Source organism: Streptomyces sp. NPDC088147 (assembly GCF_044741565.1).
Taxonomy (GTDB): Bacteria; Actinomycetota; Actinomycetes; order Streptomycetales; family Streptomycetaceae; genus Streptomyces.
This window is the reverse complement of sequence record NZ_JBIUSY010000008.1, coordinates 168,475-396,547: the sequence shown is the minus strand read 5'-3', so window position 1 is coordinate 396,547 and position 228,073 is coordinate 168,475. Positions and strand designations below refer to the sequence as shown.

Here is a 228,073-nt window from a genome sequence, read left to right as displayed (position 1 = left end):
CCAGCGGGCGCACATCGGTGTTGAAGGCGTCCATCAGCGCCGCGTTCGCCGCCAGTACGTCGCCGGAGCGCTGCGCCGCGTCCAGCGCGTCCGCGTCCACCAGCAGCGCCTTGGCCGTGGCCTCCTGGACGTTCATCACCGACCGGATGATCGCGGGGATCTTCTCCTCGATGTTGTGGCACTGGTCGAGCATGAACGCGGTCCGCGCGGTGAACCCGCCGCCCTTGATCACCTCGTACATGATCCGGAACAGCTGGAACGGGTCCGCGGCCCCGGCCATCAGATCGTCGTCCGCGTAGAAGCGGGAGTTGAAGTCGAAGCCGCCGAGCTTTCCCTCGCGCAGCAGCAGCGCGACGATGAACTCGATGTTGGTGCCCGGCGCGTGGTGTCCGGTGTCGACCACGACCTGCGCCTTCTCGCCCAGCTTGAGGCAGTGCGCGTACGCCGTGCCCCAGTCCGGGACGTCCGTGGCGTAGAAGGCGGGCTCGAACAGCTTGTACTCCAGCAGCATCCGCTGCCCCTCGCCGAGCCGCTCGTACACCGCGGCGAGGGCTTCGGCCAGCCGGCCCTGGCGCGCGGAGATGTCGTCCTGGCCCGGGTAGTTGGTGCCGTCGGAGAACCACAGCTTCAGATCGCCGGAGCCGGTGGCGTCCATGACGTCCACGCACTCCAGCAGATGCCCCAGCGCCTTGCGCCGGACCGCGGCGTCCGGATGGGTCACGGACCCCAGCTTGTAGTCGTCGTCCTGGAACACATTGGAGTTGATCGCCCCGATGCGCAGGCCCAGTTCGCGCGCCTCGGCTGCGAGCGCGCCGTAGTCGTCCACGCGGTCCCAGGGGATGTGCAGGGCGACCGTGGGGGCCACGCCCGTGTGCGCGTGTACCCGGGCGGCGTCCGCCAGTTTCTCCTGTGGAGTCCGCGGCACTCCCGGCTGGGTGAACACCTTGAAACGGGTGCCCGAGTTCCCGAACGCCCACGACGGCGTCTCGACAGCCTGTGACTTCAGCGCGTTCTTCACAGCGGACACGGCGGATCGACCCGTCATCTCTCAGCGCTCCCGTGGTGCGGACTCGGCGGGCGAGTCGGTGCAGCGATTCCTTATGAATCGTTTCATCGCGGTGAAGCTATGGGAGTCCCTGGTGCGTGTCAACCCTTTCCGCGCGGCCTCGGCCGACGCGAGCGCGCCCCTCGGATTCAACGGAAAATGTCGCGCACAGCCCATTGACGCCGTCGGTAGTGGCCGTTTAGCTTCCGTGCAACCTCATTGAAACCTTTCACGGCGGGTCGTGCCCCGAGTGCCCACCGCTGAGGAGCCCTCATGAACCAGCCCGCCACGGGCCCCGCCCCGGTCCTGGCCCTCAAGGATGTGAGCAAGTCCTTCGGCGCCGTACGGGCCCTGCGGGACGTCTCCCTGCGACTGTTCCCCGGCGAGGCACACGCCCTCGCGGGGGAGAACGGCGCGGGCAAGTCGACCCTCATCAAGACCCTCGCCGGGGTGCACAGGCCCGACGCCGGCGAGGTGGTGCTCGACGGCGAGGCCGTCGTCTTCCACGGCCCGGCCGACGCCAGGGACGCCGGTATCGCCGTCATCTACCAGGAGCCGACACTCTTCCCCGATCTGTCGATCGCCGAGAACATCTTCATGGGCCGTCAGCCGCGGCGCGCGCTCGGCCGTATCGACCGCAGGGCCGTACGGGACACCACCGCGGCCCTGATGAAACGCCTCGGGGTCGAGCTCGACCCCGACCGGCCCGCCCGCGGACTCTCCATCGCCGACCAGCAGATCGTCGAGATCGCCAAGGCGCTCTCCTTCGACGCGCGCGTCCTCATCATGGACGAGCCCACCGCCGCCCTGACGGGCAGTGAGACCGCCCGGCTGTTCTCCGTCGTACGGACCCTGCGGGCCGAGGGCGCCGCGATCCTGTTCATCTCCCACCGGCTGGAGGAGATCTTCGCGCTCTGCCAGCGGGTCACGACCTTGCGCGACGGACGCCGGATCTCCTCCGAGCCGCTGGCCGGGCTGACCGAGGACGACCTCGTGCGCTCCATGGTCGGCAGGGATCTGGGCGAGCTGTACCCCAAACAGGCCGCGGACGTCGGGGAGATCGCCCTGTCGGTGCGCCGGCTGACCCGGGAGGGGGTGTTCCGCGACATCTCCTTCGAGGTGCGCAGGGGAGAGATCGTCGCCCTGGCCGGACTCGTCGGCGCGGGCCGCAGCGAGGTGGCCCAGGCCGTCTTCGGCGTCGACCGCGCGGACGCGGGCGAGGTGGTGGTCGACGGACGTACGCTTCCCGCCGGTTCGCCCACCGCCGCGATGGACGCCGGACTCGCGCTCGTCCCCGAGGACCGCAGACAGCGCGGACTGGTGATGGACATGTCCATCGAACGGAACATCGCCCTCACCGGACTCGGCCGGCTCGGCAGGGGCGGCATGGTGCGCCGGGTCCTGGAACGCGGCCGGGCCGCGGACTGGGCCGTACGTCTCCAGCTCAAGTACAACCGCCTGGCCGACCCCGTCGGCGTACTCTCCGGCGGCAATCAGCAGAAGGTCGTCCTCGCCAAATGGCTGGCGACGGAACCGGCCGTACTCATCGTCGACGAACCCACCCGCGGGATCGACGTCGGCACCAAGGCGGAGGTGCACCGGCTCCTCTCCTCCCTGGCCGCGGAAGGGCTCGCCGTCCTCATGATCTCCTCCGACCTGCCCGAGGTACTCGGCATGGCCGACCGGGTGCTGGTGATGCACGAGGGCCGGCTCACCGCCGAGATCCCGCGCGCCGAAGCCACCGAGGAAGCCGTGATGGCGGCGGCCACCGGCCGCAACGAGAGGGCGGCGGCATGACCACCCTGATGGACGAACCCACCACGAGCACCAAGGACGACGGCTCGGCGCGCTCGCTCGTCGACGCCGTGTTCCGGGCCCGCGAGATCAGCATCGCGGGAGCGCTGGCGCTGCTCGTCCTCGGCACCTGGATCGCCAACCCGCGCTTCCTCGACGACCAGGGCGTCAAGGACCTCCTCCTCAACGCCTCCATTCTGGTCCTGCTCACCGTCGGCCAGTCCGTGGTCGTCGTCACCCGCAATATCGACCTCTCGGTCGGCTCGGTCGTCGGGCTCTCCGCCTTCGCCTGCGGCACGTTCGTGGCCGGCACCGATCACGGCGTGCTCACCGTCATGCTGCTGGGCATCGCCCTCGGCGTGGCCTGCGGACTGGTCAGCGGCGCCCTGGTCAGCTTCGGCAGGGTACCGGCGCTCGTGGTCACCCTCGGCATGCTCTACATCATCCAGGGCCTCGACTACTGGTGGGCGCAGGGCGAGCAGATCAGCGCCAACGACGTCCCCGACCCGATACTCGGCCTGGGCAGCGGCAGCGTCCTCGGCATCCCCTATCTGCCGCTGATCGCCCTGGCCCTGCTCGCCGTCACCGCGTACTACCTGCGCGGCTACCGGTCGGGACGCGAGCTGTACGCGATCGGCTCCAACCCCGAGGCCGCCCGGCTGGCCGGCGTACCGATCCGCCGCCGGATCCTCGGCGCGTACGCCTTCTCCGGTGCCGTGGCCGGATTCGCCGGGGCCCTGTGGCTCGCGCGCTTCGGCACCGTCGTCGCCGACAACGCGCACGGCTGGGAACTGACCGTCGTCAGCGCGGTGGTCGTCGGCGGCGTCGCCATCACCGGCGGCACCGGCACGGTCTGGGGAGCCGCGCTCGGTGCGCTGCTGCTCACCACCATCGGCAGCGCGCTGGTCGTCCTGAAGGTCGACTCGTTCTGGCAGGGCGCCATCACCGGCGCACTGCTCCTCGCGGCCATCACCGTCGACCGGATCGTGTCCCTGCGCATGACCGCCGCACTGAGGAAGAGGAGCGCCCGACATGGGAATGGCGCCTGACACACGGACAGCGCCGCGGCCCCCGGCCAAGGCGTCCGCGCCCCGCACCACGACGGCGGGCGAGTTCGTCAAGTCCGTCGGACTGCGCTGGGACACGGCGGTCGGCGCCCTGCTGGTGGCGGTCTTCGTCGTCGGCCTCGGCACCACCGACGGCTTCGCGTCCGGCGAGAACCTCGCCTTCGCCTTCAACGACATCGCGGAAGTCGCCCTGATCGCACTGCCCATGACCCTGCTGGTGGTGGCGGGACAGGTCGATCTGTCCGTCGCCTCGATGCTGGGTCTCGGCAGTGCGCTGACCGGCGCCCTGTGGAACGCGGGCTGGGCGTTCGAGCTGATCGTGCCCGTCGTCCTGCTGGTCGGGGTCGCCGGCGGGCTCCTCAACGGCTGGCTGGTCACCCGCGTCGGCCTGCCCTCGCTCGCCGTCACCATCGGGACGCTCGCCCTCTACCGGGGTCTCGCCTCGGTCGCGCTGGGCAGCGACGCCGTGACCGACTTCCCCCAGGCATACGCCGATTGGGCCGTGGACACCACCACGATCCCCGGCACCTTCCTCACCTATCCCCTCGCCCTGTTCATCACGCTGGCCGTGGCCACCGCCGTACTGCTGCACTCCACCGCCTTCGGACGGTCGCTGTTCGCGATCGGCGCGCAGGAGGAGGCGGCCTACTTCGCCGGGATCAGGGTCAAGCGCTTCAAGCTGATCCTCTTCGTGGTCACCGGGGTGTTCTCGGCCTTCGCCGGGATCGTCTTCACCCTCCGCTACGGCAGCGCCCGCGCCGACAACGGTCTCGGTTTCGAGATGCTCGTCATCGCCTCCGTCCTGCTCGGCGGCGTCGACTTCGACGGCGGCAAGGGCACGCTCTTCGGCGCGGTCGCCGGGGTGCTGCTCATCGGAGTCCTCAAGAACCTGCTGACGCTGAACGATGTGCCGAACGAGGTCCAGGTGATCGTGACCGGACTGCTGCTCGTCGCCTCCGTCCTCACCCCGCGGGTCATCGCCACCGTGATCGAACGACGGCACCGGCGCGCGGCGGGCGCCGCCCCCGAGTCCTGAGCCGCCGCACCCCGCCACGTCCCGTATCCCTCGCCCCCCGCACCTCCCCGAGCCCGCCGTACTCCCGAAAGGCACGTGCCCGCCATGATCATCCGTACCGCCGTCCGACGTCGCGCGGCAGCCACCGCCGCCACCGCCTGCGCCCTCGCCGTCGCGCTGACCGCCTGCTCCGGCACCACCAAGAACAGCGCCGAGAAGAACACCACACAGACGGGCACCGCGGCGGAGGCCGACCCGAACGCGCCCCTGAAGAAGGGCCTCAAGCTCGCGTTCCTGCCCAAGCAGATCAACAACCCGTACGAGAAGATCGTCGACGAGGCGGGCATCGCCGCCGCGAAGGAATACGGCGCCACCGGCAAGGAGGTCGGCCCCTCCGACGCCAGTGCCTCCTCCCAGGTCTCGTACATCAACACCCTCATCCAGCAGCGCCAGGACGCCATCCTGATCGCGGCCAACGACCCCAACGCGGTGTGCGGCCCGCTCAAGCAGGCCATGAAGAAGAACATCAAGGTCGTCGCGTACGACTCGGACACCGCCAAGGACTGCCGCCAGCTCTTCATCAACCAGGCCAGCTCCGAGGAGATAGGCCGGAGCCTCGTCCAGCACCTGGGCGAACAGATCGGCTTCACGGGCAAGATCGCGATCCTCTCGGCCACCCAGAACGCCACGAACCAGAACACCTGGATCGAGTTCATGAAGGACGAGCTGAAGCTGCCCAAGTACAAGAACATGACGCTCGTGAAGGTCGCGTACGGCGACGACGCGGACCAGAAGTCCTTCCAGCAGACGCAGGGCCTGCTCCAGGCGTACCCCGACCTCAAGGGCATCATCTCGCCCACCACCGTCGGTATCGCCGCCGCGGCCCGCTACCTCGGCGACTCCTCGTACAAGGGCAAGGTCGTGCTCAACGGTCTGGGCACCCCGAACCAGATGCGCAAGTACGTCAAGGACGGCACCGTCGAGCAGTTCTCGCTCTGGAACCCCGAAGAGCTCGGCTATCTGGGCTCGTACGCCGCCGCGGCCCTGGCCTCCGGCCAGATCACCGGCGCCGAGGGCGAGAAGTTCAAGGCGGGCAAGCTCGGTGAGTACACCATCGGCAAGGACGGCGAGATCATCCTCGGCGAGCCGACCGTCTTCGACAAGCGGAACATCGACACGTTCGACTTCTGAGCGGGCGGCTTCCATGCGACGCGTCTGTTTTCTGCTGAAGGTCCGGCAGGACCGCACAGCCGAGTACCGCGAGCGGCACGCCGCCGTCTGGCCCGGCATGCTCCGGGCTCTGACCGAGTGCGGCTGGCGGAACTACTCGCTCTTCCTGCGTGACGACGGGCTGCTCGTCGGCTACTTGGAGACCGAGGACTTCGAGGCGGCCCAGGCCGCCATGGCCGCCACCGAGGTCAACGCCCGCTGGCAGCGCGACATGGCGCCCTTCTTCGAAGCCCTCGACGGGGCCGGGCCGGACGAGGCGATGCGCCCGCTGAGCGAAGTGTTCCATCTCGACTGAGCCGCCCGAACCGCCGGATCACGTGCACCGCCGGACCGCCGGAATCGCCGGAACCGCCCTCACGATCCAGAGATCTGGAGACCTGGAGATACGGACATGAGACGCCTCACCGCCGTGGTTCCGGCCATGGCACTGCTCACCACCGCACTCCTCGCCGTCACGCCCCCGTCCGGCGCGGCGGCCCAGCGGACCACGACGGGCACGGCTCGCGCGGACGCCCCCGGCCCCGCGCTCACGAGGCTCGCCGACACCCAACTCGACGGCCGGGCCCTCTACTTCGTCTCGTACGACGGCCTGGTCAACAACAACTCCTTCCAGAAGAACGGCCTGCTCACCTATCAGGGGCACCAGTACGCCGCCTGGTACACGGCCGACCGCACCGCCGTCGTCGCCCGCCGTGCCCTCGGCGCGTCCACCTGGCAGACCGCGCGGCTGCCGCATCAGCTCACCGTCGACGACTCCCACAACGTCATCTCCATGGGCCTCTCGCGGGCCGACGGTCGGCTGCACCTCACCATGGACTCGCACAGCAGCGGCTTCTTCTATGTGAAATCGGCCGCCGGACTGCTGGACGATCCCACCGGACGCGCCTGGAACAGCGGCCAGTTCGGCGCCGTACAGACCACGCTCGACGGTCTCGCCCTCACCCCGCGGTTCACCTATCCGCAGTTCGTCGCCACTCCCGGGGGACGGCTCCAGCTCAGCTACCGCGCCGGTGTCTCGGGCAACGGCCGCAACGCGCTGGCCGAGTACGACGGTTCCCGCTGGACCGCCCTCGGCGAATGGTCCGCCTCGACGGGTACGTACACCAGCGAGCACGGATCGAGCACCGCCCGCAACATGTATCTGCACGGCATCGACTACGGCGCCGACGGCCGGCTGCACGCCTTCTACACCTGGCGCGAACAGAACAGCGCCGTCATGTGCGCCGCCGGCGGGCTCACCAACCACGACACCGGCTATGTGTACAGCGCCGACCGCGGCCGGACCTGGCGCAACGCGGCGGGAACGCTGGTCGGCACCACCGGCGGCCCCGATCCCGTCGCGGTCGGAGACCCCGGTACGGTCGTCGACCCGCTCAACCCCGACCACTCCCTGATGAACCAGGAGAGCCAGGCCACGGACTCCGCCGGGCTGCCGCACGCGATCATCAGCTACGTCCCCGGCCGTTTCGGCCAGTGCACCACCGGCTACGTCGCCGACCGGACGGCCAACGGCCGCGCCTTCCACCTCCTCAAGGACTCCACGGGCGCCTGGAGGAAGACCGAGATACCGGTGCCGCTCAACTCCAGCCAGCGCACCAGGCTCGTCCTCGACCGCCATGACAACGCCTACGCCGTGATGCCGTACGGACGGGTCGTCGCCGCCTCCAGGTCCTCGGGGTACACCGACTGGAGGACCCTGTTCGACGGCGCGGGGCTGAACGCCTTCGGCGAGGTCGTCGTGGACGACACCCGTGTCGCCCAGGACGGCGTTCTCTCGTTCATGTATCAGCGGAAGTCGGCCGGCACCACGCCCTCGCCCCTCCGGGTCATCGACTTCCGGCTCCCGTCGTGAGGCACCACCCGTCCAGAGGCACGAAGGAATCGCCATGAACGCACGCACTCCCGCCGTCGCCCGCACACCCAGGATCGGCCTGGTCGCCGGGGGACTCGGCGCCTACTGGCCGCAGTTCCCCGATCTGCTCCCGCAACTCCAGCGCTCCGCGGACCGCGTCACCGTACGAATGCGGGAGTTCGACGCCGAGGTCATCGACGTCGGCTTCATCTCCGACGCCCAGGAGGGCGCCGAGGCCGCCGAGAAACTGCGCGCCGCCGACTGCGATCTGATCGTCGGCTTCCTCACCACCTATATGACGGCCACGATGCTCGTGCCCATCGCACAGCGCAGCGGCGCGCCCGTCCTGCTCATCAACCTTCAGCCCGGCCCCGCCATGGACCATGCCGCGTTCGACACCGGACAGTGGCTGGCGTACTGCGGTGCCTGCCCGCTGCCGGAGATGGCCAACGCCTTCGAACGCGTCGGCGTGCCGTTCCGCTCGGTCTCCGGCCATCTGGAGGACGAGCGCGCCTGGCAGCGCATCGGCCGCTGGATCCGCGCCGCCGGGGTCCGCTCGGTGCTGCGCAACGGCCGGCACGGTCTGATGGGCCATCTCTACCCCGGGATGTACGACGTCTCCACGGACCTCACCATGGTCCCGGGCCGGCTCGGCGGCCATGTGGAGGTCATCGAATTCGATGATCTGCGGGTACGGGTGGAGCAGGTCAAGGACGACGACCTCACCGCGAAACTGGCCGAGACCCGCGAGGTGTTCGCACTCGCCGACTCCGTGGTCGAGGAGGACCTCCGCTGGGCGGCCCGCGTCGCCGTCGGCCTCGACCGGCTGGTCGAGGACTTCGACCTGGACTCGCTCGCGTACTACCACCGCGGACTGGACGCCGAGGTCCATGAACGGCTCGGCGCGGGCATGATCCTCGGCTCCTCGCTGCTCACCGCACGCGGCATCCCGGCCTGTGGCGAGTACGAACTGCGCACCTCCCTGGCCATGCTGATCGCGGACCGGCTCGGCGCCGGCGGCTCGTTCACCGAACTCCAGGCGCTGGACTTCACGGCCGGAGTGGTCGAGATGGGCCACGACGGACCCGGGCATCTCGCCATCAGCGCCCGCAAGCCCCTGCTGCGCGGGCTCGGCGTCTACCACGGCAAGCGCGGCTGGGGGGTCTCCGTCGAGTTCGACGTACGGCACGGACCCGTCACGCTGGTCGGGCTCGGCCAGACCCGCGACGGCCGCTACCGGCTGGTCGCCGCCGAGGGCGAGGTCGTCCCCGGCCCGCATCTGGAGATCGGCAACACCACCTCGCGCGTCGACTTCGGCTGCGACCCGGGGGAGTGGACCGATGCCTGGAGCGCCAGCGGGGTCGGCCATCACTGGGCACTGGCCACCGGCGCACTGCTGCCGGAACTGCGCGCGCTGTCCGGGCTGACCGGCCTGGAGCTCGTGGAGGTCTCCGTCTGATGCGTCGTCCGGTGGGTATCAAGGACGTGGCCGGCGCGGCCGGTGTCTCGGTGGGCACCGTCTCGAATGTGATCAACCGCCCCGAGTCCGTGACCGAGGAGACCCGCCGGCGTGTCCTGTCCACCATCGAGCGGCTCGGCTACGTGCGCAGTGAGTCCGCGCGCCAGCTGCGCGCGGGCCGCAGCCGCATTCTGGCCATGCTCGTGCTCGACATGGCCAATCCTTTCTTCGTCGCGGTCGCCTCGGGCGCGGAGCGCTCCGCCCGTGCCGCCGGGCTCGGCGTGATGCTGTGCAACAGCGCGGAGAGCCCGGCGGAGGAGGCCACCTATCTCCATCTCTTCTCCGAGCAGCAGGTACGGGGCGTGCTGGTCACCCCGGCCGATATGAGCGGACGCACTCTCGACGCGTTCCGGCGTCACGGCATCCCGTTCGTCCTCGTCGACCGCATCGTGCCCAGCGCGGACGGCTGTTCGGTCTCCGTCGACGATGTGGCCGGCGGCGCCCTGGCCGTACGTCATCTGCTGCGGCGCGGCTGCCGGGAGATCGCGTACGTCAGCGGCCCGATGCATCTGGCGCAGTGCCGGAACCGCCGCGAGGGCGCGCTGCTGGCCCTCGCGGAGGCGGGGCTGCCGCCCGAGGCGCTCCGCCATGTCGAGGCCGCGCGGCTCGATGTCGCCGCGGGGCGGGACGCCGGGGCACGGCTGCTCGGTATGGAGTCCCGGCCGGGCGCGGTGTTCTGCGCCAACGACCTGCTCGCACTGGGTGTGCTACAGACGCTGTACCACGCCGGGATACGGGTGCCCGAGGACATCGCCCTCGTCGGCTACGACGACATAGAGTTCGCGTCGGCCGCGGCCGTGCCGCTGACGTCGGTACGCCAGCCGGCCTTCCGGCTGGGCGGGGCCGCGGCGGATCTGCTCATCGAGGAGACCGGCGACGATGCCGCACACCACGAGCACCGGCGCATCGTGCTCCAGCCCGAACTCGTGGTGCGGGCCTCCACGCTCGCCCGGCCGCACCCCTGAACGGCCGGAAACGGACGGTCCGTTGAACGGCCCCAATGGGAACGCCGGTTGAACGTCTGGGGACGAACCGCCGTGAACGAACGGGAACGGACGGCCCGTCGGCCACTGACTTGGTCTAGACCTTGACAGGGCCCGCACAATTCCGCTTTGGTTCCTTCACCCCCCATGGCGAGCGCCGGCAGCGGCCGCTCGCGCGAAGGAGTGAGTCGTTTGAGACAGCGAGTTCTTGCCCTGCTCACGGCGATGGTTTCGGCCCTCGCCCTCGCGGTGTTCCTGCCCGCGTCATCCGCCTCCGCCGCCGCGGCCTGCGGCCCCGGCTGGAGCGCCTCCGCCGTCTACACCGGCGGCGGCGTCGCCTCGTACAACGGTCACAACTGGTCGGCGAAGTGGTGGACCCAGGGGGAGGCCCCCGGTACCTCCGACGTCTGGGCCGACCAGGGCAGTTGTGAAGGCTCCAGCCCCGGTGGCGGTTCCGGTGGCAGCTGTGACCACCCGGCCTGGGTCGCGGGCCGCGCGTATGTCGCCGGCGACATCGTCAAGTACACCGACGGCAGGTTCTACCGGGCCGAGCACGACAACCCGGGCTACGACCCGGTCATCAGCACCTGGTACTGGGAGCCGTACACCTGCGACGGCACCACCCCGCCGCCCCAGGGCGGATTCGTGGTCAGCGAGAGCCAGTTCAACCAGATGTTCCCGAGCCGGAACTCGTTCTACTCCTACAGCGGTCTGACCGCCGCCCTCAGCGCCTACCCCGGTTTCGCGAACACCGGCAGTGACACGATCAAGCGCCAGGAGGCCGCCGCGTTCCTGGCCAATGTCAGCCACGAGACCGGTGGGCTCGTCCATATCGTCGAGCAGAACACCGCCAACTACCCGCACTACTGCGACACTTCGCAGTCCTACGGCTGCCCCGCGGGCCAGGCGGCGTACTACGGTCGCGGCCCGATCCAGCTGAGCTGGAACTTCAACTACAAGGCGGCCGGGGACGCGCTGGGCATCGATCTGCTCAACAACCCCTGGCTCGTGCAGAACGACGCGGCCGTGGCCTGGAAGACCGCTCTCTGGTACTGGAACACCCAGACCGGTCCCGGCACGATGACCCCGCACAACGCGATGGTCAACAGCCGCGGCTTCGGTGAGACCATCCGCAGCATCAACGGCAGCATCGAGTGCAACGGGGGCAACCCCGGACAGGTGCAGAGCCGTATCAACAACTACCAGCGCTTCGTGCAGATCCTCGGGACCACTCCCGGATCCAATCTGAGCTGCTGAGCGGCGTCCGGTCAGAGGCCGGTCCGACGGGTCCACTTCCGTCGGACCGGCTTTCGCGTGTGTGCGCGGCTCGCCCGGTCACGGCAAGGCCGGCCCGCCCGCCGGAGAACTGATCGGCCGCCGTGTCGTTGTGCCGGTCGGGGTCACGGCCCGTCTCCGCGCTCGCCGCGCGGCCGGGCCGCCGCCCCGACCGAGCAGTGCGCGACGAGCGGAGGCCTACATGCCGGCGGGAATCCACGCGGAGCCGGACCGTACGAGGACGCTTCCCGAGGCCGAGGACGCCACGCGGACCAACGGGACGGTGTCCGGCGGGAATACGGTGTCCGGCGGGAACGCCGTCGGCGTACCGGGCGCCGCCGCGACAGAGCCGTCCGGACGCGGCAGGCCGCGGCGCGAGCTGCTGCGCGCGGTCTTCACGCTGGGCGTGGTCGCGGGCACCGCGGCGGTACTGGCGCCCGTCCTCAGGGCGGGCCGCGGGGCCGTCGGCGCGGCGGCCGGAAGCCCGGCAGGGAGCACGGAGACCGAGGCCGGCGGGGTCCTCGACGAGATGTACCGCGGACGGCGTATCCAGATCGGCCGTTCCGGCACCGCGTATCCCGGCTCCCTGGCCGCGGTCCCGGCCGGCTCGGACGTCTCCGCGCTGTCTCCCCCCTCCCTGCCCGACATCCGGATCGACGGCCGGCCGCTCCGGCTGATGCGGCGGGCCGACGGCGGTTATCTGAGCATGGTCAACCACTACGAGTCGTTCCCGACGCCGCTCGCGGCGGCCCGTGCGGCGGTCAGGGATCTCAGGGGCGCGCAACTGGCCCTCGACGGGCCGGTCCACCACATCTGACCCGTCCGGACCACCGTCTCATCGCATCCGACGGCTGGAGGGCCTCACCGGTGTACATCAGAAGGAACCAGCGGAATCTCACCAGCGCCGAGAAGAAGAGCTTCGTCAGCGCCGTCCTGGAGCTCAAACGCCGTGGTGAGTACGACGAGTTCGTCCGGCTGCACGTCCAGTACTACGTCTCCGACGCGGAGGGCGGACTGCGCGCCGGGCACATGGCCCCGTCGTTCTTCCCCTGGCACCGGCGCTTCCTGCTGGAGTTCGAGCGCGCACTCCAGCGGGTGGACCCGAAGGTGACCGTTCCGTACTGGGACTGGACCACCGACAACTCACCCGCCGCCACGCTCTGGTCCGAGGACTTCCTCGGCGGGACCGGCCGGCCCCGCGACCAGCAGGTCGTCACCGGTCCGTTCGCCTACAAGGAGGGCAACTGGACGATCAGGGGCGGGGTGACGGAGGGGAAGTTCCTCACCCGCGATCTCGGCCGCCCCTCCGAGCCGGTCGCGCTGCCCACCAGGAGCGAACTGGACTGGGCGATGAACGAGAAGGTGTACGACGTGGCCCCGTGGGACTCGACATCGGCCGCCGGCTTCCGGAACCGACTGGAGGGCTGGATCTCAGGAGGCGACGCGCCCTGGTGCAACCACAACCGCGTCCACCGCTGGATCGGCGGCCATATGCTCGGCGGCTCCTCCCCCGACGACCCCGTCTTCTGGCTGCACCACGCCTTCGTCGATCTGCTCTGGGACCGCTGGCAGCGCAAACACCCGAAGGCGACCTATCTGCCGAAGACGAGGCTGGGCGCCGGAGACCCGCAGCGCGGCCGGGCGATCAGTCTGGTGGAACCGATGCCGCCCTGGAACGTGAGGCCGTCCCAACTCCTCGACCACCGGGACCTGTACCGCTACGAGGAGTGACTCCCCGGCGGACACGGACGGCCCCCCGCGTGGACCACGCGGGGGGCCGTCCTTCACCGGATGCGCGCGACCCCCGGGCCGCGCGTCCTCATCGGTGATCAGCCGCCGTAGCCGCCGTGCTTGTGGTGCTCGCCCGACAGGTTGGCGCACTGGTTGCCGAACGCCGGGTTGAGCACACCGATCACGTCGATGGTGTTGCCACAGAGGTTGATCGGGACGTGCAGGGGCACCTGGATGACATTGCCCGACACGACACCGGGCGAGCCGATGGCGGCGGCCCCGGCGTCGGCGTCGGCAGCGGCCATACCGGCGCCACCGGCCAGCACGGCGCCCGTGCCGACGAGAACAGCTGTTGCCTTCGCGATACGCGACATCAAGAATCTCCTTGAACCGTTTGGAGCACAGCCGCACGATGTGCGGCCTCACGCCCGTTCAACGCCCCGGCTCACACTCGGTAACGGATATCGGGCGATCCGATCGCGATCACCGTCATCATCACCTGGTCAGCGGAGCAGACTCAGCCCGCCGACGAGCCGGTCGATCCTGTTGCGCGGGCCCACCAGGCTGACGGCGCAGTACCCCAGATCGTCCTGGCCCGTCCCCGCGAGCACGCCGAGATACTCGTCGTACACCCGTGAGGTCTGGGCCGGTTCGGGCATGTCCACGATCAGCACCTCGTCCTTCGTGGCCGCCTTCGCGCGCAGCGCGCGCAGGGTCCCGCCGTCGGCGGCGAGGACCGTACAGCCGGCCCAGGGCAGCCCGGGATGGGTGACCCCGGAGGCGTCCGCGCCGTCGGGCCCGAGAAGACCGGGCAGCGCCTTTCCCACGGCGGCGGCCATACACGCGGCGGCGTTCGTGATCCGGCCCGCCGGGAGGCTCTCGTCCACGACGATCACCCACTTCAGCCTTGCCTGCCGGGTGGAGCGGTCGGTGGTGATGTCCTCGTCGGCCAGCCGGAGGACGGACGACTGCGGAAGAGACGGGCGGGGGAGGGACATGGAACTCCTTCATCTGCGGATACCCCGCTACGCTAGGCAGAAGTTCCCGCGCTGTCCCGAGCCGCCGCATGTCGTACGGCAACCGAGGTGTTCCATGAAATTTGATGCGATCGATCTAGCTCTGCTGCGGGAGCTGCAGAACGATGCACGGCAGACCAACCGGGAGCTGGCGGCCAAGACCGGGGTCTCACCCTCCACCTCGCTGGAGCGGGTGAGGCTGCTGCGCCGGAGCGGCGTCATCACCGGCTATCACGCGGCCGTCGATCTCGACGCGGTGGGCCGGCCCGTACAGGCCCTGATCTCGGTCCGTATCCGGCCGCCGGCCCGCCCGGTGATCGAGGGGTTCCGTGAATGGGCGGCACGGCTGCCGGAGGTGATCGGCCTGTTCGTCACCTCCGGCGCCCATGACTTCCTGCTGCATATCGCCGTTCCCGACGTCAACGGCGTCTACGCCTTCGTCATCGACCGTCTCACGGAACGCCGCGAAGTCGCCGATGTGCAGACGACGATGGCGTACGAACATGTCAGAGCGGACCGGATCGACCCCGTCGCCGACGAGCGGCCCGTACGGGCGCGCCACGAACGCTGAGCGGCGCCCTCAGCCCGAACGCCTCGGCTGGAGCGTGGTCGCGTACGCCCCGCCCCGTGCCAGCAGCTCGTGATGGCTGCCCGCCTCGACGATGCGGCCCCGCTCCATCACGATGATGCGGTCCGCGTTCCGGATGGTGGACAGCCGGTGCGCCACGACGAACACCGTCCTGCCCCGGACGAGATGGGACAGCGCGTCCTGGATCAGTCCCTCCGACGTGTTGTCGAGGGCGGAGGTCGCCTCGTCGAGCACCAGGATGCGGGGATCCCTGATCAGCGCCCTGGCGATCGCCAGCCGTTGCTTCTGCCCGCCCGACAGCCGGGCGCCGCGCTGCCCCACCACCGTGTCGAGGCCCTCCGGCAGCCGTTCGACGAACTCCATCGCGTTCGCGGCGAGCAGCGCCCGGCGCAGCGCGTCCTCGTCGGCGCCGCCCTCCAGCCCGTAGGTGACGTTCTCCCGGATGGTTCCCTCGAAGAGGATCGACTCCTGCGGCACGACGGACAGGAAACGGCGGTACGTGCGCAGATCCAGGGAGGCCATATCGGCGCCGTCGAGCAGTATCCGGCCCTCGGTGGGGCGGATGAAGCCGATCAGCAGGTTCAGGATCGTGGACTTGCCCGCCCCGGACGCCCCGACCAGGGCTATGGTCTCGCCGGGCCGCACGGACAGGTCGAACCCGCGCACCGAGTGCTCCGTCGCCTCCGGGTAGCGGAAACCCATCCCCTGGAAGTCGATACGTCCGCCGATGTGCTCGACGGACGCCTTGCCCTCGTTGCTCTCCAGATCGGGTGCCTGAAGGACCTCACCGATCGAACGCACCGACTCCAGACCCTTGGAGATGATCGGGGTCAGATTCATCAGCGTCGTCAGCGAGGCGGTCAGCGCCGTGAAGAAGGCGCTGATCATCACGACATCGCCGGCCGAGAGCCCCAGCCAGCCGTAGTACGCGACGATCGCCGAGCCCGAGAGACAGCCGACCGCCATCGTGTTGAGCAGGATCCAGGAGAGCGACCCGAAGCGGCCGTTGAGCAGATCGAGCCGGAACCCGGCGGAGAGCACCCGCTCCAGGGTGTGGTCGACGCGGTGCAGCGCGGTCCGCTCCAGACCGTGGGCACGGGTGATCGGGATCAGTGTGGTCATCTCGCCGACACGTGAGGAGAGCTGCTCGATCTCCAGCCGGAATTCCTCGTTGTTGCTGCGGATCCGGGAGCGCAGCCGGCGGACCAGCAGCGCCGCGAGCGGTACGACGACCAGGAACACCGGCAGCACGACGGGGGCGCGGTAGCCGATCACCGCCAGTCCGCCGGCCAGCGTCATGATGGCGCCGAGACCCATGTCGGCGCTCTGCTGGGTCATCTGCTCCACGCCCTCGACGTCCCGTACGACCTTGGTCTGGAGGACGCCCGCGCTGACCCGGGCGTGGTAGCCGATGGACAGGTACTGCATCCGGCGGCAGAGCGCCGAGCGCAGCTCGCGGCCCATCCGGCGGATGCTGGAACTCATCAGACGCGCGTACAGCAGCGCCAGCGGAAAATTCAGCACGAGGACGAACACCAGAACCCCGGTGTTGTACCAGAGTTCGGCGACCGGACCGTGATCGACCACCACGTCGATGATGTTGGCCGTGATCAGGGGGAGCAGCCAGACCGGAATGTGCTTGACGGCGAACACCACGACCGCGAGGGACAGCCGGTGGCGGTCGGGCCGGAAGAGATAGGCGAGGGTGCGGAGCGGATGCTCCCCGGAGTAGTGGTGGTCCAGTGGACTGGGACGCGGGGCGGAGTCGGGTTTCTGCATGGGGAGCGGAGTCCTCTTTCGGCAGTGGTGGCGCACGCTCGGTTGCAGGCAACCAGTTTCCTCCGGCACGTCTCCGTGGGGAAACGCTTTCCGGGCGCTCCACGGGCTCCCGCCGCACGGGGCGCGGACCGGCAGTGGCTCGGGGAGTGGGAAGGGCCGATCGGTGAGATGGTGGCTCCATGGCTGATCCGGGCGCCCCTCCGGCTGCCGTGTCGCTGCCGGACGACTGGCCAGCCCATCCGGACCTGAGCCTCGCGCTCAACCAGGTGGGAAGCTTCGACTGGGATCTCGCCGGCGGGCTGCTGCATCTGAACGCGCCCGCCCTCCAGGTCCTGGGCCTTCGCCCGGAGGAGTACGACGGCAGTCCGCGCAGCCTCGTCCGGCGGATGCCGCTGTTCGAGGCCGCGCGGCTGAAGAGCCTGCTGGCACGGGCACTCAAGGAGGGCACGGCGGAGGTGGCGGCGTACTTCCGGATCGTCCGCCGCGACGGATCACGGCAGTGGACCCGTGCCCAGGGGCATATCGCCTACGACGGTGCGGGACGGCCCCGGCGGATCATCGGCCTCGTACGGAGCGCGGAACACGAACTGGCCGAGGTGGCCGCCCGAAGCGATCTGGACGAGGCGCGGCGCAGACTGACCGGGGTGGTGGAGCGCACCACCGTCCTGCTGGCGCGCGCCGAGACCGTCGAGGACGTCCTCGACGTCCTGCGGGACGAGGAGGCGCTCGGCCATCTCAAGGCCGTGAGCGTCATGCTGGGCGTGGTGGAGGGCGGACGGATCCGGACGATCGCCGAGGGCCGGTCGGGGTCGTACGTACCGGAGCTCCAGTACACCCGGATCGACGCGCCGTTCCCGATGAGCGAGGTGGTACGCACCCAGCGGCCCCGCTTCATCACCTCGCGCGAGGACTTCCGGGCCTCCTATCCGCTTCTCTGGCCGCATGTCGAGCCGCTGTCGGTGGGCTCCGGCGCCTATCTGCCGCTGATCGCCCAGGGCCGGATGATCGGCGCCATGGGGCTGCTCTACCCCCGGCACGGCGGCTTCAGCGCCGAGGAGCGCAATCTGCTGGTCGCGCTCTCCAGCGGTATCGCGCAGAGTCTCCAGCGGGCCATCCTCTACGAGCAGGAGCACGACCTCTCCGAGGATCTCCAGCGCGCGATGCTGCCCCGGCACGTCCCCGGCGTCCCCGGCGCGCGGACCGCCTTCCGCTACCGCTCCGCGCGGATCGGCCGGAGCGTCGGCGGTGACTGGTACGACGTGCTTCCGCTGCCCGGCGACCGGGTGGGGCTGACGATCGGGGACGTCCAGGGCCATGACACGGACGCCGCCGTGGTCATGGGCCAGCTGCGCATGACGCTCTGGGCGTACGCGGCCGAGGGGCATCCGCCCGACACCGCGATGGCCCGCGCCTCCGCCCTGCTCCGCGAACTGGGCACCGAACGCTTCGCGACCTGCACCTACGCGGAGGTCAACCTGTCGACCGGAGGGCTGCGGATCGTACGGGCGGGCCATCTCAACCCGCTGGTCCGGCGCGCCGACGGCAGCTGTCACTGGATCGAGGCGTCCGGCGGACTCCCCCTCGGACTCTCCGCGGAGTTCGCGGAGCTCGGCGGGATCAGCTACCCGGTGACCACAGCGGTGCTCGGGCCCGGGGAGACGCTGCTGCTCTGCACCGACGGGCTGGTGGAGCAGCCGGGCATCGACCTCGGCGAGAGCCTGGAGGGGCTCAGGGAGACCGTACGGAACGGCCCGGCCGACCTGGAGGCGCTGGCGGACCTGCTGTTCGCGGCGGTGGGGGAGCGGAGCGGCGGGGACGACATGGCCCTGCTGCTCCTGCGGCGTGACGGCGGCTGACGCCGGGACGGCCGCGCGCGCCTCGGCCGGGCGGGCGGGTGAGACGGACCGAGCCGGGCATCCGGGCCCGGGGCGGCCGGTCCGTGAGCCGGGGCGGCTTCTGAGGCCACGAAAGTTCTGACGGCGGGACAGCTTCCCGCGCCATGGCGGCGTCTGGTCCCGGCCGGACGTACCGCTCCGTTCCCCCCTGTCACCGCGTGTTCTCCACGACGTCTCCGCGAACCCCTGGTTCATTGGTGTGTGCACGGCAATGCTGGCGGCCGACATCGCACAAGCCATGCGTATCCACCGTCTTCCAGGAGAAGTTGTGGGCCCAGGCATCGCCGGGCGGACCGCCGTGCTGTTCGCGGCCGTGACCGCTCTGACGGTGGGGGCGGTATCCCCGTCCTCCGCCGACTCCACCCCCGCCCCCCGACCCCGTACCGCCGCGGACGTGCTGCGGCCGGTCGCGCCACCGCCCGCGAGCGCGGCCACCGCGGACCCGAGAGCCACCGGAACCCCGAGATCCGTCGCGGACGCCGACGGCATCGAGACCGCGCGGGCCTCGCGCCCGATCGCCCCCGGCGTCCGGCTCACCTCGTACGACCGGCTCGCATCCGACAAGTGGCTGCGCGTGGACGCGCTCTCCGTCGACCTCGACGGCACCGGCGCCCGCGCCGACTACCTCTCCTCGGGCAAGGTCTCCGACCGCCGTACGGTCTCGGACCTGGCCGCCGGCCACGACGCGGGACCCGGCCGCCGTACCGTCGCCGCGATCAACGCGGACTTCTTCGACATCAACGAGACGGGCGCGCCCCAGGGCCCCGGGATCGCGGACGGCGAGGTCACGCACTCACCCGCGCCCGGAGCCAACCAGGCCATCGGTATCGGCCCCGGGAGCGCCGGGCGCCTCCTGAAGCTGTACTTCGACGGCACCGTGACACTTCCCTCGGGGTCGCGCGCGCTGGACGCCTACAACGCGGCCAATGTGCCGGCCGGCGGCATCGGCGCGTACACCCCGGGCTGGGGCGTGGCCGACCGCGCGCTCACCGTGGACCGGGCGACACCCGCGGCCGAGGCCGCCGTACGGGACGGCGAAGTCGTCTCCGTGACGGACCGTCCCGGCACCGGAGCGATCGCCGAGGGTACGACCGTCCTGGTCGGCCGGGAAGCGGGCGCCGAGGCGCTCCGCGCCCTGCGCCCCGGGGACCCGGTCAGCGTGGAATACCGGCCGCGCACCGACAGCGGATCCGTCCCGCGGACGGCTGTCGGCGGCCGTGAACTGCTCGTCGTGGACGGTGTGGCGCAGAACCACGACGGCGAGGGCAACAACACCGCCGCGCCACGCACCGCCGTCGGCTTCTCGCGGGACGGCGGCACCATGCAGGTGATCACCGTCGACGGCCGGCAGGCCGACAGCGGCGGTGTCACCCTCACCGAGCTGGGCGAGATGATGCGGCGCGCCGGCTCCCACAGCGCGCTCAACCTCGACGGCGGCGGCTCGTCCACGCTGGTCGCCCGCGCCCCGGGCAGCGACGCGCTGCGCGTGGAGAACAGCCCCTCCGACGGCAGCGAGCGCACCGTCCCCAACGGCCTCGCCCTCACCGCGCCGGACGGCAGCGGACGGCTCAAGGGCTTCTGGGTCGAGACCCGCACCCCCGCCGGCGGCGCCCCGGGCGTCGACCCCGTCAAGGGCGGCCACCCCGAGAGGGTCTTCCCCGGACTGACCCGCCCGCTCACCGCGGCCGGATACGACGAGACCTACGGGCCCGCGACGGGCGAGCCGCGCTGGCGGGCCGTACGGCCCTCGGTGGGCCGGGTCGACGCCGACGGGGTGTTCACCGCGCGCGCCGGCGGCACCACCGAGGTACGGGCCGAACGCGGCCGGGCCGGAGGCGGCACGGAGCTGACGGTGCTGGACAGCCTCGACCGGATCGAGCCGACCACCCGGCGCGTCGGACTCGCCGACGCCACGGCGACCGGCACCTTCGGCATCGTCGGCCTCGACGCCCACGGGACCAGCGCCCCCATCGAACCCCGCGACGTACGGCTCGACTACGACCACGCGCTCTTCTCCGTGACCGACGACGGCCGGGGCTCCTTCACCGTGACGTCCCTGAAGGGCAGCGGCGCCGGGCGCGTCACGGCCGAGGCGGGCGGCGTCACGACGGTCCTCGCCGTCAGCGTCGGACTCGCCGAACAGCCGGTCTCCGCCCTCGACGACGCCGCGTCCTGGACCTTCGGCCAGGCACGGGCCGACGGGTCGGTCTCGGCCACGCCGGACGGCCACACCGGCACCGGTCTCACCCTCACGTACGACTTCACCCTTTCCACCGCCACCCGCGCCGCGTACGCGAACCCGCCCCAGCGGATCCCGGTGCCCGGCCGGCCCCAGTCCTTCACACTCTGGATCAAGGGCGACGGCAAGGGTGCCTGGCCCACCCTCCACCTGAAGGACGCGGCGGGCTCCGACCAGTTGCTGCGCGGCCCGTACATCACCTGGACCGGCTGGCGGCAGGTGACCTTCGCCGTACCGGCCGGGGCCGCGACGCCGCTCGGTGTCCACCGCTTCTATCTCGCGGAGACCGCCGCCACCAAGCAGTACACCGGCGAGATCGTGATCGACGGACTGACGGCGCAGGTGCCGCCGGCGGTCGAGCTGCCCGCACAGCCACGCCCGGCCGATCCGCTGATCGACTCGGCGGCCGAAACCAGTGGCAGGGACTGGCGGTTCGCGGTGATGTCCGACGCCCAGTTCGTCGCCCGCGACCCCGACAGCGCGATCGTGGCGCAGGCACGCCGTACCCTGCGCGAGATCAAGGCGGCGAGGCCCGACTTCCTCGTCATCAACGGGGACCTGGTCGACGAGGGATCTCCGGCGGATCTCGACTTCGCCGGAGCGCTCCTGGCCGAGGAACTGGGCGACGCCCTGCCCTGGTACTACGTACCGGGCAACCACGAGGTCATGGGTGGCACGATCAACACCTTCGTGGACCGGTTCGGCCCCGCCCAGCGGATCTTCGACCACCGGGGGACGCGCTTCCTCACCCTCGACACATCGAGTCTGACGCTGCGCGGCGGAGGCTTGGCGCAGATCAAGGCGGTACGGGAGCAGCTGGACGCGGCGGCCGAGGACGACCGGGTCCGCTCGGTGATGGTGATCGAGCACGTACCGCCGCGCGATCCGACCGTCCAGAAGGCCAGCGAGCTGAGCGACCGCAAGGAGGCGGCGCTCCTCGAACAGTGGCTCGCGGACTTCCGCCGGACGACGGGCAAGGGCGCGGGATTCATCGGGAGCCACGTCGGTGTCTTCGACGCGTCACGGGTGAACGGAGTGCCGTATCTGATCAACGGGAACTCGGGCAAGGCACCCGCGGCCCCGGCGAACGAGGGCGGGTTCACCGGCTGGTCGCTCATCGGGGTCGACCAGGTCTCGCGGGGCGCGCAGTCGGCCGCGCGGCTGGCCCCGTGGAAGGGCGGCCCGGACTGGGTCTCCGTACAGACCCGCGCCCACACCGACGCGCTCACGCTGGACGCGCCGGCCGCGCTGGCCCCCGGGCACAGCGCCCGCGCCAGGGCGACCGTCACCCAGGGGGCCGGAGAAGTGCCCGTCGGCTTCCCGCTCAGCGCCGACTGGACGGGCTCCCCGAACCTCCTCATCGGCGACCGGAACGGTGCCCGCCCACGGCACGCGGCGGTGTTCGACCCGGCGACGGGCACCCTCACCGCGCTGCGGCCCGGCACGGTCGTCCTCGCCGTGACGGTCAACGGCGTCACACAGCGGGCGGAGATCAGGATCGCGGCGACGGCCCCCGGAACGTCCGCGGTGCCCGCGCCGGCGGCGTGACCGGGTGAGAACGGTGGCCCCGCGCCCGGCCGGGCGCGGGGCCACCGCACGTGACGACTTCGCGGAGCCACCGCACGCGACGACTTTGGGACACGCGAGCGGGGCCGCGCGCGACTTTGGTCACCGAGGCCGCTCCTGAAGGCCAATAGCCGTACGGGGCTCGCCCTTTCTAGCCTCGAAGGGTGAAGACGGTATGCGGAATCCTGTGTTTCCTCCTCTTGTCCCAGGGCGTGGGGGGACTGCTGCACGAATGGACGGACGGGTGGTTCGAACTCTGGTCCCTGGTCGCGCGGATGAGCTACTTCGACGGCTACGAGATCTATGTGTCCCTCGTGCTGATCGTGGCGGGCCTCGGCATGGGCGCGGCCGCGGAGAGCGCGAAGAAGCGCGGTCTCTGAGAGCACTCAGGCCGCGTCCTGGCGGCTCCGGATGGCGCGGAGGGTGCCGCGTACGGGACGTGACGGCTGGAGGGTGAGGCCCGTACGCGGCGGGATCTCGCCCCCCTCCACCTCGACATGGAAGCGCTGCGCGAGCGTGGCCAGTACGAGGACGGCCTCCACCATCGCGAATCTGGCCCCGAGACAGGCGCGCGACCCCCCGCCGAACGGGAACCACGCGTGGTCCGGTACGGAGGCGGCCGCGTCGGCGTCCCACCGCTCGGGACGGAACGCCTCCGGGTCGGGGAACCAGCGCGCGTCGCGGTGGGTGCTCCACTGGCTGGACCAGAGCACGGTGCCCTTCGCGACCGGACGGCCGTCCAGTGTCGAACGCTCCGTGGCGATCCCGGTCATCAGCCAGACCGGAGGATAGAGCCGCAGTGTCTCCTTGATGATCTGCTCGGTCCAGGGCAGCAGCCGGAGATCGTCATGGCCCGGCGCCCGGCCGCCGAGGGCGTCGGTGAGTTCCTGTGTGAGCCTGGCCCGCGCCTCCGGGTTCCGGGAGAGCAGATACCAGGCCCAGGTGAGCGTGGTGCCGGTGGTCTCGTGCCCGCCGATGTAGAGGGTGACCGCCTCGTCCCTGATCTCCTTGTCGGTGAGCGGACGGTCCTGTTCGTCCCTGGCCGCGAGCAGCCGGCTCAGCAGATCGTCGCGCTCCACGCCGCCGCGGCGGCGTAACCCGGTGACATGGGCCACCTCACGGTCGATGACGGCGACGGCCCTCTTCAGCTTCCGGCGGCCCGGGGTGGGCACCCAGGGCGGCAGAAACAGCGTGACGCCGCGGAACTCGTCGCCTATCGCCCGCTGCGCGATGTCCATCGCCGGTCCGATCGTGGCCTCGCGACCCACGGTGTCGGCGCCGAAGAGCGTCCGTACGGCGATCCGCTGGGTGAGCCCCAGCATCGCGTCACGCACATCGAGACGTTGACCGGGCCGCCAGGACTCCGCGAGCGTGGCCGCGCAGTCGGTCATCGTCTCCGCGTGGCCCCGCACCTGGCGGGGGCGTACGGCGGGCTGCACGAGGGCACGCTTGCGTCGCCAGGACGGTCCCTCCGAGGTGACGACGCCGTCGCCGAGAACGAGCTTGAACGCCCAGCCGAGCTGGGGGTGGCGGTACTCGCTCTCGATACCCGTGAGCAGCTCCCCGATGTGCTCGGGACGGGAGAGGAACAGGGCCCGCTGCGGCCCGAGCCGCCACTCGACGAGGTCACCATGGCCGCGCAGCCGGGTGAAGAAACCGAGCGGATCGCGCGCGAAGGCGGGCAGATTCCCGACGAACGGCAGTCGGCGCGGACCGGGTACGGGGACAGTCGGCATGGCGGGACTCCTCGGCGGTCGAAGGCAGCGGGAGGTGAGGCTCGGAGACGACGGGACCCGACAAGCAAAGCGTCGGGCCACGCCCCGCGCCAGAGGGCCCGCAGCCGCATCCGCGGTGGAACCGGGCCGCGCCACCGGCGGCCCGGCCGCTCCGCCCGCCCGCCGGATCAGGCCGTTTCGAGGCCCAGCGCCGTGAACCGCGTGGTGAAGCCCGTGCCGTCGGGTGACGCGCACATCGGTCCGGCCTGCGCCGCCGCCCCCGGCGGGAAGTAGGCGAGCCGCAGCATCGTCCCGGGCTCGCCGTCGAGACCGTAGAGGATCGTCACGGTGTCGCCCTCGCGCCGCAGTTCGACGGTCACCGGTGCCGGGGTGTCGGTGAGGTGGGCGAGCGGTACGACGTTCCAGTCCGACACCTCGCGCGTGACGACGGCGCTGAGCTGCTGCCGTCCGTCGACGTACTCGATGCCCGTCTTGATCCAGTTCTTCTCGTCGAGCCGCAGCAACAGCCCGGCCTGGTCGTACTGTTCGCGGTAGTCACCGGAGAACGTGACGCGCAGCCGGAAGGCCGCGGGCACCGGCCGCAGCAGGGCGTGGCCCGTGTCCCGTACGAAGCCGTAGTGCGTGGTCACCCAGAAATCCGTGTCCGGCTCCGTGGTGATGTCCAGGGCGTCGTCGTACGCGGCCCACTGGGCCGGCCGGTTCAGCCATGTCCAGTCGGTGAGCCCGAGACATGATTCCGTGCTCGTTCCCTCGGCGCTCTCGCCCATGGTGTCTCCTCGCGTCAGCGGTCGGGCGACCACACTGCCACGGCGGCGCGCGGATCCGGCGAGCGGGGGCCGGTCGCCGGCCCCGCCCCTCCCGGGTCCGCCGGTTCCGGTTGCCCTGGAGCGCGCTCCAGGGTGGACGCTTGAGGCATGAGTTCAGTGGTTCCCCGGCTGGAGCCGGAAGTGGAGATTCCGCACGGCGGACTGACGATCGGCGAAGCCGCGGCGGCCTGCGGCCTCAGCGTCGACACCCTCCGGTACTACGAACGCGAGGGGCTGACGGCGCTCCCCGCCGACCGCGCGCCCTCGGGCCAGCGGCGCTACTTCGCCCAGGATCTCCGCTGGCTCGCCGGGATCGTCATGCTGCGCGGCACCGGTATGCCGATCCGCGACATTCGCGCCTTCACCGAGATCTGCCGGTACGAGGGCAACGAGGCCGAGCGGCTGGCCGTGCTGGAGCAGCACCGTGAGCGCGTCCTCGAACAGCTCAAAGTGACCCAGAATCATCTGGCCGCCATTGAACGGAAGATCGACTTCTACCGAAAGGGCGTCTCGTCATCATGAAAACCGTGAAACTCGGTTCGCAGGGCCTCACCGTCTCCGCCGAGGGCCTGGGCGCGATGGGCATGAGCGTCTGGTATGGCCCCAGGGACGAGCGGGAGGCCATCGCCACACTCAACCGGGCCGTCGACATCGGGGTCACGCACATCGACACGGCCGAGGCGTACGGCCCGTTCGAGAACGAGAAGCTGATCGGACGCGCCCTGGGCGAGCGGCGCGACGAGATCACGATCGCGACCAAGTTCGCCACCGAGTTCGACGACGACGGCACCCCGCACGGTCACAACGGCAGCGCCGCGTACGCGCACCGGGCGGTGGACCGCTCCCTGCGGCATCTCGGCACGGACGTCATCGATCTGTACTACCTGCACCGCGTCGACCCGGACGTCCCCGTCGAGGAGAGCATCGGGGCGATGAGCGAGATGGTCCAGGCGGGCAAGGTCCGCTACATCGGTGTCTCGGAGGCGAGCCCCGATCTGATCCGCCGGGCCCACGCGGTGCATCCGCTGACCGCGCTCCAGTCGGAGTACTCCCTGTTCTCCCGGGATGTGGAGCACAACGGCGTGCTGGAGACCGTACGGGAGCTGGGTATCGGGTTCGTCGCGTTCTCGCCGCTGGGCCGCGGCTTCCTGTCCGGGAAGATCAGGCGCCGTGACGATCTCGCGCCCGACGACGCCCGCCGCGGTCTTCCCCGGTTCACCGAGGAGAACATCGCGGCGAACCTGGCGGTCGTCCACAAGGTCACCGAGCTGGCGGAGGCCAAGGGCATCACGCCGACGCAGCTGACACTGGCCTGGCTGCTGGCGCAGCGGGTCGTGCCGATCCCCGGCACCAAGCGGCGCGCCTATCTGGAGCACAACGCGGAGGCCGCCGACATCGCACTGACCGACGGCGATCTCGCGGCGATCGACGCGGCGGCGCCGCACGGCATCGCGGCGGGCGACCGGGACGCCGCTCCCCGCACCTGACCTGGCCTGACGTGACGTGACGCGTGATGTGGGGCGCGGCATCGCGTGAGGGGGCGAGGCGCCGTGTCGTGTACCTCCGCCCGGGTCACTCCGGGGGCAGACGCACCCGCCCGTGGTCGTCGCGTACGTCGCGGATCACCTGGAAGTCCCCGACCGGGTTGCCCTCCGGGTCCACCGTCAGGGCCACCGCGTGGTCACCCGCGCAGCGCGCGCCTTCCCCGGCCTCGTCGCAGAACAGGACGTACCCCTCGAGCCGGTCGACCGTGCCCGGTGCGAGCCACCAGAGCCCGGACACCATCGCGACTCCGGCCCGCGGTCGCGTCGTGCGCAGCCAGTCGCGTACGGCGTCCCCCACCGTCTTCTCGAACGCTCTCCGGTCCTCCCACGGAAAGGAGAGGTACGCCCTGCCGGACGCCGGATCGACCACACCGTCGCGCACGGTGTAGGAGACGGAGTAGTGCGGGCGCTTCGCCAGGGCTCCCAGCAGGCCGGGGTCGGTCATGCGGAGCACCGTGGGGCTCGTCGCCTTTCCGGCGGGACGTTCGCGCGCGAGACCGGGGGCGACGATGTTCACGGTCACCGAACGCCTCGGCGCGCCGTTCTCGTCGCGCGCCGGGGACCATGTCCGTACGCACGTGCCGATCTCGGCCAGTACGCGCGTGACGGTGGCGTTCGTCGGCGCGGCGGCGACCCAGGGGGCGGAGAGGGCCGGGGTCGCGCCCACCAGTTCGTATCCGCAGTCGGTGAACGCGGCTCTCATCCGGCGCAGTTCGCCGGCCCGGGACCTGCCACGCTCCACCGCCTCGTCGAGCGCGCGGTCGCACGGCCCGCGGTCGCAGGTGCCCGCCGCGGCGTCGATCCGCAGCAGGACCGCGGCGTCGGGGTCGTCGGCCACCGAGAAGGTCACCTCGGACCCGCTGGTCGCGGGGAACAGCGTGCGCGCGGACAGGACGTCGAGGATTCCGGGGTAGCGTGCCTCGGCCAGCTCCGCCGCGCGCTTCCGGTCACTCTTCGTCGTCACCACTCCGCAGCCGGCGACCAGCAGCGCGAGCGCGCACACCAGCACGCCCGTGAGGCCGCCCAGGACCCGTCCGCCCCACGTCTCCGCCATGATCCGTCTCCCCCCGGCCCGCGCCCGGCCCGCGCCGTCACGACCAGCCGTGGCGACCCGTGGCGACCTGCGGCGACGATAGGAGACGGCGGGGGAGCGGCGGATGAGTACGGCTACTCAACCGCCGGACGCTCAAGCCTCGTCGAGTGCGGTCGGGCGTCCGAGATAGGTGAGCGGACCCGGATCCGGCACCGCGATCTCGTGGAAGCCGAGCCGGTCGTAGAAGGCGCGGGCGGGGGTGTTGGCGGTGACCATCGAGAGATGGACCGCGTCGGCTCCCCGGTCGCGCAGGGCTCGCAGGAAGGTGTGCATCAGGGCCCGGCCATGCCCTTGGCGCTGCACGGCGGGCAGCAGATCGATGTGCAGATGCGCGGGATAGCCGGCCAGTTGGGGCACGATCATCCGCTCCGGCCGGTGCAGCAGGGCGATCATCTCCTCGCTCGGAGTACGAGCCGGGCCGGACGGTTCCGGATAGCGGTCGGCGAGCGGCGGCAGCCACACCTCGCGGAACGCCCTGACGAATCCGGCGGTGTCGGCGGTGCCGAGGACATAGCCGACGGCCCGGCCCCGGCCGTCGTCGAGGACGAAGGTCAGCTCGGGCTCCAGCGCCGCGTAGGGCGCGGCGAAGATGCTCGGCATCAGGTCCGGATCCGGATAGAGGTGCCGGGAGTCCCGGCCCTCGTGGGCGGTGCGTACGCAGATGTCGTGGAGGGCGGGAAGGTCCTCGGGGCGATAGGCGCGGACCGTGGCGAGTGGAGGCGGCACAGCACCGCATGCTGCCAGCGTCGGGAGCGCTCCCACAAGGTTTGTACGTCGTGCGCGATTGCGTACGGCGTGCGGTCTCCGTACAGTGTGCGAAGTGCCGTACGGCGTTCGCTCAACCTCGCCGACGCTCCTCAGCACGCGAAGCCGCCAGGAGAGATGACATGTCACAGAGCCCGCGCCCGAACCAGCACGCCGCCACCACGCCCCCGGTGTTCGACCCCGCTCGATGGCAGGCCCGGCTCGATGAGCTGCTCGCCGTCCACCACATCCCCGGCGCCGCCCTCGCGGTACTCGCCGGCGATGAGATCCATGAGCTGGCGGGCGGCATTCTGCACACCGGGACCGGTGTCCCGGCGACCACGGACTCGGTCTTCCAGATCGGCTCGATCAGCAAGGGCTACACCGCCGCCCTCGTGGTGCTCCTCGCCGACGCCGGGAAGCTGGACCTGGACGCGCCGGTGGTGGACGTACTGCCGGACTTCGCCGTCGCCGACCCGGCGGCCGGCGGAACGATCACGGTGCGGCAACTGCTCAACCACACCAGCGGTATCGAGGGCGACTTCGTGAGCGACACCGGCCGGGGCGACGACTGCCTCGCCCGCTATGTCGGCGGCGTCGGAAACGTGGGGCTCACCAACCCGCCCGGCGCCACCATGTCGTACTCCAGCACCGCGTACAACGTCCTCGGACGGATCGTCGAGGTCGTGACCGGCCTGACCTGGGACGAGGCCCTCAAGGAGATGCTCTGCGAGCCGCTCGGGCTGGCGCACACGATGACCCTGCCCGAGGAGGTGCTCCGATTCCGCGCCGCGATGGGACACATGGGCGAGCCCGGCGAGGACCCGGTCCCGACGCCGCTGTGGAACATGCTGCCGCGCTCGGCGGGCCCGTACGGCGGGATCTCCGCCACCGCCGCCGATGTGGTGCGGTTCGCCCGGCTCTTCATCGACGGCGGTACGGCGCGGGACGGCACCCGCGTGCTCTCCGCCGGGGCCGTGAAGGCGATGCTGGCGCGTGAGGCCGAGATGCCCGACCAGTGGTTCCTCGGCGCCCACTGGGGCCTGGGCTGGGGGCTGTTCGAGTGGGACGGTGCGCGCGGCTTCGGCCACGACGGCAGTACGTTCGGGCAGCTCGCCTACCTGCGGGCCATACCGGAGGCGGGATTCGCCGTCGCGCTGCTGACCAACGGCGGGGGCGCCGCTCCGAAGGTCTTCGAGACGCTCTGCCGCGAACTGACCGCCGAACTCGCCGGGGTGACGATGCCGGGGTTCGGTCCCCCGGCAGGGGCACCGGCCGTGGATGCCGCGCGACCGGCCGTGGATCCCGCGCCGTTCGTCGGTGGCTACCGGCGTGAGGGGTTCCTGATGACCGTCACCGACCGGCCCGCGGGCGAGGGCGTCCTCCGGGTGAAGTACGAGGGCGCCGACGGGCTGAAGGACTCGTTCGAACCGCTCTTCTGGGACCTGGTGCCGGTGTCGGACACGCCGTCGAAGACCGTGTTCGCCGGACGGCGCAACGAGAAGGACGCCTGGATACCGGTGGTCTTCTACGCGCTGGCGGACGGCTCCAGGTATGTGCACTTCGGCGCGCGGGCCACGGCGAAGTCCGCGTGAGAACCGGCGGGACGGGCCCGCGGGAGGCGAACCCTCCGTGCGGACCCGTCCGTTCGGTCAGGCCGAGGCGGGTATCCGGTCGAGGAAGCCCCGTACGCTGACGATCCGGCCGTCCTCGCCGAGCGTGAGGACATCGGAGCCCGCGACGGGCGCCGAACCGTCGGCGGCCGAGACCAGCTCCCAGCTGAACCGGGCGGTGTCATGATGCCCGTCGACCGGCCCGGCCGGGGTGAACACATGACCGGGAAACCGCGCACGGGCGCCGGCGATCACGGCCGCGAGTGCCTCATGCCCCGCCACGTCCGCCAGCGGGTCGGTGTAGCTGCCGTCCTCGGTCCAGGCGAGGGCCACCGCCTCGGCGCGCTCGTCGGCGGACGTCGCGTTCCAGGCGTCGAAGTAACGGGTGACGGCGGTCTCGTAGCGGTTCACGGACATGAGGATCGGCCTCCATCGGGGATCGGTTGCCACGGGGCGGGCCCGAACCTCGGCCGGAGTGCGCCGGCCGAGGCCCGGTAGCCGCAACGATGCCGCGAGGGGCGCCGATGGTCGATGACGTCCGGGGTAATGGCGGCCGGTGACGCGAGGCCGGTGACGCGGCTCATGAGTGTGGCTGATGAGTGTGGCTCGTGGGCGCTGCGATGCCCGTGAACTGGCCTCAGGACGCGGGCGCGGCGCCTTCGGTCCGGCGCGCGCGGTACGCCATCCAGGCCGCGACCAGCGCGCCCGACACGTTGTGCCACACCGAGAACACCGCGGCCGGCAGCGCCGCCAGCGGGCTGAAGTGGGCGGTGGCCAGGGAGGCGGCGAGGCCGGAGTTCTGCATGCCGACCTCGAAGGCCATCGCCCGGCTCGCGGGCGGCCCGAGCCGGGCCAGCTTTCCCGCGCCGTAACCGAGCGCCAGACCGAGGCCGTTGTGCAGGACCACCGCGACGAACACCAGCAGCGCCGCCGACTTGATCGCGTTCGCGCTGCCCGCCACCACCACCGCGACGATCACCGCGATCGTGAGGGCCGACAGCCAGGGCAGCGCACCCAGCACCCGGTCGGCATACCGCCCCGCGAGCAGCCGGACCGCGAGCCCCGCCACGACGGGCAGCAGCACGGTCTTGAGGATGTCGCCGACCATCGAGCCCGCGTCGACCGGCAGGAACTCGCCCGCGAGCAGCAGCGTCAGCGGCGGCGTCACCAGCGGTGCGAGGACGGTCGAGACGGTGGCGACCGAGACCGACAGGGCCACATCGCCGCGCGCCAGATACGTGACGACATTGGAGGCGGTGCCGCTCGGTGCGCAGCCGACCAGGATCACGCCCGCCGCCAGCTGCGGCGGCAGATCAAGGGCGTTGGCTATCAGCCAGCCGAGCCCCGGCATGATCACGTAGTGCGCGACCAGACCGAGCCCGACCGCCCACGGCCGTCGGGCGACCCCCTGGAAGTCGCTCGGCGTCATCGTCAGCCCCATACAGAACATGACGATGCCCAGCAGGTACGGCACCGAAGGACCCCAGCCCGCGAAGGTGCCCGGGGTCACCAGACCGAGGGCACCCGCGGCCAGAACGAGTACGGGGAAGACGGTGACGGCACGCCGGGCCGCGCGGTCGGTGGAGTCGGGCGCGGGGGACGCGGGGACGGCGGGGACGGTGGGCGGGCGCTGACCGGACTGCTCGGCCCGGGACCGCTCGGTGTCGGAGTTCTCGGTTTCGGATGGCACGGCGCGATGCAACGCCTCGTCGTCGCTCCGTGCAACACCGTCTCGTCATTCGGTCACTCACAGCCACAGCCACAGCCACAGCCATGATCCACGAATACCGCTACCGGCTACGGGCTACCGGCTGCCGATGACCGGAATCCGGGCCGCCGAGAACTCCACCGGAAGGGAGACCGGGATACGCGTCCAGGGCGAGGGGTGCCAGGCGACCGCCTCGGCGGGGATGGCGAGTCTCATGTCGGGCAGCAGATGCAGCACGGTGTTGACGGCGGTGCGGGTGATGAGACGTGCGGGTACCTGCGCGGGGCAGACGTGGGGGCCGGCGGAGAAGGCGAGGTGGGCGCGGTTGCCGGGTTCTCCGGCGGTGTCGTCGGGGCGGATGGCGGGGTCGTCGTTGGCGGCGGCGATGCCGAGGATGAGGACGTCGCCGCGGCGGATGTGCCGGCCGCCGAGTTCGGTGTCGCGCAGGGCGTAGCGGGCGGGCATGTTGTTCATGGGCGGGTCGCGCCAGAGGGCTTCGTCGAGGGCGTCGTCCACGCCGAGCCGGCCGCCGTGCATCCGGGCGGCGAACCGCGGATCGGTGAGCATCAGCCGCAGCGTCAGTGACGTCCAGGCGTTGACGCCCTCGGTGCCCGAGGAGATCATCACCGCCATCGACTGGATACGTTCCGACTCGGTGCGGAGATTCGGGTGGTTGATGAACGCCGTCGTCAGATCGTCCGTCGGGCTCTCCTGCCGCCGGCGCAGCGCGTCGACCAGGATCTCCTCGAAGTGGCGGTTGCCGTCCTGCGAGTCGTCCGCGCTGCCGAACAGCGCGATGAGCGCCCGCAGCAACTCCTGGCCCTCCGCGCTGTTCAGACCGAACAGGGACGCGATGGAGAGCAGCGGCACGATCGTGGCGTAGTCGTTCACCAGATCCGCCCGGCCCTGCTGGGAGAAGCGCGCGATCAACTCCGTACACACCGACTGGACCTGACGGCGTGCCTTGCGCTGGTCGATGCGCGCCACACCGTCGTCCAGCGGCTGACGCAGCCGGCGGTGCTCGGGACCGTCCGCGCCGATGACGTTGGCACGCCAGGCCATCATCGGCAGCAGCCCCGAATGCGGCGGGACCACGCCCTCGTTGAGATCGCGCCAGTTGCGGGCGTCGCGGGAGAAGACCTGCTCCTGCCGGGTGATCGTGAGCAACTCCCGGTAGCCCATGACGAGCCAGGCGGGTACACCCGGTTCCAGCTCGACGCGGGCGACATTGCCCCACTGCTCGCGCAGTCTTCGATAGACCTCGCGGGGTTCGGACGCGCCCGTCGCGGCGGACAGGGGGAGCAGCTCCGCACCGGGGGAGTGGGCAGGACACTCCGCCGGCGGGGAGAGCGGGGAGGGATGGTTCATGAGGCGGTCTCCTTGGCACGCACCGCGCCGACCTGCGGCGCGCATTCGACAAGGCTGATCAGGGCGTCCACCGACGGGGCACGTTCACGCAGACGGGGCACGTTCACGCATGTGAGGCATCACCAAAGTCGTTTCCTCCACCGGGCAAACGACCCACTCGCCACGGAGGACACGGGCAGCGGAACGCGGGTGGGTGCGCGCCCCGCTTCCGTGCCGCGAACGCCGTTCGCGGCACGCGTCAGCCGGATTCCCCGCCCCGCGAGGGAACTTGCGGATCCGTGCCGGACGAACGGCCGCGACGACGGCACGCGCCCCCGCGGCGGGTGATCGGGCGTGGCCGCCGCGGGGCGGGGGGTTCGGCTCACCGCACGACACGAACGGGCGTACGTTCCACGGCTTCCTGAACGGGCCCCGGCGGTGTACGAGGGCGCCGCCCGGCTTCTTCCGACAGCGGCCGGTGACTTCGACGTCAGGGCTGACAATCAGTAACTCCTCGCTCAGGTCGCGCCCGGCCGCGAAGACCTCGCGCGCGTCCGATCAGGCGGGGCGTCGGGACCTGCCCGGCACCTCGGGCGGGCGTCACCCGAACGGACGAGGCGGCCCGTCCCTAGTTCACGGTCCGTAGTCGCCGTGCGAGCCCTGGGGGGTCTTCGGATCCCGCGCCGGAACCCTTCGGGGCAGCCGTCGCGGCCTCCTTCGACCCCCCGCTCCCGGGTTGCGGGGCGGGTGCCCACCGGTGAGTGTGGGCCGCAGTTCACAGCGGACACGAACGAAGGAGAGAGCGCGTCGTGGCGACTCTGTGTAAACCCGCGGTCTCGGTTCCCCAGTATGTGATCACCATGGAGGACACACTCGCTCTCGCGCGCTCGCTGCACGCGGACCATCCTCAACTGCCGCTGGCCCTACGGCTGATCCAGAACACCGGGGTGGCCAAACGGCATATCGTCCAGCCGATCGAGGAGACCCTCCGGCATCCCGGCTTCGAGGACCGGAACATGCTGTACGAGGCCGAGGCCAAGGCACGCGTCCCCGAGGTGATCAGACGCGCCCTCGACCACGCCGAGCTGCGCCCCGCGGACATCGACATGATCGTCTATGTCTCCTGCACCGGCTTCATGATGCCGTCGCTGACCGCCTGGCTGATCAACACCATGGGCTTCCCCGGCGACACCCGCCAGCTCCCGATCGCCCAACTCGGCTGTGCCGCGGGCGGCGCGGCCATCAACAGGGCGCACGACTTCTGCCGCTCGTACCCCGGCGCCAACGTCCTCATCGTCGCCTGCGAGTTCTGCTCGCTCTGCTACCAGCCGACCGACCTCGGAGTCGGATCGCTGCTGTCCAACGGGCTGTTCGGGGACGCCGTCGCCGCCGCCGTCGTACGCGGCGAGGGCGGCACGGGGATCGCGCTGGAGCGCAACGGCTCCCACCTCGTACCGGACACCACCGACTGGATCGCCTACAGCGTCCGGGCCACCGGCTTCCACTTCCTGCTGGACAAGCGGGTACCCACCACCATGGAGCCGCTGGCACCCGCCCTGCGCACGATGGCCGACCAGCACGGCTGGGACGCCACCGGGCTCGACTTCTACATCATCCACGCCGGCGGACCGCGCATCCTGGACGACCTCAGCCACTTCCTCGAAGTGCCGCCGGAGGCGTTCCGGTTCAGCAGGGGCACGCTCACCGAGTACGGCAATATCGCCAGCGCCGTCGTCCTCGACGCGGTGCGCAGGCTCTTCGACGAGGGCGGGGTGGCCGACGGCGCGCGCGGCATCATCGCCGGCTTCGGACCCGGCATCACCGCCGAGATGGCGCTGGGGCGCTGGACGACCACCGGCGCCGCCGCCGGCACCATGATGACCGGGGACCAGGTCATGGAAAGCCTGGAACGCGACAGCGAGCCGTCGCCCGTGAGCCAGCCGGTGAGATGACCGAGGGCCCCGTCACCCGAACGGCCCCGCGCCACCGCACCGCCGTACCACCGTCATCCCCACCGTCATGGAGCACCGCATGACCCAGCTGACCCAGGCCGAGGGGCTCATCGTCCCTCCGGGCGGGGGCACCACCATCCTCACCGATGCCCAGCAGGTGACCTTCAAGGTCACCGGCGAGCACTCCCGGGTCTCCTCCAGCTTCGAGGTCGTCGTGCCACCCGGCTTCGACGTCGGGGCCCACCGGCACACGCACAGCGAGGAACTGTTCTACATCCTCGACGGTGAGCTGGACGTGATGGCGTTCGAACCCCGGGTGCTCGGCGAGGACTGGCGGCACTGGGAGTCCTCGTCGGGACTGAAGTCCGTACGGGCCACACCGGGCACGGTCATCGTCGTACCCCCCGGCTGTCCGCACGCGTTCGCCAACCGGGGCGACGTCCCGGCCAAGATGTTCTTCCAGTCGTCCCCGCCCTCCGACCACGAGCGGTACTTCGAGGAACTGCTCGACATCCTCAAGGACGGTGGAACGCCCGATCCGGCCGCCATCGCCGATCTCCGGCTGCGGTACGACATCGAGCAGCTCACCCCGCTGCGCCATGATGCCCGGGACCGTCCCGGCGACGACGTCGGCTCCGGTTCCACGGCCACTCGTATGAGTCACTGACGCTGCGTGAACCCGGTCCCTGACTGACCGTAGGGGGATGGACTCCGCATTGGACATCAGGCGCCCACCGCGGCGAACCTCCCGGCGGGCCCGGTCGTCGGTCATCGGCGTCCTGCTCGTCATGGCCGCTCTGACCGCGGGCTGGCCACTGATCGACCGGGCCCTGAACGATCACGAGCGGTTGCCGGACGGCACGCTGCTGGAGCTGGGGCCTGACGACAACATCGCGGTGCTGCGGGTGACCGGCACGGGCTGGGCCCTCAGCAAGTCGGAGAGCGATCCGGACTCGATGTACGTGCTGACCCGCGGCGGCGTCGACCTGGTCGCCGGCTATGTCGCCCTCGCGGCGCCCGGCCAGGCCGGAGAGCTGTGGGCGGGTCTGCGCAAGGTCCAGTCCGTCCCGGACGGGAACACCCGGCTCGGCGCTCCGCACCCCGTCACCAGCGCCGGGGGCGCCCGGGGCGAGACCGGCACACTGACCCGTGGCGGCCGTACGGGCACGGCCACGGTATGGCTGCCGCCCGACCTGAGCTACGCGGTCGAGATCACCGTACTGGCCGGGGCGGACGCGGATCCGCGTGCCTCGGCGGACGCCGCGGCCATGGTCCGTTCCGTCGCCTTCCCCCAGGAGGCGCCATGACGACAGCGGCCTCCACGTACACCGGACTGCGCGGCTCCGTCCGACGGCGGCCGGTGGGCTGGCTGTGCGGCGTCCTGTGCCTCCTCGGTCTCGCACTGCTCGCTGTCGAATACGGCCCGGCCATCCGGGTGTTCCCCGGCCCGGCGCTGCTGGCCTTCCTGCTGCTGCTGTTCACGCTGGGCATCGGGGTGGCCGTCCTGGGGCGGGTACGTCCGTTCCGGGCGCCGCCGCGCGGCTGGGCCTGGAGCGGGGTCGCCTGGGGGGCCACCGCGGCGACGGGCTGCGCGATCCTGGCCAACGGCGGGCTCCAGGGCATCTGGTCCAAGGCGGCCGGTATCGACTTCGGCTCGCAGTGGGGCGCCGCGCTCACCGCCCCGCTCAACGAGGAACTCCTCAAGGTGTCCGGTGTCGCGCTGATCGCCCTCGGCGCACGGCGGCTGGTGCGCGGGCCGCTCGACGGGTTCTTCCTCGGCGCCTTCACCGGACTCGGCTTCCAGGTCATGGAGAACTGGACCTACGCGATGAACTCCATCCTCAGCGGTGGCGGAGTGAACGCGGACAACGACGTCTTCCAGTCCTTCGTCACCCGGGTCGGGCTGACCGGTCTCGGCTCGCACTGGGCGATGACCGCCGTCTCGGGGACGGGCATCGGCATCCTGCTCGCCCACGGCGGGCGGCCGGTGCGCGGGCGGATCGTACCGGCGGCCCTCTGCCTGCTGACCGCCATGACCATGCACTGGCTCTTCGACTCACCCCTGCTCGGCTCCGCCCCGGGCCTCGCCGGGAAGGTGGCCATCAACTTCCTTGTCGCCGTGGGGTTCTATGTCGTCCTGCGGCGCCGCGCGCGGCGCCGGGCCCGCGCCTTCCTGCTCTCGCCCGGATCCCCGTACTCCATCGAACTGCTCACACGCCGCTCCCGCAGACGCGCCCTGCGCCGGGTGCCACCTGCGCGCCGCCCGGCCGCCGCCCGGCGGGCCGCGGACCATCTCTCGGTGGTCGAGGAGTACGCCGGAGCAGACCGACCGCCCGGTTCGGTGGACCTTCTCGATGGTGAACGACAAGTGAACGAGTGACATCTGTTCGGTGAATCCCTGAACCGCTCGACGGGAGCGTCCCGATGGCACAGCAGCGTGCGGTGGGCACACGCGCCGCGATCCTGGCGGCCGCGGCCTCCGTCTTCGACCGGTGCGGTTATGACGCCGCGACGATCGCGGAGATCACAGCGCGCTCCGGGACGACCAAGGGCGCCCTCTACTTCCACTTCTCGTCCAAGGAGGAGCTGGCGCGGGGCGTGCTGCGCGAACTGACGGGGGTTCTCGCCGTGGAACCGGCGGATTCGCATGTCCAGGAACTCATCGACATGACGATGGCCGTCGCCTACCGCTCCTTGCGCGACCCGATCGTCGGCGCGGGGCTCCGGCTGGCCGGAGAGCGGGGATCGGTCGACTTCTCCGAGGCCGGCCCCCTCCCGGCATGGGCGGGGCTGAGCGAGGACCTGCTGCTGCGGGCCGCGGAACGGGGCGAGTTGCTGCCGTACGCCGTGCCTCGGGAGACGGCCGAGCTGGTGATCAGTGCGTGGGCGGGGATCCAGGTCTACGCGCGCGTCGCGGCCGGCCGCCGGGACGTGGAGCGCCGGATGTCGGTGTTGTGGGCGCATCTGCTGCCCAGTGTGGTGATGCCGCGCCTGCTGCTCGAACTCGACGTGGCGCCCGATCGCGGCGCGCGCGTCGAAGCCGTCCGCGCTCTCCGGTCGGTCTCGAGCGGTTCTTGAGCCGGGAGGGAGCGCTGAGTGAGTCCGATCAGAGAGAATGGCGGCAATACAAACCGCGATGGCGGATTGTTTCTACTGGACCCACCGCACACCGCTTCCGGTCCCGCACACCAGGAGACGATGATGGTCACACAGGACCGCGCCGCGCGTACTCGGCGATCACTGATCCGGGCCGCCGCGGAGATCTTCGCGGTCGAGGGCTTCGTCCCGGCGTCGCTCACCATGATCAGCCGACGGGCCGGGGTGAGCAACGGGGCGCTCCACTTCCACTTCAAGAGCAAGGAAGCCCTGGCCGGCGCCGTCGAGGAGGAAGCCGCGCGGGAGTTACGGCTGATCACCGAGTGCCGCGACCACGGTGAGGCACCGGCCCTGCAACTCCTGATCGACGCCACCCACGCGCTGATGCTCCGCCTCGACGAAGACGTCGTCGTACAGGCCGGCTTCGAGCTGAGCGGCGAGCGCTCACGCCTCGGCGGCATCGAACTGCGGCGGCAGTGGCGGCGCTGGACCGAGGGCATACTCCAACGGGCTTCTTCGGGCGGCGAGTTGGCGCCCGGCGTGGCGCCGGACATTGCCGCCGCCACCCTGCTGGCGACGACCGTCGGGTTCGAGGTCCTCGGTGCCCGGGACGGCAAGGAGTGGATATCCGGTCCCACACTGGCCCGGTTCTGGGAGCTGATGCTGCCCGGACTGGCCGCGCGGCCGGACTCCCTGATCGCCGACGGTTCTCCGGGGGGTGTCCGTCCGCACGCGAGCGAATCCTGAAATCATCCCTCGGCCGGGGCTTCTCATGCGCGCGGACGTGGAATTTTCCGCATTGTTTACCCACGTTGCCCGTTGTGCTTTCCGGCTGTTGTCGCGTACCCCAATTCCACCGTCATACCCGGTGAATAAAGGCGTTGGGGATGTGCTCGACGGTTACTCAAGAATTCAAGAAACGAAGCCCGCGCGGGACTAGCATGCCTGGCGTCGAAGAGTCATTCGGCGGGGATTCGACGAGGTGCGGGAGGAAAACCGTGGAGATTCAGGTTCCGGGGCCGCTACGCCAGGAAAGACCGATGAGGGCTCCGGGAAATCCGGTGGCCCTGATCACGGGCGGGACGCGGGGGATCGGGCTCGGGGTGGCACGGGAGCTCGGTGGCCGGGGCCATCGCGTCTTCATCTGCGCCCGGACCGCGCAGGAGGTCAAGCTGACGGTCGAGGATCTGCGCGCGGCCGGGATGGAAGCCGAGGGCGCCGTCGCCGACGTCCGCGACCGCGCGTCGGTGTCCGCGCTGGTGGCCGCCGTCGTCGCGCAGTTCGGCCCGGTCAACATCCTGGTCAACAACGCGGGCCGGGGCGGTGGCGGACCCACCGCGGAGATATCCGACGAGCTCTGGTACGACGTGATGGACACCAACCTCAACGGAGTGTTCCTGCTGACCCGCGAAGTCCTGGTGAACGGCGGTCTGCTGGAGTCCGGTTACGGACGCATCATCAACATCGCCTCGACCGCCGGGAAGCAGGGGGTCCTGCTGGGCGCCCCCTACTCCGCCTCCAAGCACGGCGTCGTCGGCTTCACCAGGTCGCTCGGCAAGGAACTGGCGCCGCTCGGCGTCACCGTGAACGCGGTCTGCCCGGGATACGTGGAGACCCCGACCGCCGAGCGCGTACGCCAGGGGTACGCCGCGGCCTGGGACACCACCGAGGACTTCGTCCAGGCGCAGTTCGAGGCGAACATCCCGCTCGGCCGCTACTCCACCCCCGAGGAGGTAGCCGGCCTGGTCGGCTATCTCACCACGGAGAGCGCCGCCTCGATCACCGCGCAGGCGATCAACGTCTGCGGCGGCATGGGCTACTCCTGAGCCGCCTCCCCGCCAGGACCGTAGACGCATGCGTATGGAACTGAGCTTCGTAGCTATGTTCCGTCTCAACGGAGTGGACTTGACTGTACGCATGACACAGACCACGCAGAACGCCCAGGCAGAGACGAAGACGACGCTCGTCATCGGCGGCACCGGCAAGACCGGACGGAAGGTCGCGGAGCGGCTGGCCGGCAAGGGCCTGCCGGTACGCATCGGTTCGCGCAACGCCGACCGGCCCTTCGTATGGGAGGACCCGGCCACCTGGGCGGGCGCGCTGGAGGGCGTCGGAGCCGTGTACATCACCTACTACCCCGACCTCGGTTTCCCCGGGGGCGCCGAAGCCGTCGGCGAGTTCTCCGCGTTCGCCGTCGCCCACGGCGCCCGCCGTCTGGTGCTGCTCTCCGGCCGCGGCGAGGAGGGCGCGCAGGCCGGCGAGGAGAAGATGAAGGAGTCCGGCGCCGACTGGACCGTGGTCCGGGCCAGCTGGTTCAACCAGAACTTCAACGAGAGCTTCTTCCTGGAGCCCGTCCTCGCCGGGGAACTGGCGCTGCCGACCGGTGACGCCGTCGAACCCTTCGTGGACACCGACGACATCGCCGATGTGGCCGTGGCCGCGCTGACCGGGGACCAGCACATCGGCAAGACCTACGAGCTGTCCGGCCCCCGGCTGCTCAGTTTCCAGGACGTCGCCACCGAGCTGTCCAAGGCCACCGGCCGGGACATCAGCTACATCCCGGTCTCGATCGACGACTACCGCGCCGCACTGGCCGAGCACGGGCAGCCGGTCGAGTTCGCCGACCTGTTCGGCCTGATCCTCGACGGCCGCAACGCGTACCTGGTGCACGGAGTGGAGGAAGCCCTCGGCCGCAAGCCCCGTGACTTCTCCGACTTCGCCCGTGACGCCGCCGCCAGCGGCGTCTGGAACGTCTGATCCCGCACGGCGAACGGCCGGGCGGTACCGGTACGCGGACAAGCTCCGCGTACCGGTACCGCCCCGCGAACGACGCACCATCCGCGAGGAGGCGGCCATGAGTACCCCCATGTCCAGCGAGTACGGACTCGCGTCCCTGCCCGGTCACTTCCACGGGTTCGCGCTGATGCACATCGCGATGCGCCGGGACGCCCGCAGACTGCTCGCCGCCGCGCCCGCGCTGACCCCGGCCGGGCTCGGCGCCGCCGCCGCGTGGTGGCGGCAGCTGCGCGACATCATCGACTGGCACCACCACAGCGAGGACGAGGTGCTCTGGCCCGGACTGCTCAGCAGGGCACCGCGGTTCGCCGCCGAGGCACGGCGGCTCGCGGACGACCACGCGGTGCTCGACCGCGCCATGGAAGCGGTCACGACCGCACTGCGACCCGGCGGGAACCTCGCCGCCGTCGGCCCCGCGGCCACCCGCTTCGACTCCGTGCTCCGCGACCATCTGCGGGACGAGGAGACCGTCTCCTTCCCGGTCTTCGCCCAGCTCTCCCCGGGCGACTACCTCGCGGTCGAGCGGAAGGTGATCGCCAGCGCCCCGTTCACGGTCATGACGCGACTCCAGCCCTGGATGTTCGACGGCGCGGACAAACGGTCGGTGGCGCATGTCGCCGCCACCATCCCCCCGCCCGTACGGCTGATCGGCAACACGGTGCTGCGCCGACGGTACGAACGGACCCTCGCCGGAGTGACCCGCCCCCACTGACCCGCCCGACCGGATGAGGAAGTCCCGATGCAGACCGCTCCAGCAGTCGCCGGCCCCGTGCTCGCCGCCGCCACCATCGGCACCGGGCTGATGGCCGGCCTCTACTTCGCCTTCGACGTCTCGGTCATGCCGGGACTCGCCGGCGCCGACGACCGTACGTTCGTCACCGTGATGGAGAGCATCAACCAGGTCATCGACAACAGCGCCCTGTTCGGCCTGCTGTTCGTCGGGGTGTTCCTCGCCACGGGCGTCGCCGCCGTACTCCAACGACGCCTGGGCCGGCCGGAGGCCGCGCGCTGGACCAGGACCGCCTTCGGCCTCTACGCCCTCTCCGTCGCCATCACCCTGTGCGTCAACGTCCCGCTGAACAGAATGCTCGCCCGCGCCGTATCACTCGGCGGTACCCCCGACTTCGGCGTGGTACGCGGCAGATTCGAGCGGCCGTGGACCACTGCCAACGTCGTCAGGACCCTGGCCTGCACGGCGGCCCTCGGCGCGCTCGGCCGCGCCCTGGTCCTGCACCGCAGGGGAGCGGCCCAGCCGCTCTGACGGCCCCGGCCCGTCCGGGCCCACCCGAACCGCGCCCGTCCTCCTACTCGTTCCCCCGCGGGGAGGGCGGGCGCGTCCCATTCTGAGACGGATCCCAAAGAAACGGTGACCCTTCATACGCCGTCGTCTAAGGTGATGACATGGACACACTGACCGGTCTGCTCGAAGGCCCGAAGGCCCGCGGCGCGTTCCTGCTCAAGTCGGTCTTCAGCCCGCCGTGGTCCCTGCGCGTCGAGGACCGTGCACCCATATCCGTCGTCACGATGGTCCGCGGCGACGCCTGGGTGCTTCCCGACAACGGACATCCGGTCCGGCTCTGCCCCGGCGACGTCGCCGTGATGCGCGGGCCCGACGCGTACACCATCGCGGACCGGCCCGACACCCCCGTCCAGATCGTCGTCGGCCCCGAACAGCGCTGCAACACCACCGAGGGCGAGGACGTCACCGAGACGATGGCCCTGGGCGTACGCACCTGGGGCGACGACAGCCGGGCCGGCTCCTCGGTCATGCTCAGCGGTACGTACCAGGCACCCAGCGAGATCGGCCGACGGCTGCTGGCGGCGCTGCCCATACTGCTGGTCCGCCCCGCGGAAGCGGGTGACAACCCGCTGGTACGCATCCTCGCGGACGAGATCGGCAAGGACGAGATCGGCCAGGAGCTGGTCCTCGACCGGCTGCTCGACCTGCTCCTCGTCAGCGTGCTGCGCACCTGGCTCGCGGTCCCCGAGTCCGGCGCGCCCGCCTGGTACCGCGCCCAGAGCGACCCGGTGGTCGGCCCCGCGCTGCGGCTGCTGCACGAACAGCCGGGCAGGGCATGGACGGTGGCCTCGCTCGCGGACAACGTCGGCGTCTCCCGCGCGGGTCTGGCCCGGCACTTCACGACGCTCGTGGGCGAGCCGCCGATGGCGTACCTCACGGGATGGCGGCTGACCCTCGCGGCGGACCTGCTGCGCGAGCCGGACGCGACGGTGGCGACGGTGGCGCGACGGGTCGGATACAGCGGGGCGTTCGCGCTGAGTGCGGCGTTCAAGCGGGTGCGGGGGGTGAGTCCGGCGGAGTTCCGGCGGGGCGGAGGAGCGCCGGCGGAGCGGGTGGGGGCGCGGACGCGGACGGTGGTTCTGGATCGGTGAGGTGCGCCGGGGACGCGGTCGCCGGGCCGCGGTCTCGTACGGCTGGGCCGGGGCCCGGAGCGCCACCCGGCGACAACCCGCACACGGAATCCGACCCCGGCGAAGGACAACCGCACCCACGACGACCGTGGCGCACCACGCACCCGACCGCCGAGGTCACGACAAGATCCTCCCGCACCAGCCACCGCCCCGCGAACCGCAAGGTCGCCCCCCGCGGCGGGGGCGCCGACGGGTCGAGGGTCGCCGTGAACGTGCCCACCGGGGTCAGGCGGACCTCCGCCTCCGCGAAGCCCAGCCACCGCTCCGTGGCCGGGAACCACGCCTTGTAGACCGCCTCCTTCGCGGAGAACAGCAGCCGGTCCCAGCACACCTCCGGCCGCTCCGCGGCCAGCCGGTTGAGTGCCGCGCGTTCGGTGGTGGAGGCGATCAGGCCCAGTACGCCGCGCGGCAGCGGCCCCGCCGGCTCCGCGTCGATGCCCAGCGCGGCCACGTCCGCCGCTCGGGCCGCCACCGCCGCCCGGTAGCCGTCGCAGTGGGTGATGCTGCCGACCACCCCCTCCGGCCACTGGGGCGCGCCGCCCGTGCCCGGGAGCAAAGGCGCGGGTGCCAGGCCCAGTTCGGCCAGGGCGCGGCGCGCGCAGGCGCGGGCCGTGGCGAACTGTGCGCGCCTGCGCCGGCGTCGGCCCGCCATCAGCGCCGCCTCCTCGGGGAACAGCGGCGCGGGCGCCAGATCGTCGAAGGCTTCGGCCGATCTGACGCCCGGGGGGAGGATCTCCTCGATCACGGTCTCAGCGGGGACGGGCGATCAGGCCCGACACGGCGCGTACGATCTCCCCCGGCCGCTCGAGGGGGAGCGTATGACCGGCGCCCGGGAGGCGTTCGAACCGCGCGTCCGGCAGCGCCTTGGCCAGCGCTTCGCCCAGTTCCGGCTTGACGACCCGGTCCTGCTCGCCCGCGAGCACCACGGCGGGCACCTCGACGGTGGCCAGCTCCGCGCGCAGATCCATACCGCGTGACGAGGCGAAGCAGTCGGCGCGTACCCGCGGGGAAGCCGCCGCGAACATCTGCCGGTTGACTTCGAGGGCGTACGGGTCGACCCCCTTGCCCATCGTCTGGGCCAGCAGCCGCCGGCCGAGCGCCGGCCGCCGCAGGGCCCGGGAGAACAGCGCGCTGCCCATCATGCGCACCTCGCTGTCGGGGGTGTCCTGGTCGTGCGCGGCGGTGCCCAGCAGGACGAGCCCGCGCGGCCCGTGCGCGGCGTCCCTGTGGGCGGTGACGTACGAGAGGGCCGCGAAGCCGCCGCCGGAGTGCCCGACCAGGAGCGCGTCGCGGGAACCGGTCTCGCCCAGCACCGCCGCCAGGTCCGCGCCGAAGCGGCGGATGGTGATCGGCTCCTTGCCCAGGCCGGAGGCGCCGTGCCCGCGCTGGTCGTACAGCACCACTCGGTGGCCGGAGCGGATCAGCCGGTCGGCGACCGTACCCCAGACCCGGCGGCCGGCCGCCCAGCCGTGCGAGAGGACGACGGTCGTGCCGGTGGGGGCCCGCAGCGGGGCGAGGACGGTGACGGCGAGCGCGGCGCCGTCGTCCGTACGTACGGTGGTCTCCTCGGTGCGCGAGGCGGCCGTCGTGGTGCTCACCGGGTCCTCCCGGCCAGCGGCTCGGTCAGCAGCGTGTTGAGCGAGCCGAAGGCGGCCAGCGTCGCCTTCGAGTGCTCGGCGCCGATGTCGGCGACCTTGGCCAGAAGCTTCAGCCTGCCGTGCGGGCGCCCCCGGAAATGCATGCTGACGCGGGTGCGGTGGCCGTCGTCCAGTGGTTCCAGGATGAAGTCGCTCGGACCGCGGAAGGCTCCGTCGACGTACTCGACGGTCAGCCGGCGGCCCGGTACGACGGAGACCGTACGGGCGGTGAAGCGGAGCTTCAGGCCGCCCTTGTCGACGCCCTTGGTGTGGACCGTCACGCCGACCTCGCCGCCCACCACGTCGGGTGCGCCGGAGAGGGCCGCGAAGGTGTTGGCGGGCACCCACCAGCGGGCGGCACCGCGGAACTCGGCGACGAGCGCGTCCCAGACGACGTCCGCGGGGGCGTCGACCACCGCCTCGTCGATGATGTCGTAGCCGTTCATGCCAGTCTCCCTGGGTGGGGCGGCGGATGGGAAGGTCGGGAAGCGGGGCCCGGGGAAGGGCCCCGCTCCGGTGCGGCCGGGCCGGATCAGCCGAAGAAGCCCTGACCGGGCGTGAGGATGTCGGCCGGGTCGTAACGCCGCTTCGCGTTGCAGAGGTCGGAGTAGCGGTTGCCGAAGTGCCTCTTCCAGTCCGCGGGGGTCATCCGCGGGATGGCACCGACCAGATAGCGCTTGGCGCCCAGCGCCACGGCCTTGTCGTACAGCCGCCGGTTCTGCTCCAGCATGCCCGCGATGTCCGGCTCACCGGGGTGCGGGAAGCGCAGCAGGTCGAAGAGGTAGCCCACGGAGTCGTTCGGCTGCACCGCCATCGGACGCTTGAGCTTCGACGTACGGTACGGGTAGGTCAGCACGAAGCCGACGCCCAGGTCGTTCGCGGTGAGATCCGCCTCGGCGATCTGGAGGAACTGCTTCACCTTGGACGCCGGCAGGAACAGGCTCAGCCAGGGCTTGGGCTGGTCCCAGTAGTGCGCCTCCTTGTAGTACTCGACATACGCGTCGAACCGGTAGACGTAGTCGAGGAACGCCATGTCGTCGATGACGGCCTCGGAGCGGACGTGCCGCAGCCCCGCGATCAGCGGCTCCCTGGCGGGGGCGGTGCCGGTGTAGGTCGCGCCCAGCTCCATCTTGTAGCGCCAGCCCGAGTCGTCCGGCCTGCGCTGGAGTTCACCGGCCTGGACCTCGAACCGGCCCTCCGCCAGGACCTTCTCCGCGTCGGCGAGATAGGTCGCCACGTCGTTGTAGACGAGGTTGAAGACGACCACCCGCTCCTTGGGCGGGACGATCCTCACCGTGGCGCGGACGATGATCCCCACCTGGCCGCCGCCGGCCAGCGCGGCGTTGAACAGGTCGGGGCGGACGGAGGGGGACGCGGTGAGCAGCTGGCCGGCACCCGTGACGATGTCGATCGACTCGATGGTGTCGACCGCCAGGCCGTACTTGCCGACCGTGCCGCCGATGCCGCCGACGCTGATCGTGCCGCCGATCGAGAGATGCATGTAGTCGGGCATGGCCGGCGGCATCTTGCCCTTGGCCAGGGCCGCTTCGGTGAGCTGGTGCCAGGTGACACCCGCCTCGACGACGGCGGTGTTCGCACCGATGCCGACGATCTTCGACAGACCGCGCGAGTCGATCGAGATACCGCCCGGGACCGCCGCCTGGCCGTAGTTGGAGTGCGACTCGAGATCGTCACCGGTGCCGCTGCGCCCGTTCGCGGCGATCTTCAGCTTGTTGGACCGGGCGAAGTTGACCATCTTGACGATGTCGTTGATCGAGCCCGGCACCAGGACGGCCCACGGGGTGATGTCCGACACCAGGTTGCCGAAGTCCTTGCTGAACTGCACAAGGTCGGCCACCGAGGTCTTGAGTGTGCCGTCCAGCGCCGGTACGGGCGACACGGCGCCACCGCCGTGGCCGCGGCCCGCCTCGGCGGCGGTGGCCCAGGTCTGGGTGGCGACGTTCCAGCCCACGACGGTCGCCGCGGTGGCGGCCATTCCGCCCAGGACTCTTCGGCGGGACGGGGTATTCGTGCTCATCTGGTCCGTTCTCCCGTTCGTCATGCGTGATTGACGGCCGGTCGCCCGGCGCCCACGGTGGTGGCGAGCTGGTACTCGCCCAGGTCGAAGTGCTTGGTGCCGTTGCGGAACCGCCAGGTGTACGTGGGCCAGATCGAGGGGTTGCGCCCGGCGCTGTCCAGGTACCAGCTCTTGCAGCCGCCGGCGCTCCAGACCGCGCGCGCCTGGCGCTTGTCGAGCGTGGCGTTGTACGCCCGCTGTGCCTCCGGCCGTACCTCGACGCTGGACAGCCCGCGCTTGTCCATCTGCTTGAGCGCGTCCACGACATAGGCGATCTGCGACTCGATCATCACGGTCTGCGAGGAGTGGCCCAGCGTCGTGTTCGGGCCGAGCATCATGAACAGGTTGGGGAACCCGGCGATCGTGGTGCCGCGGTGCGCGGACATTCCCTCGCTCCACGCCTCCCGGAGCTGGACCCCGTCCCGGCCCCAGATGCGCCGCGCGATCGGACGGTCCGTGGCGAGGAAGCCGGTGCCCATGATGATGGTGTCCACCTCGCGCTCCCGGCCGTCCTTGGTGACGACGGACGTGGCGCGGACGTGGTCGATGGAGTCGCTGACGATGTCGACGTTGGGCTTCTGGATCGCGGGGTACCAGGTGTTCGAGAACAGCAGCCGCTTGCAGGCCACGACATAGTCGGGGGTGAGCCGCTCCCGCAGCGCCGGGTCCTCGACGCTCTTCTTGAGATGGTCCGAGGCCATCTTCTGGACCTTCTCGGCGACCTTGGGCCGGGCGAAGGCGAAGGCCAGGACTTCCCGGCCCCACATGTTGAAGTTGCGGCGGAAGCCCTGGTAGCCGGGGAAGCCGCGCAGCATCTTCGTGTGGAACGCGCTGTTGGCCTTGTCCTTCTTGGGGCCCACCCACGGAGGCGTGCGCTGGTACAGGTCGAGGTGCCCGACCTCGGGCTGGATCTTCGGCACGAACTGGATGGCCGAGGCTCCCGTACCGATCACGGCGACGCGCCTGCCGGTCAGATCGTGGTCGTGGTCCCAGCGGGCCGAGTGGAAGACCTTCCCCTCGAAGTCGGCGAGCCCCGGCAGATCGGGGACGGCCGGCTCACTGAGGTAGCCGGCGCCCGCGACCAGGACCTGGGCGGTGTACTCGCCGCCCGAGGTCTCGATGCGCCAGCACCGGGTGTGCTCGTCCCAGCGGGCCGCGATCAGCTCGTGGTTGAAGCGGATGTGCGGGCGCACCCCGAAGCGGTCGGCGCAGTCCCGCAGATACGCGTACACCTCGTCGCGCTTGGCGAACGTGCTCTTCCACTCCGGGTTGCGGGCGAAGGAGAAGGAGTAGAGATGGGCCTGGACGTCACAGGCGCACCCGGGGTAGTCGTTGTCGCGCCAGGTGCCGCCGACCTCGTCGGCCCGTTCGAAGACCAGGAAGTCGTCGATGCCCTGCTGGAGCAGCCTGATGGCCGTTCCCAGCCCGGAGAAACCGGTGCCGATGACCGCGACCCGCAGATGACGGGTGGGCCCCCGGCCGGCCGGGCGCTCCGGGTCCGTACCGCTGTTCACCCCGCCTCCGCGGGCGGGTTCGAGAATGCTCGTCACGGCGGCCTCCTCAGCCCCTGCGCGCGATGGTGACGCGGAAATTGTTGAAGAACTTGTCCTCGAGCGTGTACGCGAAGATGTCGAGGTAGCGCTCGAAGCGGGCCACGACCTCCTCGCCCTCCAGGGCGACGGCCGTCTCACGGTCCGCGGCCAGCCGCTTCAGCCAGGCGCGGCACGCCAGGGCGAAGGACTCCCGCTCGTTGACGATCTCCACGACCTCGAACTGGCCCTCGGCGGCGGCGGTCAGCTCGTGGAGATGCGGAATGTGCATCCCCTCGAACTCGGAGCGCTGGAGGAACTTCAGATCGGCGAGCAGCTCCCGGTTCATGGGCTGCGCCTCGGCCGTCATCGTGTGCAGGACGAACTTCGCGCCCGGGTTCAGCGCCTGGTACACCTGGCTGAAGAAGAAGCGGTAGCGCTTGGTGCGCTCACGCGGCGGCAGGTTGGACGAGACGAAGTGCTCCAGGGCGTTGATGCAGAACGCCGCGTCGTACTTCTCGTCCGTCGCGTGGTCCGCCCAGCTCTCCACCCGCGTGGTGATACGCGGGTTGTCCAGGCCGGCGATGAAGGCCTCCTGGGTGCGGCTCAGCGTGAGGCCGACCGCCTCCTCCACCCCGTGCACGGTGGTGAGCCGGTTGAGCATGGTGCCCCAGCCGCAGCCGATGTCCAGCACGCGGCGGGCGCCCTGGGCACCGGCCAGCGCGGCGAACGTGTCGAGCTTGCGCTCCTGGGCCTCGTCCAGTGTCGCGACGAGATCCTCGCCCTGCTCCCAGTAGCCGCCGGAGTACATCATGGTCGGGCCCAGCAGGAGCCGGTAGAAATCGTTGCTGACCTCGTAGTGGTGTCTGACCGCGTCGACCTCGGGGTCCACCGACCTGGGTGCGACCGTTGTCATCCTCGACCTCTTTCCTGATCCTGTCGCTGCGCCGCTCGTACCGACCGTGTGATGCGGTCACGAGATAACCGCGTGGCTCGCAACAGATGTGCAAGACGGCGGTGCGTCCACGGTGTTGCGTCCCGGTTGCGCGCGTCGCGCTTCCATGCCACTCGACACCGGTTGCACCGCGAGAGAGGACCGAAGCTCATGACGCTGCCCACCATCGAAGAACTGGCGAGCCAGCTGGAGGCCGTGTCGGGCGCCGAGGAGGTCGGCCCCGACGCACCGCTCCAGCACATCGCGGACGTCGACTCGCTGGACCTGATGGAGTGGCTGTACGGGTTCCAGAACCAGTACCCGCACATCCCCGCCGACGAGTCGCTGTTCGCGGACCTCGACGACACGACCACGCTGCGGCATGTGTACGAGCGGATCGTCGCGCTCGTCCCGCAGCCGGCGCAGGCGTAGCGAGAGCGCCCGTGAACGGCTTCGACATCACCGGGTGGGGCATGGCCGTACCCGAGCGCAAGGTCACCAGCGTGGAGCTCGCGGAGCGGTTCGGTGTCGACGAGAACTGGATCGTCAGCCGCTGCGGCATCCGGGAGCGCCGTGCCGTGGGGCCGGGACAGACGACCGCCTCGCTGGCTGTCGAGGCCGGCCGGCGTGCCCTGGAGAAGGCGGGCCTGACCGGTGGCGACATCGCCCATCTGATCGTCGCCACCGCCACGCCCGAGCAGCCTTCACCGGCCACGTCCGCGTTCGTCCACCACGATCTCGGCATCGCGGGCAGCGCGCACGACGTCAACTCGGAGTGCGCGGGCTTCGTCTACGGTCTGGTGTCGGCGATGGCGCTGATCGCCATCGATCCCCGGCCGATCCTGCTGATCGGCTCCGACACGCACACCCTGACGGCCAACCCCGCCGACCGCGATCTGTCGATCCTCGTCGGCGACGGGGCCGGCGCGGTCGTGCTCCAGCCGGGGCCCGAGAACCGGGTCAAGGCGTGGAACCTCGGCGCGGACGGCTCGTGCACCGGCAGTCTGAAGGTGCTGGCGGGCGGCAGCAGGATGCCGACCACCGAGGAGACGGTCCGCGAGGGGCTGCACTTCGCCAAGATCAACGGCAACGAGATCTATCTCAACGCCGTGCGCTACACGGTCCGTACGGTCCGGGAGACGCTGGAGAGCGCCAAGGTCGACGCGGCCGACATCGACCACGTCATTCCGCACCAGGCCAATATCCGCATCATCAACTCGATCCTCAGCCACACCGGTCTGCGGCCCGAGGCGCTGGTCACCAATCTGGAGCGGTACGGCAACACCGCGTCGGCGTCCATCCCGATCGCCCTCACGGAGGCGCTGGAGGACGGCCGGATCCAGCCCGGCGACCAGGTGCTGCTGGCCGGCTTCGGCGCGGGGATGACCTGGGGATCGATGCTCCTGGAGTGGGGCGGGGAGAGGAAATGAGCCGTAACAGCGAGCCGGGCACCCGTCCCGAGCGGCCGGTCGCCCTGGTCACGGGGGCGTCCGGCGGGCTCGGGCAGGCCCTGGCCCTCGAACTCGACGCGCTCGGCTGCCGGGTCGCCGTCCACTACAACAGCTCGGAGGCGCAGGCCCGCGCCGTCCGGGAGAAGCTGAGCAACGACTCGGTCGTCGTGACCGGCGACGTCGGCTCCTGGGACGCCGTCACCGCGATGTACGCCGAGATCGGTGAACGGCTCGGCCCGGTCGACGTACTCGTCAACAACGGTGCCATCCGCAAGGACGCGCTGATGGCGATGCAGTCGCCGGCGGACTGGCAGCAGGTCATCCAGACCAACCTGATCGGTTCGTTCCACACCGCGCGGGCGTCCGTCCCGTACATGCTCCGGCAGCGGTGGGGCCGGATCATCAATGTGGTGTCGCCCTCCGGACTGATCGCGACGGCGGGTCAGACGGCCTATTCCGCCTCCAAGGCGGGTCTCATCGGCTTCACCCGCACCCTGGCGGCCGAGTGCGGCAGACGCGGTGTGACCGTGAACGCGCTCTCCCCGGGGTTCATGATCACGGGTATGACCGAGAACCTGCCGGGACATGTCATCGAGGGGATGGAGGGCAAGGCCCCCATTCCGCGCTTCGTCACGGTCGAGGAAGTGGCCCGCAGCGCGGCCCTGTTCCTGGACCAGGACTGTATGACGGGGCAGGTCATCAGCATCGACAGCGGCGTCTCCATCACCTGAGACCCGCACGCGCGCACAGAGAGGCGGCCCGGCGTATTCGCGGGGCCGCCCGCGTATGTCCCCCCGCCAAGGCCCCTACGCCACACGCCACTCGGGCGCCGGGGGCGCGGGGTGGGTGAGGCAGCCGTCCGGAGTCAATAAGCAGGGCCGCGGCGGGGCGGGGCGCGGGTACGGGGCCTCGAACATGCCCATCAGCAGCGGGTCCAGCCGGGGCACGGCGCCGGTGCCCGGCTCCGGTCTTCGACGGGTGTCGGAGCCGCGCAGCAGTTCGAGATAGGCCGCCTGGCTCTCCGGGGCCGGATCGATCCCCAGCTCCTCGGCGAGCACCTCCCTGAGCTGCTGGTACGTGCGCAGCGCCTCGGCACGGTTGCCGGCCGTCCGGTGCGCCGCCATCCGGCACCGGTAGGCGCTCTCCCTGAACGGGGCGCGCCGTACCGCCTCCTCGGCGTACCGCAGCGCGTGATGCTCGTCGCCCAGCGCCGCCGAGGCCAGACTCGCCGTCTCCAGCGCGGACAGCCGCAGCTCATCGAGCCATTCCCGCACGCCGTTGACCCACTCGCCCTCGTGAGCGGGCAGGAATGACCCGCGTAGATTCGACACCGCGGCGGCGGCGAGCTGTTGCGCGACGGCGAACGAGCCGGTGGCGTACGCCTCGGCCGCCTCGGTCGCCGCCGCCTCCGCGCACTCCAGGTCGACGGCCGCGTCGTCCGGCAGCCGCAGCAGATAGCGGCCGCCCTGGGCGACCAGCGGGGTGACCCCGGGCCGCTGCTGGGGGAACGTGACGAACGTACGGACCCGGCTGACAACACTGCGCAGGGCCGAGGCCCAGGTGTCCGGCAGCCCGTCGGGCCAGACGGTGTCCGCCAGTTGATCCCGGCTGGTACCGGCGGACCGTTCGAGGATGAGCCTGGCGAACGCGACTTGAGCCTGAGCGCTGGACAGATGCTGTGGCGGAACCCCTTCGGGTTCGATCGTTACAAGGCCAGCGAGTCTGATGAGCAAGCTGTACTCCCCGGTGCGGTCGGCTCTGGGCCGGTTGCACCGACGGCGGCTGCCGCCGGCGAGGGTGTCGACATCACGCCAGGGGGCCCCGCCACAGTGGTCCTTGTGAAGGAGTTCGGGACACTCTGTGCATGCCCCCTGCACAGAAATTGGACGATATCAATCGGCCATCTCGGTGTGTCAATAGTGGCCGGGGAACATTCCCCTGGATTTCCCTGGAGACCTTCATTCCGCTTGCGGAAAGCTGTCGCTCTGTTCTTGCGTTCCCCTCTTTCCCCACTTCAGGGCCGTGTTGCGCGCGCCTTGCGCGCCTGTCGTTGAATTGCGTCGCAACTCTGAGTCCAGGTTGAGCGGACTCCGGTAATTGTCCGAAACGTGGTGAGGAGATGTACGTGAACACATCCGGGGGCTGGGAACGTCTCGCGCCGAAACTGGCCGCGACACACCGCCGCGTGCGCGCCCTGGAGTGGGAGCCCGCCCGCCGCAACAGCTTCGTGACGTACACGGTCGAGCGTGACTCCGCCTACGCCGACCTCGACGGTGAACGCCTCCTGATGATGTCGGGCTACAGCTATCTGGGCCTGGCGGGCGACGAGCGGGTGGTCGCCGCCGCCAAGGCCGCCGTCGATCTGTACGGCACCGGCAACCACGGAGTGCGGGCGCTGGCGGGTTCGATCCCGCTGCACGAGGAACTGGAGGCGGAGGTCGCCCGGTTCGCCGGCCGCCAGGAGGCGCTGGTGTTCGGCTCCGGGTACGCCGCCAACGTCGGCACGGTCGGCGCGCTGGTCGGCGCCGGGGACACCGTACTGATCGACAAGTACGACCACGCCAGCATCGTGGACGGCTGCCGGCTGAGCGGCGCCACCGTCACCCGCTTCCGGCACAACGACGTCGGCCACCTCGCCCGCAGGCTCGCCGCCGCGAGCCCGGACGGGATCCGGCTCGTCATCGTCGACAGCGTCTACTCCATGGACGGCGACATCGCGCCGCTGCCGGAGCTGCGCCGGGTGTGCGACGAACACAACGCCCTGCTGATGGTGGACGAGGCCCACGCGCTGGGTGTCATCGGCGCCACCGGCAAGGGCATCGAGGAACACTTCGAATACACCGCGAGAGTCGACGTCAAGCTGGGCACCCTCTCGAAGGCCATCCCCTCGATGGGCGGCTGGGTGGCGGGACCGAGCGAGCTGATCGGCCATCTCAAGTACGCGGCACGGCCGTTCCTCTTCTCCGCGGCCCTCGGCCCGGCCCAGTCGGGCGCGGCGCTCGAATCGCTGCGGATCCTGGACCGCGAGCCCGAGCGCGTCGGCCACATCCAGCGGGAGTCCGCGCGCTTCCGGCGGATGCTGAACGACGGCGGGATGCGCACCGGTGACAGCGAGACCGCCGTCGTCCCCGTCATCGCCGGCTCCGACGACGCCGCGTACGACTACGCCACCGCCTGCCGCGCGGCCGGCGTCATCGGACTGCCGGTGGTCACCCCGGCCGTCCCCAATGACCTGGCCCGGCTGCGGATCGCCATCACCGCGCGCCACACCAAGAGCGACATCGACTTCGCGGCGGAGGCGTTCCTCAAGGCCGCCCACGTGTGCGGGCTGATCAAGGACTGACGGGCCGACTGGCTGACGGTCAGTCAGCTCAGCTCGCGTCTTGCCCTCCGCCCTCCGCTCGCCGCTCTTCGCCTTTCGCCCTCCGCTCTTCGCCCTCCGACGTTCGTACGGGATACGGGATCCGAGATGCCAAACTCACCGAGGCACGCACCGTCACACGCGCCCGTCGCGATCACCGGCATGGGCGTCGTCACCCCGGCCGGCTGCACTCCGGACGACCTGTGGGCCGCGCTGCGCGCCGGGAAGTCCACCGCCGCCACGCTGACCCATCTCGACCTGGAACGCCACCGGGTGCGCATCGGCTGCCGGGTCCGCGGGCTCGACTCCCTCGGCCTCGTGCCCGCCAAGGACGCGCGCCGGATGGACCCGTTCGCGCTGTACGGGACGACCGCCGCCCTCGCGGCGCACCGGGACGCGGGAGCGCCCGCCGCGGACCCCAGCCGTACCGCGATCGTCGTCGGCAACGCCGTCGGCGGACGGGCGACGAGCGACCTGGAGTCCCGGCACTTCACCGAGTCGGGACCGCACCGGGTCAATCCGCTGATGCCGCTGATGACGATGCCCAACGCGGCGGCGGCCCAGATCTCGATGCGGCTCGGCTGGCAGGGCCCCGCCCTGACCATCGCCACCACCTGCGCCAGCGGAGCCGACGCCATCGGCCACGCGCTGACACTGCTCCAGACCCACCGGGCCGATGTCGTGCTGGCCGGTGGCTGCGAATCGACGCTCACCCCCGTCACCCTCGCGGGATTCGGCAACCTCAACGCCGTATCACTGCGCAACGACGACCCGGAGCACGCGTCCAGGCCGTTCGACGCCGACCGCGACGGTTTCGTGATGGGGGAGGGCGCCGGGTTCGTCGTCCTGGAACGCCTCGACGACGCGCGGGCGCGCGGCGCCCGTACGTACGCCACCGTCGCCGGTTACGCCGCCACCTCCGACGCGTACCACCTGGCCATGCCGCTGCCGGACGGCGGCGCGGCCGTCGGCGCGATGGCGGGAGCCCTCGCCGACGCGGGCCTGGGCCCCTCCGACATCGTCCATGTCAACGCGCACGGCACCTCGACCCCGCACAACGACCGAGCCGAAGCGATCGCACTGGCCAAGGTGTTCGGCACGGACGGGCCGCCGGTGACCGCGAACAAGAGCGTCATCGGCCATCTCATCGGGGCCGCGGGCGCCGTCGAACTGATCGCCACCGTGCAGGCGATGACCCGGTGCGAGGTCCCTCCCACCGCCAACCACGAACAGCTGGAGCCAGGTATGGAAATCGATGTGGTCCACGGCGCCCCGCGCGCCGTGGCGTCCGGACCTGCCCTCTCCAACTCCTTCGGTTTCGGCGGCCACAACTCCAGCCTGGTGGTGGCCCCGATATGACCACCGCCCCCGCCCCCGCGGTGACGCGCACCGTCACCGCCGAGGAGATCGCCGCCTACCGGGGCGCCGTCCGCGCCACGCTGCCCGCCGCGCGGGACCAACTCGCCTCGCCCGTGCACGCGTTCGTCCTCGCCCACACCGTCGCCGAGCACACGGTGGCGGCCCTGACCGCCGACGAACCCGGCCCCGTGTCCGTCGTCCACCTCGGCCAGGACATCCGCTGCCGGCGGCTCGTACGCCCCGGTGAACGGGTCACCGTACGGCTCGATGTGCTCGGCGCCCGCCGCGAACCGCGCGGGATCCGGGTCGCCCTGCGCTCCCGGCTGACCGGCGACGGCACGGACTCCACGGGATCCACGGGTCTCACGGACTCCACGGAAATGACGGACTCCGCGGACCCGGGTGGTACGGAGCCGTTCGCCGAACTGGTCACCAGCGCCCTGCTCGTGGGCGCGACCGCCCTCGAACCCTTCGGGGAGATCTCCGGCGGCGCCTCCGCCCCCGCGCCCGCCGGAGCCGCCGAACCCGCCACCGTCGTCCATGAACCGACGGTGGAGTGGATCCGCCGCTACGCCCGTGCTTCCGGCGACGAGAACCCGATCCATCTCGACGCCGACGCGGCCCGCGCCGCCGGCTTCGGCTCGGTCATCGCACACGGCATGAGCGTGGTGGCCCTCGCGGTCGAGGAGATCACCGACCGTTACGCGGACGGAGACGCCGGCCGGATACGAGGGATCGGCGGCCGCTTCTCGGCGCCCGTCGCGCCCGGCGAGCCGCTCCGCTTCGACCTCCAGCCGGACGCGGCCCGCCGGGTGGTGCGCTTCGGCTGCCGCACCCCCGCGGGACCCGCCGTCAAGAGCGGCTGGGTCGAACTGGCCGGGCACGCGGCAGGACCGGACGACGGGAGCCGGCCATGACGACGGACCGCCTCGGCACCGACGGCCTCGCCATGGACCGCCTCGGCACGGACGGCCTCGCCCCGGACCGCCTCGGCCTCGTGGGCGGCTTCCTCTCCCAGGTCCGCGAACGGCCCGACGCCACCGCCCTGGTGTGGAACGGCGAGGAGACCAGCTACCGCGAGCTGTACGAGCGGGCCGGACGCGAGCGCGACCGGCTGGCCCTGCTCGGGCTCACCCCCGGCGAGCCCGTCGGTATCCTGGCCACCAAATCGCCCGCGGCCATCGCGCTGGTGCTGGCCTGTCTGCTGGCGCGGCGCCCCTTCCTGCTGCCGTCGCCCGCGCTCGCCGACTCCCTGCTCGCGGATCTCTTCGCCCAGGCGGGCTGCCGACGGGTGATCACCGCCGACGGCGCGGACGCCACCGTGACACCGAACCCCGAGGTCACCGCGCAGCCGCTGGCACCCCGCGAGGCCGCCGAGGTGTCGTTCATGCTCACCACCTCCGGCTCCACCAGCCTGCCCAAGATCGTCCCCCTGGGCCGGGACGCGGTGAACCGGTTCGTCGCCTGGGCCGCCCCCGCCTTCTCGATCGGGCCCGGCGTCACCGTCCTCAACTACGCACCGCTCAACTTCGATCTCTGCCTGCTGGACATCTGGACGACCCTCGCCCACGGCGGCCGGGTGATCCTGATCGACCCGGCACTGGCCGCCCGGGGCGCGCATCTGCTCGACCTCCTCGTCCGCCATGACGTACGGGTGGTCCAGGCGGTGCCGATGTTCTACGGGCTGCTGCTCGACGCGGCCGAGCGGCGCGGAGCGACGCTCCCCGGGGTCGGGCACGTGATGTTCAGCGGCGATGTCATACCCGACCGCACCTTCGCCGCACTGCCCGGACTCTTTCCCGGGGCGCGTATCCACAACATCTACGGCTGCACCGAGACCAACGACAGCTTCGTCCATGAGGTCGACACCGGCGCCACCGAGTTCCCGCCGGTGCCGATCGGCCGCCCGCTGCCGGGAGTCGAGGCCCTGATCCTCACCCCGGAGGGCGCGGCCGTCGAGGGGCCGGGCTCCGGCGAACTGTATGTCTCCACGCCCTTCCAGGCGGCCGGCTATCTCGACCGGACCCGCCACGCGGACAAGTTCACCGGCCATCCGCTGGGACTCGACGACCGGCGCTGGTTCCGCACCGGCGATCTGGTGCGGCGCGACGCCGACGGCCGGCTCCATCTCACCGGACGCGCCGACCACCAGGTCAAGGTCCGCGGGGTCGCCGTGAACACCGCGGAGATCGAACGGGTGCTGCTCGACCACCCCGCCGTACGCGAAGCGGGAGTGGCCGCCGTACCCGACCCCATCGAAGGACGCCGGCTCGTCGCCGCCGTACAGGCCGAACCGGGCAGCGGACTCAGCTCCCTGACGTTGCGTCAGCACTGTGCGCGTCGTCTGCCGAGGGCGGCCGTACCCGCCAAGCTCCGGATCGTCGACGAGCCGCTGCCCAAGACCGCCACGGGAAAGGTCGACCGCAAGGCGCTCGACCGTCTCGACGAGCTGTCCACCGTCTCCACCGTCACGTCAGCCACAACCGTCCAGGGAAGGACGTCATGAGCCACGCCGGCACCATCAAGCAGTTCGTCATCGAGGAGTTCCTGCCGGACATCACCGCCCAGGAGCTGGCGGACGACCACGATCTGCTCTCGGACGGGGTCATCGACAGCCTCGGTGTGCTCAAGCTGATCGCCTGGGTCGAGGACCGCTTCGAGCTGCCGATCGGCGACACCGACCTGGACCCCGATAACTTCCGCAGTGTGGCGGCCATCGACGCGTTCATCGCCGGTGCGCGCCGTCCCGAGGTGGCGGGCGGCTAGCGGTGCATGACGCACTCACCGGCCTGCTGGAGCGGCGCGCGCCGGTCGGCCTCGAAACCTGGCGGTCGTTCTGGGACCAGCTCGGCGACGGCGGCCTGGACAGAGCGCAGTCCCTCGCCCTGCTGGCCTCCCTGGCCACCGCACTGCCCGGCCACGACACCCTGCGTCCGCTGCTCGACTCGCTCGCCGAACGGCGGCCCGCGCGGCCCGCGGGCCGGTGGCCCGGCACGGTCAATGTGGTGGGCACCGGAGGCGGACCGAAGACCTTCAACATCTCCACCGCGTCGGCGTTCGTCGCCGCCGCGACCGGGGTGCGGGTCGTCAAGACGGGCTCGCGCGCGTACACCAGCTCGCTCGGCTCCGTCGATCTGCTCGAACGGCTCGGCGTCCGGCTGACCTCCTCCTACGACCAGACCGCCGACACACTGGACCGGTACGGCATCGCCTTCGCCGGACCGTTCGTCTACCCGGCCCAGCTGACCCGGCTGGCCAGAACCATCGCGCCGACGAGCATGAAACCCTTCGGCCGCTTCCTCAACGCCCTCGGGCCGTTCCTCGCGGACCTGCCCGTCACGGCGCAGGTCACCGGGGTCTCGGCGAGCGCGCCCCTGGCCGAACTCCGCTCGCTCGCCGAGACCGGACCCCGGTCCGGCCGGACGCTGTGGCTGACCACCAACGACCGCGGCGCCGACGAACTGCTCGGTTTCGCCGACAACACCATCCACACCCACGACGGCCGCGAACTCCACATTTCCGCAGGGGAGTTGGTGCCAGCAGACGGAGGCTTCGACGATCTCGGGCCCGCCCGGGACCCCGCCTCTGCACCCGCCCACTTCCTGTCCGTCCTCGACGGCACCGAGGGGGAGGTGGCCACCCGCACGGTCTGCCTCAACGCGGCGGCGCTGGCCGTGGCGAGCGGTCACACCACCGACTGGACGCGAGCCGTCGCCGCCGCCCTGGAGGCGGTACGGAGCGGAGCCGCCCGCGCACTCGCCGAGCGCGTACGGGCCGGGACGCGGCCGTCGCCCGCCCGGACGAGAGAGGTGACCCATGGCTGACTTCTTCACCCGCACCGGTCCCGGCGAGGGACCGGGCCTGGCCCTCTTCCTCAACGCCGGGGACCCACCGCTCGATGTCCTCGCCGACCTCGTCCTCATGCTGGACGAGGAGGGTGTCGACTGCCTCGAACTCGCCGTGCCCTTCCCCGACTCGGTCACCGACGGGCCGGTGATCCGCCGCTCCGCCCGCCGCGCCCTCGACCGGGGTGTCGGGCTCGACGAGGTCCTCGCCTTCATCGCCTCCGTACGCCCGCGGCTGCGCCGGCTGCGGATCGCGCTGCTCGCCGACTGGAGCCACTCCCTCAAGCACCGGGACCGCGAGCACGGGGACCCGGCGCACACGCTCCGTACCATCGCCGGCTCGGGCGCGGACGGACTGCTCGTCCACGCGCTGCCGCCCCGGCTGCGCGCCGCACACTACGCGGCGGCCCGCGAGGCAGGGCTGCCCGTCGTCACCACCTGCTACCAGCAGAGCCCACCGCGGATCATGGCAGAGGCGGCGGCCGAGGCCACCGCCTACCTCTATCTCGTCGCCCACTACGGACGCAGCGGCACCGCCCCGGCCACCGGGCACGCCGCGCTGGCGACCACCGTCGCCGCGCTCCGGGCGCACACGGAATCCCCGATCGCCATCGGCTTCGGGGTCAGGACCAGACAGGACGTGGAGACCGTGGGCGGCTGCGGAGCCGATGCCGTCATCATCGGCTCCGCGGGTGTCGCCCGGATCGAGCGGTCGCTCGCTCAGGGGGACGACGTCGTCGACGGGTTCCGCGCCTTCGTCAGGTCCGTATCGCCCAACCGGTCCATCACACCTGAGACAACAGGGAGTTGAACATGTTCGTCCGTGACCTGGAGAGCGTCAAGACGGTCGAGTGGGGCAACGGCCTGAGCCGTCGCTTCATCGTGGCCGCCGACGGCCTCGACTACAGCATCACCGACACTACCGTGCGCGCGGGCACCAAGTCCCGTCTGGAGTACCGCAATCACATCGAATCCTGCTACTGCATCGAGGGTTCGGGCGAAGTGATCGAGCTGGACGGCACCTCGCACCCGATCGTGCCGGGCCGCCTCTACTCGCTCAACGAGCACGACGCCCACTACCTCGTCGCGAGCCCGCACGAGGACCTGCGTCTGGTGTGCGTCTTCTCCCCGGCGCTCCAGGGCGACGAGGTGCACCAGCTTGACGAGCAGGTCTCCTCGGCGTACTGATCCGCGCACCGCGCCAGTCACCGACCCGTCCGTCACCGCTCCGTCCGTCACCGAACCGTCATGGAAAGGCTCGCCGTGATCCGCTGGAACGCCGACCAGGCCGAACTGCGCGAAGGTCTGGCCCGGTGGGGTGAGGCGCTCAGCGCCGGCCACATAGAACAGGACGAACAGGCCGCGTTCTCCTGGGACAAGTGGAAACTGATCCGGGAGACCGGCATCCTCGGGCTGCCCTTCGAAGAGCGCTGGGGCGGCCTCGGCCAGTCCCTGCTCACCACCATGTATCTGCTCGAAGGGCTGGGCGAGCACTGCCGTGACTCCGGGCTGAGCTTCTCGGTCACCACCACCATGGCCAGTACCGGTGTGCCACTGGAGAGATTCGGCACGGACGCGCAGAAGGAGCGGTATCTGACCGGGATCTGCTCGGGGGAGGTGATCGGCGCCCATGCCATCACCGAGTCCGAGGGCGGCTCGGACGCCATGGCGATGACCACGCGAGCGGTACGGGACGGTGACCATTTCGTCCTGAACGGTTCGAAGATCTTCGTCAGCAACGGACCCGTCGCCGATGTGTTCGTCGTCTACGCGCGTACGCATCCGGACGGCGGCCCGCTCGGGGTCACCGCGTTCCTCGTGGACCGGAACACCCCGGGGCTCACGATCGGCCCACCGACCAAGAAGATGGGACTGCGGACCTCGCCGCTCAGCGAGTTGTTCTTCGACGAGTGCCGGGTCCCGAGGACCCAGGTCCTCGGCCGGGTCGGCGGCGGATTCATCGTGCTCGACCATGTCATGAAGCGGGAGATCCTCTTCTCCTTCATCGTGAACGTGGGGGAGATGCGGCACCGGCTCGACCGCTGCCTCGACTACGCGAAGACCCGCCGCTCGTTCGGCAGGCCGATCGGCTCGTACCAGTCCGTCGCCAACAAGATCGTCGACATGAGGATCCGGCTGGAGACGGCGGGCAAGTGGCTGTACGACACCGGTGAACGCCTCGCGGCCGGCGAGAACGTCACGGTGGATCTGGCCATCGCCAAACTGGTGACGAGCGAGAGCAATGTGGCGACCAGCCTGATGGCCGTGCAACTCTTCGGCGGGTACGGCTATATGACCGAGTACGGTCTGGAGAAGGACGTGCGCAACGCCGTGGCGGGCACGATCTACTCCGGCACCACGGAAATCCAGTACAACCGCATCGCCTCGATGCTGGGTCTGGGCACATGAGCCCGGAACCTGCCTCCAGGCTCCCGGCGGGACACTCGGCCGCACCCGAGACCCGCCGGGTTCTGAAAGTCTGCGGGGCCACCTCGCCCGGCGACATCACCGCGCTCGCTTCCGCCGGAGCGGACTGCGTCGGCCTGTGGCACGGCATACCCGGCGGTCACGCCGAGCTGTCCGAGCGGCACCTCACCGGACTCGCCGCGGCGGCCCGCGCCACCGGCCGGCTCGAACCGGTCCTCGTCACCTTCCTCGGCGACCCCGACGCCCTCACCGGCCTGGCCCGTCGCACCGGCCTGCGCTGGCTCCAACTGCACGCCTACCAGCCGCCCGCCGTGGTACGTGCGCTGCGCGCCGCCCTGCCCGGCGCGGTCCTCGTCAAGGTCCTCCATCTGCGCGGCGGCAGCTGTCTCGAACGCCCGCTGATCGGCGCGTACGAACGGGCCGGGACCGACCTGTTCCTGCTCGACACGGCGACCGAGGACGGCCGGATCGGCAGCACCGGACATCAGCTGTCCGAGCGGGATGTGCTCGGCCTGCTGCCCCGGCTCACCCGGCCGTTCCTGCTCGCCGGCGGCATCTCCCCGTACAACCGCCCCGACTACGGGTCTGTCGCCGCCCACCCCGGCTTCCGCGGTATCGATGTCGACACCGCCGCCCGCGATGCCCACGGACGTTTCGCGGCGCCCGCCGTCACCGCTCTGGCCCGCGCCTGGCGGACCGGCACGTCCCCTGAGGAGTCCCGATGACCGCCCGGTTCCTGGAAGCCCTGCTGACCGCCGACCGCCCGCTGGTCATGGAGGTCAAACGGCGCGACGCGCACGGCTATGATCTGCTCGGCGGCCGTACCCCGGCCGCGATCGTGGAGTCGTACGAGGGCGCGGGCGCGCCCTGCATCTCGGTGGTGACGGGACGCTGGTTCGGCGGCACCACCGATCTGCTGCGTGATGTCGCCGCGCTCACCGATCTGCCGCTGCTCCAGAAGGACTTCATCACCCGCAAGGACCAGCTGTCGGCCGCGAGAGAACTCGGCGCCTCCGCGGTGCTGCTCACCGCGGCGCTGCTGCCCCGGTCCAGTATGCGCACCCTGATCACCGCCTCTCTGGCCCTCGGCCTCACCCCGTTCGTGGAGGTGACGGAAGAGGCAGAACTCGACGGTCTGCCGCACGCCGACGAGTGCGTCGTCGCCGTCAACAACAAGGACATCAAGGCCAAGGAGCGCGACCGCGGCGACCTCGACCGCAGCCTCGCCCTGCTGCCGGCGGTCCGGGCCTCGGGTACCCGCTGCCCGGTCAGCGCCAGCGCCATCGACGGCCCGCTCGCCGCCGCGAAACTGCTCGACGCGGGATACGCCGGCCTGCTCGTCGGCACCTCGCTGCTGCGTACCGACAACGCGGCCGGCTGGGTCGACCGCCTGGACCGCGCCAGGACCCGCCCCGCGGGCCGGTCCCACTGAACGGCCCCGACCGGCCCGCCCCCGCCGCCCAGGAGAACCGCCTGCCATGACCGCTCCCGTATCCGCCCCCGTCCCCACGCCCGCCCCCGTCCCCGCTCCCACTCCCGCCCTCGTCCCCACTCCCGTCCCCGCCCCTCTTCCCGTCTCCCGTCCCGCCGTCGCGTCCTCTCCGGCACCCGCCGTCCGTGCCGTGACCCTCGACGCGGGCGGCATACCGCTGTCCGGCCTGATCGCCGAGCCGGACGGCGTCGCGGAGCCCCGCTCCGTGATCGTCGCCATCCACGGCCGTGGCATGTGCGCCGACTACTTCAACGGGCTGACCGACCCGGCCGACTCCCTGCTCCGCCTGGGCGCCCGGCTCGGTCATACGGTGCTCGCCCTGGACCGGCCGGGCTACGGCACCTCCGCCGGCCCGCTGCCGGACGGACAGCCCCTCGGCGAACAGGCGACCACCCTGAACCGGGCGCTGGCGGACTTCGCCCGGGACCGGCCGACCGGCTCCGGCTTCTTCGTCGTGGCCCACTCCGACGGCGGCAAGGTGGCGCTGCACATGGCCGCGCAGGACGCGGGCAGCGCACTCATCGGTCTCGACGTCAACGGATGCGGCTGGCGGTACGCGCCCGAAGCGCGGCACTTCCCCGATACCCTCGGCGGTGGCGCGTCCCGGCTCAACTGGGGTCCGCTGCACCTGTATTCACCCGGCACGTTCCGGGCGAGCCGCTCCCTGCTGAGGGCCGTACCGGCGCGCGAGGCGGCCCAGACGGCGACCTGGCCCGTCCAGTACCCGCGGCTGGCCGGCCATATCACCAGCCCGGTCAGACTGACCTTCGCGGAGCACGAACTCTGGTGGGAACTGCACGACGAGGCGCTGACGGCGATGACGGGACTGCTCACCGCCGCGCCGCTCGTCGCGGTGGAGCGGCTCTCCGGCGCCGGGCACAACATCAGCATCGGCCGCGCGGCCCGTACCTACCATCTGCGGGCGCTGGCCTTTCTGGAGGAGTGCCTGCGACGTGCCGGGGACGCCCTCGCCAGGCCCTGAACTCCGCACGGGAGCAGGGGCGTTGCGGCGGAAGCGTCCTCCCGGTGATCAGTGGGTGATCAATCCGTGGTCATGGCGGGGGAGCGGCGCGCATCGCGGCTACTGTGTGCGCACCGTATTCGTCCACGCACCGAGCGACTCCAGGAAGGACTCCTCCTTATGGCGGCAGAGACCGCGGACCTCCCACAGCACCCCAGGCCGGGGCCACGTGCCCTGATGGCCGACGGGCAGCGCTCGTACTCCTTCGAGTTCTTCCCGCCCAAGACGCCCGCCGGGGAGCGCACGCTGTGGAACGCGATCCGCCGGATCGAGGCGCTCGCGCCGTCCTTCGTCTCCGTGACCTACGGCGCCGGCGGCTCCTCGCGCGACCGGACGATCGAGGTCACCAAGCGCATCGCCGCCGAGACCACGCTGCGCCCGGTCGCCCATCTCACCGCGGTCGGCCACTCGGTCGCCGAACTGCGCCACATCATCGGCCAGTACGCGGACGCCGGTATCCGGGACGTGCTCGCGCTGCGCGGCGACCCGCCGGGCGACCCGCGCGGTGAATGGGTCCGTCACCCGGAGGGATTCGCCCAGGCCGGTGAACTCGTCGGCCTCATCAGGGAACTGGGCGACTTCACCGTCGGAGTGGCCGCCTTCCCCGAGCGCCATCCGCGTTCGCCCGACTGGGACAGCGACATCCGCCACTTCGTCGCCAAGTGCCGGGCGGGCGCCGACTACGCGATCACGCAGATGTTCTTCGACGTCGAGGACTATCTGCGGCTCCGCGACCGGATCGAGGCCGCGGGCTGTACGACCCCGATCGTCCCCGAGATCATGCCGGCCACCGACGCACGGCAGATCCGCCGCTTCGCCGAACTCAGCGACGCCCGCTTCCCCGACGCGCTGGCCCAGCGGCTCGAAGCGGCCCGCGACCGGCCGCAGGACGGGCATCGCATCGGTGTCGAGTACGCCACGGTCATGGCCGAACGGCTGCTGGCCGAAGGCGCCCCCGGACTGCACTACATCACCCTCAACCGCTCCACCGCCACGATGGAGATCCACCAGAACCTGGGCGTGGGCGTACGGCGCGACCGTCCGCTGGCCGCGTCCCGCCCCTGATCGGCCGGCCGGTGAGCTGTCCGCCCCCTTGGACGCTGGAACATGGACCTGAGCTTCGTGGCTATGTCCCGTCTCACCGCGCTGTACTTGACTGGTCCCCTGACGCAGTACGTGAGAAAGCCGTGTCACATGTCGGCGGCGGCGTTGGCGACGACACCGTGGCGGTTGCCGGATCACCTCGTATCGGACGGCTTCGACCACCAGACAAGGAAGTCCCATGAGCTTCAACCCGACCGGAACCCCGAACCCCTACGCCGCCTATCCGCCCGCCCCCGCGGCGGCGCCCGTGCGCCGGAGCAGGGCGGTGGGGCCGCTGCTGATGATCGCCACCATCACGATGGGGCTGATGGCGGGTCTGTTCTTCGCGTACGACATCTCGGTGATGCCGGGGCTGGCCAAGACCGACGACCGTACCTACGTCGACGCGATGCAGAACTTCAACGCCCTGATCGACGGCAACGGGCTCTTCGGCATGATCTTCGTCGGAGCGCTGCTGGCCGCGGCGGTCGCGGCGTTCCTGGAGCACCGCCAGGGCAGGCGGGGCGCCGCGCTCTGGATCGGCGCGGCGGCGGCGCTCTACCTGGTGGCCCTGATGATCACGTTCAGCGTGAACATCCCGCTCAACAACGAGCTTGCCGCCGCCGGTGACCCGGCCAAGATCACGGACTTCTCGATCGTCGAGAAGTTCAAGGGCACGTGGGAGACGAGCAACATCGTGCGGACCCTGGTCTGCACGGCCGCGCTCGGCTTCCTCGCCCGCGCCCTGGTGCTGCACGGCCGTGGCGCCGGCACCGCCGCCGGTGCGACGATGCGCCCGCACGGCGTCTGAACCCCCGGTGGCGGAGAGCGGGGCGGCGGGGCTCCCGGCCCCACCGCCCCGCTCCGTCATCGCCCGGCGGTCGCCCGCGGCTCGCTCAGCAGTCCCGGAACTCCGGCGACTGGTTGAGGATCTGCGAGCGCACCGAGGTGAACCGGGTGTGCGTCGCACCACCCTGGTCCTCCGGACGGAAGACCGCCACCCGGTGGCAGTTCATGAACGCCAGGGTGACGCCGAAGTGCCGCTCCAGGCTGGAGCGGATGGCGTCGCTGGCGAGAGCGCGCAGCAGCTGGCCGCGCTCGCGCTCGGAGGGCGGCGGTGTCTGGTTGTCGGCGAACACGGCGTCACCGGCGCGCAGTTCACCGACCAGACCGGCGATGAGGTGGTACGCGTACGGCAGGGAGGTCCGGACGGTGTCCACGAAGTCCTCTTCGCGGACCTGGCCGTTCTCGGCGTCGGCGAGCAGCGTGGGGGAGACATCGAGTGACATGAGTGTGTGTCCTGTCGCATGGGGGCACAGCGGCCCGGTGAGGGAGGGGACGGCGCGGCGGAAGCCGGGCGGGACGTGTCAGCCAAGGCCCGGGGCGTCCGGGCCGTGCCGGAAGTCCGGGTCGACCTGGAGCGCGAGTTCGCTCCCGGTGGCCCGGTCGGCCCACGCGCGCGCGTTGCGCAGATGGAACTCCACGGCGTGGCGCTGGAACGCCTCCCAGTCCTTGGGACGCGCGTCGACGGCGGCGCGCAGCTGGCGCAGGGTGTGCGCGTTGTGCGGTTCGAGCCCGCCTCCCGTACGGCCCTGTTCCTGTGCCCGTACCCAGGGGGACTGCTCGCAGTAGGCGATCAGGTCGTCCCCGACATGCTCCTTGAGGAAGAGGAGATCGTCCTCGCCCGTGACCTTGTTGCCGACCACGGCGAGTGCGATCCCGAACTCCCGTGCGTGATCGCGGTACTGGCGGTAGACGGAGACGCCCTTGCGCGTGGGCTCGGCGACCAGGAACGTCAGATCGAACCGGGTGAACAGACCGGAGGCGAACGCGTCCGCGCCGGCGGTCATATCCACGACGACATACTCGCCGGGCCCGTCGACCAGATGGTTCAGATACAGCTCGACGGCGCCGAGCTTGGAGTGGTAGCAGGCCACCCCGAGGTCACTGTCGTCGAACACCCCGGTCACCATCAGCGGCACCCCGCCCACCGGACGCGCGTGGTGGCCGTGCACCGGGTCCTCACCGAGCAGTCGCAGCAGCCGCGAACCGCGTCCCGGCGGAGTGGTCTTGATCATCTCTTCGCGTGAGGCGATCCGCGGATTGTCCCCGCGCAGCCAGTCCTTGATCTCGCCGGTGCGCGAGCTGAGGGGTGGCGCGGTGTGGCTCTCTCCCTCCCCGGGGGAGAGAGCCTCGGCCAGATGCTGGTTGATGTCCGCGTCGATGGCGACCACGGGCGCCCCCTCCGCGGCTAACTGCCGGGCGAACAGGGCCGACAGCGTGGTCTTGCCGCTGCCGCCCTTGCCGACGAACGCTACGCGCACGGCTCAGCCCTCCGGGGTCAGCAGGCCGCGCTCGTACGCCTTGACGAGTCGCTGGGGTACGAGATGGGACGTACCGTCGAGGGTGACAGGCACCAGGGGCGGCGTGACGCCTTTCCACTGGGCCCGGCGGTGACGGGTGTTGCTGCGGGACATCTTCCGTTTGGGTACGGCCATGGCGAACCTCCTGAGTGCGCGGAGCACGGACGTGACGCCGTCGAACGCTACATGCAAATGAACACCGTTACCAATACCGCCCCCGTCCGATGACCGCACGGACAGTGACGTGCCCGGCGTTCGGCTCGTTGGCGAGGCGGCATCGGGCCGGCGTCGCCGACGGGACCAGGGACGGCCGGCCTTCCGCGAACGAACTGGAGAGAGCCATGACCACTGCGCACGCCCCCCACTCGAACCACACGCACCGGCACGGCACGGGCTGCGGCCATGTGTCGTTCCCGCACGACGGGCATGTGGACTACGCACACGACGGCCATGTGCACGCGGTGCACGACGACCATGTGGACGAATGCGAGCCCGCGGCCCACGCCCCGCACAGTGGTCACGCACACCAGCACGGGGAAGGGTGCGGGCATGTGGCAGTGCCTCATGGCGACCATGTGGACTATGTGCACGACGGACACCGCCACGCCGAGCACGACGGTCACTGGGACGACCACTGACCACTCCGCGTACGGCCCGCCCGCCTACGCGTACGGCCCCGGTCGCACCCGAATGGGCGCGGCCGGGGCCGTGACGTCATGCCGTACGGCAGGACCCGGGGATCAGCCGACCGGGGAGGGCGGAGCCGACGTGGAACCCTCCGCCTGCTTGCTCTCCTCTGCGAGCCGCTCCATGCCGCTCGTGGTCTTGAGCGGCTTCTCCTTGATGAAGACCACCGCGACGAGCGCCAGCGCGGCGAACGGCGCCGCGACGAGGAAGAGTTCCGCCGTGGCCACACCGTAGGCGTGCTGCACGATCTCCCGCATGGCGTCGGGCAGCTTCGACACGTCGGGCACGGCGCCGTGGCCCGCGCCGCCGGACGCCCCCTGGCCGGACTCGCCCAGGCTCTTGGTCATCTCGGCCGCCACCCGGTTGGCGAGCACCGCGCCGAGGACGCTCGTACCGATCGTTCCGCCCATGCTGCGGAAGAACGACAGGACGGATGTGGCCGCGCCCAGTTCGGCCGCCGGTACGTCGTTCTGCGCCGCCAGCACCAGGTTCTGCATCAGCAGGCCGACGCCGATACCGAGTACCGCCATGTAGAGGCTGAGCAGCCCGAAGCCGGTGTCGGCGCTGATGGTGGCCAGCAGGCCCAGACCGGCCGTCATGATCACGCCGCCCGCGATCAGATAGACCTTCCACTTGCCGGTGGCGCTGATGATCTGGCCGGCGACGGTGGAGGAGACCAGCAGACCGAGGATCATCGGCAGGCCCATCAGACCGGCGACGGTCGGGGTCTTGCCGAGCGAGATCTGGAAGTACTGCGAGAGGAAGACGGTGCCGCCGAACATGGCCACACCGACCAGTAGGCTGGCGATCGTGGTCAGGGCGACCGTGCGGTTGCGGAAGATGTCCAGCGGAATGATCGGCTCGGGGACCCGGGCCTCCACGAAGACCGCGGCCACCAGCAGCACCACACCCGTGGCGGTCAGGGCGAAGGTCTGCCAGGACGCCCAGTCGAACTGGTTGCCCGCCAGGGAGGTCCAGATCAGCAGCGCGGAGACGCCCGCCACTATCAGGAACGCGCCCAGGTAGTCGATCTTCACCTCGCGCCGGATCGTGGGCAGCCGCAGCGTGCGCTGGAGCATCAGGATCGCGGCCAGCGCGAACGGCACGCCGATGAAGAAGCACCAGCGCCAGCCCAGCCACGAGGTGTCCACCAGCACGCCGCCGATCAGCGGCCCGGCGACCGTACCGACGGCGAAGACGGCGCCGAAGATGCCGGAGTACTTGCCCAGCCGCCGGGGCGGAATGACCGCGGCCATGACGATCTGCGCGAGCGCGGTCAGACCGCCGGCGCCGATGCCCTGGATGACGCGGCTGAAGATGAGCAGGCCGACGCCCTGGGAGAAGCCGGCCAGCAGCGACCCGATCACGAACATGGCGAGCGACAGCTGAAGCAGCAGCTTCTTGTTGTAGAGGTCCGACAGCTTGCCCCAGAGGGGCACGGTCGCCGTCATGGCGAGCAGTTCGGAGGTGACGACCCAGGTGTACGACGACTGACTGCCGTCGAGGTCGGCGATGATCCGGGGCAGGGCGTTGGCCACCACCGTGCTGGCGAGGATGGCGACGAACATGCCCGCCATCAGCCCCGACATGGCCTGGAGTATCTGCCGGTTGGTCATGGAGGTCGGCGCCTGTTCGGGCGCCTCTATTGCACTCAAGGTGTCCTTCTTCAAGTCCATGGTCGATGCGTGGGTGGAAGCGGTGGAGGAGCGGGCCGTCAGCCGTCGGCCGGGGGCTCCGGCAGGCCGGCGGCCAGCTGGGCGAAGACGAGCCGGAAGACGTCCGGGAAGGTGACCTCCGGGCCCTGCGCGCACCAGTGCTCGACAGAGACCCGTACGGCCGTCGTGGCGACGGCGGCGAGCAGCCGTGGGTAGAGCCCGAGCGCGGAGGTGTCCGGGACATGCGCGCAGGGCCCGGGTTCACCGGATTCCCGCGCGCCCTCGGCCGTACGGAACGCCGGCGCGCCGAGCCGTTCCGCGATGGCTTCGGCCAGTTCGAGCTCCTCGGCCATGTGCGCGCCCATACCGCGGACCAGCAGATGGGGGGATCGCTGCAACACCGTGGCCCGCAGCTCCCAGATCTCCTGCCGCTCCTCCACATCGGCCAGTTCGGTCGCGAGCGCCTCGCGGACCGCGTCGAGCGCGGGCACCGAGCGCGGTGTCTCGCGCAGCGCCTGCCGCACCCGCTCCCCGATGCCCCGGTCGATCATGACGAACGCGTCGTCGTGACTGTCGAAGTAGTTGAAGAACGTACGCGGCGAGACCCCCGCAGCCTCGCTGATCGCCTCGACGGTGACATTCTCCGCGCCGTGCTCGGCGGCCAGCCGCACCGCCGCCTCCGCCAGCGCCGCACGCGTGGCCCGCTTCTTCCGCTCGCGGAGCCCCAGCACCGCACCCTCACTTCTCACATATTGCAGCGTATGCAAAAGTGCACGATCCGCAAAATTAATCTCCCGCCGCCGACGCCGTAACATGATCCGTATGGAGCAGCGAGAACTGGGCAAAACGGGACGGAACGTATCCGTTGTGGGGCTGGGGACCTGGCAGTTGGGTGCCGACTGGGGTGAGGTGGCCGAATCGGACGCCTTCGCCGTCCTCGACGCGGCCGTGGAATCGGGCGTCACCTTCTTCGACACGGCGGATGTGTACGGCGACGGCCGCAGCGAGCAGCTCATCGGCCGCTATCTGAAGGGCCGCCCGGACGCCGGGGTGTTCGTCGCGACGAAGATGGGGCGACGGGCCGACCAGGTCCCGGAGAACTACGTTCTGGACAACTTCCGCGCCTGGAACGACCGCTCACGGGCCAATCTCGGCGTGGACACCCTCGATCTCGTACAGCTGCACTGCCCGCCCACGCCCGTCTACACGTCCGACGAGGTCTTCGACGCGCTCGACACCCTGGTGGCCGAGGAGCGGATCGCCGCCTACGCCGTGAGCGTCGAGACCTGCGCCGAGGCGCTCGCCGCCCTCGCCCGCCCGGGTGTGGCGAGCGTTCAGATCATCCTCAACCCCTTCCGGCTCAAGCCGCTGGAGGAGGTACTGCCCGCCGCCCTCGCGGCGGGGGTCGGCATCATCGCGCGCGTGCCCCTCGCCTCCGGCCTGCTGACCGGGAAGTACACCGCGGACACGGTCTTCGCCGCCAACGACCACCGCACGTACAACCGGCACGGCGAGGCCTTCGACCAGGGCGAGACCTTCTCCGGCATCGAGTACGGGACGGGGCTGGCCGCCGCGGCGGAGTTCGCCGGGCTGGCCCCCGAGGGCGCGACCCCCGCCGCGACCGCGCTGCGCTGGATCATTCAGCAGCCCGGCGTCAGCAGCGTCATCCCGGGTGCCCGCTCCGTCGAACAGGCACGCGCCAACAGCGCCGCGGCGGCCCTCCCGCCATTGTCACCGTCGACCCTGGAGGCGGTCCAGGAGTTGTACGACCGCCGGCTGCGCGCCTCGATCCACCCCCGCTGGTAGCGTCCGCGCTCCCCGCCCTGCTGGCGAACGGGTGATCGTGGGCCGTTCGCGCTCCGATTGCGCGGCACAGACGCAAGAGTTGGTCGTTTCTGTGGCTGTATCGCTTCGCGCCCTGTAGCGTCTTGATCAGCTGTCGTGGTTCCGAAGTACCGCTCGCCCGTGACGTGCCGTCACGGGCGTTTGTGCTGTTCAGCGTCTCTGCGGACCAAGGCGATCACCTCCGGTTCCCGTACGGTGCGGGAATCTTTGCGTCCCTTGAAACGGAGACTCATCATGGCCAGTGGCACAGTGAAGTGGTTCAACTCGGAAAAGGGCTTCGGCTTCATCGCTCAGGACGGTGGCGGTCCCGACGTGTTCGCGCACTACTCGAACATCGCCACCCAGGGCTTCCGTGAGCTCCAGGAGGGCCAGAAGGTCACCTTCGAGGTCACCCAGGGCCAGAAGGGCCCGCAGGCGGAGAACATCCTCCCCTCGTAACACAGAGCCGTCCCCAGGGGTCTGAGAAGGCCCCGGAGGTCGGTGCGGAGCAAGAGGGCGCCGGCCCGGTGGAGATTCTTTCCGCCGGACCGGCGCCCTTGCCGTTACCCCTCCGGCGAAACGGGGGAGGGCTTGACCGTGCCGGACGACCGCCGCGCGACGGAAGCGGTGGGGCCGGTCGGAGGGACGGAGAGGTTTCGGTGGCACTGACCCGAGAAGAGCGCGAACTGTTCCTGGCCGAGCCGCGTATCGCCGCGCTCGCCGTGGAGGCGGCGAAGGGGCGGGCTCCGCTCACGGTGCCGATCTGGTACCAGTACCGGCCGGGCGGAGACATCTGGATCATGACCGGACGGGACTCGCGCAAGGGCCGGCTCATCGCGGAGGCGGGCCGCTTCACCCTGATGGTCGAGCGCGTCGATCCCACGGTCCGATATGTCTCGGTCGAGGGTTCCGTGACCTCGACCGAGCCCGCCACCCGCGAGGCGCTCCATGAGATGGCGTCCCGTTATGTCGCCGCGGACAAGGTCACCGCGTATGTCGACTTCGCCTGGTCCGAGCACGGCGAACAGGTCATCATCCGGATGCGGCCCGAGCACTGGCTCTCCGCCGACCTCGGACAGATCTGAGGCCCGCGACCACCGGCGCGCCGGTCAGGCCGCGTTCTCCTTCTCCCGTGCGGCGCGCCGCACGCTCTCGGGGAGGGCGAGGTTCCACGCGGTGATCACCGGCCGGTCATGCTCCGTCCCGAGGCGGGAGACGGTCCCGGTGGCGAGCTGGAACAGCGCTCCCGCGGCCGGGGCCAGCCCGAGATAACGCGCGGTGAGCACCCGCAGGAAGTGGCCGTGCGAGACGAGCGCGACATCGTCGCCCGACCGCAGCCCCTCCAGCGCCTCGGTGAGCACCCGGTCGGCGCGGTGCCCGACGTCCGCGGGGCTCTCCCCGGGCCGGCCGTCGGAGCCGGGGACGGTGCCGTCGGTCCACAGGTCCCAGCCGGGGCGCGTGCGGCTGATCTCGGCCGTGGTGATGCCCTCGTAGCCGCCGTAGTCCCACTCGCGCAGATCCGGCGTGGCGCGCAGCCCGTCGAGACCGGCCAGTTCCGCGGTGCGCCGGGCGCGCGCCATCGGACTGACGAGGGTGAGGCCGATCCTGCGGTCGGCGAGAAGGGGCGCCAGGGAACGGGCCTCGCTCTCGCCGCGCTCGGTCATCGGCAGATCGGTGTGGCTGGTGTGCTGCCCGGACAGGGACCAGGCGGTCTCTCCGTGCCGTACCAGGATCAACTCACCCATGGGTGCCGCCCACTTCCTGTTCTCCGCACTCCGCCACCGGAGCCGTCCCCGGCGGTCGTCGGCCCGGACGCCCGCCCGTGCCGGACAGGGAACCCGGCGGGCCGCGAGCGCATTCCTCGGCGGGCCGCGGGAGGCCCGTCACGCCCAGTGTCCCCTGTTCCGGCGTCCGGGACATGGCGGGAATGCCGGAGGGAACCGTCGCGTTACCCCCATGTACCACCTGATGGAAACGATATCCATCATGAGGAGGGAGTTCCTATGAAGCCTCGTATCCACCCCGTCTCCCGTCCGGTCGTCTTCCGGGACCGCGCGGCGGGCACCGCGTTCCTGACGCGCTCGACCGCGGACTCGACGCAGCGTGTGGAGTGGGAGGACGGCAACACCTACCCCGTCATCGACGTGGAGGTCTCCTCCGCGAGCCACCCCTTCTACACCGGCACCGGGCGCGTGTTCGACACCACCGGCCGGGTGGAGCGGTTCGAGCGCCGCTACGGCGCCCGGCGTTCCGCGAAGAAGAGCTGACGCCGTACGGCTCACCCGTGATCCGCGCGCATGACGCGCGTGCGGGGGCTGTGCGGGATGTACGGACCTGTGTGAGAAGAGCGGACCCGTCTGAGAAGAGCCGGAGGGAAGCCCCGAACAGGGTTTCCGTCCGGCTCTTCCGTGTGGTGCGGGACGAGCCAGGAGCGACGGGCGGGTCAGGCGGCGGAGCCGGGTGACTCCACGGTCCTGACCAGGGCGGCCAGCTCGGGGACCTTCGCCGCCTCGTCGAGCGCCTCCCGCAGCGCCGTGTCGTTGGTGGGGCGCGCCTCGGCGAGCAGCCGCAGCCCCGCCTCGCTGACGTTGGTGTAGATCCCCCGACGGTCGGTCGGGCAGAGATAGCGGGTGAGCAGCCCGCGGTCCTCCAGCCGGCTGACCAGCCGGGTCGTGGCGCTCTGGCTGAGGACCACCGCGTCGGCCACCTGCTTCATCTGGAGATGGCCGCCCTCACCGTCGTGCTGACGGCTGAGGACATCGAGCAGGGAGTACTCACGGACGCTGAGGCCGTGCCCGGCCTGGAGCGCGCGCTCGATATGCCCCTCGATCCTGCCGTGCAGCAGCGAGAGGGCGCACCAGCCCTGGGCGAGCCCGGTGAGCGCGGTGTCCGTGGCGGTCATGGCTTCCTCCTGCGGGAGATGAGGGCGGGCGCGGCGGCGGGACGAGGTCCCGTACCCCAGGATAGGACACTTCTGCAATATAGCGCGCTTGCAAGTAATCGGCGTCTGCAAGTATTGTCTTCGCTTGTAAGGCGCTCGCGCAATCGTTCTGGAAGGTCATACCCATGCCACTCGCCCTCCTCGCCCTGGCCATCGGGGCATTCGGGATCGGCACCACCGAATTCGTGATCATGGGGCTGCTCCCCGAGGTGGCCGCCGACTACGGCGTCACCATCCCGACCGCCGGACTGCTGGTCACCGGCTATGCCCTGGGAGTCGTACTGGGCGCCCCGCTGATGACCGTCCTCGGCACCCGGATCCCCCGCAAGCGGATGCTGATGCTGCTGATGGGGCTGTTCGTGGTGGGCAATGTGCTCTCCGCGCTCGCCCCGAGCTTCGGACTCATGCTCACCGGGCGCGTCGTCGCCTCGCTCGCCCACGGCGCCTTCTTCGGGATCGGCTCCGTCGTCGCCGCCGGTCTGGTCGCCCCGGAGAAGAAGGCCGGCGCCATCGCCATGATGTTCACCGGGCTGACCGTCGCCAATGTCGTCGGCGTACCGTTCGGTACCTTCCTCGGCCAGAGCGCCGGCTGGCGGGCCACCTTCCTCGTGGTCGCCGGACTCGGAGTCCTGGGCCTCGCGGGCATCGCCAAGCTCGTACCGGAACAGCCGCGGCCCGAGGGCGTACGGATACGGCATGAGCTCGCCGCCTTCCGCAACGCGCAGGTGCTGCTCGCCATGGCGATGACCGTGCTCGGCTTCGGCGGTGTCTTCGCCGCGATCACCTACATCACGCCGATGATGACCGAGACCGCGGGCTTCGCCGACTCCTCGGTGACCTGGCTGCTGGTCCTCTTCGGCCTTGGTATGGTCGCCGGCAATCTGATCGGCGGCAGGTTCGCCGACCGCCGGCTGATGCCGCTGCTGTACGTCTCCCTGGGCTCGCTCGCCGTGGTGCTGGCGCTCTTCAGCTTCACCGCGCACAACAAGGTGGCGGCGGCCGTCACCCTCACCCTGATCGGTGCCCTGGGCTTCGCGACCGTACCGCCGCTCCAGAAGCGGGTCCTCGACCAGGCGTCCGCCGCGCCCACCCTGGCCTCCGCCGTCAATATCGGCGCCTTCAATCTCGGCAACGCGCTGGCCGCCTGGCTCGGCGGCATCGTCATCGCCGCCGGGCTCGGGTACACGGCGCCGAACTGGGTCGGTGCCGCGCTGGCCGGCTCCGCGCTCGTCCTCGCGGTCGTCTCCAGCGCCCTGGAGCGCCGTACGCCCGCCGACGGACAGGCGGTCGCCGAGACGGCGGCCACCCGGCGGCCCCAGCGGGCCACCGCGGCGCGCTGACCCGGCTCTTCCGTCCCGGGCGGCGGATCGCCGCAGCGCGCGGCGCCGGAGACGTCGTTACGTTGGAAGCCGGTGTGCCCCTGCTTCCCCCACCGCAGATCCGCGCCCATTCCCCCCACTGTGAAACCCGCGAAGAAAAGGACCACCATGAACTCCGTCCCCAACGTCGTACTCAACAACGGCGTCCGGATTCCGCAGCTCGGCTTCGGTGTCTTCCAGGTCGGCGACGAGGAGACCACCGGCGCGGTCCGCACCGCGCTGGAGGCGGGCTACCGCAGCATCGACACCGCCGCCGTGTACGGCAACGAGGACGGCGTCGGCCGCGCCATCGCCTCCTCGGGCCTGCCCCGCGAAGAGCTGTTCATCACCACCAAGCTCTGGAACGACGACCAGGGGTACGACACGACGCTCGCCGCGTTCGACGCGAGCCTCGCCAGGCTCGGCCTCGACCGGGTGGATCTGTATCTCATCCACTGGCCCACCCCGGCGCGCGACCGCTACCTCGACACCTGGCGAGCGCTGGAGAAGCTGCTCGCCGACGGCAGGACACGCTCCATCGGAGTGTCCAACTTCCAGCCCGCCCACCTCCAGCGCCTGCTGGACGAGACGGGAATCGTCCCGGCCGTCAACCAGATCGAGCTGCACCCCGGTCTCCAGCAGGAGGAACTGCGGGACTTCCATGCCCAGCACGGCATCGCGACCGAGGCATGGAGCCCGCTGGCGCAGGGCGCGCTGCTCCAGGAGCAGGCACTCACCGAGATCGCGGGACGGCATGAGAAGACGCCCGCCCAGGTGGTGCTGCGCTGGCACCTTCAGCTCGGGAACATCGTCATCCCCAAGTCCGTGACGCCCGCGCGGATCCGCGAGAACATCGACGTCTTCGACTTCGAGCTCTCGGCCGGTGACATGGCCGCGCTCGCCACGCTCGACCGTGGTCTGCGCATCGGCCCGGACCCCGACACCCTCAACTGACCGGGGTTCGCGCCGCACGGCCGTCCGGCGCCAACCCGCCGGACGGCCGTGCGGACCCGCGCCGGACAGGGACTACCGCGCGGCCGCCGCGCCCGTGGCGGCCGTGTCGGCCAAGCTCGTGGGAGCCGCGGCCGTCACACCGCCGAGCCACTTCAGTCCGTCGATGACGAACCGGTTCTGGACCTCGTTGCCGAACGTCCACGACAGTGTGGTGTTCGATCCGTAGTCCATGGCGTTGTGGCCGAAGTTGGCGTACAGCATCCGGTAGTTCTTGTTGGTCCACACGATCGGGTAATACCCGCTGTACCAGGACTGGTTGGGGTCCGTACCCAGCGGGAAGCTGACCGGATCGACCGAGGCCAGGATATTGATGGCGGGGTTCTTCCTGAGGTCGTTCGCCCAGCTGTACCACTCGCTCACGGCCGAGGTGAACGTCGCGGGGAGCCGGGTGGTCGAGGGATGGGTCCGGTTCTCGGTCCGCAGCACGGCGGTGGTCGGGCCCCAGGTGTTGGACTTGAACCCACCACTGCCCAGGAACTCGTTGTGGTACCAGGGCCACTTCTGTGCCTCGGTGGTGAACGCGGAGACATGGAAGCCCATCCAGGCTCCACCGGCCCGCATGTACTGCTCGAACCCGGAGCGTTGAGCCGCCGTCTGCGGCAAGTCGTCCAGGAACAGCACCACTTGGTAGTCCCGGAGGGTGGCGCTGGTCAGACGGTTCCAGTTGTTGGTCGACTCGTAGGAGAAGTTGTTGGCGGCGGCGGTCCTGGGGAACCACTCGTTCGCTTCATGGACGAAACTGATGTGGGCGGCGTCCCAGGTGCCGTTGTAGAAGGCGAGCACCTTGAACGCGGGGGCGGCAGGTGTCTGCGCGCGTCCGACGCCGGGCACCGCGGCCAGCCCCAGCATGAGGGCGAGCAGTACGAGCAGGCGGAACGGGCCGCGCGCCGTACGGGTCTTGAGCATGGTCATCGTGACGATCCTTCCTGCGCCCGTCCGGTGAACGGAGGCGCATGGAATGTGGGGGATGTCGCGCACATGACAGCAGGAAGCGCTTGCTGGACGATTTAAGAAGTGAACCAACGCCCTGTCAAGGCTTTGGTATGGACCAGTGGCCGACCGGACGTGGACGGTAGGGGGTGCGGGCGGTACAGGGAGTGCGGGGGCGTAGTGGTTCAGGAGAAGCGGGCGGCGAACCGGCGTTGCCAGGGGGTCTCGACGGCGCGCCGGGCGTAGTGCTCCCGGACGTAGGCGACCGCCTCGCCCCGGGGCACCCCGTCCAGTACGGCGAGGCAGGCCAGCGCCGTGCCGGTCCGGCCGATTCCGCCCCCGCAGGCCACTTCGACGCGCTCCGACTCGGCGCGCTCCCATGTCTCGCGCAGCGCGGTGGCGGCTGCCGCGCGGTCGGACGGCAGCCGGAAGTCGGGCCAGCGGAGCCAGCGGGATTCCCAGGCGACGGGCGGTGGTTCATGGCCCAGCAGATACAGCGCGAAGGCGGGCGCCGGACCTGCGGGGAGCGGGCGGCGCAGTCCCCGGCCCCGGACGAGCCGGCCCGAGGGCAGCCGTAGTACGCCCGTTGTCGCGGGATCCCAGGTGGCGGTCACGGTGTGAGCGTAGCCGGTTCCTCCCGGTCGGGCGGGAGGGCCGGTTTCGGTGCCTGTCCGGAGGCGTCAGGCGCTCTCGTCCGGATTCCACTCCAGCAGGCGCACCTTGGCCACGGTCCGCACATGCCGCCGCATCGCGGCCGCCGCCGCCTTGCCCCGGCCGCTCTCGATCGCTTCGAGAATGGCGCGATGCTGGGCCAACGACCGCTTGGGGCGGCCGGGCTGACGCAGGGACTCATTGCGGCTCTCGGCGATCTGCGCCGTGATGGAGTGCATGAACTCGGCGAGCAGACCGCTGTGCGCGGCGGCGGTCACCGCGGTGTGGAAGAGCCGGTCGCCCTCCACTCCGTAGCCGCCCGCCTCGATCTCGTCGGACATCTGGTGCAGCGCGTCGTGCAGCGCCGCCAGATCCAGTGCGGTGCGCCGCTCCGCTGCCAGCTCGGCGAGCTTGGTCTCCAGAGCCTCGCGCGCCTCCAGAACATCGGGCAGCCGACGCTTGCGCTCCACCAGTCGCTCGACGGGCTCGGGATCCAGGCCGGACCGGGTCAGATAGGTGCCGCCGCCGTGCCGCACCTCGACCAGACCCTGGACCTCCAGGACGACGATCGCCTGCTTGACGGAAGCGCGGCTCACCCCCAGGCGCTGGGCCAACTCCCGCTCGGGGGGCAGCCGGTCGCCCGCGCCGAGGTCGCCCTCGCTGACATAGCTGCGCAGCCGGTCGAGGACCTGCTCGTACAAACGTGGCCGGGCCATCGGCCGCAGTGCGTCGGACATCCGGACCCCCCATCCCTGCCCACTATCTCCCGATCCTGTGCGCGTCAGCCTAACACCGGGCGGCCAAGTGGCTGAGCCAATTCCTGCCAGATCCCTTGACGCTCGCCCCGGCCGGCCGTCAATGTGGTCCAGCCACTTGGCCAGTCGTCCAGTCAGCCAGTCGGCCAATTCCCCTCTGTCACAGGGACCCAGGGACGGGAGCCCGCGCCATGTCCGCCGAACTGATCTCCATCCTCGTACTCGCGGTGGTCTTCGTGATCGCCACCACCCGCTCGATCAATATGGGCGCCCTCGCCTTCGCCGCCGCGTTCGGCGTCGGGGGACTGGTCGCCGGTCTCGACGCCGACGGCGTCTTCGCGGGCTTCCCCGGCGATCTGTTCGTGGTGCTCGTCGGCGTCACGTATCTCTTCGCGATCGCCCGCGCCAACGGCACCACCGACTGGCTGGTCCATGCCGCGATACGGCTGGTCCGCGGCCGGATCGCGCTGATCCCCTGGGTGATGTTCGCGATCACCGGCGCGCTGACCGCCATCGGGGCGGTCTCCCCGGCGGCCGTCGCGATCGTCGCGCCGATCGCGCTCAGCTTCGCCGCGCGGTACGGGATCAGCCCCCTGCTGATGGGTGCCATGGTCGTGCACGGTGCCCAGGGCGGCGGCTTCTCGCCCATCAGCATCTACGGTTCGATCGTCAACGGCATCGTGGAGCGGGAGAACCTGCCGGGCAGCGAACTCACCCTGTTCCTCGGCTCGCTCGTCGCGAATCTCCTCATCGCGGGGATCGTCTTCGTTCTCTTCGGCGGACTCAAGCTCTCCGGCAGGCGCGGCGAGCCCAGCCCGGCGGAACAGGGCTCACAGCAGGACCAGAAGGACCAGAAGGGCCGGAAGGCCCGGAAGGACGAGCACGAGCCGAAGGAGGAGCCGAGCGGTTCCCGGCTCACCCCCGCCATCGGCGCCACCCTCGCCGCTCTGGTCGCGCTCGTCGTCGCCGTCCTCGGCTTCGACCTCGACGCCGGGCTCTCCGCGATCACCCTCGCCGTACTGCTCAGCGCCGTGTGGCCGGACACCAGCCGGAAGGCCGTCAGCGAGATCGCCTGGCCGACGGTACTGCTCATCTGCGGTGTCCTCACCTATGTCGGTGTCATGGAGGAGATGGGCACGATCGACTACGCCGGTCACGCCGTCGGGGACATCGGCATCCCGCTCCTCGCCGCCCTGCTGCTCTGCTACATCGGCGCGATCATCTCCGCCTTCGCCTCGTCCGTCGGCATCATGGGCGCGCTCATCCCGCTCGCCGTGCCGTTCCTCGCCCAGGGCGAGATCGGGGCGATCGGCATGATCACGGCGCTCGCGATCTCGGCGACGGTCGTCGACGTCAGCCCGTTCTCCACCAATGGCGCGCTGGTGCTGGCCGCCGCGCCCGATGTGGACCGAGAGCGTTTCTTCCGGCAGCTCATGGTGTACGGAGGGATCGTGGTGGCGGTGGTACCCGCCGCCGCCTGGCTGGTACTGGTGGTGCCAGGCTTCGGCTGACCGCTACCACCGCCTTGACCGGCCAGACCCGTCAACACCAAGGAGAACGACGCGTGTCCCCTCTCTTCCCGGCCCTCGCCGCGCGTTCGGAACGCCCCGCACTCCGGTTCGGTGACCGCGCCCTCACCCATGCCGAACTGGCGGACGCGGCCGGTTCCCTGGCCGCCCGTATCGCCGGTGAACGGCGGATCGCGGTCTGGGCCACCCCCACGCTCGGCACGGCCGTGGGGGTGGTGGCCGCGCTGCTGGCCGGGGTCCCCGCGGTCCCCGTCAACCCCAAGAGCGGTGAACGTGAACTGGCGCACATCGTGGCGGACAGCGCCCCGACCCTGGTCGTCGCGGAACCGGACGCGACCCTTCCGCCCGCGCTGGCCGGCCTGGCACGCGTGGACGCCGGAACCGCAGCCGCGGGCGCGGGCGATCCGGCCACGGAACACCCACGGGACGACGCCTTCCCCGAACTCTCCCCGGAAGCCCCCGCCCTGATCGTCTACACCTCCGGCACCACCGGGCCACCCAAAGGCGCCGTCGTACCGCGCCGTGCCATCGCCGCGACCCTGGACGCGCTGGAGGACGCCTGGCAGTGGACCGCCGACGACGTACTCGTCCACGCCCTGCCGCTCTTCCACGTCCATGGGCTGATCCTCGGCATCCTCGGCCCGCTTCGCCGCGGCGGATCCGTCCGCCATCTGGGCAGGTTCGACACCGAGGGCGTCACCCGCGAACTGTCGTCGGGCGCCACGATGCTCTTCGGCGTACCGACGATGTACCACCGCATCGCCGAGGCGCTCGCCGACGACGCGGCGCTCGCCAAGGCGCTGGCCGGGGCGCGGCTGCTGGTATCGGGATCCGCCGCGCTCCCCGTGCACGACCACGAGCGGATCGCGGCGGCGACCGGCCGCCGGGTCATCGAGCGGTACGGCATGACGGAGACCCTGATGAACACCAGCGTGCGGGCGGACGGCGAGCCGCGCGCCGGGACCGTCGGGGTACCGCTGGGCGGCGTCGAACTGCGCCTCGTGGACGAGTCGGGCGTCGCCTTCGAGGCGTACGACGGCGAGACGGTCGGCGAGATCCAGGTCCGTGGCCCGAACCTCTTCACGGAGTATCTGAACCGGCCCGACGCCACCGAAGCCGCCTTCACCGACGGCTGGTTCCGCACCGGCGACATGGCGATCCGTGACCCCGACGGCTATGTCCGTATCGTCGGCCGCAAGGCCACCGACCTGATCAAGAGCGGCGGGTACAAGATCGGCGCGGGGGAGATCGAGAACGTTCTGCTGGAGCATCCCGGAGTACGGGAGGCCGCGGTGACCGGCGAGCCCGACGCGGACCTCGGCGAGCGGATCGTCGCCTGGATCGTTCCCGCCCACGCCGAAGCGCCGCCGTCGGCCGAGGAGTTGGCGAACCACGTGGCGGCGCAGCTCGCCGCGCACAAGCGGCCGCGCACCGTGCGCTATCTGGACGCGCTGCCCCGCAACGACATGGGCAAGATCATGAAGCGCGCGCTCCATGGCTGAGCGGCCGAGCGCGCGCGAGGCCGTCGCCGCTGTCGTCGACGAGGGCGCCTTCACCGAACTGCCCGCGCCGGAGGGCGTGTCCGCGCCGGACGGGCCGCTGGGCTGGGAGGGGTACGACACCTCCCGTGCCCGCGCCGGGGAACGTACCGGGGAGTCGGAGTCGGTCGTCTGCGGCACGGCTCGGATCGGCTCGGTCGAAGTGGTGCTGATCTCCTTCGAGTTCGGCTTCCTCGGCGGCTCGCTGGGGGAGCGCACCGGCGACCTGCTCGAAGCCGCGTACACCCGTGCGCGCGAGCGGGAGCTGCCGGTGGTCTCGCTGATCGCGACCGGTGGCAGCCGGATGCAGGAAGGGATGCGCGCGCTGCTCCAACTCCAGCGGGTGGCAGGGCAGTCCGCTCTGAACCGGGCGGCGGGACTGCCGCAGCTTGCGGTGGTGCGCGACCCGACGACCGGCGGCGGCTGGGCCACGCTCGGGGCGGGCGCCGATGTCGTACTGGCGCTGCCGGGCGCCCAGATCGGGTTCGCGGGCTCGCGCGTGCGCCCGGCGGACGCCGATCCGTACGCCTACACGGCGGAGGCGCAGCTCGCCGCGGGCCATGTCGACGCGGTGGTGGGCCGTGACGAACTGCGCGCCACCGTCGGCCACTGGCTGACCCTGCTGACGGGAGGCGTACGGAATGCCGTGCCGTCCGCCGCCCGGCCTCCGGACGGGCTGGGCCTCGCCGGGCTGCCCGCCACCGGATGGGAGGCCGTTCTTCAGGCCCGAGTCCCCCAACGTCCCCGGGCCGAAGCGTACTTGGACGCGTACTTCACACACCGTGAGGCGATCGGCGGCGACCGCTGCGGTGGTACCGACCCCGGGATGCTGTGCGGTTTCGGCCGCCGGGAGGGCCGGACGATCGCGTACGCGGCGCAGCGCGGCACCGCCACCCGTCCGGCCGGGTATCGCACCGCCGCCCGGCTGGTCCGGCTCGCCGGCCGGCTGGGCATCCCCGTACTGACCCTGGTGGACACCCCCGGCGCCGCCAACGACGCGGAGGCGGAACGCGCGGGAGCGGGCGGCGCCATCGCGGACCTGTTCGCCGCCGTGGCCACCGCCGCTGTCCCCGTCACCACACTGCTGATCGGCGAGGGCGGCTCCGGCGGGGCGCTGGCCCTGTCGGCTCCGGACAACACCTGGGCCACGCCGGACAGTTACTTCTCCGTCATCGCGCCGGAACTGGCGGCGGCGATCCTCAAACGCGCCCCGGAAGAGGCCCGGGTGACGGCCGACCAGCTCCGGCTGCGCCCAAAGGACCTGGTGTCCCTGGGCGTGGTGCGCGGGATCGTGTCGGCCCCGGGGTCGGTGCCGGATCCCGGGCCGGGAGGGGGATGAGGCGGTACGGGACGGCCGTGTTCGGTCCGCGGCGGGGGATTCTCATGGCCCTCTCACAAGCTTTTCAGACAATGTGCTTAAGGTGAGAGCCGTGACGTACACAACTCCGCCCGGCTGGCATCCCGACCCGGGGCACACAGGTGAAGGACCGCGCCAGGAACGCTGGTGGGACGGTTCCGCGTGGACCGACGAAGTCCGCGCCGCCCCGCCCGCCGAGTGGGATCCGCCCGCCGAGACGCCCTCTCTCGCGACGCCTCCCTCCTCGACGCCCCCGGCCCCTCCGGCCTATGGCCCGTCGCCGTATCCGGTGCCGCCGTACCCCGCGGCACCGCCGCCCGGCACGCGGCGCGGCGGCCGGCGGATCGCGCTCGGTGCCATCGCCGTGGTCGTCGCGATGGCCATCGCGGGAGGCTTCTATCTGCTCGGGCGCGACAGTGGCGACAGCGAGGCCGGCCCCGTGGGCCCCGGCCCTTCCGCCGCCCCCTCGCGGCCCGGCCAGCAGAGCCCGGCGCCCGACGGACCGCGGGGTGGCCCCGGCGGCGGGGAGAACGGCGCGCCCCAGCAGCAGCCGCAGACCGAGGACGGCTACGCCACCGACGCGGCCAGCGGGATCAGCCTTCCGGTACCGGACGGCTGGACCGGCGAATCGGGGACCATCGGCGCCGGGGTGACGACCGGACAGTACGAGTGCCCGGGGGACACCTCGCAGAGCTGCGTACGGGGCGGGGTGTTCTCCGCTCCCGCCGCCGCGCTGAAGGTCGACGCCACGACCGCCAAGGCGGCGGCCGAGAAGGACATCCAGGCCAACGCGGAGGAATCCTACGGCGGCGCGACCTACGGGGACATCTCCTCGCACCAGCAGCTGAAGTCGGAAGCGGTCACCGTCGCCGGGCAGAAGGGCTATCTGGTGCGGTGGAAGGTCGTCACGAGCAAGGGGGACGACGGCTATGTGCAGTCGCTCGCGTTCCCCTCACCGACGTCCCCGGACCTGATGGTCCTCGTACGCTCCGGATTCGACGTCAATCTCAAGGCACCGAAGCTGGCCGTCATGGACGAGATCACCCAGGGGATCAAGGCGGCGGCGGGCGCCGGGTCCGGAGGCAGCGGCCAGGGCGTCTGAACACCGGTATCCACACGCGCAGGCGGGCCGCCCCGAGCGGCCCGCCTGCGTGCTGTCCGGCGGTACCGAGCGCCTCGTCCGCCGACAGGCGGAGCCCGCGAGTGGTCCTTCGGCCGTACACTCCACACATGGGTTGTACACGTGCCGTGAGGGAGTGCCTGCGACAGGCCCCCTGCGCGCTGTGCTCGGCCGCCGCCGCGATCGCCGGAGCGGGCCCTCTGCCGGCTCCGGAAGCCGGCTGCCGCGCCCTGCACGGCCACGGCTAGCAACCGATCCCCGGACCCTTCCGCCGGACCGTTCCTCCGGTCCCGCTCGTTCCGGTCTCTCCCGGTAGGGCCCTGCCGCCCGGCTCCTGCACGCAGCTCTCCCACTCGGCTCTGCCCGCTGCCCCGGGCTCGCTCTTCCGGCCTGTCCCCCCCCGCTCGCGAGAGCGCGCATCCCCGTACGCACCCCCTTCCGCGACGCCACGGCGTGCCGTCGGTGCCCACTCGGCGACCGCCGGAGACCCGTCACGTCGCATCTTCGAGAGGACCCCTGTGAAGTTGAGCGCACTGCTCGCCGGGCATGACCACGAGATTCTGCGGGGCGATCCGGAGACGGCGATCACCGCGGGCACGTGTTTCGACGCGCACCGGGTCTCGCCGGGTTCGCTGTTCATCGCGGTTCCGGGTCATCGTGAGGGCGGCCCGGAGTCCGTGGGCCCGGCCCTCGCGCGCGGGGCGGCGGCGGTCCTGCTCGACGCGGGGGCACCGGAGCCGCCGGCGTCGGTGTGGGCGGACACGGAGGTGTGTGTGGTGCGGGTGCGGGACACGCGGATCACCGCGTCCCTCGTCGCCTCCCGCTACTACGGGGAGCCCGGACGGGCCATGGACATGGTTGCCGTCACCGGTACCAACGGCAAGACCTCGGTGTCGTACATGGTCGAGTCCGTGTTGCGGCTCGCCGAGGGCGCGACGGTCGGGGTCATCGGGACGGCGGGCAGCCGGATCGGCGACGAACCGATCCCCATGCCGAGGTCGGTGCTCACCACCCCCGAGGCGCCGGACTTCCAGTATCTGCTGGGGCGCATGCGCGACCGCGGGGTCGGTACCGTGGTCCTGGAGGCCACTTCCATGGGCCTGTTGACCCACCGGGTGGACCACGCCCACACCGACATCGGGATCTTCACCAATCTGACGCAGGATCATCTGGACGACCACGGCACCATGGAGAACTACCGGGACGCCAAACTCCGGCTGTTCCAGGGGCTTTGCCGTCGCGCCGTGGTCAACGCGGACGATCCGGTGGGCGCCGCCATCGGCGCGCTGATGCCCGGGGCCGTGACGACCTACGCGATCGACTCCGAGGCGGACTTCCGGGCGACGGACCTCACCATGGACGCGTTCGGTACGCGATTCACACTGCACCACGAGGGGCGCAAGTACCCCGCGGCGATCCCCGTACCCGGCCGCTTCTCGGTGGCCAACGCCCTTGCCACCGTGGCCGCCTGCCATCTGCTGGGGCACGGTCTGGACGGTCTGGTCGGGGCGCTCGACCGGATGCCGCCGGTACCGGGACGGTTCGAGCGCTTCGAAACCCCGGCGGGCACCTCGGTCATCGTCGACTACGCGCACTCGCCCGACTCACTGGAGAAGGTGCTCACCACCATCCGCGACTTCGCCCGCGGCCGGATCGTCACCGTCTTCGGCTGCGGCGGCGACCGCGACATCACCAAGCGCGCGCGGATGGGGGAGATCGCCGGAACCCACTCCGATCTGTGCGTTCTCACCTCGGACAATCCGCGTGGCGAGGACCCCGGGGCGATCATGGACCAGATCGCCCCCGGACTCACGGCCACCGGTACCCCGTTCGAGCGGCTCGCCGACCGACGCCGCGCCATCGCCTTCGCCCTGGCGGACGCGGGCCCCGACGACATCGTCCTGATCGCGGGGAAGGGCAGCGAGCCGTACCAGATCGTCGGTGACCGGCTGCTGCCGTTCAGCGACATGGCGACCGTACGCGAACTCGCCCTGTAGGAGCGGCGCGAGGCCGGGACGCGAGGCCGGCCGCCTGCGGGGTGTACGTCGTGATCACCGCGTCGGGACCCGCACCGGGGACCCGACGCCGACCCGCCACCCGTCGCGATCGCCCCTTCCCGGGCGTTTCCTCGGGTGGCGGGTATCCCGGTCCGCACAGGCCTCCCGCTCGCGCCCACTCGTACCCGGATGGTCCGATCGATCCCGGTGATTCCGGTATGCCCCCGATACTCTCGGGCTGTCACCCTCTTGACGTTCACTGTTCAGTTCTCCGACATCCGGTCTGCGTGAGAACGACCGTATGTGCCTGTGGCGTGAGTCACGGCACTACAGGACCGACGTCGGACTGAGAGAGATGTGAACCCTTCGCCCCGCGCCCGCATCAGAGCCGGAGACACGGCTGCGTTCGGGCAGTTATTCGAAGACTATGCCGGAATCGTGTATCGCTATGCCGTACGCGTCACGGGCAACTGGGCCACCGCCGAGGACGTGGTGTCGCTGACCTTTCTGGAGGCGTGGCGGCTGCGCGAGAAGGTGCACGCGGAGGGGGAGAGCCTCCGTCCCTGGCTGCTCGGGATCGCCACGAACGTCATGCGCAATATCGTGCGCTCGGCCAGACGTCATGACCTCGCGCTCGCCCGGCTGCCGGAACCGGAAGCCGAACCGGACTTCGCGGACGGTGTGGCCGCCCGGCTGGCCGACACCGAGGAACTGGCCGCCGCGCGGGTGGCGCTGAGCGGACTGCGGCGTGCGGAACGGGAGGTCTTCACGCTCTGTGTCTGGGAAGGTCTCGACCACGCGGCCGCCGCCGAGGCCCTCGGTGTGGCAGTCGGCACCGTACGCTCCCGGCTGTCGCGGGCCCGCGCGCGGCTCCGTAAGCTCACCGAAGCGGAACTTCGCCGTGGCCGAGGTGAAAGCGGCGGGGAAGACACGCAACGCCCCTCTTCCCGCGGACAGTTCATAGGCAGTTGCACTTCGGCGGTCACGTCGGTACAGGATGGAAATCGATGAGCTTCTTCTCGCGACGGCAGTCCCGCGCCGGGCATGAGGAATCGGTTCCGGTTCCCCCGGCGCCGCGATACGAGGACCTGTCCGCCGACAGGCGGAGTTTCCTCAAAGAGCGCTTCATGCAGCAGATCACCCGGGAATCCGCGCTCGCGCCCGTGTCCACGCCCGTACGGCCGGGCCGTCCCGGCTGGAGACGGCGGACCGCACTCGTCGCGGTCCCGGCACTGCTCGTGGCCGCCGTGGCCACGGCGACGAGCCTCACGGGCGCGTTCGGCGACTCGGCGCCCTCCGAGGTGAGCGCGGCCGACCACCGCGAGGCGGTGCGGCTGCTGGACCGTATCGCCCTGGCAGCCGCCGGGCGCCCGGCCAGGACGGTACGCGACGATCAGTACGTCTACACCAAGATCAAAGGCTCGCGGCCGGTGTCGGACGAGGGGACGGACGTCTTCGTCCGGGAGGACTGGATCGCGGTGGACGGCGAACGGAACGGCCTCGCCCGGCAGGTGTTCGACAAGGGAAGCCCTTCGCTGGACCCCCGGAGGGCGGAGGGGAAGATGCTGCTCTACACGGACCCCAACATGACCACGTACCGTGAGATCGAGGCCCTTCCCACCGACCCCGACACCCTGCTGAAGACGATCGAGAAGGACACCGGGGGCCAGGGGCCGACCCACGGCGAGGCGGTCTTCGAGGCCATCGCCGAGATGCTCCCGCAGGCGACTCTCCGGCCCGAGCTGAACGCCGCGCTCTACCGGGCGACCGCCAAGATCCCCGGAGTCGTCGTCAGACAGGACGCCGTCGACGCCGCAGGACGGCGCGGCGTCGGCCTCACCTTCCACGCGGACAGGGACAACGCCGTCTGGGTCTTCGACAAGGACCGGCTGAGCTACCTCGGTACGAACGAGGTCGCGCTCCTCGACGTGGGCATCGCCGACGCGACGGACCAGCGGCCCCTCTCCCGCTGAGGGGCGGGTCCACGCCGCCGTCGGCCCCTCCGCGGGGCCGGTGGACCCGGCTCTCAGGACGCGGCGCCCGCACCGCTGCCGACCGCGCCGACAGCCGTGCCCAGTGTCTCCGGCCCGCTGGCGTACGGCAGTTCGTCCAGTGACCGGTCGGTGCAGAACCGGGCCACCAGATCCGCGAAGTCCGCGATGCGTTCCACCGGGGCCAGATGGTCGGTCTCGTCGATGGTCAGGAATCGCGCCTCGGGGAGCTGTGCGGCCACCTCACGTCCCATCGCGGGCGTGCACAGCGTGTCGTGCTCACCGGTCACCACCAGGCTCGGCACGGCGGGTACCGGTTCCGGCCGGTACCACTCGTGCCGCATCAGCCGGGTGTTGTGCTCGGCGGACTTCTTCAGCTGCTCGGGGTCCTGCCCGGCGATCTGCTGGTACACCAGCCGGGACACGGCGGCGTGCTTGCGCACCCGGCCCGTGCCGGGCGGCGACATGAAGCGGTCGGCCAGCTCGCGGGCGATGGTCTCCGTCTCACCGCGGTCGATCATGACGGACCAGCGCTCCATCGCCGCCGCGTAGTCCGCCGGGATCCGGGTGGTCATACCGACCAGCAGCAGCCGGGCGAGCATCCCCGGGTAGTGCTGGGCGAAGCGCAGGCCGACCGCGCCGCCATAGCAGGCGGCGACCAGATTCACGCGCGGTACGTCGAGTTCGGTGAGCAGATGCCGGACGGCCGCCGCGAGAAAGTCGACGCCGTAGTGCGCGGGCAGGAAGTCGGCCGTACCGTACCCCGGCAGATCCACGGTGATCACCCGCCCCAGCGGAGCCAGCCACTTCTCGTGCCGCACCCAGGAGTTGCGGTCCTGGGAGGAACCGCCCAGCACGAGAAGGGGCTCGGTCAGCGCGGTGCCGTGGTCGACGACGCGGCAGGTGTAGCGGAAGCCGTCGAATGTCAGGTCACGTTCCTCGACCGGGCCGTCCGGCCCGCCCTCCTCGGCAGGCTGCTCCGGGATCAGCGGAGCGACCATGGGCGAGTCATGCTCCTGGGCGAGAACGGCATCGATGGGCATGGGTGACTCCAGAGCTACGGAACGGACACGAACGTCCCTGCCTAGCAGCTGACCCGGCCCGACCGCGCATCGCTGACCCGATCGTGGGCGGTTCGCGCCCGACGACCCGCTGGTGGATTCGACTCTCGCTCAGCAGCACGACGGATCGGTGCCCCACGGCGTACATCCACGGCCCGTCGCGGTGTCCCGGTATCGCCGACTTCCCGGACAAACCCGTCACCGGGGTGAACCTTACGAGGCCCGGCTGCCGCACTTGACTTCGAGTGCGCTCCAATTCGTAGCCTTTCGGTCATGACAACCCCACAGCACAGGATCGGATCCGGTTTCGGAGCCCGCAGCACCACACAGGATGTGCTGCGCGGTATCGACCTCAGCGGCGCACTCGCCGTCGTCACCGGCGGATACTCGGGCCTCGGCCTGGAGACCACTCGCGCTCTCACCGGCGCCGGCGCACATGTCGTGGTGCCCGCCCGGCGCCGCGAGACCGCCGAGAAGGCGCTCGACGGCATCGACGGCGTCGAGGTCGACGAGCTCGACCTCGCCGATCTCGACAGCGTCCGCCGGTTCGCCGAGCGCTTCCTCGCCTCGGACCGCACCATCGACATCGTCATCAACAACGCGGCGGTCATGGCCTGTCCCGAGACCCGGGTCGGCCCCGGCTGGGAGGCACAGTTCGCGACCAACCACCTCGGCCACTTCGCGCTCGTGAACAGGCTCTGGCCGGCGATCGTGCCCGGCGGGGCCCGGGTCATCTCGCTCTCCTCGTCCGGCCACCGCAACTCGCCCATCCGCTGGGACGACATGTGGTTCGCGCACGACTACGACAAGTGGCAGGCCTACGGCCAGGCGAAGACGGCCAACGCGCTCTTCGCCGTGGAGCTCGACGCGCTCGGCCGCGACTCCGGAGTACGGGCCTTCTCGGTGCACCCCGGTGGCATCCTCACCCCGTTGCAGCGCCACCTCGCCAAGGAGGAGATGGTCGCCGCCGGCTGGATCGACGAGGAGGGCAACGGCCTGAACCCCGCGTTCAAGACGCTGGAGCAGGGCGCGGCCACCCAGGTGTGGGCGGCGACGTCGCCCCGGTTGGCGGGCGCCGGCGGGGTGTACTGCGAGGACTGCGACATCGCCGAGCCCGCCTCCCAGGACACTTCGGTGACCGGCGGCGTACGCGCCTACGCGACCGACCCCGAGCAGGCCGCGCGCCTGTGGCGGCTCTCGGCCGAGCTGACCGGAGTCAACGCGTTCGCGGCGACCGCGTGAGCGGACTCCTCCGCCGCAGGGACCCGCTCCGCCTCACCGGCCGGCCGCGCCGGCCGGTGCGCCCCGGCAGCCCGGCCGGACACGGGACGGGAACGCCGGACAGTATGAGGGTCATGAACTACACGGATCTGGTCCGGGGCGCGGCCCACGCGCCGTTCGAGGGCTGGGACCTCGGGGTGTTCGCCGGACGCTTCACAGAAGAGAACACCTCCTGGGACTTCGCGGAGCTGGTGCGGTCACGACTGACCGACGGGGACGCGCTGCTCGATCTGGGCACCGGCGGCGGCGAGTTCCTCTCCGGACTCGCCCCGCTCCCGCCGGGCACCACCGCGACGGAGTCCTACCCGCCCAATGTCCCCGTCGCGCGTCGCCGGCTCGCACCGCTCGGGGTACGGGTCATCGACACCAACGACGAGGACGACGATCTTCTCCCGCTGCCCGACGCGGCGTTCGGACTGGTCACCAGCCGGCACGAGAGTTACGCGCCGGCCGAGATCGCGCGGGTGCTGCGGGGCGGCGGGGTGTTCGTCACGCAACAGGTCGGCGGACGCGATCTGGCGGAGCTGAACGAGGCGCTCGGCGCGCCCGGACACGGCTACAGCCACTGGGATCTGGCCTCCGCGCGTGCCGGGCTCGCCGGCGCCGGCTTCGAGATCGTGGACGCGCGCGAGGAGTTGGTGCCCGCGGCCTTCCACGACATCGGAGCCGTACTGCTCTTCCTGCGCATCACGCCCTGGCAGATCCCCGGCTTCGACGCCGACCGCTATGACGCCCGGCTCCGCGCGCTGCACGCGCGGCTGAGCTCCGGCAGCCCGCTGACCGTACGCTGCCACCGCTTCGTGATCACGGCCCGTCGGCCGCTCACGCCGTGAGCCGGTGGACGAGGGTGGTCGGCAGCGTGAGCCGGCTCCGCGGCCGGGACGGGTCCTCGATCTCGTCGAGGAGCAGCCGGGTGATGGCCCGTCCGATGTCCTCGCTCGGCTGATTCACGCTGCTCAGGGGCGGGACGGTGTGCCGCGCGACGATCGAGTCGTCGAAGCCGATGACCGCGACGTCCGCCGGGACACGCCGTCCCCGCTCCCGCAGCTCCGTCAGCGCGCCCGCCGCCATGACGTCGGACGCGGCGAAGACGGCGTCCAGGTCCGGGCGCCGTTCGAGAAGTTCACGCATGGCGGCCCGGCCGCCCTCCTCGGTGAAGTCTCCCGACACGGCCAGTGCCTCGTCCGGCTGCCGCCCGCCCGCTTCGAGATGCGCGTCCCGCCACCCCTGAAGGCGGCTCTGGCCGACGTCCATGTCGAGCGGCCCGGTGATCGTGGCGACGGCGCGGCGTCCCTGGCCGAGCAGATGACGTACCGCCTGCGCCGCCCCGCCGGCGTTGTCGGCGCGGACATGGCTGAGCGGCTCCACGGGTGAGCGCCGGCCCGCGAGGACCGTCGGTATCTGCATCTTCTCCAGGAACGCGGGCAGCGGATCGTCCTGGTGCACCGAGACCAGCAGCACCCCGTCCACCCGCTGCGCCTCCACGAACCGGGTCAGCCGGTCGAGCTCGCGCTGATTCCGTACCAGGATCAGCAGCAACTGCATCTCGGTGTCGGCGAGTTCGGTACTCACTCCGCGGATGACCGCCGAGAAGTACGGCTCCGCCGCCAGCCGGCTCTCCGACTCGGGGATCACCAGCGCGATGCTGTCGGTGCGGCTGGTGACCAGGCTGCGGGCGGCGGGATTCGGTACGTAGTTCAGCTCCGCGATGGCCGCCTCGACGGCGGCGCGCGCCTTCGCGCTCACGCCCGGGGAGCCGTTGACCACACGCGAGACCGTCCCGCGGCCCACGCCCGCCAATTGGGCGACGGCTTCAAGAGTTGGCCTCTGGCCTGGCCGTTTACGGCTGCTCATCACGTCTCCTCGACTCTGCTCCCGGCGCGGCGCCACGGCGCTCACCAGGAGATTGTGCGGGGCCGCCGGTCCGCCCAGGGCCCTGGGCCCGGAACGGGACACATTCCGGCAACGGAACCGACTTCGACTCTTGACAGGGCCCGGTCTCTACGGAGAGTCTTCCACAACCCGTTGGGAGCGCTCCCAGTTTTCTCCCGGCACGGGTTTCCGATCCCACTCGACCGTGAGCCGCAGCAGGCGCGCGCCTGAGCGCCGCTGCTAGGAGGAAGCACATGGGCACTGCCCGTAAGCGCTTCGGTTCGACCCTCGCCACCGTTACGGCGACCGCTGTGTCCCTCGTTCTCGTCGCCGGCTGCGGAGGCGGCGGCGACTCGGGCGAGGCACGTACCAAGGACGGCAAGACCGTCATCAGCATGGGCCTGTTCGGGGTCATGGGGTTCAAGGAGACCGATCTCCTGGACCGCTATATGAAGGAGAACCCGGACATTCTCATCGAGGCCGATGTGGCCGGTGACGAGCAGACGTACTACACCGCCCTCCAGACGCACCTCGCCGCCGGCAGCGGGCTGAAGGACATCCAGGGCATAGAGATAGGCCGGGCCAAGGAACTGGTCGACACCCAGGCGGACAAGTTCGCGGATCTGTCCGGGACGGCCGGTCTCGATCACTTCCTGCCGTGGAAGTCCAGCCAGGTCACCACCGAGGACGGCAAGCTGCTCGGCCTGGGCACGGACATCGGCCCGATGGCGGTGTGCTACCGCAAGGACCTGTTCGCGCAGGCCGGGCTGCCCACGGACCGCGCGGAGGTGGCGAAGCTCTGGGAGGGGGACTGGTCCAAGTACGTCCAGACGGGCCGCGACTTCAAGCAGAACTCCAAGGACGACGGCGTGTCCTTCATGGACAGCTCCACCGGTCTGTTCAACGCGATGATCTACGGCGATGAGAAGCAGTTCTACGACAAGGACGGCACACTCATCTACCAGGACAACCCCGCCGTCAAGAACGCCTGGGCCCTCGCGTCGGACGCGGCGAAGTCCGGACTCACCGCCAAGCTGCGCCAGTTCCAGCCGGGCTGGGACCCTGGGCTGGCCAACAGCACCTTCGCCACCGCGGTCTGCCCCGCCTGGATGCTCGCCCACATCAGCGAGAAGGCCGGTCCCGCGAACAAGGGCAAGTGGGATGTCGCCAAGGCCCCCAAGGGCGCGAACTGGGGCGGCTCGTTCCTCGGCGTGATGGACAAGAGCCCGGTCAAGGAGGAGGCCAAGAAGCTGGTCGCCTGGCTGAGCGCGCCGGAGCAGCAGGCGTACATCTTCGAGAAGCTCGGCAACTTCCCGTCCTCCAAGACGGCGCTCGACCTGCCGGAGGTCGCGGGCGGCACGTCCGCCTACTTCAGCGACGCGCCGATCGGCCAGATCTTCGGCGCCGCGGCGAAGGAGATCCCCGACGAGCAGATCCTCGGACGCAAGGACGGCACGATCAAGGACACCTTCTCAGCGGGCCTCCAGCTGATCGAGTCGCAGGGCAAGAGCCCGGACGAGGCGTGGAAGACCACGGACGAACGCATCCAGAAACTGGCGCGCTGACCGTCGCGGCCCGACCGCGCGGCCGGTGGCCCGACGCCCCGGCCGCGCGCCCCGCCCGGCTCCGCCGTCCCCCTCCGGCCCCGCCGCCCTGCTGGTCCTGAGCCCTCGGTCCTGGGGCCTCTCCTCCCTGCGGCCCCTCCACCCTGTCTCCCCGCCTCGCCGTCCCACCGCATCACTCCACGGAAGGAAGCCCGCGTGGCCACCTCCACCCCGGCTGCCCCCACGGGCGGGCAGCCGCACCCCGCGCCGGCCCGGCCGCCCGGAAAGGGCGCCGGCTCGGAGCCGTCCCGTCAGGCGCGACGCACTCTCCTGCACCGCCTGGACCTCGGCACGGTGCCGTACGCCTTCATCGCCCCGTTCTTCCTGATCTTCGCCGCCTTCGGTCTCTATCCGCTCCTCTACACCTTCTGGATCTCGCTGCACCGGGTCGAGCTGTCCTCGATGGACACCCGGGAATGGCGGGGCCTCGCCAACTTCACGGAACTCTTCGAGGACGACCGGTTCTGGAACGCGCTGACGAACACCTTCACGCTCGGTGTCATCTCCACCGTCCCGCAGCTCCTGATGGCCCTCGGCCTGGCCCATCTGCTCAACTACCGGCTCCGTGGCTCGACGTTCTTCCGGGTCGCCGTCCTGACCCCGTACGCGACCTCCATCGGCGCCGCCGCCCTCGTCTTCACCATGCTGTTCGAGCGCGACTTCGGCATGATCAACTGGGGGCTCGGCCTCTTCGGTGTCGACAACGTCGACTGGGAGAGCCAGAAGTGGCCCGCCCAGCTCGCCATCTCCCTCATCGTGATCTGGCGCTGGACCGGCTACAACGCCCTGCTCTATCTGGCCGCCATGCAGGCGATACCCAGAGATCTCTACGAGGCCGCGGCCATCGACGGGGCCTCCCGCTGGCAGCAGTTCCGCACCGTGACCGTTCCGGGCATCAGCGCCACGATCATCTTCACGATCGTGCTCTCCACCATCGGCGCGACCCAGCTCTTCGGCGAACCGCTGATCTTCGGACAGGGCCCCAACGGCATCAGCGGCGGCGCCGACAACCAGTACCAGACGCTCGGTCTGCTGCTCTACGAAGAGGGCTGGAAGAACTACCAGATGGGGCGGGCCTCGGCGATCGCCTGGGCCATGTTCCTGATCCTCCTCCTCGTCTTCGTCCTCCAGCGCGTCCTCGCGCGCGTCACGTCCCGTACGTCCCGTACTCCTCGTACACCCCGTACGTCCTGACCAGGGAGCAGCAGGCCCCATGACCACCGATATCGCACAGGTACGGGCGGACGCCCGTGACCGGGCGCCCCATCCGCCGCCGCCCGTACAGCGCCGGTTCGGCCGCGTACTGCGTCCGGGCGCCGGCCGTCAGCACCACGCGGGACCCCTCGCGTATCTCCTGCTCGGCTTCGCCGCGCTGGTCTCCCTCTTCCCGCTCTACTGGACGATGGTGGCCGCCTCCACCGACAACACCCGTGTCTCCCAGACCCCGCCGCCGTTCCTGCCCGGCCCGAACCTGTTCACGAACCTCGGCACGGCGTGGCAGGACGCGGCGATGGGCCGGGCGATGGTCAACAGCCTGATCGTGGCCGGGGTGATCGCCCTCGCCACCGTCTTCTTCGCGACCCTCGCCGGCTTCGCCTTCGCCAAACTCCGCTTCAGGGGCCGCAACCTCCTGCTGATGCTGGTCATCGGCACGATGCTGGTGCCGCCGCAGCTCGGAGTCGTCCCGCTGTTCATGATGATGGCCGACCTCGGCTGGGGACAGTCACTGCCCTCCGTCATCTTCCCGACGCTGGTCAGCGCGGTCGGGGTGTTCTTCATGCGGCAGTATCTGAAGGAGGCCCTGCCGGACGAACTCATCGAGGCGGGACGGCTGGACGGGGCACACTCCCTGCGGATCTTCTGGAGCATCGTCCTGCCCATCGCCCGGCCCCCGATGGCCGTGCTGTTCATGATCACGTTCGTCCACGCCTGGAACGACTTCTTCTGGCCCTTCATCGCGCTGGACATGACGAACCCCACGGTCCCCGTGGCTCTCACCCAGCTCAGCGCCGGCTATGTCCGCGACCAGTCGGTGATCATGGCGGGCGCGCTGCTCGGCACGCTGCCGCTGCTGGCGATGTTCCTCGTCTTCGGCCGCCAGATCGTCGGCGGCATCATGCAGGGGGCCGTGAAGGGCTGACGGCCCGCCACCCCTCACCGCCGCACCCGCGCACACAACGAGCGCGCACACAACGCGCGCACATGCCGAGCGCACACGTTCCACGCGCACACCCTCCACACGCACACGCACCACGCACCACACCGTTCGATCTCTGCGGAAGGACCCTTCGTGGCCACCTCAGCACTTGACCCCGGGCGCGCCCTGGACCCCACGGCCCCCCTGGTCTTCCCGCCCGGCTTCCTCTGGGGCACCGCGACCGCCGCGTACCAGATCGAGGGCGCCGTCGCGGAGGACGGCCGTACGCCCTCCATCTGGGACGTGTACTCCCACACCCCGGGCAGGGTACGCAACGGCGACACCGGCGACATCGCCACCGACCACTACCACCGCTGGCGCGAGGACATCGAGATCATGTCCGGCCTGGGCGTCGGAGCGTACCGCTTCTCGGTGTCCTGGCCGCGGGTCCGGCCGACCGGCGCCGGGCCCGCGTCAGCGAAGGGGCTCGACTTCTACCGGCGGCTGGCCGACGGCCTGCTGGAGAAGGGGATCCAGCCCGTCGTCACGCTCTACCACTGGGATCTGCCGCAGGAGTTGGAGGACGCGGGCGGCTGGCCCGAGCGCGACACGGCCCACCGCTTCGCCGAGTACGCGGGGATCGTGGCCGACGCCCTGGGTGACCGGGTGACGACCTGGACCACCCTCAACGAGCCGTGGTGCAGCGCGTTCCTCGGCTACGGCTCGGGCGTCCACGCCCCCGGACGTACCGACCCGGCCGACTCCCTGCGGGCCGCGCACCATCTCAACCTCGGACACGGTCTCGCCGTCCAGGCGCTGCGCGCGCGGCTGCCCGCCACCGCGCAGGTGTCCGTCACGCTGAATCTGCACCATGTGAGGCCGTTGACGGAGAGCGCGGCCGACGCGGACGCCGTCCGCCGTATCGACGGCACCGCCAACCGGATCTTCACCGGCCCCATGCTGTCCGGGGCCTACCCGGCCGATGTCATGGAGGACACCGCGGGGATCACGGACTGGTCGTTCGTCCGGGACGGTGACACCGCGCTCATCCACCAGCCGCTCGACTTCCTCGGCGTCAACTACTACTCACCGACCCTGGTCTCCCACCACTCCGGCCCCGCCGTCCACGGCTCGGACGGACACGGCGCGAGCGACCACAGCCCCTGGCCCGGCGCGGACCACGTCGCCTTCCACCAGACACCGGGCGGCAGGACCGCCATGGGCTGGACGATCGACCCGGACGGCCTCTACGAACTGCTGATGCGGGTGCGCCGTGACCATCCGGACCTGCCGGTGATGATCACCGAGAACGGCGCGGCCTTCGACGACTACGCGCGCCCGGAGGGCGACGTACGCGACCCGGAACGCATCGCCTACCTGCGCGGACATCTCGCGGCCGTGCACCGCGCCATCGGATCGGGGGCGGACATCCGCGGCTACTTCCTCTGGTCGCTGCTCGACAACTTCGAGTGGGGGTACGGCTACAGCAGGCGCTTCGGCATGGTGTACGTGGACTACGCGACCCAGCGCCGCGTCCTCAAGTCCAGCGCGCGCTGGTACGCGGAGCTGACGCGCACCGGCACTCTCCCCGCGGGGGAGTAGCCCCACCGCACCCGGACGGGCCACGGTCGGCGCCGCGGTGACCGGCCGCGGCCCGCCGGGTCCGGCGGGCGGTCCCGTTCTACGCTGGACGGACCGGTACGCGCGAGGAAAGCGAGAGATCCGTGACCAGTACACCGGTCCACACGCTCAACGACGGAACCGCCCTGCCCGCCGTCGGTCTGGGCACCTATCCGCTCGACGACGACGCGTGCGAGAAGGCCGTCGCCGGCGCGCTGGCGCTCGGCTACCGGCTGATCGACACCGCGCTCAACTACCGCAACGAGACCGGCACCGGACGGGGTGTCGCGCGCGCCGGAGTGCCGCGCGAGGACATCGTCGTCACCACCAAGGTGCCGGGCCGGCACCACGGTTACGACGAGACCCTCGCCTCCTTCGAGGAGTCCCGCGCCAAGCTCGGCCTCGACTACGTGGATCTCTATCTCATCCACTGGCCGCTGCCGCGCGTGGACAAGTACGTCGATTCCTGGAAGGCCATGATCAAGCTCCGGGAGGACGGGCTCGTCCGGTCCATCGGAGTCTCCAACTTCACTCCGGCGCACATCGAGCGGCTGGAGGCGGAGACCGGTGTCCTGCCCTCGGTCAACCAGATCGAGATGCATCCGGACCTCCCCCAGGACGAACTGCGCGCCGTGCACGCGGCCAAGGGGATCCGTACCGAGAGCTGGAGTCCGCTCGGACGGGGCAGCCGGCTGCTGAAGGACCCCGAGACCGTGGCGATCGCCGAAGCGCACGGCGTCACCCCGGGGCAGGTGGTGCTCCGCTGGCACACCCAGCTCGGCGCCGTACCCATCCCGAAGTCGGCCGACCCCGGCCGTCAGCGGGAGAATCTGGACATCTTCGGGTTCGAGCTGACGGCCGGTGAACTGGACAGGATCTCGGCGGGTCCGCACCGCAGGCTCGGCGGCGACCCGGAGCACCACGAGGAGTTCTGACCGGCGGCGTGCGCGGCGGCCGGCCCCCGCCGTGTCCGGGCCGGCCGGTCCCGCCGTGTCCGGGCCGCGGCGCGCACCGGCGGATACGGGGCGCGTCAGCAGATACGGGGGAGCTGCTCACCCAGTGGCATGTCCACCACCCGGGTGCCGCCCAGACCGGTGTGCGCCACGACCATGCCGGGGTGGTCCGTCGTGCATGTGCCGATCACCACGGCCCCACGGCCCCGCGGATGCGCCCGCATGGCCGCCAGCACCTCGTCGGCGTGCTCCGGCGGTACGAACGCCACGAGCTTGCCCTCATTGGCGACATACAGCGGATCGAGGCCGAGGAAGGCACACGCGTTGGCGACGGAGCCGGGGACCGGAAGCGCCCGTTCCCGCAGGGTGATCCCCACCCCCGCCGCCGACGCGATCTCGTTGAGCGAGGTCGCGAGCCCGCCACGGGTCGGATCCCGCAGCACATGCAGATCGCGGCAGACGTTCAGCATGGCCTGGACGAGCGAGGCGAGCGGCGCCGTGTCGCTCACGATCTCCACCCCGAACTCCAGGCCCTCCCGGACGCTCATGATCGCCACGCCGTGCTCACCGATCGGACCGCTGACGATGACCACATCGCCGGGCGCGGCGCGGCGCGGGCGGATGTCGATCCCGTCCGGGATCAGCCCGATGCCCGCCGTGTTGATGAAGATCCCGTCGCCGTGCCCCGCGTCCACGACCTTGGTGTCACCCGTGGCGACGACCACGCCCGCGGCCCTGGCGGCCGCTCCGAGCGCCTCGGCCACCCGGCCGACCGTGGCGAGTTCGACGCCCTCCTCAAGGATGAACCCGCAGGACAGATAGGCGGGCGTGGCGCCCATCATGGCCAGGTCGTTGACCGTTCCGTTGACCGCGAGATCCCCGATACTGCCGCCCGGGAAGAACAGCGGGCGCACCACATACGAGTCGGTGGAGAACGCGAGCCGCACCCCGCCGAGGGTGACGGTCGCGGAATCGCCCAGCTCCGCGAGGACGTCGCCGCCGAACGCCGGTGCGAAGAGATGCTCGACCAGTTCGGCGGAGAGCTGTCCGCCGCCGCCGTGGCCCATCACGACCTTCGCGTGGTCACGGAGCGGGGCGGGACAGGTCCACCCGGAGAAGTCGGCGATGGCGGGCGGCGCTTCGGGCAGGACGGCGTCCGCCTCGGTCACCCGGACCCCGGTCGTCTCAGCCAAGGGAAGTCACCTCTTCGCGCGTACCGGCGGTGCCCGCCGCGTCCGGTGTCGCCAGCCTGCGGTACAGGTAGTACGCGGCGCAGGCGCCCTCGCTCGACACCATCGTGGCGCCGAGCGGATTGCGCGGGGTGCAGGTCGTACCGAACGCCTCGCACTGATGCGGTTTGATCAGCCCCTGGAGCACCTCACCACTGCGGCACTCCGTGGACTCCTCCGTATGCATCCCCGTCACCGAGAAGCGGTGCTCCGCGTCGTACTGCCGGTACGCGGGCGACAGCCGCCAGCCGCTGGCCGGGATCATGCCGATACCGCGCCAGGCCCGGTCGGTGACCTCGAAGACATCGGCCAGCATGGCCTGCGCGGCCGGGCTCCCCTCCGCCTGGACCGCGCGCGGATAGGCGTTCTCGACGGTGTGCTCGCCCGCCTCCAACTGCCGTACGGCACGCCGGATGCCCTCCAGGATGTCCAGCGGTTCGAAGCCCGTGACGACGATGGGGACGCGGTGCCGCTCGGCGAGTTCGGGATACTCACCGATCCCCATCACCGTGCAGACGTGCCCGGCGGCCAGGAACGCCTGCACGCGGCAGTCGGGCGAGTTCATGATCGCGTCGATCGCCGGGGGCACGCGTACGTGCGAGACCAGCAGGCTGAAGTTCTCGATGCCCAGCTTCCTGGCCTGGTAGACCGTCATGGCGTTGGGCGGCGCCGTCGTCTCGAACCCGATCCCGAAGAAGACCACCTGACGGTCCGGATTCCGCTGGGCGATCCTGAGCGCGTCGAGCGGGGAGTACACGACCCGTACGTCCCCGCCCTCGCTCTTGACCTTGAACAGATCACGGCCACTGCCGGGCACCCGCAGCATGTCGCCGAAGGAACAGAAGATCACATCGGGGCGGGAGGCGATCTCCAGCGCCTTGTCGATGGTGTCCAGCGGGGTCACACAGACCGGGCAGCCGGGGCCGTGGATGAGTTCGACGCCCTCGGGGAGCAGCTGGTCGATGCCATGGCGGATGATCGAATGGGTCTGGCCGCCGCAGACCTCCATCAGGGCCCAGGGCCGGGTGACGGTGGCGCGGATCTCGTCGAAGAGGCGCCGGGCCAGCTCGGGATCGCTGAACTCGTCGAGATACTTCATCGATTGGTCTCCTCCTTCAGGACGGGGGACTCAGGACGCGGGACGTGGGGCTCGGGGTACGGGACGCGGGGTACGGGCGCGCTCAGAGCCGGGGACTGAGGGGATCGGGGTCGGGGTCGGCGGGACCGGTCCGCGCCGGCCCCGGGGACGCCGGCGTGCCGGCCGGACGCTCGGCGCCCGCCTCCCGCGCGGCCCGCCCCCACGCGTCGCCGAACTCCTCCTCCAGAACGCCCAGACTCTCGAAGATCCGCAGTGTCTGCTTCGCGGACTCCTCGTCGAGCCGCTGGAGCGCGAAGCCGACATGGACGATCGCGTAGTCACCGATCTTCATCTCCGGCACGTACTCCAGGCAGACGTCCTTGATGACGCCGCCGAAGTCGACCTGGGCCATCCGGGTCCCGTCGCGCTCCTCGATCTCCAGCACTCTGCCGGGCACGGCAAGGCACATCGCTCCTCCTTCACGTCAAGCGGTGGTCAAGGGGTGGTCGGTCCGGCCGGAACCCGGCCGGTGGGTCAGTTCGGCCTCGTCCTGGCGGCGACCATCAACTGGCCGAGCGCCAGCCCGCCGTCGTTCGGCGGTACGGTGCGGTGCCGCAGCACGGTGAATCCGTCGCGCTCCAGCCGCTGCGCACAGCCGCTGGTCAGCAGGGCGTTGCAGAACACGCCGCCGGTCAGCGCGACGGTGGCCAGGCCGGTACGGTCACGGGCCGCCCGGCACACCTCGTGCACCAGCGAGACGACCGCGCCATGGAACCGGGCGGCCACCGTGCTCGCGTCCGCGCCCGCCCGCAGGTCCTCGACGGCGGCGGCCAGTACCGGCGCGGGGTCGGCCGGCAGTGGCGCCTCCCCCGGCCTCGGGGCGGCGGGCAGCCCGAACCGGTAGCCGGAGGACCGTATGTCCCCGGCCGCCGTCAGCGCCGCGTGCTCCAGCTCCATGGCCGCCTGGGCCTCGTACTCCACGCGATGGCACACCCCGGCGAGCGACGCGACGGCGTCGAACAGCCGTCCCATGCTGGAGGTGGGCACGCAGTTGATGCCCCGGTCGAGCTGACGCTCCAGCAGCCGCCGTTCGGCGGGCGGGCACGCGGTGACACACGGCAGCTCCTCGGACCAGGGCAGACCCGCCGCCCGCAGATGGGAGAGCGCCATCCGGTACGGGTTGCGCACGGCAGCGTCGCCGCCCGGCAACGGCACATACGCGAGATGGGCGAACCGCCGGAAGCCGTCGTAGTCCGCGAGCAGCACCTCACCGCCCCACACCGCGCCGTCGTCGCCGTAGCCGGTGCCGTCGAAGGCCACACCGATCACCGGCGCCGAGCCGTCCAGGCCGTGTTCGGCCATCGCGGACGCCACATGCGCGTGGTGGTGCTGGACGCGGCGCACCGGGCGGCCCTCCGCGTGGCGGTCCGCCCACTGGCCCGAGCGGTAGCCGGGATGGCGGTCCGCGACGAGCACCCGGGGGGTGACCGAGGCCAGCTCGGAGAGCTGGCCCACCGCGCTCTCGAAGGCGGTCAGCGTCGCCAGGTCGTCCATGTCGCCGACATGCGCGGACAGCCACGCGTACCGGCCCTCCGCGACACAGAAGGTGTTCTTCAGATCCCCGCCGACGGCGAGCGCGGGCTCCACCGCGACGGGCAGGACGACCGGCAGCGGCGCGTAGCCGCGGGAGCGCCGTACGGGCAACTCCTGCCGCGCGCACACCCGTACCACCGAGTCGTCGCACGGCACCCGCACCGGCCGGTCGTGCGTCAGCCAGGCGTCCGCGAGACCGTCCAGCCGGACCAGCGCCTCCTCGTCATCGGTGACGATGGGTTCGCCGGAACGGTTTCCGCTGGTCATCACGAGCACGGGCGGGCCGGCCGGATCACCGGGCAGGCCCAGCAGCAGATGATGTACGGGCGTGTACGGCATCAGCACCCCGAGATCGGGACTGCCGGGCGCGACACCGTCCGTGACGAGGGACCGCGACCCGTATCCGGCCCTGCCCCGGGACCCGGACCCGGCTCCCGACCCGGAACCGTCACGGCGCCGCAGCAGGACGACGGGCCTGCGCCGGCCGAGCAGCAGATCACGCTCCAGCGGGCTGGTGAAGACGAGGCGCTCCACCGTCTCCAGCGAACCGGCCATCACGGCGAACGGCTTCGCGCCACGGTTCTTGCGCGTACGCAGCGTCTGTACGGCGGCGGGGTCGGAGGCGTCGCAGGCGAGGTGATAGCCGCCGAGCCCCTTCACCGCGACGACCGCTCCCGCGGCCAGCAGCCGGCGCGCCCCGGCCAGGGCGTCCTCACCGGTCGGACGCGGGCCGGTGGACCCCCGGGTGACGAGCGTGAGCCGGGGACCGCAGGCGTGGCAGGCGACGGGCTGGGCATGGAAGCGCCGGTCGGCGGGGTCTGCGTACTCGCGCGCGCAGTCGGCGCAGAGCGGGAAGCCGGCCATGGTGGTCAACGCCCGGTCGTACGGCAGTCCGGTCACCACGGTGAACCGGGGGCCGCAGTGGGTGCAGCTGATGAACGGATGGCGGTAGCGGCGGTCGCCCGGGTCGGCCAGTTCCGACAGACAGTCGTCACAGGTCGCCATGTCGGGGGAGACGAGGGTGCGGCCACTGCCGCCCGCCGAGGGGCGGATGGTGAACCCGCTGCCGCCCGCGGTCGGTACGGTCCTGAGCTGGACGGATTCGACGACGGCCAGCGGGGGAGCGTCGGAGGTGAGCCGCCGGCAGAACGCCGCCACGTCGGGGAGCGCCCCCTCCACCTCCGTCTCGACACCGTCCGCGTTGTTCGTGACCCAGCCGGTCAGGCCCAGTTCGCCGGCGAGCGCGTACACGAACGGGCGGAAGCCGACGCCCTGGACGACCCCGCGTACGACGACACTCCGGCGTTCGAGGGAGGCGCGCCGCTCCCCCGGGGGAGCGGCGGCGCTGTCGGTGTCGGTGCCCGCGTCGGTGTCGGTGCCGGTGTCGGTCACGGGTCGGCTCATGGCGCGTCTGCCGCTCCGGGGACGGGGACGGGGGCCGCGGCCGGGTGTTCGTGGGGATGGCCGTCCTCGTGCCCCTCGTGCGTATGGCCGTCCTCGTGCTCCCCGTGGTCCGCGTGCTCCCCGTGGGAATGGCCGTCCTCGTCGCCGTGATGGTGGTGCAGATACCGCTCGTGCTGATGCGCGAGCACCGGCCGGTGGACGGGGGCCCCGTCGGCGACCCCGAGGATCAGGGCCAGCAGTTCGTCCACCCCCGCGCCGGTTCGCGCCGAGGTCTCCAGCACCGGCACCCCCGGATTCACCTGCCGCACATTGCGGTGGAACGCCGCCGCGTCGAACTCGACGGCCTCCGCGATGTCCGTCTTGGTGATGACCACGAGATGGGCGAGGCCGAACGCCGTCGGGTACTTGAGCGGTTTGTCCTCGCCCTCGGTCACCGAGCCCAGTACGATCCGCAGGCTCTCCCCGAGGTCGTAGGAGGCGGGGCAGACCAGGTTGCCGACGTTCTCCACGAAGAGCACCCGGGTGTCCCGCGGCAGCCAGCCGTCCAGACGCGCCCGGAGCATCCCGGCCTCCAGATGGCACAGCCCGTCCGTGAGCACCTGTTTGACCGGCGCACCGGCGCGGGCGAGCCGCCGCGCGTCGTTCTCGGTGGCCAGGTCGGCGGTCACCGCGGCGACGGCGGTGCCCCCGGCGACGGCCCGCGCGAGCAGCACCTCCAGCAGCGCCGTCTTGCCGCTGCCGGGACTGGACAGCAGATTCACCTCCGTCGTTCCACGGGCGGCGAGATGTTCGCGCAACTCCACGGCACTGGCGTCGTTCTTGGCCAGCACGGCTTGACGCAGATCAACCACTCGGCACATGGGTTGCCTCCTCGGGCGTATCCCGATCGTCACCGCTGACCGGGTCCGGCGCATCCGAGGGATCCGTGAGGACGACCTCGGCGATCTCCAGCTCCCGTCCCGACAGCAGTTCGCCGAGCGGGCGCGCGCAGTCGACGCACCACAGCATCGGCGGCACGCCGGTGTCACTCTCCCGGCCGCAGCCTTCGCAGCGGGCGCGGCCGGGGACGGTCTCCACCTCCAGCCGGGCCCCGGCGAGGACCGTTCCCTCGCTCGCCAGCCCGAAGGAGAACCGGAGCGCCTCCGGCACCACACCCGCCAGCTCGCCGATCCGCAGCCGCAGCGCGAGGACGCGATCGCCGCCGTTGGTACGGACGGCTTCCTCCACCTGGGCGACCACGGCGGTGGCGATGGACAGTTCATGCACGGCTCTCACCTCGTCGAGGAGTCCTGTCGGGTCCTGCGGTCCGCTGCCGCGCCGACGGATGACGGCTGGCCCGGCCGGTCCGGGCTGGTTAGCGTGGGAGAGGGCCACTGACCGCACCGTCGCCCGGCCACCCGCAGGAGATCGCCGCCATGACGACGCACGACACAGAACGCCGGGCGCTGATGACCCCCGTCATCCTGCTGCTGCTCTCCGAACGGCCAGGACACGGGTACGAACTGACGCAGCGGCTGGGCGCGTTCGGCTGGGCCGAGGCCGAGTCCGCGCATGTCTACCGGCTGCTGCGCGGCATGGAGAAGTGCGGCCAGATCTCGTCCCAGTGGCGGGCGTCCGCCTCCGGACCGGCCCGCCGGGAGTACGAGATCACCGCGGCCGGGGCGATGAGCCTGGCGCTGTGGTTCGTCCGGCTGGGGGAGCTGCACAGCACGCTGCACCTGTTCCTGGAGCGCTATGCGCAGCTGAACGGTCCGGATCTCGCGGGGAGCGACGCCGACGCACAGCCGCTGTCCGGGCACCGGCCCGCCACGTGATCCGGCCGGCACCCGACCCCGACCCGGCGGCTGATCCGAGCGCCGGCTGATCCGCCGGCACCGGCGACCTCCCACCCGCCCGTCACCGCTCACATGCGCCGCATGCGCAGATAGCGGCGCAGGTCGGGCACGGATTTCGCCGTCTCGTAGGCCACTCCGGCCATGACCACCCCGGCGCAGACCCACAACCAGGTCAGATCCGTGTCCCTGGCGTGGTCCATCCCCTTCATCGGACGTGTCGTGTGCATGAAACTCATCTCCTTCGGTGTGCCGTGCCGTCGACCGCGCCCGGCGGGCGCCGTACGAGGTCGAGTACGAGGTCCGCCGCCGGTCCGACGGCGGCGGCCACCGGCTCGCTCAGCCCGATGCCCTCCTCGGCGGAGAGCGGCTGGCAGCCGACCACCTGGACGTGTTCGGGGAGCGTGCCGCCCGCCCCGGCGTGCAGATCGCCGACCAGCCGGAGCACCGCCGCCGGGTCCATGCCGTGCCCGTCCAGCCGGGCGGGCGGCGCCCCTTCCGGCGAGGCGCCCGCCGGGTCCACCTCGATCACATAGACCGTGCCAGGGGGAGCGCCGCGGTCGACCGTGTCGACCAGGACGAGCCTGCGGTAGCCGTCCAGCAGCCGGTAGGCGAGATGGACACCCCGGATGCCCGCGTCCATCAGATCGACCCCGGGCGGCAGCGGCCGGCCGGACAGCCTGCGGACGGCCTCGACGCCGAAGCCGTCGTCGCCGAGGAAGATGTTGCCGATGCCCGCGATCAGGGTCCTGCCGTGCGAACTGTCCGGCAGTGGTACGGAGACGGAGTCCGTGGCGGCCATGTCACACCCCTCCTTCGCCGTCCCGGGCGGGGGCCCGCGCGGGCTCCGGCAGGGGATCCACCTCGTCGGGGCGGAAGTAGAGGAACCGGCCCTGCTCGCGCCGTACGTCGATGCCGGGATCCCCGTCCACGGTGACCGCGATATGGGTCTCGCCGTCGAAGTCCTCCAGCACCGCCTCGACCGTCGCCGCGCGGCCCGTGAGGAAGATGTCCTGGGCGTCGGACCTGCGCGGTCCCGGCTGGAGCAGCACTCTGCTTCCGGCGCCGAGCGCCTGCCCGTCGACGGTGACCGTGCCCCCGCCGGGCGCCGGTGCCGAGTCCCGGGCGGGGTCCCACCAGGGCAGTCCCGGGCCGGTGGGCAGCCGGAGCCCGGCCGGGAGGGGAGCGGCGGACGGCTCCACGACGGTCAGGTCGATCCCGCCGTCGTCGGACGACAGGTCGATCCCGCCGTCGTCGGACGAGGGCCGCGCACCGTCCGAGGACCGTGCCCCGCCCGGGGCGTCACCGGCCGTCGTACGGCGGCCTTCCCGCCCGCCCGTCGTCCCGCCCGTCGACTCGCCGGTCACCTCCCGCAGTCCGCGGATCGCGCCGTGCAGCCGCTCCATCACCTCGGCCGGCATGCCGTCCACCAGATCGATCACCTCGGCGGCACGGGCGTCCGTCCCGCGCGCCTCGCGCTTCTCCCGTTCGGTGAGCGCGGCCGTACGCAGCGAGAGGATCTCGTCGATCTCGGTGGCGTCGTACAGCGGTCCCGGGCTCTCCGCCGCGACCTCGGGGTGGTCGTCGAGGATGATCGGCGAGGACAGCATGACCTCGTCCCGGCCCTCCGCGCAGGCCAGCACCGGCCAGGTGTGTTCGTTGCGGCAGGTGCGTGCCGCGGGGGCGGCCCACTCCGGCGGGTCCGCCATCGACAGGAACCGCCCGCCGGGCAGCCCCAGCAGCAGATGCGCCCCGATCAGACTGTGCGGCAGCGCGCGTTCGCGGTCGCCGGTCTCCTGCGGACCGGGCGTCCAGGCCGACACATTGCGTACGGTCGCGGTCAGCCGCAGCGCCCCGTACGGACCGGGCAGCGGCTCGGTGGTGAGCCGGATCTCGCCCGCCAGCGGCCGGGTGTGGCGTACCAGACGTCCGACGAGCCCGGCCGCACCGTCGTACACCGGCTCGTGCTCCACCCCGCCGGGCAGTTCGAACCGCCGCGTGTGCCCCTCCCCGGTGAGCCGGTCGAGCGGCACGTCGAGTGCGACGCGCTCCTCCTCGCCCTCGTCCCAGGGCACCAGGACCCGGTCGGGCAGGTCGAGTTCGGCCACCTCGGTCCAGCTCTCGCCGTCCGGCGACAGCCGCTCGACCGAACGGCGGCGCACCTGGAGGAACCGCAGCTCCACCAGGAGCCGGTCGGCGCGGCGGGGCTCCAGGAGGCACTCCGTACGCTGCCAGGTGTGCTCGCCGCCCGCGTCCTGCCAGGCCGGCGGCACCAATACGCCGAACTGCCAGCGCAGTTGGTTCTTCCGCGCGGAGGCACGGTACGGATACAGCACATACCCCTCGAACAGCAGCGCGTCCGCGACCCGGCGGGCCTCGGTGAAGCCCGCCGTCACCCGTTCCACGGTGTCCCCGGTCATGGCTGCCCTCCTTCGGCGGTGCGCAGCAGCTCCTCGAAGACCCGCTCCCAGGAGGGCAGGGCCCGCTCCGAGCGGTAACGGCGCAGGGATTCCAGACAGTCGTCGCGTACCCGCAGCCAGCCGGAGCCGGGGAAGTACTGCTCGATCATGTTCTGCCAGACCTTGACCGGCATCCGGAAGCCGGTCTCCTTGTGCCAGGGGACCGGCTCCGCCGTGAAGCCGCGCTCACCGGTGAAGACCGTGCCGGAGAACAGCAGCAGGAGCGGGACCTCGCCGTCCGCGAGGGCGCGGAAGTACTTGGCGGACGCCACCTCCATGTCGTACGTACAGGGCACCGGCAGCTCGATCTCGGTGGCACCCGTGAAACCGGGCACGGTCACCGAGGCATGGGCGAACTGGAGCGGTTTGAGCGTGCTGCTCCACCGGTCGGGCTCCCCGAAGAGATCGCCGAGCATCTCCATCTCGACCGGGGTGTAACGACGTTGGACGGGTTCGATCCGGAGCTGGCAGCGCAGCGCCAGGGCGTGCACCCGCGCACCGCCGGCCGCCTCGATCCGCAGCCGGAACAGCAGGGTCGGGCCGGTGCCGTACGGCTCCGGCCGTACGTCGAGACAGGAGAACTCCAGCTCGGTCATGGGCCGTCCTCCTCCGCCGGGGGGCGTGCCGCGGCCCGGACCCGGGCGAAGAAGTCCGCCAGATCCGCGCGCGCCTCGGCGCCGCCGTCGAACCCCTGCCAGTGCAGCCGCATCCGGCCCACCAGCTCGTAACAGGCGTCGACCGGCACCAGATAGCACTCACCCGTGCCAAGTCCCTCCGCCTCGCGCTCGCGCCGGATCAGCAGCGCCTCGGTGTCGGGCCGCAGCAATGCCGCCAGCCGGCTGTGGCCGAGGACGTCGCGCCAGGTGTCCGGGTCCAGCTCGCTCTCCGTGGCGCCCGCCGGGCTGGGGTAGAACGCGGCCAGCCGGTCCAGCTCGGAGTTGCGGAAGAAGAAGGCGAGGCCGACCGGGATCTGGAGCCGGTTCCAGCTCTCCTCGTCCAGGGTGAAGTCCGGGTCCGCCAGATACCGGTCGGGCACCGCGCGGAAGTGGCCCGCGCCCGCGCCCGGCCGGGTGAACAGCAGATAGCAGCCGGTGCAGGCGCACATCAGCGACCGCTTACGGGTGTCGACCAGATGCCGGTGCTCACCGGACAGCGGCTCGGCGCACAGCTCGCACCGTTCCCGCGCGGGCGGCGGGCGGCGGGTGAAACCGCGCAGCCCGGACGGGCCCGACACGGCGGTCGGTCCGGTCGATCCGGTCTGTCTGGTTTGTTCGGTCGGTCCGCCCGAGGAGTGTTCCGCGGAGTGTTCCGACGTGACGGGGACGCCCCCCGCCGGGCCGGGCCGGGCCTTCATGGCCCCGTCCCCAGCAGGATGCCCGGCAGCGCCACCCGTACGGAGCCGTCCTCCTCCAGCAGCGGGACGGGCTCCAGATGGCCGCGCTCGCCCTGGCCGGCCCGGCGGATGTCGTACTCCGCCGCACAGGACGGACAGCGCAGCCGCTCGCCGTCGACCGCCGCCTCGCCCAGCCGGCCCGCACAGCCCGGACAGTGGTCGCGGTACGCGTACAGATTGCCGGGCAGCCGGACCAGCAGCAGCGGGGTGCCCGCGCTCCCGTACACGGCGGACTCGCCGTCGGCGAGCACCGGCAGCCCCGTCAGCGGCTGCCACTCGGCCGGAGCGCCCGCCGATCGGTCGGCGTGACCTGCGGCCATCTCACCGGCCGGCGTGTCCGGCGGGCCGTCCGGCGGGCGGGACATGATCTGGAGAAGCTCCGGTCCCGGCCGCTCCTCCGTCACACCCTCGACCTCCACCTTCGAGATCTCGGGCACGCGCCGGGCCACGGCCTCCTCGATCGTCCAGCGCACGGTCTGCGCGGAGGAAGGACAGCCGTCGCAGCTGCCCCGCAGCCGCAGCCGGAGGGTGAGTCCGTCCGCTCCCTCGTCGCCCTGCGGGTCGAGCCCGGCGATGTCCACATCGCCCGCGTGCGACCCCAGATACGGGCGGACCTCGTCCAGCGCCCGGCCCACCCGGGTCAGGGTGTCCTCGGGGTGGAGGTCGTGCAGCACCAGCAGTCCGCCGACGAGTTCGTCGCCGCCGAGCAGGGTCAGCGGGTCGGCGCCCTCCGGTGCGTCGCGCAGCAGCTCGACCACCCGGGCCAGACCGCTCCCGTAGAACTCGACGATGCTGTGCACGAGTTCGTCCGCGAGATCGCGCCCCGCGGGCCCCATCGATCTCCCGAGATCATCGAGCAGCGCGGCGATGTGCTCACCCGCCTGCTGCTCCTTGGCCGTTGCTGCCATGTCACGGTGCCTTTCCTCCGGTGGGGACGGCTCCGGGCGGGCCCGCGCCTGCGCGGATCAGCCGGCGAATCCGCTGAGCCCGGTGGGCATATGGGTCTCCTGGACGGTCCTGCCACCGCCGACGTACATATGGACGCCGCACGGCAGACACGGGTCGAAGCTGCGCACCGCCCGCATGATGTCGATGCCCTTGAACGACTCCGGGGGGTTCTCCTCGAAGATCGGTGTGTTCTGCACCGCGTCCTCGTACGGGCCCGGCGTGCCGTAGGAGTCACGCACACTGGCGTTCCACGGAGTGGGCGGGTACGGATGGTAGTTGGCGATCTTGCCGTCCCTGATCACCATGTGGTGGGAGAGCACACCGCGTACCGCCTCGGTGAAGCCGACGCCGATCGACTCGTCCGGCACCTCGAAGCTCTCCCAGGTCTGGGTGTGGCCCGTGCGGACCTCCTCCATCGCCCGCTCCGCGAAGTGCAGCGCGCAGGCGGCGGCGTACGCCTGGAAGTAGGTGCGCGCGCGGTTGCGCTCCAGGGCGTTGCTCCACTGGGGGATGCGCCACTCGAAGGTGGTCTCCGGTTTGGTCATGGTGCGCGGGAGGTTGATCTCGACGCTGTGCCCGGTCGAGCGCACATAGCCGAAGTCGACCAGCCCCGACAGCGCGGTGGACCAGAGCCGGGCGAGGGGTCCGCCGCCGGTGTCCAGCGCGAGATGGTCCGTACCGTCGAACCAGCGCGGGGACATCACCCAGCTGTACTTGTCCTCGAAGTTCCGCTTCTGCGGGGCCGGGATGGTGTGCTGGTTCCACGGATGACGCCCGTCCACCGGGTTGCCCAGCGGGTCGCGCTCGACGAACTTCTCCTGGCCCGCCCAGTCGTCGTAGTACGAGCTGCCGAGCAGGATCCGGATGCCGAGGTTGATGTCGACGAGGTCGTTGGTGATGAGCTTGCCGTCGACGATGATGCCCGGCGTGACGAACATGCGCCGTCCCCAGTCGGACATGTTCCGGTACGTGAAGTCGCAGTGCTCGGGGTCGTTGAAGGCGCCCCAGCAGCCCAGCAGTACCCGGCGCCGGCCGACCTCCTCGTACCCGGGCAGCGCCTCGTAGAAGAAGTCGAACAGATCGTCGTGGAGCGGGACGACGCGCTTCATGAACTCCACGTAGCGCGTCAGCCGGGTCAGGTAGTCCGTGAACAGCTGGATGGTGGCCACGGTTCCGACGCCGCCGGGGTAGAGCGTGGAGGGATGGACATGCCGCCCCTCCATCAGACAGAACATCTCCCGGGTCTCCCGGCTGACCTGGAGCGCCTCGCGGTAGAACTCGCCCTCCAGCGGGTTGAGCGAGCGCATGATGTCCGCGATGGTGCGGTAGCCGTGGTCGCCCGCGTGGGGGGCCTCGGTGCGCTCGGCCAGGTCCAGGACGCCGGGGTTGGTCTCGCGGACCATCTTCTCGCAGTAGTCCACGCCGACCAGGTTCTCCTGGAAGATGTTGTGGTCGAACATGTACTCCGCGGCCTCGCCGAGGTTGATGATCCACTCGCCGAGGTGCGGGGGCTTCACGCCGTACGCCATGTTCTGCGTGTACACCGAACAGGTCGCGTGGTTGTCACCGCAGATGCCGCAGATACGGCTGGTGATGAAGTGCGCGTCCCGGGGGTCCTTGCCCCGCATGAAGACGCTGTAGCCGCGGAAGACGGACGAGGTGCTGTAGCACTCCGCCACCCGCTTCTGCTTGAAGTCGATCTTCGTGTGGATCCCGAGGCTGCCCACAATCCGGGTGATCGGATCCCAGGACATCTCCATCAGGCCGTTGCTGTCCTCGGCTCGCTTCGTCGGCGCCATGGGGTGCGCACCTTTCCTCAACGGTGGGGGGACCGGATCACCAGGGGGAGGGGACCACGGGGTGGGACACGAGGCGGGGCGGTTCACCAGGGGCCGGTGCACCGCGGCCGGTTCACCGCACAGGGCGGTTCACCACGGGGGGGCGGTTCACCACGGGGGGTGGTAGCCGGTCAGGACCTTGTCGCCCTTGCGCCGCCACTTCGGTTCCTTGTCGACGGTCCTGGCCGTGACACCGCGCAGTTTGCGGATGACCTTGCCGTAGGCCCCGCTGGCCGCCGCCGACACATGACCGCCCGGTGGCTCGTCCATGAAGGGCATGAACTTGTCCGGGAAGCCGGGCATCGTGCAGGCGATACAGATGCCGCCGACGTTGGGGCAGCCGCCGACGCCGTTGATCCAGCCGCGCTTGGGGACGTTGCACTTGACGACCGGACCCCAGCAGCCCAGCTTCACCAGACACTGCGGTGAGCCGTACTCGGTCGCGAACTGGCCCTGCTCGTAGTAGCCGGCCCGGTCGCAGCCCTCGTGGACGGTCGCGCCGAACAGCCAGGTCGGGCGGAGCTGTTCGTCGAGCGGGATCATCGGCGCGGATCCGGCGGCCTGGTAGAGCAGGTACAGCAGCGTCTCCGACGCGTTGTCCGGGTGGACAGGACAGCCGGGGATGCAGACGATCGGGATGCCCGCCCCGGACTTCCAGTCCCAGCCCAGATAGTCGGGTACCCCCATCGCGCCGGTCGGGTTGCCCTCCATGGCGTGGATCCCGCCGTACGTCGCGCAGGTACCGATGGCCACGACGGCCAGCGCCTTGGGGGCGAGCCGGTCGATCCACTCGCTGGTGGTGATCGGCTGCCCGGTCTCGGGATCGTCGCCGAATCCGCACCAATAGCCTTCGCTCTTGATCGATTCGTTCGGAATGGATCCCTCGACGACCAGCACGAAGGGTTCGATCTCTCCGCGATCCGCCTTGAAGAACCATTCGATGAAATTGTCGGCGCCCTGTACCGGGCCGCATTCGAAATCGATCAGGGGCCAGTGCACGGCCACTTTGGGAAGTCCCGGGAGGGCTCCGAGGGCTATTTCCTCGATGCTCGGCTGGGTGGCCGCGGTGAGTGATACGGAGTCTCCGTCGCAGCTCAGACCCGCGTTGATCCAGAGGATATGGACCGTCGGGTCTTCTTTCTCGTTCTCTCCGCCGGGCGTCGCGCTGTCCTCGGAGACCGGTATGGCGGTATCCATCATCCCCTCCTCGCGGGAATCGGGGCGAGGCTTTCCGGGAGGGGTACGCACACGAGTGGCGAGCCTCTCCCACGAGCCTCCCTACCTGGATAGCGGAGGCGGGCCGCTTTCGGTAAGTGCGGGATGGTCCTATGAACCGGCCCACGGGCGGTGCCGCCCGGAGCCCGGGTCCCGCCCGAGCCCCGCTGAACCTTTGGCGAACAGCAGAGCACGGAGCGGCGAAGTCGGCGACCCGTCGCCCAAGGCGACCGTACGGTGACCGGACGATTTCGCTATCGGTCGCTTGTTCGAGTCCGTTTTCGAGGGGGGCGCACGGCCATGGAATGGCTCAGCGCGGAGAACATCATCGCCGTCGGTACCGCGGTCCTCGGTGTCGTCGCCTCACTGGGCGTGCTCTGGTACGAGCGGCGCGTACCGCGCCGCACCCGCATCGGCTACCGGGTCCAGCTGGACACCCCGGTGAGCAACGCGGAGCGCACCGGCCGCGCCGGGGTCAGGCTGGGTCTCTTCCAGGACAACCCGCATCTCTCCGATGCCACGCTCGTACTGCTGCGCATCGAGAACGACGGCTCCCAGAGCATCGCCGACGCCGACTACACCGGACGTGAACTCCACGGTCTGACGGTGGAGTTCAGCTCCCGCACCATCCGGGGCATCGCCGTCACCGCGCCGGGCGGCGCCGACCATCTGCTCGACCACTTCACCCCCTCCGCCGGGCTGCGCCACGCCGACGACAGCGTCTACCTGCCCCGGGTGCCGCTCAACCAGGGCCAGTACTTCAAACTGCTCGTCCTGCTCACCGGCGGGCGGGTCGGCGACGCGATACGCGTGACCGGTGGCATCAGGGACGGCGGGGTCTACCCGAACCGCGGTACGACCCCCGACGACACCCCGCCCCTGTTCAGCAGGGCGTCCCGGCTGATCATCGTCCTGCTGACCGTCTGTGTGGTCACACTCGCCTCGATCATCGTCGTACGCGACGACGTCCGGCCGCCGATGGGCTGCGCGAGGGGCGTGCTGACCATCACGGGCTCCACCGCCTTCAACCCGGTCGCCCGGGAACTCGCGGACAAGTACGAGAAGGACTGCGCCGGTTCCACCGTGCACGTCGACGCGCGCAGCAGCCGCGAGGGCATCCAGGAGCTGGACGAGCGCGGCGCCGCCGCGAAGGACGGCTCACCCGCGCTGATCGCGCTCTCCGACGGTCCCAAGACCGACGGCTTCCCCTGGCTGCGGGAGAATCCCGTCGCCGTCTCCGTCTACACCCTGGTCGTCAACGACTCCGTCGAGCTGCCCGGTCTGACGACCGATCAGGTCCGCCGGATCTACCGCGGTGACCTCACGCGATGGAACGCGCCCGGACTCGGCGGCCCCGATCTGCCCATCATTCTCGCCAGCCGGAAATCCGGCTCGGGGACCCGCGACATCTTCCAGCGCAGGGTCCTCGGCGGCGAGTTCGAGGAGGCCGACTCCTCGGCCGACTGCCGCGGCAAGGACGACCCGCGCGCCCGGGTCTTCCGCTGCGAACTCGACAGGACGGACCGGGTCCTGGCCACCGTCGCCGGCATCCCGGGGGCCATCGGATACACCGAGCTGCGCTCCGGCAGCATGCCGAAGGGGCTGCATCCGCTCAGTCTGGACGGACTGGCCGCCTCCGCCGACACCATCACCGAGAGCGCCTATCCGTTCCGGGAGGTCGAGTACGCGTACACCTACGGGAATCCGCCCGCCGACTCCCTCGTCTCCAGCTTCCTCAACTATCTGCTGCGCGGCAGCGGGCAGGACGTGGTCCGCACGCATGGCCATCTGCCGTGCTCCTCGCCGAAGGGGCGGAGCGTCTGCGCCGGAGGGGCCGCTGGAGAGAGCCCGGGTGCGCCCGCCGGCGCAGCCGCTCAGTGAAACTGCGGGACGATCAGATACAGGCCGTACGCGACCGCCGCCGCGCAGGCGAGGAAACAGACCGCCGCGACGGCCTTCGCCCCCGCGGTGGGCGGACGGACCCGGGCTCCGTCCCTGCGCCGGACGCCGTTCACGTCCCGCGGCGCCACGGCGCGTACGCCCAGCGAGAAGACGATCACGACCCCCACGGTGGCCCCGATGCTGACGAGGGCCACCTCCCCGAAGTCGTTCCAGTGCACAGCCATGCGGTCTGCCCCTTTCAGGCGTTCGCCTTGGCGCTTCCCGAGCGGACGGTGACGGTGCGTTCGTCGTTGACGTTGCCCCGTGTGACGGGATGGCGCCGGGAGACGATCACGATGAAGACGGCCACGGCCGCGGCGGCCAGGGCGATGACGACGGTGCCGATGGTCCCGCCGTAGACGACCATCACGGCGGCCAGCGCGCCGACGGCCGCCGCCGCGGGCAGGGTGACGCACCAGGCGATGAGCATGCGCCCCGCGATCCCCCAGCGCACCTCCGCCAGCTTCCGGCCCAGCCCCGCGCCGAGGATGGCGCCGGAGCAGACCTGGGTGGTGGAGAGGGCGAAGCCCAGATGGGCGGAGGTGAGGATCACGGTCGTGGCGGACGACTCGGCGGCGAACCCCTGGGGAGCGCGGATATCGGTGAGGCCCCGGCCCATCGTCCTGATGATCCGCCAGCCGCCGATATAGGTACCGAGGGCGATGGCCAGCCCGGCCGAGCCGATGACCCAGAGCGGCGGTCCCGAGTTCGGCGCCAGCGCGCCCACGGAGATCAGGGTGAGGGTGATGACGCCCATGGTCTTCTGGGCGTCGTTGGTGCCGTGCGCCAGGGAGACCAGCGAGGCGGAGACGACCTGCCCCAGCCGGAACCCCCGGTCGACCGAGGCGCCCCGGCCCCGGACGGTCAGCCGGTAGGCGAAGTAGGTGGCCGCCAGTGCGGCGAGCCCGGCCACCACCGGAGAGGCGATCGCCGGAAGGATGATCTTCTCGATCACCTGGTCGAAATGTACGCCGTGCCGCCCCGCGCCCACCCACACGGCGCCGATCAGGCCCCCGAACAGCGCGTGCGAGGAGCTGGAGGGCAGGCCGAGCAGCCAGGTCGTCAGATTCCACAGGATGGCACCGATCAGACCGGCGAAGACCATGCCCGGCGTGACCAGGGTGTCGTTCACGATGCCACCGGAGATCGTTCTGGCGACCTCGGTGGAGAGGAACGCGCCCGCGAGGTTCAGGACCCCGCTGATCAGCACGGCGACCCTGGGGCGTAGTGCTCCGGTGGCGATCGATGTCGCCATCGCGTTCGCGGTGTCATGGAATCCGTTGGTGAAGTCGAACGCCAGGGCGGTCAAGATCACCACTGTCACCAGAAACGTGATGTGGTCCATTCGCCTCATACAAGCGCAGGTACCGGTGTCCGGGCCCCGGGCGGAGCGGGGACACCAGGTGCTTCCTCCCAAAGGATGAGTGGATCAGCCACTTCGCGTCGTGCGATGGCGAGGGCCGCCACGGGGCGTGCCCGAACGGGCTCCAGGGGTGCGCATCGATGCCCGAACGGGCTCCGGAGGTGCGCACCGGAATTTTGACACGGCCTTGACAAATTAGGGTGGCCGTTGCCAGCATGCAAAACTCTCGCGAGTTTCCGCAATACGTTGATGCCGCATCGAAAGCCCTCCGCCAACACGGTTCCACTGCGCCGCAGGTGACGGGACATCACCCGTGGACGCAGGCTTCGCCCCTCAGTGAGACGGCAGCGCGGTTTCGCGTGCCCGCATGCCTCGCTCACGCCCCCCACCAGGTCAGGAAGGAAGCTCCATGTCTGGACCGTCAGGACTGTCAGGGCCGCCGAAACGGAAGCGGTCATGGTCGAGGTGGCTCACCGTTCTCGCGCTGGTCGTCGCGGGCGGTGTCGTCACCGGCCCGGCGACCGGCGCCCCCGCAGCCGGTTCCGTCGCCGCGGCGCCCGCCGCGCCCGCGGCCCCCGCGGCCATTCCGGCCGGCGACTACCAGCAGGTGCAACTTGCCCTCGGATCCGCCGAGTTGGGCGAGGCCATGTCGCTCGCGGTGCTGCCCGACCGTGCGGTCGTGCACACCGCCCGTGACGGCACGGTGCGTTTCACCGACGCCGCGGGCAACACCAAGACGGCGGGGAAGCTCGACGTCTACACCCATGACGAGGAAGGTCTGCAGGGCATAGCCGCCGACCCCGGCTTCGCCTCCAACCGGTATCTCTACCTGTACTACTCACCCAAGCTGAACACCCCGGGCGGTGACGCCCCGGTCACCGGTTCCGCCGCCTCCTTCGAACCGTGGAAGGGCCATCTCAACCTCTCCCGGTTCACCCTGAAGACCGACGGCACCCTCGACATGGCGAGCGAGAAGGTCGTCCTCGAAGTGCCCAACGACCGCGGCCAGTGCTGCCACGTCGGCGGGGACATCGACTTCGACGCCGCCGGGAACCTCTATCTGACCACCGGTGACGACACCAACCCGTTCGAGTCGAGCGGCTACTCGCCGATCGACGAACGGACCGACCGCAACCCGCAGTTCGACGCCCAGCGCTCCTCGGGCAACACCAACGACCTGCGCGGCAAGGTCCTCAGGATCAAGCCGACGGCCGCCGGTGGCTACACCGTCCCGGCGGGGAACCTCTTCGCCCCCGGTACGGCGCAGACCCGTCCCGAGATCTACGCGATGGGCTTCCGCAACCCCTTCCGGATGTCGGTCGACAAGGCCACCGGCATCGTCTACCTCGGTGACTACGGACCCGACGCCGGGGGCACCGACGGAGGCGGCCGCGGACCCAGCGGCCAGGTCGAGTTCAACCGCATCACCGGACCCGGCAACTACGGCTGGCCGTACTGCACCGGCACGAACACCGCCGCCGAGACCTACGGTGAGTACACCTTCCCGAGCGGTCCCACCGGAGCGAAGTACAACTGCGCCGGCGGCCCGGCCAACAACTCCTTCCGCAACACCGGCCAGGCCACGCTGCCCCCGGCCAAGGCGAGCTGGATCAGGTACGGCGGCGACGCGGGCTCCCCGCCCGAGTTCGGCGGCGGCTCCGAATCCCCCATGGGCGGACCGGTCTACCGCTATGACGCGAACCTGAACTCGAACGTGAAGTTCCCGGAGTCCCTCAACGGCCGCTTCTTCGCCGCCGAGTACGGCCGGAAGTGGATCAAGGCCATCGAGGTGAAGGCCGACGGCGCTCCCGGCGTCATCGAGGCGTTCCCCTGGACCGGCACCCAGGTCATGGACCAGGCGTTCGGCCCGGACGGCGCGCTGTACGTGCTCGACTACGGCACCGGCGCCAACAACCAGGCCCTCTACCGGGTCGAGTACGTCGGCGGCAGCAACCGCAACCCGGTCGCCGCCGCGGCGGCCGACAAGACCTCGGGACCGACCCCGCTCACCGTCGCGTTCTCCTCGGCGGGCAGCTCCGACCCCGAGGGCCAGGCCCTGACCTACTCCTGGAACTTCGGTGATGGTTCCACGTCCACCGCGGCCAACCCGTCGCACACCTACACCACCACGGGCACCTTCCGGCCGACCCTGACGGTCAGGGATCCGCAGGGCCTCACCGGCACGGCGAGCCTGGTGGTGACGGCGGGCAACACGGCGCCGACCGTCAATCTCACCGGCCCCAAGGACGGCGAGCTGTTCTCCTTCGGCGACACCGTGCCCTTCGCGGTCACCGTCACCGACCCCGAGGACGGGGCCATCGACTGTGCCAAGGTGAAGGTCACCTATCTCCTGGGCCACGACGAGCACCGTCACGCGATCACCTCGAAGAACGGCTGCACCGGAACCATCGCCGTGCCGACCGACGGTGAGCACGACAGCGCCGCCAATCTCTACGGTGTCTTCGACGCCGAGTACACCGACGGCGCCGGACTGACCTCGCACAGCATCCGTATCCTCCAGCCCCGCCACCGGCAGGCCGAGCACTTCTCGGCCCAGTCCGGCATAGAGGTGGCGGCACACGGCCCCGCCGAGGGAGGCAGCACGGTCGGCTTCACCGACAACGGTGACTGGATCTCCTTCAAGCCCTACGCGGTGGGGAACGCCAACAAGATCACGGCCCGGGTCTCCTCCGGCGGCCCCGGCGGCACGATCGAGGTGCGCACAGGATCGGCCACCGGCACCCTGCTCGGCACGCTGACCGTACCGACGACCGGCGGCTGGGAGACCTTCACCGACGTCTCCGCCAACCTCACCAACGCGCCCGCCGCCTCGACCGAGTTGTTCCTCGTCTTCAAGGGCGCCACGGGACAGGGCAACCTCTTCGACGTGGACGCCTTCACCTTCACCACCGGCAGCGGAGCCACCGGCCAGACGGTCGAGGGGGAGTCGTACTCCTCGTCCCAGGGCGTCCAGATCGCCGACCACGCCCCGGCCAGCGGCGGCAAGACCCTCGGCTACATCGAGAACGGTGACTGGGCGGGGTACGCGTCCGTGCCCACGGCCGGGACCAAGACCTTCAGCGCGAAGGTCTCCTCGGGCGGCGCCGGCGGCACCATCCAGGTCCGGTCCGGATCGGCGACCGGCGCCCTGCTCGGCTCCGTTGCCGTCCGGCCCACCGGCGGCTGGGAGACCTTCACCACCGTCTCCACCGCCCTGACCGGCACGGCCTCCTCCGGACCGCTGTTCCTCTCCTTCACCGGCGGCGCGGGCTCCCTGTTCGACATCGACACCCTCACCCTCACCAAGTGAAGCGCGGGAAAGGGACCATGATGACGCATCAGCCCCCGCACCGGCCCTCCGCACGCCGGCGCCGCATACCGTCGGCGCTGGCCGCGGCCCTCGTGACCGCCCTCGCCCTCATCGGGGCGTTCCTGACACCGGCCGTGACCGCGCAGGCCGCCGACCCCGCCTACAAGGTGCTCGTCTTCTCCAAGACGGCGGGCTTCCGTCACGACTCCATCCCGGCCGGTACCCAGGCCATCCGTGATCTCGGTGCGGCCAACAACTTCACCGTCACGGCCACCGAGGACAGCGCGGCCTTCACCACGGCCAACCTGGCCCAGTTCAAGACGGTGGTGTTCCTCAGCACCACCGGCGATGTGCTCAACGACTCCCAGCAGTCGGCCCTCCAGTCGTACCTCGACGGGGGCGGCGGCTATGTCGGCGTGCACGCGGCGGCCGACACCGAGTACGGCTGGCCGCAGTACGAGGGGATCGTCGGCGCCTGGTTCAAGAGCCACCCGGCGATCCAGCAGGCCACGCTGAAGACCGAGGACCGGTCCCACGCGGCCACCGCCCACCTCGGCCAGACCTGGTCCAGGACCGATGAGTGGTACAACTACCGGACCAATCCTCGCAACAACGTGCGCGTGCTGCAGAGTCTCGACGAAAGCAGCTACAGCGGCGGGGAGATGAGCGGCGACCACCCCATCACCTGGTGCCACGCCCAGGGCAGCGGCCGGTCGTTCTACACCGGCCTCGGCCACACCGCCGAGTCGTACACCGACCCGGCCTTCCGCTCCCTGCTCCTCGGCGGAATCCGGTACGCGGCGGGCTTCGCCAAGGCCGACTGCCGGCCGGAGAGCGGCTACACCGCGCTCTACAACGGCTCGACCACCGGCTGGTCGCAGGCCGGTCCCGGCAGCTTCACCAACACCGACGCCACCCTCTCCTCGCAGGGCGGCATGGGGCTGTTCTGGTACCGCGCGAAGGAGTACAAGGCGTACTCCCTCAAGCTCGACTGGAAGGCGCAGGGAGACGACAACTCCGGTGTCTTCGTGGGCTTCCCCGCCTCCGACGACCCCAACTCGGCGGTGAACCAGGGCTACGAGATCCAGATCGACGCCACCGATGCCGCGGACAGGACCACCGGCGCGGTCTACGGCTTCAAGTCGGCCGACATCGCCGCGCGGGACGGCGCCCTCAACCCGCCGGGGGAGTGGAACGGATACGAGATCCGGGTGGAGGGGGAGCGGCTCCAGGTCTTCCTCAACGGTGTGAAGATCAATGACTTCACCAACACCGACCCCGCCCGGTCCCTGGCGCAGGGCCATATCGGCATCCAGAACCACGGCACCGGCGACGACGTGTCGTTCCGCAACATCCGGATCAAGGAACTCGGCGGCACCGGCACACCGTCGTCGACCTTCGAGGGCGAGTCGTACACCTCGTCCTCCGGGGTGCAGCCCGCCGACCACGCCTCCGCCAGCGGTGGCAGGACCCTCGGCTACATCGAGAACGGCGACTGGGCCGGCTACTCCCAGACCTCGCTCGCCGGGACCAGGACCTTCACGGCCAAGGTCTCCTCGGGCGGTTCCGGCGGCACCATCCAGGTCCGCTCCGGATCAGCCACCGGACCAGTGCTCGGTTCACTGGCCGTACCGAACACCGGCGGCTGGGAGAACTTCCGTTCCGTCTCCACCGCGCTGACCGGCACGCCGACGGGACCGGTCTTCCTCACCTTCACCGGCGGGGCCGGCTCCCTCTTCGACATCGACACCTTCACCCTGGAGAAGCAGGCGGCGACCGCCGCCCTGTCGTCGAATGTGCATCTCTTCTACTACCCGTGGTACGGCAGCCCGGTGAAGAACGGCAGCTACCGTCACTGGCAGCAGGGCGGTCGCACCCCACCGCAGGACGTCGGCGCCGACCTGTACCCGAAGCTGGGGGCGTACGACTCCGGTGACTTCGCCGGAGCCGTCGCCCAGCACATGCAGTGGGTCAAGCAGTCGGGCGCCGGCGTCATCGTCTACAGCTGGTGGGGAAGGGGCGGTTACGAGGACACCCTGGCCAAGGGCGTGCTGGACGCGGCCCAGCAGCAGGGCGTCAAGGTGGCCTGGCACATCGAGCCGTACGCGGGGCGCACCGCGGCCTCCGTCGTCTCCGACATCCAGTACCTCAACTCCACCTACGGCAGCCACCCCGCGTACTACCGCGACGCCGAACACAACAACCGCCCGGCCTTCTACATCTTCGAGAGCCTGAAGATCACGGACTGGGCCGCCCTGGACCAGGTCACCCAGAACAACACGGTCCTGGCGCAGACCACCGACACCTCCAAGATCGCCCACTTCTCGGGTCTCTACACCTACGACGGCATCGCGGGCGCCACCGCCCCCGGCTGGAAGCAGGCCGGCGACTACGCCAAGGCCAACGGTCTGATCTGGGCGCCCTCGGTGGCACCCGGATACATCGACGACCGCGCGGTACCCGGCAACACCACCCCCACGCTCGGCCGCGACAACGGCGCCACCTATGACAAGGAGTGGAACAACGCGCTCGACCCGGCCATCGGCGGATCGCCCACCTGGGTCTCCGTCACCTCCTTCAACGAGTGGCACGAGGGCAGTTCGATCGAGCCCGCCGCCGCCAACCCGCCCGCCGGTTTCGGCTACCAGACCTTCTCCGGCGCGTACGGGAAGACCGGCGCCGAGGCGGAGACCGTCTATCTCGACCGCACGAAGTACTGGGTGGGCCGGTTCGACGCACAGCGCGTGCGCTGACCCCCTGATCAGCTGATCTGTCCCCAGGGGCCGCCGAGCGGCGGCCACCGGACGGGCCCCGGCTTCCCGCCGGGGCCCGTTCCGGTTTAAGACGGCGGCTATGCGCCTGCCACCCGGCCGTGGTGATCACGTCGTCTTCCGGCCACCCCCTCCTGCGAGCCTCCACGAATGCTCGCCCTGAACGCTGATGTGGACCCGAACCGATGCCGGACGCTGGGGCTCGCGGGATCCGTCGCGCTCACCGTCGGCGGGCTGACCGCGGGCGCGCTGCCGGTACGCGACACACTGCTGCCCTCCTCCGGCCGGGCCGCCCTGGGCGTGCTCTGCGCGTACTTCGGTCTCGTCCTGCTGATCGCCGCCTGGTGGTGGCTCGGCCGCGCGGTCCGCCGCCCCCGCCCGCCCGCGCCCCGCGAACTGCTGGTGACACTCGCCATCTGGGCGGCGCCCCTGCTGATCGGACCGCCCCTGTTCAGCCGGGACGTGTACAGCTATCTCGCGCAGGGGGCGATGGTCGACGCGGGGATCGACGTCTACAGCCACGGGCCCGCGCGGCTGGGCGGCCCCCTCGCCACCGAGGTCGCGCCCGTATGGCAGCACACACCCGCCCCGTACGGCCCGGTCTTCCTCGCCGTCGCCGCCAGAGCGTCCGGTCTCGCCCATACCGACCTGTCCGCCGGGGTGTTCGGCATGCGGCTGGTCGCGCTGCTCGGCGTCGCGCTGATGATCGTCTTCCTGCCGCTGCTCGCCGACCGCTGCGGCGTCGATCGTTCCGCCGCCCTCTGGCTCGGCGCGCTCAACCCCCTCGTACTGCTGCACCTCATCGCGGGAGCCCACAATGACGCCCTCATGCTGGGCCTGCTCGGCGCCGGACTCGTGGCGGCCCTCGCCGGCCGCCCCGCCGCGGCCACGGCCGTCGTCGCGCTGGCCGCGCTGGTGAAGGCACCCGCGGCGCTGGGGCTCCTCGCGGTGGCGGCGCTCTGGGCGGACCGGCTCACCGGCCGCGCGCGTACGGTCAGAGCCACCGCGCTGACCTGCGCCGTCGCCCTGGCCACCACCGCCCTCGTCACGGCCGCGACCGGCACCGGCTACGGCTGGCTCGGCACGCTCTCCACTCCCGTGTCGCCCGACAACTGGTCGCTGACCAGCACGCTCGGCCGGCTCACCGGCACCCTGCTGGACACCGTGGGCAGCGGACTCGCCGACCGGGCCATACCGGCGTGGCGGTGGTTCGGCCTCCTGGCCACAGCGGGTGCCGTCGTGGTGCTCTGGCTGCGCCGGGTGCCGTTGGGACCGGTCTACGCACTGGCGCTGAGTCTGCTCGCGGTCTTCGCGCTCGGTCCGGCCTTCCGGCCGTGGTACGCGCTGTGGGGGCTGTTCCTGATCGCCGCCGCCGCGCCCGACGGGCGGGTACGGCGCTGGGCCGCGGCCGGCAGCGGCGTACTCGCGCTGGCCCTGTTGCCCAGCGGATCCCCACCGGACGCCATGCAGCTGACCCTCGCCGTGGGCGGCACCGCGTTCGGCCTGATCGCGCTGTACTGGATGTTCGAGATGTCCGACCCCGGCACGGTCCACTCCCGGGCGCGGGTGGCGTCATGAGTCGAGTACGCGACGCGCTGACGACACGGGCGGCCACCGGACGACGGCCGGCCATCGCGGCGGCCCTCGTCGTGGCCACCGCGGTCTTCCTGGCGACCGTTCCCCTGCACCGGGGCTTCTTCGACGTCGGCGTCTACTACGGCACGGTCAACGACTGGATCCACCACGACGGCCGGATCTACGACTACCTCCGCCCCGGCACGCAGTACGGCTTCACGTACCCGCCCTTCGCCGCCGTGGTCATGCTGCCGATGGCGCTGGTCTCCTGGCACGTGGCCATCGGCATCAGCGCCGTGCTGAGCGCCGTGGCCTCGGCGCTGCTGCTGCGCTGGCTGGCCGGTCCGGCCGTGCGGCGGCTGGTCGCCCGGCGCGCGGACCCGGGCACCGGTACGGAGCGCGGCGGGGACCGGCGGCCCTGGTTCGTGTTCGTCGTGGCCGGGTGTCTGTTCGCCCTGTTCGAGCCGGTCCGCGACACCTTCAGCTTCGGCCAGGTCAATCTGCTGCTCGTCGCGCTCGTCTTCGCCGACGCCCGGCTGCTGGCCACCGGGCGCGGCCGGTACGCGGGCATCGGCATCGGGCTGGCCACCGCGATCAAGCTCACGCCCGCGCTGTTCATCGGCTATCTGCTGATCACCGGCCGCCGGCGGCAGGCCGGGGTGGCGACGGGTACGGCGGGCGCGGCCACCCTGCTCGCCGACCTGATCGATCCCGGTGCCTCCCGGACCTTCTGGACCGTCGCCCTGTGGGACACCGACCGGGTCGGCTCGCTCGGCTATGTCTCCAACCAGTCGCTGCAAGGCGTCCTGGCCCGGCTCCAGCCGGAGGACCATCCGAGCCGGCTGGTGTGGCTGGTGTGCGTCCTGGCCGTCCTCGCGGTCTGGGCGTACCGCGCCCGCGCCGCCGTCCGCGACGGCGACGACAGGACCGGATTCGCCCTCACCGGCCTCGCCGCCTGCCTGGTCAGCCCCGTCACCTGGGTGCATCACCTGGTCTGGCTGATCCCGGCCCTGCTCGTCCTGACGGACTCCGCGCTGAGCCGGGAGCCCGGCGCGCGCCGGCGGTCGCTGGTCGTGTGCGCCGCGCTGTACGTCGTCCTGTGCAGCAGTGTCGTCTGGCTCTGGCGCTGGGACTCGACCGGACCGGCCGCGTTCCTCGGCGCGAACGCCTACGTCTGGATCACCCTCGGTCTGCTGCTCGTACCCCCGGGTCCCGGGGAGAGGACGCGGCCCGTACCCGGACCGGGTGAGGGACTCCGCGCCCGGCGGCTGCCCGGGGCGGAGACCGCCGCCGTCACGGACGGGGTGGCCGCCACTCGGTCGGCGGGAACGTGGCGTCGTCGCGCGGTCGATTCCTCCGGTGGTCCGGAACCGAGCGGATGATCCCGCGCCGCGCCTCGGGGCCGGCTCAGCGGCCGCCGTGCCCCGGCTCCGCCGCGGGTCCGAGCGCTCCTCGCTTTTGCGGGTATACGTACGACGGGCATCCGTACGACGCGAGGGGCAGGTGGGCAGAGTGTCCGGTCACTTCCAGACCTTCAGGACGTCATCCCAGGAACAGGCCCAGGGCCCGGGGCAGCACCCGGGCCCGGCCGGGGACCAGGAAACGGGCAGGCCACGGCGGGCACGGGCCGGGCGGGTGTGGCGGAGGGGTGCCATGGCGGCGTCCGTGACGCTGCTGGCCGTCGCGACCGCGGCGTGCGGTGGCGGTGGCGGCTCGGGCGGCTCCGCGGCGTCCGCCCCCGACGGTTCCGGCGGATCCGCCTCCTCGCCTCCGTCCTCCTCCGCCACGGAGAGCGGCGACGGGGCCTCCGGCGCGTCCAGCGCCCCGCCCTCGGCGCGGCACAGCGGTACCGGGCAGGCGGCCGCCGCCTCACCGCGGTGCACGGCGGACCAGCTGGGGCTGAGCCTGAGCGCCCCGGACGCGGGCGCCGGCAATATCCGCTACGACCTGCGGCTCGTCAACAACGGAGCGGGCGCGTGCGTGCTGCGCGGCTTCCCCGGTGTCTCCCTGCTCGCGGGCGACGGCGCCACCATAGGCAGGCCGGCCACCCGCGAGGGCGGGCAGCTGCCCGCGGTGACCCTCGCTCGCGGCGGCACCGCGGACGTCACCCTGCACACCCTGAACAAGGGCATCAAGGGTTCCTCCTGCTGGGCCGCTCCCAGCCTCCTCAAGATCTATCCGCCCGGCTCCAAGGACGCCATGACGCTGCGTACCTCGACGCCGGTCGTCTGCGGTGACACCTTCACCGTGACCGCGGTGCGATCCGGCTGAGCGGCCCCGGGAACCGGCCGAGCGCCACGGCGGTCAGGTCCGGCCGAAGAGCTGCGTCCAGTACGTCCCGGCCGGTCCGCCGCCCGCGAAGCCGACTCCCAGGTGGGTGAAGCCGGGCTCGAGGATATTGGCCCGATGCCCGGGGCTGTCCATCCAGCCCCGGACCACCTCGCGCGGATCGCGCTGACCGCAGGCGATGTTCTCACCGATGCCGCGGTGCGCGGCCCCCGCGGCGGCGGCGCGGTCCCACGGCGCGAGCCCTTCGGGCGAGGTGTGTGAGTAGAAGGCGCGCGCGGCCATGTCGGCGCTGTACGCCTGCGCGGCCGTCGCCAGCCGGGTGTCACCGGCCAGCGGACGGAGTCCGGCCCGGGTGCGCTCGGTGTTGGTGAGGGAGAGGACCTCCGCCGCTGTCCGCAGCAGACCGTCCGCGGTGAACGGCGCCGCCCACAGCGCCGTCCAGTAGACGTCACCGGAGCGGGAGTCGTGGTGCCGGGCGATGCCCGCGTCCGTCAGGGCCGCGTCATGGAGCGGGCGCCGGGTCGCGCCGTCGGTGAGGCAGTAGTCGAGGAACTCGGCGGCGGTACGCGGCCCGGAGACGAGCTGCTGGTCGATACGGAGATAGCGGTAGCCGCCCGCGGTGATCCGCTGGAAGACCGAGAGACCGTCGGGGCCGTCCGCGCTCAGCCGCCGCTGTCCCGCCATCACCGCCGCGTGGGCCCGCGCGGCGGCCGAGAGCCGCCCGTCCAGGGTCACGGGCGTGGCCCCCGCCCCGATCCGGGCGGCCCGGACGAGCCCCACGAACTCCGCCTCCATACCGCTCGCCTGAGGCACCGCGACGGCCGGCACCGCGACGGGGGACGGCGCTACGGGACCGGGCACCTCCTGCGCGACCTCGACGCCGAAGTCACGGGCGATTCCGGCCAGCCCGTCCGCGTACCCCTGGCCGAGCGCGCGCAGCTTCCATGTGGCGCCGCGCCGGTAGATCTCCGCCAGCAGCAGCACCGTCTCATGCGCCGGGCGCGCGGGGGCGAACCGGGCCAGGACGCGTGCGCCGGCCCCGGTGACCGTCAGCGCCGGGGCGGGCAGCCGGCCGAGGGGAGTGCCGGGCTCGGCCGGGCTGACGACCACGGTGACCCGGCTCGCGCCGGGCCGCAGCCGCCGGGGATCCAGCCCGATGCCGTCGGCGCGCAGCCGGGCACCGGGGGCCGAGGGCTGGTTGTAGAACACGAAATCGCCGTCACCGGCGACCTTTCCGTTGTCGCCGGTGATCAGTACGGAGAGATCGAAGGGGCCGGTGACGCGGAACCACAGCTCCGTGTCCGGCAGCGGCATGTTACCGCCGGGAACCAACTCGCTCATCGGTACCGTCCGTCCGCCTCGGGGCAGTGTCACCCCGGTGCGGTGGTGACACTGCCCGGGAAACGTCGCGGGAGGGCGCGACGGTTCCGTGGGGGGCCACGGTTCGCACGGGCACGACAGTCGGGCACGGAGAAGGATGGAAGCGGGCGGGCCCGGAGCCGGGTACGGTGCCAACCCGCTCCGAGCCGCTCAGTCGTGGTTGTGGGTGGAGGACGTATCGGCGGGCGGGATGGTGCGACCGCCGTCCCTCCCACTGAGCACGACCGCCAGGATCGCGACGACGACACCGGCCACGGCGACGCGCCCGACGAGCCGCAGGGACCAGCCGGACCAGGTCCGCCAGCCCGCGCCCCCAGTGCCGGTTCCGCCGCCGGGGAGCGCCAACTGCTCGGAGCGGCGGGCCGGACGCAGCAGCCGTACGAGCAGCAGGGCCGCGATGGGCAGTTGCAGCAGCCAGACCGAGGTGCGGAACCACCCGTCGTACCAGACGTTCGTTCCGTACAGCAGGGTGTGCCAGACACTCAGGATGTAGACGACGATCACGAAGCGGTGCAGTACGCGCCAGGTCTTGGGGCCGATGCGGTGTCTGACGTAGAAGAGCAGCCCCAGCGGGACCGCCAGATAGAGCGCGGCCTGGCCGACCGGCATCGCGATCTGCCCCGTGCCCGAGTCGTAGCCGCCCGGCACGAATGCCTCGATGAAGGCCGTCCACAGCCGGGAGTTCCACCGCACGGTGTCGTGCCGTACCAACTCGGCGGCGAACAGCAGGGCGTGTGCGGCGATGAGCGCGATCGTGTTGAGGCTCGTCGTACGGTGCAGCCGTTCCAGCCGGGGGCCCGAGAGCGGCAGCCGCTTCGGGCGGGGCCCGGAGAGCAGCAGACCGAGAATCACGGTGCCCCACGCCCAGAGCAGTGCCGCCCAGCCGAACGCCTGGCTGAGGAAGTACATCCAGAAGCCGCCCGCGTCCGCCATGAAGGGCATGACGGTGACGGTCGACGACGTCTTGGCCCGGATCCGGGCGTAGAGCAGCGCGAAGACGGCGGCGGTCACCACCAGCGCGATCAGTCCGTCGGGGACCGACGCCCTGAGGTCGGACCGGAGTGTGGGCCGGGGAGGCCGTCGGCCCGGGGCGGCGACGGGCTCTTCGGCCGGTTCGGCCGGTTCGCTCGGCTCGGGGACGGCGGACGCGGGGGACGACTTCATACCGGAGCAGTCGGCCGCCGGGCCGGGAAAGTTCCCGGCGGCTTCCTGTGACATGGATCACATCTCTTGGTGTCGTTCTATAACGGGCGAACCATCGACGTATCCGTATCAGCCGCTCTGTTCCGAAGCCCGGCCCCGGGTGACACGATGTCAGCCATGGGAGCCGGGCCCGCATTCCGCCTCACACGTGCCGCGATCTTCGCGGTCGTGTGCGTAGCGGTGTCCGGTCTCGGACATGCCCTGAGTTCCGAAGTCCCGCTGCCCCGGACCGTGTTGGCCCTCGCCCTGCTCATGGCGGGCGGCGCCGGATGGTGGCTCGCCGGGCGGGAGCGCGGGGTTCTGGCCCTCGCCGGGGCGAGCGCCGTGGGGCAGCTGATCCTGCACGCGCTGTTCAGCTGGACCCATACGTTTCCGCCATCCGCCGGGACGGCGGCGCCCGCCACCGGGATGCCGGGGGAGGGCCGCTCCGCCACGGCGATGGCGCACGCCCACTCCGGGATGGGTGAGGCGCCGCAGGATGTCCTGGCGCTCGTCCTGGCCTACGACGGCCATTCCCTGACCTCGGGCATGGCGGCGGCCCACTTCGTCGCGGGACTGCTGTGCGGCTGGTGGCTGTGGCGCGGCGAGTCGGCGGTCCTCCAACTGGGCCGCACACTCACGCTGTTCGTGGCCGCACCGCTGCTGCTCGCCTGGCGGGTGCTGACCGGCGTGGGGTTCGCCGCGCCGCGTACGCCGGTCCGCACCCCGGGCAGGCCGCGGCGCGGGCCGCGCCCGCTCGTCCTTCTGCGGAGCATCACCCGCCGGGGTCCGCCGGTCCTTCCGTCCCTTCGCTGACCCTTCGTCCGTCCGCGCCGTGCCGCGCGCGCCGGCCGAGGGTCCTTCCAGGCGCGTACGCGTGCCTGTTCACAGGCATGCCGGTCGCCAGCGGCGCCACCGCGGGGGACCGGCCACCGATGGAGCCGCGCGGACCACCGCGTCCGGCGCGGCTCCGCGAGGACACGAAGGACCATCTGCGATGTGCCCTGCTCCGACGATGAATCCCCCTGCCCGCGGCGCGAGACGCGCCGCCCCCGCCGCCGCTCCCGCTCCCCGCACTCCCGCCGCCACGCCCCGCGCCCCGGAAGGCGGCTCACCGGGTGTCAGGTCCGCCCACCGTGATCGGCAGATCACCGCCTGGGCACTGGCGGCGGGCACGGGCGACCGCGAGGCCGCCGAGCGGTTCGTGCACGCGACGTACGACGACGTACGCCGGTTCGTCGCGCATCTCACCGCCGATGTGCCCGGGGCCGACGATCTGGCCCAGGAGACCTATCTGCGGGCCCTGACCAGCCTGGCGAAGTTCGCCGGCCGCTCCTGCGCGCGCACGTGGCTGCTGTCGATAGCGCGGTGCGTGGTCATCGACCGGTACCGGGGCGCCGCCGCCCGGCCCCGGCTCGCCGACACCACCGACTGGCAGAGCGCCGCCGAGCGAGCCCAGCCGCGCCAACTGCCGGGCTTCGACGAGGGCGTCGCGGTGTTCGACGCGCTGGGCGCGCTGGACCCGGCGCGGCGGCAGGCGTTCGTGCTGACGCAGGTGCTGGGGCTCTCGTACGCCGAGGCCGCCGACGCCGCGGGCTGCCCCGTCGGTACGGTGCGCTCACGGGTCGCACGGGCGCGGCGCGACCTCACCGCCGTATGGCTGGCGGACTGTGACCCCGGGCTGCTGCTCGTTCGCGCGGCGTCCCGGTAAGGCTCGGCCCGGTCCGCGCCGTCCTGGGGTTCAGGTACGGCGCGGACCGCTGTCGGCCGGTTCAGGTACGGCGCGGACCGCCATCGGCCGTCGTGCGCTTCTCCGGCCGGGAGCCGGCGTACCGGCGGCGCACCGCAGCGGCCAGCGGGACCAGCAGCACCGGCAGGACCAGAGCCTGGAGCGCGACCGCGAACCAGAAGCCGCGCGCCGTCCCCATGTCCTCGGCCGCGCCGTACAGCTGACCGCCCGCCACCCCACTGGCGAACGCGCCGATCCCCGCCGCCAGCCGCTGCCGGCCGAACACCACGGCGGGGACGGCGGACGAGCGGTCCAGTGCCTCCAGATCGTTCTTGAGGAAGAGCACGATCTCGCCCAGACAGATCAGCGCGGCCCCCACGCCGATCCCCGTCCGCCCGCCGGCACCGATCACCGCGGTCCCGGCGGCCATCGCGCCGAAGCCCACGCGCATCGCGCGCCGGTAGGAGAGCCCGGCGATCCACTCCGACAACAGGGGCTGCGCGACCACCAGCAGACACGCGTACCCCATCAGCACGGCGCCGTAGAACGACGCCGACGTACGGGGGACGGCGTAGAGCGCCAGATAGTGCTGGAAGAACATGAAGACGTACACGCTCAGTACGGTCACCACGAACGGCAGTCCGTCCCCGCCCGGACTCCCCGCCCGCACGGCGCGATCCTCGTCCGCCCGCGGATGGCTCGCGCCGGGCCCGGAGGACGCGGCCGGCAGCAGCGCGTGCCCGAGCCCGACCACCGCGAAGAGCGCGGTGACACCGGCGAACAGGGCGTCCGGCGAGGTCAGTACGAACGGCGCCGCGGCCGGCGGGCCCAGCGCGATGCCCGCGTTGAACGCCGAACCGCTCGCCGACAGCAGCCGGGGCCGCTCCGACTCGGCCGCCCCCTCCACCAGATACGCCTTGTTCGCGGGGAGATACAGCGCCGCCCCGCACGACACCAGGAACAGCGCGCCGATCGCGGCCGACGGACTGTTCAGTCCCGGCACGAACGCGGCGAAACCCGCCGTCCGCACGGCCAGCGCCACCAGCATCGTGGCGCGCAGCCCGATCCGCCGGGCCAGGGCGCCCCCGACCACCCCGCCGGAGAACTGCACCAGCGAGGCGACGGCGAGCACGAACCCGACCGTGCCCAGCCCGAGCCCCAGCCGCTGGTGCAGCAGCACCGACATGTACGGCAGTACGGCGAAGCTGCCCAGCGTGATCAGGAACGAGCAGACCAGCAGGAACGACCGCGGACCGCCCGGCCGCCACCTCCCGCCGGCCCGCTCGTGCCCGGCCTCGCCGCCGCTCCTCCGTCCGCCGGCCGCGTGTGTGGGCCCGCCCTCACGTCCCGCCATCGGCGACCCGGGCAGGAGCCAGGACGGGACGCACACGCGCCGCGGCGCTCGCCGCCCGGTGCAGCGCCAGCTCGGCGGTGGCCGCCTCGGCCAGCACCATGCCGGTGCAGCCGCGCTGGTCGGCCACGGTATGGATCTCGTCCCCCGGCGCCCTGACCGGGTACCAGCCCACGTCCCCCGGATAGGCACCCAGCTCATCGAGCCCCTGCCAGCCCACGAGGGTCCCCGGCCGGTCCGGATAGACGAGCACGAAACCGCACGCGGCGCCGGAGTGGCCGAGTGGCTCATCCATGAGCCGGGGCCGGTGCCCGAGCGCGGCCTCGATCATCGCCTCGTACACATTCGTCCCCAGGGACCGGCACAGCGCCTCCCCGACCAGGGCGCCGCCGATCCGCCGGTTGATCTCGACCAGCTCGGGCCCCTGGCCGGTGAGGATGAACTCCACATGGGCGAAGCCGCCGTCGTGCCCCGCCGTGCGCAGCACCCGGCCCACCCACGCCTCGATCTCGCCCCGCTCGGCCGACGGCAGCGCGACGGGAAAGGCGGCGGCCTCCTCCCGTACGGCGATGTCCCGCGAGGTCTGCCGGCTGAGCACCCCCAGCAGCCGGGTCTCCCCGGCCCAGCTGAGCGTCTCCGCGCTGTAGAGCGGCCCGGCGAGGAACGACTCCGCGAACAGCCTTCCCGTGAGGGCCTGTTGAGCCGAATCGCGAAGCGCGGAGCGCAGCTCCTCCTCGTCCCTGACCACCCAGACGTTACGGGACGACGTGCCCGCCGAGTCCTTGAGGACGAGTGGCGGCGCGAGCGTACGGAGCACCTCGCCCGCACTGTCCGGATCCGGCGCCACCGGCACGGCGGGGCTCTTGCTCAGTCCGTGGCGGTGCAGCAGTTCGCGGACCCGCGCCTTGTCACGGAGCAGCCGTACCGCCTCGGGATCGGGCCCCGGCAGGCCGAACTCGGCCGCGAGAGCGGCGGCCGGCACACTCCACGTGTCCGTGGTGTTGAGAAGACCGGCCAGTCCGGGCAGGGCGGCGAGCGCCCGCCGGGTCGCGGCCGGGTCGAAGGTGTCGACGTCGACGACGGACAGCGGCGCGTCGTCCGGCAGTGTGTCCAGCTCGTGCCGGTACACCGACCGGTCGCGGGTGAGCAGGGTCAGCCGGTGCCCCGCTCCGTCGGCCGCGGCGGCCATCCGGGCCAGTCCGAACGACAGTGACTCCAGCGCGGCGATGGTCACAACGCGTCCCCTTCCGAACCGACTTCCGCCACCACGGGCTCCTTGTGCGGGCGGCGCGCCCACTCCATCACCGACCACGGCGGACCGAGGTCGTCGAGGGCGTGGATCCTGCGCGGTCGCAGCGTGCGCGGCTCCAGGGCCTCGGCGTGCCGGGCGAACACCCGCTCCACGTACCGGTGTCCGGTGTCCGCGCCGATGACGAGATGCTGCCGTCCCGGGTCGCGCTCCGCCTCCCACGACGCGACCAGATGCGCGGCGCCCGTCGACAGCCCGGCGAAGACGGCGTGTTCGCGCAGCAGACCCACCGCGCCCGCCATGGCATGCCGGAAGTCCACCCAGTGCATCGTGTCGTACAGCTCGTGCCGGACGTTGCCGAACGGGATCGAGCTGCCGATCCCCGCGATGATCGCCTCCGGATCGCTGAAGCGCTCGCTGCCGAACGTCACACTGCCGAACGGCTGGATGCCCACCAGCCGCACCGCGCGCCCGGAGCCGTGCCCCGGCTCCCGCAGCGCCCGGACCAGACCGCCGGTGGAGGCGCCGGTGCCGACGGCGCCCACGACGGTCAGCGACCGGTCCGGCAGCGCCGTCGTGACCAGCTCGGCGAACTCCCGGTAGCCCGCGTAGTGCACCGCGTCGTGGTACTGCCGCATCCAGTGGAAGTCCGGCCTGCGGGCCAGCAGTTCGCGCACGTGCCGCACCCGCCGCTCCTGATCGAGCCGCAGACTCTCCGACGGGGGCATCTGGTCGACCGTCGCGCCCAGCACCTCCAACTGCGCCCGCATCACCGCGTCGACCGTGGTGGACGCCACGATGTGACACCGCAGTCCGTACCGGTGGCAGGCCATCGCCAGCGCCAGCGCGTAGATACCGCTCGAACTGTCGATGAGTGTCTGTCCGGGCACGATACGGCCGCGCCGCAGCAGCGTACGGACCGCGCCGAGCGCCGCGTAGACCTTCATCGTCTCGAAGCGCGCGAGCACCACATTGGGGCTCAGCCGGATCAGGTCCGGGGCCTTCATCGCGTCGGTGACATGCTCGTGTACGCGTACGCCCGTCACTTCCGTACCCCTCTGACGATCAGCCGGCGGGAGTTCTGGTCGTAGGCGCCGCCGTCGAAGCCCCCGAAGCACTCGACATCCGTGAACCCGGCCGCCACGAAGAGATCGTGCAGTTCCGCGGCGCTGTAGAGAAAGGAGGTGAGGGACGCCGTACGGGCCGAAGTACCGCGTACCAGCGTCCAGTCGGTGCGCAGCCGGCGCCAGCTGTCGAGCACCACATCGCGCTGCACCACATAGGAGCCGTCGGGCAGATCCACGGCCTGGGGCCGCCCGATCCAGCCGGCGAGCACCTCCTTGCCCATCACATCCACCACGAGCCGGCCGCCGGGGGCGAGGGACGCGTGGGCGTTGCGCAGGACTCGCAGATTGTCGTCGGGGTCGTCGAAGTAGCCGAAGGAGGTGAAGACGTTCAGCACGACATCGAAGGAGCCCGGTTCGGTGTAGTCGAGCATGTCGGCCCGCACCAGCCGGACGTCCGCGCCGGCCTCCGCGCAGGCGTCCCGCGCCCGGTCCAGCATGGACGGACTGAGATCGACACCGGTGACGGTGTAGCCGCGCCGCGCCAGCGGCACCAGGAACAGCCCGGGACCGCAGCACAGATCGAGCACCCGCGAGCCGGGCGGGAAATCGAGGAGCGGTGAACTCGCCACGATGCCGGCGGCCTGCTCGGCACGGCCGGGAGAGAACATCGTGGGCGCGAAGTCGGACCAGAGGGAGTCGTCCTCGTACCACTGCAAACCGGCTGTCCTCCTCCGGAGCTCAACGGCTCCTGACATGAGCGCTGGTACTCGCTTTCGTGTCAGTAGTCGGCCGTCGCGCCCGGCTGGTTCCCGGCGAGTTCGTGAACCCGCACACTGGAGCGATGGAGACAGTGGTGTTCATGACGCTTCCCGGCCTGGTCATCGTGCTGACCGCGGTGGCCTTCGCCGATCAGCTGCTGCTGCGCGCGGGGCGCGCGGGCATGCTGCCATGGCGCAACAGCGCGCGGCAGGGGCAGATCTCGGCCACCGGGTTCGAGCAGCTGCACGCGAGTTTCTCGCCGGGCAAGCAGAACGAACTGAAGGAGCGGCAGTCGGCGCTGCTGCTCAGGGACGACGAGGAGGACGGCGCCCCGCCGCACCGGACCACGGTGGATCTGGACGGCGGGACGGCGGTCATACGGATGCCGGACGCGCGGCCGTAGCGGACCCCGGCGGGTGACCCCGGCCGGGGTCACCCGCCAGGGGTTGCCGGGCTCAGCCGCGGGTCGCGGCGGCGAGCGCCGTGCGGACCGTCGCGGCGTCCGCGCTCCTGCCCGGGTCGTCGGTGAGGGCGAGCCCCTGCGGGTCCTGCGCGTACGGGATGCCATACGCCGGTGTGCCGGGCTGGAAGCGCCAGCTGTCGGCGAGGGTCCCCCCGTCGACGGTGTCGAAGCCGAGGACGTCGAGCAGCCGGGTCGCGGACGCCTTCGCCCCGGCGTCGTCACCGGCGATCGACAGGGCCGTGCGGTCGGCCGCGCCCGTGGGCCGGGCGAGTGTGGCCAGATGCTTGAAGAAGATGTTGTTGAACGCCTTTACCACCTTGGCGTCGGGCAGATGCCGCTGGAGGAGTTCGCTGCTGGTGGTCTGCTCCGTGTCCAGCTCGGCGATCTGTCCGTCGCGCTCGGGGTAGTAGTTGTTCGTGTCGAGAACGACCTTCCCCGCCAGCGGTGCCACCGGCACCTGGCGGTAGTTCTTCAGCGGGACGGTCACCACGACCCAGTCCCCGGCCGCCGCCGCCTCGGCGGGGGTCGCGGCCCGTGCCCGCGGTCCCAGCTCCGCCACCAGTTCGGCCAGGGTCTCCGGCCCGCGTGAATTGCTCAGGACCACATCCAGCCCGGCGGCGACGCCGAGCCGCGCGAGGGTGCTGCCGATGTGTCCACTGCCGATCAGTCCGAGAGTGCTCATACCGGTGCCAGCCGCATGCCCGGCCGCGGTATTCCCGCCCGCCCGCGACCGGTCACGACGGCCCACGAATGGCCCAGTCTCAGCCGCTCATGTCCTCCCCGGCCGTCCAGGCGGGACTCAGACGCAGATACCTGATGACGCGCCGGTGGTGGGTGAAGGCGACGTGCAGCGTCCCGTCGGGGGACCGGGCGATGGACGGGTAGGACAGTTCGCGGTTGAGGCCGTCCCGGGAGTTGTTGGTGAGGCAGTACCCGTCGCCCGTCTCCAGATCGTGGCGCACCGGCCAGGAACGGCCGCCGTCCGACGAGAAGGAGAGCGTGAGCGGGGCACGCGGAGCGCCCCAGAAGGCGGCGCTGTCCGGAGGCGGCGGCGCGGTGTCGGTTCTTCCCGCGTCCCCCGGGGGCGCGGCCCCGCTCACACCGTCGTCGTCGATCTCGTCGTACAGCGACACCCGTCGCTCGGTGGCGTCGGCGGCGCTGCTGTGGTTGTGCGCCAGGGCGAGCCGGCCGTCGTCCAGCGGGACGTACTGGAGCGAGGAGTTGTTGTTGGGGACGGGCAGCGGCTCCGGCGCCGTCCAGGACTCCCCGCCGTCCTCCGACCGGCAGCGGTACACATGGTCCGCCCGGCGGCTGCGGAACAGCGCGAGCGCCGAACCGTCCGCCAGGACATGGACGTTCATGTGCACCAGCCCGGTGGAGCCGGGCACCGGCCGCTCGTCCCAGGTCGCCCCCGCGTCGTCGCTGATCATGACCGAGCTGGTGTCCCGGCCGCCCGACCACGGCTCGCCCGGCGTGGTGACGCAGCGGAACACGGGCAGCAGCCAGCGCCCCGACGGCAGCACGGCGACCGGCTGGCGTACGAAGACCCCGCCCCCGGCCGTGGCCGGGAACAGGACGCGCGAGGGGCCCCAGGTCACGCCGTTGTCCCGGCTGATCCGTCGCCGCACCTCGGCCGTGTCCTGGTGGCCCGCGCGCTGCGCGGTGTGCAGCAGCCACAGCTCGCCGGAGGGCGCCGGGAACAGTACGGGGTTCTGCTCGGAACGGGTGGCGTCGTCGGAGAGCCGGACCGGCGGGGACCAGCCGGCGGCCTCCGGGGCGAGCCGGGAGAACCAGACGGAGATGTCCGCGACGCCCTCCTGCGTCCCGGCGAACCAGACGCAGCCCAGGTCCCCGCCGGGCAGCACGGTCAGGTTCGCGGCGTGGTTCTGCGCGGCGGGCGCGGCCAGCGAGGCCTCGGTACGGCCCGGTTCGCCGGGATGCGGGCGCAGGACACCGTCGGCGGCCTGGTTCGCCGGGGTCACCGGGCCTCTCCGGTGCCACGAGCGGCGGCGAGATGGCTGCCCGCGATCTGTGCCAGATGCGTCAGGTCACTGGAGACGGTGGCGAAGGTGTAGCCCTCCGCCAGCCGCCGGGCGGCACTGGCGCCGTCCGCGTTGTGGATCCCCGCGGCGATTCCGGCGGCGGCCGCCGTCTCGCGCACGGTGACGAGCGCGGCCTCGAACCGGTCGGCGACGGCGGGGTCGGTGGAGGTGGCGCCGCCGAGGGCGATCCGCAGATCGGACGGGCCGACATAGACGCCGTCGAGTCCCTCGGTCGCACAGATCTCCGCCACGTTGGCGAGGCCGTCCGCCGTCTCGATCATCGCGAGGACGACGGTCTGTTCGTGCGCCTCGGCCGGGTCGGGCCCGATCCGCAGCCCGGAGCGCATCGGGCCGTAGGAGCGGCGGCCGAGCGGCGGGTAGCGTACGGCGGCCACCGCGTCGGCGGCGTCCTGGGCGGTGTCGATGAGCGGCACGATGACCCCGGCCGCCCCCGCGTCCAGCGCGCGGCCGATGGGCGCCGGGTCATTGGCCTCGGTGCGCACCAGCCCGACGGCGGTGCTCCCCTTGGTGTCGATGGCGGTGAGGGAGGCGAGCAGCCCCGCGTACTCGATCAGGCCGTGCTGGGCGTCCAGTGCCACATAGTCGTAGCCGAGGCGCGCGATGCGCTCCGTGGAGACGGGGGAGTCGAGGACGGACCAGTAGCCGATGAGCTGTTCGCGGGCGCGCAGGGCGGTGGCGAAGGCGGCGGGCGTACCGGACGGGGGGCGGGTCATGGAAGTCCCTTCGAGTGGGGCGGGATGGGCCGGCCCGGCGACGGGCCGGGTGGTCCGAGGGCCGGGGCGCCGGGGTGCGGCTCCCCGGGTCAGCGGTTGTACGCGGGCATCGGGCCGCGCAGCCCGGCGCCGACCTCGTCACAGGCCGCGGTCACCCCGGCGGGCAGCGGACCGGCCTGCGCGGCGGCGATGTTGGCGCGCAGCTGCTCGGTGCGGGAGCCGCCGAGCAGCAGCGCGTCGGTGGAGGGCCGGTCGAGCAGCCAGCGCAGCGCCAGTTCGGTGAGCGGGATACCGGCCTCGTCCGCGATCCCGGTGAGGCGGCCGACCGCGGCGAACAGCCGCTCGTCCCAGTAGCGCTGCCGGTACATCGCGGCGAGCTTGGAGTCCCCGAACCGGCCCGAATCCGGGGTCTTCCCGAATGCGTGACGGCCCGTCAGGAGCCCGCCGCCGAGCGGGTTGTAGACCATGGTGCGCAGTCCCGTGACGGCCGCGTACTCGACGTACTCCTCCTCCAGGCGGCGCGCGAGCAGATTGTGCAGCTGCTGGGCGACCACGGGGCGCGGAGCCCCCGTCTCGCCCGCCGTACGGACGAGTTCGGCGATCTGCCAGGCCGCGTGGTTCGAGACCCCGTACGCGAGGATCTTCCCCTCGGCGACGAACTCGGCGACGGCCGCGAGGGTTTCCGCGAGCGGTGTGGCGCGGTCGGGCTGGTGCAGATAGAAGAGATCGACACGGTCGGTGCCCAGCCGTCCCAGGCTGCCCTCCAGCGCGGCACGCATTCCGGCGGCGGACAGCGGCGCGTGCTCGCCCTGGTCGGGGTGGGGGATACCGGCCTTGGTGGCCAGCACGATCCGGTCGCGACGGCCCGGCAGCAGCCCGGCGAGGATACGTTCGCTCTCGCCGCCCGCGTACCCGTTGGCGGTGTCGACACCGGTGATGCCCGCGTCGAGCGCGGTGTCGAGCATGGTGGCGGCGCCCGCGCGGTCGACGGTGTCGCCGAAGGTCATGGTGCCCAGGACGAGCCGGGACAGCGGGACGGGGAACTGCGGCAGGTGGATGCCGTTGGTCACGAGCGGGTGCCTTCCGATACGTGGGTGGCGATGCGCGTCTCAGCCGCGACGCCGAGCAGGTGGCGGGGCTTCACGCCCCGGATCGCCGTGGGGTCGAGGGCGGCGCGGCGCAGCGCCCGGGTGTAGGGCTCGGCCGGTGAGGCGAGCACGGCGCCGGTCGGGCCGCTCTCGACGATCCGGCCCGCGTTCATCACCAGCACATCGTTGCTGATCTCCCGGACCACCCCGAGGTTGTGCGCGATGAAGAGATAGGCGATACCGGTCTCGGCCTGGAGTTCGCGCAGCAGACCGAGCACCTGGGCCTGGACGGAGACGTCGAGCGCGGAGGTCGCCTCGTCGCACACCAGCAGTTCCGGCCGGGAGGCCAGCGCGCGGGCGATCCCGATGCGCTGGCGCTGGCCCCCGGAGAACTCGGACGGCCTGCGGTGCAGGGCGGTGGCGGGCAGCCCGACCCGGTCGATCAGCCCGGCCGCGCGCCGCGCGCGCTCCGCCCTGTCCCCGATGCCCGAGAGGCGCAGTGGCTCGGCCACGATCTGCTGGGCGGTCAGATGCGGGTCGAGTGAACCGTACGGATCCTGGAAGACCATCTGCACGCGCCGCCGCAGCGGGCGCAGCCGCCGCTCGGCCAGCCCGGCGATATCCGTACCGTCGAGCACGATCCGGCCCGAGGTGGGCCTCAGCAGCCGTACGAGGGCGCGGGCGAGGGTGGACTTGCCGCACCCCGACTCGCCGACGACCGCGAGCGAGCCGCCGCGCTCCAGCCGGAAGCTCACCCGGTCGACCGCGCGGAACGGGCCCCGCGCGGTGGGGTATTCGACGACGAGGTCCTCGACGCTCAGGAACGGACCGGCGCCGGTGGTGTGCGTACCGGTCATGGGCGTGCTTCTCCCGTCGTGGTCCGCGCGAGGGTGTCCTCGTCCCAGGCACCGAGCCGGGGTACGGCGGCGAGCAGGCCGCGGGTGTACGGCGCGGCCGGCCGGTCCACGATCCGCGCGGCGGATCCCGACTCCACGAACCTGCCCTCCCTCATGACATGGATACGGTCGGAGACGACCCGGGCGACCCCCAGATCGTGCGTGATCATCAGCATCCCGAGAGACTCCTGTTCCTGTAGTTCCATCAGCAGATCGAGCACGCTCGCCTGCACCGTGGCGTCCAGCGCCGAGGTGGGCTCGTCGGCGATCAGCAGCTCCGGTTCCCCGGCGAGCGCGACGGCGATCAGCATGCGTTGCAGCATGCCGCCGGAGAACTGGTGCGGATACGCCTTCCAGCGCGTCTCCGGCCTGGGGATACGGACCTGGGCCAGCAGGTCGGTCCCCCGTTCCCTGAGTGCGGCACGGGACAGTCCGGGGTGCCGCAGCCGCAGCGCGTCGCCGAGCTGACGGCCGATCGTATGGACCGGGCTGAGGGCCGTCATCGGGTCCTGCGGGATCAGCGACACGGTGCGTCCGCGTACCGCGCGGGCCGCGCCGGGGTCGGCGAGGACGTCCCGCCCGGCGATCCGTACGCTCCCCGACAGCACCGCGAGGCCCTCGGGCAGCAGCCGCAGCACGCCCATGGCGGTGGTGGACTTGCCGGATCCGGACTCGCCGATGAGTGTCACGGTCTCGCCCCTGCCGACGGTGAAACCCACTCCGTCCACGGCGCGGACCACCCCGTGCGCGGTGATGAGTTCGATCTGGAGATCCTCGACGTCCAGCAAGGGAACTTCCTTCGGTGGAGCGCCCTTCGGCCGGGCGTCCTGCGGCGGAACATCCGTCATGGCTCAGGCTCCCTTCCTGACGCGTGCGGCGCGCGTGCCACGCGGCACACGCGCCCCGCGCGGCGCCTTCGTCGTACCCGTACGGTCGCGCAGCCCGTCGCCGAGCAGGTTGACGCCGACCACCAGCAGGGCGATGACCAGACCCGGCAGGGTGACCAGCCACCAGGAGGTGGTGATGTAGTCCTGGCCGTCGGAGATGATCCGGCCCCAGGTCGCGAACGGCCGCTGCGGTCCCGCGCCGAGGAAGCTCAGCGCGCTCTCCAGCAGTACGGCCTGGGCGAGCAGCAGCAGGACCACCAGGCTCGCCGGGCGGATCACATTGGGGATGACATGCCGGCCGAGGACCGACCAGCCGCGCAGCCCCAGGACCCGGGCGGCGGCGACATACGGTTTCTCCCGTTCCACGAGCACGAGCGAGCGGGTGAGCCGCGCCACCTCGGGCCACTGCGCGACCGCGATCACGCAGGTGATGACGACGACCGAAGGACCGAACAGGGCGACCACGAGCAGCAGCATCATCAGCAGGGGCAGCGCGAGCTGGGCCTCCAGCAGCCGGGAGACGACCGCGTCGACCCAGCCGCCGAAGAATCCGGCCGCGGAGCCCGCCGCGACACCGATCAGTCCCGAGACGAGTACGGCGAGGATCCCGACCGTCAGCGAGACCTGGCCACCGTGCAGCACACGGGAGAGCAGATCGCGGCCGAGCTGGTCGGTGCCGAACAGATGCCCCTCACTGAGCGGGGGCAGCCGCCGCCGGGACAGATCCTGCGCGTCGGCTCCGGGGAGCGGCAGCAGACCCGCGAGGGCGACCGGCAGCACGACGAGCGCGGTGCAGACGGCTCCCGCCCACAGTTTGAACCGGGCGCCGCGCCGCTGCCGGGTGGCGGTGGCACGGGCGAGATCGCGGGCGGTGACGGCGCTCGGCCGGGCGCCGGAGGAGGCGGTCGCGCCGGCGGGCGGGATGCCCGGGGACGCGGCGGTACGCGGGGCGGTGGTCATGTCTCAGGCCGCCTTTCCGAGGCGCACCCGCGGATCGAGCAGCGGGTAGGCGAGGTCGACGAGGAGTTGGACGAGGATCGCGAGGGTCGCGGTGACCAGCACGGTGGCCTGGATCAGCGGGTAGTCCCGGGTCTCCAGCGCACGGACGACGAGCGAGCCGACGCCGGGCCAGCCGAAGACGACCTCGACCACGACCACGCCGTTGAGCAGGGCCGCGAACCGCGTACCGATGGCGGTGAGCAGCGGCACCCCCGAGTTGGCGAGGGCGTAGCGCCAGGTGAGGGTGCGTTCGGAGAAGCCGCGCGAGCGGGCGACGGTGAGGTACGGGGAGCCGAGCGCCGTGGTCATCTCGCGCCGTACCAGCCGTGAGATCAGGGCCAGTTGCAGGATGGCCACGGTGACCGTCGGCAGGACGAGACCGCTCCAGGAGGTGAATCCGGAGGCGGGCAGCACGGGAAGCAGCACGGCGAAGACGGTCAGCAGCATCACGCCGGTCCAGAAGTCCGGCATGGACTGCCCGGTGATGGTCAGCACATTCGCGCCCAGCTCGCGCTTCGAGTCGGCGCGGCGCGCCATCCACACACCGAGCGGTACGGCCACCACGGCGGTGACGGTGATCGCGGAGACGGCGAGCGTGATGGTGTACGGCATCCGGTCGAGCACCACGTCGAGGGCCGGGGCATGGAAGGAGTAGCTGGTGCCGAGGTCTCCGGTGAGCAGATCGCGCAGGAAGATGCCGTACTGCGTGAGCAGCGGCTGGTCCAGGCCGAACTGGGCGCGGATACGCGCGAGATCGGCGGTGGTCGCGGTGGGGCCCGCGTAGGCGGCGGCCGGATCGCCGGGGGCGAGACGTACCAGCAGGAAGACGGTGGTCAGGGTGAGGAAGACGGTGAGCAGGCTCTGGCCGAGCCGTTTGGCGAGATACGTCGGCACGGCTCAGCCCTCCAGCCGTACGGCGGACAGGTCATAGGAGTTGATCGGGAGCAGCGACAGGCCCCGCACGCGGGTTCTGCGGGCGAGCAGCGTCTTGGGCGCGAAGGCCCAGAGGCTGGGCCATGTCTCCCAGATGGCTTTCTGCACGGCGGCCAGCCGCTTGTTCCGCTCGGCGTCGTCCACCTCGGTGGAGGCGGCGGTGAGCTGCCGCTCCACACGCGGGATCACGTACCCCATGAAGGCGTCGCGCGTACGCTCCTTCGCCGCCGTGCCCCCGTACATGCCCTGGAGTGTGGTGAGCGCCTGGCCGGTGGGGCTGCCGTAGCCGTTGCCGATGACATCCCAGTCGCCCGCCCGGCCCTGACGCCAGGTGAGGATGTCGCCGCCCGGTTCGAACTGCTGGAGCGAGGCGCGTACGCCGACGGCCTTGAGCATGTCCAGGACGGCTTCCATGACGGAGGTGTCGGCGGCGAACTCCCCCGACTCCCAGATGATCCTGATCCGCAGATCCGTCGCGCCCAGCGACCTCAGCAGCGCGCGTGCCCTGCCGGGGTCGTAGGTGTACGAGCCGGTGCGCACCGCGCCTTCGAGCGCGAGCGGCACCACCCCGCCGGCCTCTTCCGCCGAGCCGTTGAGCACGTCGTCGACCAGGGCGTCGCCGTCGATGGCGTACGTCAGCGCGCGCCGCACCCGCGGGTCGGCGAGCGGTGTGCCCTCGGGCTTGCGGAAGTTGTAGAACAGCTGGCACATCCGGACGCCGGAGGTCTCCTCGACCTGGACGCCGGGCAGGCCGGTGAGCTGTTCGGCCGAGTCCGGGGTGAGGGTGTCGACGACGTCGAGTTCGCCACTGCGCAGCGCGACGACCCGGCTGGACTCCTCCGGTACGAACCGGACCCGTACGGTCTCGATCCGCGGCCTGGCGCCCCAGTACGCCGGATTGCGGCCGAGGGTGTACTCACCGGCGCCCGCGTTGGCCCTGAGGACACGGTACGGCCCGGAGCCGAGACCGGTCCGCAGCTCCTCGGGCCGGTTGGCGGCGGCGGGGGTGATGTGGATGTTGGCCATCAGCCGGTCCAGCACCGGCACGGGCTCGCGGGTGTGCAGCAGGAAGGTGCGGGGTCCGGTCTTCTCGACGGTGGGCAGCTCGGGGAAGAGACCGAGCAGGAAGGAACCGTTGACCTTCCCGTACATCCCGAGGGCCGTGGCGACGTCCTCGACGGTGACGGGGCTGCCGTCGGAGTAGCACACGCCGTCGCGCAGCCGCACGGTCCAGGCGGTGGGCCCGGCCATCTCGAACCGGTCGGCGAGGACCAGTCGCGGCTTCATCCCGGGACCGATACGGGTGAGCGCCTGCCGTACCGCGCGCTGCACGGTGACGGCGGCGTCGAACTGGTTGAGCTTGTTGTCCAGGCTCACCAGGGAACGGTTCAGACCGAGGGTGAGGGTGCCGGGGCCGGGGGCCCCGGTGGGGCCCGCGCAGGCGGCCAGCGGGCCGAGCGCCACGCCCGCGCCACCGGCGGCGCCCCAGCGCAGCAGGGTGCGGCGGCCGAAGCCCTCATGTGCGTGCTTCGGCGAGGGCTCACGCGAGGGAGCGTCGGGAGGAGCGCTCTGAGGAGTAGGGGTCATCGTCGACCTTCTCGGGTGCTGGGAAGCGACCGGCTCAAGCTGTCGCGCCGGGCCCGGCGGACGCCGGGGCGTGATTCCCGGGGTCCGGTCTGTCCGGCGGCAACAGGTGTCGCGCCGCAAAAGGTGGCACGATTGCGTGTTCCGCGCAAGAGGTCTCGCGCACTTCGCGCAGCATGTGTCATCATCAGGCACCGAGGTAGCCCGCCGGGGCCGCCCGGAGGAGGTATCCGTGGTCATCAAGCCCCGCGACGGGCGTGCACCGTGCCGCGTACTCGCGCTCGCGGACGATCTGTCCGGTGCGGCCGAGACGGCGGTGGCGCTGCGCCTCCCCGGCCGGATCGTGCTGGGCCCGGCGCCCGCGGCTCCCCCCGCCGAGGGGGAGGCGCTGGTCCTCGATCTCGACACCCGTCAGCTTCCCGCCGAGGAGGCCGCCCGTATCGTGCGCGAGGCCGTGCGCGGCGCCGCCGACGGCACCGTACTCATCAAGAAGACGGATTCGCTGCTGCGCGGCAACCTCGCCGCCGAGGCCGCCGCGTACGCGCGGGGAGCGGCCGGACTGGTGATCGCCCCCGCCCTGCCGGTGGCCGGGCGCACGGTCCGCGACGGCGTCGTCCATCTGCGCGGCACCCCGCTGCACGCCACCGACGCCTGGCGCGCCGAGTCGCTGCCCGTACCGCCCTCGGTGGCCGCCGCCCTCGGCGATCTGCGGACGGCCGTCGTACCGCTCGACGCCGTACGCTCCTCCCGGGCGGACCTCACGGGCCGGCTCGGCGACCTCATGGCGGCGGGACTGCGCCCCGTCTGCGACGCCGAGACGGACGCGGACCTGGACGCGGTGATCGCGGCCACGCTCCCGCTGGGACCCGGCGTACGGCTCATGGGCACCGGCGGACTCGCCGCCGCGCTCGGCCGGGTGCTCGGCCCGGCCGGCGCTGACGTACCGTCACCGCGCACGCCCCTTCCCCCGGGTCGGCCGTATCCCGCCGGCCGGCCGCTGCTCGTCGTGGTCGGCACCGCGGAACCCACCGCCGTTGCGCAGATCGCGCAACTCACCGGGGCCGGAGCCCGGCACACCGCCCTCCCGGCCGGTCTGCTCGCCGAGGCGGGCCCGCCGCTCTCCTTCCCCGTCGACCCGCACGGCATCACCGTCGTCAGTGTCGACAACTCCCGTGGCATCCTCACCGGTTCGGCCCGTCGTGTGGTGGCGGGCCTCGCCCGTGCCGTCGCCGCCGTGCCCCACCGCGCCGATCTCGTCCTCACCGGGGGCGAGACCGCGCGGCGCGTCCTGGACACGCTCGGTGTCACCCGGCTCCATCCGGCGGGAGAGATCCACCACGGAGCCGTGCACTGCCGCACCGACGACGGCCGCTCCGTCGTCACCCGCCCCGGAAGCTACGGCGACACCGGGTCCCTGCTGCGGATCGCCCGCGCCCTGCGGCCGGTTCGCCCCGCCGTACCGGGCGATCAGCACGCCGTACGGGGTGATCGGCCCGCCGTACCGGGCATGGGGTCCGCCGCGCCCGTCCCCCCACCGTCCGTGTCATCCGCACCGCAAGGAGAAGTCCTGTGAACGCAGCCCCGACGACCGCCCCCCTGGAGGCCCCCGTGCAGACAGAGACGGCCGCCGCGCCGCTCCCGATCATCGCGGTCACCATGGGCGACGGCGCAGGTATCGGCCCGGAGGTGATCGTCCCCGCGCTGCTCCACGCGGACACCGCGCGCCGTTGCCGCCCCGTCGTCATCGGGGACGCGGAACGCCTGCGCCAGGCGGCCCGGATCCTCGGCGTCTCCTGCGAGATCGTCTCCGTCGGGACCCCGGCCGACGCCGTGTTCCGCGCCGGCCGTATCAATGTCGTCGACCTCGGACTGCTCCCCGCCGACCTGCCGTGGGGACAGCTGTCCGCGGTCGCGGGCGACGCCGCGTACCAGTACGTACGGGTCGCCGCCGAACTCGCCGTGCGCGGCGACGTGCAGGGCATCTGCACCGCCCCGCTCAACAAGGAGGCCCTGCACGCGGGCGGCCATCTCTACCCCGGACACACCGAACTCCTCGCGCATCTCACCGGGGTCGAGGAGGTGTCGATGATGCTGTCCACCCCCAAGGTGAAGGTCATTCATGTCACCACCCACATCGGACTGATCGACGCCGTGCGCCGGATCGAACCCGGACTCGTCGAGCGGACCGTGCGCCGCGGCCACGAGGCGATGGTGCGGGCCGGGGTCGCGAAGCCCGTCATCGGGGTGTGCGGCATCAACCCGCACGCGGGCGAGAACGGCCTGTTCGGCTACGGCGAGGAGGAGGAGAAGATCGTCCCGGCCATCGAGGTGCTGCGCGCCGACGGCATCGACGCCGTCGGACCGCTCCCCGCCGACACCGCCTTCTTCCTCGCCGCGCGCGGCGACTACGACCTGATCGTCGCCATGTACCACGACCAGGGCCACGGCCCCGTCAAGGTCATGGGCATAGAAGCCGGCGTCAACCTCACCGTGGGACTGCCGGTGATCCGTACCTCCGTCGACCACGGCACCGCCTTCGACATCGCGGGTACGGGCCGTGCCGAGGCCGGTAGCATGGTCGAGGCCCTGCGCCAGGCCGCCGAGATGTCCACCGCTCCGGCCCGTTGACCACCCGATCGTCCGCACCGGAGGACAGAAGACTGATGTCTGCGATCGGATCGAAGGCCCGGCGCGATCGAATCGTCCATCTCGCCACGACCACCGGACTGGCCAGTGTGGAGGAGCTGTCCCAGCTGTTCGGGGTCACGGCCTCCACCATCCGGCGCGATCTCGCGAAGCTGACCTCGGACGGACAGCTCGCCCGTACCTACGGCGGTGCCATGGCGCTGGCCGCCCACCCCGAGGCGTCGCTGCGGCAGCGCACGGGCGAGGCGTTCGAGGCCAAGCAGGCGATCGCGCGCTGGGCGGCGGCGGAGGTACGGCCGGGGGAGTCGCTGCTGCTGGACGCGGGATCGACCGTGGGGGCGCTCGCCCACGAACTGCGCACGGCGAAGGATGTCACCGTCGCCACCACGGGCCTGACGGCCCTTCAGGAGCTGGCGGACGTCGAGTCCGTCCATGTCGAATGCCTCGGCGGGACGCTGCGCCCGCTCAGCCAGGGGTTCGTGGGACCGCTCACCGAAGCGGCCCTGGAGCGTCTCACGTTCGACCGGCTCTTCCTGGGTACGGACGGCGTCTCGGCGGAGTACGGCATCTGCGAGGCCGACCTCCGCCAGACGCGCCTCAAGGAACTGATGGCCCGGCGCGCCGAGCGCGTGTACGTCCTGGCCCACGCGGCGAAGCTGGGCCGCCGGCCGTTCCACACCTGGACCCCGCTCCGGCCCGACTGGACGCTGGTGACCGACGACGCGGCGGACCCCCGGGTCGTCGAGGGCCTCCGCGCGCGCGGAGTCACGGTCGTCCTGACGGAAGCGGAGCACACGGACACGGCGGGCTGACCCGCGCGGGCACGGTGCCGGGGAGGTCCCGCGGAGCGCGCTCCGCGGGACCTCCCCCTTTGTGTGTGCCCCTTTGCGCGTCCCCCTTTGTCTGTGTTCGCGACGGCGGGCCGTATTCACACTCAATAAGTGCTTCTTTCCGGTTGGTTCGCCGTCCGGGAATACCGGCGTGCCGGAGGGTCGACTTTCCATGGGGGACTTACTAGGATGCCCAACAAGTTCTGGGCGTCGGCATTGTTTTGGAAACCATCGCACGTGCACCGCCGAGCCTATTCATCTGTTGGTAAAGCAACGTTAATTTCCTTTGGAACGGCGGTACGTATCACTCCGCTGAGCTGGCCCTCGTCGATGGTGGCGGGGCAACTCAGCAGCGTGGCTACGGGGGAGTAGGGAATCAGTGGGGCCTGGCAGAGGTCTGTACCAACGAAAAACGCGCACCCTTTCCGTCCATGGATGCCCTGATGTCGTGCGGTGCCCGGGATTCGGCACTTTCATGCGTCACGGACGCTACTGATTCGGGGGGCAGAGGTCGCGTGCGTTTTCAGCTTTTGGGTCCTTTGAGTATTGCCGAGGGCCATGACGTTGTTGTTCTTAAACCGTCCAAACCGTCCAGCCTGCTGGCGGCTCTCCTCATTCACCCGGGATCCGTGGTGTCCACCGGCTATCTGCTGCGCGCCCTGTGGGACGAGGACCAGCCGGCCACGGCCAGGGCCGCGCTCCAGAGCTGTGTCCTCAGGCTGCGCCGGATCTTCGCCAAGTACGGAGTCACCCGCAATGTCATCGAGGCGGTGCCGGGCGGCTACCGGATGAACGCCGACGCCGACACACTCGACCTGGTGCGGTTCCGTGCGCTGGTACGGGCGGCGGACGCCGCGGACGACGCCGAGGGGGAGCTGTACCGGCTCAAGGAGGCGCTCACGCTCTGGCAGGGGCCCCTCCTGGCGAACGTGCCCTCCCCGATGCTGCACCGCGACGAGGTGCCGGGACTGACCGAGGAGCGGCTGCGCACGCTCGAACGGGCCTGCGACATCGAGCTCGCGCTGGGCCGATGTCGCCAGGTACTGGTCGACCTCTGGGAGGCCGCCCGCCGGCACCCCGGACGGGAACGGTTCTCCGAACAGCTCATCGAGGCCCTCTACCGCACCGGCCGGCAGTCGGAGGCGCTCTCCGAGTACCGCAGTGTGAAAGGCCGGCTGAAGGAAGAACTGGGCGTCGATCCCGGCCCGTCGCTCCAGCGGCTCGAACTGTCGATCCTCCGCGGAGACGACCTCGGTCCGCCCGCACTCGATCCGGCGCTCGACCGGACGCCGCTCCCCGGCGGCCGTACGGCGGTGGCTCTCGCCCCGCGCGCCGAGCCCCTGGCGATCGCCGCCCCCGCTCGGATCCCCGCTCCGGCTCCCGCTCCCGTACCGCCCGCGGCGCTCGCGCCCGCCGTACGGCCGGTGCCGCCGGTGCCGTCCTTCACCGGCCGTACCGCCGAGCGGGCGGCGATCACCGCCCGCCTCACCGCGGGATCCCCGGACACCACCGTCGTGGTCCTCTCCGGAGCCCCGGGCATCGGAAAGACGGCGCTGGCCCAGCAAGCCGCCCATGACTCCCAGCACAGCTTCCCCGGCGGCGTGTTCATCCTCGCCATGACGCGTGAGGACGGCTCCCCCGTCACCCCGGCCGAGGCCCTGGCACACCTGCCGCCGCCCGGAACCACCGACGGCGCGACGCTGCTCGTCCTCGACGACGTGACCAGTCCCGACCAGGTCCGCCCGCTGCTCCCGGCCGGGCCGGGCAGCGCCGCGCTCGTCACCAGCAGACGCGGCCTCGCCGGACTGATGGCCACGCACGGCGGCAGTGTGCACCGGCTGTCCACCCTCGACCCGGCGGAGTCCCGGCAACTGCTGGCCGCCGTTCTCGGCCCGGAACGCGTGGCGGCGGAACCGGCCGCCGCGGGCGAACTCGCCCATGTCTGCGGCCACTTCCCGCTCAGCCTGCGGATCGCCGCCGCCCGGCTGCTCACCCGCCCCGGGCTGCGCGTCGAGGACTGTGTGGCCTGGCTGGCGGAGGACCTGCCCGCCAGGCTCTCCCTCGCCGACGACCCGCGGCTGTCCGTACCGCAGGTGTTCGGCGGCGCGCTGCGCCGCCTGGAGCCGCGCTGGCGGGAAGCCTTCCACCGGCTCGGCGACCACGAGGGGCTGCTGCTCTCCTCCCACGCGCTCGGTGACTCGCCCGAGGCGGAAGAGGCGTTGGAGCGGCTCGCCGACGCGGGTCTGCTCGAAGAAGGGCCTCCCGGCCCGTACCGCATCCATCAACTGCTCAAAATCTACGCGCGTCGGCAGGCGCGCGAGAGGCACAACAGCCAGGCGGCGACAGCACGCCACTGACGGGCGACGCCCGAACTCCACCACGATCAGGCCACCTTGACCAAGCATCCAGGGGTGTCATTCTCATGGGCTCAGCGATCTACGCGACCGTTGCCTCGACCCGCCCGCGCATCCGCCGCGACGTGCTCTTCACCGAAACACCGGAGGGGGTGCTCTTCCACAACGCCGACGGCGGCTTCCAGCTGACGGCCAAGTCCGCCTACCGGTTCGCCACCCTGATCGTGCCGCATCTCACCGGCGAGCACTCCGTCTCCGAGATCTGCCAGGGCCTCGGCGACCAGCAGCGCTCCATGGTCGGCGAGCTGGTGAACAGCCTGTACGAACGGGACTTCGCCCGGCCGGTCCCGGCGACCGCGAACGAGCCGCACGGCACACCGCCCGACGTGGCCCGGCGCTTCGCCCCGCAGATCGCCTACGTCGACCACTACTCCGATGACGCGGAGCGCCGCTTCGACCGCTTCCGTACGGCACGGGTGGCCGTGCTCGGCGACGACCTCGTGGCCCGGTGGTGCGTCCTCAGCCTGGTGCGCAACGGCTGCGCGACCATCGGCGTGCAGGAGGGACTCGGAGCCGACAGCATCGCGGCCATCGAGTCCGAGGCGCGGGAGGCGGCGTCCGACGGCTGCCCCGTGGACCTGCGGCGGATCACGGCGGACGACCCCCGGCAGCCCCTGGGCTGGGCGGATCTCGCGTCGTACGACGTCGTGGTGGTCACCGGCGGCCCCGCGGCCCCGCGGCGGCTGTTCCCGCTGCTCCGGGCCGGCGTGCCCGAGGGCCGTACACTCCTGCCGGCCTGGTCCTACGGCCAGTTCGCCGTGGTGGGACCGCTGATGACGCCCGACACGGCCGGCTGCTGGTCCTGCGCGGTGCTGCGGATCGGTTCCCACGACGGGGCAGCGGCGGCGGCGGACATCTGGAGAGGTCTGGCGCTGCCCGGTTCCGTACCGTCCGGTGACCTCCCGAGCCGTCCCCTGGCGGCGATGATCGGCAATCTGCTCGGCTACGAGATCTTCCGTATCACCACCGGCGCACTGCCGGCCGAGACCGCGGGCCAGCTGGTCATCCAGGACATGAAGTCCCTCGATGTCACGGCCGAACCCCTGCTGCCGCACCCGCGCTGCCCGTTCTGCGCCGGGACGGCGGAGGGCGATGCCCCGGCAGGCTCCGTGGAGCTGCCCCTGAATGGTGAGCCGGATCTCCCGGTGGACCTCACGACGGCCGGGAGCGGCACTCCTCCGATGCCGACGGTCGACACGGCCCGCGAGGCCGACGCGCTGGTGGAGGAGCTGAACCGCCGCTCGGTGCTGGTCCGGCCGCGCGCCGGAGTCTTCGGCCGGTTCGCGGACGAGCCGCTCACGCAGATACCGCTCAAGGCGACCCTCGTCGAGTTCGGCACCGGCCACGGCTCCTCGCGCCGTATCGCCGCCTTCGACGTGCACCATGTCGCGGGGGCACGGCTGCGCGCGCTGAACGCGGCGGCCGGGGTGTACGCGGAGCATGTCGTGCCCACCGCAGGCATTCTGACGGACAGTCAGGCCGAGACGCTCGGCGCGAGCGTGCGCGCGCTGGAGCCCGCCGCGCTGACGCTCTCCGGCGGGGCGGGCACGGGCGCGGGTACGGGCGGGGCCGCCGGCGGTGAGCGGGTGACCGCCTGGACCCCGGCCGTCTCGCTGCTCACCAAGGAGCGGATACTCGTACCGGCCGCGGCCGTACGCACCTTCGGCCCCCACAACGCCGACCGGCTGTTCGAGCCGACGCGCGCCGGGACCGGAGCGGGCGCCACGGCGGCGGACGCCGCCGCCGACGGGCTGCTCTCCGCCCTCGCCCATGACGCGCTGTGCCGCACCCTGCGGGGCGGTACGGCCGGCAGGGTGCCGCTGAAGCCGCTCGCGGAAGGGGAGGGGGACGACGCCGAACTCACCTTCCTCATCCGCTCCGCGGCCGTCCTCGACATCGAGCTGGACCTGCTCGACCTGGGCGAGAGCGACCGCTCAGGGGCGCATGTGCTGCTCGCACGGGGAGCCGGACACTGGGCCGTCGGCAGCGACCTCCACGCGCGGCGCGCCGCGGTCGCCGCGCTGCGCGATCTGCTCGGACAGGTGCAGCTGGGCCGGGAGGAGACGGCCGCGCCGTTCGACCTCGGCGACCCGCTGCTCCGCGACCTCGACGCGACGACCCTCCACGCCACCGGCACCGAGGCGACCGGGGCCGTCGCGTCCCGGGCGGTGACCGACTGGTCCGAGGTGCTCGACCGGCTCCGGGCGGCGGGACGCGACGCCCTGATGGTGGACACCGGCTCCGCGGACCTGGCCGGCGCGGGCATCAGAACCGCCCGCGTGCTCCTCACCGCGGAGGCATCCCGTGGCGCCTAGCACACTCGATGTCCGCCCGGCGGAGGACCTGCTGCGTCAGGCCCTGGAGCGGCTCGGCGGGCCCGAGGTGAGCGTCGGCGCGCTCGGCACGCACGACGCGTTCGCCCCCGGACACACCACGGGCCGGGAGCCGGCCGGCCGGGGGACGACCGGGCGGGACGCCGCCGGACAGCACACCGACACGCCGGTGCCGGTCCGGCTGTACGGCGCGCACGCCGTCGTCGGGCCCGTGCCCGGTGCCGACGGCGCGCCGGCCCCGGCCTGCTCCCACTGCCTGGCCCGCCGCTGGCAGGCCGTACGGTCCGTGGCGCTGCGCGACGCCCTCGAACTGGGCGGGGAGACCCGGGCGGCGGGGGAGTGGCCCTACGCCACACCGTTCGCGACGGACGCCGTGGCCGCGCTCGTCACCGCACTGCGCGAACTGCCGCCCGCCCCCGGGGGCCCGTTCCCCGAGATCCGGCTGGTGGATCTGCGGACCCTGACCGTCCGGCACTACCCGCTCGTGCCCGACCCCGAATGCCCGCGCTGCGCCACGCCCCGTACCGATACCGCCGAGGACGCCCGGATCACGCTCCGTGCCGCCCCCAAACACCGTCCCGGCTCCTTCCGGCTGCGGCCCATCGAGGCGTACGACATCGACGTCGCCGCGTTCGCCAACCCGGTGTGCGGCGCGCTCGGGCCGTCCGTGGTCCATGACGTCTCCTCCACCTCCACCTCCGCGACCATCGGCTGCTTCTCGATGCGCTCCGGCGAGTATCTGCGCGAGACGTTCTGGGGCGGCCACGCCGACTCCTTCGGCCACAGCAACCGGATCGGTGTGCTCGAAGGCATGGAGCGCTACGCCGGGATGCGGGCGCGCTCGCGGATCACCAGTGTCACCGGAACGCTCGACCGGTTCGGCGCCGAGGCCGTCGACCCCCGTGACGTCGGCCTGTACGCACCGGACTTCTACCGGGCCAACCCGCGGGTACGCCCGTTCGCGCCCGACCGGGAGATCCCCTGGGTATGGGGCTACTCCCTGCGGGACGAGCAGCCGCGACTGGTCCCCGAGGTGCTGACGTACTATCACGCACCCGGCCTGGAGAACCGGTTCGTACAGGAGAGCTCCAACGGCTGTGCCTCCGGCGGCTGTCTGGAAGAGGCGATCTACTTCGGGCTGATGGAGGTCATCGAGCGCGACGCCTTCCTCCTCGCCTGGTACGGGCAGCAGCCGCTGCCCGAGATCGACCCGGCCACCAGCACCCGCGCCTCCACCCGGCACATGGTCGACCGGCTGGCCATGTACGGCTACCGGGCACGGTTCTTCGACACCCGGATCACCTTCCCGGTCCCGGTGGTCACCGCCGTGGCCGAGCGTTTCGACGGCGGACCCGGCCGGATGTGCTTCGGCGCGGGCGCCGGGCTCGACCCCGAGTCCGCGCTCGACTCGGCGCTCTGCGAGATCGCGACCGACGCCGTGAACCTGCGGGACCGCACCGAGCGCGACGGGCCCCGGCTGCGCGCCATGGCCGCGGACTTCGACCGGGTGACGGCGCTGCACGACCATCCCCTGGTGTACGGCGTGCCGGAGATGGGCGAGCACGCCGGCTTCCTGCTGGACCCGGACAGTCCGCACCGGCACGGCATCGCCCCCGAACCCCCGTGTGCCGTGAAGGAGTTGCGCTGGCCGGACCCCTCCGGTGCCATGGCCGCCGAGGATCTCCGCGAGGATCTGCGGCGCTGTGTCGACGCGGTGACCGGAGCCGGCTTCGACGTGGTGGTGGTCGACCAGACCATGCCCGAACAGCGCACGCTCGGGCTGCACACCGTCAGCGTGCTCGTTCCGGGGCTGCTGCCGATCGACTTCGGCTGGTCCCGGCAGCGCGCCCGCACCATGCCCCGGCTGCGCACCGCCCTGCGTACGGCGGGACTGCGCGACCACGATCTGGGACCGGACGACATCAACCCGGCCCCGCACCCCTTCCCGTGATCCGCCGTCCGGCGCCCGAGCCCGTCGGGCACCGAACCGTCGAGCACCGACCCGTTCAGCACAGCACTGTCCAGCACAGCACCGTTCAGCACAGCACCGTCCAGGACCGATCCGTTCAGTACAGCACCGTCCAGCAGAGAGGAGGGTCCCGTGGGCTACGCCCATGACTATGCGGCCGCGATCATGCAGCGCGGCCGGATCCCGATGGAGCCCGCCGATTTCGTCCCCGACTGGGCGGATCGGCCGAGGAAGGCGAAGTTCTACCCCGGCGTCGAGTCCTTCCCGCTGCCGGACACGGACTTTCCCGAGGGGGCGACCGTGGCGGCCGGCTGTCTGCCCGCCGGAGCGGGCGACGCCCAGCGTCCGTTCACCCTGGGCTCGCTCTCCGGGATGCTGCGCGACTCCTACGGTCTGACCGGACGCCGGCTCGGTGTCCAGACCAATACCGACCTCGCCGCGCTGCCGCACTACACCCAGGCCAACTGGTCCCGTGGCACGGCCTCCGGCGGCGGTCTCTACCCGGTCAGCGTCTACTGGGTCTCGGGCCCCAGCGGACCGCGGAACCCGGGCGTTCACTACTACTCGGCCCCGCACCACGCCATGCAGCGGCTGCTCGCGGGCGATGTGACCGGTGAGGTGCGGGCGGCGCTGGGCGAGGGGGCGCCGGGCGCGGACCACGACCAGTTCCTGGTCCTGGGCATCAAGTACTGGCAGAACGCGTTCAAGTACAACAGCTTCTCCTTCCACGCGGTGAGCATGGATCTCGGGGCGATCGTCGGGACCTGGCGCATCTGGGCCCGCGCGCAGGGGCTGAGTGTCGAACCCGCGCTGTGGTTCGACGAGGAGAGGCTGAGCCACGTGCTGGGTGTGCCCCATGAGGAAGAAGGCATCTTCGCCGTCGTCCCGCTGGCCTGGGAAGGCGCCGAGCCCACCGCCGGGCTCTCCGCCGCCGCTCTCCCCGACGTCCCCGCCGTCCGGCACACCGACGTCGAACGCTCCCGTACGGTCCTGCGCTTCGAGACCCTCCAGCGGATCCACGCGGCGACGGCGGAAGCCGCGACCGACCGCCCGGAGCCGGGCGCGCTCGGCCCGGCGGCCGCCGTCCCGCCCAGCGGAACGGGCACACCCGTCGTGCTGCCGGAGCCCGCGCTGCCGACGGTGAGTGTGCGCGACGCCCTGCGGGAGCGGCGCAGCAGCTTCGGGCGCTTCGACGCGTCGCGCCCGGTCACCGCCGCGCAGCTGGCGGCCACCCTCGACGCGTGCGTCACGGCTTCGCTCGGCGGCGACACCGCACAGCCCGGCGAGCCGGGCGCCGCCGCGCCGGGCCTGGTCACGCTGTACGCGTTCATCAACCACGTCGAGGGAGTGGCGCCCGGTGCGTACGCCTACGATCCCGTCGAACACGCCCTGCGCCCGGTGGTGGCGGGCCCGCCGGGACCGTTCCTCCAGCGCAACTACTTCCTCTCCAACTACAACCTGGAGCAGGCCGGTGTGGTGATCGTTCCCACCATCCGCACCGCCGCCGTCCTGGACGCGGTGGGGGACCGTGGCTACCGGCTGGTGAACGGCACGATCGGGGCCGTCGCGCAGACTTTCTACACCGTGGCCTCCGCCCTCGGGCTCGGTGCGGGCGTCGCCCTCGGCTTCGACAACATCTCGTACATCGAGGAGCTGGGTCTCGAACGCACCGGCGAGAAGCCCCTGTTGATCATGCTGCTCGGCAATGAGCGGCCACGGCCCGCCGACTTCCGCTACGAGATCGGCTGACCGGGATGGGGGAACGACCGATGACACCGGACACGCACACCGCACCCGGCACGCACACCACACCCGGCATGCACACCGCACCGGACAGGCACACCGCACCCGATCCGGACACGACGGACGGGGGCTGGGAACCGGGCCGCCGCTTCATGCTGCGCGTCGCGGGGCTGCCCGTCGAGTCCGTCCAGGCGCTGCGCTGCGACGACAGCCGCCGGTGGGCGGACGACGTCCTCGCGGCCGAGGACCGGCTCCGGGCCCATGCGGCCGGGCTGAGCGATCTGCTGCACGACGTGGTGAGCACCACCGATGTCGCGCCGGACGGGACCGGCGCGGCCCAGCGCCGTGAACTGCTGGGCCTGCGCCGCCAGATCTTCAACAACCGGCTGCCCGCGGATCCCGAAGCCGCCGTCCGGCTGGTCGCCGGACTCGCCCCCCGCGCGGCGGAGGCGACCGCCGAGTGGCTGCGGGACCGGCGGCATCTGGAGAAGCTGCTCGCCGAGGGCGCGCCGCTGCTCGCCGCCGACCTCGACAGGACCCGGGCCGCGCTGCGCGGGCTCCTCGCCGAGGACCGGCTGCGCTGCGGCCTCCTGCTGGCCTCCCCGACCCTGGAGGGGCAGCTCGACGCCTATATCGGCAAGGCCGAGGCGGGAGCCGCGGCGGGCGTGTCCCCCGACAAGCGGATGCGGAAGATCGAGCGGTCGGTGCTGTCGTATCTGTACCGGACCGCCTGCAAGACCAGCCCGTTCAGCACCTTCACCGGGGTCGCCACCGGCGTCTTCCACGACACCGCGGACGCCGCCATCCGGGTCGACGACGTGTGGTCGAGCCATGTGCGGCTCAATGTCGTCGTGCTGGGCCGGTTCGCCGAACTGATCCTCGCCGACCCCGCCCGGCGGGGCGATCTGCCCGTACGTCCGGCCTCCGGCTGGGAGCGGGACGACGACCGGATCCGGTACGTACGTCAGTGGATCAGCACCGGCGACGACTCGGCCGCGGTGACCTTCGACGCGGTGAAGGACCGGCTGTTCTACCTCCGCCGCAGTGGCACGCTGGACCGGCTGCTCGGTGTGTTCGAGGGGCGGGGCGAGCTGCGCTACGGCGAGCTGGTGGAGTGGCTCCGCACCGAGCACGACGCCGAGCCCGCGCAGTGCGAGACGTATGTGGCCGCGCTGCTCCAGCTCGGGCTGGTGCGGGTGCCGTGCCTGGACACCGACGTCCACAGCCCCGATCCGCTGCGCTCCTTCCAGAGCGCGCTGCGCACCCTCGGGCGCGCCTGGGCCGACCGGCTGGCCGACGCCTTCGACGGCCCCGTCCGCGCCATCGACCGTTTTCCCTCCGCCGGCCGAGCCGAGCGGGCGGAACTGCTGCGCGAGCTACGCGCCGGACTGCGTGCGGGCCAGGCCGAGTTGGGCGCGGCGGAGGCCACACTGCCGCAGACCCTCCTCTACGAGGACGTCAGCGCCGGCCGTGAGGTGACCTGCGGGCTCGGCGCCTGGACCGGGACGGCCGGCGGGGCGCTGCGCTCCGTCGAACGGATCCTCCCCGCCTTCGATCTGACGCTCCCTCAGCGAGTCACCTTCAAGGGGTTCTTCGTCGCGCGCTACGGCCGTGGCGGCCGGTGCGACGACCTCCTGGGCCTCGTCCATGACTTCCACGAGGACTTCTTCGACCAGTACCTGTCGTTCGCGGGCAAACGGCGGCCGTTCGACGACCGGGGTGCGTACGTACCGGAGGAGAACTGGCTCGGGCTTCCGGGCATCCGCGCGATCGACGCGGCGCGGCGCACGTTCATCGACCGGATGCGGCAGCTCTGGCGGGACCACGCGGACGCGGCCGAGATCCGCCTCGACGAACGGGACCTCGGGCTCGTCGCGGACGAACTCGCCCCGGTCGCGGCCGACTTCGCGCCGCAGTCCCACCATCTCCAGCTCACCGAGAGGGACGGCGCCCCGCTCGTCGTGCTCAACCGCTCCTATGGCGGACTCTCCTTCCCCTTCAGCCGTTTCACCCATGTCTACGACACGGACGGCACGGAGGACGCGGACGGCACCGATGTCATGGCCGGCGCGGAGGAGCGGCCGGAGGAGCGGTCCGGGGCCTTCTCGCGCGGGCTGCGCGACACCGCCGCCGCCGTCACCCCCGACGGAGCGGTGCTGGCCGAGATCACCGGCGGCGCGGTCACCAGCAATCTCAATCTGCACAGCCCGCTCACCGACTACGAGATCGTCTGCCCCGGAGAGTCCAGTACCGTCCCCGAGGACCGGCGCATCCACCTCGACGATCTCCATGTCGAGCACGACGCGGAGACGGACCGGCTGGTGCTGCGCTCCACCCGGCTCGGCCGCGAGGTCGTGCCCGTCTATCTCGGCTATCTGGTGCCGCTCGCGCTGCCCGAGATCCCCCGTACGCTCCTGCTGATGTCGCCGACCTCGATGGCGCCCCTGGACGTCTGGGGCGGCGTCCCGGCGGGTGAGGCGCGCGGCGGTGTGACCAGGCGCCCCCGGGTGCTGCACGGCGAGGTCGTCCTGAGCCGCCGCAGCTGGACCACGACGGCCGGCGCGCTGCCCGTCCGCCGGCCCGGCACGGGCGACGAGGAGTGGTTCCTCGGCTGGCAGCGCTGGCGGCGCGAACACGCCCTGCCCGACCAGGTGTTCGCCACCGTGTCCAGCGGTCCCCGAGGCGGTGCGGGGGCCAAGCCGCAGTACGTGGACTTCGACAGCGTCCTCTCCCTCACCGCCCTCGAAGCACTGCCGGCGCACCCGGACGACCGGGTCGTCCTGCGGGAGATGCTCCCCGGGCGCGACGGACTGCATGTCCGCTCCGCGCGCGGCAGCCATGTGGCCGAGCTGGCCGTGGAGACCTTCACCTCGACCCGACGCAGAGAGGGCGCACCGACATGCCAGAGCTGACCCCCGCGCCGAGCCCCATACCGGCCCCCACGCCCGCACCCGCCGGCGCCCTCGCCCCTGACCCCGCCCCCGGCGCGGCCGACTGGCAGGCCATCCACATCTTCTACGCGGCCAACCCGCAGCCCCTGCTGGTCAACTGTGTCCGTCCACTGGTGGCCGGCCTGACCGCCGACGGCCTGCTGGCCGGCCACTTCTTCATCAACTACTGGCTGGAGGGGCCGCACGTCCGCCTCCGGCTCAAGCCCGTCGACGCGACCGCCACCGCCGAGGTACGGCGCCGCGCCGAGGAGGCCATCAGCGGCTTCCTGCGCGCCCGCCCCGCCCTCTACGAAGTGGACTCCGGGTTCCTCAACGAGTTCTACAACACCCTCTTCGAGATCGAGTTCCCGGAGGGCGACCGCGGCGCGTTCATGAGCGAGGACGGCCGGATGAACCTGCGGCCCAACAACTCCTTCTCCTGTGAACCGTACGAGCCCGAGTACGGCAAGTACGGCGGCCCCGCCGGGATCGAGCTGGCCGAGTGGCACTTCGCGCACTCCAGCGATCTCGTCATGGACGCCTTCCGCACCATGAACCTGCATCTGCGCACCGTGCTCCTCGGCACGTCCGCCCAGCTGATGATGGTCATGGCCGGCTGCTTCCTGCCCGACCGGGAGGAGCTGGGGGCCTACCTGGACCGCTACTACGAGTTCTGGCACAACGCCTTCCCCGGCACCGGTTTCATCGGGTCGAAGGAGTACGACAAGAACTACGCCGCGATGGCTCCCGGCCTCGGCCGCCGCTTCGAGGGGATCCGGCGGGCCGTCCGCACCGGTGAACTCGGCACACTGCCCGCCTTCCTGCGCGGCTGGGCCGAGCACTGCCTCGAACTGCGCACCCGCGCCGAGGAATTGACCGTGGGCGGCGAACTGGTGTTCCGCTCCTGGGACGGTACGCGCGACGAGCGCGTCACCGATCCCGCCGTGGCGCTGCCGCTGCTGCTCTCCCCGTACATGCACATGACCAACAACCGGCTGCATGTGACGATCCGCGACGAGGCGTATCTCTCCCATGTACTCGGCCGGGTCCTGCGCGAGAACACCGTCGCCCCGTCCGCCCCGGCGGCGATCCCATGACCGCCACCCCGGGGGAACTCCTCTCGCACCGCCCGGCACTGCGCCCCGGCACCCTGCTGAGCCCCGCCCTGCTGCACGGACCCGCCACCGTGCATCTGATCAAGGAGCCGGAGGGCGGCGCGGCCTTCGAGGTCGGGGCGAAGGAGTACTTCCTGATCTCCCGGCTCGACGGCACCCGCAGCCTGGCGGAGATCGGCGAGGAATACGCCGACACCTTCGGCAGACGCCTCGCCGCCGCGCACTGGCAGCGACTGCTGCATCTGCTGGGCACCAGAAGCCTGCTGGCCGGCGCACCGCCCCGGCCGGCACCCGCCACCCCGCCCGGCGCCCCGTTCAGCGGCACCCCGCTGCGGGGCACCCTGCGGCTGGTCGCCGACGCCGACGCCACCACCGCGCGCCTGCACCGGCTGCTGCGCCCCGCCCTGCGGACCGCGGTCCTGCTGCCGCTGACCGGGATCCTGGTGGCGATGGAGGTCCTGCTCGCGACGCACCTGCCCGAACTGGCCCGTGACACCTGGTGGCTGTGCCACCAACCCGTCGCGCTGATCGCGGTCTTCACCCTGCTCTGGCTGAGCACGGCGCTGCACGAACTGGCCCATGGGGTGAGCGCCCGGCACTACGGGGGAACGGTCAGCGAGATCGGGTTGCGCTGGCGGCTGCCCATGGCCGTGATGTACTGCACCGTCGACAACTACCGCTATCTGCACACCCGTTGGCATCAGCTCGCGGTCGCGGGTGCGGGCGCCTACGTCAATCTGCTCTTCCTGCTGCCGTTCCTGGCCTGGTGGGCCGCGCTCCCCGAGGGGGACCCGACCCGCAGGGTGCTGTCCGGACTGCTGCTGCTCGGCAGTCTCCAGGCACTCGTCAACCTGCTTCCCCTGCCTCCGCTCGACGGCTACACGATGCTCAGCCACACGCTGCGCGTCTCCGGTCTCGCACCCGAGAGCGGGCGCTATCTGCGGCTGTGCCTCAGCGACCGGCCGGCCGCCGCCGCGTACCCGCGCCGGGCCCGCGTCGTCTACCTCTCCTACGGGGTGGGGTCGGCCCTGCTCGTCCTTTTCCTGGTGGCGGCTCTGGCAACAGGCCTCTACTTCCTACTAGTTCACTGACCCACAACCCCCGAGGGGCGCAGAAGCACATGAGCGAGGCCAGGACCAAGGAGTCCGTGCCGCACGAGACGGCCACCGGAGCGGCGATCGTCGTCGAGGAGGTACGCAAACGATACGGGGACCGGCAGGCCGTCGACGGGGTGTCGCTCCAGGTCGGCCGCGGGGAGTTCTTCGGACTCCTCGGCCCCAACGGCGCCGGGAAGACCACCCTCGTCGAGATCATGGAGGGCCTGCGGCAGGCGGATTCCGGGACCGTCTCGGTTCTCGGCCAGTCCCCCTGGCCGCGGAATGTGGCGCTGCTGCCACGGCTGGGCCTCCAGACCCAGTCCTCCGCCTTCTTCGTACGCCAGACCGCGCGCGAGCATCTGTGTACCGTCGCCGCCCTGTACGGGGCGAGCCGCGCCGACGCGGACAGCACGCTCGGCACCGTCGGGCTGTCGGATCAGCGCGATGTCATGGTCGAGAACCTCTCCGGCGGCCAGCGCCAGCGCCTGGCCATCGCCTCGGCCCTGGTCCACGGCCCCGAGCTGATCTTCCTGGACGAGCCGACCGCCGCCCTGGACCCGCAGGCCCGCCGCGACCTGTGGAAGGTGCTGCGCGCGCTGAAGAGCGAGGGCCGCACCATCGTCTACACCACCCACCATCTGGACGAGGCCGAGGCACTCTGCGACCGGGTCGCCATCCTCGTGGCCGGTTCGGTCGTGGCACTGGACTCCCCGCACCATCTGGTCACCGCCGCCGGCGCGCCGACCCGTCTGCTGATCCCGTCGGAGCGGATGAGCCAGGAGGACGCGGCGGCCATTCCGGGGGTCGACCGAGTCACCGAGCAGGGCGGCTCCCTCGTACTGGAGACGGCCGAGTCCGGGAAGGTCCTCCAGGCGGTCGACGCGCTCGGCGGACTGGACGGCGTCCAGACCCGCACCGCCACGCTCGAGGACGTCTACCTCGAACTCACCGGCACCCCCGACCCCACCGTCATCACGGGCACCACGGACACCAACGACACGGAGCAGCAGGGATGAGCGCGTACACAGCACTGACGGGGGCCGGCTACCGGGCGCAGGTCCGGGACAAGGCCACCCTCTTCTTCACCTTCGCCTTCCCGCTGCTCTTCCTGGTCGTCTTCGGACTGATCTTCCGTGGCCAGGAGGTGGAGGAGACGGGCCGTCCCTACATCTCCTACATCGCGCCGGGCGTCATGTCCTGGGGTGTCGCCAACGCCGCCGTCTTCGGCGTCGCCTTCACCCTGATGCAGTGGCGCCGCGACGATCTGCTGCGGCTGATCCGGATGACCCCCACCCGGCTGTCCTCGGTCCTCGGCTCCCGCTACGTGCTCGCTCTCGGCGTGGGGATCTTCCAGGCGGTGGTGTTCATCGCGGTGGCGATGCTGCCCCTGTTCGGACTGGAGCTGTACGGCCGGTGGCCGCTGGCGCTGCCCGTGCTGGTGCTCGGCATCACGGCGTTCCTGACCATCGGCGTGGTCATCGGCTCGTACGCCGACACGCCCGAGGCGGTCGCGGCCATCGCCAACTGCCTGATGGTGCCGATGGCCTTCCTCTCCGGCTCGTTCCTGCCGCTGGACATGATGCCGTCCTGGCTCCAGTCGGTCTCACGGGTGCTGCCGCTGCGCTATCTCAACGACGCGGTGTCCGCGTCCCTTTCGGGCCGGGGGGACCTCGGGGACATCGCCCTCGGATGCGGCGGCCTGGTCGTCTTCACCGTCATCTTCGGGGCGCTGGCCCTGAAGACGTTCCGCTGGAGCAACTCCACATGACCACGACGACGACCACGACGGACGCGCACGGCGGAACCGGCGCGGTGGCGGACGGCGCTCAGCCGGAGGGCGTGCCGCTGGAGGCCGCGCGCGAACTGCTGCGGCGGGAACTGGCCCTGCGGCTGGCCCCGGCCGCCGGGCCGGCCGTGGTCCCCCTCGGCGCCGGTGACGTACTCGGTCACCGGGGCCAGGACCCCCACGCCGCCCTGCGCCCCGGGGCCACCGTCCATCTCACCTCGGGGGCCGTGCTGGTGGGCCCCTGGGGCGGTGACGACGCGACCGCCGCCTGCGGCCAGTGTCTGGCGATGCGCTGGCAGCGGCTGCGCACCCGTACGGAGCGCGACGCCCTGGAGACCGGTTCGCGCACCCGTGCGGCCGGCCACTGGCCGCGGCTCACCCCGTACGCCCTGGACGCGGTGGAGGCGCTGCACCGCGCGGTGTTCCTCCCGGGCGCCGTGCTCCCGCCGGGTCCCGGCGCGGCCGACCGGTCGCTTCCGCAGGTCTCGCGCCTCGACCTCGCCACGCTCGGGGTGCGGACCTATCCGCTGCTCGCCGATCCGCTCTGCCCGCACTGCGGACCACGAGGCACGGATGGCCCGGCCGACGGGGGCCTCGGTCCGGTGAGCCGGCCCAAGCCCGCCCCGGACACCTACCGGCTGCGCCCGGCGTCCGCGTACCCGATGCCGGCCGCGGCGCTCGCCAACCCCGTCTCCGGAGTCCTCGGCGCGGGCACCTGGATCAATGTCACCTCACCCACCACCGCGCCGGTCGCGGGCAGCGTCTTCATGCGCGGGTACGCGGGGCTGACCGATGTCACCTGGAGCGGCCAGGCCAACGGCTTCGACGCCAGCCGCGATCTGGCCTTCCTGGAGGGCCTGGAGCGGTATGCCGGTACGCACCGGCGCACCGGCACCACCCTGCTCACGGCTGCCTACAGCGATCTCGGCGAGGACGCCCTCGACCCCGCCGCGTGCGGCTTCTACGCGCCCGAGACCTACCGTGACGACCCGATGGTCAGCCCCTTCGACCCCGGCCGGCCCATCCCCTGGGTCTGGGGCCACTCCCTGCGGGACGAGCGCCCGGTCCTGGTCCCGGCCCGGCTCGTCCACTACAGCGCGGGTCTCGCCTCCGACAACTTCGTCTTCGAGTGCTCCAACGGCTGTGCGATCGGCGGCTGTCTGGAGGAGGCGATCCTGGGCGGGCTCCTCGAACTCATCGAGCGGGACGCGTTCCTGGTCGCCTGGTACGGCGCCACCCCGCTCACCGAGATCGATCTCGGCTCGCTCGACGACCGTACCGTCCGCACCATGATCGACCGGGCCGCGCTCCAGGGCTATGACGTCCACGCCTTCGACAACCGGATCGACCTCGGCGTACCGGTCGTCACGGGCCTGGCGGTCCGGCGCGACGGCGGCCCCGGCACCTTCTCGTTCGGCGCCGGCGCGAGCCTGGACCCGGCGGCGGCCCTGGAAGGTGCACTCTCCGAGGTGCTCACGTACATCCCGCATCTGCCCCGGCAGGTGGCCGAGCGCCGGACCGAACTGGAGGCCATGGCCGAGGACTTCGGCAAGGTGCTGCATCTCAAGGACCACGCGCAGCTCTACGGTCTGCCGAGGATGGCGGAGCATGTCCGCACCTATCTGGAGCCCTCCGCCGTGCGGCCGATGGCGGACGTGTACCGCGACTGGGAGGAGCGGGAGCGGCCGCGCACGGGCGACCTGCGGGACGATGTGGCCTACTGCCGCGACGCGTTGGTACGGGCGGGACACGATGTCATCGTCGTCGACCAGACCACCCCGGAGCAGCGTCGCATCGGGCTGCGGACGGTGGCCACGATCGTCCCCGGCCTGCTGCCGATCGACTTCGGCTGGTCACGTCAGCGCGCGCCGCGTATGCCGCGACTGCGGAGCGCCGCGTTCCGGGCGGGGCTGCGCGACCGGGAGCTGACGGAAGCGGAGATCAGGCTCGTGCCGCATCCGTTCCCCTGACCACGGCCGTCGGGCCGGACACGACGGAGCGGGCGGTACCCGCGCGGAAGGTCGCGGGTACCGCCCGCCGTCGTGCGGCGCGCGGAGGATCAGGCGCTGCAGGAGGTGGTGCTGGTGGTCGAGGAGCAGGTCGACGTCGAGCTGCAGCTGGTGGAGCCCGCGAGCACGACCTCGCTGGCGTCCGAGTAGTCCGAGATCTCGAAGGTCTCCGACTCCAGCTCCATGATCTCGTCGGCGAGGGAGGCGAGGGGGCTCTTGTCAGCCATGGTGACTCCTAGGGGAGGCCGGGCCACCGGGCTTGCCCCGGCGGTCCCTTGTCGTGCCACGGGTATTCCAGCCCACCCCACTTCCACATCGGCGGGTCTTCCACTGACCGATCGTGTCAGCGGTCTGTAGGTCACCCGCCGTGCCGGTGCCGCACGATGGGCCGGGTGAACCACGTACCCGTCGCGTACCCCGGCGAGAAGACCCCCGTCCTGGACGGGGTGCGGGGGATTCTCCGTCCGGCGGTCGCCTTCTATCTGGACCTGCACCGCCATCCCGAACTCTCCGGCGAGGAACGGCGCACGGCCGCCCGGCTGGGGGAGTGGCTGACGGAAGCGGGCTACGAGGTGACGGGAGAGGTCGGCGGTCACGGCGTCGTCGGTGTCCTGCGCAACGGGGACGGACCGCGCGTGCTGATCCGCGCCGAACTGGACGCGCTGCCGGTCGCGGAGCGGACCGGGCTGCCGTACGCGAGCGAGGGCCCGGCCATGCACGCCTGCGGCCACGATCTGCATCTGGCCGCGGCGGCGGGCGCGGCGTCGCTGCTGGCCCGCGCCAGGGACCGGTGGCGCGGGACGGTGGTGATCGTCGGCCAGCCCGCGGAGGAGACCCTCGCGGGGGCGCGGGCCATGCTGGCGGACGGGCTGTACGAACGCTTCGGCCGGCCCGATGCGGTCCTCGCCCAGCACTCCGCCCCGCTGCCCGGCGGCATGGTCGCCCATGGGTACGGTCCGATGCTCGCCGGAAGCGTCGGCTTCGAGGCCGTCGTCCACGGCCGGGCCGGCCATGCGGGCACCCCGCAGCTGGCGGTGGATCCGGTGGTCACCGCGGCGGCGGCGGTCCTGCGGCTCCAGAGCGTGGTGTCGCGCGAGTGCGCCCCCACCGAACCCGCCGTGCTGAACGTCGGTTCCTTCCACTCCGGATCCGGCGGCAACCTCATCCCCGACCGGGCGACGCTCGGCATCACCGTCCGCGCCATGTCGGAGCACGCGCTCGACCGGATGGCGGCCTCGGTGGAACGGATCGTCCGGGCGGAGTGCGCCGCGTCCGGCTGCCCCCGCGACCCGGAGATCACGGTCGTCTCCCGCTCCCCGGTGACCCATCCCGATCCTGCGGCCACGGAGCTCGTACGCGATGCCCATCTGCGGCTCTACGGCCCCGAGCGGGTGGCCCTCTGGCCGCCGGCCATGGCGAGCGAGGACTTCCCGCTGTACGGGGACGCGGGGGTGTCCGTGCACGGAATGCCGGGCATCCCGCTCGCCTACTGGATGTTCGGCACGGTGGGCCCGCGGACCTGGGCGCGGACACCCGGTTCGGCCGAGGAGAAGCTCGCGGCCCTGCCGCCCAACCACTCACCGGAGTTCGCGCCGGACGTCCGTACCGCGCTGCCCGCCGGGATCACCGCGATGACATCGGCGGCGCTGTGCTGGCTGAAGGGCGGGGCCGGCCCCGGGGAGTGAGCCGCCGGGACGCTCCGGGAACGCGGCGGGACCGGGTAACCGGCTTTCAGCGAGGGCAGGTTGGCGGCGGTCAGCCGGCCGGCTGCTCGTCCGCGCCGATGGACTCCCTCAGGCGCGCGTTGGCCATGCGCATGTGCTCCGCCATCGCCTCGTTCGCCGCGTCCGGGTCATGGGCGCGGATCGCGTCCAGCACGGCGTCGTGCTCGCAGAGCGTGCCGCTGACGGTCCCCTCCAGATCGCTGACCCGCTCCATCCACACCTGGAGCAGCGCGCGGATGCTGTGCAGGATGTCGCTGAGCACCGAGTTGCGCGCGATGTTCGCCGTCTCCAGATGGAAGGCGATATCGGCGTCGATGAACGCCGGGCTGTCCGCTGGGCGAGGGACTGCTCGACTACGCCCATATGACCGCGACCGTGGGGCCAGGAGCTGATCCGCGGCCTCGGCCGCGAACTGACCGACTCCGCCGAGGCGGCGGCGCGGGCGGACGTGGTCATCCTGGCCGTGCCGGACGTCGTACTGGGCGTCGTCTCCGAGCAGCTGGTGCCGGAGATGAAGCCCGGCTCCGTGCTGCTCACGCTCGACCCGGCCGCGGCCTACGCGGGTCTCCTGACCCGCCGCGACGACGTGCACAACGCCGTCGCCCACCCCTGCCACCCCTCCGTCTTCCTGGAACGCACCACCAAGGAGGAGTACGCGGACACCTTCGGCGGCATCGCCGCGCCGCAGGAGGTCGTCGCTTCCTTCGAGGGCCCCGACCCGTCCGTCCAGGAGCTGGCCGAGTCCGTGATCCGCACCATGTACGCGCCGGTCGTGGACGTGCACTGGGTGACGGTCAAGCAGCTCGCCGTCCTGGAACCGACCCTGGTCGAGACCATCGCCTGCATGGTCGGCGCGCTGCTCACCGAGGCGCTGCACGAGACCGTCCACACCGTCGGTGTGCCCGAGAAGGCCGCCCGCGCGATGCTCCTCGGCCACACCCAGGTGGCGCTGGCCAACACCCTCAAGGGCGACAACCCGTTCTCCGACGCCTGTCTGATCGCCATGGACTACGGCCGTGAGTCGATCGTCAAGGACGACTGGAAGAAGGTCTTCGAGGACGACGAGCTGGACAAGGTCATCACGCGCATGCTGCGGATCAAGGAGATCAGGCGCTGACCGCGCCCGTCACCGGTCGCCCGGTCCCGCGGCCTCCCCGGTGCGCGCCGGGGAGGCCGTCGGTGCGTACCGTCCTCCGGGTTCAGCGCCCGGAGGACGAGGACGGACCGGGGAGTTCCACCGCCTCCCGCAGCAGCTGGACGGGGTGCCACGCGTCGCGGCGCGTGCCGTGGAAGATCTGCTGACGGCAGGAGACCCCGGTCGCCACCACCACGGTCTCCGGCGGCTCCGCCTCGACAGCGGGGAAGAGCCGGTCCTGACCGACGGTCATGGACACCTCGTAGTGCTCGGACTCGAAGCCGAAGGACCCGGCCATCCCGCAGCAGCCGGCGTCCAGTTCGGACACCTGTACCCCCGGGATACGGTTGAGCAGACTCATCGTCGCGGCGGTGCCGACCTCCGCCTTCTGGTGGCAGTGCCCGTGGTAGAGCAGTCGGCGTCCGGCGAGCCAGGAGTCCTCGCGCAGCCGGAGCCGGCCGTCGTCGACCGCCTCGACCAGCAGCTCCTCCACTTGGCGCACCCGCCCCGAGATGTCCTTGACGGCCGAGTCGTTCGGCAGCAGCGCCTTGTGCTCGTCGCGCAGCGTCATCAGACAGGACGGTTCGCAGCCCACGATCGGTGAGCCGGGCTCCGTCGTCTCGGTGAGCAGGTGGGCGAGTGCGAACGCCTTGTCCTTGGCGTCGTCGACCAGCCCCTTGGAGAGACTGGACCGGCCGCAGCAGCCCCGGCTCTCCAGCCGGACCTGCCAGCCCGCCAGCTCCAGCAGCTCGATCGCGGAGCGGCCGATGTCCGGCTCGGTGTAGGTGGTGAAGGAGTCGGCGAGGAACGTGAGTGTTCCCTGCGTGGCCGCCGGACGGGCCGACGCCCCGGCGCCGCGCGCGTGCTTACGGAACCAGCTCACCAGATTGCGCCGTACGAACACCGGCAACGGGCGCTCCGAGGCGATGCCCAGCCAGCGGTCGAGCAGCCGCCGCAGCGGACGCAGCCGTCCCGGCAGATTGGACAGCGGCGCCGCCACGGAACCGAGCCGGTTCAGCAGCCGGATCGAGCCGAAGATCCGCGACCGCAGCGGCACCCCGTGCAGATCGTGATGGTGCGACAGCGACTCGGCCTTGAGGGTGGCCATGTCGACACCGAGCGGGCACTCGCTCTTGCACGCCTTGCACATGAGGCACAGATCGAGGATCTCGTGCAGCCGCTCGTCCCCGAGCGCCGTGCGGGGATCGGGTTCGGAGAGCGCTTTGACGAGGGCGTTGGCCCGGCCGCGGGTGGAGTCCTCCTCGTTGCGGGTGGCCATGTACGAGGGGCACATGGCGCCGGAACCGCTCTTGCGGCACAGCCCGATGTTCATGCACCGGTCCGCGGCGCCGCGCATCCCGCCCACCACCTCGAAGGAGAGGCGGGTCCGCAGCGGCTCCGCGGGAGGCAGCGCCCGGTCACGGAGGTTGTCCGTCATCGAGGGCGCGTCCACGATCTTGCCCGGATTCATCCGGTTGTCCGGGTCGAAGACCTGCTTGACCTGGCGCATCGCCTCGTACAGCCGCTCGCCGAAGATCTCCCGGTTGAACTCGCTCCTGGCCAGACCGTCGCCGTGCTCACTGGAGTTGACGCCGCCGTACTCCGTGACCAGGTCCTTGATCTCCACCGCCACCGCGCGCATGGTGTCGACCTGTCCCGGATCGGTCAGGTCCACGAACGGCCGGATGTGCAGACAGCCGACCGAGCAGTGGCCGTAGAAGCCGGCCTCCAGCCCGTGCCGGTCCAGCACCTCCTTGAAACGCTTGGTGTACTGGGGGAGATGGACCGGATCGACGGCCGTGTCCTCCACGAAGGCCAGCGGCCGGCGAGTGCCCTCGCCCGCCGCCATCAGCAGACCGAGGCTGGATTTGCGGACCTTCAGCAGAGAGGTCTGCTGGTCCGGGGTGATGGCCTGGAGGGTGTGATAGCCGTGGCCGTGCCGGGCCCAGAGCGTGGTCAGCCGCTCCATGCCGGCGAGCAGTTCGCGCGTGTCGTCCCCGGTGAAGCTGACGAAGAGCAGCGCGTCGGGGTCACCTTCGAGGATGGTGCTCAACGAGGCGTACTCGATCTTCTGCCGGGACAGGTCCAGGATCGTACGGTCCATCAGCTCCACCGCGGCCGGGTCGCAGGCCAGGGCGTCCTCGGTGGCCTCGATGGCGGCGGCCGTGCTGGTGAAGTGGCCGACGGCGATCATGGTGTGGCGCGGTTTGGGCACGAGATCGACCAGCGCCTCCGTGGCGATGACGAGCGTGCCTTCCGAGCCGACGACGAACTTCGCCAGGTCGAACGGGGTGTCCGGGCGCGCCATCCGGTCCAGCCGGTACCCGCACGCCCGGCGCCAGAACTCCGGGAATCCCTCGGCGATGGCCTCGGAGTTGGCGCGGACGATCTGCGGCAGCCTCTTGTAGAGGCTGCCCTCCAGCGTCGGTTGCGCGGCCCGGCGCGCGCGCTCCACCTCGTCGACCGGCGCCAGCAGCGCCCGGCTCGCGTCGGAGAGGACGACGTCGAGCTCCCGGACATGATCGATGGTCATGCCGTAGCGCAGCGAGCCGCTGCCCGCCGAGTTATTGCCGATCATCCCCCCGACCGTGGCCCGGTTGCTGGTGGAGGTGTCGGGGCCGAACATCAGCCCCAGCGGCGCCGCCGCTCTGTTCAGCTGGTCCTGGACGACCCCGGTCTGGACGAGCGCCGTGCGGCGGCCGTCGTCGATCTCCAGGATGCGGTTCATGTACCGCGACAGGTCCAGGACGAGACCCGGGCCCACGGTCTGGCCGGCCAGACTGGTGCCGGCTCCGCGCGGCACCAGCGGGATGCCGTACTCCGCGGCCGCCGCCACCGCCGCCCGTACATCGTCGGCGTGGCGCGGGAAGACCACACCCACCGGGGTGATCGCGTACATGCTCGCGTCCCGCGAGAACAGATGCCGGGTGTAGTCGTCGAACCCCACATCACCGTCGAGCTCCCGCCGCAGACGGTGTGCCAGATCCTCTGCCGCCGCACCGCCGATCGCGGGGGCGTCCGAGCTGATCGTTGTCATGTTCACTCGCTCCATAGGGTTCGGACCGTCACCGGGAACGCAGCACGTCGAGGGCGTCCCCCAGCCCGCGCCGGTCGATGGGCACGCCGACGAGTTCGAGTCCCATCTGCACCCCGGCGAGCGTCCCGGCCAGGGTGAGGTCGTTGAAGTGACCCAGGTGCCCGATCCGGAAGACCCGGCCGCTGAGCTTGCCGAGACCCGCGCCGAGGGACATGTCGAACCGGTCGAGGATGACCTCGCGCACCGTGTCGGCGTCGTGGCCCGCGGGCATCAGCACCGCCGTCAGTGAACCCGAGTGCTCGCGTTCGTCGGCGCAGAGCACCTCGAGTCCCCAGCCCCGGACGGCGGCGCGGGTCGCCGCGGCGTGCCGGGCATGCCGGGCGTAGACCGCGTCCAGCCCCTCGTCGTCGAGCATGCGAAGGGCCTCCTCCAGGGCGTAGAGGAGGTTCGTCGCCGGGGTGTACGGGAAGAAGCCGCGCCGGTTGCCCTCGATGACGGGCTGCCAGTCCCAGAAGGACTTGGTCAGCCGCGCGGTGCGCGAGGCGGCGAGCGCCTTGGGGCTGACGGCGTTGAAGCTGAGGCCCGGGGGCAGCATGAGCCCCTTCTGCGATCCCGCCACGGTGACATCGACGCCCCATTCGTCGTGGCGGTAGTCGATCGAGCCGAGGGAGGAGATCGTGTCGACGAGCAGCAGCGCCGGATGCCCCGAGGCGTCGATCGCCCGCCGGATCTCGGCGATCCGGCTGGTCACGCCGGTCGAGGTCTCGTTGTGGACGACACAGACCGCCTTGATCCTGTGCGTGAGGTCGGCCGCCAGCCGCTGGGCCACGACCTCGGGGTCGGTGCCGTGGCGCCAGTCGCCGGGCACGAAATCCACCTCGAGGCCGAGGCTCAGGGCCATGTCCCGCCACAGCGTGGCGAAGTGGCCGGTCTCGAAACAGAGCACCCGGTCGCCCGGACTCAGGGTGTTGACCAGGGCGGCTTCCCAGGCGCCGGTTCCGGAGGCGGGATAGATCACCACCGGACCCGCGGTGCCGAACACCGGCTTGATCGCATCGAGCAGACGCAGGGTCAGGGCGGCGAACTCGGGGCCGCGGTGGTCGATCGTGGGCGCCGACATGGCGCGGAGCACCTGGTCGGGGACGTTCGTCGGGCCCGGGATCTGGAGGAAGTGGCGGCCGGTACGGGAGGTCATGCGAACGGCTCCCTTCAAGGGTTGTGCCGTATGGCGGCACGGCGTATCGTGTGATGGCACGGCGGAGCATAGGGTTCGGTTGTGGAGGGAGTCAATGGATGCAGAACGTCCTCAACGCGCTCAGGGCGCTGGAGGAGGTGGCCGCGCGTCAGCCGGTCGGGGTCGCGGACCTGGCGCGGGCCATGGAACTTCCGAAGAGTTCCGTCCAGCGCGCGCTGGTCACGCTGCACACCGCGGGGTGGATCCGCCCGGCGGGCGGCGCCCCCACCCGGTGGGTGGTCACCACCAAGGCGCTGCACGTCGGCCGGCATGCCACCGGCGAACTGGGGCTGCGTGATGTCGCCGTGCCGGTGATGGAGGACCTGCGCCGCCGTACCGACGAGACGGTCCATCTGGCGGTGCCCGAGGGCGGCAAGGTCGTGCTCATCGAGCGGCTGGAGACGGCCCAGCCGGTGCGCATCATCCTGCCGTTGGGCCAGAATCTGCCGCTGCACGCCTCGGCCAACGGCAAGGCCGTACTGGCGGCGAGCCCCGCCGAGATCATCGACCGGCAGCTCGCCGAAGGGCTGTCCGGCTTCACCGCCACCACGATCACCGATCCCGGGCGGCTGCTCGCCGAGCTGGCCGAGATCCGGGAGCGCGGATACGCGACGAACGGCGGCGAATGGCGCACGGATGTCTCGGCGGTCGCGGCGGCCGTCCTCGGCGGCTCGGGGCAGCCGGTCGCGAGCATCAGTGTCAATGTCCCGACCAGCCGTCTGACCAGCGAAGACCAGGCCGCCTACGGCCTCTTGGTGCGGGAGGCCGCGGCGGCGGTGGGTGCCGCTCTGGGGGGCGTGCGTACGCCGACGGGAGGTGACGGTGCGTCAGGACACAACTCTTGACGCCTTCTGACGCCACTCCCATACTTCCGACTGCGGAAATTAGATTCCGTATTGCGGAAATATTGGAGTCGGACTGAAGGCGAGGAAGCCTTGTGTCAGATCACGTCATCTCCATCATCGGTCTCGTACTGATATTCACGGTCGCCACCGTTTTCTCGGTGCACATGGGCGCACTGGCCATCGTGGTCGCGTTTGTGGTGGGAACGGTGTTCGTGCACGAATCCGCCGACGACATCTTCGCGGGATTCCCCGGGGATCTGTTCGTGGTGCTGGTCGGTGTGACCTTCCTCTTCGCGATCGCGAAGAACAACGGAACGGTGAGCTGGCTCGTCCACGGGTCCATGAGAGTGGTGCGTGGCCGGATCGCGCTCATCCCGTGGATCATGTTCCTGGTCACCGCCGTGCTGACGGCCGTCGGCGCGGTGGTCCCGGCGGCCGTCGCGCTCGTCGCTCCGATCGGCCTGGGATTCGCGAAGCGCTACCGGATCAATCCGCTGCTGATGGGCCTGCTCATCATCAACGGCGCCAGCGCCGGAGGCTTCTCACCCATCAGTGTGTTCGGCAGCATCACCAACGGAGTCATGTCACGGAACAACCTGCCAGGGAATCCGGCGCTGTTGTTCCTCTGCTCCTTCCTCTTCAACGTCGTCCTCAGCCTCTTCGTGTTCTTCCTGTTCGGCGGTCGCGCGCTGCTCGGGCGGCGGGAGGCGGCGGCGGGCCCGGGGGCTCCGGCCGGGGAGCCACGGGCCGGTGACAGCCCGGGTGGCGCGGCCGGCGAGGGCGGTGGTGGCCGGACGGTCACCGCGGCTCTGTCCTCCGCGTCCCCCGGGTCCTCCGCGCCCTCCGGGTCCTCTTCATCTCCCGGGTCCTCCGCGTCCTTCGCGTCGGCCACGGCCACGGTGACGGCCCCGGCGGGCGGTGGGACGGCCGTCGCGGTCGCCGGCGAACCCGTCGAGGAACCGCCGCTCACCCTCGACCGCGCCCGTGTGCTCACCCTCCTCGGTCTGCTCAGCCTGGTCGTCGGATCCCTCTTCTTCGACCTCAATGTCGGGCTGATGGCCCTCACCGTGACGGTCGTTCTCTCCCTCGTGTCACCGGAGTCGGCGAAGGGGGCGGTGGACAAGTGCGCGTGGTCGACGGTCCTGCTCGTCTGCGGCATCGTCACGTTCGTCGGGCTGATGGAGCGGATCGGCACCATCGACTATCTCGGCGAGGGCGTCGCCTCGGTCCGTACCCCGCTGCTGGGAGCCCTGCTCATCTGTCTCATCGGCGCCGTCGTTTCCGCCTTCGCCTCCACCACGGGCATCCTGGGCGCGCTGATCCCGCTGGCGGTCCCCTTCCTGCTGGGCGGTGAGGTCGGCGCGGTCGGGCTGATCGTCGCCCTGGCCATCTCGGCGTCGGTGGTGGACTCCTCGCCGTTCTCGACCAGTGGCGCCCTGGTGGTCGCCAACTCGCCCGAGGCGCGGCGGGACACGGTCTTCCGCGGTCTCATGGTGTGGGGCCTCGCGATGGCCGTGGCGGTGCCCGCCGTGACCTGGGGAGTGTTCGTCGTCCCCGGCTGGTTCTGAGCGCGGCGGGCGCCGACGGACACGGACGGCACCCCGCCTCGTCCGGCTCCGTCACGCGCCGGTGCCGGTCAGCCGCCTGACCCGCAGCAGGTTGTCGGTCACCGTGCCGGGCCGGCCGTCGGGGGCGGTCAGGAACCGTTCCAGCGTCTCCTGGCGTTCGACCCGCCACTGCCCGTCCGGGAGGGCGAGCGCGTCGAGGGCCTCCTCGTTCGTGGGGAAGCGGGCGTCGTGCGTGTCGTCGTCCGCCCAGGAGGGCCGCCCGGCGTGTCCGACCACGAGCAGGGTCCCGCCGGGAGCCACGGCGGAGGCGGCCGACCGCAGGATCCGGTCACGGGGGATCTCCAGCGGGGAGTGCAGGAACTGAGCCGAGACGAGGTCGAAGGTGCCGGTGGGGAGGGAGACCCCCAGATCGTGCCGCTGCCAGTCGACGCGGTCGGCGACCCCGGCCGCCGCCGCGTGGCCGGCCGCGCGGTCGAGGGCCGTCGAGGACACGTCGACCGCGGTGACCCGCCAGCCGCCCAGCGCGAGCCAGATCGCGTCGGCTCCTTCGCCGCAGCCGAGGTCCAGGGCCGTCCCGGGCGCGAGCCCGGTGATCTCACGGACCAGGACCGGGTTCGCGTTGCCGCTCCATACGGCGTCCTTGGCCCGGTAGAAGTCCTCCCAGAACTGGTCCGCCGGTACGTCCTGGAGCTGTTCGTCGGTCATGGAAGCGCCTTCCGCTCGGCCGTCCGGCCCGTGGCCGGTGGTCGCTGATCGTCGAGCGGTATGGTCCACCGGCGGCACGAGAGGAGCAAGTAACGTTGCCGATCCGGCAAAGCGTGCCGGGCGGGCCCGGCCGTCGCGCCGGAGCCCCGCGCATACGCCGCTTCCCTGTTCGGTACCAGTTAGGTACCGTACGGGTATGCCGTCACTCAACATCAGCTTCACCGACGACGAGCTGGAGGCGGTCCGCGCGGCGGCCGCCGCCGAGGGCAAGTCGCTCAAGCAGTACGTCCATGATCTGCCCCTCCGCGAGCAGCAGCGTCTCCAGTTCGTCCGCTACGCCGTGAGCTGGGGCGAACAGCACCGGGGCGAGTTCGACGAGGCCTTCGCCAACGAGGTCCCACCGGCGCGGCACGACAGGCGGGCGGAAGCCGCCTGATGCCGGTGCTGTACATCGACGTGGCCTGGCTCCTGGACGTACAGGAACAGGCCGTCCCGGAAGATGTCTCGGTGGCCGACTACTCGGCGCTGGTCGCCGCCGTCGCCCGCCACAAGACCCGCATCCCGCGCCCGGCGACCAGCGAACCCGATGTGGCCTGGCGCGCTGCGGCGCTCATGCACACCCTGGTGTGCCTGGAGCCACTGCCGTACCGGAACAGCCTGTACGCCTGCCAGGTCACCGCCGCGTACATGCACGCGTCCGGTGAGGGGATCGATCCGCCGTACGGCGCCCTCGTCGAACTCGTACGGGCCATACAGTCCGGCAAGGCCAGCGTCTACCAGGCGGCGGACCAGATCCGCGGCTGGCGCATCTGACGCACGCGACGCCGCGCACGGAGATCCCCGCTCAGGTTTCCTGCGGCAGCCGCCCGGACGCCGGAGCGGCGACCTGCGTGGGGATCGGAGGCGCTGCGGGCGCTGACCGGGATGATGCCGGGGCGCGGTCGACGCGTTCCAGCAGTGTGCTCACCGCGCCCAGCACCAGCGTGCTCACCTCCGTGGCGTCCGCCGTCGACAGTGGCTCCTTGGGCGCCACCACCCGCATCAGACCGATGCCCAGCAGCCAGGCCAGTACGAGATCCGCGCGCAGCGCCGCGTCCGGTCCGGAGGTCAGCGTGCGCAGCACCCGCGCGTACTCCTCGCCCAGCTGCTCGCGCACCGCGGAGACCGCCCCGCCGCTGCCCCCCGACCGCAGGAACGCCTCCAGAGACCGGTCCCGGTCGGCGGCGGGCGCCAGGAGATCGCGCAGCACCGCGGAGAGCAGGTGTTCCGCGGGCGTGGTGGCCAGGCGCTCCCGCCCCACCCCCGCCATGACCTCCTCGAAGAGCGCCTCCTTCGAGCCGAAGTAGCGGAAGACCAGCGCCTGGTTCGCCTCGGCCAGGCCGGCGATGTCCCGCACCGTGGTGCTGTCGAAACCACGTTCGGCGAAAAGCGTGGTGGCGGCGTCGAGCAGTGCCTGTCTCGTCTCCGCGGCGTTGCGCCGTCGCTCGGGCCCCTGGTGGGCCATGTCGCACCTCCCGTACTCCGTGCACCGGACACGGTAATGCCGTGACGGGCCGAATCCAGTGGCCGCGAGGCGCCGTTGACGGAACCGGACGACCCTCTTACCGTTTGTAATCGAGCGCTTACATCCTGCGGCTCGCGTACGCGCCGACCCGTGCGCGGAACGAGCCGCGTCACTGACTCGCGATCGGGGCACCTCGATGACCGACGTACAGAACGCACCGGCCGGACCCGTCAGCTACCCCTTCAACCGGACCGACGGCATCGGGCTGTCCGAGGCGTACGCACGCGCCCGTGACCTGCCCGGACTGCTGAAGGTCCAGCTGCCGTACGGGGAACCGGCCTGGCTGGCCACCCGCTACGCCGACGCCCGGCTCGTCCTGGGCGACCGCCGCTTCAGCCGCGCGGAGGAGGAGCGGCACGACGGTCCCCGCCAGTGGCCGGAGCAGCGCGCCGGCGGCATCCTCCGGATGGACCCGCCGGACCACACCCGGCTGCGCACCCTGGTGGCCAAGGCGTTCACCGTCCACCGTGTCGAGAAGATGCGGCCCGACATCAGCAGGCTCGCCGACGAACTCGTGGACGGTCTGATCGCCGTGGGCCCGCCCGTGGATCTCGTCGAGGACTTCGCGCTGCCGATCCCCGTCGCCGTGATCTGCCAGCTGCTCGGCGTACCGGTGGAGGACCGCCCGCGGTTCCGCGAGTGGAGCGACGCCGCGCTGTCCACCAGCGGACTGACCGCCGAGGAGTTCGCCACCAAGGACAAGGAGCTGCGCGCGTACATGGCCGGACTGATCGCCCGGCACCGGGAGGAACCCACCGACGATCTCATGTCCGCGCTGATCCAGGCGCGCGATGTCGACGACCGGCTCTCCGAGCCGGAGCTCGTCGACATGTGCGTCGGCATTCTGATCGCCGGACACGAGACGACGGCGACACAGATCCCGAACTTCGTCTACGCGCTCCTCGAACACCCGGAGCAGCTCAGGCGGTTGAGCGAGGAGCCCGCGCTGATCCCGGGCGCCGTCGAGGAGTTACTGCGCTTCGTACCACTCGGCGCGGGCGCCGCGTTCCCCCGCTACGCCACCGAGGACATCGAGGTCGGCGGCACGCTCGTACGCGCCGGGGAGCCGGTACTGGTCGCGGTGGGCGCGGCCAACCGGGACGCGCTCAGGTTCAGTTCACCGGGCGTACTGGACATCGAGCGGGAGGGCGTTCAGCACCTGGGCTTCGGCCACGGTGTCCACCACTGCCTCGGCGCGCCGCTGGCCAGGGTGGAGCTTCAGGAGGCGCTGCGCGCGCTGCTGACCCGGTTGCCCGGTCTGCGGCTGGCGGGCGACATCGTGTGGAAGCAGCAGATGATCGTCCGTGGCCCGCGCACCATGCCGGTCGGGTGGTGACCGATGGCCTGGCAGCTCCACGTCGACGGAGAACGCTGTATGGGATCGGGCATGTGCGCGGGGATGGCGCCCGACCATTTCACCCTGGACGGCGACCGGGCCCGGCCCCTCGCCGCCGGCGTCGAACCCCACGAGGCCGTGCTGGACGCGGCCGATTCGTGCCCGGCGATGGCGATCACCGTCGTGGACGGAGGACGCGAGATCGCCCCGCGCCCCTGACGTGGCCTCCCGGCTCCCCGCGCCCCGGCCGTCACCGCGTCCCGTGACTCCGCACCCGCCGCGTCGCGGCCGCCCTGTCCCCCGATGCGGGGCGGCCGCGAACTCGACACCCGAATTAGACCGCCTCACCCGGACGGATGACAGGCCCGGCCACTGGTCACGGCGCCCGAACTCCATGGTGGACATGTGCACGATGCACGGGTCGGCGCGCGAGTGGTGCGTCGTGTGGGGTCAGGAGGGCGCTGTGCTGTTCACGGTGCACGGTCGGGGGCGAGCGGGATCTCGCCCAGCAGACCGAGGGCGTACACGAGATCGTGGACGCCGGAGCCGGTCGTCAGCAGATCCCGGTTGAGCAGCCGCTCCGCGGTGCGCAGATGGGCCGCGACCGTGGTGCGGCTGTTGCCGAGGCGCCGCGCGGTTCGCTGCGCGTCGGTGTTCGTCTCGATCCAGGTGCGCAGCGTGGTCCGCACCCGGTGATGGGCGGTGTCGTCCAGGGGTTCGAGGAAGCCCTCGGCCCACGCGGCGACGGTCTGGGTGTGGAACAGCGACTCCACCTCGGGGACGGCCGGACCACCGGCGACGGGCTCGGCGTCCTGATGGAGGGTGGTGATGGCGAGGGCCAGCGCGACGGTGGCGCGGGAGCGAACCTCCCGGAGGTCGACACCGAGCGCGTCCTCGGCGCGCTTGAGATGGGCGGTGACGGTGTTGCGGCTGATGCCCAGAAGACCCGCCACACCGGATCGCGGGAAGTGCATCGCCAGCCGGGTCGTCTCAAGGGTGACGCCGGGCAGCGAGCGGAGCGGCCGGAGAAAGGAACGGGCCCAGCCGACGGCCGCGTCGCGCGGCAGCAGCCGCTCCAGCGGCTCCAGGCCCCGGTAACCGGCCACTCTGCCAGGGGCGTTGCCCGCCACGGCCAGGGCGTGCCTGGCCTGTTCGTACGCCTCGGCGGTCGCACGGAGCGGATGCGCGCCGCTGATGCCCAGCGCGTAACGCGGACTCTCCCCGACCAGCTCGCGCAGCGCGGCGCCCAGACCAACCGGCGCGCCGGGACCGTGTCCCTCGCCGTCCCGCACTCCGCCGTCATCGGCGATCAGACAGATCAGATGCTCGTCGTAGACCGGGCAGCGGACCATCAGTCCCCGGCCGTGGTAACCCGAGGCGTCCTGGTGGGCCCGCGCGAGCCGGTCCCGTTCCTCCGGCGGGCAGCGCAGCAGATGGACCCGGATACGGTCGCAGTCCAGCAGCGCGGGTACGGCCCCGGTCGTCATCCGGCGCGCCAGCACCGGATCCCCGGCCATGAGCGCCATGAAGAGGGCCACGCGCAGCTGGTGTGCCTTCTCCTGGTACCCGTGGAGCGCCGTGTCGGCGGCGCGGGCGCGGTGCAGGATGCCGATGACGCTTCCGGTGTGCGAGGCGAGGGCCGCCGCCCTGCGGCTCAGCCCGGTCGGCCCGGCGAGCACCAGCACCTGCCGGGGTGACTCGGTCCCGACCGCCTCCAGCCGCAGGTGTACGGCACCGATCTCCGTGACGGCCGAGGCCATCCGGCCGGTGGCCAGCCGGGTGAGCATCGGCCCCAGCGAGCCGAGGACCTCCTCGGGGAAGCGCGGGGTGGACAGCTCCACCGCGCCCGCGCTGTCGATGAGCGCGATTTCCGTGTCCAGCTGGCGGTGGAGCCAGTCGACCACGCCCCGCACGCCCGCGTCCGGCCGCCATGCCGACTGCCCGACCACATGAAGGAATTCATCGAGCCGGCCATCGGGTGCCCGTCTCTCCGAGTCCCTCTCCATCAGGTCCTTCCCTCCGAACCGCGTCGGAAGATGGTTCACGGCGCTACGCGGCACGGACACGGTTCCGCAGGTCGGTGCGCGCGCCGGCGAGGATCTCGTCGGCGAGGGCGGGGTCGGTATCGGCGACGGCGCGTGACAGAAGCAGGGCGCCGGCCATCTCGCTGAACAGCGCGATGGCGCGCGCTCGTCGCTCGCCTTCGTCGGGTCCGGGTGCCCGGACGATCTCCGTGAAGCGGTCGAGATTGGCCGCCAGGCCCTTCGCGTAGCGCGCGCGGGAGGCCGGATCCAGCCGGCGGGCGTCGCCGACGAACCCCGTGTCCGGGCAGCCGTGTTCGATGTCCGCGCGGTGTTCGGGCGAGAGATACCAGTCGATCCGTTCCATGAGCGGGTCGCTGCCGCGATCCTCGGAGGCCGTGATGGCTTCGTCGAGGTCGCTGAAACCGTCCGCCATGGCCTTGGCGACGACCGCGTCGACGAGCGCGTCCTTCGAGGCGAAGTGGTTGTAGAAGCCGCCGCGCGTCAACCCGGCCGCGCCCATCAGCTCGACGAGGCCGACGGCATCGACACCGCGCTCACGGAACAAGCCATCCGCCGCGGCGATGATCGCTTCCCGGTTCTCCGCCGCCTTCTGCTTCGAAACGCCCACTGTCTTCCCCCAAGCCCAGCTTTTGGGAAGGACTGTAGCGGGCTGGGTGGGAGATCTCAATGTCGATCGTCATTGAGATGGCCGGCCGGTATCTCTGTCGCCGGCACCACGGGAATCGAGCTGTTCGCCGACGGCGGCGGAGCGCAGATCCGACGGATCGGCCGCCCGGCTCGGAGAGCCCACGCCCGGAGGGACCGGCGCCGTCGGCCCCGTGCGCGGTCCCTCCTCGTGCGCGGGCGCGCACGGCGCCCTCCGCCGGCTCACTCAGCCGGTGAAGTGGTGCCTTCCCGAACCGGCGGCGAACACGGCGCAGCCGTCCTCCCGTCGCAGGAACGTGGCGGTGGGATGCCGTACGTCCCTCCGGCCCTCACCGCCCGCCGTGCCGCTCTCCGGGATCCACACCTCGGCGGTGGTGTTGGCCGGGAGCGAGACGGTGAGCCGGAAGCCGTCGGAGTCCGTCTTCCACTCCGTGGTGACCGGGCCGTAGAGCGAGTCGTAGCGCCCCTCGGCCTCCGTCACCCCGCCACCGGGCCGCGGCCGGACGACGATCTCCCGGAACCCCGGACCAGCGGGGGCGATGCCGATGATGTTCGCGTACATCCATTCGCCCACCGAGCCGTACGCGTAGTGGTTGAAGGAGTTCATCCCGGCGTCCTGGAAGCTGCCGTCCGGCCTGATCGAGTCCCATCGCTCCCACATCGTCGTGGCGCCCTGGTCGATCTGGTAGCCCCAACTGGGGAACGTCCGCCGCAGCAGCAACCGGTAGGCCACGTCGTTGTGACCGGTGGCGGTGAGGACCGGCAGCAGTCGCGGAGTGCCGAGGAAGCCCGTCGACAGATGCCAGTCCTTGGCCCTGATGAGGTCGACGAGCCGGTCGGCGGCGGGTGCGCGGTCGGCGTCGGCCAGCAGGTCCATGGACAGGGCCAGGACGTACGCGGTCTGCGTATCGCCCTTCACCCGTCCGCCCGCGGAGACATACGCCGCGCGGAAGGCGTCGCGTACGGCGCGGAACAGCGCGGCATACGGCGCCGGGTCCTTGCCCAGGACCTCGGCGATCCGGGCGACGAGATCGGCGCTGTGCGCGAAGTAGGCCGTGCCGATGACGTCCTTGGGCGTCTCGTCCTGGATATTGAGCCAGTCGCCGAACCCGTCGGCGGGACGCAGATAGCCGCTGCTGTGCGCCTCCAGATAGTCGAGCCACTTCAGCATGGAGGCCCACGACTGCTCCAGGACCCGGACATCCCCGTACGCCTGGTACAGCGCCCAGGGGACGGTGACCCCGGCGTCGCCCCAGCCGGCCGCGCCACTGCCCACCCCGGCGATATCCGGGGCGACATGCGTGAGCGCGCCGTCGTCCTCCTGCGCGTCACGCAGATCCCACAGCCACTTGGTCAGGAAGCGCGCCGATTCCATGGTGTACGTGGCGGTGGGCGCGAAGACATTGATGTCGCCCGTCCAGCCGAGCCGTTCGTCGCGGGCGGGCGTGTCGGTGGGTATGGAGAGGAAGTTGCCGCGCTGGCCCCAGGTGATGTTGCTGTGCAGCTGGTTGAGCATCGGGACATTCGTTTTGAAGTCCATCGTGAACGGCGCCGAGGTGTGGATGACCCGCCCCACGACCGCGCCGGGCGACGGCTTCCCCGGATAGCCCGTCACCTCGACATAACGGAAGCCGTGGAAGGTGAAGCGCGGCTCGTAGGTCTCCTGGCCGCCGCCCTTGAGGGTGTAGGTGTCGGTGGCGCGGGCGGTGCGCAGATTGTCGGTGTAGAGCGTGCCGTCGGGGTTGAGCACCTCGGCGTGGCGCAGCTGTACGGTGGTGCCGGCGGCGCCGGAGACGGTCAGCCGCACCGCGCCCACCATGTTCTGGCCGAGATCGAAGACGAAGACGCCGGGCCGGGGCTCCGTCACCTTCTTCGCGGGCAGCTCACCCGCCACCCGTGAGGGGCCGTCCAACTCCGCCACGAGCGCGGCGGTGACGGTGTCGACGGCTTCGACGGCCGCCCAGCCGGTCGCGTCGAATCCGGCGCGCGTCCAGCCGTCGGTCTCCAGCCGGGCGTCGTACTCCTCGCCCGCCATCAGATCGGCGCCGGTGACGGGGCCGGTCGCGGCGCGCCAGTCGGTGCCCGACAGCACTCTCTCGGTCGTTCCGTCGGTGTAGGTGACCTCCAACTGGGCCAGCAGGGCGGGGCGTTCGCCGTACTGGTGCGGACCGAACCAGGCGATGTTCCCCGCGTACCAGCCGGCCGCGACCGTCGCCCCGAGTGCGTTGACACCGGGTCCGAGCAGCCGGGTCACGTCGTACGTCTGGTACTGGACGCGCTGGTGGTAGTCGGTCCAGCCGGGCGCGAGCCGGTCCTCGCCGATCCGCTCGCCGTTGAGATACGCCTCGTACAGCCCGAGGGCCGTGGAGTAGAGCCGGGCGCGCACGATCTTCGCCCCGCGCCGCAGCCGGAATTCGTGGCGCAGCTGGGCGGCGGGGGAGTAGGAGACCCGCGCCGCGCCCCAGGGGCCCGCCCCCCAGGCGGCGAGTGTCCTGGCGGCGGGCCACGCGGCGTCGTCGTACGCGGCGGTGAGCCAGTCGCCGGTGGGCTCCCGGTCGGTGGTCCGCCAGCTGCCGTCGGTGGCGAAGGCGGTGGTGCCGTCGGCCGTGGTCAGCTCCAGCAGGCCGAGCAGACCCGCGGGACCGACGGTCGCGTTGGTGGCGGAGACGGCGATCACCTGGGCGCCGGGCAGCAGATGGGCGGTCACATCGACGACGACGGGGCGTTTCCAGTTCTCGGCGGGGCCGTGGGCCTCGGCGTGTGCGACCCGGACGCCGTTCACATAGGCGGTGTAGCCGTCGTCGGCGGTCACGACCAGCCGGGCGCGGGTGACACCGGCCGGGATGTCGGCCCGTCCCCGGAACCAGCGGGTCGCCGCCGGGGCGCTGCTCGCCGGATCCCCCTCGGGGAACCAGATCCAGGAGGCGCCGTCCATCGCGGGAGCGCCGACGAGCGCGGCGGGAGCGGCGATCCAGCGCGCCGACCAGTCCGAGGCGTCGGTGAGTCCGGTCTCCCACCAGGACGGCGCGCTCCACCCCGACGCGCTGCCGTCGGCGTTCCACACCCGTACCGACCAGTGGTAGCGGGTACGTGATGTCAGCGCCGGACCCGCGTACGGGACCAGGACCGATTGCGCCGAGGTGATCCGCCCGCTGTCCCAGACGTCGGGCCTGGCGAGGCGTTCCGGAGTGGTGGCGACCCGTATCCGATACGCGCTCTGCCGTTGTTCCGGCCGGTCGGACACGACGGGCCAACTCAGCCTGGGACGCGGCGTGTCGAGCCCGAGCGGATGGCGCACGTACTCGACCGTCGGTTCGGTGACGCGCGCGCCCGCACCGGCTCCCGGCCCGGCGGCCGGAGCCAGGGACGGATCCGCACCGGCGGCCGGAACGGTCCCGGCGACGAGGGCTGTTCCCAGGGCGGTGGCGGACGTGCCGAGCAGTCGTCTTCTGCTGATCACAATGCGGCTCCGTTACGACTCGACGATGAATCGTTTCACTTTTGTGAAAGTAGGGAGACGTGTGAGACCTGTCAAGGGCTGTGTGACGACCTGCCGGCGACCCGGAGAAGGGCGCGTTCCGCCTATTGACGCCGTGCTTGGCGTTGCTCTAGCTTCCCTGGAGGGCTGGTTGAAACCTTTCATGTGCGTCTGTCACGCGATCTTGTGATGTCTCATTGCCTAGACTCCTGGCCAAGGCTTCGATCGGGACCTGGAGTGAAGATGACGCAGCAGGAGAAACCGGTACGGCGGATCAACACGGGTGAGGCGCATTCTGCCCGCGTCTACGACTACATCCTGGGCGGAAAGGACAACTACCCGGTCGACAAGGAAGCCGGGGACGCGATGTGCCGCGAGTGGCGGGCGCTGCCGGTGCACATGCGCGCCAACCGGGAGTTCATGCACCGCGCGGCCCGGTACCTCGCGCGGGAGGAGGGCATCAGGCAGTTCCTCGACATCGGCACCGGCCTGCCCACCTCGCCCAATGTGCACGAGGTCGTCCAGGAGGTCCGCCCTGACGCCAGCATCGTCTACGTCGACAACGACCCGATCGTGCTCGCGCACGCGCGGGCGCTCCTGACCAGTTCCCCCGAGGGCCACACCGCCTATGTCGACGCCGATATGCGCGACCCCGAGGCGATCCTCGGCTCGCCCCAGTTCCAGGAACTCCTCGATCTGCGCGAACCGGTCGGGCTGCTGATCATCGGCATCCTGCACTTCATACTCGACACCGACGACGACCACGGCCTGGTCCAGCGCCTGCTGGATCCGCTGCCCGCGGGCAGCTTCCTGGCCATGACCATCGGCACCGCCGACTTCGCCCCGCAGGAGGTGGGCCGCGTCGCCGCCGAATACGCACGCCGCGGGATGCCCATGCAGCTGCGCACGCATGCCGAGGCGGAGGCGTTCTTCGACGGTCTGGAACTGGTCGGGCCGGGGGTCACCCAGGTCCACCACTGGCGGCCGGACGCCGGACAGGAAGACATCGACGACCGCGACATCGCCATGTACGGAGGCGTCGCCCGGAAGAACGCCTGAGCCGCGGACACCCGGGGACCGGCCGATGCCCGTGCGACAGCACTCGCTCGCACGGGCATCGGCGCGGCTATCCCTCGTTGTGCCAACGCACCGCTCTGGTGGGTCAGTTGACGAAGACGGACGGGCTGCCGGACTGGCTCGTGTCCTTGACCGGGCCGTACTTGGCGGAGAAGTAGCTGGATCCCGGGCAGGTGACCGGCCCGGACGACTTGCTGAACAACTGGTTGGTGAAGGTGATGGAGTTGTCGGTGTTGGACGTGGCGCCGCTCAGCCCCGTGGAGGTGTAGACGCAGGTCGTCAGGCCGAGCAGGGTGTTGAGCCTGACGGTCGTCTGGACCGCGCCGGCCGCCCCGGCGCCCACGGTGAGCGGCCCCCCGGACGTGACCGTTGTGCTGTAGGGCAGCCGGTCGACCGTGATGCTCTGTACCCCGGTGGTCCCCAGGATGTTCGAGGTGCAGCCGCCGAAGGTGTGTGCTGTCAGCGACTCCGTGGCGGTGCCCGGCGCGGCCGGATTGCCGGTGACGGTCGCGGTGAACTGCGAAGCCGTGCAGGTGATTCCGGTGGATCCGCCGGCGGTGGTGCGGATCGTGACGCTCGCGCCGCTGCTCAGCGACGAGGTGAAGACGTCCCCCACCGCGACGGCGGAGCCGCCCGCGCTGCCGTGGGTGAGGACATTGCCGGCGGCGGTCCCGGCAGCGGACGGCGAACCGGTGGCGGACGCCGTACCGGTGGTGAGGAGAGCGACGGCGGCGGTGACGCCGGCGGCGGCGAGAACAGTGCGTCGTGAGCCCGTGCGAGTACCCATGCGAAGTCCCTTTCGCGAATGCGGTGCGGGGTGAGGTGAGGTGGTACGTACGCGCTGTGGCGGCTCGGCCGAGCGCGTCGTCGCGGCCGGCGAGGGATGCGGCCGGCTGTGCGAGAGGGCGGTGCCCGTGGGGCAGCGCCAGGAGTGGGTGGGGGTGAACGGTTGCGGTGCGGGACCGGCGCCACGGACCCGCACCGCGCCGCGAACGAGCGCGGCACAGAAGGAAACCCAAGAGGGTTGTAAGCCTGTCCGATGCGCGGAGTCAAGGGTCCGCGAGGGAAGTCGCCGATGATTGTTACCCACGGTACGCAGACGTCAGCGGGGTGCCGGGGGTGCGCACGCGGCCGTGGGTCCGGGCGGTCGGTCCGGCGGATCGTCGCGGACCCGCGGCGCCCCGCACCGCTGGACCTGCCCGGGGCCCGAGGCGGCGGTGGATGACCCGCGCCGGACCGGGCTCAGACCTCACACGCGATCAACACCCAATTCCCACAAGGTGGTTGACCCCATGGATACCTGGGAGTAACTTTCCGGTCGACTCCCATGGCCGCGCCGTCGTCCTGTCCCGGGGAAACCCCGTCGGCGCCGGGAGCCGTCCGCGCCAGGACATCGCCGCGCAAGCTCGTTCCGGTCATCACACCTTCAGGAGCAGCTCATGGCCACGTCCGACATCACCGGCGGTGAAACGCCAGAGAGAGCCGAACGGCGGGGAAGAGTGCGGTTCCGCCGCGCCGCGCTCATGGGCGTACCGGCGGTCGCCGCGGCCGCCACCCTCGTGATCCTCACGGCGCAGGGCGCCATCGCCGCTCAGTTCGCCATCTCCGGGATGCCCTTCACGGTCACCGCCGACCGCCTGGAGGGCCAGGGCTTCGAGCAGTTCGGCGGCATGGACAACATGGCGGAGGGCAGTCCCAACGCCGGCGACACCGGCGGCCAGGTCCTGGTGGTGGTCTCGGCCATCAAGAGGGCCAAACTCACCAAGCTCTGCCAGAGCGTCGAGATCGGCGGCACGTATCTGCACATCACCGCGGGCGACAAGGGCACACCCGTGTCCGCGACCGATCTGACCACCGACTCCACGGTGCTGACGGGCAATCAGGCGGATTTCGAGAACATCGAGATCGGCGGTGACGCCAGCACCTTCACCAAGGCGGGCGTCAAGGGTCCCCTCGGCGTCTTCGGCCAGCAGGCCGACACCGTCACCATCACCAACCTGCGCCAGACCAACTGGGCGACCACCGCCGCCAAGTTCCGGCTGCCCAACCTCCATCTCAACTTCAGTTCGAAGGGCTGCTGAGCGTGGCTCCCCTCGAAACGAATCCCCCGGCCGGGACCGCCGTCCCGGCCGGGGGCCGCCATCCATTGCGCGCCTTCACCGCCTGGCGAAGACGCCGGCCCTTCTGGGGCGGAGCGCTCCTGCTGCTCGGCGGAGCGGAGATCCTGCTGACCGAGCAGGCCTCGGTCTCGGTCGTCCTGCAAGCGGGCGCGGGAGGCATCGCCGCCTATCTGCTTCCGCTGGTCATGGCCGTATGCGGACTGCTGGTGCTGCTGAACCCGGGGCAGCGGCTGTTCTATTCGGTCATCGGTGTGCTGGTCACCCTCGGCACCTGGGTCACGTCCAACCTGGGCGGGTTCTTCGTCGGCCTGCTGCTCGGCGTCGTCGGCAGCTCGCTGGCCTTCGGCTGGCTGCCCGACCAGGAGCCGCGCCGCTGGCGGCGGCGGGCCCCACGCGGGACGGCGTGACGATGTGGACCGAGAGACGTCGCGGGGTCAGCAGACCGGAACGCCCGGCAACTGCGCCGCGGGATGGTCGATATAGATGTTGGAGATGAAGCCGCCCTGGTCACGCAGCTTGCTCCACCAGCTGTTGGTGTGGCCATCGGCGGTCACGGTGCTGCCCTGCTTCTGGCACACCACCGTGACATCGGTCGGTCCGGCGAGGACGTTGACCACCGCCGAGTCCAGATAGGCGTCCGCGCGCACCCGGATGTCCGAACCCCACGTACGGAAGGCGCTTCCACCGCCACCGCAGCCGTTGTCACTGGTCAGATACGACTGGTTGTACTGCGAGGGGTAGGGCAGACCCGCGCCGTTGACGACGATGTTCTGCCCCACACCGTTGAGCAACTGCTCGTAGTGGATATGCGCGCCGGAGGAGTTGCCGGAGGACCCGGTCACCCCGATCTGCTGTCCCTGGCCGACCGAGGCGCCGCTGGGCACGGAGTACGAGGCCAGATGGAAGTAGTACGTCTTCCAGCCCGCTCCGTGGTCGATCACGATGTAGTTGCCCGCGCCGCTGGGCTGTGACATCCGGGTGGCCGTACCGGCGGCGGAGGCCAGGACCGGTGTGCCGGCCGTCGGACCGCCGTCGGCCCGTACGAAGTCCAGCGCCCGGCGCACCTCGGCGGAGTGGTGGCTGAGCGTCCACCGCTGACCGCACGGATAGGGGGCCTTGAAGTTCGGGGCGGCGAGCGGGGTGTCCTGGTGGGGACGCGCGGAACGGTCCGGCGCCCGCGCGGAGGCGGCGGCCGGACCGGTCGTCGCGAGGAGAGCGGCGACGAGAAGGGAAAGCCAGGACAGTGCGGACCGCGCGGACAACGGGTGTCTGCGACGCATAGGGGCTCCTCTGCCGAAGTGGGGCCGAAGTGGGGCCGATGGGGCTGAACGGGATTGCGCGGTAAGGCAGTTCAGCACGTGGGGACGCCGGGCAGCCATGCCTCGGCGACATCGATGAAGATGTTGGAGACATAGCCGCCGTAGTCCGGCAGATAGGACCATCCGTCGTTGGTGATGCCGTCCACGGTGATCCGCTGGCCGTGGACCTGGCACCTGACAGTGACTCGGGTGGGCCCGGCCAGCCGCGCCACCTCGACCGACGTCGTCGTCGCCTGCTGCCGGATCCGTACATCGGTGCCCCAGGTGGGGAACGACGTGCCCGACTGTCCGCCGGTCCAGAGATAGGTGACGGTCACCCAGCCGTTGTCCGTCAGTCCGATAGTGGCGAAGGTGCCGTCGGCCAGATCGATTCCCGCCGGGTTGAGGACCCGCCGGCCCGAGCCGTCGAGTCCGCCGTTGTAGCCGTTCTCGTACGCGGCCTGTGCTTCCGGCTTGCCCTGCGGCAGATCCTGGAAGCTCTCCCGTACCGAGGAGGGGTTCCAGTGGTCGTCGCGGGTGTTCCAGGGACCGACATCCCAGACCGGGGCGGTCTCACACCGGGCGGGGCCGCAGACCTGGACGGAGTACTGACCGCTGCCGTTCGGCGACAGACCCCGCCTGGAGGGCAGCGCGACGAAGTGGTCGTTCGGCTGGATGACATGGCCGTTGGCCGTCGTTCCGCCGACGAGCCCCTCGCGGGTCGCGAAGACGCGCGCGCTGAAGGCGGCGGCGCCGGCTCCGGTCCGCGGCTCGGGGCCCCGGTCGGCCGTCAGCCGCAGTCCCCGGACCCGCGCCCGGCCGTCCGTGTCGATGAGGGTGAGGCGCGCCTGTACGGTGCTGACGGTACGGGGCAGTGCCACCGCCGTCGCCGCCACCTCGCGCCACTCGGTCCAGGAGCCGTCGGCGGAGCGCCCCCTGACCTCGACGGTCACCCGCGCGCCGGCGGGCAGGCGGGCCGTGAGGCCGGCCCGTACGCGGTTGACGGGACGGTCGAGGGTCCGCGGCGCCAGCACCTGCGAGCCGTATCCCCGGCCGCTGTCCGCCGACGCGGTGCGGAAGTCCCGGTCCAGGACGCGCAGTCCACCGGGGGAGTGGCGCACGTTCACATCGTCGGAGCCGACCCGGGAGAGATCCTCCGTCCAGGAGATCCCGTCCGGAGCTACGCGCGTGGACACGCGCGCGTCGGCCGCCGTCGCGGGCGACGTGGCCACCGCGGGTCCCAGACACGCGAGTGCCGAGACGAGTCCGACCGGCCAGCGGTGCCGCTGCCACCTGTCACGCATCCTGAGTCGCCTTCGTTCCGGGCCGGATGACGCCCCGTCACCAGTGCGGGGGGACAGCCGACGCGTCGGGGTGTGCGGAGCGGATCGGGTCCGGGCGACGCGATCCGGGCCACCGTAGCGATCGCGCCATGTTCACGACAAGAGCCCGGGTTCTCTCCGGCATCCGCGGGACGGGGAGCGGATCAGCCGGGCTGCCGGACGCCGGACGGGCGCGGGCCGGGGACACCGCCGGGTGCGTCCTGGGCAGGGGCCTCGCGCTCCGGATGCGCTTGCGCCCGTACCCGGCGTACATAGCCGTCGACGAGCCGCTGGAGTACGTCGACGGTGGTGGCGATGTCGCGCTCCTCCACGTCGTGCAGGGCCTGTTGGAGGCTGGCGCGGTTGGCCTGGTGGAGGCGGGCCAGCAGAGCGGTGCCCTCCGCCGTGATCGCCACCCGGCGCGCACGGCCGTCGAGCGGATCGGGCGTGCGCTCGACGAGCCGCTGTGCCTGCAACCGGGCGATCTGGCGGGTGACATGGGAGGGCTCGACCATGAGCCGGGTGGCGAGATCACCGACCCGGCTGCCGTCGTTCTTGTCGAGGGCCAGCAGCAGATACACGTCCGAGCGGCGGGCGGTGACGCCTGCCTGCGAGATCTGCTGGTCGTGCGCCTGGGAGCGGGTGAGCAGATACGACAGCAGGGCCAGCATCTTCTCCAGGGCGGCTGTGGGTTCCGGGGCGGTGTCGGCGTCCGGCATGGAGGAACTGTAACGGCAACACCGCGCAAGAGGGCGCATCCGGTGGCGGTCGGCATTCGGCCAAAGTGGAACCGCGGTCTCGCTCCCCTTCCTTCCGCACGCGCAGGCGCGTTAGCGTGACCGAGAGTTAATTGCTTTTGTTAGGTAATTCGCTCGCCCGCTCGACCCTCTCCCGGAAGCTCACCCGCGTCCCGCGTGAAGGAGAACCCCCCCATGACCGTCACCGACCACACGCCGCTCCTCACCGCCCCAGCCGCCCGGGGCGGTTGCCCCTTCGCCCCGCCTCCCGAGTACGAACAGGCACGCGAGGAGGCCCCCGTGACCCGGGTGACGCTCTGGGACGGCTCCCAGTGCTGGCTGATCACCCGTTATGAAGACGTCCGCGCGGTCCTCGGCGACCCGAGGTTCAGCGCCGACGCCACCCGCCCCGGCTACCCCTTCCTCACCCTCGCGCGCAAGAAGGTGACCGCGGGCGAGTCGAGCTTCATCCGGATGGACGACCCGGACCACGCCCGGCTGCGCCGGATGCTCACCGCCGACTTCATGGTCAAGAAGATCGAGGCGATGCGCCCCGAGATCCAGCGCCTCACCGACGAGCTGCTGGACCGGATGACCGCCTCCCGGTCGTCGGCCGACCTGGTCACGGAGTTCGCGCTGCCGCTGCCGTCCCTGGTGATCTGCCGGCTGCTCGGGGTCCCCTACGAGGACCACGACTACTTCCAGGAACGCAGTCGCGTCCTGCTGCACAACGACTCGACGGAGTCCGAGGTCCTGACCGCCAGGGACGAACTGGTCGGCTATCTGACCACACTGGCGAAGACCAAGGAGCACGCACCGGACGACGGCATCATCAGCCGGCTGATGGCCAGGGGCGAACTCACCGTGCCCCAGACGGCGGCCATGGGGCTGCTGCTGCTGATCGCAGGCCACGAGACGACCGCGAACATGACCGCGCTGTCGGTGCTCGCCCTGCTGCGCGAACCGGACCAGTGGACCCGGCTCCAGCAGGACCCCTCCCTGGTGAAGGGGGCGGTCGAGGAACTGCTGCGGTATCTGACCATTGTGCACAACGGGGTCACCAGGGCGGCCACCGAGGACGTCACCGTCGGCGGCGTGACGATCCGCGCGGGCGAGGGCGTCATCTGCACGCTCAACACCGCGAACCGTGACGGGGATGTCTTCCCGTCCGGCGGGGACCTCGATGTGACCCGGGACGCCCGCCGCCATGTCGCCTTCGGCTTCGGCGTACATCAGTGCCTGGGCCAGCCGCTGGCCCGGGTGGAGCTCCAGATAGCGCTGGAGACCATCATCCGACGGCTGCCCGGACTGCGGCTCGACGTGCCGTTCGAGGACATCCGATTCCGTGCCGACATGGGCGTGTACGGCGTGTACGGGCTGCCGGTGGCCTGGTGAGCGCCGGAGTGGAGAGGGAGATCATGGAAGTTCGGCTCGATCAGGACAAGTGCTGCGGAGCGGGACAGTGCGTCGTCGCCGCCCCCGAGGTGTTCGACCAGCGTGACGAGGACGGCATAGCATTCGTACTCGACGCGCGGCCGCCGGCCGCGCTGCACGAGCAGGTACGCGAGGCCGCGCTCATCTGTCCGGCCGCCGCGATCCGACTGGAGCCATAGTGAGCGGAGCGGTAGTGGGCGAAGTCCGGCATGTGACCGTCGTCGGTGCCTCGGCGGCGGGCATGGCCACCGCCGAGGGGCTGCGCCGGGCCGGATTCGAGGGGCGGATCACCCTCATCGGTGAGGAGGTCCATCTCCCCTACGACAGGCCGCCGTTGTCGAAGCAGCTGCTGTCGGGCGCCTGGGAGCCGGAGCGGCTGCGGCTGCGCGACGAGGACGTGCTGACGGACCTGCGGCTCGATCTGCGGCTCGCTGTCCGGGCGGAGTCCCTGGACACGGCGGCACGCCAGGTCGTCCTGGCCGACGGTGAACGGATCGGCTACGACGCCCTGGTGGTGGCGACGGGCGCCGCCGCCCGTCGGCTCCCCGGTACGGAAGGCGTCGCCGGGGTGCATGTGCTGCGCACCCTGGAGGACGCCCTCGGCCTGCGGGACGCCCTGTCCGACCGGCCGAGGCTGGTCATCGTCGGCGCGGGCTTCGTCGGCTGCGAGGCCGCCGCGGTCGCCCGTGAACTGGGCGCCGAGGTCACCCTCGTCAGTGATGTCCCGATGCCGCTGTCCGACGTACTCGGTCCTGAACTGGGCACGCTGCTCGCCGAGGTGCACCGCGACCACGGAGTACGGCTGGAGACAGGCGTGCTCGTCGAGGGGGTCGACTCCGAGGACGGCCGTGTCACCGGGGTGCGGCTGGCCGACGGCCGTACGCTCCCCGCGGACGTGGTGCTGGTCGGTATCGGTGCCCGGCCGTGCACCGGCTGGCTGGAAGGGAGCGGTCTTCCGGTCGGCGACGGCGTGGAGTGCGACCCCACGCTGTACGCGGGTTCGGGGGTCTGGGCGGCCGGCGATGTCGCCTGCTGGCTGCACCCGCGCACCGGCGCCCCGACCAGGATCGAGCATCGCACGAACGCCGCCGAACAGGGACTGGCCGTCGCCAGGAACATCCTGGCCGGTCCCGGTGCCGCCGTTCCGTTCGCTCCCGTTCCGTTCGTCTGGTCCGACCAGTACGAGCTGAAGGTGCAGATCTTCGGCCGTACGCGGGATGCCGACCGTATCCATGTCGTCGAGGGCGCCGTCGCGGACCGCAAGCTCATCGCGCTCTACGGGCGGGACGGCCGGGTCTGCGGTGCGGTCTCCGTCAATATGGCGCGGGCGGCCCGTCCTTACCGCGCGCTGGTGGCCGAGGGCACCGACTGGGAGACCGCGGTCGGCGCCCGCACGGAGCTGGTGACCTAGCGGGAGCCGGGTGCTCTCCTGAGTGAGCGGGTCCGGCCAGGGCGGCCGGGCCCGCTCTTCGTCGTCCGGGTGTCGAAGCGCTTCGATCCGACTATGGACAGGTCATAGACATGCCATCTAGTCTCGAAGGCGCGTCCGTCGAAGCGCTTCACTCCTCAACCGGCCTGCCTGGAGAGCTGAATGGTCACCCTCGCCGATGTCGCTCAGCACGCCGGAGTGTCCGCCAGCACGGTGAGTTATGTCCTCAGCGGAAAGCGCTCCATCTCGGCCTCCACCCGGGAACGCGTCGAGCACAGCATCGAACAGCTCGGCTACCACCCCAACGCCGGTGCCCGCGCGCTGGCCAGCAGCCGGTCGAACATCATCGCGCTCATGGTGCCGCTGCGGACGGACATGTATGTGCCGGTGATGATGGAGATCGCCATCGCGGTCGCCACCACGGCCCGTACCTTCGGCTACGACGTACTGCTGCTGACCGGCGAGGAGGGGCCGGCGGGGGTGCGGCGGATCGAGGGCAGCGCCCTCGCCGACGCGATGATCCTGATGGATGTGGAGCTGCACGACGACCGGCTGCCGCTGCTGCGGGAGGCCCGGCGCCCCTCGGTGCTCATCGGGCTGCCCGCCGATACCACCGGACTCAGCTGTGTGGACCTCGACTTCGCCGCGGCCGGCGCCGTGTGCGCGGACCATCTGGCCGGTCTCGGCCACCGTGAGATCGCGGTCATCGGGGAGGCCCCCGGGGTGTACGAACGCCTCACCGGCTTCGCCGAACGTACCCTGAGCGGTCTGCGCGAGCGGAGCGCGGAGCTGGGGCTGCGGCTGCTGCACCGGCCCTGCGAGGGCAGTTACGCGGCCGTCTCCGCCACCGTCGGACGGATCTTCGACGAACGCCCCGGCACCACCGCGTTCATCGTCCAGAACGAGGCCGCCACCGATCCGCTGCTGGCCCTGCTCCGCCAGCAGCGGCGCGCTGTTCCGGAGGACATCTCGGTGGTCGCCATCTGCCCCGATCAGGTCGCCGTCCATGCCTCCGTACCCCTCACCTCGGTCGCCGTCCCGGCCGAGGAGATGGGACGGCACGCGGTCGAGCAGGTGGTCGCGAAGCTCTCGGGCCGGGGACCGGATGAAGTCGTGCTGCTGCGGCCCGAGTTGACCGTACGGGAGAGCACGGGTCCCCGGGCGGTGGCCGGATCCGGGGACCCGTCGCGATGAGCGGGCCGGCGTACCGTCAGCCGCCCGACACCGAGAAGCCGTTCGTGACGAAGTCGAGTCCGCCGGGCGACGAGGTGATCTCGTAGCCGAACTGGACGTCCCCGATGGTCTCGTTGCCCCACCAGCCCTTGGTGTTCTTGATCCACTTGAGGATGGGCAGGATGTCGACCGTGCCGGAGGCGGAGTCCGAGGTGCGCAGGAACGAGAAGACCTCGTTGCCGCCGTTGTTCCCCTTGTACACGTTCCAGGTGTGGCCGCCGAGTGTGGCGGAGCCCTGCGAGGTGCCGAGCGGGCCGACCGCGCCGTTGTGGTTCACCCAGAGCATGACCTCGTAGTCGTAGTCGGTGTCCCAGATGTCGTACGACGTGTTGTACGCGCCCGAGGACGGCACGGACACGTTGTAGCCGCTCCGGAGCGAGGACAGGGAGTCCAGGGGTTTGTTGATCACCTTCTTCGCGTTGGGGTACGACTTGATGCCGCCCGTGTTGGGATGAGAGGCCCAGACACCCCAGTTCGAGGAGGAGTTGGCCCAGACGGTCTGGGAGCCCGCGCCCGAACCCCAGATGTTGTTGTAGAGCGTGTAGCCGTCGGATGTGGTGTACGAGCCCCACTGGTCCGACGAGGACCAGATGGCCGCGTGGGCGGGTGCGGCGGCGAAACCGATGAGGGCGGCGAACGCGGCCGCCGGGGCGAGCAGCAGCCTGCCCGGTGTACGGAGGTTCATGGCGTTCCTTCCCTGAGGGGGCGATGGGTCAGTGGCTCAGTGGCTCAGCGGATCGGTGGGCCGGTGGTGCAGTGGATGAGTGGTTCACCGACCCGGTGGGTTCGCGGCGTCCGCGCGGAGGATCGCCACACCGTGACGGCCCAGCCCGACCGAGCCGTCCACCGCGCGACCGGTGAGCAGTTCCCGGTGCGGGCCGCCGACCGCGACGGTGACGTCCTTCGCGCCGTGGTTCAGCAGAAACAGCAGCGCGCCGCGGCGTACCGCCTCCACGCCGTCCGGCAGCCCCTCCAGCACGGGCCGGACACCCGCGCTCTCGGCCGCCCCGGCGAGGAGCGCGCGCAGCGCCTCCGGTTCGGGGAGTGTCGAGACGTACCAGGCACGGCCGTTGCGCAGGACGGCCGGAAGCCCGGCCAGTTCCCCGCTCGTGTACGAGGCGACGGTCTCGCCCGTCGACACCTCCAGCTCCTCGGACCACAGCGTGGCCCGGAAGCCGTCGCACTCCACGGTCTCGTCCGCGTCCAGCGGCCACCACTCGTGGACCGTGCCGATGCCGAACAGTTCCCGCAGCCGCGCGTCCATCCCGCCCGCCCGCACCCGGTCGTCCTCGTCGGCGACGCCCGTCAGGAAGCCGGACACGAGGGTGCCGCCGTCGCGTACGTACCGGACCAGGTTGTCGATCGCGGTGTCGGTCAGCAGATACAGGTGCGGTACGACCACGAGCCGGTACGCGCTCAGGTCATGGTCGGGACGGGCGAAGCCGGTGCGGAGGTTCGACTCCCACAGGGCGCGGTGCCAGGCGCGCAGCACCTCCGGGTAGTCGAGACGCGCCGAGAGCCGGCCGTCCTGCTGGTCCGCCCACCAGGAGTCCCAGTCGTGCAGCAGCGCGATCTCGTCGGCCGTATGCGTACCCGTCACCTCCGGTCCCAGCAGGTCCAGTTCCGCGCCGATCCGCTTGATCTCCTGGAACGTACGGCCCTGTTCGCCCGCGTGGCCGAGCATCCCGGAGTGGAACTTCTCCGCGCCCTGCCGTGACTGGCGCCACTGGAAGTAGCAGACGGCGTCGGCGCCGCGTGCCACGGACTGCCACGACAGCAGCCGGTTGAGACCGGCCGGCTTGGGATGATTGACGCCCTTCCAGTTGACCGCTCCCGCCGCCTGTTCCATCAGCACCCAGGGGCCTCGCGCCTGGGAGCGCGTCAGATCGCCGAGCATCGCGTTGTACTGACCGCCGTACGGATCCCTCGGGTCGGGGTAGATGTCGACGGACACCACATCCTCGCGCTCCGCCCATCCCCAGCCGTCCTGGCCGCTCCACAACGGCATGAAGTTGCTGGTCACCGGCGTGTCCGGGGTGTGCCGTACGACGATGTCGCGTTCCGCCGTGTAACACTCCAGCAGCGCGTCCGAGGTGAAGCGCCGGAAGTCGAGGGTATGCCCGGGGTTGCGCAGATACTGGGCGCGCCGGGGCGGGATGATCTCGTCCCAGCTGTCGTAGCGCTGGCTCCAGAAGGCCGTTCCCCAGGACTCGTTGAGCGCGTCGAGACCGCCGTGCCGGGCGCGCAGCCAGTCGCGGAAGTGGCGTGCCGTCTCGTCGCACCAGCAGTGGGTGCAGTACTCGTTGTTGATGTGCCACATGCGCAGCGCCGGATGGCCGCCGTACCGCGCCGCGAGATCCTCGGTGAGCGCGGCGGCGTACGCGCGGTAGACGGGCGAGCTGGGGCAGAACTGCTGCCGCGAGCCCCACCACACGGTCCGGCCGTCCTCGTCGCGCGGCAGGGTCTCCGGATGGCGCGACCCCATCCACGGCGGCGGAGAGGCGGTCGGAGTGGCCAGGACGACCCCGATGCCGTTCCCCGCCATGAGATCCATCAGCCGGTCGAGCCAGCCGAAGTCCCGTGCGCCCGGACGCGGTTCCAGCCGCGCCCAGGAGAAGACGCCCAGGGTGACGGAGTTGACCCGGGCCTCCTTCATCAGCCGTACGTCCCGCGGCCAGGTCTCCTCGGGCCACTGCTCGGGGTTGTAGTCGCCGCCGAAGAGCACACGGCCCCGTGTGGCGTCGTCCAGGGCGGGCATCAGACCGGGTCTCCGTACTGGACACCGCGGCCGTTGGTGCCCAGATAGACGCGGCCGTGGACGCGTGGATCACCGGTGATCACCTCACCGGTCCAGCCCCACTGGTGGGCGTCGTCGTTGATCCGTGTCCAGCCGGCCCCCGCGTCGTCGGAGCGGTACACCCCGACAAAGTCCTCCGTCGCGCCCGTCTGGAAGACGGCGGGATAGGCCGCGCCCGGGGCCGCCCTGCCGAAGCCGAGGGCGTACGAGGCCCAGCAGCTGGTGAGCCTGGTGAAGGAGCCACCGCCGTCCGTCGACCGGTACAGCCCGTTCCATTTGGCCGACAGCCAGAGATCACCGGTCCGCCCCGGCGCCGCCGCGATCCGGAACTGGACATCCCCGGACGGCAGTCCGCCCGCGCCGCGCACGAAGGTCGCGCCGCCGTCCGTGGAGCGGTACACGGCGCCGCCGTCCGTGTCGTACACGTAGAAGCGCCGCGGGTCGACCGGGTCGGCCACCGGTACCGCGCCCCTGGGGAAGGTGGCCACCTCGCTCCAGGTGGCGCCTCCGTCGGCGGAGCGGAAGCCGGGATGCCGCGTACCGTCCCAGTGGACGAACGACCACAGCAGCGTGGCGCCGTCGGCGCTCACCGCGATGGGCCCGGGAGCCGTCGACGCGATCGCGGGCTGTCCGGCGAAGGGACGCCAGCTCTGACCGCCGTCCGTCGAGTACGCGCCGTTACCGTGGTCCCCCCAGCCCGTGCGCACCACATACGAGGGCTTCAGCGCGGCCAGCGCCAGACCGGTCGCCGAGCCGAAGACCGGGTTCGTGGCCATGCCCCGGGACGGGGAGACGGTCAGCGACTCGTGGTACATCACCCCGATGTCGCCGAGACCGCTGAGCAGCGAGGCGGTCCCGGCGGCAGGTGAGAGCAACTGCCGTACCGCGGACTCCTCCAGACCCCGGACCCAGGGCGCCCAGCGCACCAGATCGCGGGTCGCGAACAGGGTGGCGCCCGTGCCGTACACCAGGTGCTTCGAGTCGTACGGATCGATCGCGACGGTCTGGATCCACCAGCCGAACTTGGGCGTGGCGCCCCAGGCGAGATACGGCGTCTCCCGGATGTCGAGCGTGGCGGTGTCCTTGAGCGAGACCCAGCTCCGGCCGCCGTCGGCGGACCGGTAGAGCGTGTCCACCGGGCCCCAGCGGTTGTTGGTGGAGACGACGACCGTACCGGCGACCCGCGCGTCGACGGCCACGCCCCCGTAGCCGAAGGCGTCACTCCCCGAGGGCTTGACGGGCGTCACGTCGCTCCAGACGCCGGTGGCGGTGTCGAGCCGGTGGACGGACCCGTCGGTCTGGTTGTTGGGGCCCGGCGTATTGGAGTAGGTGACATACAGGGAGCGGGTGTTCGCGTCGAAGGCGGCGCGGATCGGTACCGCCGCCGAGGCGCCCGCCGGCCGGCCCGGGACGGCCTCCCACGCCACGCCGTCGCTCGTACGGTAGAGCGCGCCGCCGCCGTCACCCCATCCCGCGTACACCACACGCCCGGCGGCCACCAGAAAGGTGATGCCCTGGCCGGAGGCGCTCGCCGTGGCGGGGAACGGTGCGGTGGCCCAGGTCGCGCCCCGGTCGGCCGAGGTGAGCAGCCCGTCGTGGCGGGTGCCGAGATAGAGGGTGTCGCCGTCGCGCGGGTCGACGAGCAGCCGCTCGCCCGCGCCCCGGCCGTCCTCGTTGCCGCCGAGCCTCACGGGCAGGGCGGCACGGCTCCAAGTGGCGCCCCGGTCGGTGGAGCGCAGCACGGCGCCGTTGCCGGCCCAGGACTGGGTATAGGCACCGAGAGCGAGATACAGCCGGTCGGGCTGGTTCGGATCGATCGCCATGGCCTCGACGCCGAGCAGATGGTAGTCGTCCCAGCCGAGATGATCGGTGAGCGGCGTCCAGCGCTGGGCCGCGTCGTCCCAGCGGTAGGCGCCGCCGATGTCGGTACGGGTGTAGGCGAGCCCCTTCACCGCGGGATGGAAGAGCACACCGGTGAGGAAACCGGTGCCACCGATGGCGACCGTACGCCAGCGGTACGGCTGCTCCGCCGCCGCCCGGCCGGTGGCGGCGACGGGGGAGTGCCGGGGCGCGGCCACCGCCGGGGCACCGGTCAGCGCGAGCGCCGCCGCGGTTCCCGAGGCCGTGGTGAGCACCGCGCGTCTGCGGGGTCCATGCGTCGGATCGGACATGACGTCACCTTCCGTCGTGGGGGAGTGCGCGCCGGGGCGGCACCCGGTGAGGTCGTGCGCGAGCAGGCCCGGGGCGCTTCAGCCCTTGACAGCGCCGGTGAGCATGCCCTTCCTGAAATGCTTCTGGACAAAGGGCGAGGCGACGGCGACGGGCAGCAGCGCCAGCACCATGACCGCCATCTGCACCGAGAGCGGGGAGAGCTGACCGGTCCTGATCAGCTGGCCGAGTCCCGTCGGCGGCTCCTGCTTCTGCACCAGCTGGATCATGACGTTCTGCAGCGGCATCATGTCCTGGTCCGTCAGATAGATCGACGCGTTGAACCAGGCGCTCCAGTAGCCGACCGCGTAGAAGAGCGCGATCACCGCGATCACGGCGCGGGACAGCGGTATGACGATCCGCCAGAGGATCCGGAGATCGCCCGCGCCGTCGATCCGCGCGCTGTCGAGCAGCTCCGGGGAGATGTTCATGAAGAACGAGCGCAGGACCAGGATGTTGAAGACGCTCACCGCGCCCGGCAGGATCAGCGCCAGATAGGTGTCGGTCAGCCCCAGCGCCTGGACCAGCAGATAGGTCGGGATCAGACCGGCCCCGAAGAACATGGTGGCCAGCAGCGTCATCAGGATCCAGCGGTGGCCGGGCGAGTTCGTCCGGGAGAGTCCATACGCGCACAGGACGGACACCACCATGCTGAACGTGGTGCCCACGACCGTCACCCCCAGGCTGACCAGGGCGGCGCGCTGCACCTGACCGCCGCTCAGCAGCTCCTCGTACGCGATGAGGGTGAGGTCGCCGGGGACGACGACCAGACCGCCGGCGGCGTCGATGGTGCTCCGCGACGACAGGCTGGTGACGATCACGATCCAGAGCGGGAAGAGGATCGCGAGACAGGCGGCCGAGAGCGCGATGCCCTTGCCCGCGAGGCCGGCCCTGGTGGGCTTCTCCTCCCAGACCGGACGTGACGGGGCGGAACGGCGGCCACGTCGGCGCCCACGCGCGGCGCCGGTGGCGGTGTCGGAGCCGGCGGGGGAGGCCGTGCCGGAGGCCCTCATCTCTTGTACACCCCCTGCTCGCCCATGAGATGGGCGACCTTGTTGGCCGTGAGGACCAGCCCCAGACCGATGACGCCCTTGACCAGACCGGCGGCGGCCGCGTAACCGAAGTCCTGGTTCCGGATGCCCGTCCACCACACGAACGTGTCCAGCACCTCCGCCGCGTCGCGTCCCACCGCGTCGCGCTGGAGCAGGATCTGCTCGAAGCCGACGGTCAGCGCGTCGCCCACGCGCAGCACCAGCAGCAGGGCGATCACCGGACGCAGCGCGGGCAGGGTGACATGCCACATCCGGCGCCACCGGTTCGCCCCGTCCATCGCGGCGGCCTCGTACAGCTCGTGGTTGACGGAGGCGAGCGCGGCGAGGAAGACGATGATGCCCCACCCGGCGTCCTTCCAGACGCCCTCGGCCGTCAGCAGGAACTTGAAGAGTCCGGGGTCGGTCATCAGGTCGAAACCCTCGACGCCGTGCCGCCGCAGCGTCTGGGCGATGATGCCCGCGCCGCCGAAGATCTGCTGGAAGACGGTGACGACCAGCACCCAGGAGAAGAAGTGCGGCAGATACATCACGGCCTGCGCGACCGCTCGCACCCTGGGCCGTACGACGCTGCTGATCAGCAGCGCGAACAGGATCGGGACGGGGAAGAAGAGCACCAGCTGGAGGAAGAACAGCACGAGGGTGTTCCGCACGGCGGCCCAGAACGCGGAGTCGCCGAAGATCCGCGCGAACTGTTCGAAGCCCACCCAGGGACTCTCCAGCATCGCGACGAAGCCGTTGTCGCTGAGATACGGGTCGTAGTCCTGGAAGGCCACCACATTGCCGAGGATCGGCAGATAGCTGAAGACCAGCACCAGCAGCACCGCGGGCAGCGTCATCAGGATCAGCGCCCGGTCCCGGCGCAGCCGCACCCGGAGAGACGGCCCGGGAGCACGCCCACGCGGCGGCGGCTTCCCGTCCTTCCCCGGCCGCGGGCGGGCCGCGCTCCGCGCCCGGCGGCGTACGTCCGCGTCCGGAACCGTGCTCTGCGACACCTGCACTCCCTGCCGTCGTGTGCCGTGGGTCAGTTCGCGGCCGGTCCGGACTCGTCGAGCAGCTTCCTGTACCAGTCACGCAGCTGGTCGCCGCCCCCGCTCCGCCAGTCGGAGACGGCCCGCTGCATGTCGCCGATCTTCTTCCGGCCGCGGACGATGTCGTCCTCCAGCTGCTCGAAGCCGTCGGCGAGATTGGTCCAGCGGGTCGGCTCGGTGATGGTCAGCCCGTAGAAGGAGGTCTTCTTGGTGAAGGCCCCCATCCGCTGCTGCCACTCCACCTGCGCCCTGGCGATATCGGGACGGTCGGGGTGGGCGACGTACGCGGCCGGGTCGCCGGTGTAGTCGAAGGTGCCCGCGACCTCGATCGTGCCCTTGTCGTTCTTGACGGGCAGCCCCTTCTCCACCGTGTAGTGCGTGCCCTCGACGCCGTAGTCGGTGAGCATGCGCTCCTTCGTGCCGTACGGCGCGGCGGTGAAGTTCGCCAGGGCCAGTACGTCCCTGACCAGCTTCTCGGCGGAGCCCTTCCTGACGAAGGCCCAGATGCCCGCGGGCTGTACGGCGTAGAGCGTCGGGTCGCCGCCCGCGTGGCCGAAGAGATCCAGGGCGCCCATCGCGAACCCGGGGGTGGCCGCCTGCTCGACGGTCTTCGCGTACCAGTGGGAGAGATCCTGGTTGTACATCAGGACCTGACCGGCCGTGAACCGGTTGCCGGCGTCGCCCTGCGCGGCCTTCGCGTCCGGGTGGACGACCCCGGCGGCATAGAGCGTGCGCGTCCACTCCAGGGCCTCCAGATACGCCGGGGTCTCGACACGGTGGACCAGCTTGCCGTCGACCAGGTCCCACCCCAGGGCCTTGTCGTTGCCGGAGAGCGCCCCGAACACATTGAAGGCGGTCCACTTCATGTCGTCACAGGCCCAGACCTTGGACCTGGCGCTGGTGATCTCCTTGGCGAGCGCCAGGAACTCATCGGCCGTACGGGGAAGTTCGTATCCCCGCCTCTCGAAGAGGTCCTTGCGGTAGAAGGGCGCGATGTTCACGACGTACGAGGCGGGCATCGGGATGCCGCGGAGCGCGCCGCCGAAGATCGAGCGCTGCCACGCGTCGGTCGGGACGGCCGCCAGGTTCGGGAAGTCCTTGACCTTGTCGCCGGAGAGATACGGTCCGAGATCCTCGAACTTGGCGTTGACCGCACCGGGGATCTTGCCGGTCAGATTCCAGCCGGGCACGACCACCACATCGGGGATCCCGCTGGAGGCGAGCACGGCGCCGAGCTTCTCGTCGTAGGTGTTGCCGTCCTGGTTCTGCCAGACGGTCCGCACCCCGATCGCATCGTTCATGGCCGCGTAGTACGGGTTGTCACCGGCGGGCGGGGTGCCCCAGTACGGCGCCATGATCGTGATGCGGCTGCCCGCGCCGAGCTTCTCCCGCACCGAGTCCTTGAGGTCCGCGGCGGCGATCGCCCGGGTGAATCCGGCGGAGGACCCGTTCTCGGGCGGGATGTCCGGCGCCACGACGCTCTGTGCCACGAAGGCCGGAAGGATCTTCCGCGCCTCCTTCCCGGAGGTGGTGCCCTCCTTCTTGGCGCTCCGCGTACCGCCACAGGCGGTGAGCAGCGGTGCGCCGCCGGCCACGGCGGTGGCGGCGACCGCGGTCGAGGCGAGGAAACGTCTCCTGCTCGGTGCGGAGGAGGACTTCGGCGTCATTGCGTCCAACCCTTCGTGGTGCGCAGGCACCTGCGGCGAAAGCCCGCGGGACAGCTGCGGAGTCGAAGATTTGTCGAAGCGCTTCGATGTTGCTGCGAGGTTAAATGAACCCTTCGGGAGGCACAAGAGCCACCTCCAAGATTCCTTGACACGTGGTAATTGCCGCCCAACATGCTTGTGTAGACGTGAAGTTGGCCGGATGCGTCATCGGGGTCCGGCGCATTGGGGTGTCTTGACAGTAGACCGGCGGACTCGGAGCATCGAAGCGCTTCGAAAGTCGATCGGCAGCCTCTCCGGCGCTTTCGGCCCCACTGACCTTCTCCAGGGAGAACCGCCCGTGACCGAGGAACAGCCGCCCTTCCGTGACCCCCGGGCGACCCGTGCCGCGCGCGTCGAGGATCTGCTCGCGCGGCTGACTCTCGACGAGAAGACCGCCCTGCTGCATCAGTTCGCCCCGGCCGTCGAACGCCTGGGTGTCGCCGCGTTCCGCACCGGACAGGAAGCGCTGCACGGCGTCGCCTGGATGGGGCCCGCGACCGTCTTCCCGCAGGCTGTCGGGCTCGGCGCGACCTGGAACGAGGAACTGGTGCGCCGGGTCGGCGAGGCCGTCTCCCGCGAGATACGGACCATGCGCGCGCGGGACGGCCGGGTCGGGCTCAACGTGTGGGCCCCGACGGTGAATCTGCTCCGCAACCCGCTCTGGGGACGCAACGAGGAGGGGTACGCGGAGGATCCCCGGCTGACCTCCGTCCTCGCCACCGCCTACACCCGGGGCCTGCGCGGCGACCACCCCGACTACTGGCGCACGGCGCCGGTGCTCAAGCACTGGCTCGCGCACAACAACGAGACGGACCGGGCCACCACGTCCTCCTCCATCCGCCCCCGCGTGCTGCACGAATACGATCTGCGCGCTTTCAAAGGGGCCGTCGAGGCGGGCGCGGTGGCCGGGGTGATGCCCGCGTACAACCTGGTCAACGGGCGTCCCAACCATCTCTCGCCCGCGCTGCGCGAGCATCTGCGCGGCTGGACCGGCCAGGAGCTGCTGGTCTGCTCCGACGCGGGCGCGCCCAGCAACCTGGTCGAGGCCGAGGCGTACTTCGACACCCACGAGGAGGCCACCGCCGCCGCGCTGCGCGCCGGCGTCGACAGCTTCACCGACCACGGCACCGACGCGTCCGTGATCACCGGCCGGATCCGCCGTGCGCTGGAGCGGGGCCTGATCGGTGAATCCGATGTCGACACGGCGGTACGACGGCAGCTGACGGTGCGGTTCGGGCTCGGGGAGTTCGATCCGGAACGCGATCCGTACCGGGAGACCTCGGCCTTCGACACCCCTGGCCACCGCGCGCTCGCCCAGGAGGCGGCCGAGCAGGCCGTCGTCCTGCTGAAGAACGACGGCCTGCTGCCGATCGCGCCCGGCCGCCGTATCGCGCTGGTCGGTCCGCTCGCCGACGAGTGCAAGCTCGACTGGTACAGCGGCACCCTGATCCGCCGGTCCACCCCGCTCGACGGGCTCGGTGAGCGCTTCGGTGCCGACCGCGTCACCTTCGCCGACGGCGCGGACCGGATCAGGCTCAGGGCCGTGACGGGCGGCTGGGTCCGGGTGCCCGGGGCCGGGACGGCGAAGGCGGCGGCGGGGCAGGCACGCGGCGCCGAGGGCGCGCTCGACCCGGCCCTGCTGGCGGGGCGCACCGACCTGCCGCCGCTGACCTGCGACGCCACCGGGCCCGGCGAGGCCACCGAACTGGCCCTGACCGACTGGGGGAACGGGCTGATCACCCTGCGCGCGCCCGGCGGACGCTATCTGTCCGTCGCCGAGGACGGGTATGTACGGGCCTCCGCCGATCAGCCCGGCGGCTGGGTGGTGCAGGAGACCTTCCGGCTCGAAGAACACGAGGGCGGGCACCTCCTTGTACACGCGGGGACCGGCGGGCACGTATCGGTCGCCACCGACGGCCTGAAGGTTGCCGCCCCCGGCACACTGTTCGAGATCGTCGTCATCGAGCGCGGCGAGGACACGGTGGCCCGCGCCGCGGCCGGCGCCGACGTGGTGGTCGTCGTGGCGGGCAACGACCCGCACATCAACGGCCGCGAGACCGAGGACCGCCGCACCCTCGCCCTGCCACCGCACCAGGACCGGCTGTGGCGGGCCGCCCACGCCGTCAATGCGCGCACCGCGCTCGTACTGACCTCGGGCTATCCGTACGCGGTGGCCGACGCGCGGGCCCGGCTGCCCGCGCTGCTGTGGACCGCCCACGGCGGCCAGGCGGCGGGCATCGCGCTCGCGCGGGTACTGGCCGGTGATGTCTCACCGGCGGGACGGCTGCCCCAGACCTGGTACGCGGACGACGCGGATCCGGGCGGACTGCTCGACTACGACATCATCGGCTCGCGCCAGACCTATCTCTACTTCGACGGCACCCCGCTCTACGCCTTCGGCCACGGGCTCTCGTACACCACCTTCCGCTACGACCGGCTGGAGGTCGGCCCGGACCTGCGGGCACGCGTCACGGTCACCAACACGGGCACCCGCGCCGCCGACGAGGTGGTGCAGCTGTACGTGAGGGAGGCCGCCCCGCGCGTCCCCCGTCCGCACCGTCAACTGGTCGCGCACGCCCGCGTATCGCTGGCGCCGGGCGGCACCCGCACCGTCGAACTGGCCGTGCGCAGGGACGAACTGGGCCACTACGACGTGGCGCGCGGCGCGTGGACCGTACCGGGCGGAACGTATGTCTTCGAAGCCGCCGCCTCCAGCGCGGACATCCGCCGCTCCGTCCGGCTCACCGTCCCGGGCGACGCCCCGCGCGCCAGGGACCTGCGGCGCGACGGACTGGCCGCGGCCGACTACGACGAGCAGACCGGCACCGAGATCGTCGACCGGACCAGGGTGTCGGGCGACGCGGTGACCCCGCTCGGCACGGACGGCGAGCGCAAGGCGGGCGAACTGCTCTTCCGGGACTGCGACTTCGGGGAGGGCGCGGGCGGCGTGACCCTCGACGCGGCGGGCGAGGGCGAGGTCACACTCACCACGGCCGACGGCGGGGCACTCGCGGTGATCGAGGTCAGGGCGGGCGGCGGCCCGTACGACTACCGCACCACCCCGCGCGCCGGACTCCCGCTCACGGGTGTGCACGACCTCAGGGTCACCCTGCGCGGCCCGCTGCGCCTCGCGCGGATCGATGTCACCGGATGAGCACGCGGACGGGGGTCCGGGCGGCACCGCCCGGACCCCCTGGGGCCTCTCGTCCGGATCACGCCGGGCTCGCGTGCCCTGGCAAACGAAGGACCCCGGCCGTCAAAGAGCCATGAATCAGGGAGCGTTGATCAGGTCATGCGCGGGCACGGACACCTTGCGGGCGCCGGTCGTGCCGCTCAGCACGACCTTGCGCAGCGCGGTGTTGTTGGTCAGGCTGGTCTCGTGGAGCCGGCGCTCGGGGTTGGCGAGCACCTCGATGTAGTACGTACCGTTCGGCAGGTCGGTGATGTCGAACGACTGGCCGGGGCGGTACTGCGTGTAGGTGTCGCCGGAGCCGACGTCCAGCACCTCACGCACGGAGACGGAGCTCTGCACACCGCAGGCGGTGGACAGATCGGTGTTGTTCGGGTGCCAGTTGGCGTTCTTCACCGTGTAGTCGATGGCGTCGGTGTTGGCCAGGCAGAAGGCCTCCTTGCCGCTGCGCACGGCCTCCTTCTTGTCGGCGCTCAGCAGGCGGTAGCTGGCGAAGTCGGTGAAGTGCCAGTGCTCGTGGCCCTGCCGCGCGTCCCACTCCATGGTGCCGGCGGGCTGGTAGCCGACCTGCTTGCCCTTGGCGTCGTAGAAGTACTGGTACGCGTCCATCAGGTCCTTGCCGGGACTGCGGAAGCCGTCCACGACCAGCGGCGCGGGACCGGCGTTCCACACGTTCGCGCTGAACGCCAGATAGTCCTTGCCGGGGATGTCCCCGTCCTCGCCGTCGGTGATGGAGATGTCCCACGCCGGCAGCGCGCGCAGATCGGGCTTGGGCACGTCGGGCACGCTCGCGCGGCCGGCCGGACGCTTCGCGTTGGGCTTGAGCGCGGGCGCGATCCGCGAACCGTCGGTGTGTCCGGGGCCGTCGCCCAGATGGCCCGTGCCCTTGCCGGACGTGAGAGCGTTCGGCAGCGCGGGCGGCGCCGGGGCGTCGGCCCCGCGGCCGTTGCTGCTCGTGTGCGCCGAGGCGCCGGGGTGCCCGGCCGGCGCGCCATGACCGCCGTGGCCACCGCCGTGACCGGCGGCCCTGGCTCCCGAGGGTGCCGCTCCGACCCCGCCCCCGTCCTCCCACTTGCGGTCGCGCACCGTCACCTTGACCGACTTCGACGTGTTGGGCATGCCGAACAGGTCGCGGTACTTCTTGGTGACGGAGACCTTGGCGGTGTACTCCCCGGCCGGCAGATCGACCGGCTCGGAGTAGTAGCCCAGGTTCGTGTTGGTCGCCCAGCCGTTCTCGACGCCCCACACCGAACCGAGCGTGAAGGGGTTCGTGGAGCAGCTCTCGGGATACTTCGAGGTGGACGGGGCGTCCGGACGGATCCGGCCCGAGGCGTTGTTCGGGCAGAACGTCTCGGTCGTCTTCACGACCGCCGCGCCCGCCGCGTCGCTGACGGTCACCTGGAGGAAGCCCGGCAGGCCGGAGAAGTCCTTCACGAGACCCTTCGGCAGGGTCTTGGACCGGGTCTTCTTGCCCTCGTGGATGATCTGCTTGGCGACCACGGGGTCCTTGTAGGACTTGCGTGTCACCTGGAACTCCAGGGGCCCGCCATCGGCGGTGACATACGTGCCGAGGTCCAGATAGACGCCCGGTTCGCCCTCGTAGCGGTCGATTATCACGGAGTCGGAGGCGGCGATCAGCGAGAGCTTGGGGCCCGCCGGGGCCGCCGCTCCGGCGAAGGGCGCGGCTCCTGCCACGCCCGCGATCACCGCGAGCGCCGCTCCGCCGGCGATCGCCGATCGCTTCGTACGGCTGTGGTGGTGAGGTCTGGTCATCGGTTCCTCGTCTGCGAGTGCCACAACAACAGTGGTACGCACGGATGGCGCGGGGGCCATCGACCGGGAATATCCCGATGTGTCGTGACGAGCCCTATGCGTCATCTATGTGTCACCTGTGAGATCAGGAGTGCGCCACTTCGGGTTGCCCGCGGACCCACAAGTCGCCGATGGTTGGCCGGAATTGTGCGACGAATCGCGGATCAGGCCATCAGGCGTGATTCCTTCCCCATGAACCCCTGGGTTGTGCTAAAGCGGTCACAGGGACAGCAGGGGGAGGAGTCACGCGAATGCTGGGCTCGCGCAGTCCCGCCGCGGCGGGAACGGCCGGTGCGGGAGCGGACAGCGGACAAGGAGCGGCTCCGTGGGCACAGTGGTCGATGACGCCACCGCTGCCGAGTTCCATGCGTTCTTCGAGCGGCACTACGCCGAACTGTCCCGGCTGGCCTATCTGCTGACGGGCGACGCGGACACGGCCGACGATCTGGCCTCGGACGCCCTGCTCGCGATGTGGCGCCGCTGGGACCGGGTACGGGCCGCCGATCACCCCGTCGCGTACGCTCGCGGGGTGGTCGCGAATCTGGCCCGCTCCCGGATCAGGAGCGCCGTACGGGAGCGTCGCCGCGTCTCGCTCTTCTGGTCGCAGCGGGGCGAGCGCTTCGACGATCCGGACGTACCCGCCGTGCTCGACGTCCAGGCGGCGTTACGGCGCCTGCCGTTCCGCAAACGTGCCTGTGTGGTGCTGCGGTACGCCCTGGACCTCTCCGAACGCGACACGGCGCTCGCCCTGGGCATCTCGGTGGGCACGGTCAAGAGCCAGTCGTCACGGGGGATGGCCGAGCTGGGGCGGCTGCTCGGGCCGGGCGCCACGGCGGAAGAGGTGCAGGCCACGGTGGCCTCGCAGCGAGCCGCGGCGCCCACCCCGGCCCGTCGCTCCGCGCGCGCCTCCACACGCGCTGAAGGCAGGGGCTGATGGACGAGCTGCACAGGCGGCTGAAGGAGGCGGCGCGGGCCCACCGCCCGGACCGTGAACGGATGCTCGCGCGCGTCGAGCGGGGCATGGCCGCACCGGAAACACGCCCCGCCGGGGCGCCGGCCCACCGCCCCGCGTCGTGGTTCCGGGTCGCCACGGCGGCGGCAGCGGCGGCCGGTGTCCTCGCCGCCGGCACGTTCGTCCTCGTCGCCATGGACGACGGCACCGATCCGGCGGGGACGGTGGCGACCACCCCCGGCCCGGCGAGCGGCGCCCCCGACAGCCCGCCCGCCGGCGCCCGGGACGGCTATCTCCGGTCGGACGGCGTCATCGACCCGAACAGCAACGCCTACTGGGCGCAGAGCAACATCACGCTCGGCACGGACCGGCCGCTGACCTCGCTCACCCTCGAACTGCGTGTCGCGCAGACCGGAGGGGTACGGGACACCGGCTCCTGGCGCTCGCTGCCCGAGGAGGACTTCACCGTGTCCGTACGCCCGGAGACCGGAGCGCTGGTCTACCGGTGGACGCTCAAGGACGGGGTGACGGTCCCGGCCGGCGAGCATGTCTTCGCCGCGCAGTACGACCATGCCGAGGGCGCGCGGGACGCCGGGGACGACCGGTACACGGCGGTCGCGACCGGCTCGGGCGGGACCGCCGAGGTCCGGGGGGACTTCACCGGGGCGCGGTAGCGGACCGCCCGCTCCCGCGACAGTGACAAGATTGGAGGGTACGGTCCGCGGCGTGCCGGCCGGGCGACGGCATCGGCCGATCCCGCCCGGACGCGCCCCGGTGACCCGCGCCGCGCCGGGGACGGCCGGTGTGAGGGTGGTTCGGATATGAAGTCGGTTCAGGCACCGGAGGCGGTTCAGGCGTGAGGCTCACCATTCTCGGCGGCGGCGGATTCCGGGTGCCGCTGGTGTACGGGGCACTGCTCGGCGACCACGCGGAGGGCCGCGTCACCGACGTCACCCTCCACGATCTGGACGCCGCGCGGCTCACGGCCGTCGCCCGCGTGCTGGCCGAGCAGGCCGCGGCCGTCCCCGACGCACCGGCCGTCACGGTCACCACCGACCTCGACGAGGCGCTGCGCGGCGCCGACTTCGTCTTCTCCGCCATCCGCGTCGGAGGACTCGAAGGCCGCGCGGCCGACGAGCGCATCGCCCTGGACCAGGGCGTGCTGGGCCAGGAGACGGTCGGCGCCGGCGGTATCGCGTACGGACTGCGCACCGTCCCCGTCGCCGTGGACATCGCACGACGCGTCGCCCGGCTCGCCCCCGACGCCTGGGTCATCAACTTCACCAACCCCGCGGGCCTGGTCACCGAAGCCATGTCACGGCATCTCGGCGACCGTGTGATCGGCATCTGCGACTCGCCCGTGGGCCTCGGCAGGCGCGTCGCGCGCGCCCTCGGCGCCGACCCGGACAAGGCGTCGATCGACTACGTGGGCCTCAACCACCTGGGCTGGCTGCGCGGATTGCGGGTCGCCGGACGCGACGAACTGCCGCGCCTGCTCGCCGACACCGAAGCCCTCGGCTCCTTCGAGGAGGGCAGGCTCTTCGGCACCGAATGGCTCCGGTCCCTCGGCGCGATCCCCAACGAATACCTCCACTACTACTACTTCAACCGGGAAGCGGTACGCGCCTACCAGGAGGCCGGGCAGACCCGCGGCGCCTTCCTCCGCGACCAGCAGGCGCGCTTCTACGACGAGATGGAGCGGCCCGGCGCCCCCGCGCTCGCGACCTGGGACCGTACCCGCGCCGAACGCGAGGCCACCTATATGGCGGCGAACCGTGAGGCGGCGGGCGTCGGTGAACGGGACGCCGACGACCTGGAGTCCGGCGGCTACGAGAAGGTCGCCCTGGCCCTGATGCGCGCCATCGCCCGCGACGAACGCACCACGCTCATCCTCAACGTCCGCAATCGCACCACCCTGCGCGTGCTGGACGAGGACGCCGTCATCGAAGTGCCCTGCCTCGTGGACGCCAACGGCGCCCATCCGCTGGCCGTCTCCCCCCTGCCGCACCACGCGACCGGCCTGGTGTGCGGGGTCAAGGCCGTCGAGCGCGAGGTCCTGGCCGCCGCCGAGAGCGGCTCGCGCGCCACCGCGGCCAAGGCCTTCGCCCTCCACCCGCTGGTGGACTCCGTCGGCGTCGCCCGTCGTCTCGTGGACGGCTACACGCGTGCGCACCCCGGCCTCGCCTATCTGAACCGGCGGTAGACCCCGGCGACCGGCGGGGCGACCGGGCCGGGGCAGAGCCCGCGTGGCCCGGCCGGGGCGACGCGGGCCCGTCACGCCCCGGCGGGCCCCGGCCGCGTACCCGCCCCCTGTCCGTGCCGGACCGTCAGCGGGCCGAAGGCGATCCGCGTCCATGACCCGTCATCCGCCCACCTCACCTCGGCCGTTCCCGCGTCGACGGCCACGGCCACCTCGCTCACCGCCTCGGACAACGGCGCCGCGCCGGGCTCGGCGGTGAGCGAGGCCAGGGCCACGAAGAGCGCCGTGCCCTCCGCTTCCCCGGTCAGCCGGGGGACGATCGCCCAGCGGGTGTACGCCGTGCCCTGCGGGGCGCGGACCTCGTCGCGCGTCTCCCAGCCGTGCAGACCGTGCAGGGCGGAGCGTACGGTCTCCTCGGGGCCGGTCGCCCAGCCCGTCTGCCGCACACGCGCCCCGGGCGGCGCGCCGAGCACACGGTGCGCGCGCAGTTCGTACCGGCCACGGACCACGGTCACGCTCTCCACCCGCAGTCCCGGCACCATGGGCGCGCCCGAGCCGAAGACGGGCAGATGGGCGGAGGCCGCCCAGCCCCAGCCGTCGCCGTCCCCCGCGCCGAGCGGCTGGATCCGGCGACGCCCGCTGACGGCCCCCGCGATCTCCACCGTCACCTGGTTGTCGGTGACATTCGCCGCCGCCGTCGGGCCGGTGCGGGTCGAGTAGGACTGCCGGCTGTAGAGCGGATCGTCCGCCACGCCCGACTCGCCCTCGTGCGGCCGGATGTGGTCGCTGCCGTGATTGTGCAGCCGTACGATCCCGTCCGCCCCGGTGGAGTGCACCAGCAGCCCCGGCGCGGGGAGGGCGAGCACCCGGTCGGGTCCCTCACTGGGCGCGGGTTCCTCCGTGGCTGTCCACAGCGGATGGTCCCGGGGGGCGAGCAGCGCGACGAACGCCTTGGACGCCCAGTACGGCGAGGCGGGACCCGAGTAGGACTGGAGCGTCGCGTCGTGCGGACCGTGCCAGCCGAGGCTGAGCAGACCGTCCGTACCGGTCGCGCCGCGGTCGAGGAAATAGCGCAGCGAACCGTTCACCAGCCGCCGCGACACGCCGGGCGCGAGCGGGGTGTGTCCGGTGACGGCGCCCAGGGCGACCGCCGCGCCCGCCGCGAACCGGTAGGTCAGCGAGCGGCCGAAGTGGATCGGCGCCCCGTCGGCGCCGAACAGCAGCGAGAAGCCCTCCAGATGCTCGCGCAGCCGGTCGCCGTAGGGCGGGGCCGAAGACGCCCGCACATCACCGGCCAGCAGCGCGTCCAGCACCGGATACAGGTGCAGGGCCCAGCCGTTGTAGTGGTCGAAGGCCCGGCCGTCCCCGTCCGCGTACCAGCCCTGCCCGCGATACCACCCCTCCATCAGGGCGCCCGCCCGCTCCCGCGCGCGTGCCGTCTCCGCGTCGCCGCGGCCCACCGACTCCAGGAACCCGGCGACCGTGTAGGGGAACAGATACCAGTTGTTGGGCGCCGGGGTGTGCCGGAGCGCGCCGCGCAGCCACTCCTCGGCACGGTCCCGCACCCCGGAGTCCAGCCGGTCCCAGAGCCAGGCCCTGGTCAGCCGGAGCCCGAGGGCCACGGACGCGGACTCGACCATGGGCTGGCCCTGGACATGGTGGTCGAGGATCAGCGGCCAGGACTCGGTGTCGTCCCGTCCCGGGGCACGGGTACCGGCCGCGAGCCCGTCCGCGTACCGGTCGAGCCAGCCGTGCGGATCCTCGCCCCGCGCGCCCGCCACCCGGAAGGCGGCGGCGAGGAACGTACGGGCGTAGCCCTCCAGCCCGTCCGAGCGCACGCCCGAACGGGAGGGCCTCCCCGGCAGATCGAGCAGTGCGCGGCCCGGGGTGGCCCACCGCCAGGCGGCCCGCAGCAGACCGTCCGCCGTGGCCTCCCAGTGCGCGCGGGTGTATCCGGTGTACGGGCTCAGCGTCCGGTCCTCGGCGGGGAGTTCGAACGCGGGGTCCGGGAACGCGGACGGTACGAGGGGTGAGGTCATGCGAGGAACGCCAGCCTTTCGCGTCGTACGGGATGGGCGAAACCGTCACCCGCGGCCCAGCGTTCGACCTCGCCGACCGCCAGATCGGCGAGACGCCGGGTCTCATTGCCCTGCGAACCCGCGAGATGCGGAGTGATCAGCGCGTTCTCGCAGGTCCACAGCGGATGGTCCGGCGGCAGTGTCTCCGGCTCCGTGACGTCGAGGACGGCCCGGATCCGCTTCTCCCCGAGGACATCGGTGAGGGCGTCCTGGTCGACGACGGCGCCGCGCGCGGTGTTGATGAGCACACCGTCCGGGCGCATGGAGGTGAGCAGTTCCCGGCTGACGAGCCCGCGCGTGGCGGGCAGCAGAGGGGTGTGGACGCTCACCGTGTCGCTGTGCGCGAACAGTTCGCCGAGTCCGACCGGCCGGACACCGAGCGCCGCCGCCTCCTCGTCGGAGACATAGGGATCGTGCAGCAGCACCCGGAAGTCGTACGGCCGCAGCAGCTCGATGACGCGCCGGCCGATCAGCGAGGCGGACAGGATGCCCACGGTACGGCCGTAGTTGCCCACGGCTCCGTCCATGCCCAGCCAGTCGTCGCGGTCGCGCGCGCCGCGGTAGTCACGGGCCCGTTCCAGCGCGCGCTTGCCGGAGAGCAGGATCATCGCGACGGTGTACTCCGCCACCGGCAGGGCGTTGGCGGCGGCGGCCGAGGACACCTCGATGCCGCGTTCCCAGCAGGCCTCGGTGATATGGCCGCGAATGGTGCCCGCCGTATGCGCGACGGCGCGCAGCCGGGGCGCCAGGTCCAGTACGGCCTGGTCGAGGGGCGGGCAGCCCCAGCCGGTGACGAGGATCTCCACGTCCGCGAGCGTGGCGCGGGCACGGTCGGTGGTGAAGTCGTCGAGCACGGGCGGTGGTGTCAGCTCGCAGACCGCGCCGAGTGCGGCCAGTGTCTCGGGTCCGAGGACCGCGGCGGCGGCATCCGGTTTCATGGCGAGGGCGGCGCGCGGACGGGCACGTTCGGTCGGTGCGGTGGACATCTCTCTCCTGGTACGGGGGGACGGCGGCCGGTGGGCCCGGCCGGCTACTTGACCGCTCCGGCGGTGAGTCCCGACCGCCAGAAGCGCTGGAGCAGGGCGAAGGCGAGGATCAGCGGCAGGACCGCGAGCAGCGATCCCATGATCACCACGGGGTAGTACTCCGGGGAGACGGAGGCGGAGCTGTTCCATGTGTAGAGACCGAGGCTGACCGGATAGAGGTCCTGGTCGGAGAGCATCACCATCGGCAGGAAGAAATTGTTCCAGATCGCGGTGAGCTGGAAGAGGAAGACCGTGACCAGGCCGGGGCCGAGCATCCGCAGGGCGACCCGTACATAGGTGGTCAGTTCACCGGCGCCGTCCACCCGTGCCGCTTCGAGGACCTCGTCGGGCACATATCCCTGACTGAAGATCCGGCCCAGATAGACGCCGAAGGGGTTGAAGAGCACCGGGATGAAGACCGACCAGAAGGTGTTCACCAGGCCCGTGCCCGACGCCATCAGATAGAGCGGCAGCGCGAGCACGGTCTGCGGCACCATCACGGCCGCGAGGACCAGACCGAACAGCTTCTCCTTGTGGCGGAACCGGTACTTGTCGAACGCGTAACCGCAGGCGATGGAGACCAGCGCACCGAGCGCGGCGCCGACGACCGCGTACAGCAGGCTGTTGCCGTACCACCGGCTGTAGAGCCCGCCGTCCATCGCGAACAGGTCCTTGAGATTGCGCAGGAAGGCGAAGTCGCTCAGCGACAGCAGATCGCTGCTGAACAGCGCGTCGCGGTTCTTGGAGGCGGCCAGCACCAGCCAGAGCACCGGCAGCAGTGTGTAGAGCACCGAGACGCCCACGACCAGGTTGACGACCGAGCGGCCGAGCAGCCGCGGGCGCGGAAAGGCGGCGGTGCGGGTGGTGCCGGTCGCGCTCATCGGGCGGCCTCCTCTTGGGCGTTGACACGGTTGGTCCAGCGGGTCACGCCGTAGGAGAGGGCGATCGTGCAGAGCAGCAGGACGACGGAGGCGGCGGCCGCCAGACCGTAGTTGTTGCGCGTGAACGCCGCGTCGTAGATGTACATGCTGGGCGAGAAGCGGGAGCTGATCATCGGGGTGGACTGGCTGAGCAGCATCGGCTCGGTGAAGAGCTGGAGAGCGAAGATCAGGGTGAACATCGCGACCATCACGATCGACGAACGCACCAGCGGCGTCTTGATCTGGAGGGCGGTACGCACCGGCCCCGCCCCGTCGACGACCGACGCCTCGATGACCTCGCGCGGTACGGCCTGGAGCGCGGCGTAGAAGACGACCATGTTGTAGCCGAGGTTGCTCCACAGGGCGATGTTCACGATGGACGGCAGCACGGTGTGCACACCGAGGAAGTCGACGGTGATATCGGCCCTGCCGAGCAGTTCGATCACCGGACTGATGCCGGGCGTGTACAGGTAGAGCCAGATGAGGGCGGCGATGATGCCGGGCACGGCGTGCGGCAGGAACAGTCCGAGCTGGGCCCAGGACCGCAGGCGCACCACCCCGGAGTCGAGCAGCAGCGCCAGCACCAGCGCGCCGATCACCAGCAGGGGGATGTAGACCACGCAGTACAGGACGACGGTGCCGAGTCCGCCGAGGAAGGTCGGATCGGTGAGGACCGCGGTGTAGCTGCGCAGTCCGGCGAAGACCGTGCGTTCGGGGCCGAATCCCAGTCCCGGCTGGTCGTCGCTGAAGAAGCTCAGCCAGACGGCCGTCGCGACGGGGATCAGGAAGACCGTCACCAGAAGGACGAAGAAGGGGGTCATCAGGACGCCGGCGGCGCCGAGTTCACGGCGCCGGGCGGATTTCCGGCCGCCGCGTGCGGGCGCCGCGGTGGTACGGCCCGGCCCGCCGGTCGCGGCGAGGGCCGGTGCTGTCACGGTGGCCGGTCCGCCGGCCGTCGCGGGGGTGGTGAGGGAGCCGGCCAGGGGCTTGCCGACGGGGTTGCTCATGGGGGTGTCACCTGCCTTTCTGCTGCTGGAACGGGGACGCGCGTCAGCTGCTGCGCTCGGTGGTGGCCAGACCCAGCGCCTTCAGATCCGGCATGGTGCCCTCCTGGGCCGCGCGCACCGCGTCGATCAGCGAGCCCTGGCCGCCGCTCGCCCGTGCGAAACCGTCCTGCATGACCTTCATGGTGGCCGTCATCCGCGGGCCCCAGATCCAGCCGTCGCGGATCTTGCGCGCCTCTTCCTCGAAGAGGCGGTAGATGTCCTGGCCGCTGTAGTAGGAGCGGTCGAACGCCTCGCGGCCGACGGCGACGAGGCCCGGTGCCGCCGGATACTGGCTGCTGGCGCCGCTGGCGAGCCGGGCGCGCAGCGCGTCGGGGTGCGAGATCTGCCACTCGATGAACTCCATGGCCGCCTCGGGGTGCCGGCTGTCCTTGGTGACCGCGAAGGTGGAGCCGCCGTGGGTGCCGACGCCGGGCCTGGCCGGGTCCCACTGGGGGAGCGGGGCGATGGCCCAGTCGCCCTTCTGGCCGGGCCGGGCCTTCATCTGCGCCCCGGCGTCCCAGGCGCCGCTGAGCCGGGCCAGGACCGTGCCGTTGCCGATCTGGGCGTCGCTCTGCCGGCTCTCCACCGGGTTCACGAAGACCAGGTCCTGGTCGATCAGCCGCTGCCAGTACGCCGCGACGCGGCGGGTCGGCGCGTCGGTGAGGGAGACGTTCCAGGCGCCGCCCGTGGTGGTGAACCACTGGGCGCCCGCCTGCCAGGCGAACGAGGCGAGCTGCGGGGCGCCGTCGGTGGCGAAGAGCGCGAGACGCCGGTCGCGCGCCCGGCTCCGTACCGTCCGTGCCACGTCCTCGAACTCGTCCCAGGTGCGGGGTACTTCGAGTCCGTACTCACGGAAGAGGTCGGTGCGGTAGTGCATCACCATCGGCTCGATGTCGAGCGGCAGACTGAAGACGCGCGTGTCGAAGGTCGTCAGAGCGAGCGCCTGCGGCAGCAACTTGGCGCGCAGGCCCGCACTGATCAGGTCGGTGACGTCACGGGCGACCCCGTCGATGGCGAAGCCGGGCACCTGGGGGTATTCGATGGTGGCGATGTCCGGCGCGTTGCCCGCGCGGGCGGCGTTGCTGAGCTTCGCGTAACCGCCCTGGCCCCCGGAGGGCACCTGCTGGAAGTCGACCTGGATCCGGTCCTGGCCGCGGTTGAACGCGTCCACCACTTCCTGGCTGCCGCGCAGGGCGGACCAGAAGGTGATGCGTGTGGCCCGCTTGCCGCTCGTGGAGATGGTGTTCGTACTGCTCGTGCTGCGCGATCCCGCGTCCGCGCCGCCCCCGGTGCAGGCGCTGAGCGCACCTGACAGGGGCAGCGCGGCGATCGTGGCAAGCACGGATCGACGGCTCTGTCGACCAGGCATGGGCGCCTCCCGCGGCTCCGGTATGAGACACGGGGAATCCTGATCGGCTGATCGGAAAGGGTCAATAGATCGCTCAGAAGAAAATGAAAGCGGTCAAACGCTCAGTTTTCTGCGGGGACTGGCCCGGAGGCCGGAAGGGACACCGCCGGCTGTGTCGATCCGCGCACCTTCAGCGTGGGCAACAGCTCGATCCTGCGCACCGGCCCGGCGGCGCCGAGCGGCTGGGCCAGCCGGTACAGCAGCAGTTCGGCGGCGGCCCGCCCGACCTCCGCCTTGGGCGGGGACACCGCCGTCAGGGGGGTGCTGCCCAGCGCGGCCACCACATCGTCGTACGCCACGACCGAGCAGTCGCGCGGCACCTGGATCCCCTGGTCCGCGAGCCGCTGCACCAGCATCAGCGCGTCCACGTCGCCGTGCAGCACGGCGGCCGTGGCCCGGCGCCCGGCCAGCAGCGCCGCGAGGTCCAGGGGGGTGCGGTCGCGCGGAGCGTCGCCGAGCCGGGTTCCGTCGTCATCCTCAGGACCGGGCACCGCGTCCGGCGAGCTGAGGACCACCGACCAGTCCTCCACCTCGGGCCGGGCGGCGGCGATCTCGGCGAAGGCGCGGCGTACGCTGCGCGCCGTGGGACTGTCGTCGCGGGCGGCCAGCACGATCCGGCGGTGGCCCAGCGCGACCAGATGATCGACCGCGAGATATGTCCCGTACCAGTGATCGGAACACACCGAGTCCAGGGCGTGCAGGGCGCTGCCCGGCCGGGGCCGCCGCTCCATCAGCACGGTCGGCACCGCCACCTCCGACAGCCAGCCGTAATCCGCCGCCTCCGAGGAGGCGGCGCGCCACCTCGGGGCGATCAGCAGCCCCCGCGCGCCGGCCGCCAGCGCCGCTTCGACCAGGGGGCGTTCCGCGCCGGGCGCCTGCGGCGCGATATGCAGGGCGATACGCATCCCGGCCTCCTCCAGCACCGGCCGGGCGCCGTACGCCGCCTCGTACAGATACGAATGCCGCTCCGGCACCACCAGTGCGACCGGGCCGCCGTCCCGCCCCGGCTCCTCGGCCCGCGCCGCCGGGACCGTGACCTCCTCGACCGTCCCCACCGGGCGGGCCACGCCGTGCCCGCGCCGCAGCCGCCCGGCGCGGGCCAGCTCCTCGACGTCCCGCCGGACCGTGACCACCGAGACATCCAGTTCAGCGGCGAGCACACTCACCTTGACGGCGCCCCGCGACCGCACCACCGCCAGGATCCGCTGACGCCTGAGCTCGACCGGCTCCCGCATGCTGTTGGCCCCCTTGCCGCTGCCACCGCGCTCTGTTCGTTTGAATGTTTCGTATGAGCGCTTGGAGCGGCAGCATAGCGACCGCCGCGCCGCGCCGACGGCGGTCCGGTGCGCAGGGGGCGCCCTGAAGGGGCAGGTCAGCCCTGGCCCTCCAACTGGTCGGCGAAGGCACGCAAGGCGTCGGCCAGCTCCTTCTTCGTGGGCAATTGGTCGACTTTGCTGTCGAGTTCGTCGATGCGCCTGGTCAGTTCCTCGAGGCTCGCGGGGACGCTGGCGGAGGGGCTGGGGCCGCCCGTCGGGTCATCTGTCGGATCGGTGCCTCCCGTTCCCCCGCTGACGCCGCCGTCATCCGTGGGAGCCGAGGAAGGCCGGGGGGTGACTTCGTCCGGGGGTACGGCCGTCGGTTCGGTGCCCCCGGAGCCGCTGACACCGCCGCTGACGCCCCCGCTGTCCATACCCCCGCTGTCCGTCCCGCCGCTGTCCGTCCCGCCGCTGTCCGTCCCGCCGGTCACGTCCTGCGAGGGTCTCGTGTCCTGGCTGACGGCGCCACTGTCCGGGGCCGCGGCGGCGATCGCTCCGCCAACGCCGAGGATCACCGCGGTCGCGGCCCCCGCGACCATGATCACCATTCGTCTTGTACGTGTATTCGATTTATCTGCCATGTACCGGACATTAGTCATGGTTTCCACCGGACGGGTGCCTTCCGGGGGACTCCCCACAAGCGAAGTCGCCGACTCCGTGGACAGGTGGGAAGGCCCCCGGGGCGGGGCGTCAGAGTCCCGGCCCGCTGCCCGCTCCCTCGTCGGCGTTCCCGAGCGGCGACGCCGCGGTACGCGGGGCCGACGGAGGCGTTCCGGGCTGCCAGCCCGGCCGCTTCACCAGGTGCCCGAGCCGGTCCCGCCAGCTGTCCGCCCGTGCGAGATCGCGTCCGAGGGCCGCGTACTCGTGAGTGACGACCTTGAGAGGGTTGTGGGTGTCGATGTTCTTGGTGAGTCCGTAGACGGGACGCTCCGCCTCCTCGGCGTAGGTGCCGAACATCCGGTCCCAGATCATCAGAATCCCGCCGAAGTTACGGTCCAGGTAGTCGCCTTGGGAGGCGTGGTGCACCCGGTGGTTGGCGGGTGTGTTGAACACCTTCTCGACCGGCCCCGGGAGTCTGCCGATGCGGTCGGTGTGCAGCCAGAACTGGGAGATCATGTTGATTCCGCTGCAGAGGAGGACCGCCCACGGGGGTACTCCGGCCAGAACGAGCGGGATGAAGAAGAGCTGTGAGGTCAGCCCGGTCCACGGCTGGCGCACGGCTGTGGAGAAGTTGTACTTGAGGCTCGAATGGTGGACCACGTGAGCGGCCCACAAAAGCCGGACGAGATGGTGCTCGCGGTGCATCCAGTAGTAGCAGAAGTCCTGGGCGAGCAGGATGAGCGGGAAGGTCACCCAGGTGACCTCGACGCGCAGCGGTGTGAGTTCGTGGAGCAGGACGAATCCCGCCAGCGCGATCGCCTTGTACAGCACGTCGACCATCGCGGCGCCTGATCCGACGGTGAGGCTGGCCGCCGTGTCCCGGACGCTGTAGCCGCTGGCGCTCTCGTCCGGATGCAGGCGGTAGTAGATCATTTCGATGATGATCAGCAGGACGAAGGCCGGAGCCGACCAGATCAGCACATGCTCGTAGTTCACGGATCCTCCTATCGGAGCGATTCACTCCGACTTGGAGTATCGGAGCGGATCGCTCCGACAGGCAATAGGCTGGACGTCGTGAATACGCCGCCGCCCCTCGGGGTGCATACGCCGCCGCCCCTCGGGCGCCGTGCCGGAGGCCGTCATGGCAGGCAGTCCGAGGCCCGGCGCAACGATCTCCTGGTGCTCTCTGCCGCCCGCGCGGTCTTCGCGGAACAGGGGCCCGACGCTCCCGTCTCGGCCGTGGCCGAGCGCGCCGGGGTCGGGGTGGGCACCCTCTACCGCCGTTACGGCAGCAAGGTTCAGCTCGTCCAGCGCCTGTGTGCCGTCGCGATCGCGCTGACCATCGACGCGCTCCGGGAAGCGACGGAGGACGAGAGCGGTGGCTGGGAGAGCCTGGCCCGCTACGTCGGCCGCGCGGTCGACGAACGCGCGGGTGCCTTCGCCTCGTTGGCCGGCACCTTTCCCGTGACCCCGGAGGTGGCGAGCCACAACGAGGAGGCCAGAGAACTGCTGGAGCGGCTCATGAGGAAGGGATACGACGACGGATCGGTGCGCGAGGACGTCACGGCGCTCGACATCACGCACACCATCGAGCTGTTCAGCCGCTATCCCCGGCGCACCGACGAGGACCGCCTCGCCCAGCGACGGATGCTGGCCATCGCCCTGGACGGGCTGCGGCCCGGGAGTCCCGAACTCCCCGGGCCGCGACCGGAATGGGACGACTATCACCGCACGTGGGACCACGGCTGACGGACGACCGGTCCCGGCAGAGGCGGCCAGGGACAGGCCGGGCCGGGCAGGGGCAGGACACGTCGGGCCAGGCCAGGCCGGGACGCGTCAGGACAGCAGGTTCAGCGCTCCGGGCAGCACGCGTGCCGTGACCGGCAGTCCTGCCTCGACCTCGCCGTCCGCGCCATAGGGGAGGTCCCGGTCGCACTCGATCCGCACCTCGCGCCCTCGCAGGGTCTCGACCTGCCGCCGGTGCACGTGTGCGCCGCTTCTGAGTTCGTTCATGACGGCGAAGAACAGCAGACGGGAGGCCTGGTGGATGATGACGACGTCGAGCACGCCGTCGCGCACGGCCGCGGCGGGGGCGATGCGCCGGCCGAAGCCGTAGTAACCGGAGTTGGCCACGACGACGGTGAATCCCCTGCGGTGGTGGACGGTGCCGTCGACGGTGACGCGGTAACCGGCCGGGCGCCAGCTCATCACGGCGCGCAGCCCTCCCGCGTAGTAGGAGGCGGCACCGCGCAGCAGACGGCTCTCGTTGGCATGGCGGTTGGCCAGCGCGTCGACGCCCGCGTAGACGCTGCCGAGTACGGGCAGGCGGTCGTGAACCGCCGACTCGACCTCGATGACGTCCGTCGCCTTCGGTTCGCCGTGCAGGAGCAGTTCCGCCAGCCGGGCCGGTTCGGTGGGCAGTCCGACCGCGCGGGCGAAGTCGTTACCCCGGCCGGCGGGCACGATGCCGCCGACCGCGTCGGTCCCCGCGAGAGCGCCGACGACGCGGCCCGTCAGACCGTCACCGCCGACGCCCAGCACGATCCGGCCCTGTCCGGCGGCCCCCAGGGCCAGTTCGCGCGCGTGACCGAGACTGCGGCTGTACTCGACTTCCAGCTCGGCGCCGGCCGCACGCAGCAGTCCGGCGAGGGGGATGAGAGCCGCCGCCGATCCGGCGCCTCCCGCGCTCGGGTTGACGACGGCCGTGAACTGTCGCATGGCTACGCTCCGGTGGGCGGGGACGGCACGGGCGGCAGAAGGATGCCCGGATTGAGGATGCCGGACGGATCGAGCCGGTCCTTGACCGCGTGAAGGACCTCGACGCCCAGAGGACCGATCTCCTGGGCGTACCGGTCGCGGTGGTCGGTCCCCACACCGTGGTGATGGCTGATGGTGCCGCCCGACGCGAGGATCGCTTCGCCCGCCGCCCGTTTGGCGAGCGCCCAGAGGCCCACCGGATCGTCGCCCTGTGCGCAGAGCACGGTGAAGTACAGCGACGCGCCCGTCGGGTAGACGTGCGAGACATGGCACATGATCACGGGGGGAGCGCCCGCGCCCGCCAGGGTGGTGGAGAGCGCGGTCCGCACGTTCTCGTAGAGCGCGGGAATACCGGACCAGAACGCGGCGGTCTCCAGCGTCTCGGCGAACGCCCCGATGTCCAGCAGGGCATCGCGCAGATACGGTGCGGAGAAGCGGCCCTCGGCCCACTTCGTCCCGGGTGCCTCGCCGAGGAACACCCCACCGCGCTCCCGCAGTTCGGCGTGGGTGCGCGTCCTGCGTTCCGGCACCTCCGCCCCGGTGCCCTCGTAGCCGACGACCGCCAGGCAGCCCGTGCCGGGGGCGGGAGCGGTGCCGATGGCGCCGGGGTCGGCCAGGCCGATGGCGGTCTCCGTCTCGTCGGACAGCCGCAGCACGGTGGGCGGCTGGCCCTTCTGGGCGAGCGCGCGCAGCGCGTCCCGGCCCGCCGCGAACGAGCCGAAACTCCAGCCCTCGTAGGCGCGGGTCTCGGGAGCGGGGTGCACGCGTACCGTCACCGACGTGATCACGCCGAACGCGCCCTCGGACCCCAGCACCAGCTGCCGCAGGTCCGGGCCGGCGGCCGAACGCGGAGCGCGCCCGATGTCCAGCGTCCCTCGGGGTGTGGCCACCCGCAGGGCCGTCACCATGTCGTCGAAGCGTCCGTAGCCCGCCGACGCCTGGCCGCTCGAACGCGCGGCGGCGAATCCGCCGATCGTCGCCCACTCGTAGGACTGGGGGAAGTGGCCGAGGGTGAAGCCCCGTTCGGCGAGGAGCGCCTCGGCCTCGGGCCCCCGCAGTCCTGGTTGCAGGACCGCGGTACCGGAAACGGTGTCCAGGGCGATCAGCCGGTTCATTCTGCGCAGGTCGAGAGCGATGAAACAGCCGGGGGCTGCGGGTGCGAGACCGCCGACCACGCTGGTGCCGCCCCCGAAGGGGACGACCGCGACCCGATGCCGGGAGCAGGCCCGCAGGACGGCCACCACCTCGTCGTGGTCGGCGGGCAGGACCACCGCGTCGGGCGCGTCGCCGACCGCGCCGGCACGGATGCGCAGCAGGTCGGTGGTGGACTTGCCGCGGGTGTGGCGGACCCGGCTCTCGGCGTCGGTGAGGACGTGTTCCGCTCCCACGATCCGCCTGACCGCTTCCTCGGCGTCGGGGGCCAGCCGGCCCGCGCGCGGCTCCACGGCCGTCAGCTCCACCGGCCGTCCGTCCGCGGGCCGCACGCCGAGCAGTTCGCCCAGTACGTCGGTGATCTGGCGGGGCAGAGGCGCCGCCCTGCCCGGGTCTCCCCATCCGCTCCACAGCATCTGCGCCGACTCCATCTGTCTCCTCGCTCGTCCTCTGCCCTCGCGGCCGTCGGGCCCGGACACGGACGCGCTTTCGCTTGCCGTCACCGTCCCCGTCGTTACACTGTGACATGTGACGCCTAAACGAAACACCCCGCGGGACGACAATCTTGTCCTCGACGCCGCGCGGGACTGTGTCCTCGCGGTCGGTGTGCGACGAACGACCCTGACCGACGTCGCCCGCAGGGCAGGGGTGTCGCGCATGACGCTCTACCGGCGCTGGCCCGACGTCCGCGCACTCGTCGGCGACGTCATGACACGGGAATGGGTGGCGGTCACCCTGGGGGCCGTCCCGCCGGACGACGGCACGCGGCGGACCCGGCCCCACCTGGTCGACACTCTCGTGGCCGGACTCCAGGCGCTGCGCGACCACCCCTTGCTGCGCAAGATCCTCGACGTCGACCCCGAACTGCTGCTCCCCTACCTCTTCGACCGGCGCGGCGCGAGCCAGGACAGGGTGCTGGAGTTCATCGAGGACGCCCTGCGGCGCGGGCACGCGGACGGCTCCATCCGCGCGGACCATCCGGTACGGCAGGCGCGTTGCCTGCTGCTGGTACTCCAGTCGTTCGTGTTCTCGGCGCGGACCATGACCGACGACGCCGACCCCGAGCTGACCGAGGCCGCCTTCCACGGCGAACTCCGGCACCTTCTCGAAAGGACCCTGGCCCCATGAGCCCCGCCGCCCGCCCGGACTTCTCGCTCAACGCGGTACGCCGCTCCCGTGAGCTGGCCGAACTGGCGGAGGGGGGAGCGGTCGACGTCCTCGTGGTGGGCCTCGGTGTGACCGGCGCGGGTACGGCGCTGGACGCGGCCTCCCGCGGTCTGTCGGTCGCCGCGATCGACGCGCACGATCTGGCGTTCGGCACCTCTCGCTGGAGCTCCAAGCTCGTCCACGGCGGACTGCGCTATCTGGCGTCGGGTCAGGTGGGTATCGCCCACGAGAGCGCGCTGGAACGCGGGGTGCTGATGGAACGCACCGCTCCGCATCTCGTGCGCGCCCAGCCCTTCGTCATGCCGCTGACCCCGCTCACCTCGCGC

201 protein-coding genes and 2 pseudogenes (2 of these 203 running past the window's edge) are annotated in these 228,073 nt (G+C 71.4%); 112 read left to right on the top strand and 91 right to left on the bottom strand.

Annotated features, from left to right (window positions below; all coding sequences use genetic code 11):
• A protein-coding gene (gene rhaI / locus ACIOGX_RS28005; RefSeq protein ID WP_356516268.1) for an L-rhamnose isomerase crosses the window boundary here: on the bottom strand, positions 1-1,045 show its 5' portion. The gene continues 125 nt to the left of window position 1, outside the view; 1,045 of the gene's 1,170 nt are visible here — the first part of the coding sequence; its start codon is at positions 1,043-1,045; its stop codon lies off the left edge, out of view.
• 273 nt (positions 1,046-1,318) lie between these two features.
• On the opposite strand from rhaI, the gene ACIOGX_RS28000 reads away from it, so the two are divergent.
• The 11 genes from ACIOGX_RS28000 to ACIOGX_RS27950 all read left to right on the top strand — a co-directional run bounded on the left by ACIOGX_RS28000 (position 1,319) and on the right by ACIOGX_RS27950 (position 13,511).
• Positions 1,319-2,842 (top strand): sugar ABC transporter ATP-binding protein, encoded by a 1,524-nt coding sequence (locus tag ACIOGX_RS28000; RefSeq protein ID WP_356516270.1) that lies wholly within the window; start codon positions 1,319-1,321, stop codon positions 2,840-2,842.
• Positions 2,839-3,888 (top strand): ABC transporter permease, encoded by a 1,050-nt coding sequence (locus ACIOGX_RS27995; RefSeq protein WP_401917304.1) that lies wholly within the window; start codon positions 2,839-2,841, stop codon positions 3,886-3,888. Before ACIOGX_RS28000 ends, ACIOGX_RS27995 begins: the two co-directional genes overlap by 4 nt.
• Positions 3,872-4,942 (top strand): ABC transporter permease, encoded by a 1,071-nt coding sequence (locus tag ACIOGX_RS27990; RefSeq protein ID WP_401917301.1) that lies wholly within the window; start codon positions 3,872-3,874, stop codon positions 4,940-4,942. Before ACIOGX_RS27995 ends, ACIOGX_RS27990 begins: the two co-directional genes overlap by 17 nt.
• Positions 4,943-5,026: 84 nt before the next feature.
• The gene (gene rhaS / locus ACIOGX_RS27985) at positions 5,027-6,112 is read left to right on the top strand and encodes a rhamnose ABC transporter substrate-binding protein (RefSeq protein ID WP_401917298.1); all 1,086 of its coding nucleotides are present in this window, start codon (positions 5,027-5,029) and stop codon (positions 6,110-6,112) included.
• 13 nt (positions 6,113-6,125) lie between these two features.
• Positions 6,126-6,446 carry an L-rhamnose mutarotase gene (locus ACIOGX_RS27980; RefSeq protein WP_383971731.1) on the top strand — a complete coding sequence of 107 codons (321 nt, stop codon included), beginning with the start codon at positions 6,126-6,128 and terminating at the stop codon, positions 6,444-6,446.
• Positions 6,447-6,542: 96 nt separating this feature from the next.
• A complete protein-coding gene (locus ACIOGX_RS27975) occupies positions 6,543-8,003 on the top strand; it encodes a BNR repeat-containing protein (RefSeq protein ID WP_401917295.1) in 1,461 nt (486 codons plus the stop codon).
• A gap of 34 nt (positions 8,004-8,037) precedes the next feature.
• Positions 8,038-9,462: an arabinose isomerase gene (locus ACIOGX_RS27970; RefSeq protein WP_383971726.1), complete on the top strand. Its 1,425-nt coding sequence runs from the start codon at positions 8,038-8,040 to the stop codon at positions 9,460-9,462.
• On the top strand, positions 9,462-10,487 hold the full coding sequence (locus tag ACIOGX_RS27965) for a LacI family DNA-binding transcriptional regulator (RefSeq protein WP_401917292.1): 1,026 nt from the start codon (positions 9,462-9,464) through the stop codon (positions 10,485-10,487). Before ACIOGX_RS27970 ends, ACIOGX_RS27965 begins: the two co-directional genes overlap by 1 nt.
• A gap of 210 nt (positions 10,488-10,697) precedes the next feature.
• Positions 10,698-11,762 (top strand): glycoside hydrolase family 19 protein, encoded by a 1,065-nt coding sequence (locus ACIOGX_RS27960; RefSeq protein ID WP_401917289.1) that lies wholly within the window; start codon positions 10,698-10,700, stop codon positions 11,760-11,762.
• Positions 11,763-11,982: 220 nt separating this feature from the next.
• Positions 11,983-12,597: a tyrosinase family oxidase copper chaperone gene (locus tag ACIOGX_RS27955; protein WP_401768664.1), complete on the top strand. Its 615-nt coding sequence runs from the start codon at positions 11,983-11,985 to the stop codon at positions 12,595-12,597.
• 50 nt (positions 12,598-12,647) lie between these two features.
• Positions 12,648-13,511 carry a tyrosinase family protein gene (locus ACIOGX_RS27950; protein ID WP_356516290.1) on the top strand — a complete coding sequence of 288 codons (864 nt, stop codon included), beginning with the start codon at positions 12,648-12,650 and terminating at the stop codon, positions 13,509-13,511.
• Positions 13,512-13,609: 98 nt separating this feature from the next.
• On the opposite strand, the gene ACIOGX_RS27945 is transcribed toward ACIOGX_RS27950, so the two are convergent.
• Both ACIOGX_RS27945 and ACIOGX_RS27940 read right to left on the bottom strand, forming a co-directional pair.
• Complete coding sequence (locus tag ACIOGX_RS27945) at positions 13,610-13,885, bottom strand: chaplin (protein WP_356516292.1); 276 nt, start codon at positions 13,883-13,885, stop codon at positions 13,610-13,612.
• A gap of 129 nt (positions 13,886-14,014) precedes the next feature.
• Positions 14,015-14,509: a DUF2000 domain-containing protein gene (locus ACIOGX_RS27940; RefSeq protein ID WP_401917284.1), complete on the bottom strand. Its 495-nt coding sequence runs from the start codon at positions 14,507-14,509 to the stop codon at positions 14,015-14,017.
• 94 nt (positions 14,510-14,603) lie between these two features.
• Between ACIOGX_RS27940 and ACIOGX_RS27935 the strand changes: the two genes are divergently transcribed.
• The gene (locus ACIOGX_RS27935) at positions 14,604-15,098 is read left to right on the top strand and encodes an Lrp/AsnC family transcriptional regulator (RefSeq protein WP_356516296.1); all 495 of its coding nucleotides are present in this window, start codon (positions 14,604-14,606) and stop codon (positions 15,096-15,098) included.
• 9 nt (positions 15,099-15,107) lie between these two features.
• Here the strand turns inward: ACIOGX_RS27935 and ACIOGX_RS27930 are convergent, their stop codons facing one another.
• Positions 15,108-16,895 carry an ABC transporter ATP-binding protein gene (locus ACIOGX_RS27930; protein WP_401917281.1) on the bottom strand — a complete coding sequence of 596 codons (1,788 nt, stop codon included), beginning with the start codon at positions 16,893-16,895 and terminating at the stop codon, positions 15,108-15,110.
• A gap of 179 nt (positions 16,896-17,074) precedes the next feature.
• On the opposite strand from ACIOGX_RS27930, the gene ACIOGX_RS27925 reads away from it, so the two are divergent.
• The 3 genes from ACIOGX_RS27925 (at position 17,075) to ACIOGX_RS27915 (ending at position 22,975) form a co-directional block, all read left to right on the top strand.
• The gene (locus tag ACIOGX_RS27925; protein WP_356516300.1) at positions 17,075-18,751 is read left to right on the top strand and encodes a SpoIIE family protein phosphatase; all 1,677 of its coding nucleotides are present in this window, start codon (positions 17,075-17,077) and stop codon (positions 18,749-18,751) included.
• A 307-nt stretch (positions 18,752-19,058) separates the two neighbouring features.
• Positions 19,059-22,577 (top strand): phosphodiester glycosidase family protein, encoded by a 3,519-nt coding sequence (locus ACIOGX_RS27920; RefSeq protein WP_401917279.1) that lies wholly within the window; start codon positions 19,059-19,061, stop codon positions 22,575-22,577.
• 182 nt (positions 22,578-22,759) lie between these two features.
• On the top strand, positions 22,760-22,975 hold the full coding sequence (locus ACIOGX_RS27915) for a hypothetical protein (RefSeq protein ID WP_129766319.1): 216 nt from the start codon (positions 22,760-22,762) through the stop codon (positions 22,973-22,975).
• 6 nt (positions 22,976-22,981) lie between these two features.
• On the opposite strand, the gene ACIOGX_RS27910 is transcribed toward ACIOGX_RS27915, so the two are convergent.
• A complete protein-coding gene (locus ACIOGX_RS27910) occupies positions 22,982-24,331 on the bottom strand; it encodes a cytochrome P450 (protein ID WP_401917276.1) in 1,350 nt (449 codons plus the stop codon).
• Between the two features lie 167 nt (positions 24,332-24,498).
• Positions 24,499-25,098, bottom strand: coding sequence for a DUF1349 domain-containing protein (locus tag ACIOGX_RS27905; RefSeq protein WP_356518492.1), 600 nt, complete (start codon positions 25,096-25,098; stop codon positions 24,499-24,501).
• A gap of 147 nt (positions 25,099-25,245) precedes the next feature.
• On the opposite strand from ACIOGX_RS27905, the gene ACIOGX_RS27900 reads away from it, so the two are divergent.
• Positions 25,246-25,659 carry a MerR family transcriptional regulator gene (locus ACIOGX_RS27900; RefSeq protein ID WP_356518493.1) on the top strand — a complete coding sequence of 138 codons (414 nt, stop codon included), beginning with the start codon at positions 25,246-25,248 and terminating at the stop codon, positions 25,657-25,659.
• Positions 25,656-26,624, top strand: coding sequence for an aldo/keto reductase (locus ACIOGX_RS27895; protein WP_384768491.1), 969 nt, complete (start codon positions 25,656-25,658; stop codon positions 26,622-26,624). The genes ACIOGX_RS27900 and ACIOGX_RS27895 overlap by 4 nt, the downstream gene beginning before the upstream one ends.
• A gap of 85 nt (positions 26,625-26,709) precedes the next feature.
• On the opposite strand, the gene ACIOGX_RS27890 is transcribed toward ACIOGX_RS27895, so the two are convergent.
• Positions 26,710-27,735, bottom strand: a complete 1,026-nt coding sequence (locus tag ACIOGX_RS27890; RefSeq protein WP_401917272.1) for an SCO7460 family lipoprotein — start codon at positions 27,733-27,735, stop codon at positions 26,710-26,712.
• Positions 27,736-27,867: 132 nt separating this feature from the next.
• A complete protein-coding gene (locus tag ACIOGX_RS27885; protein ID WP_401917269.1) occupies positions 27,868-28,500 on the bottom strand; it encodes a GNAT family N-acetyltransferase in 633 nt (210 codons plus the stop codon).
• Between the two features lie 161 nt (positions 28,501-28,661).
• Between ACIOGX_RS27885 and ACIOGX_RS27880 the strand changes: the two genes are divergently transcribed.
• Positions 28,662-30,113 (top strand): serine hydrolase domain-containing protein, encoded by a 1,452-nt coding sequence (locus ACIOGX_RS27880; RefSeq protein ID WP_401917266.1) that lies wholly within the window; start codon positions 28,662-28,664, stop codon positions 30,111-30,113.
• Positions 30,114-30,170: 57 nt separating this feature from the next.
• Here the strand turns inward: ACIOGX_RS27880 and ACIOGX_RS27875 are convergent, their stop codons facing one another.
• The 3 genes from ACIOGX_RS27875 to ACIOGX_RS27865 all read right to left on the bottom strand — a co-directional run bounded on the left by ACIOGX_RS27875 (position 30,171) and on the right by ACIOGX_RS27865 (position 33,207).
• Positions 30,171-30,548: a nuclear transport factor 2 family protein gene (locus ACIOGX_RS27875; protein WP_401917263.1), complete on the bottom strand. Its 378-nt coding sequence runs from the start codon at positions 30,546-30,548 to the stop codon at positions 30,171-30,173.
• A gap of 220 nt (positions 30,549-30,768) precedes the next feature.
• Positions 30,769-31,821 carry a bile acid:sodium symporter family protein gene (locus ACIOGX_RS27870; RefSeq protein WP_401917260.1) on the bottom strand — a complete coding sequence of 351 codons (1,053 nt, stop codon included), beginning with the start codon at positions 31,819-31,821 and terminating at the stop codon, positions 30,769-30,771.
• A 114-nt stretch (positions 31,822-31,935) separates the two neighbouring features.
• On the bottom strand, positions 31,936-33,207 hold the full coding sequence (locus ACIOGX_RS27865) for a cytochrome P450 (RefSeq protein ID WP_356518499.1): 1,272 nt from the start codon (positions 33,205-33,207) through the stop codon (positions 31,936-31,938).
• 788 nt (positions 33,208-33,995) lie between these two features.
• Between ACIOGX_RS27865 and ACIOGX_RS27860 the strand changes: the two genes are divergently transcribed.
• The 11 genes from ACIOGX_RS27860 (at position 33,996) to ACIOGX_RS27810 (ending at position 43,421) form a co-directional block, all read left to right on the top strand.
• Positions 33,996-35,138, top strand: a complete 1,143-nt coding sequence (locus tag ACIOGX_RS27860; RefSeq protein WP_356518500.1) for a type III polyketide synthase — start codon at positions 33,996-33,998, stop codon at positions 35,136-35,138.
• A gap of 79 nt (positions 35,139-35,217) precedes the next feature.
• On the top strand, positions 35,218-35,805 hold the full coding sequence (locus tag ACIOGX_RS27855; RefSeq protein ID WP_401768689.1) for a cupin domain-containing protein: 588 nt from the start codon (positions 35,218-35,220) through the stop codon (positions 35,803-35,805).
• Positions 35,806-35,842: 37 nt separating this feature from the next.
• Complete coding sequence (locus tag ACIOGX_RS27850; protein ID WP_401917256.1) at positions 35,843-36,445, top strand: hypothetical protein; 603 nt, start codon at positions 35,843-35,845, stop codon at positions 36,443-36,445.
• Positions 36,442-37,518: a PrsW family intramembrane metalloprotease gene (locus ACIOGX_RS27845; protein ID WP_401917253.1), complete on the top strand. Its 1,077-nt coding sequence runs from the start codon at positions 36,442-36,444 to the stop codon at positions 37,516-37,518. The genes ACIOGX_RS27850 and ACIOGX_RS27845 overlap by 4 nt, the downstream gene beginning before the upstream one ends.
• Before the next feature lie 44 nt (positions 37,519-37,562).
• A complete protein-coding gene (locus ACIOGX_RS27840) occupies positions 37,563-38,216 on the top strand; it encodes a ScbR family autoregulator-binding transcription factor (RefSeq protein ID WP_356518504.1) in 654 nt (217 codons plus the stop codon).
• Between the two features lie 120 nt (positions 38,217-38,336).
• A complete protein-coding gene (locus tag ACIOGX_RS27835) occupies positions 38,337-38,981 on the top strand; it encodes a ScbR family autoregulator-binding transcription factor (protein WP_401917250.1) in 645 nt (214 codons plus the stop codon).
• Between the two features lie 293 nt (positions 38,982-39,274).
• Positions 39,275-40,060, top strand: a complete 786-nt coding sequence (locus ACIOGX_RS27830; RefSeq protein ID WP_356518506.1) for an SDR family NAD(P)-dependent oxidoreductase — start codon at positions 39,275-39,277, stop codon at positions 40,058-40,060.
• 91 nt (positions 40,061-40,151) lie between these two features.
• On the top strand, positions 40,152-40,991 hold the full coding sequence (locus tag ACIOGX_RS27825; protein WP_383971655.1) for an NAD(P)H-binding protein: 840 nt from the start codon (positions 40,152-40,154) through the stop codon (positions 40,989-40,991).
• Between the two features lie 97 nt (positions 40,992-41,088).
• Positions 41,089-41,742, top strand: a complete 654-nt coding sequence (locus tag ACIOGX_RS27820) for a hemerythrin domain-containing protein (protein ID WP_401917246.1) — start codon at positions 41,089-41,091, stop codon at positions 41,740-41,742.
• Positions 41,743-41,769: 27 nt separating this feature from the next.
• Positions 41,770-42,291: an anthrone oxygenase family protein gene (locus tag ACIOGX_RS27815; protein WP_356518509.1), complete on the top strand. Its 522-nt coding sequence runs from the start codon at positions 41,770-41,772 to the stop codon at positions 42,289-42,291.
• A 140-nt stretch (positions 42,292-42,431) separates the two neighbouring features.
• Positions 42,432-43,421: an AraC family transcriptional regulator gene (locus tag ACIOGX_RS27810; RefSeq protein ID WP_356518510.1), complete on the top strand. Its 990-nt coding sequence runs from the start codon at positions 42,432-42,434 to the stop codon at positions 43,419-43,421.
• Here the strand turns inward: ACIOGX_RS27810 and ACIOGX_RS27805 are convergent.
• The 6 genes from ACIOGX_RS27805 to ACIOGX_RS27780 all read right to left on the bottom strand — a co-directional run bounded on the left by ACIOGX_RS27805 (position 43,318) and on the right by ACIOGX_RS27780 (position 49,619).
• Positions 43,318-44,205, bottom strand: a complete 888-nt coding sequence (locus ACIOGX_RS27805; protein ID WP_401917243.1) for a 4'-phosphopantetheinyl transferase — start codon at positions 44,203-44,205, stop codon at positions 43,318-43,320. The two genes, ACIOGX_RS27810 and ACIOGX_RS27805, sit on opposite strands and share 104 nt — an antisense overlap.
• A 4-nt stretch (positions 44,206-44,209) precedes the next feature.
• The gene (locus tag ACIOGX_RS27800) at positions 44,210-45,058 is read right to left on the bottom strand and encodes an alpha/beta fold hydrolase (RefSeq protein ID WP_401917240.1); all 849 of its coding nucleotides are present in this window, start codon (positions 45,056-45,058) and stop codon (positions 44,210-44,212) included.
• Complete coding sequence (locus ACIOGX_RS27795; RefSeq protein ID WP_356518513.1) at positions 45,055-45,543, bottom strand: SRPBCC family protein; 489 nt, start codon at positions 45,541-45,543, stop codon at positions 45,055-45,057. Before ACIOGX_RS27795 ends, ACIOGX_RS27800 begins: the two co-directional genes overlap by 4 nt.
• An 86-nt stretch (positions 45,544-45,629) precedes the next feature.
• On the bottom strand, positions 45,630-47,135 hold the full coding sequence (locus ACIOGX_RS27790; RefSeq protein WP_401917237.1) for an FAD-binding protein: 1,506 nt from the start codon (positions 47,133-47,135) through the stop codon (positions 45,630-45,632).
• 20 nt (positions 47,136-47,155) lie between these two features.
• A complete protein-coding gene (locus tag ACIOGX_RS27785; protein ID WP_401917234.1) occupies positions 47,156-48,724 on the bottom strand; it encodes a flavin-containing monooxygenase in 1,569 nt (522 codons plus the stop codon).
• Positions 48,725-48,734: 10 nt separating this feature from the next.
• Positions 48,735-49,619 carry a class I SAM-dependent methyltransferase gene (locus tag ACIOGX_RS27780; protein WP_356518516.1) on the bottom strand — a complete coding sequence of 295 codons (885 nt, stop codon included), beginning with the start codon at positions 49,617-49,619 and terminating at the stop codon, positions 48,735-48,737.
• A 189-nt stretch (positions 49,620-49,808) separates the two neighbouring features.
• Between ACIOGX_RS27780 and ACIOGX_RS27775 the strand changes: the two genes are divergently transcribed.
• The 3 genes from ACIOGX_RS27775 to ACIOGX_RS27765 are packed head-to-tail and all read left to right on the top strand — an operon-like array spanning position 49,809 to position 51,819.
• On the top strand, positions 49,809-50,069 hold the full coding sequence (locus tag ACIOGX_RS27775) for a hypothetical protein (RefSeq protein ID WP_129766293.1): 261 nt from the start codon (positions 49,809-49,811) through the stop codon (positions 50,067-50,069).
• Between the two features lie 11 nt (positions 50,070-50,080).
• The gene (locus tag ACIOGX_RS27770; protein WP_129766292.1) at positions 50,081-51,067 is read left to right on the top strand and encodes a 3-oxoacyl-ACP synthase III family protein; all 987 of its coding nucleotides are present in this window, start codon (positions 50,081-50,083) and stop codon (positions 51,065-51,067) included.
• Entirely contained in the window at positions 51,064-51,819 is a 756-nt protein-coding gene (locus tag ACIOGX_RS27765) for a 3-oxoacyl-ACP reductase family protein (protein ID WP_356518517.1), read from the top strand. The genes ACIOGX_RS27770 and ACIOGX_RS27765 overlap by 4 nt, the downstream gene beginning before the upstream one ends.
• A gap of 75 nt (positions 51,820-51,894) precedes the next feature.
• Here the strand turns inward: ACIOGX_RS27765 and ACIOGX_RS27760 are convergent, their stop codons facing one another.
• Positions 51,895-52,821 carry a BTAD domain-containing putative transcriptional regulator gene (locus tag ACIOGX_RS27760; RefSeq protein ID WP_129766290.1) on the bottom strand — a complete coding sequence of 309 codons (927 nt, stop codon included), beginning with the start codon at positions 52,819-52,821 and terminating at the stop codon, positions 51,895-51,897.
• Between the two features lie 392 nt (positions 52,822-53,213).
• Here ACIOGX_RS27760 and ACIOGX_RS27755 point away from each other — a divergent pair, with 392 nt between their 5' ends.
• The 14 genes from ACIOGX_RS27755 (at position 53,214) to ACIOGX_RS27690 (ending at position 66,487) form a co-directional block, all read left to right on the top strand.
• Complete coding sequence (locus ACIOGX_RS27755; RefSeq protein WP_356518518.1) at positions 53,214-54,431, top strand: aminotransferase class I/II-fold pyridoxal phosphate-dependent enzyme; 1,218 nt, start codon at positions 53,214-53,216, stop codon at positions 54,429-54,431.
• Positions 54,432-54,557: 126 nt separating this feature from the next.
• Complete coding sequence (locus tag ACIOGX_RS27750; RefSeq protein ID WP_401917228.1) at positions 54,558-55,808, top strand: beta-ketoacyl-[acyl-carrier-protein] synthase family protein; 1,251 nt, start codon at positions 54,558-54,560, stop codon at positions 55,806-55,808.
• On the top strand, positions 55,805-56,725 hold the full coding sequence (locus ACIOGX_RS27745; RefSeq protein ID WP_401917225.1) for a MaoC family dehydratase: 921 nt from the start codon (positions 55,805-55,807) through the stop codon (positions 56,723-56,725). The genes ACIOGX_RS27750 and ACIOGX_RS27745 overlap by 4 nt, the downstream gene beginning before the upstream one ends.
• Complete coding sequence (locus tag ACIOGX_RS27740; protein WP_401917222.1) at positions 56,722-58,314, top strand: AMP-binding protein; 1,593 nt, start codon at positions 56,722-56,724, stop codon at positions 58,312-58,314. The genes ACIOGX_RS27745 and ACIOGX_RS27740 overlap by 4 nt, the downstream gene beginning before the upstream one ends.
• A complete protein-coding gene (locus ACIOGX_RS27735) occupies positions 58,311-58,574 on the top strand; it encodes a phosphopantetheine-binding protein (protein ID WP_356518522.1) in 264 nt (87 codons plus the stop codon). The genes ACIOGX_RS27740 and ACIOGX_RS27735 overlap by 4 nt, the downstream gene beginning before the upstream one ends.
• A 2-nt stretch (positions 58,575-58,576) precedes the next feature.
• Positions 58,577-59,632: an anthranilate phosphoribosyltransferase gene (locus ACIOGX_RS27730; RefSeq protein ID WP_401917219.1), complete on the top strand. Its 1,056-nt coding sequence runs from the start codon at positions 58,577-58,579 to the stop codon at positions 59,630-59,632.
• Complete coding sequence (gene trpA / locus ACIOGX_RS27725) at positions 59,625-60,464, top strand: tryptophan synthase subunit alpha (RefSeq protein WP_401917216.1); 840 nt, start codon at positions 59,625-59,627, stop codon at positions 60,462-60,464. The genes ACIOGX_RS27730 and trpA overlap by 8 nt, the downstream gene beginning before the upstream one ends.
• 2 nt (positions 60,465-60,466) lie before the next feature.
• Positions 60,467-60,841, top strand: coding sequence for an ectoine synthase (locus ACIOGX_RS27720; protein WP_129766282.1), 375 nt, complete (start codon positions 60,467-60,469; stop codon positions 60,839-60,841).
• Positions 60,842-60,916: 75 nt separating this feature from the next.
• Complete coding sequence (locus ACIOGX_RS27715; protein ID WP_401917558.1) at positions 60,917-62,062, top strand: acyl-CoA dehydrogenase family protein; 1,146 nt, start codon at positions 60,917-60,919, stop codon at positions 62,060-62,062.
• The gene (locus ACIOGX_RS27710) at positions 62,059-62,805 is read left to right on the top strand and encodes an N-(5'-phosphoribosyl)anthranilate isomerase (RefSeq protein WP_401917213.1); all 747 of its coding nucleotides are present in this window, start codon (positions 62,059-62,061) and stop codon (positions 62,803-62,805) included. The genes ACIOGX_RS27715 and ACIOGX_RS27710 overlap by 4 nt, the downstream gene beginning before the upstream one ends.
• Positions 62,802-63,512 (top strand): indole-3-glycerol-phosphate synthase, encoded by a 711-nt coding sequence (locus ACIOGX_RS27705; RefSeq protein WP_356518526.1) that lies wholly within the window; start codon positions 62,802-62,804, stop codon positions 63,510-63,512. Before ACIOGX_RS27710 ends, ACIOGX_RS27705 begins: the two co-directional genes overlap by 4 nt.
• Before the next feature lie 46 nt (positions 63,513-63,558).
• Positions 63,559-64,554 (top strand): alpha/beta hydrolase, encoded by a 996-nt coding sequence (locus ACIOGX_RS27700; protein ID WP_401917210.1) that lies wholly within the window; start codon positions 63,559-63,561, stop codon positions 64,552-64,554.
• A gap of 216 nt (positions 64,555-64,770) precedes the next feature.
• Positions 64,771-65,658, top strand: coding sequence for a methylenetetrahydrofolate reductase [NAD(P)H] (gene metF, locus ACIOGX_RS27695; RefSeq protein WP_356518541.1), 888 nt, complete (start codon positions 64,771-64,773; stop codon positions 65,656-65,658).
• Between the two features lie 217 nt (positions 65,659-65,875).
• The gene (locus tag ACIOGX_RS27690) at positions 65,876-66,487 is read left to right on the top strand and encodes a DUF1772 domain-containing protein (protein WP_384768419.1); all 612 of its coding nucleotides are present in this window, start codon (positions 65,876-65,878) and stop codon (positions 66,485-66,487) included.
• Positions 66,488-66,572: 85 nt separating this feature from the next.
• Here the strand turns inward: ACIOGX_RS27690 and ACIOGX_RS27685 are convergent, their stop codons facing one another.
• From ACIOGX_RS27685 to rpmF, 3 genes are all read right to left on the bottom strand, one after another.
• A complete protein-coding gene (locus ACIOGX_RS27685) occupies positions 66,573-66,965 on the bottom strand; it encodes an SCO5389 family protein (RefSeq protein WP_356518529.1) in 393 nt (130 codons plus the stop codon).
• A 78-nt stretch (positions 66,966-67,043) separates the two neighbouring features.
• Positions 67,044-68,000: an ATP-binding protein gene (locus ACIOGX_RS27680; RefSeq protein WP_356518530.1), complete on the bottom strand. Its 957-nt coding sequence runs from the start codon at positions 67,998-68,000 to the stop codon at positions 67,044-67,046.
• A 3-nt stretch (positions 68,001-68,003) separates the two neighbouring features.
• Positions 68,004-68,174: a 50S ribosomal protein L32 gene (gene rpmF / locus ACIOGX_RS27675; RefSeq protein WP_401768728.1), complete on the bottom strand. Its 171-nt coding sequence runs from the start codon at positions 68,172-68,174 to the stop codon at positions 68,004-68,006.
• A 206-nt stretch (positions 68,175-68,380) separates the two neighbouring features.
• Here rpmF and ACIOGX_RS27670 point away from each other — a divergent pair, with 206 nt between their 5' ends.
• Positions 68,381-68,677, top strand: a complete 297-nt coding sequence (locus ACIOGX_RS27670) for a hypothetical protein (protein WP_356518532.1) — start codon at positions 68,381-68,383, stop codon at positions 68,675-68,677.
• 102 nt (positions 68,678-68,779) lie between these two features.
• On the opposite strand, the gene ACIOGX_RS27665 is transcribed toward ACIOGX_RS27670, so the two are convergent.
• Together ACIOGX_RS27665 and ACIOGX_RS27660 are read right to left on the bottom strand one after the other, a co-directional pair.
• Entirely contained in the window at positions 68,780-70,402 is a 1,623-nt protein-coding gene (locus ACIOGX_RS27665; RefSeq protein ID WP_401917205.1) for an MDR family MFS transporter, read from the bottom strand.
• Between the two features lie 38 nt (positions 70,403-70,440).
• A complete protein-coding gene (locus ACIOGX_RS27660) occupies positions 70,441-71,139 on the bottom strand; it encodes a TetR/AcrR family transcriptional regulator (RefSeq protein ID WP_401917556.1) in 699 nt (232 codons plus the stop codon).
• A gap of 55 nt (positions 71,140-71,194) precedes the next feature.
• Here ACIOGX_RS27660 and ACIOGX_RS27655 point away from each other — a divergent pair, with 55 nt between their 5' ends.
• The 3 genes from ACIOGX_RS27655 to ACIOGX_RS27645 all read left to right on the top strand — a co-directional run bounded on the left by ACIOGX_RS27655 (position 71,195) and on the right by ACIOGX_RS27645 (position 73,290).
• Positions 71,195-72,187, top strand: coding sequence for an aldo/keto reductase (locus ACIOGX_RS27655; RefSeq protein ID WP_384768410.1), 993 nt, complete (start codon positions 71,195-71,197; stop codon positions 72,185-72,187).
• Positions 72,188-72,460: 273 nt separating this feature from the next.
• Positions 72,461-72,664 carry a cold-shock protein gene (locus ACIOGX_RS27650; RefSeq protein ID WP_356518535.1) on the top strand — a complete coding sequence of 68 codons (204 nt, stop codon included), beginning with the start codon at positions 72,461-72,463 and terminating at the stop codon, positions 72,662-72,664.
• Between the two features lie 200 nt (positions 72,665-72,864).
• Positions 72,865-73,290, top strand: a complete 426-nt coding sequence (locus ACIOGX_RS27645) for a pyridoxamine 5'-phosphate oxidase family protein (RefSeq protein WP_356518536.1) — start codon at positions 72,865-72,867, stop codon at positions 73,288-73,290.
• Positions 73,291-73,314: 24 nt separating this feature from the next.
• On the opposite strand, the gene ACIOGX_RS27640 is transcribed toward ACIOGX_RS27645, so the two are convergent.
• Complete coding sequence (locus tag ACIOGX_RS27640; protein ID WP_356518537.1) at positions 73,315-73,950, bottom strand: histidine phosphatase family protein; 636 nt, start codon at positions 73,948-73,950, stop codon at positions 73,315-73,317.
• 258 nt (positions 73,951-74,208) lie between these two features.
• Between ACIOGX_RS27640 and ACIOGX_RS27635 the strand changes: the two genes are divergently transcribed.
• Complete coding sequence (locus ACIOGX_RS27635) at positions 74,209-74,472, top strand: type B 50S ribosomal protein L31 (RefSeq protein WP_129766268.1); 264 nt, start codon at positions 74,209-74,211, stop codon at positions 74,470-74,472.
• A gap of 176 nt (positions 74,473-74,648) precedes the next feature.
• Here the strand turns inward: ACIOGX_RS27635 and ACIOGX_RS27630 are convergent, their stop codons facing one another.
• Positions 74,649-75,107, bottom strand: a complete 459-nt coding sequence (locus ACIOGX_RS27630; RefSeq protein WP_129766267.1) for a MarR family winged helix-turn-helix transcriptional regulator — start codon at positions 75,105-75,107, stop codon at positions 74,649-74,651.
• Between the two features lie 164 nt (positions 75,108-75,271).
• Between ACIOGX_RS27630 and ACIOGX_RS27625 the strand changes: the two genes are divergently transcribed.
• Positions 75,272-76,486, top strand: a complete 1,215-nt coding sequence (locus ACIOGX_RS27625) for an MFS transporter (protein ID WP_401917199.1) — start codon at positions 75,272-75,274, stop codon at positions 76,484-76,486.
• Positions 76,487-76,633: 147 nt separating this feature from the next.
• Positions 76,634-77,458, top strand: a complete 825-nt coding sequence (locus tag ACIOGX_RS27620; RefSeq protein ID WP_401917196.1) for an aldo/keto reductase — start codon at positions 76,634-76,636, stop codon at positions 77,456-77,458.
• Positions 77,459-77,530: 72 nt separating this feature from the next.
• Here the strand turns inward: ACIOGX_RS27620 and ACIOGX_RS27615 are convergent, their stop codons facing one another.
• The 3 genes from ACIOGX_RS27615 to ACIOGX_RS27605 all read right to left on the bottom strand — a co-directional run bounded on the left by ACIOGX_RS27615 (position 77,531) and on the right by ACIOGX_RS27605 (position 79,836).
• A complete protein-coding gene (locus tag ACIOGX_RS27615) occupies positions 77,531-78,430 on the bottom strand; it encodes a ThuA domain-containing protein (protein WP_401917193.1) in 900 nt (299 codons plus the stop codon).
• A 203-nt stretch (positions 78,431-78,633) separates the two neighbouring features.
• On the bottom strand, positions 78,634-79,062 hold the full coding sequence (locus tag ACIOGX_RS27610; RefSeq protein WP_401917190.1) for a protein-tyrosine phosphatase family protein: 429 nt from the start codon (positions 79,060-79,062) through the stop codon (positions 78,634-78,636).
• Positions 79,063-79,128: 66 nt separating this feature from the next.
• A complete protein-coding gene (locus ACIOGX_RS27605; RefSeq protein ID WP_401917187.1) occupies positions 79,129-79,836 on the bottom strand; it encodes a FadR/GntR family transcriptional regulator in 708 nt (235 codons plus the stop codon).
• 209 nt (positions 79,837-80,045) lie between these two features.
• On the opposite strand from ACIOGX_RS27605, the gene ACIOGX_RS27600 reads away from it, so the two are divergent.
• The 7 genes from ACIOGX_RS27600 (at position 80,046) to ACIOGX_RS27570 (ending at position 89,368) form a co-directional block, all read left to right on the top strand.
• Positions 80,046-81,365 carry an SLC13 family permease gene (locus ACIOGX_RS27600; RefSeq protein ID WP_356513306.1) on the top strand — a complete coding sequence of 440 codons (1,320 nt, stop codon included), beginning with the start codon at positions 80,046-80,048 and terminating at the stop codon, positions 81,363-81,365.
• Between the two features lie 53 nt (positions 81,366-81,418).
• Entirely contained in the window at positions 81,419-82,885 is a 1,467-nt protein-coding gene (locus tag ACIOGX_RS27595; RefSeq protein WP_383970319.1) for an acyl-CoA synthetase, read from the top strand.
• Positions 82,878-84,260 (top strand): carboxyl transferase domain-containing protein, encoded by a 1,383-nt coding sequence (locus ACIOGX_RS27590; RefSeq protein ID WP_401917183.1) that lies wholly within the window; start codon positions 82,878-82,880, stop codon positions 84,258-84,260. Before ACIOGX_RS27595 ends, ACIOGX_RS27590 begins: the two co-directional genes overlap by 8 nt.
• A 91-nt stretch (positions 84,261-84,351) precedes the next feature.
• A complete protein-coding gene (locus ACIOGX_RS27585; protein WP_356513312.1) occupies positions 84,352-85,380 on the top strand; it encodes a DUF2510 domain-containing protein in 1,029 nt (342 codons plus the stop codon).
• Between the two features lie 536 nt (positions 85,381-85,916).
• A complete protein-coding gene (locus ACIOGX_RS27580) occupies positions 85,917-87,395 on the top strand; it encodes a UDP-N-acetylmuramoyl-L-alanyl-D-glutamate--2,6-diaminopimelate ligase (RefSeq protein WP_356513314.1) in 1,479 nt (492 codons plus the stop codon).
• A gap of 357 nt (positions 87,396-87,752) precedes the next feature.
• Positions 87,753-88,406 carry an RNA polymerase sigma factor gene (locus tag ACIOGX_RS27575; RefSeq protein ID WP_401917179.1) on the top strand — a complete coding sequence of 218 codons (654 nt, stop codon included), beginning with the start codon at positions 87,753-87,755 and terminating at the stop codon, positions 88,404-88,406.
• Positions 88,403-89,368 (top strand): CU044_5270 family protein, encoded by a 966-nt coding sequence (locus ACIOGX_RS27570; protein WP_401917176.1) that lies wholly within the window; start codon positions 88,403-88,405, stop codon positions 89,366-89,368. The genes ACIOGX_RS27575 and ACIOGX_RS27570 overlap by 4 nt, the downstream gene beginning before the upstream one ends.
• 53 nt (positions 89,369-89,421) lie before the next feature.
• Here ACIOGX_RS27570 and ACIOGX_RS27565 read toward each other — a convergent pair whose 3' ends face one another.
• Positions 89,422-90,429: an alpha/beta fold hydrolase gene (locus ACIOGX_RS27565; RefSeq protein ID WP_401917174.1), complete on the bottom strand. Its 1,008-nt coding sequence runs from the start codon at positions 90,427-90,429 to the stop codon at positions 89,422-89,424.
• Positions 90,430-90,720: 291 nt separating this feature from the next.
• On the opposite strand from ACIOGX_RS27565, the gene ACIOGX_RS27560 reads away from it, so the two are divergent.
• Both ACIOGX_RS27560 and ACIOGX_RS27555 read left to right on the top strand, forming a co-directional pair.
• Positions 90,721-91,689 (top strand): SDR family NAD(P)-dependent oxidoreductase, encoded by a 969-nt coding sequence (locus tag ACIOGX_RS27560; RefSeq protein WP_383970339.1) that lies wholly within the window; start codon positions 90,721-90,723, stop codon positions 91,687-91,689.
• Positions 91,690-91,802: 113 nt separating this feature from the next.
• Positions 91,803-92,561 carry a class I SAM-dependent methyltransferase gene (locus ACIOGX_RS27555; protein WP_401917172.1) on the top strand — a complete coding sequence of 253 codons (759 nt, stop codon included), beginning with the start codon at positions 91,803-91,805 and terminating at the stop codon, positions 92,559-92,561.
• Here the strand turns inward: ACIOGX_RS27555 and ACIOGX_RS27550 are convergent.
• On the bottom strand, positions 92,551-93,582 hold the full coding sequence (locus ACIOGX_RS27550; RefSeq protein WP_356513327.1) for a LacI family DNA-binding transcriptional regulator: 1,032 nt from the start codon (positions 93,580-93,582) through the stop codon (positions 92,551-92,553). The two genes, ACIOGX_RS27555 and ACIOGX_RS27550, sit on opposite strands and share 11 nt — an antisense overlap.
• Before the next feature lie 272 nt (positions 93,583-93,854).
• On the opposite strand from ACIOGX_RS27550, the gene ACIOGX_RS27545 reads away from it, so the two are divergent.
• The 5 genes from ACIOGX_RS27545 to ACIOGX_RS27525 all read left to right on the top strand — a co-directional run bounded on the left by ACIOGX_RS27545 (position 93,855) and on the right by ACIOGX_RS27525 (position 99,896).
• Positions 93,855-95,165, top strand: a complete 1,311-nt coding sequence (locus tag ACIOGX_RS27545) for an extracellular solute-binding protein (RefSeq protein WP_383970345.1) — start codon at positions 93,855-93,857, stop codon at positions 95,163-95,165.
• Between the two features lie 195 nt (positions 95,166-95,360).
• A complete protein-coding gene (locus tag ACIOGX_RS27540; RefSeq protein ID WP_356513331.1) occupies positions 95,361-96,398 on the top strand; it encodes a sugar ABC transporter permease in 1,038 nt (345 codons plus the stop codon).
• A gap of 19 nt (positions 96,399-96,417) precedes the next feature.
• A complete protein-coding gene (locus ACIOGX_RS27535) occupies positions 96,418-97,344 on the top strand; it encodes a carbohydrate ABC transporter permease (protein ID WP_356513333.1) in 927 nt (308 codons plus the stop codon).
• Positions 97,345-97,494: 150 nt separating this feature from the next.
• Entirely contained in the window at positions 97,495-98,943 is a 1,449-nt protein-coding gene (locus tag ACIOGX_RS27530; protein WP_401917167.1) for a GH1 family beta-glucosidase, read from the top strand.
• A gap of 122 nt (positions 98,944-99,065) precedes the next feature.
• Positions 99,066-99,896, top strand: coding sequence for an aldo/keto reductase (locus ACIOGX_RS27525; RefSeq protein ID WP_356513337.1), 831 nt, complete (start codon positions 99,066-99,068; stop codon positions 99,894-99,896).
• Between the two features lie 95 nt (positions 99,897-99,991).
• Here ACIOGX_RS27525 and hypE read toward each other — a convergent pair whose 3' ends face one another.
• The 6 genes from hypE to ACIOGX_RS27495 all read right to left on the bottom strand — a co-directional run bounded on the left by hypE (position 99,992) and on the right by ACIOGX_RS27495 (position 106,484).
• Positions 99,992-100,981, bottom strand: a complete 990-nt coding sequence (hypE, locus tag ACIOGX_RS27520; RefSeq protein ID WP_356513754.1) for a hydrogenase expression/formation protein HypE — start codon at positions 100,979-100,981, stop codon at positions 99,992-99,994.
• A 118-nt stretch (positions 100,982-101,099) separates the two neighbouring features.
• A complete protein-coding gene (hypD, locus tag ACIOGX_RS27515) occupies positions 101,100-102,242 on the bottom strand; it encodes a hydrogenase formation protein HypD (RefSeq protein ID WP_401917164.1) in 1,143 nt (380 codons plus the stop codon).
• An 82-nt stretch (positions 102,243-102,324) separates the two neighbouring features.
• On the bottom strand, positions 102,325-102,690 hold the full coding sequence (locus ACIOGX_RS27510) for a HypC/HybG/HupF family hydrogenase formation chaperone (RefSeq protein ID WP_401917161.1): 366 nt from the start codon (positions 102,688-102,690) through the stop codon (positions 102,325-102,327).
• A gap of 65 nt (positions 102,691-102,755) precedes the next feature.
• A complete protein-coding gene (gene hypF, locus ACIOGX_RS27505) occupies positions 102,756-105,218 on the bottom strand; it encodes a carbamoyltransferase HypF (protein ID WP_401917158.1) in 2,463 nt (820 codons plus the stop codon).
• A complete protein-coding gene (gene hypB / locus ACIOGX_RS27500; RefSeq protein WP_401917155.1) occupies positions 105,215-106,078 on the bottom strand; it encodes a hydrogenase nickel incorporation protein HypB in 864 nt (287 codons plus the stop codon). Before hypB ends, hypF begins: the two co-directional genes overlap by 4 nt.
• The gene (locus ACIOGX_RS27495) at positions 106,062-106,484 is read right to left on the bottom strand and encodes a hydrogenase maturation nickel metallochaperone HypA (RefSeq protein WP_401917152.1); all 423 of its coding nucleotides are present in this window, start codon (positions 106,482-106,484) and stop codon (positions 106,062-106,064) included. Before ACIOGX_RS27495 ends, hypB begins: the two co-directional genes overlap by 17 nt.
• A gap of 149 nt (positions 106,485-106,633) precedes the next feature.
• On the opposite strand from ACIOGX_RS27495, the gene ACIOGX_RS27490 reads away from it, so the two are divergent.
• Positions 106,634-107,032: a helix-turn-helix transcriptional regulator gene (locus tag ACIOGX_RS27490; protein WP_356513349.1), complete on the top strand. Its 399-nt coding sequence runs from the start codon at positions 106,634-106,636 to the stop codon at positions 107,030-107,032.
• A gap of 89 nt (positions 107,033-107,121) precedes the next feature.
• On the opposite strand, the gene ACIOGX_RS27485 is transcribed toward ACIOGX_RS27490, so the two are convergent.
• From ACIOGX_RS27485 to ACIOGX_RS27450, 8 genes are all read right to left on the bottom strand, one after another.
• Positions 107,122-107,280, bottom strand: coding sequence for a DUF6893 family small protein (locus tag ACIOGX_RS27485; RefSeq protein WP_165371973.1), 159 nt, complete (start codon positions 107,278-107,280; stop codon positions 107,122-107,124).
• A 5-nt stretch (positions 107,281-107,285) separates the two neighbouring features.
• Entirely contained in the window at positions 107,286-107,852 is a 567-nt protein-coding gene (locus ACIOGX_RS27480) for a hydrogenase maturation protease (protein WP_401917148.1), read from the bottom strand.
• Position 107,853: 1 nt separating this feature from the next.
• Positions 107,854-109,470, bottom strand: a complete 1,617-nt coding sequence (locus tag ACIOGX_RS27475) for a hypothetical protein (RefSeq protein WP_401917146.1) — start codon at positions 109,468-109,470, stop codon at positions 107,854-107,856.
• Positions 109,467-110,105 carry a DUF6084 family protein gene (locus ACIOGX_RS27470; RefSeq protein ID WP_356513355.1) on the bottom strand — a complete coding sequence of 213 codons (639 nt, stop codon included), beginning with the start codon at positions 110,103-110,105 and terminating at the stop codon, positions 109,467-109,469. The genes ACIOGX_RS27475 and ACIOGX_RS27470 overlap by 4 nt, the downstream gene beginning before the upstream one ends.
• Positions 110,102-110,743, bottom strand: coding sequence for a DUF5947 family protein (locus ACIOGX_RS27465; RefSeq protein WP_356513756.1), 642 nt, complete (start codon positions 110,741-110,743; stop codon positions 110,102-110,104). Before ACIOGX_RS27465 ends, ACIOGX_RS27470 begins: the two co-directional genes overlap by 4 nt.
• 116 nt (positions 110,744-110,859) lie before the next feature.
• A complete protein-coding gene (locus ACIOGX_RS27460; RefSeq protein ID WP_401917144.1) occupies positions 110,860-111,810 on the bottom strand; it encodes a NifU family protein in 951 nt (316 codons plus the stop codon).
• A gap of 57 nt (positions 111,811-111,867) precedes the next feature.
• A complete protein-coding gene (locus ACIOGX_RS27455) occupies positions 111,868-113,649 on the bottom strand; it encodes a nickel-dependent hydrogenase large subunit (protein ID WP_356513359.1) in 1,782 nt (593 codons plus the stop codon).
• A gap of 147 nt (positions 113,650-113,796) precedes the next feature.
• Positions 113,797-114,885, bottom strand: coding sequence for a hydrogenase expression protein HypE (locus ACIOGX_RS27450; RefSeq protein ID WP_356513361.1), 1,089 nt, complete (start codon positions 114,883-114,885; stop codon positions 113,797-113,799).
• A 318-nt stretch (positions 114,886-115,203) separates the two neighbouring features.
• Between ACIOGX_RS27450 and ACIOGX_RS27445 the strand changes: the two genes are divergently transcribed.
• Complete coding sequence (locus ACIOGX_RS27445; protein ID WP_401917140.1) at positions 115,204-116,784, top strand: substrate-binding domain-containing protein; 1,581 nt, start codon at positions 115,204-115,206, stop codon at positions 116,782-116,784.
• On the opposite strand, the gene ACIOGX_RS27440 is transcribed toward ACIOGX_RS27445, so the two are convergent.
• Together ACIOGX_RS27440 and ACIOGX_RS27435 are read right to left on the bottom strand one after the other, a co-directional pair.
• Entirely contained in the window at positions 116,778-117,029 is a 252-nt protein-coding gene (locus tag ACIOGX_RS27440; RefSeq protein ID WP_383970385.1) for a hypothetical protein, read from the bottom strand. The two genes, ACIOGX_RS27445 and ACIOGX_RS27440, sit on opposite strands and share 7 nt — an antisense overlap.
• Before the next feature lie 14 nt (positions 117,030-117,043).
• Complete coding sequence (locus ACIOGX_RS27435) at positions 117,044-118,189, bottom strand: anion permease (RefSeq protein WP_384768340.1); 1,146 nt, start codon at positions 118,187-118,189, stop codon at positions 117,044-117,046.
• 427 nt (positions 118,190-118,616) lie between these two features.
• Between ACIOGX_RS27435 and ACIOGX_RS27430 the strand changes: the two genes are divergently transcribed.
• The 5 genes from ACIOGX_RS27430 (at position 118,617) to ACIOGX_RS27410 (ending at position 128,134) form a co-directional block, all read left to right on the top strand.
• Positions 118,617-121,517, top strand: coding sequence for a carbohydrate-binding protein (locus ACIOGX_RS27430; protein WP_401917136.1), 2,901 nt, complete (start codon positions 118,617-118,619; stop codon positions 121,515-121,517).
• Between the two features lie 20 nt (positions 121,518-121,537).
• On the top strand, positions 121,538-124,270 hold the full coding sequence (locus ACIOGX_RS27425; protein ID WP_356513758.1) for a ThuA domain-containing protein: 2,733 nt from the start codon (positions 121,538-121,540) through the stop codon (positions 124,268-124,270).
• A gap of 168 nt (positions 124,271-124,438) precedes the next feature.
• The gene (gene mptB, locus ACIOGX_RS27420) at positions 124,439-125,866 is read left to right on the top strand and encodes a polyprenol phosphomannose-dependent alpha 1,6 mannosyltransferase MptB (RefSeq protein ID WP_401917133.1); all 1,428 of its coding nucleotides are present in this window, start codon (positions 124,439-124,441) and stop codon (positions 125,864-125,866) included.
• On the top strand, positions 125,863-127,245 hold the full coding sequence (locus ACIOGX_RS27415; protein ID WP_401917130.1) for a glycosyltransferase 87 family protein: 1,383 nt from the start codon (positions 125,863-125,865) through the stop codon (positions 127,243-127,245). The genes mptB and ACIOGX_RS27415 overlap by 4 nt, the downstream gene beginning before the upstream one ends.
• A 271-nt stretch (positions 127,246-127,516) precedes the next feature.
• On the top strand, positions 127,517-128,134 hold the full coding sequence (locus ACIOGX_RS27410; RefSeq protein WP_401917127.1) for a DUF4232 domain-containing protein: 618 nt from the start codon (positions 127,517-127,519) through the stop codon (positions 128,132-128,134).
• Positions 128,135-128,167: 33 nt separating this feature from the next.
• On the opposite strand, the gene ACIOGX_RS27405 is transcribed toward ACIOGX_RS27410, so the two are convergent.
• Positions 128,168-129,493 (bottom strand): CAP domain-containing protein, encoded by a 1,326-nt coding sequence (locus ACIOGX_RS27405; RefSeq protein ID WP_401917124.1) that lies wholly within the window; start codon positions 129,491-129,493, stop codon positions 128,168-128,170.
• A gap of 189 nt (positions 129,494-129,682) precedes the next feature.
• Complete coding sequence (locus ACIOGX_RS27400) at positions 129,683-130,696, bottom strand: ferric reductase-like transmembrane domain-containing protein (protein WP_401917553.1); 1,014 nt, start codon at positions 130,694-130,696, stop codon at positions 129,683-129,685.
• A gap of 156 nt (positions 130,697-130,852) precedes the next feature.
• Here ACIOGX_RS27400 and ACIOGX_RS27395 point away from each other — a divergent pair, with 156 nt between their 5' ends.
• A complete protein-coding gene (locus tag ACIOGX_RS27395; protein WP_387018938.1) occupies positions 130,853-131,530 on the top strand; it encodes a hypothetical protein in 678 nt (225 codons plus the stop codon).
• 199 nt (positions 131,531-131,729) lie between these two features.
• The gene (locus tag ACIOGX_RS27390) at positions 131,730-132,425 is read left to right on the top strand and encodes a sigma-70 family RNA polymerase sigma factor (protein ID WP_401917121.1); all 696 of its coding nucleotides are present in this window, start codon (positions 131,730-131,732) and stop codon (positions 132,423-132,425) included.
• 61 nt (positions 132,426-132,486) lie between these two features.
• On the opposite strand, the gene ACIOGX_RS27385 is transcribed toward ACIOGX_RS27390, so the two are convergent.
• From ACIOGX_RS27385 to ACIOGX_RS27370, 4 genes are read right to left on the bottom strand one after another with little or no spacing between them, the layout of a single operon-like run.
• Entirely contained in the window at positions 132,487-133,797 is a 1,311-nt protein-coding gene (locus ACIOGX_RS27385; RefSeq protein ID WP_401917118.1) for an MFS transporter, read from the bottom strand.
• Positions 133,784-135,028, bottom strand: coding sequence for an ATP-grasp domain-containing protein (locus tag ACIOGX_RS27380; RefSeq protein WP_401917115.1), 1,245 nt, complete (start codon positions 135,026-135,028; stop codon positions 133,784-133,786). The genes ACIOGX_RS27385 and ACIOGX_RS27380 overlap by 14 nt, the downstream gene beginning before the upstream one ends.
• Entirely contained in the window at positions 135,025-136,050 is a 1,026-nt protein-coding gene (locus ACIOGX_RS27375) for a pyridoxal-phosphate dependent enzyme (protein ID WP_387018962.1), read from the bottom strand. Before ACIOGX_RS27375 ends, ACIOGX_RS27380 begins: the two co-directional genes overlap by 4 nt.
• A gap of 35 nt (positions 136,051-136,085) precedes the next feature.
• The gene (locus ACIOGX_RS27370; protein ID WP_356513386.1) at positions 136,086-136,826 is read right to left on the bottom strand and encodes a methyltransferase domain-containing protein; all 741 of its coding nucleotides are present in this window, start codon (positions 136,824-136,826) and stop codon (positions 136,086-136,088) included.
• 125 nt (positions 136,827-136,951) lie between these two features.
• On the opposite strand from ACIOGX_RS27370, the gene ACIOGX_RS27365 reads away from it, so the two are divergent.
• Positions 136,952-137,272: a DUF6191 domain-containing protein gene (locus ACIOGX_RS27365; RefSeq protein WP_129771238.1), complete on the top strand. Its 321-nt coding sequence runs from the start codon at positions 136,952-136,954 to the stop codon at positions 137,270-137,272.
• 52 nt (positions 137,273-137,324) lie between these two features.
• Here the strand turns inward: ACIOGX_RS27365 and ACIOGX_RS27360 are convergent, their stop codons facing one another.
• The 9 genes from ACIOGX_RS27360 to ACIOGX_RS27320 form a co-directional block, all read right to left on the bottom strand.
• The gene (locus ACIOGX_RS27360; RefSeq protein ID WP_401917111.1) at positions 137,325-138,014 is read right to left on the bottom strand and encodes an NADPH-dependent F420 reductase; all 690 of its coding nucleotides are present in this window, start codon (positions 138,012-138,014) and stop codon (positions 137,325-137,327) included.
• Positions 138,015-138,093: 79 nt separating this feature from the next.
• Positions 138,094-139,314 (bottom strand): exo-alpha-sialidase, encoded by a 1,221-nt coding sequence (locus ACIOGX_RS27355; protein ID WP_401917108.1) that lies wholly within the window; start codon positions 139,312-139,314, stop codon positions 138,094-138,096.
• On the bottom strand, positions 139,311-140,108 hold the full coding sequence (locus ACIOGX_RS27350; protein WP_383973027.1) for an HpcH/HpaI aldolase/citrate lyase family protein: 798 nt from the start codon (positions 140,106-140,108) through the stop codon (positions 139,311-139,313). The genes ACIOGX_RS27355 and ACIOGX_RS27350 overlap by 4 nt, the downstream gene beginning before the upstream one ends.
• An 89-nt stretch (positions 140,109-140,197) precedes the next feature.
• A complete protein-coding gene (locus tag ACIOGX_RS27345) occupies positions 140,198-141,178 on the bottom strand; it encodes an aldo/keto reductase (protein WP_401768187.1) in 981 nt (326 codons plus the stop codon).
• On the bottom strand, positions 141,175-142,053 hold the full coding sequence (locus tag ACIOGX_RS27340; protein WP_401917104.1) for an ATP-binding cassette domain-containing protein: 879 nt from the start codon (positions 142,051-142,053) through the stop codon (positions 141,175-141,177). Before ACIOGX_RS27340 ends, ACIOGX_RS27345 begins: the two co-directional genes overlap by 4 nt.
• Positions 142,050-142,940, bottom strand: a complete 891-nt coding sequence (locus ACIOGX_RS27335) for an ABC transporter ATP-binding protein (RefSeq protein ID WP_401917102.1) — start codon at positions 142,938-142,940, stop codon at positions 142,050-142,052. The genes ACIOGX_RS27340 and ACIOGX_RS27335 overlap by 4 nt, the downstream gene beginning before the upstream one ends.
• Before the next feature lie 3 nt (positions 142,941-142,943).
• Complete coding sequence (locus tag ACIOGX_RS27330; protein ID WP_356513400.1) at positions 142,944-143,939, bottom strand: ABC transporter permease; 996 nt, start codon at positions 143,937-143,939, stop codon at positions 142,944-142,946.
• 3 nt (positions 143,940-143,942) lie between these two features.
• The gene (locus tag ACIOGX_RS27325; protein ID WP_356513402.1) at positions 143,943-144,872 is read right to left on the bottom strand and encodes an ABC transporter permease; all 930 of its coding nucleotides are present in this window, start codon (positions 144,870-144,872) and stop codon (positions 143,943-143,945) included.
• 3 nt (positions 144,873-144,875) lie between these two features.
• Positions 144,876-146,498: an ABC transporter substrate-binding protein gene (locus tag ACIOGX_RS27320; protein WP_401917098.1), complete on the bottom strand. Its 1,623-nt coding sequence runs from the start codon at positions 146,496-146,498 to the stop codon at positions 144,876-144,878.
• Between the two features lie 229 nt (positions 146,499-146,727).
• Between ACIOGX_RS27320 and ACIOGX_RS27315 the strand changes: the two genes are divergently transcribed.
• From ACIOGX_RS27315 to ACIOGX_RS27255, 13 genes are all read left to right on the top strand, one after another.
• Entirely contained in the window at positions 146,728-148,068 is a 1,341-nt protein-coding gene (locus ACIOGX_RS27315; protein ID WP_401917095.1) for a four-carbon acid sugar kinase family protein, read from the top strand.
• Positions 148,065-149,123, top strand: coding sequence for a 4-hydroxythreonine-4-phosphate dehydrogenase PdxA (pdxA, locus tag ACIOGX_RS27310; protein ID WP_356513408.1), 1,059 nt, complete (start codon positions 148,065-148,067; stop codon positions 149,121-149,123). Before ACIOGX_RS27315 ends, pdxA begins: the two co-directional genes overlap by 4 nt.
• Before the next feature lie 35 nt (positions 149,124-149,158).
• Positions 149,159-149,953: a DeoR/GlpR family DNA-binding transcription regulator gene (locus ACIOGX_RS27305; protein ID WP_356513410.1), complete on the top strand. Its 795-nt coding sequence runs from the start codon at positions 149,159-149,161 to the stop codon at positions 149,951-149,953.
• A 533-nt stretch (positions 149,954-150,486) separates the two neighbouring features.
• On the top strand, positions 150,487-152,328 hold the full coding sequence (locus ACIOGX_RS27300; protein WP_401917091.1) for a BTAD domain-containing putative transcriptional regulator: 1,842 nt from the start codon (positions 150,487-150,489) through the stop codon (positions 152,326-152,328).
• Positions 152,329-152,393: 65 nt separating this feature from the next.
• Positions 152,394-154,700 (top strand): TOMM precursor leader peptide-binding protein, encoded by a 2,307-nt coding sequence (locus ACIOGX_RS27295; RefSeq protein ID WP_401917088.1) that lies wholly within the window; start codon positions 152,394-152,396, stop codon positions 154,698-154,700.
• Positions 154,690-156,669: a TOMM precursor leader peptide-binding protein gene (locus ACIOGX_RS27290; RefSeq protein ID WP_401917085.1), complete on the top strand. Its 1,980-nt coding sequence runs from the start codon at positions 154,690-154,692 to the stop codon at positions 156,667-156,669. The genes ACIOGX_RS27295 and ACIOGX_RS27290 overlap by 11 nt, the downstream gene beginning before the upstream one ends.
• Before the next feature lie 150 nt (positions 156,670-156,819).
• Positions 156,820-158,436, top strand: coding sequence for a nitroreductase family protein (locus tag ACIOGX_RS27285; RefSeq protein ID WP_401917082.1), 1,617 nt, complete (start codon positions 156,820-156,822; stop codon positions 158,434-158,436).
• Between the two features lie 20 nt (positions 158,437-158,456).
• The gene (locus tag ACIOGX_RS27280; protein ID WP_401917079.1) at positions 158,457-161,342 is read left to right on the top strand and encodes a lantibiotic dehydratase; all 2,886 of its coding nucleotides are present in this window, start codon (positions 158,457-158,459) and stop codon (positions 161,340-161,342) included.
• A complete protein-coding gene (locus ACIOGX_RS27275; RefSeq protein ID WP_401917077.1) occupies positions 161,330-162,457 on the top strand; it encodes a lantibiotic dehydratase C-terminal domain-containing protein in 1,128 nt (375 codons plus the stop codon). Before ACIOGX_RS27280 ends, ACIOGX_RS27275 begins: the two co-directional genes overlap by 13 nt.
• A complete protein-coding gene (locus ACIOGX_RS27270) occupies positions 162,454-163,566 on the top strand; it encodes a peptidase M50 (protein WP_401917074.1) in 1,113 nt (370 codons plus the stop codon). Before ACIOGX_RS27275 ends, ACIOGX_RS27270 begins: the two co-directional genes overlap by 4 nt.
• 29 nt (positions 163,567-163,595) lie before the next feature.
• Entirely contained in the window at positions 163,596-164,588 is a 993-nt protein-coding gene (locus ACIOGX_RS27265) for an ATP-binding cassette domain-containing protein (protein WP_401917071.1), read from the top strand.
• Complete coding sequence (locus ACIOGX_RS27260) at positions 164,585-165,340, top strand: ABC transporter permease (RefSeq protein WP_356513426.1); 756 nt, start codon at positions 164,585-164,587, stop codon at positions 165,338-165,340. The genes ACIOGX_RS27265 and ACIOGX_RS27260 overlap by 4 nt, the downstream gene beginning before the upstream one ends.
• Positions 165,337-167,328, top strand: coding sequence for a TOMM precursor leader peptide-binding protein (locus ACIOGX_RS27255; RefSeq protein ID WP_401917068.1), 1,992 nt, complete (start codon positions 165,337-165,339; stop codon positions 167,326-167,328). The genes ACIOGX_RS27260 and ACIOGX_RS27255 overlap by 4 nt, the downstream gene beginning before the upstream one ends.
• Before the next feature lie 89 nt (positions 167,329-167,417).
• Here ACIOGX_RS27255 and ACIOGX_RS27250 read toward each other — a convergent pair whose 3' ends face one another.
• Positions 167,418-167,594 (bottom strand): thiazolylpeptide-type bacteriocin, encoded by a 177-nt coding sequence (locus ACIOGX_RS27250; RefSeq protein WP_129766434.1) that lies wholly within the window; start codon positions 167,592-167,594, stop codon positions 167,418-167,420.
• A 156-nt stretch (positions 167,595-167,750) separates the two neighbouring features.
• Between ACIOGX_RS27250 and ACIOGX_RS27245 the strand changes: the two genes are divergently transcribed.
• Complete coding sequence (locus tag ACIOGX_RS27245; protein ID WP_401917065.1) at positions 167,751-169,052, top strand: amidohydrolase; 1,302 nt, start codon at positions 167,751-167,753, stop codon at positions 169,050-169,052.
• Positions 169,053-169,122: 70 nt separating this feature from the next.
• Here the strand turns inward: ACIOGX_RS27245 and ACIOGX_RS27240 are convergent.
• Positions 169,123-169,545: pseudogene (locus ACIOGX_RS27240) on the bottom strand (FadR/GntR family transcriptional regulator); the annotation flags it as partial.
• Here ACIOGX_RS27240 and ACIOGX_RS27235 point away from each other — a divergent pair.
• Positions 169,465-170,208: pseudogene (locus ACIOGX_RS27235) on the top strand (phosphogluconate dehydrogenase C-terminal domain-containing protein); the annotation flags it as partial. The pseudogenes ACIOGX_RS27240 and ACIOGX_RS27235 sit on opposite strands and share 81 nt — an antisense overlap.
• Positions 170,209-170,290: 82 nt before the next feature.
• On the opposite strand, the gene ACIOGX_RS27230 reads toward ACIOGX_RS27235, so the two are convergent.
• Together ACIOGX_RS27230 and ACIOGX_RS27225 are read right to left on the bottom strand one after the other, a co-directional pair.
• Complete coding sequence (locus ACIOGX_RS27230) at positions 170,291-173,263, bottom strand: FAD-linked oxidase C-terminal domain-containing protein (RefSeq protein ID WP_356513431.1); 2,973 nt, start codon at positions 173,261-173,263, stop codon at positions 170,291-170,293.
• Between the two features lie 28 nt (positions 173,264-173,291).
• Positions 173,292-174,458 (bottom strand): aminotransferase class V-fold PLP-dependent enzyme, encoded by a 1,167-nt coding sequence (locus ACIOGX_RS27225; RefSeq protein ID WP_356513433.1) that lies wholly within the window; start codon positions 174,456-174,458, stop codon positions 173,292-173,294.
• A gap of 98 nt (positions 174,459-174,556) precedes the next feature.
• Here ACIOGX_RS27225 and ACIOGX_RS27220 point away from each other — a divergent pair, with 98 nt between their 5' ends.
• Positions 174,557-175,342 carry an IclR family transcriptional regulator gene (locus ACIOGX_RS27220; RefSeq protein ID WP_401917061.1) on the top strand — a complete coding sequence of 262 codons (786 nt, stop codon included), beginning with the start codon at positions 174,557-174,559 and terminating at the stop codon, positions 175,340-175,342.
• Between the two features lie 92 nt (positions 175,343-175,434).
• Positions 175,435-176,910 (top strand): SLC13 family permease, encoded by a 1,476-nt coding sequence (locus ACIOGX_RS27215; RefSeq protein WP_401917059.1) that lies wholly within the window; start codon positions 175,435-175,437, stop codon positions 176,908-176,910.
• Between the two features lie 51 nt (positions 176,911-176,961).
• Here ACIOGX_RS27215 and ACIOGX_RS27210 read toward each other — a convergent pair whose 3' ends face one another.
• Positions 176,962-177,615 (bottom strand): class I SAM-dependent methyltransferase, encoded by a 654-nt coding sequence (locus tag ACIOGX_RS27210; RefSeq protein ID WP_401917056.1) that lies wholly within the window; start codon positions 177,613-177,615, stop codon positions 176,962-176,964.
• 196 nt (positions 177,616-177,811) lie between these two features.
• Between ACIOGX_RS27210 and ACIOGX_RS27205 the strand changes: the two genes are divergently transcribed.
• Both ACIOGX_RS27205 and ACIOGX_RS27200 read left to right on the top strand, forming a co-directional pair.
• Positions 177,812-178,051, top strand: coding sequence for a hypothetical protein (locus ACIOGX_RS27205; RefSeq protein ID WP_249953645.1), 240 nt, complete (start codon positions 177,812-177,814; stop codon positions 178,049-178,051).
• Entirely contained in the window at positions 178,051-178,428 is a 378-nt protein-coding gene (locus ACIOGX_RS27200; protein WP_129766448.1) for a toxin Doc, read from the top strand. Before ACIOGX_RS27205 ends, ACIOGX_RS27200 begins: the two co-directional genes overlap by 1 nt.
• 31 nt (positions 178,429-178,459) lie before the next feature.
• Here ACIOGX_RS27200 and ACIOGX_RS27195 read toward each other — a convergent pair whose 3' ends face one another.
• Positions 178,460-179,119, bottom strand: a complete 660-nt coding sequence (locus ACIOGX_RS27195) for a TetR family transcriptional regulator (RefSeq protein WP_356513442.1) — start codon at positions 179,117-179,119, stop codon at positions 178,460-178,462.
• Positions 179,120-179,315: 196 nt separating this feature from the next.
• Here ACIOGX_RS27195 and ACIOGX_RS27190 point away from each other — a divergent pair, with 196 nt between their 5' ends.
• Together ACIOGX_RS27190 and ACIOGX_RS27185 are read left to right on the top strand one after the other, a co-directional pair.
• Positions 179,316-180,515 (top strand): cytochrome P450, encoded by a 1,200-nt coding sequence (locus ACIOGX_RS27190; RefSeq protein ID WP_356513444.1) that lies wholly within the window; start codon positions 179,316-179,318, stop codon positions 180,513-180,515.
• Between the two features lie 39 nt (positions 180,516-180,554).
• Complete coding sequence (locus ACIOGX_RS27185) at positions 180,555-180,734, top strand: 4Fe-4S domain-containing protein (RefSeq protein WP_356513446.1); 180 nt, start codon at positions 180,555-180,557, stop codon at positions 180,732-180,734.
• 251 nt (positions 180,735-180,985) lie between these two features.
• Here the strand turns inward: ACIOGX_RS27185 and ACIOGX_RS27180 are convergent, their stop codons facing one another.
• The 3 genes from ACIOGX_RS27180 to ACIOGX_RS27170 all read right to left on the bottom strand — a co-directional run bounded on the left by ACIOGX_RS27180 (position 180,986) and on the right by ACIOGX_RS27170 (position 186,665).
• Positions 180,986-182,521 carry a helix-turn-helix domain-containing protein gene (locus ACIOGX_RS27180; protein ID WP_401917051.1) on the bottom strand — a complete coding sequence of 512 codons (1,536 nt, stop codon included), beginning with the start codon at positions 182,519-182,521 and terminating at the stop codon, positions 180,986-180,988.
• 43 nt (positions 182,522-182,564) lie between these two features.
• On the bottom strand, positions 182,565-183,167 hold the full coding sequence (locus tag ACIOGX_RS27175; protein ID WP_383972971.1) for a TetR/AcrR family transcriptional regulator: 603 nt from the start codon (positions 183,165-183,167) through the stop codon (positions 182,565-182,567).
• A gap of 264 nt (positions 183,168-183,431) precedes the next feature.
• Positions 183,432-186,665 (bottom strand): alpha-L-rhamnosidase, encoded by a 3,234-nt coding sequence (locus ACIOGX_RS27170; protein ID WP_401917048.1) that lies wholly within the window; start codon positions 186,663-186,665, stop codon positions 183,432-183,434.
• A 261-nt stretch (positions 186,666-186,926) separates the two neighbouring features.
• Between ACIOGX_RS27170 and ACIOGX_RS27165 the strand changes: the two genes are divergently transcribed.
• A complete protein-coding gene (locus ACIOGX_RS27165) occupies positions 186,927-187,742 on the top strand; it encodes an SAM-dependent methyltransferase (RefSeq protein ID WP_384767076.1) in 816 nt (271 codons plus the stop codon).
• A 103-nt stretch (positions 187,743-187,845) separates the two neighbouring features.
• Here ACIOGX_RS27165 and ACIOGX_RS27160 read toward each other — a convergent pair whose 3' ends face one another.
• Entirely contained in the window at positions 187,846-188,547 is a 702-nt protein-coding gene (locus tag ACIOGX_RS27160) for a Tat pathway signal sequence domain protein (protein WP_356513456.1), read from the bottom strand.
• Positions 188,548-189,199: 652 nt separating this feature from the next.
• Between ACIOGX_RS27160 and ACIOGX_RS27155 the strand changes: the two genes are divergently transcribed.
• Together ACIOGX_RS27155 and ACIOGX_RS27150 are read left to right on the top strand one after the other, a co-directional pair.
• The gene (locus ACIOGX_RS27155; RefSeq protein ID WP_401917043.1) at positions 189,200-189,841 is read left to right on the top strand and encodes a DUF6230 family protein; all 642 of its coding nucleotides are present in this window, start codon (positions 189,200-189,202) and stop codon (positions 189,839-189,841) included.
• A gap of 65 nt (positions 189,842-189,906) precedes the next feature.
• Positions 189,907-190,287 carry a DUF6114 domain-containing protein gene (locus ACIOGX_RS27150; RefSeq protein ID WP_401917551.1) on the top strand — a complete coding sequence of 127 codons (381 nt, stop codon included), beginning with the start codon at positions 189,907-189,909 and terminating at the stop codon, positions 190,285-190,287.
• Positions 190,288-190,314: 27 nt separating this feature from the next.
• Here the strand turns inward: ACIOGX_RS27150 and ACIOGX_RS27145 are convergent, their stop codons facing one another.
• From ACIOGX_RS27145 to ACIOGX_RS27135, 3 genes are all read right to left on the bottom strand, one after another.
• Positions 190,315-191,160, bottom strand: coding sequence for a M23 family metallopeptidase (locus tag ACIOGX_RS27145; protein ID WP_401917041.1), 846 nt, complete (start codon positions 191,158-191,160; stop codon positions 190,315-190,317).
• A 71-nt stretch (positions 191,161-191,231) separates the two neighbouring features.
• The gene (locus tag ACIOGX_RS27140) at positions 191,232-192,482 is read right to left on the bottom strand and encodes a hypothetical protein (protein WP_401917038.1); all 1,251 of its coding nucleotides are present in this window, start codon (positions 192,480-192,482) and stop codon (positions 191,232-191,234) included.
• A gap of 182 nt (positions 192,483-192,664) precedes the next feature.
• Positions 192,665-193,219 (bottom strand): MarR family transcriptional regulator, encoded by a 555-nt coding sequence (locus ACIOGX_RS27135; protein ID WP_356513462.1) that lies wholly within the window; start codon positions 193,217-193,219, stop codon positions 192,665-192,667.
• A 213-nt stretch (positions 193,220-193,432) separates the two neighbouring features.
• Here ACIOGX_RS27135 and ACIOGX_RS27130 point away from each other — a divergent pair, with 213 nt between their 5' ends.
• The 4 genes from ACIOGX_RS27130 (at position 193,433) to ACIOGX_RS27115 (ending at position 197,294) form a co-directional block, all read left to right on the top strand.
• Positions 193,433-194,632, top strand: coding sequence for a cytochrome P450 (locus tag ACIOGX_RS27130; protein ID WP_356513464.1), 1,200 nt, complete (start codon positions 193,433-193,435; stop codon positions 194,630-194,632).
• Positions 194,633-194,655: 23 nt separating this feature from the next.
• Positions 194,656-194,850 (top strand): ferredoxin, encoded by a 195-nt coding sequence (locus tag ACIOGX_RS27125; protein ID WP_129766462.1) that lies wholly within the window; start codon positions 194,656-194,658, stop codon positions 194,848-194,850.
• Entirely contained in the window at positions 194,850-196,082 is a 1,233-nt protein-coding gene (locus ACIOGX_RS27120) for an NAD(P)/FAD-dependent oxidoreductase (protein ID WP_401917033.1), read from the top strand. The genes ACIOGX_RS27125 and ACIOGX_RS27120 overlap by 1 nt, the downstream gene beginning before the upstream one ends.
• A gap of 180 nt (positions 196,083-196,262) precedes the next feature.
• Positions 196,263-197,294 carry a LacI family DNA-binding transcriptional regulator gene (locus tag ACIOGX_RS27115; RefSeq protein ID WP_356513468.1) on the top strand — a complete coding sequence of 344 codons (1,032 nt, stop codon included), beginning with the start codon at positions 196,263-196,265 and terminating at the stop codon, positions 197,292-197,294.
• Positions 197,295-197,310: 16 nt separating this feature from the next.
• Here the strand turns inward: ACIOGX_RS27115 and ACIOGX_RS27110 are convergent, their stop codons facing one another.
• The 6 genes from ACIOGX_RS27110 to ACIOGX_RS27085 all read right to left on the bottom strand — a co-directional run bounded on the left by ACIOGX_RS27110 (position 197,311) and on the right by ACIOGX_RS27085 (position 206,085).
• Positions 197,311-198,018, bottom strand: a complete 708-nt coding sequence (locus ACIOGX_RS27110) for a GH12 family glycosyl hydrolase domain-containing protein (protein WP_356513470.1) — start codon at positions 198,016-198,018, stop codon at positions 197,311-197,313.
• An 84-nt stretch (positions 198,019-198,102) separates the two neighbouring features.
• Complete coding sequence (locus ACIOGX_RS27105) at positions 198,103-200,091, bottom strand: beta-galactosidase (RefSeq protein WP_401917029.1); 1,989 nt, start codon at positions 200,089-200,091, stop codon at positions 198,103-198,105.
• Positions 200,091-202,301, bottom strand: coding sequence for a WD40/YVTN/BNR-like repeat-containing protein (locus ACIOGX_RS27100; RefSeq protein ID WP_401917026.1), 2,211 nt, complete (start codon positions 202,299-202,301; stop codon positions 200,091-200,093). The genes ACIOGX_RS27105 and ACIOGX_RS27100 overlap by 1 nt, the downstream gene beginning before the upstream one ends.
• A 78-nt stretch (positions 202,302-202,379) precedes the next feature.
• Entirely contained in the window at positions 202,380-203,351 is a 972-nt protein-coding gene (locus ACIOGX_RS27095) for a carbohydrate ABC transporter permease (protein WP_401917023.1), read from the bottom strand.
• Positions 203,348-204,382, bottom strand: coding sequence for an ABC transporter permease (locus ACIOGX_RS27090; protein ID WP_401917020.1), 1,035 nt, complete (start codon positions 204,380-204,382; stop codon positions 203,348-203,350). The genes ACIOGX_RS27095 and ACIOGX_RS27090 overlap by 4 nt, the downstream gene beginning before the upstream one ends.
• A gap of 29 nt (positions 204,383-204,411) precedes the next feature.
• On the bottom strand, positions 204,412-206,085 hold the full coding sequence (locus ACIOGX_RS27085; protein ID WP_356513480.1) for an extracellular solute-binding protein: 1,674 nt from the start codon (positions 206,083-206,085) through the stop codon (positions 204,412-204,414).
• 337 nt (positions 206,086-206,422) lie between these two features.
• On the opposite strand from ACIOGX_RS27085, the gene ACIOGX_RS27080 reads away from it, so the two are divergent.
• Positions 206,423-209,278 carry a glycoside hydrolase family 3 C-terminal domain-containing protein gene (locus ACIOGX_RS27080; protein WP_401917017.1) on the top strand — a complete coding sequence of 952 codons (2,856 nt, stop codon included), beginning with the start codon at positions 206,423-206,425 and terminating at the stop codon, positions 209,276-209,278.
• A gap of 117 nt (positions 209,279-209,395) precedes the next feature.
• Here the strand turns inward: ACIOGX_RS27080 and ACIOGX_RS27075 are convergent, their stop codons facing one another.
• Positions 209,396-211,087, bottom strand: coding sequence for a lysyl oxidase family protein (locus ACIOGX_RS27075; protein WP_356513484.1), 1,692 nt, complete (start codon positions 211,085-211,087; stop codon positions 209,396-209,398).
• Positions 211,088-211,451: 364 nt separating this feature from the next.
• On the opposite strand from ACIOGX_RS27075, the gene ACIOGX_RS27070 reads away from it, so the two are divergent.
• The 3 genes from ACIOGX_RS27070 to ACIOGX_RS27060 all read left to right on the top strand — a co-directional run bounded on the left by ACIOGX_RS27070 (position 211,452) and on the right by ACIOGX_RS27060 (position 214,281).
• The gene (locus ACIOGX_RS27070) at positions 211,452-212,060 is read left to right on the top strand and encodes a SigE family RNA polymerase sigma factor (RefSeq protein WP_129766472.1); all 609 of its coding nucleotides are present in this window, start codon (positions 211,452-211,454) and stop codon (positions 212,058-212,060) included.
• Entirely contained in the window at positions 212,060-212,752 is a 693-nt protein-coding gene (locus tag ACIOGX_RS27065) for a hypothetical protein (RefSeq protein ID WP_401917013.1), read from the top strand. The genes ACIOGX_RS27070 and ACIOGX_RS27065 overlap by 1 nt, the downstream gene beginning before the upstream one ends.
• A 182-nt stretch (positions 212,753-212,934) precedes the next feature.
• Positions 212,935-214,281: a 6-phospho-beta-glucosidase gene (locus tag ACIOGX_RS27060; RefSeq protein ID WP_401768251.1), complete on the top strand. Its 1,347-nt coding sequence runs from the start codon at positions 212,935-212,937 to the stop codon at positions 214,279-214,281.
• A gap of 71 nt (positions 214,282-214,352) precedes the next feature.
• On the opposite strand, the gene ACIOGX_RS27055 is transcribed toward ACIOGX_RS27060, so the two are convergent.
• The 8 genes from ACIOGX_RS27055 to ACIOGX_RS27020 all read right to left on the bottom strand — a co-directional run bounded on the left by ACIOGX_RS27055 (position 214,353) and on the right by ACIOGX_RS27020 (position 223,604).
• Positions 214,353-216,317, bottom strand: coding sequence for a DUF2264 domain-containing protein (locus tag ACIOGX_RS27055; protein ID WP_401917010.1), 1,965 nt, complete (start codon positions 216,315-216,317; stop codon positions 214,353-214,355).
• Positions 216,314-217,342, bottom strand: a complete 1,029-nt coding sequence (locus ACIOGX_RS27050) for a hydroxyacid dehydrogenase (protein ID WP_356513492.1) — start codon at positions 217,340-217,342, stop codon at positions 216,314-216,316. Before ACIOGX_RS27050 ends, ACIOGX_RS27055 begins: the two co-directional genes overlap by 4 nt.
• A 44-nt stretch (positions 217,343-217,386) precedes the next feature.
• Positions 217,387-218,262, bottom strand: a complete 876-nt coding sequence (locus ACIOGX_RS27045) for a carbohydrate ABC transporter permease (RefSeq protein ID WP_356513494.1) — start codon at positions 218,260-218,262, stop codon at positions 217,387-217,389.
• A complete protein-coding gene (locus tag ACIOGX_RS27040) occupies positions 218,259-219,308 on the bottom strand; it encodes a carbohydrate ABC transporter permease (protein WP_401917006.1) in 1,050 nt (349 codons plus the stop codon). The genes ACIOGX_RS27045 and ACIOGX_RS27040 overlap by 4 nt, the downstream gene beginning before the upstream one ends.
• 43 nt (positions 219,309-219,351) lie before the next feature.
• Positions 219,352-220,716, bottom strand: coding sequence for an ABC transporter substrate-binding protein (locus ACIOGX_RS27035; RefSeq protein ID WP_401917003.1), 1,365 nt, complete (start codon positions 220,714-220,716; stop codon positions 219,352-219,354).
• A gap of 101 nt (positions 220,717-220,817) precedes the next feature.
• The gene (locus ACIOGX_RS27030; RefSeq protein WP_356513500.1) at positions 220,818-221,990 is read right to left on the bottom strand and encodes a substrate-binding domain-containing protein; all 1,173 of its coding nucleotides are present in this window, start codon (positions 221,988-221,990) and stop codon (positions 220,818-220,820) included.
• Between the two features lie 137 nt (positions 221,991-222,127).
• On the bottom strand, positions 222,128-222,619 hold the full coding sequence (locus ACIOGX_RS27025) for a hypothetical protein (protein ID WP_356513502.1): 492 nt from the start codon (positions 222,617-222,619) through the stop codon (positions 222,128-222,130).
• 142 nt (positions 222,620-222,761) lie between these two features.
• On the bottom strand, positions 222,762-223,604 hold the full coding sequence (locus tag ACIOGX_RS27020; protein WP_401917549.1) for a sterol desaturase family protein: 843 nt from the start codon (positions 223,602-223,604) through the stop codon (positions 222,762-222,764).
• Between the two features lie 141 nt (positions 223,605-223,745).
• On the opposite strand from ACIOGX_RS27020, the gene ACIOGX_RS27015 reads away from it, so the two are divergent.
• Positions 223,746-224,420 (top strand): TetR/AcrR family transcriptional regulator, encoded by a 675-nt coding sequence (locus ACIOGX_RS27015; RefSeq protein ID WP_383964479.1) that lies wholly within the window; start codon positions 223,746-223,748, stop codon positions 224,418-224,420.
• A gap of 87 nt (positions 224,421-224,507) precedes the next feature.
• On the opposite strand, the gene ACIOGX_RS27010 is transcribed toward ACIOGX_RS27015, so the two are convergent.
• Entirely contained in the window at positions 224,508-225,389 is an 882-nt protein-coding gene (locus tag ACIOGX_RS27010) for a diacylglycerol/lipid kinase family protein (RefSeq protein ID WP_401916998.1), read from the bottom strand.
• 2 nt (positions 225,390-225,391) lie between these two features.
• A complete protein-coding gene (locus tag ACIOGX_RS27005; protein ID WP_401916995.1) occupies positions 225,392-227,011 on the bottom strand; it encodes an FAD-binding oxidoreductase in 1,620 nt (539 codons plus the stop codon).
• A 97-nt stretch (positions 227,012-227,108) separates the two neighbouring features.
• Between ACIOGX_RS27005 and ACIOGX_RS27000 the strand changes: the two genes are divergently transcribed.
• Positions 227,109-227,708, top strand: coding sequence for a TetR/AcrR family transcriptional regulator (locus ACIOGX_RS27000; protein ID WP_383964470.1), 600 nt, complete (start codon positions 227,109-227,111; stop codon positions 227,706-227,708).
• On the top strand, positions 227,705-228,073 hold the 5' end (the start) of the coding sequence (locus ACIOGX_RS26995) for a glycerol-3-phosphate dehydrogenase/oxidase (RefSeq protein ID WP_401916992.1). The gene runs 1,212 nt beyond the window's last position; only the first 369 of its 1,581 coding nucleotides appear in the window; the start codon lies at positions 227,705-227,707; its stop codon lies beyond the right edge, outside the window. Before ACIOGX_RS27000 ends, ACIOGX_RS26995 begins: the two co-directional genes overlap by 4 nt.

What these genes read in the sequence shown, in the direction of transcription:
- ACIOGX_RS27245 (WP_401917065.1), top strand. Translation starts at nt 167,751, where the DNA reads ATGGGCCGGGTGAACCACGTACCCGTCGCGTACCCCGGCGAGAAGACC.
- ACIOGX_RS27200 (WP_129766448.1), top strand. Translation starts at nt 178,051, where the DNA reads ATGCCGGTGCTGTACATCGACGTGGCCTGGCTCCTGGACGTACAGGAA.
- rhaS (WP_401917298.1), top strand. Translation starts at nt 5,027, where the DNA reads ATGATCATCCGTACCGCCGTCCGACGTCGCGCGGCAGCCACCGCCGCC.
- ACIOGX_RS27745 (WP_401917225.1), top strand. Translation starts at nt 55,805, where the DNA reads ATGACCACCGCCCCCGCCCCCGCGGTGACGCGCACCGTCACCGCCGAG.
- ACIOGX_RS27710 (WP_401917213.1), top strand. Translation starts at nt 62,059, where the DNA reads ATGAGCCCGGAACCTGCCTCCAGGCTCCCGGCGGGACACTCGGCCGCA.
- ACIOGX_RS27940 (WP_401917284.1), bottom strand. Translation starts at nt 14,509, where the DNA reads ATGTCCCTCCCCCGCCCGTCTCTTCCGCAGTCGTCCGTCCTCCGGCTG.
- ACIOGX_RS27935 (WP_356516296.1), top strand. Translation starts at nt 14,604, where the DNA reads ATGAAATTTGATGCGATCGATCTAGCTCTGCTGCGGGAGCTGCAGAAC.
- ACIOGX_RS27550 (WP_356513327.1), bottom strand. Translation starts at nt 93,582, where the DNA reads ATGAGCAGCCGTAAACGGCCAGGCCAGAGGCCAACTCTTGAAGCCGTC.
- ACIOGX_RS27275 (WP_401917077.1), top strand. Translation starts at nt 161,330, where the DNA reads ATGCCAGAGCTGACCCCCGCGCCGAGCCCCATACCGGCCCCCACGCCC.
- ACIOGX_RS27490 (WP_356513349.1), top strand. Translation starts at nt 106,634, where the DNA reads ATGACGACGCACGACACAGAACGCCGGGCGCTGATGACCCCCGTCATC.
- ACIOGX_RS27570 (WP_401917176.1), top strand. Translation starts at nt 88,403, where the DNA reads ATGAGCTTCTTCTCGCGACGGCAGTCCCGCGCCGGGCATGAGGAATCG.
- ACIOGX_RS27780 (WP_356518516.1), bottom strand. Translation starts at nt 49,619, where the DNA reads ATGACAACGGTCGCACCCAGGTCGGTGGACCCCGAGGTCGACGCGGTC.
- ACIOGX_RS27875 (WP_401917263.1), bottom strand. Translation starts at nt 30,548, where the DNA reads ATGTCCGTGAACCGCTACGAGACCGCCGTCACCCGTTACTTCGACGCC.
- ACIOGX_RS27700 (WP_401917210.1), top strand. Translation starts at nt 63,559, where the DNA reads ATGACCGCTCCCGTATCCGCCCCCGTCCCCACGCCCGCCCCCGTCCCC.
- ACIOGX_RS27110 (WP_356513470.1), bottom strand. Translation starts at nt 198,018, where the DNA reads ATGAACCTCCGTACACCGGGCAGGCTGCTGCTCGCCCCGGCGGCCGCG.
- ACIOGX_RS27350 (WP_383973027.1), bottom strand. Translation starts at nt 140,108, where the DNA reads ATGACCCGCCCCCCGTCCGGTACGCCCGCCGCCTTCGCCACCGCCCTG.
- ACIOGX_RS27460 (WP_401917144.1), bottom strand. Translation starts at nt 111,810, where the DNA reads ATGGCAGCAACGGCCAAGGAGCAGCAGGCGGGTGAGCACATCGCCGCG.
- ACIOGX_RS27835 (WP_401917250.1), top strand. Translation starts at nt 38,337, where the DNA reads ATGATGGTCACACAGGACCGCGCCGCGCGTACTCGGCGATCACTGATC.
- ACIOGX_RS27810 (WP_356518510.1), top strand. Translation starts at nt 42,432, where the DNA reads ATGGACACACTGACCGGTCTGCTCGAAGGCCCGAAGGCCCGCGGCGCG.
- ACIOGX_RS27375 (WP_387018962.1), bottom strand. Translation starts at nt 136,050, where the DNA reads ATGAAGGCCCCGGACCTGATCCGGCTGAGCCCCAATGTGGTGCTCGCG.
- ACIOGX_RS27160 (WP_356513456.1), bottom strand. Translation starts at nt 188,547, where the DNA reads ATGGGTACTCGCACGGGCTCACGACGCACTGTTCTCGCCGCCGCCGGC.
- ACIOGX_RS27740 (WP_401917222.1), top strand. Translation starts at nt 56,722, where the DNA reads ATGACGACGGACCGCCTCGGCACCGACGGCCTCGCCATGGACCGCCTC.
- ACIOGX_RS27630 (WP_129766267.1), bottom strand. Translation starts at nt 75,107, where the DNA reads ATGACCGCCACGGACACCGCGCTCACCGGGCTCGCCCAGGGCTGGTGC.
- ACIOGX_RS27900 (WP_356518493.1), top strand. Translation starts at nt 25,246, where the DNA reads ATGAGTTCAGTGGTTCCCCGGCTGGAGCCGGAAGTGGAGATTCCGCAC.
- ACIOGX_RS27390 (WP_401917121.1), top strand. Translation starts at nt 131,730, where the DNA reads ATGAATCCCCCTGCCCGCGGCGCGAGACGCGCCGCCCCCGCCGCCGCT.
- rpmF (WP_401768728.1), bottom strand. Translation starts at nt 68,174, where the DNA reads ATGGCCGTACCCAAACGGAAGATGTCCCGCAGCAACACCCGTCACCGC.
- ACIOGX_RS27895 (WP_384768491.1), top strand. Translation starts at nt 25,656, where the DNA reads ATGAAAACCGTGAAACTCGGTTCGCAGGGCCTCACCGTCTCCGCCGAG.
- ACIOGX_RS27430 (WP_401917136.1), top strand. Translation starts at nt 118,617, where the DNA reads ATGTCTGGACCGTCAGGACTGTCAGGGCCGCCGAAACGGAAGCGGTCA.
- ACIOGX_RS27690 (WP_384768419.1), top strand. Translation starts at nt 65,876, where the DNA reads ATGAGCTTCAACCCGACCGGAACCCCGAACCCCTACGCCGCCTATCCG.
- ACIOGX_RS27925 (WP_356516300.1), top strand. Translation starts at nt 17,075, where the DNA reads ATGGCTGATCCGGGCGCCCCTCCGGCTGCCGTGTCGCTGCCGGACGAC.
- ACIOGX_RS27385 (WP_401917118.1), bottom strand. Translation starts at nt 133,797, where the DNA reads ATGGCGGGACGTGAGGGCGGGCCCACACACGCGGCCGGCGGACGGAGG.
- ACIOGX_RS27415 (WP_401917130.1), top strand. Translation starts at nt 125,863, where the DNA reads ATGAGTCGAGTACGCGACGCGCTGACGACACGGGCGGCCACCGGACGA.
- ACIOGX_RS27955 (WP_401768664.1), top strand. Translation starts at nt 11,983, where the DNA reads ATGCCGGCGGGAATCCACGCGGAGCCGGACCGTACGAGGACGCTTCCC.
- ACIOGX_RS27910 (WP_401917276.1), bottom strand. Translation starts at nt 24,331, where the DNA reads ATGCCGACTGTCCCCGTACCCGGTCCGCGCCGACTGCCGTTCGTCGGG.
- ACIOGX_RS27440 (WP_383970385.1), bottom strand. Translation starts at nt 117,029, where the DNA reads ATGGCTGTGCACTGGAACGACTTCGGGGAGGTGGCCCTCGTCAGCATC.
- ACIOGX_RS27220 (WP_401917061.1), top strand. Translation starts at nt 174,557, where the DNA reads ATGCAGAACGTCCTCAACGCGCTCAGGGCGCTGGAGGAGGTGGCCGCG.
- ACIOGX_RS27865 (WP_356518499.1), bottom strand. Translation starts at nt 33,207, where the DNA reads ATGAACCATCCCTCCCCGCTCTCCCCGCCGGCGGAGTGTCCTGCCCAC.
- ACIOGX_RS27025 (WP_356513502.1), bottom strand. Translation starts at nt 222,619, where the DNA reads ATGGTGATCATGGTCGCGGGGGCCGCGACCGCGGTGATCCTCGGCGTT.
- ACIOGX_RS27030 (WP_356513500.1), bottom strand. Translation starts at nt 221,990, where the DNA reads ATGCGGGAGCCGGTCGAGCTCAGGCGTCAGCGGATCCTGGCGGTGGTG.
- ACIOGX_RS27155 (WP_401917043.1), top strand. Translation starts at nt 189,200, where the DNA reads ATGGCCACGTCCGACATCACCGGCGGTGAAACGCCAGAGAGAGCCGAA.
- ACIOGX_RS27480 (WP_401917148.1), bottom strand. Translation starts at nt 107,852, where the DNA reads ATGGCCGCCACGGACTCCGTCTCCGTACCACTGCCGGACAGTTCGCAC.
- ACIOGX_RS27400 (WP_401917553.1), bottom strand. Translation starts at nt 130,696, where the DNA reads ATGAAGTCGTCCCCCGCGTCCGCCGTCCCCGAGCCGAGCGAACCGGCC.
- ACIOGX_RS27085 (WP_356513480.1), bottom strand. Translation starts at nt 206,085, where the DNA reads ATGACGCCGAAGTCCTCCTCCGCACCGAGCAGGAGACGTTTCCTCGCC.
- ACIOGX_RS27890 (WP_401917272.1), bottom strand. Translation starts at nt 27,735, where the DNA reads ATGGCGGAGACGTGGGGCGGACGGGTCCTGGGCGGCCTCACGGGCGTG.
- ACIOGX_RS27620 (WP_401917196.1), top strand. Translation starts at nt 76,634, where the DNA reads ATGAACTCCGTCCCCAACGTCGTACTCAACAACGGCGTCCGGATTCCG.
- ACIOGX_RS27455 (WP_356513359.1), bottom strand. Translation starts at nt 113,649, where the DNA reads ATGGCGCCGACGAAGCGAGCCGAGGACAGCAACGGCCTGATGGAGATG.
- ACIOGX_RS27255 (WP_401917068.1), top strand. Translation starts at nt 165,337, where the DNA reads ATGACCACGACGACGACCACGACGGACGCGCACGGCGGAACCGGCGCG.
- ACIOGX_RS27095 (WP_401917023.1), bottom strand. Translation starts at nt 203,351, where the DNA reads ATGAGGGCCTCCGGCACGGCCTCCCCCGCCGGCTCCGACACCGCCACC.
- ACIOGX_RS27395 (WP_387018938.1), top strand. Translation starts at nt 130,853, where the DNA reads ATGGGAGCCGGGCCCGCATTCCGCCTCACACGTGCCGCGATCTTCGCG.
- ACIOGX_RS27365 (WP_129771238.1), top strand. Translation starts at nt 136,952, where the DNA reads ATGGAGACAGTGGTGTTCATGACGCTTCCCGGCCTGGTCATCGTGCTG.
- ACIOGX_RS27790 (WP_401917237.1), bottom strand. Translation starts at nt 47,135, where the DNA reads ATGAGCACGAATACCCCGTCCCGCCGAAGAGTCCTGGGCGGAATGGCC.
- ACIOGX_RS27590 (WP_401917183.1), top strand. Translation starts at nt 82,878, where the DNA reads ATGGCTGAGCGGCCGAGCGCGCGCGAGGCCGTCGCCGCTGTCGTCGAC.
- ACIOGX_RS27450 (WP_356513361.1), bottom strand. Translation starts at nt 114,885, where the DNA reads ATGGATACCGCCATACCGGTCTCCGAGGACAGCGCGACGCCCGGCGGA.
- ACIOGX_RS27560 (WP_383970339.1), top strand. Translation starts at nt 90,721, where the DNA reads ATGACAACCCCACAGCACAGGATCGGATCCGGTTTCGGAGCCCGCAGC.
- ACIOGX_RS27670 (WP_356518532.1), top strand. Translation starts at nt 68,381, where the DNA reads ATGACCACTGCGCACGCCCCCCACTCGAACCACACGCACCGGCACGGC.
- ACIOGX_RS27205 (WP_249953645.1), top strand. Translation starts at nt 177,812, where the DNA reads ATGCCGTCACTCAACATCAGCTTCACCGACGACGAGCTGGAGGCGGTC.
- ACIOGX_RS27260 (WP_356513426.1), top strand. Translation starts at nt 164,585, where the DNA reads ATGAGCGCGTACACAGCACTGACGGGGGCCGGCTACCGGGCGCAGGTC.
- ACIOGX_RS27145 (WP_401917041.1), bottom strand. Translation starts at nt 191,160, where the DNA reads ATGCGTCGCAGACACCCGTTGTCCGCGCGGTCCGCACTGTCCTGGCTT.
- ACIOGX_RS27125 (WP_129766462.1), top strand. Translation starts at nt 194,656, where the DNA reads ATGGAAGTTCGGCTCGATCAGGACAAGTGCTGCGGAGCGGGACAGTGC.
- ACIOGX_RS27990 (WP_401917301.1), top strand. Translation starts at nt 3,872, where the DNA reads ATGGGAATGGCGCCTGACACACGGACAGCGCCGCGGCCCCCGGCCAAG.
- ACIOGX_RS27750 (WP_401917228.1), top strand. Translation starts at nt 54,558, where the DNA reads ATGCCAAACTCACCGAGGCACGCACCGTCACACGCGCCCGTCGCGATC.
- ACIOGX_RS28000 (WP_356516270.1), top strand. Translation starts at nt 1,319, where the DNA reads ATGAACCAGCCCGCCACGGGCCCCGCCCCGGTCCTGGCCCTCAAGGAT.
- ACIOGX_RS27360 (WP_401917111.1), bottom strand. Translation starts at nt 138,014, where the DNA reads ATGAGCACTCTCGGACTGATCGGCAGTGGACACATCGGCAGCACCCTC.
- ACIOGX_RS27195 (WP_356513442.1), bottom strand. Translation starts at nt 179,119, where the DNA reads ATGGCCCACCAGGGGCCCGAGCGACGGCGCAACGCCGCGGAGACGAGA.
- ACIOGX_RS27735 (WP_356518522.1), top strand. Translation starts at nt 58,311, where the DNA reads ATGAGCCACGCCGGCACCATCAAGCAGTTCGTCATCGAGGAGTTCCTG.
- ACIOGX_RS27135 (WP_356513462.1), bottom strand. Translation starts at nt 193,219, where the DNA reads ATGCCGGACGCCGACACCGCCCCGGAACCCACAGCCGCCCTGGAGAAG.
- ACIOGX_RS27850 (WP_401917256.1), top strand. Translation starts at nt 35,843, where the DNA reads ATGGACTCCGCATTGGACATCAGGCGCCCACCGCGGCGAACCTCCCGG.
- ACIOGX_RS27190 (WP_356513444.1), top strand. Translation starts at nt 179,316, where the DNA reads ATGACCGACGTACAGAACGCACCGGCCGGACCCGTCAGCTACCCCTTC.
- ACIOGX_RS27005 (WP_401916995.1), bottom strand. Translation starts at nt 227,011, where the DNA reads ATGGAGTCGGCGCAGATGCTGTGGAGCGGATGGGGAGACCCGGGCAGG.
- ACIOGX_RS27100 (WP_401917026.1), bottom strand. Translation starts at nt 202,301, where the DNA reads ATGTCCGATCCGACGCATGGACCCCGCAGACGCGCGGTGCTCACCACG.
- ACIOGX_RS27845 (WP_401917253.1), top strand. Translation starts at nt 36,442, where the DNA reads ATGACGACAGCGGCCTCCACGTACACCGGACTGCGCGGCTCCGTCCGA.
- ACIOGX_RS27335 (WP_401917102.1), bottom strand. Translation starts at nt 142,940, where the DNA reads ATGACGGATGTTCCGCCGCAGGACGCCCGGCCGAAGGGCGCTCCACCG.
- ACIOGX_RS27930 (WP_401917281.1), bottom strand. Translation starts at nt 16,895, where the DNA reads ATGCAGAAACCCGACTCCGCCCCGCGTCCCAGTCCACTGGACCACCAC.
- ACIOGX_RS27510 (WP_401917161.1), bottom strand. Translation starts at nt 102,690, where the DNA reads ATGTGCCTTGCCGTGCCCGGCAGAGTGCTGGAGATCGAGGAGCGCGAC.
- ACIOGX_RS27545 (WP_383970345.1), top strand. Translation starts at nt 93,855, where the DNA reads ATGGGCACTGCCCGTAAGCGCTTCGGTTCGACCCTCGCCACCGTTACG.
- ACIOGX_RS27265 (WP_401917071.1), top strand. Translation starts at nt 163,596, where the DNA reads ATGAGCGAGGCCAGGACCAAGGAGTCCGTGCCGCACGAGACGGCCACC.
- ACIOGX_RS27905 (WP_356518492.1), bottom strand. Translation starts at nt 25,098, where the DNA reads ATGGGCGAGAGCGCCGAGGGAACGAGCACGGAATCATGTCTCGGGCTC.
- ACIOGX_RS27445 (WP_401917140.1), top strand. Translation starts at nt 115,204, where the DNA reads ATGGAATGGCTCAGCGCGGAGAACATCATCGCCGTCGGTACCGCGGTC.
- metF (WP_356518541.1), top strand. Translation starts at nt 64,771, where the DNA reads ATGGCCGACGGGCAGCGCTCGTACTCCTTCGAGTTCTTCCCGCCCAAG.
- ACIOGX_RS27435 (WP_384768340.1), bottom strand. Translation starts at nt 118,189, where the DNA reads ATGGACCACATCACGTTTCTGGTGACAGTGGTGATCTTGACCGCCCTG.
- ACIOGX_RS27045 (WP_356513494.1), bottom strand. Translation starts at nt 218,262, where the DNA reads ATGAGCGCGACCGGCACCACCCGCACCGCCGCCTTTCCGCGCCCGCGG.
- ACIOGX_RS27330 (WP_356513400.1), bottom strand. Translation starts at nt 143,939, where the DNA reads ATGACCACCGCCCCGCGTACCGCCGCGTCCCCGGGCATCCCGCCCGCC.
- ACIOGX_RS27295 (WP_401917088.1), top strand. Translation starts at nt 152,394, where the DNA reads ATGGGCTCAGCGATCTACGCGACCGTTGCCTCGACCCGCCCGCGCATC.
- ACIOGX_RS27020 (WP_401917549.1), bottom strand. Translation starts at nt 223,604, where the DNA reads ATGATCTACTACCGCCTGCATCCGGACGAGAGCGCCAGCGGCTACAGC.
- ACIOGX_RS27105 (WP_401917029.1), bottom strand. Translation starts at nt 200,091, where the DNA reads ATGCCCGCCCTGGACGACGCCACACGGGGCCGTGTGCTCTTCGGCGGC.
- ACIOGX_RS27185 (WP_356513446.1), top strand. Translation starts at nt 180,555, where the DNA reads ATGGGATCGGGCATGTGCGCGGGGATGGCGCCCGACCATTTCACCCTG.
- ACIOGX_RS27705 (WP_356518526.1), top strand. Translation starts at nt 62,802, where the DNA reads ATGACCGCCCGGTTCCTGGAAGCCCTGCTGACCGCCGACCGCCCGCTG.
- hypD (WP_401917164.1), bottom strand. Translation starts at nt 102,242, where the DNA reads ATGAAGTATCTCGACGAGTTCAGCGATCCCGAGCTGGCCCGGCGCCTC.
- ACIOGX_RS27775 (WP_129766293.1), top strand. Translation starts at nt 49,809, where the DNA reads ATGACGCTGCCCACCATCGAAGAACTGGCGAGCCAGCTGGAGGCCGTG.
- ACIOGX_RS27975 (WP_401917295.1), top strand. Translation starts at nt 6,543, where the DNA reads ATGAGACGCCTCACCGCCGTGGTTCCGGCCATGGCACTGCTCACCACC.
- ACIOGX_RS27980 (WP_383971731.1), top strand. Translation starts at nt 6,126, where the DNA reads ATGCGACGCGTCTGTTTTCTGCTGAAGGTCCGGCAGGACCGCACAGCC.
- ACIOGX_RS27035 (WP_401917003.1), bottom strand. Translation starts at nt 220,716, where the DNA reads ATGCCTGGTCGACAGAGCCGTCGATCCGTGCTTGCCACGATCGCCGCG.
- ACIOGX_RS27115 (WP_356513468.1), top strand. Translation starts at nt 196,263, where the DNA reads ATGGTCACCCTCGCCGATGTCGCTCAGCACGCCGGAGTGTCCGCCAGC.
- ACIOGX_RS27280 (WP_401917079.1), top strand. Translation starts at nt 158,457, where the DNA reads ATGACACCGGACACGCACACCGCACCCGGCACGCACACCACACCCGGC.
- ACIOGX_RS27795 (WP_356518513.1), bottom strand. Translation starts at nt 45,543, where the DNA reads ATGAACGGCTACGACATCATCGACGAGGCGGTGGTCGACGCCCCCGCG.
- ACIOGX_RS27050 (WP_356513492.1), bottom strand. Translation starts at nt 217,342, where the DNA reads ATGTCCACCGCACCGACCGAACGTGCCCGTCCGCGCGCCGCCCTCGCC.
- ACIOGX_RS27475 (WP_401917146.1), bottom strand. Translation starts at nt 109,470, where the DNA reads ATGACCGGGGACACCGTGGAACGGGTGACGGCGGGCTTCACCGAGGCC.
- ACIOGX_RS27605 (WP_401917187.1), bottom strand. Translation starts at nt 79,836, where the DNA reads ATGTCCGACGCACTGCGGCCGATGGCCCGGCCACGTTTGTACGAGCAG.
- ACIOGX_RS27010 (WP_401916998.1), bottom strand. Translation starts at nt 225,389, where the DNA reads ATGCGACAGTTCACGGCCGTCGTCAACCCGAGCGCGGGAGGCGCCGGA.
- ACIOGX_RS27535 (WP_356513333.1), top strand. Translation starts at nt 96,418, where the DNA reads ATGACCACCGATATCGCACAGGTACGGGCGGACGCCCGTGACCGGGCG.
- ACIOGX_RS27225 (WP_356513433.1), bottom strand. Translation starts at nt 174,458, where the DNA reads ATGACCTCCCGTACCGGCCGCCACTTCCTCCAGATCCCGGGCCCGACG.
- ACIOGX_RS27665 (WP_401917205.1), bottom strand. Translation starts at nt 70,402, where the DNA reads ATGGACTTGAAGAAGGACACCTTGAGTGCAATAGAGGCGCCCGAACAG.
- ACIOGX_RS27130 (WP_356513464.1), top strand. Translation starts at nt 193,433, where the DNA reads ATGACCGTCACCGACCACACGCCGCTCCTCACCGCCCCAGCCGCCCGG.
- ACIOGX_RS27655 (WP_384768410.1), top strand. Translation starts at nt 71,195, where the DNA reads ATGATCCGTATGGAGCAGCGAGAACTGGGCAAAACGGGACGGAACGTA.
- ACIOGX_RS27180 (WP_401917051.1), bottom strand. Translation starts at nt 182,521, where the DNA reads ATGGAGAGGGACTCGGAGAGACGGGCACCCGATGGCCGGCTCGATGAA.
- ACIOGX_RS27425 (WP_356513758.1), top strand. Translation starts at nt 121,538, where the DNA reads ATGACGCATCAGCCCCCGCACCGGCCCTCCGCACGCCGGCGCCGCATA.
- ACIOGX_RS27640 (WP_356518537.1), bottom strand. Translation starts at nt 73,950, where the DNA reads ATGGGTGAGTTGATCCTGGTACGGCACGGAGAGACCGCCTGGTCCCTG.
- ACIOGX_RS27820 (WP_401917246.1), top strand. Translation starts at nt 41,089, where the DNA reads ATGAGTACCCCCATGTCCAGCGAGTACGGACTCGCGTCCCTGCCCGGT.
- ACIOGX_RS27485 (WP_165371973.1), bottom strand. Translation starts at nt 107,280, where the DNA reads ATGCACACGACACGTCCGATGAAGGGGATGGACCACGCCAGGGACACG.
- ACIOGX_RS27210 (WP_401917056.1), bottom strand. Translation starts at nt 177,615, where the DNA reads ATGACCGACGAACAGCTCCAGGACGTACCGGCGGACCAGTTCTGGGAG.
- ACIOGX_RS27055 (WP_401917010.1), bottom strand. Translation starts at nt 216,317, where the DNA reads ATGACCTCACCCCTCGTACCGTCCGCGTTCCCGGACCCCGCGTTCGAA.
- ACIOGX_RS27685 (WP_356518529.1), bottom strand. Translation starts at nt 66,965, where the DNA reads ATGTCACTCGATGTCTCCCCCACGCTGCTCGCCGACGCCGAGAACGGC.
- ACIOGX_RS27555 (WP_401917172.1), top strand. Translation starts at nt 91,803, where the DNA reads ATGAACTACACGGATCTGGTCCGGGGCGCGGCCCACGCGCCGTTCGAG.
- ACIOGX_RS27040 (WP_401917006.1), bottom strand. Translation starts at nt 219,308, where the DNA reads ATGAGCAACCCCGTCGGCAAGCCCCTGGCCGGCTCCCTCACCACCCCC.
- ACIOGX_RS27635 (WP_129766268.1), top strand. Translation starts at nt 74,209, where the DNA reads ATGAAGCCTCGTATCCACCCCGTCTCCCGTCCGGTCGTCTTCCGGGAC.
- hypE (WP_356513754.1), bottom strand. Translation starts at nt 100,981, where the DNA reads ATGGGCCACGGCGGCGGCGGACAGCTCTCCGCCGAACTGGTCGAGCAT.
- ACIOGX_RS27855 (WP_401768689.1), top strand. Translation starts at nt 35,218, where the DNA reads ATGACCCAGCTGACCCAGGCCGAGGGGCTCATCGTCCCTCCGGGCGGG.
- ACIOGX_RS27720 (WP_129766282.1), top strand. Translation starts at nt 60,467, where the DNA reads ATGTTCGTCCGTGACCTGGAGAGCGTCAAGACGGTCGAGTGGGGCAAC.
- ACIOGX_RS27830 (WP_356518506.1), top strand. Translation starts at nt 39,275, where the DNA reads ATGAGGGCTCCGGGAAATCCGGTGGCCCTGATCACGGGCGGGACGCGG.
- ACIOGX_RS27965 (WP_401917292.1), top strand. Translation starts at nt 9,462, where the DNA reads ATGCGTCGTCCGGTGGGTATCAAGGACGTGGCCGGCGCGGCCGGTGTC.
- ACIOGX_RS27970 (WP_383971726.1), top strand. Translation starts at nt 8,038, where the DNA reads ATGAACGCACGCACTCCCGCCGTCGCCCGCACACCCAGGATCGGCCTG.
- trpA (WP_401917216.1), top strand. Translation starts at nt 59,625, where the DNA reads ATGGCTGACTTCTTCACCCGCACCGGTCCCGGCGAGGGACCGGGCCTG.
- ACIOGX_RS27840 (WP_356518504.1), top strand. Translation starts at nt 37,563, where the DNA reads ATGGCACAGCAGCGTGCGGTGGGCACACGCGCCGCGATCCTGGCGGCC.
- ACIOGX_RS27615 (WP_401917193.1), bottom strand. Translation starts at nt 78,430, where the DNA reads ATGACCATGCTCAAGACCCGTACGGCGCGCGGCCCGTTCCGCCTGCTC.
- ACIOGX_RS27765 (WP_356518517.1), top strand. Translation starts at nt 51,064, where the DNA reads ATGAGCCGTAACAGCGAGCCGGGCACCCGTCCCGAGCGGCCGGTCGCC.
- hypB (WP_401917155.1), bottom strand. Translation starts at nt 106,078, where the DNA reads ATGTGCCGAGTGGTTGATCTGCGTCAAGCCGTGCTGGCCAAGAACGAC.
- ACIOGX_RS27410 (WP_401917127.1), top strand. Translation starts at nt 127,517, where the DNA reads ATGGCGGCGTCCGTGACGCTGCTGGCCGTCGCGACCGCGGCGTGCGGT.
- ACIOGX_RS27305 (WP_356513410.1), top strand. Translation starts at nt 149,159, where the DNA reads ATGTCTGCGATCGGATCGAAGGCCCGGCGCGATCGAATCGTCCATCTC.
- ACIOGX_RS27945 (WP_356516292.1), bottom strand. Translation starts at nt 13,885, where the DNA reads ATGTCGCGTATCGCGAAGGCAACAGCTGTTCTCGTCGGCACGGGCGCC.
- ACIOGX_RS27815 (WP_356518509.1), top strand. Translation starts at nt 41,770, where the DNA reads ATGCAGACCGCTCCAGCAGTCGCCGGCCCCGTGCTCGCCGCCGCCACC.
- ACIOGX_RS27270 (WP_401917074.1), top strand. Translation starts at nt 162,454, where the DNA reads ATGACCGCCACCCCGGGGGAACTCCTCTCGCACCGCCCGGCACTGCGC.
- ACIOGX_RS27320 (WP_401917098.1), bottom strand. Translation starts at nt 146,498, where the DNA reads ATGACCCCTACTCCTCAGAGCGCTCCTCCCGACGCTCCCTCGCGTGAG.
- ACIOGX_RS27995 (WP_401917304.1), top strand. Translation starts at nt 2,839, where the DNA reads ATGACCACCCTGATGGACGAACCCACCACGAGCACCAAGGACGACGGC.
- ACIOGX_RS27075 (WP_356513484.1), bottom strand. Translation starts at nt 211,087, where the DNA reads ATGACCAGACCTCACCACCACAGCCGTACGAAGCGATCGGCGATCGCC.
- ACIOGX_RS27405 (WP_401917124.1), bottom strand. Translation starts at nt 129,493, where the DNA reads ATGAGCGAGTTGGTTCCCGGCGGTAACATGCCGCTGCCGGACACGGAG.
- ACIOGX_RS27565 (WP_401917174.1), bottom strand. Translation starts at nt 90,429, where the DNA reads ATGCCCATCGATGCCGTTCTCGCCCAGGAGCATGACTCGCCCATGGTC.
- ACIOGX_RS27650 (WP_356518535.1), top strand. Translation starts at nt 72,461, where the DNA reads ATGGCCAGTGGCACAGTGAAGTGGTTCAACTCGGAAAAGGGCTTCGGC.
- ACIOGX_RS27470 (WP_356513355.1), bottom strand. Translation starts at nt 110,105, where the DNA reads ATGACCGAGCTGGAGTTCTCCTGTCTCGACGTACGGCCGGAGCCGTAC.
- ACIOGX_RS27250 (WP_129766434.1), bottom strand. Translation starts at nt 167,594, where the DNA reads ATGGCTGACAAGAGCCCCCTCGCCTCCCTCGCCGACGAGATCATGGAG.
- ACIOGX_RS27880 (WP_401917266.1), top strand. Translation starts at nt 28,662, where the DNA reads ATGTCACAGAGCCCGCGCCCGAACCAGCACGCCGCCACCACGCCCCCG.
- ACIOGX_RS27825 (WP_383971655.1), top strand. Translation starts at nt 40,152, where the DNA reads ATGACACAGACCACGCAGAACGCCCAGGCAGAGACGAAGACGACGCTC.
- ACIOGX_RS27625 (WP_401917199.1), top strand. Translation starts at nt 75,272, where the DNA reads ATGCCACTCGCCCTCCTCGCCCTGGCCATCGGGGCATTCGGGATCGGC.
- ACIOGX_RS27140 (WP_401917038.1), bottom strand. Translation starts at nt 192,482, where the DNA reads ATGCGTGACAGGTGGCAGCGGCACCGCTGGCCGGTCGGACTCGTCTCG.
- ACIOGX_RS27065 (WP_401917013.1), top strand. Translation starts at nt 212,060, where the DNA reads ATGGACGAGCTGCACAGGCGGCTGAAGGAGGCGGCGCGGGCCCACCGC.
- ACIOGX_RS27340 (WP_401917104.1), bottom strand. Translation starts at nt 142,053, where the DNA reads ATGACCGGTACGCACACCACCGGCGCCGGTCCGTTCCTGAGCGTCGAG.
- ACIOGX_RS27230 (WP_356513431.1), bottom strand. Translation starts at nt 173,263, where the DNA reads ATGACAACGATCAGCTCGGACGCCCCCGCGATCGGCGGTGCGGCGGCA.
- mptB (WP_401917133.1), top strand. Translation starts at nt 124,439, where the DNA reads ATGCTCGCCCTGAACGCTGATGTGGACCCGAACCGATGCCGGACGCTG.
- ACIOGX_RS27165 (WP_384767076.1), top strand. Translation starts at nt 186,927, where the DNA reads ATGACGCAGCAGGAGAAACCGGTACGGCGGATCAACACGGGTGAGGCG.
- hypF (WP_401917158.1), bottom strand. Translation starts at nt 105,218, where the DNA reads ATGAGCCGACCCGTGACCGACACCGGCACCGACACCGACGCGGGCACC.
- ACIOGX_RS27600 (WP_356513306.1), top strand. Translation starts at nt 80,046, where the DNA reads ATGTCCGCCGAACTGATCTCCATCCTCGTACTCGCGGTGGTCTTCGTG.